Source organism: Parapedobacter lycopersici (assembly GCF_024643285.1).
Taxonomy (GTDB): Bacteria; Bacteroidota; Bacteroidia; order Sphingobacteriales; family Sphingobacteriaceae; genus Parapedobacter; species Parapedobacter lycopersici.
Genome location: NZ_JAMSLW010000005.1, coordinates 1 through 230,686 on the forward strand (window position 1 = coordinate 1; position 230,686 = coordinate 230,686).

210 protein-coding genes, 1 tRNA gene and 2 riboswitches (1 of these 213 cut by a window edge) are annotated in these 230,686 nt (G+C 51.0%); of the genes, 68 read left to right on the forward strand and 143 right to left on the reverse strand.

All coding sequences use genetic code 11. The features are described from left to right. Nucleotides 1-98: 98 nt before the first annotated feature. Complete coding sequence (locus NEV57_RS11010; protein ID WP_257658383.1) at nucleotides 99-1,823, reverse strand: S41 family peptidase; 1,725 nt, start codon at nucleotides 1,821-1,823, stop codon at nucleotides 99-101. Between the two features lie 136 nt (nucleotides 1,824-1,959). On the opposite strand from NEV57_RS11010, the gene pdhA reads away from it, so the two are divergent. From pdhA to dnaA, 5 genes are all read left to right on the forward strand, one after another. Then, nucleotides 1,960-2,955: a pyruvate dehydrogenase (acetyl-transferring) E1 component subunit alpha gene (pdhA, locus tag NEV57_RS11015; protein WP_257658384.1), complete on the forward strand. Its 996-nt coding sequence runs from the start codon at nucleotides 1,960-1,962 to the stop codon at nucleotides 2,953-2,955. Nucleotides 2,956-2,992: 37 nt separating this feature from the next. Beyond that, nucleotides 2,993-4,657, forward strand: a complete 1,665-nt coding sequence (locus NEV57_RS11020; RefSeq protein WP_257658385.1) for a pyruvate dehydrogenase complex dihydrolipoamide acetyltransferase — start codon at nucleotides 2,993-2,995, stop codon at nucleotides 4,655-4,657. Nucleotides 4,658-4,993: 336 nt separating this feature from the next. Continuing rightward, the gene (gene gcvP, locus NEV57_RS11025) at nucleotides 4,994-7,876 is read left to right on the forward strand and encodes an aminomethyl-transferring glycine dehydrogenase (protein WP_257658386.1); all 2,883 of its coding nucleotides are present in this window, start codon (nucleotides 4,994-4,996) and stop codon (nucleotides 7,874-7,876) included. A 61-nt stretch (nucleotides 7,877-7,937) separates the two neighbouring features. Beyond that, nucleotides 7,938-8,034, reverse strand: a riboswitch (TPP riboswitch). 230 nt (nucleotides 8,035-8,264) lie between these two features. Further along, nucleotides 8,265-8,654: a transmembrane 220 family protein gene (locus tag NEV57_RS11030; protein WP_257658387.1), complete on the forward strand. Its 390-nt coding sequence runs from the start codon at nucleotides 8,265-8,267 to the stop codon at nucleotides 8,652-8,654. A gap of 204 nt (nucleotides 8,655-8,858) precedes the next feature. After that, a complete protein-coding gene (gene dnaA / locus NEV57_RS11035; RefSeq protein ID WP_257658388.1) occupies nucleotides 8,859-10,286 on the forward strand; it encodes a chromosomal replication initiator protein DnaA in 1,428 nt (475 codons plus the stop codon). Here dnaA and NEV57_RS11040 read toward each other — a convergent pair. Together NEV57_RS11040 and lpxK are read right to left on the reverse strand one after the other, a co-directional pair. Continuing rightward, the gene (locus NEV57_RS11040) at nucleotides 10,283-10,819 is read right to left on the reverse strand and encodes a 5' nucleotidase, NT5C type (protein WP_257658389.1); all 537 of its coding nucleotides are present in this window, start codon (nucleotides 10,817-10,819) and stop codon (nucleotides 10,283-10,285) included. The genes dnaA and NEV57_RS11040 overlap by 4 nt on opposite strands. A 51-nt stretch (nucleotides 10,820-10,870) precedes the next feature. Beyond that, on the reverse strand, nucleotides 10,871-11,935 hold the full coding sequence (lpxK, locus tag NEV57_RS11045) for a tetraacyldisaccharide 4'-kinase (protein WP_257658390.1): 1,065 nt from the start codon (nucleotides 11,933-11,935) through the stop codon (nucleotides 10,871-10,873). 120 nt (nucleotides 11,936-12,055) lie between these two features. On the opposite strand from lpxK, the gene mqnB reads away from it, so the two are divergent. The 3 genes from mqnB to NEV57_RS11060 all read left to right on the forward strand — a co-directional run bounded on the left by mqnB (nucleotide 12,056) and on the right by NEV57_RS11060 (nucleotide 14,298). After that, entirely contained in the window at nucleotides 12,056-12,700 is a 645-nt protein-coding gene (gene mqnB / locus NEV57_RS11050) for a futalosine hydrolase (protein ID WP_257658391.1), read from the forward strand. 67 nt (nucleotides 12,701-12,767) lie between these two features. Beyond that, the gene (locus NEV57_RS11055) at nucleotides 12,768-13,754 is read left to right on the forward strand and encodes a pyruvate dehydrogenase complex E1 component subunit beta (protein ID WP_257658392.1); all 987 of its coding nucleotides are present in this window, start codon (nucleotides 12,768-12,770) and stop codon (nucleotides 13,752-13,754) included. 160 nt (nucleotides 13,755-13,914) lie between these two features. Further along, nucleotides 13,915-14,298, forward strand: a complete 384-nt coding sequence (locus NEV57_RS11060; RefSeq protein WP_372340078.1) for a DoxX family protein — start codon at nucleotides 13,915-13,917, stop codon at nucleotides 14,296-14,298. 62 nt (nucleotides 14,299-14,360) lie between these two features. Here NEV57_RS11060 and NEV57_RS11065 read toward each other — a convergent pair whose 3' ends face one another. Continuing rightward, complete coding sequence (locus NEV57_RS11065; RefSeq protein WP_257658393.1) at nucleotides 14,361-14,672, reverse strand: hypothetical protein; 312 nt, start codon at nucleotides 14,670-14,672, stop codon at nucleotides 14,361-14,363. A 28-nt stretch (nucleotides 14,673-14,700) separates the two neighbouring features. Between NEV57_RS11065 and NEV57_RS11070 the strand changes: the two genes are divergently transcribed. The 3 genes from NEV57_RS11070 to NEV57_RS11080 all read left to right on the forward strand — a co-directional run bounded on the left by NEV57_RS11070 (nucleotide 14,701) and on the right by NEV57_RS11080 (nucleotide 21,379). Next, nucleotides 14,701-14,862 (forward strand): hypothetical protein, encoded by a 162-nt coding sequence (locus NEV57_RS11070; protein ID WP_257658394.1) that lies wholly within the window; start codon nucleotides 14,701-14,703, stop codon nucleotides 14,860-14,862. Between the two features lie 177 nt (nucleotides 14,863-15,039). After that, complete coding sequence (locus tag NEV57_RS11075; protein WP_257658395.1) at nucleotides 15,040-18,471, forward strand: UvrD-helicase domain-containing protein; 3,432 nt, start codon at nucleotides 15,040-15,042, stop codon at nucleotides 18,469-18,471. A 13-nt stretch (nucleotides 18,472-18,484) separates the two neighbouring features. Further along, nucleotides 18,485-21,379 carry a PD-(D/E)XK nuclease family protein gene (locus NEV57_RS11080; protein WP_257658396.1) on the forward strand — a complete coding sequence of 965 codons (2,895 nt, stop codon included), beginning with the start codon at nucleotides 18,485-18,487 and terminating at the stop codon, nucleotides 21,377-21,379. A 9-nt stretch (nucleotides 21,380-21,388) separates the two neighbouring features. Here NEV57_RS11080 and NEV57_RS11085 read toward each other — a convergent pair whose 3' ends face one another. Beyond that, a complete protein-coding gene (locus NEV57_RS11085) occupies nucleotides 21,389-22,450 on the reverse strand; it encodes an Mrp/NBP35 family ATP-binding protein (RefSeq protein ID WP_257658397.1) in 1,062 nt (353 codons plus the stop codon). A gap of 117 nt (nucleotides 22,451-22,567) precedes the next feature. Between NEV57_RS11085 and NEV57_RS11090 the strand changes: the two genes are divergently transcribed. Both NEV57_RS11090 and hpt read left to right on the forward strand, forming a co-directional pair. Continuing rightward, nucleotides 22,568-24,637: a transglycosylase domain-containing protein gene (locus NEV57_RS11090; protein ID WP_257658398.1), complete on the forward strand. Its 2,070-nt coding sequence runs from the start codon at nucleotides 22,568-22,570 to the stop codon at nucleotides 24,635-24,637. A gap of 166 nt (nucleotides 24,638-24,803) precedes the next feature. After that, nucleotides 24,804-25,343, forward strand: a complete 540-nt coding sequence (gene hpt / locus NEV57_RS11095; protein ID WP_257658399.1) for a hypoxanthine phosphoribosyltransferase — start codon at nucleotides 24,804-24,806, stop codon at nucleotides 25,341-25,343. Between the two features lie 21 nt (nucleotides 25,344-25,364). Here the strand turns inward: hpt and NEV57_RS11100 are convergent, their stop codons facing one another. Next, complete coding sequence (locus tag NEV57_RS11100) at nucleotides 25,365-25,736, reverse strand: MGMT family protein (RefSeq protein ID WP_257658400.1); 372 nt, start codon at nucleotides 25,734-25,736, stop codon at nucleotides 25,365-25,367. 146 nt (nucleotides 25,737-25,882) lie between these two features. Here NEV57_RS11100 and NEV57_RS11105 point away from each other — a divergent pair, with 146 nt between their 5' ends. From NEV57_RS11105 to NEV57_RS11165, 14 genes are all read left to right on the forward strand, one after another. Then, nucleotides 25,883-26,860 carry a DUF4271 domain-containing protein gene (locus NEV57_RS11105; RefSeq protein WP_257658401.1) on the forward strand — a complete coding sequence of 326 codons (978 nt, stop codon included), beginning with the start codon at nucleotides 25,883-25,885 and terminating at the stop codon, nucleotides 26,858-26,860. A 10-nt stretch (nucleotides 26,861-26,870) separates the two neighbouring features. After that, a complete protein-coding gene (locus tag NEV57_RS11110) occupies nucleotides 26,871-27,641 on the forward strand; it encodes a uroporphyrinogen-III synthase (protein WP_257658402.1) in 771 nt (256 codons plus the stop codon). Between the two features lie 333 nt (nucleotides 27,642-27,974). Then, nucleotides 27,975-29,282, forward strand: a complete 1,308-nt coding sequence (porK, locus tag NEV57_RS11115) for a T9SS ring complex lipoprotein PorK/GldK (protein ID WP_257658403.1) — start codon at nucleotides 27,975-27,977, stop codon at nucleotides 29,280-29,282. Between the two features lie 37 nt (nucleotides 29,283-29,319). Beyond that, nucleotides 29,320-30,123, forward strand: a complete 804-nt coding sequence (gene porL, locus NEV57_RS11120) for a type IX secretion system motor protein PorL/GldL (protein ID WP_257658404.1) — start codon at nucleotides 29,320-29,322, stop codon at nucleotides 30,121-30,123. 46 nt (nucleotides 30,124-30,169) lie between these two features. Further along, the gene (porM, locus tag NEV57_RS11125) at nucleotides 30,170-31,696 is read left to right on the forward strand and encodes a type IX secretion system motor protein PorM/GldM (RefSeq protein WP_257658405.1); all 1,527 of its coding nucleotides are present in this window, start codon (nucleotides 30,170-30,172) and stop codon (nucleotides 31,694-31,696) included. Between the two features lie 13 nt (nucleotides 31,697-31,709). Further along, complete coding sequence (locus tag NEV57_RS11130; protein ID WP_257658406.1) at nucleotides 31,710-32,681, forward strand: gliding motility protein GldN; 972 nt, start codon at nucleotides 31,710-31,712, stop codon at nucleotides 32,679-32,681. 206 nt (nucleotides 32,682-32,887) lie between these two features. After that, nucleotides 32,888-33,754 (forward strand): cupin-like domain-containing protein, encoded by an 867-nt coding sequence (locus NEV57_RS11135; protein ID WP_257658407.1) that lies wholly within the window; start codon nucleotides 32,888-32,890, stop codon nucleotides 33,752-33,754. A gap of 45 nt (nucleotides 33,755-33,799) precedes the next feature. Next, nucleotides 33,800-34,102, forward strand: coding sequence for a thioredoxin (gene trxA / locus NEV57_RS11140; protein WP_257658408.1), 303 nt, complete (start codon nucleotides 33,800-33,802; stop codon nucleotides 34,100-34,102). Further along, entirely contained in the window at nucleotides 34,099-34,488 is a 390-nt protein-coding gene (locus tag NEV57_RS11145; RefSeq protein ID WP_257658409.1) for a rhodanese-like domain-containing protein, read from the forward strand. Before trxA ends, NEV57_RS11145 begins: the two co-directional genes overlap by 4 nt. A gap of 64 nt (nucleotides 34,489-34,552) precedes the next feature. Further along, nucleotides 34,553-34,693 carry a DUF6728 family protein gene (locus NEV57_RS15735; RefSeq protein ID WP_307876431.1) on the forward strand — a complete coding sequence of 47 codons (141 nt, stop codon included), beginning with the start codon at nucleotides 34,553-34,555 and terminating at the stop codon, nucleotides 34,691-34,693. 21 nt (nucleotides 34,694-34,714) lie between these two features. Further along, complete coding sequence (locus NEV57_RS11150) at nucleotides 34,715-35,095, forward strand: RidA family protein (protein WP_257658410.1); 381 nt, start codon at nucleotides 34,715-34,717, stop codon at nucleotides 35,093-35,095. Between the two features lie 187 nt (nucleotides 35,096-35,282). Next, nucleotides 35,283-37,388 (forward strand): ATP-dependent DNA helicase RecG, encoded by a 2,106-nt coding sequence (gene recG / locus NEV57_RS11155; RefSeq protein ID WP_257658411.1) that lies wholly within the window; start codon nucleotides 35,283-35,285, stop codon nucleotides 37,386-37,388. Nucleotides 37,389-37,445: 57 nt separating this feature from the next. After that, entirely contained in the window at nucleotides 37,446-38,255 is an 810-nt protein-coding gene (locus tag NEV57_RS11160) for an SDR family NAD(P)-dependent oxidoreductase (protein ID WP_257658412.1), read from the forward strand. Next, nucleotides 38,252-39,226, forward strand: a complete 975-nt coding sequence (locus NEV57_RS11165; RefSeq protein ID WP_257658413.1) for an NAD-dependent epimerase/dehydratase family protein — start codon at nucleotides 38,252-38,254, stop codon at nucleotides 39,224-39,226. The genes NEV57_RS11160 and NEV57_RS11165 overlap by 4 nt, the downstream gene beginning before the upstream one ends. A 20-nt stretch (nucleotides 39,227-39,246) precedes the next feature. On the opposite strand, the gene NEV57_RS11170 is transcribed toward NEV57_RS11165, so the two are convergent. Genes NEV57_RS11170 through NEV57_RS11190 form a run of 5 tightly spaced genes read right to left on the reverse strand, consistent with a single transcriptional unit; the run spans nucleotide 39,247 to nucleotide 42,951 of the window. Beyond that, the gene (locus NEV57_RS11170; protein ID WP_257658727.1) at nucleotides 39,247-39,789 is read right to left on the reverse strand and encodes a CopD family protein; all 543 of its coding nucleotides are present in this window, start codon (nucleotides 39,787-39,789) and stop codon (nucleotides 39,247-39,249) included. Between the two features lie 25 nt (nucleotides 39,790-39,814). Next, a complete protein-coding gene (hemE, locus tag NEV57_RS11175) occupies nucleotides 39,815-40,852 on the reverse strand; it encodes a uroporphyrinogen decarboxylase (RefSeq protein ID WP_257658414.1) in 1,038 nt (345 codons plus the stop codon). Further along, nucleotides 40,849-41,370: a tetratricopeptide repeat protein gene (locus NEV57_RS11180; RefSeq protein WP_257658415.1), complete on the reverse strand. Its 522-nt coding sequence runs from the start codon at nucleotides 41,368-41,370 to the stop codon at nucleotides 40,849-40,851. The genes hemE and NEV57_RS11180 overlap by 4 nt, the downstream gene beginning before the upstream one ends. Beyond that, complete coding sequence (locus tag NEV57_RS11185; protein WP_257658416.1) at nucleotides 41,367-42,083, reverse strand: response regulator transcription factor; 717 nt, start codon at nucleotides 42,081-42,083, stop codon at nucleotides 41,367-41,369. Before NEV57_RS11185 ends, NEV57_RS11180 begins: the two co-directional genes overlap by 4 nt. After that, nucleotides 42,070-42,951, reverse strand: a complete 882-nt coding sequence (locus NEV57_RS11190) for a sensor histidine kinase (RefSeq protein ID WP_257658417.1) — start codon at nucleotides 42,949-42,951, stop codon at nucleotides 42,070-42,072. The genes NEV57_RS11185 and NEV57_RS11190 overlap by 14 nt, the downstream gene beginning before the upstream one ends. Nucleotides 42,952-43,021: 70 nt before the next feature. Here NEV57_RS11190 and NEV57_RS11195 point away from each other — a divergent pair, with 70 nt between their 5' ends. Continuing rightward, nucleotides 43,022-43,783: a YjjG family noncanonical pyrimidine nucleotidase gene (locus tag NEV57_RS11195; protein ID WP_257658418.1), complete on the forward strand. Its 762-nt coding sequence runs from the start codon at nucleotides 43,022-43,024 to the stop codon at nucleotides 43,781-43,783. Nucleotides 43,784-43,833: 50 nt separating this feature from the next. On the opposite strand, the gene NEV57_RS11200 is transcribed toward NEV57_RS11195, so the two are convergent. The 4 genes from NEV57_RS11200 to NEV57_RS11215 all read right to left on the reverse strand — a co-directional run bounded on the left by NEV57_RS11200 (nucleotide 43,834) and on the right by NEV57_RS11215 (nucleotide 48,358). Then, nucleotides 43,834-44,160 (reverse strand): nucleotide pyrophosphohydrolase, encoded by a 327-nt coding sequence (locus NEV57_RS11200; RefSeq protein WP_257658419.1) that lies wholly within the window; start codon nucleotides 44,158-44,160, stop codon nucleotides 43,834-43,836. Nucleotides 44,161-44,202: 42 nt separating this feature from the next. Further along, on the reverse strand, nucleotides 44,203-44,661 hold the full coding sequence (gene dtd, locus NEV57_RS11205) for a D-aminoacyl-tRNA deacylase (RefSeq protein WP_257658420.1): 459 nt from the start codon (nucleotides 44,659-44,661) through the stop codon (nucleotides 44,203-44,205). A gap of 12 nt (nucleotides 44,662-44,673) precedes the next feature. Then, a complete protein-coding gene (locus tag NEV57_RS11210; protein ID WP_257658421.1) occupies nucleotides 44,674-45,912 on the reverse strand; it encodes a PQQ-dependent sugar dehydrogenase in 1,239 nt (412 codons plus the stop codon). A 73-nt stretch (nucleotides 45,913-45,985) separates the two neighbouring features. Then, nucleotides 45,986-48,358, reverse strand: a complete 2,373-nt coding sequence (locus tag NEV57_RS11215; protein ID WP_257658422.1) for a TonB-dependent receptor — start codon at nucleotides 48,356-48,358, stop codon at nucleotides 45,986-45,988. 327 nt (nucleotides 48,359-48,685) lie between these two features. On the opposite strand from NEV57_RS11215, the gene hemA reads away from it, so the two are divergent. The 4 genes from hemA to hemL all read left to right on the forward strand — a co-directional run bounded on the left by hemA (nucleotide 48,686) and on the right by hemL (nucleotide 54,103). Next, nucleotides 48,686-49,927, forward strand: coding sequence for a glutamyl-tRNA reductase (gene hemA / locus NEV57_RS11220; protein WP_257658423.1), 1,242 nt, complete (start codon nucleotides 48,686-48,688; stop codon nucleotides 49,925-49,927). Nucleotides 49,928-50,038: 111 nt separating this feature from the next. Then, nucleotides 50,039-51,658, forward strand: coding sequence for a hydroxymethylbilane synthase (gene hemC / locus NEV57_RS11225; RefSeq protein WP_257658424.1), 1,620 nt, complete (start codon nucleotides 50,039-50,041; stop codon nucleotides 51,656-51,658). Between the two features lie 80 nt (nucleotides 51,659-51,738). Further along, a complete protein-coding gene (hemB, locus tag NEV57_RS11230) occupies nucleotides 51,739-52,710 on the forward strand; it encodes a porphobilinogen synthase (RefSeq protein WP_257658425.1) in 972 nt (323 codons plus the stop codon). A 19-nt stretch (nucleotides 52,711-52,729) separates the two neighbouring features. Then, the gene (gene hemL, locus NEV57_RS11235; protein WP_257658426.1) at nucleotides 52,730-54,103 is read left to right on the forward strand and encodes a glutamate-1-semialdehyde 2,1-aminomutase; all 1,374 of its coding nucleotides are present in this window, start codon (nucleotides 52,730-52,732) and stop codon (nucleotides 54,101-54,103) included. Nucleotides 54,104-54,127: 24 nt separating this feature from the next. Here hemL and argC read toward each other — a convergent pair whose 3' ends face one another. The 3 genes from argC to NEV57_RS11250 all read right to left on the reverse strand — a co-directional run bounded on the left by argC (nucleotide 54,128) and on the right by NEV57_RS11250 (nucleotide 57,108). After that, nucleotides 54,128-55,147, reverse strand: coding sequence for an N-acetyl-gamma-glutamyl-phosphate reductase (gene argC / locus NEV57_RS11240; RefSeq protein WP_257658427.1), 1,020 nt, complete (start codon nucleotides 55,145-55,147; stop codon nucleotides 54,128-54,130). 6 nt (nucleotides 55,148-55,153) lie between these two features. Next, the gene (gene argG, locus NEV57_RS11245; RefSeq protein ID WP_257658428.1) at nucleotides 55,154-56,338 is read right to left on the reverse strand and encodes an argininosuccinate synthase; all 1,185 of its coding nucleotides are present in this window, start codon (nucleotides 56,336-56,338) and stop codon (nucleotides 55,154-55,156) included. A 62-nt stretch (nucleotides 56,339-56,400) separates the two neighbouring features. Then, nucleotides 56,401-57,108, reverse strand: a complete 708-nt coding sequence (locus NEV57_RS11250) for a GNAT family N-acetyltransferase (RefSeq protein WP_257658429.1) — start codon at nucleotides 57,106-57,108, stop codon at nucleotides 56,401-56,403. Between the two features lie 475 nt (nucleotides 57,109-57,583). Here NEV57_RS11250 and NEV57_RS11255 point away from each other — a divergent pair, with 475 nt between their 5' ends. From NEV57_RS11255 to recA, 5 genes are all read left to right on the forward strand, one after another. Then, nucleotides 57,584-57,805: a hypothetical protein gene (locus tag NEV57_RS11255; RefSeq protein ID WP_257658430.1), complete on the forward strand. Its 222-nt coding sequence runs from the start codon at nucleotides 57,584-57,586 to the stop codon at nucleotides 57,803-57,805. A gap of 90 nt (nucleotides 57,806-57,895) precedes the next feature. Continuing rightward, on the forward strand, nucleotides 57,896-59,521 hold the full coding sequence (locus NEV57_RS11260; RefSeq protein WP_257658431.1) for a S8 family peptidase: 1,626 nt from the start codon (nucleotides 57,896-57,898) through the stop codon (nucleotides 59,519-59,521). An 82-nt stretch (nucleotides 59,522-59,603) separates the two neighbouring features. Continuing rightward, complete coding sequence (locus NEV57_RS11265; protein ID WP_257658432.1) at nucleotides 59,604-59,804, forward strand: hypothetical protein; 201 nt, start codon at nucleotides 59,604-59,606, stop codon at nucleotides 59,802-59,804. Nucleotides 59,805-59,947: 143 nt separating this feature from the next. After that, nucleotides 59,948-60,625, forward strand: a complete 678-nt coding sequence (gene nth, locus NEV57_RS11270; protein WP_257658433.1) for an endonuclease III — start codon at nucleotides 59,948-59,950, stop codon at nucleotides 60,623-60,625. Between the two features lie 80 nt (nucleotides 60,626-60,705). Next, the gene (gene recA, locus NEV57_RS11275; RefSeq protein ID WP_257658434.1) at nucleotides 60,706-61,713 is read left to right on the forward strand and encodes a recombinase RecA; all 1,008 of its coding nucleotides are present in this window, start codon (nucleotides 60,706-60,708) and stop codon (nucleotides 61,711-61,713) included. 3 nt (nucleotides 61,714-61,716) lie between these two features. Here recA and NEV57_RS11280 read toward each other — a convergent pair whose 3' ends face one another. Continuing rightward, nucleotides 61,717-62,502 carry an SDR family oxidoreductase gene (locus tag NEV57_RS11280; protein WP_257658435.1) on the reverse strand — a complete coding sequence of 262 codons (786 nt, stop codon included), beginning with the start codon at nucleotides 62,500-62,502 and terminating at the stop codon, nucleotides 61,717-61,719. A gap of 252 nt (nucleotides 62,503-62,754) precedes the next feature. Between NEV57_RS11280 and NEV57_RS11285 the strand changes: the two genes are divergently transcribed. Together NEV57_RS11285 and NEV57_RS11290 are read left to right on the forward strand one after the other, a co-directional pair. Further along, the gene (locus NEV57_RS11285; RefSeq protein WP_257658436.1) at nucleotides 62,755-64,098 is read left to right on the forward strand and encodes a polysaccharide deacetylase family protein; all 1,344 of its coding nucleotides are present in this window, start codon (nucleotides 62,755-62,757) and stop codon (nucleotides 64,096-64,098) included. Between the two features lie 3 nt (nucleotides 64,099-64,101). Beyond that, nucleotides 64,102-65,304, forward strand: coding sequence for a heparan-alpha-glucosaminide N-acetyltransferase domain-containing protein (locus tag NEV57_RS11290; protein WP_257658437.1), 1,203 nt, complete (start codon nucleotides 64,102-64,104; stop codon nucleotides 65,302-65,304). A 5-nt stretch (nucleotides 65,305-65,309) separates the two neighbouring features. On the opposite strand, the gene NEV57_RS11295 is transcribed toward NEV57_RS11290, so the two are convergent. The 59 genes from NEV57_RS11295 to NEV57_RS11585 form a co-directional block, all read right to left on the reverse strand. Beyond that, complete coding sequence (locus tag NEV57_RS11295) at nucleotides 65,310-66,377, reverse strand: M20 family metallo-hydrolase (protein WP_257658438.1); 1,068 nt, start codon at nucleotides 66,375-66,377, stop codon at nucleotides 65,310-65,312. Then, nucleotides 66,370-67,173: a pyrroline-5-carboxylate reductase gene (gene proC, locus NEV57_RS11300; RefSeq protein WP_257658439.1), complete on the reverse strand. Its 804-nt coding sequence runs from the start codon at nucleotides 67,171-67,173 to the stop codon at nucleotides 66,370-66,372. Before proC ends, NEV57_RS11295 begins: the two co-directional genes overlap by 8 nt. A gap of 29 nt (nucleotides 67,174-67,202) precedes the next feature. Beyond that, a complete protein-coding gene (gene argB, locus NEV57_RS11305) occupies nucleotides 67,203-68,012 on the reverse strand; it encodes an acetylglutamate kinase (RefSeq protein WP_257658440.1) in 810 nt (269 codons plus the stop codon). A gap of 32 nt (nucleotides 68,013-68,044) precedes the next feature. Continuing rightward, on the reverse strand, nucleotides 68,045-69,007 hold the full coding sequence (locus NEV57_RS11310) for a Rossmann-fold NAD(P)-binding domain-containing protein (RefSeq protein ID WP_257658441.1): 963 nt from the start codon (nucleotides 69,005-69,007) through the stop codon (nucleotides 68,045-68,047). A 28-nt stretch (nucleotides 69,008-69,035) separates the two neighbouring features. After that, on the reverse strand, nucleotides 69,036-70,172 hold the full coding sequence (locus NEV57_RS11315; RefSeq protein WP_257658442.1) for an aspartate aminotransferase family protein: 1,137 nt from the start codon (nucleotides 70,170-70,172) through the stop codon (nucleotides 69,036-69,038). Nucleotides 70,173-70,296: 124 nt separating this feature from the next. Next, nucleotides 70,297-70,887: a 50S ribosomal protein L17 gene (rplQ, locus tag NEV57_RS11320; protein ID WP_257658443.1), complete on the reverse strand. Its 591-nt coding sequence runs from the start codon at nucleotides 70,885-70,887 to the stop codon at nucleotides 70,297-70,299. Nucleotides 70,888-70,982: 95 nt separating this feature from the next. Then, complete coding sequence (locus NEV57_RS11325) at nucleotides 70,983-71,975, reverse strand: DNA-directed RNA polymerase subunit alpha (RefSeq protein WP_257658444.1); 993 nt, start codon at nucleotides 71,973-71,975, stop codon at nucleotides 70,983-70,985. A gap of 99 nt (nucleotides 71,976-72,074) precedes the next feature. Beyond that, nucleotides 72,075-72,683 carry a 30S ribosomal protein S4 gene (rpsD, locus tag NEV57_RS11330; RefSeq protein WP_257658445.1) on the reverse strand — a complete coding sequence of 203 codons (609 nt, stop codon included), beginning with the start codon at nucleotides 72,681-72,683 and terminating at the stop codon, nucleotides 72,075-72,077. 76 nt (nucleotides 72,684-72,759) lie between these two features. After that, nucleotides 72,760-73,149, reverse strand: a complete 390-nt coding sequence (gene rpsK / locus NEV57_RS11335; protein ID WP_257658446.1) for a 30S ribosomal protein S11 — start codon at nucleotides 73,147-73,149, stop codon at nucleotides 72,760-72,762. Nucleotides 73,150-73,161: 12 nt separating this feature from the next. After that, complete coding sequence (gene rpsM / locus NEV57_RS11340) at nucleotides 73,162-73,539, reverse strand: 30S ribosomal protein S13 (RefSeq protein ID WP_257658447.1); 378 nt, start codon at nucleotides 73,537-73,539, stop codon at nucleotides 73,162-73,164. Nucleotides 73,540-73,567: 28 nt separating this feature from the next. Continuing rightward, nucleotides 73,568-73,684 (reverse strand): type B 50S ribosomal protein L36, encoded by a 117-nt coding sequence (gene ykgO / locus NEV57_RS11345; RefSeq protein WP_013665024.1) that lies wholly within the window; start codon nucleotides 73,682-73,684, stop codon nucleotides 73,568-73,570. A 33-nt stretch (nucleotides 73,685-73,717) separates the two neighbouring features. Continuing rightward, nucleotides 73,718-73,936 carry a translation initiation factor IF-1 gene (gene infA, locus NEV57_RS11350; RefSeq protein ID WP_013633164.1) on the reverse strand — a complete coding sequence of 73 codons (219 nt, stop codon included), beginning with the start codon at nucleotides 73,934-73,936 and terminating at the stop codon, nucleotides 73,718-73,720. A 72-nt stretch (nucleotides 73,937-74,008) separates the two neighbouring features. Continuing rightward, nucleotides 74,009-74,794, reverse strand: coding sequence for a type I methionyl aminopeptidase (map, locus tag NEV57_RS11355; RefSeq protein ID WP_257658448.1), 786 nt, complete (start codon nucleotides 74,792-74,794; stop codon nucleotides 74,009-74,011). Nucleotides 74,795-74,802: 8 nt separating this feature from the next. Beyond that, nucleotides 74,803-76,140, reverse strand: coding sequence for a preprotein translocase subunit SecY (gene secY / locus NEV57_RS11360; protein ID WP_257658449.1), 1,338 nt, complete (start codon nucleotides 76,138-76,140; stop codon nucleotides 74,803-74,805). Between the two features lie 3 nt (nucleotides 76,141-76,143). Beyond that, a complete protein-coding gene (gene rplO, locus NEV57_RS11365) occupies nucleotides 76,144-76,590 on the reverse strand; it encodes a 50S ribosomal protein L15 (RefSeq protein WP_257658450.1) in 447 nt (148 codons plus the stop codon). Nucleotides 76,591-76,694: 104 nt separating this feature from the next. Next, nucleotides 76,695-76,874 (reverse strand): 50S ribosomal protein L30, encoded by a 180-nt coding sequence (rpmD, locus tag NEV57_RS11370; protein ID WP_257658451.1) that lies wholly within the window; start codon nucleotides 76,872-76,874, stop codon nucleotides 76,695-76,697. A 5-nt stretch (nucleotides 76,875-76,879) separates the two neighbouring features. Beyond that, entirely contained in the window at nucleotides 76,880-77,398 is a 519-nt protein-coding gene (rpsE, locus tag NEV57_RS11375) for a 30S ribosomal protein S5 (protein ID WP_257658452.1), read from the reverse strand. A 10-nt stretch (nucleotides 77,399-77,408) separates the two neighbouring features. Further along, on the reverse strand, nucleotides 77,409-77,762 hold the full coding sequence (rplR, locus tag NEV57_RS11380; RefSeq protein ID WP_257658453.1) for a 50S ribosomal protein L18: 354 nt from the start codon (nucleotides 77,760-77,762) through the stop codon (nucleotides 77,409-77,411). Nucleotides 77,763-77,770: 8 nt separating this feature from the next. Beyond that, entirely contained in the window at nucleotides 77,771-78,328 is a 558-nt protein-coding gene (gene rplF, locus NEV57_RS11385) for a 50S ribosomal protein L6 (protein ID WP_257658454.1), read from the reverse strand. Between the two features lie 18 nt (nucleotides 78,329-78,346). After that, complete coding sequence (gene rpsH / locus NEV57_RS11390) at nucleotides 78,347-78,745, reverse strand: 30S ribosomal protein S8 (protein ID WP_257658455.1); 399 nt, start codon at nucleotides 78,743-78,745, stop codon at nucleotides 78,347-78,349. Nucleotides 78,746-78,824: 79 nt separating this feature from the next. Further along, nucleotides 78,825-79,094, reverse strand: a complete 270-nt coding sequence (gene rpsN / locus NEV57_RS11395) for a 30S ribosomal protein S14 (RefSeq protein WP_257658456.1) — start codon at nucleotides 79,092-79,094, stop codon at nucleotides 78,825-78,827. Then, nucleotides 79,087-79,656, reverse strand: coding sequence for a 50S ribosomal protein L5 (rplE, locus tag NEV57_RS11400; RefSeq protein WP_307876432.1), 570 nt, complete (start codon nucleotides 79,654-79,656; stop codon nucleotides 79,087-79,089). The genes rpsN and rplE overlap by 8 nt, the downstream gene beginning before the upstream one ends. Continuing rightward, nucleotides 79,656-80,006: a 50S ribosomal protein L24 gene (gene rplX, locus NEV57_RS11405; protein WP_307876433.1), complete on the reverse strand. Its 351-nt coding sequence runs from the start codon at nucleotides 80,004-80,006 to the stop codon at nucleotides 79,656-79,658. The genes rplE and rplX overlap by 1 nt, the downstream gene beginning before the upstream one ends. Nucleotides 80,007-80,008: 2 nt before the next feature. Next, a complete protein-coding gene (gene rplN, locus NEV57_RS11410; RefSeq protein WP_066006038.1) occupies nucleotides 80,009-80,377 on the reverse strand; it encodes a 50S ribosomal protein L14 in 369 nt (122 codons plus the stop codon). A 1-nt stretch (nucleotide 80,378) separates the two neighbouring features. Further along, a complete protein-coding gene (gene rpsQ / locus NEV57_RS11415; RefSeq protein ID WP_134091323.1) occupies nucleotides 80,379-80,633 on the reverse strand; it encodes a 30S ribosomal protein S17 in 255 nt (84 codons plus the stop codon). A 14-nt stretch (nucleotides 80,634-80,647) separates the two neighbouring features. Next, nucleotides 80,648-80,881, reverse strand: a complete 234-nt coding sequence (gene rpmC / locus NEV57_RS11420; protein ID WP_257658457.1) for a 50S ribosomal protein L29 — start codon at nucleotides 80,879-80,881, stop codon at nucleotides 80,648-80,650. Nucleotides 80,882-80,980: 99 nt separating this feature from the next. Continuing rightward, a complete protein-coding gene (rplP, locus tag NEV57_RS11425; protein ID WP_257658458.1) occupies nucleotides 80,981-81,397 on the reverse strand; it encodes a 50S ribosomal protein L16 in 417 nt (138 codons plus the stop codon). A gap of 52 nt (nucleotides 81,398-81,449) precedes the next feature. Further along, the gene (rpsC, locus tag NEV57_RS11430; protein ID WP_257658459.1) at nucleotides 81,450-82,235 is read right to left on the reverse strand and encodes a 30S ribosomal protein S3; all 786 of its coding nucleotides are present in this window, start codon (nucleotides 82,233-82,235) and stop codon (nucleotides 81,450-81,452) included. Between the two features lie 11 nt (nucleotides 82,236-82,246). Beyond that, nucleotides 82,247-82,681, reverse strand: coding sequence for a 50S ribosomal protein L22 (gene rplV / locus NEV57_RS11435; protein ID WP_257658460.1), 435 nt, complete (start codon nucleotides 82,679-82,681; stop codon nucleotides 82,247-82,249). Nucleotides 82,682-82,687: 6 nt separating this feature from the next. Then, nucleotides 82,688-82,954 carry a 30S ribosomal protein S19 gene (gene rpsS / locus NEV57_RS11440; protein ID WP_257658461.1) on the reverse strand — a complete coding sequence of 89 codons (267 nt, stop codon included), beginning with the start codon at nucleotides 82,952-82,954 and terminating at the stop codon, nucleotides 82,688-82,690. Beyond that, nucleotides 82,954-83,778 carry a 50S ribosomal protein L2 gene (gene rplB, locus NEV57_RS11445; protein WP_257658462.1) on the reverse strand — a complete coding sequence of 275 codons (825 nt, stop codon included), beginning with the start codon at nucleotides 83,776-83,778 and terminating at the stop codon, nucleotides 82,954-82,956. The genes rpsS and rplB overlap by 1 nt, the downstream gene beginning before the upstream one ends. Nucleotides 83,779-83,780: 2 nt before the next feature. Continuing rightward, nucleotides 83,781-84,071: a 50S ribosomal protein L23 gene (rplW, locus tag NEV57_RS11450; RefSeq protein WP_257658463.1), complete on the reverse strand. Its 291-nt coding sequence runs from the start codon at nucleotides 84,069-84,071 to the stop codon at nucleotides 83,781-83,783. Between the two features lies 1 nt (nucleotide 84,072). Next, nucleotides 84,073-84,702 (reverse strand): 50S ribosomal protein L4, encoded by a 630-nt coding sequence (rplD, locus tag NEV57_RS11455; protein ID WP_257658464.1) that lies wholly within the window; start codon nucleotides 84,700-84,702, stop codon nucleotides 84,073-84,075. Between the two features lie 4 nt (nucleotides 84,703-84,706). After that, nucleotides 84,707-85,324, reverse strand: coding sequence for a 50S ribosomal protein L3 (gene rplC / locus NEV57_RS11460; protein ID WP_257658465.1), 618 nt, complete (start codon nucleotides 85,322-85,324; stop codon nucleotides 84,707-84,709). A gap of 381 nt (nucleotides 85,325-85,705) precedes the next feature. Next, nucleotides 85,706-87,016: an AGE family epimerase/isomerase gene (locus NEV57_RS11465; RefSeq protein ID WP_257658466.1), complete on the reverse strand. Its 1,311-nt coding sequence runs from the start codon at nucleotides 87,014-87,016 to the stop codon at nucleotides 85,706-85,708. A 46-nt stretch (nucleotides 87,017-87,062) separates the two neighbouring features. Further along, nucleotides 87,063-88,406 (reverse strand): AGE family epimerase/isomerase, encoded by a 1,344-nt coding sequence (locus NEV57_RS11470; protein WP_257658467.1) that lies wholly within the window; start codon nucleotides 88,404-88,406, stop codon nucleotides 87,063-87,065. Between the two features lie 32 nt (nucleotides 88,407-88,438). Continuing rightward, entirely contained in the window at nucleotides 88,439-90,013 is a 1,575-nt protein-coding gene (locus tag NEV57_RS11475; RefSeq protein WP_257658468.1) for a SusD/RagB family nutrient-binding outer membrane lipoprotein, read from the reverse strand. Nucleotides 90,014-90,023: 10 nt separating this feature from the next. Then, nucleotides 90,024-93,437 carry a SusC/RagA family TonB-linked outer membrane protein gene (locus tag NEV57_RS11480; RefSeq protein ID WP_257658469.1) on the reverse strand — a complete coding sequence of 1,138 codons (3,414 nt, stop codon included), beginning with the start codon at nucleotides 93,435-93,437 and terminating at the stop codon, nucleotides 90,024-90,026. Nucleotides 93,438-93,567: 130 nt separating this feature from the next. After that, on the reverse strand, nucleotides 93,568-94,818 hold the full coding sequence (locus NEV57_RS11485) for a FecR family protein (protein ID WP_257658470.1): 1,251 nt from the start codon (nucleotides 94,816-94,818) through the stop codon (nucleotides 93,568-93,570). A 100-nt stretch (nucleotides 94,819-94,918) separates the two neighbouring features. Then, the gene (locus tag NEV57_RS11490) at nucleotides 94,919-95,506 is read right to left on the reverse strand and encodes an RNA polymerase sigma factor (protein ID WP_257658471.1); all 588 of its coding nucleotides are present in this window, start codon (nucleotides 95,504-95,506) and stop codon (nucleotides 94,919-94,921) included. 140 nt (nucleotides 95,507-95,646) lie between these two features. Continuing rightward, nucleotides 95,647-96,762: a lactonase family protein gene (locus NEV57_RS11495; RefSeq protein WP_257658472.1), complete on the reverse strand. Its 1,116-nt coding sequence runs from the start codon at nucleotides 96,760-96,762 to the stop codon at nucleotides 95,647-95,649. A gap of 69 nt (nucleotides 96,763-96,831) precedes the next feature. Further along, nucleotides 96,832-97,947: a bile acid:sodium symporter family protein gene (locus NEV57_RS11500; RefSeq protein WP_257658473.1), complete on the reverse strand. Its 1,116-nt coding sequence runs from the start codon at nucleotides 97,945-97,947 to the stop codon at nucleotides 96,832-96,834. A gap of 36 nt (nucleotides 97,948-97,983) precedes the next feature. Further along, nucleotides 97,984-99,555: an aldehyde dehydrogenase (NADP(+)) gene (locus NEV57_RS11505; protein WP_257658474.1), complete on the reverse strand. Its 1,572-nt coding sequence runs from the start codon at nucleotides 99,553-99,555 to the stop codon at nucleotides 97,984-97,986. A gap of 10 nt (nucleotides 99,556-99,565) precedes the next feature. Further along, nucleotides 99,566-100,402, reverse strand: coding sequence for a fumarylacetoacetate hydrolase family protein (locus NEV57_RS11510; RefSeq protein WP_257658475.1), 837 nt, complete (start codon nucleotides 100,400-100,402; stop codon nucleotides 99,566-99,568). 16 nt (nucleotides 100,403-100,418) lie between these two features. After that, nucleotides 100,419-102,464: a NosD domain-containing protein gene (locus NEV57_RS11515; RefSeq protein ID WP_257658476.1), complete on the reverse strand. Its 2,046-nt coding sequence runs from the start codon at nucleotides 102,462-102,464 to the stop codon at nucleotides 100,419-100,421. A 4-nt stretch (nucleotides 102,465-102,468) separates the two neighbouring features. Continuing rightward, nucleotides 102,469-104,064, reverse strand: coding sequence for a SusD/RagB family nutrient-binding outer membrane lipoprotein (locus tag NEV57_RS11520; RefSeq protein WP_257658477.1), 1,596 nt, complete (start codon nucleotides 104,062-104,064; stop codon nucleotides 102,469-102,471). Nucleotides 104,065-104,095: 31 nt separating this feature from the next. Further along, nucleotides 104,096-107,455, reverse strand: coding sequence for a SusC/RagA family TonB-linked outer membrane protein (locus tag NEV57_RS11525; RefSeq protein WP_257658478.1), 3,360 nt, complete (start codon nucleotides 107,453-107,455; stop codon nucleotides 104,096-104,098). A 239-nt stretch (nucleotides 107,456-107,694) separates the two neighbouring features. Beyond that, nucleotides 107,695-108,861 (reverse strand): FecR family protein, encoded by a 1,167-nt coding sequence (locus NEV57_RS11530; RefSeq protein WP_257658479.1) that lies wholly within the window; start codon nucleotides 108,859-108,861, stop codon nucleotides 107,695-107,697. Between the two features lie 127 nt (nucleotides 108,862-108,988). Further along, nucleotides 108,989-109,606 carry an RNA polymerase sigma factor gene (locus NEV57_RS11535; RefSeq protein WP_257658480.1) on the reverse strand — a complete coding sequence of 206 codons (618 nt, stop codon included), beginning with the start codon at nucleotides 109,604-109,606 and terminating at the stop codon, nucleotides 108,989-108,991. A gap of 151 nt (nucleotides 109,607-109,757) precedes the next feature. Then, nucleotides 109,758-111,332, reverse strand: coding sequence for a SusD/RagB family nutrient-binding outer membrane lipoprotein (locus tag NEV57_RS11540; RefSeq protein WP_257658481.1), 1,575 nt, complete (start codon nucleotides 111,330-111,332; stop codon nucleotides 109,758-109,760). A 20-nt stretch (nucleotides 111,333-111,352) separates the two neighbouring features. Next, on the reverse strand, nucleotides 111,353-114,835 hold the full coding sequence (locus NEV57_RS11545; RefSeq protein ID WP_257658482.1) for a SusC/RagA family TonB-linked outer membrane protein: 3,483 nt from the start codon (nucleotides 114,833-114,835) through the stop codon (nucleotides 111,353-111,355). 164 nt (nucleotides 114,836-114,999) lie between these two features. After that, nucleotides 115,000-116,169: a FecR family protein gene (locus NEV57_RS11550; protein WP_257658483.1), complete on the reverse strand. Its 1,170-nt coding sequence runs from the start codon at nucleotides 116,167-116,169 to the stop codon at nucleotides 115,000-115,002. A gap of 55 nt (nucleotides 116,170-116,224) precedes the next feature. Beyond that, on the reverse strand, nucleotides 116,225-116,776 hold the full coding sequence (locus tag NEV57_RS11555; RefSeq protein WP_257658484.1) for an RNA polymerase sigma-70 factor: 552 nt from the start codon (nucleotides 116,774-116,776) through the stop codon (nucleotides 116,225-116,227). A gap of 469 nt (nucleotides 116,777-117,245) precedes the next feature. After that, the gene (locus NEV57_RS11560; RefSeq protein WP_257658485.1) at nucleotides 117,246-118,607 is read right to left on the reverse strand and encodes an enolase C-terminal domain-like protein; all 1,362 of its coding nucleotides are present in this window, start codon (nucleotides 118,605-118,607) and stop codon (nucleotides 117,246-117,248) included. Between the two features lie 51 nt (nucleotides 118,608-118,658). Next, nucleotides 118,659-120,191 carry a SusD/RagB family nutrient-binding outer membrane lipoprotein gene (locus NEV57_RS11565; RefSeq protein ID WP_257658486.1) on the reverse strand — a complete coding sequence of 511 codons (1,533 nt, stop codon included), beginning with the start codon at nucleotides 120,189-120,191 and terminating at the stop codon, nucleotides 118,659-118,661. A gap of 39 nt (nucleotides 120,192-120,230) precedes the next feature. Beyond that, entirely contained in the window at nucleotides 120,231-123,608 is a 3,378-nt protein-coding gene (locus tag NEV57_RS11570; protein WP_257658487.1) for a SusC/RagA family TonB-linked outer membrane protein, read from the reverse strand. Nucleotides 123,609-123,865: 257 nt separating this feature from the next. Continuing rightward, entirely contained in the window at nucleotides 123,866-125,053 is a 1,188-nt protein-coding gene (locus NEV57_RS11575; protein ID WP_257658488.1) for a FecR family protein, read from the reverse strand. 62 nt (nucleotides 125,054-125,115) lie between these two features. Further along, complete coding sequence (locus NEV57_RS11580) at nucleotides 125,116-125,715, reverse strand: RNA polymerase sigma factor (RefSeq protein WP_257658489.1); 600 nt, start codon at nucleotides 125,713-125,715, stop codon at nucleotides 125,116-125,118. Nucleotides 125,716-125,974: 259 nt separating this feature from the next. Continuing rightward, nucleotides 125,975-127,228: a glycoside hydrolase family 88 protein gene (locus NEV57_RS11585; RefSeq protein ID WP_307876434.1), complete on the reverse strand. Its 1,254-nt coding sequence runs from the start codon at nucleotides 127,226-127,228 to the stop codon at nucleotides 125,975-125,977. 507 nt (nucleotides 127,229-127,735) lie between these two features. Here NEV57_RS11585 and NEV57_RS11590 point away from each other — a divergent pair. Both NEV57_RS11590 and NEV57_RS11595 read left to right on the forward strand, forming a co-directional pair. Then, a complete protein-coding gene (locus tag NEV57_RS11590; protein ID WP_257658490.1) occupies nucleotides 127,736-127,981 on the forward strand; it encodes a KTSC domain-containing protein in 246 nt (81 codons plus the stop codon). A 131-nt stretch (nucleotides 127,982-128,112) separates the two neighbouring features. Beyond that, nucleotides 128,113-128,553 (forward strand): hypothetical protein, encoded by a 441-nt coding sequence (locus NEV57_RS11595; protein ID WP_257658491.1) that lies wholly within the window; start codon nucleotides 128,113-128,115, stop codon nucleotides 128,551-128,553. A gap of 50 nt (nucleotides 128,554-128,603) precedes the next feature. Here the strand turns inward: NEV57_RS11595 and NEV57_RS11600 are convergent, their stop codons facing one another. Together NEV57_RS11600 and NEV57_RS11605 are read right to left on the reverse strand one after the other, a co-directional pair. Beyond that, the gene (locus NEV57_RS11600; protein WP_257658492.1) at nucleotides 128,604-130,205 is read right to left on the reverse strand and encodes a hypothetical protein; all 1,602 of its coding nucleotides are present in this window, start codon (nucleotides 130,203-130,205) and stop codon (nucleotides 128,604-128,606) included. A 41-nt stretch (nucleotides 130,206-130,246) separates the two neighbouring features. After that, nucleotides 130,247-130,627, reverse strand: coding sequence for a co-chaperone GroES (locus NEV57_RS11605; protein ID WP_257658493.1), 381 nt, complete (start codon nucleotides 130,625-130,627; stop codon nucleotides 130,247-130,249). 155 nt (nucleotides 130,628-130,782) lie between these two features. Here NEV57_RS11605 and NEV57_RS11610 point away from each other — a divergent pair, with 155 nt between their 5' ends. Next, the gene (locus NEV57_RS11610) at nucleotides 130,783-131,280 is read left to right on the forward strand and encodes a RidA family protein (RefSeq protein WP_257658494.1); all 498 of its coding nucleotides are present in this window, start codon (nucleotides 130,783-130,785) and stop codon (nucleotides 131,278-131,280) included. Nucleotides 131,281-131,313: 33 nt separating this feature from the next. On the opposite strand, the gene NEV57_RS11615 is transcribed toward NEV57_RS11610, so the two are convergent. The 6 genes from NEV57_RS11615 to NEV57_RS11640 form a co-directional block, all read right to left on the reverse strand. Next, a complete protein-coding gene (locus NEV57_RS11615) occupies nucleotides 131,314-132,867 on the reverse strand; it encodes a metallophosphoesterase family protein (RefSeq protein ID WP_257658495.1) in 1,554 nt (517 codons plus the stop codon). Nucleotides 132,868-132,900: 33 nt separating this feature from the next. After that, nucleotides 132,901-133,863 (reverse strand): phosphodiester glycosidase family protein, encoded by a 963-nt coding sequence (locus NEV57_RS11620; RefSeq protein ID WP_257658496.1) that lies wholly within the window; start codon nucleotides 133,861-133,863, stop codon nucleotides 132,901-132,903. A gap of 65 nt (nucleotides 133,864-133,928) precedes the next feature. Beyond that, a complete protein-coding gene (locus tag NEV57_RS11625) occupies nucleotides 133,929-135,254 on the reverse strand; it encodes a RagB/SusD family nutrient uptake outer membrane protein (protein WP_257658497.1) in 1,326 nt (441 codons plus the stop codon). Between the two features lie 11 nt (nucleotides 135,255-135,265). Further along, nucleotides 135,266-138,592, reverse strand: a complete 3,327-nt coding sequence (locus tag NEV57_RS11630) for a SusC/RagA family TonB-linked outer membrane protein (RefSeq protein WP_257658498.1) — start codon at nucleotides 138,590-138,592, stop codon at nucleotides 135,266-135,268. 222 nt (nucleotides 138,593-138,814) lie between these two features. Then, on the reverse strand, nucleotides 138,815-139,828 hold the full coding sequence (locus tag NEV57_RS11635; protein WP_257658499.1) for a FecR family protein: 1,014 nt from the start codon (nucleotides 139,826-139,828) through the stop codon (nucleotides 138,815-138,817). A gap of 47 nt (nucleotides 139,829-139,875) precedes the next feature. Further along, on the reverse strand, nucleotides 139,876-140,484 hold the full coding sequence (locus NEV57_RS11640; protein WP_257658500.1) for an RNA polymerase sigma factor: 609 nt from the start codon (nucleotides 140,482-140,484) through the stop codon (nucleotides 139,876-139,878). A 124-nt stretch (nucleotides 140,485-140,608) separates the two neighbouring features. Here NEV57_RS11640 and NEV57_RS11645 point away from each other — a divergent pair, with 124 nt between their 5' ends. Together NEV57_RS11645 and NEV57_RS11650 are read left to right on the forward strand one after the other, a co-directional pair. After that, nucleotides 140,609-141,418, forward strand: coding sequence for an AraC family transcriptional regulator (locus NEV57_RS11645; RefSeq protein ID WP_257658501.1), 810 nt, complete (start codon nucleotides 140,609-140,611; stop codon nucleotides 141,416-141,418). A gap of 67 nt (nucleotides 141,419-141,485) precedes the next feature. Further along, the gene (locus NEV57_RS11650; protein WP_257658502.1) at nucleotides 141,486-141,953 is read left to right on the forward strand and encodes a VOC family protein; all 468 of its coding nucleotides are present in this window, start codon (nucleotides 141,486-141,488) and stop codon (nucleotides 141,951-141,953) included. Between the two features lie 41 nt (nucleotides 141,954-141,994). Here the strand turns inward: NEV57_RS11650 and NEV57_RS11655 are convergent, their stop codons facing one another. The 11 genes from NEV57_RS11655 to NEV57_RS11705 all read right to left on the reverse strand — a co-directional run bounded on the left by NEV57_RS11655 (nucleotide 141,995) and on the right by NEV57_RS11705 (nucleotide 158,903). Beyond that, on the reverse strand, nucleotides 141,995-144,463 hold the full coding sequence (locus NEV57_RS11655) for a phosphocholine-specific phospholipase C (protein ID WP_257658503.1): 2,469 nt from the start codon (nucleotides 144,461-144,463) through the stop codon (nucleotides 141,995-141,997). Between the two features lie 15 nt (nucleotides 144,464-144,478). Then, complete coding sequence (locus tag NEV57_RS11660) at nucleotides 144,479-145,621, reverse strand: TIGR03364 family FAD-dependent oxidoreductase (protein ID WP_257658504.1); 1,143 nt, start codon at nucleotides 145,619-145,621, stop codon at nucleotides 144,479-144,481. Beyond that, nucleotides 145,618-146,949, reverse strand: a complete 1,332-nt coding sequence (locus NEV57_RS11665; protein ID WP_257658505.1) for a DUF5690 family protein — start codon at nucleotides 146,947-146,949, stop codon at nucleotides 145,618-145,620. The genes NEV57_RS11660 and NEV57_RS11665 overlap by 4 nt, the downstream gene beginning before the upstream one ends. Further along, nucleotides 146,950-147,636 (reverse strand): HAD hydrolase-like protein, encoded by a 687-nt coding sequence (locus tag NEV57_RS11670; RefSeq protein WP_257658506.1) that lies wholly within the window; start codon nucleotides 147,634-147,636, stop codon nucleotides 146,950-146,952. 30 nt (nucleotides 147,637-147,666) lie between these two features. Beyond that, nucleotides 147,667-148,608, reverse strand: coding sequence for an alkaline phosphatase family protein (locus NEV57_RS11675; RefSeq protein WP_257658507.1), 942 nt, complete (start codon nucleotides 148,606-148,608; stop codon nucleotides 147,667-147,669). A 19-nt stretch (nucleotides 148,609-148,627) separates the two neighbouring features. Then, complete coding sequence (pbfA, locus tag NEV57_RS11680) at nucleotides 148,628-149,995, reverse strand: (R)-1-hydroxy-2-aminoethylphosphonate ammonia-lyase (protein WP_257658508.1); 1,368 nt, start codon at nucleotides 149,993-149,995, stop codon at nucleotides 148,628-148,630. Next, complete coding sequence (locus tag NEV57_RS11685) at nucleotides 149,964-151,868, reverse strand: metallophosphoesterase (RefSeq protein ID WP_257658509.1); 1,905 nt, start codon at nucleotides 151,866-151,868, stop codon at nucleotides 149,964-149,966. The genes pbfA (NEV57_RS11680) and NEV57_RS11685 overlap by 32 nt, the downstream gene beginning before the upstream one ends. Before the next feature lie 10 nt (nucleotides 151,869-151,878). Beyond that, on the reverse strand, nucleotides 151,879-153,342 hold the full coding sequence (locus tag NEV57_RS11690; protein WP_257658510.1) for a SusD/RagB family nutrient-binding outer membrane lipoprotein: 1,464 nt from the start codon (nucleotides 153,340-153,342) through the stop codon (nucleotides 151,879-151,881). A gap of 26 nt (nucleotides 153,343-153,368) precedes the next feature. After that, on the reverse strand, nucleotides 153,369-156,680 hold the full coding sequence (locus tag NEV57_RS11695) for a SusC/RagA family TonB-linked outer membrane protein (protein WP_257658511.1): 3,312 nt from the start codon (nucleotides 156,678-156,680) through the stop codon (nucleotides 153,369-153,371). Between the two features lie 179 nt (nucleotides 156,681-156,859). Then, a complete protein-coding gene (gene pbfA / locus NEV57_RS11700) occupies nucleotides 156,860-158,230 on the reverse strand; it encodes a (R)-1-hydroxy-2-aminoethylphosphonate ammonia-lyase (protein WP_257658512.1) in 1,371 nt (456 codons plus the stop codon). A 97-nt stretch (nucleotides 158,231-158,327) separates the two neighbouring features. Then, complete coding sequence (locus tag NEV57_RS11705; protein ID WP_257658513.1) at nucleotides 158,328-158,903, reverse strand: helix-turn-helix domain-containing protein; 576 nt, start codon at nucleotides 158,901-158,903, stop codon at nucleotides 158,328-158,330. A 259-nt stretch (nucleotides 158,904-159,162) separates the two neighbouring features. Here NEV57_RS11705 and NEV57_RS11710 point away from each other — a divergent pair, with 259 nt between their 5' ends. After that, nucleotides 159,163-159,756, forward strand: a complete 594-nt coding sequence (locus NEV57_RS11710; RefSeq protein WP_257658514.1) for a hypothetical protein — start codon at nucleotides 159,163-159,165, stop codon at nucleotides 159,754-159,756. 48 nt (nucleotides 159,757-159,804) lie between these two features. Here NEV57_RS11710 and NEV57_RS11715 read toward each other — a convergent pair whose 3' ends face one another. Continuing rightward, entirely contained in the window at nucleotides 159,805-160,902 is a 1,098-nt protein-coding gene (locus NEV57_RS11715; RefSeq protein WP_257658515.1) for a mechanosensitive ion channel family protein, read from the reverse strand. Nucleotides 160,903-161,065: 163 nt separating this feature from the next. Between NEV57_RS11715 and NEV57_RS11720 the strand changes: the two genes are divergently transcribed. After that, nucleotides 161,066-161,359, forward strand: coding sequence for an acylphosphatase (locus tag NEV57_RS11720; protein WP_307876435.1), 294 nt, complete (start codon nucleotides 161,066-161,068; stop codon nucleotides 161,357-161,359). A 19-nt stretch (nucleotides 161,360-161,378) separates the two neighbouring features. Next, nucleotides 161,379-162,875, forward strand: coding sequence for a lipopolysaccharide biosynthesis protein (locus tag NEV57_RS11725; RefSeq protein WP_257658516.1), 1,497 nt, complete (start codon nucleotides 161,379-161,381; stop codon nucleotides 162,873-162,875). Between the two features lie 30 nt (nucleotides 162,876-162,905). Here the strand turns inward: NEV57_RS11725 and dusB are convergent, their stop codons facing one another. The 11 genes from dusB to NEV57_RS11780 all read right to left on the reverse strand — a co-directional run bounded on the left by dusB (nucleotide 162,906) and on the right by NEV57_RS11780 (nucleotide 176,373). Next, a complete protein-coding gene (gene dusB / locus NEV57_RS11730) occupies nucleotides 162,906-163,898 on the reverse strand; it encodes a tRNA dihydrouridine synthase DusB (RefSeq protein WP_257658517.1) in 993 nt (330 codons plus the stop codon). 650 nt (nucleotides 163,899-164,548) lie between these two features. Then, nucleotides 164,549-165,337 (reverse strand): indole-3-glycerol phosphate synthase TrpC, encoded by a 789-nt coding sequence (trpC, locus tag NEV57_RS11735; RefSeq protein ID WP_257658518.1) that lies wholly within the window; start codon nucleotides 165,335-165,337, stop codon nucleotides 164,549-164,551. A gap of 1 nt (nucleotide 165,338) precedes the next feature. Beyond that, nucleotides 165,339-165,968, reverse strand: a complete 630-nt coding sequence (locus NEV57_RS11740; RefSeq protein ID WP_257658519.1) for an anthranilate synthase component II — start codon at nucleotides 165,966-165,968, stop codon at nucleotides 165,339-165,341. A 14-nt stretch (nucleotides 165,969-165,982) separates the two neighbouring features. Then, nucleotides 165,983-167,404: an anthranilate synthase component I family protein gene (locus tag NEV57_RS11745; protein WP_257658520.1), complete on the reverse strand. Its 1,422-nt coding sequence runs from the start codon at nucleotides 167,402-167,404 to the stop codon at nucleotides 165,983-165,985. 220 nt (nucleotides 167,405-167,624) lie between these two features. Beyond that, a complete protein-coding gene (gene trmD / locus NEV57_RS11750; protein WP_257658521.1) occupies nucleotides 167,625-168,302 on the reverse strand; it encodes a tRNA (guanosine(37)-N1)-methyltransferase TrmD in 678 nt (225 codons plus the stop codon). A gap of 143 nt (nucleotides 168,303-168,445) precedes the next feature. Continuing rightward, on the reverse strand, nucleotides 168,446-170,767 hold the full coding sequence (gene metE, locus NEV57_RS11755; protein ID WP_307876436.1) for a 5-methyltetrahydropteroyltriglutamate--homocysteine S-methyltransferase: 2,322 nt from the start codon (nucleotides 170,765-170,767) through the stop codon (nucleotides 168,446-168,448). Nucleotides 170,768-170,875: 108 nt separating this feature from the next. After that, nucleotides 170,876-170,980: riboswitch (SAM riboswitch) on the reverse strand. Nucleotides 170,981-171,030: 50 nt separating this feature from the next. Next, entirely contained in the window at nucleotides 171,031-171,726 is a 696-nt protein-coding gene (locus tag NEV57_RS11760) for a response regulator transcription factor (protein WP_257658522.1), read from the reverse strand. Between the two features lie 45 nt (nucleotides 171,727-171,771). Continuing rightward, complete coding sequence (locus NEV57_RS11765) at nucleotides 171,772-173,589, reverse strand: sensor histidine kinase (RefSeq protein WP_257658523.1); 1,818 nt, start codon at nucleotides 173,587-173,589, stop codon at nucleotides 171,772-171,774. 93 nt (nucleotides 173,590-173,682) lie between these two features. Beyond that, nucleotides 173,683-174,408: a TylF/MycF/NovP-related O-methyltransferase gene (locus NEV57_RS11770; RefSeq protein ID WP_257658524.1), complete on the reverse strand. Its 726-nt coding sequence runs from the start codon at nucleotides 174,406-174,408 to the stop codon at nucleotides 173,683-173,685. 8 nt (nucleotides 174,409-174,416) lie between these two features. Continuing rightward, nucleotides 174,417-175,847: a pyruvate kinase gene (gene pyk, locus NEV57_RS11775; RefSeq protein ID WP_257658525.1), complete on the reverse strand. Its 1,431-nt coding sequence runs from the start codon at nucleotides 175,845-175,847 to the stop codon at nucleotides 174,417-174,419. Between the two features lie 103 nt (nucleotides 175,848-175,950). Continuing rightward, nucleotides 175,951-176,373, reverse strand: a complete 423-nt coding sequence (locus NEV57_RS11780) for an IPExxxVDY family protein (protein WP_257658526.1) — start codon at nucleotides 176,371-176,373, stop codon at nucleotides 175,951-175,953. Between the two features lie 272 nt (nucleotides 176,374-176,645). On the opposite strand from NEV57_RS11780, the gene NEV57_RS11785 reads away from it, so the two are divergent. The 5 genes from NEV57_RS11785 to NEV57_RS11805 all read left to right on the forward strand — a co-directional run bounded on the left by NEV57_RS11785 (nucleotide 176,646) and on the right by NEV57_RS11805 (nucleotide 180,910). Beyond that, the gene (locus tag NEV57_RS11785; protein WP_079717265.1) at nucleotides 176,646-176,882 is read left to right on the forward strand and encodes an acyl carrier protein; all 237 of its coding nucleotides are present in this window, start codon (nucleotides 176,646-176,648) and stop codon (nucleotides 176,880-176,882) included. Between the two features lie 26 nt (nucleotides 176,883-176,908). Next, a complete protein-coding gene (gene fabF / locus NEV57_RS11790) occupies nucleotides 176,909-178,162 on the forward strand; it encodes a beta-ketoacyl-ACP synthase II (protein ID WP_257658527.1) in 1,254 nt (417 codons plus the stop codon). Nucleotides 178,163-178,189: 27 nt separating this feature from the next. Beyond that, a complete protein-coding gene (rnc, locus tag NEV57_RS11795) occupies nucleotides 178,190-178,921 on the forward strand; it encodes a ribonuclease III (protein WP_257658528.1) in 732 nt (243 codons plus the stop codon). Nucleotides 178,922-179,161: 240 nt separating this feature from the next. After that, a complete protein-coding gene (hisS, locus tag NEV57_RS11800; protein WP_257658529.1) occupies nucleotides 179,162-180,538 on the forward strand; it encodes a histidine--tRNA ligase in 1,377 nt (458 codons plus the stop codon). A 3-nt stretch (nucleotides 180,539-180,541) separates the two neighbouring features. Continuing rightward, nucleotides 180,542-180,910, forward strand: a complete 369-nt coding sequence (locus NEV57_RS11805) for a YccF domain-containing protein (protein ID WP_257658530.1) — start codon at nucleotides 180,542-180,544, stop codon at nucleotides 180,908-180,910. Nucleotides 180,911-180,948: 38 nt separating this feature from the next. Here NEV57_RS11805 and radA read toward each other — a convergent pair whose 3' ends face one another. Genes radA through NEV57_RS11820 form a run of 3 tightly spaced genes read right to left on the reverse strand, consistent with a single transcriptional unit; the run spans nucleotide 180,949 to nucleotide 185,302 of the window. Beyond that, on the reverse strand, nucleotides 180,949-182,328 hold the full coding sequence (gene radA, locus NEV57_RS11810; RefSeq protein ID WP_257658531.1) for a DNA repair protein RadA: 1,380 nt from the start codon (nucleotides 182,326-182,328) through the stop codon (nucleotides 180,949-180,951). Nucleotides 182,329-182,332: 4 nt separating this feature from the next. Continuing rightward, nucleotides 182,333-183,457, reverse strand: coding sequence for a dipeptidase (locus NEV57_RS11815; protein ID WP_257658532.1), 1,125 nt, complete (start codon nucleotides 183,455-183,457; stop codon nucleotides 182,333-182,335). Nucleotides 183,458-183,511: 54 nt separating this feature from the next. Then, on the reverse strand, nucleotides 183,512-185,302 hold the full coding sequence (locus NEV57_RS11820) for a serine hydrolase domain-containing protein (protein WP_257658533.1): 1,791 nt from the start codon (nucleotides 185,300-185,302) through the stop codon (nucleotides 183,512-183,514). A gap of 82 nt (nucleotides 185,303-185,384) precedes the next feature. On the opposite strand from NEV57_RS11820, the gene NEV57_RS11825 reads away from it, so the two are divergent. Further along, on the forward strand, nucleotides 185,385-186,191 hold the full coding sequence (locus NEV57_RS11825) for a hypothetical protein (RefSeq protein WP_257658534.1): 807 nt from the start codon (nucleotides 185,385-185,387) through the stop codon (nucleotides 186,189-186,191). 42 nt (nucleotides 186,192-186,233) lie between these two features. After that, nucleotides 186,234-187,142 carry a tRNA (adenosine(37)-N6)-dimethylallyltransferase MiaA gene (gene miaA / locus NEV57_RS11830; protein ID WP_257658535.1) on the forward strand — a complete coding sequence of 303 codons (909 nt, stop codon included), beginning with the start codon at nucleotides 186,234-186,236 and terminating at the stop codon, nucleotides 187,140-187,142. Nucleotides 187,143-187,378: 236 nt separating this feature from the next. Here miaA and NEV57_RS11835 read toward each other — a convergent pair whose 3' ends face one another. The 3 genes from NEV57_RS11835 to NEV57_RS11850 all read right to left on the reverse strand — a co-directional run bounded on the left by NEV57_RS11835 (nucleotide 187,379) and on the right by NEV57_RS11850 (nucleotide 190,668). Further along, entirely contained in the window at nucleotides 187,379-188,932 is a 1,554-nt protein-coding gene (locus NEV57_RS11835; RefSeq protein ID WP_257658536.1) for an Rne/Rng family ribonuclease, read from the reverse strand. Between the two features lie 590 nt (nucleotides 188,933-189,522). Next, entirely contained in the window at nucleotides 189,523-190,359 is an 837-nt protein-coding gene (locus tag NEV57_RS11845; RefSeq protein ID WP_257658537.1) for a tetratricopeptide repeat protein, read from the reverse strand. Between the two features lie 24 nt (nucleotides 190,360-190,383). Beyond that, nucleotides 190,384-190,668, reverse strand: a complete 285-nt coding sequence (locus NEV57_RS11850; protein WP_257658538.1) for an HU family DNA-binding protein — start codon at nucleotides 190,666-190,668, stop codon at nucleotides 190,384-190,386. Nucleotides 190,669-191,014: 346 nt separating this feature from the next. Between NEV57_RS11850 and uxuA the strand changes: the two genes are divergently transcribed. Continuing rightward, entirely contained in the window at nucleotides 191,015-192,181 is a 1,167-nt protein-coding gene (uxuA, locus tag NEV57_RS11855; protein ID WP_257658539.1) for a mannonate dehydratase, read from the forward strand. A 12-nt stretch (nucleotides 192,182-192,193) separates the two neighbouring features. Beyond that, complete coding sequence (gene uxaC, locus NEV57_RS11860) at nucleotides 192,194-193,600, forward strand: glucuronate isomerase (RefSeq protein WP_257658540.1); 1,407 nt, start codon at nucleotides 192,194-192,196, stop codon at nucleotides 193,598-193,600. A gap of 44 nt (nucleotides 193,601-193,644) precedes the next feature. Here the strand turns inward: uxaC and NEV57_RS11865 are convergent, their stop codons facing one another. From NEV57_RS11865 to NEV57_RS11880, 4 genes are all read right to left on the reverse strand, one after another. Beyond that, a complete protein-coding gene (locus NEV57_RS11865) occupies nucleotides 193,645-194,349 on the reverse strand; it encodes a protein-L-isoaspartate(D-aspartate) O-methyltransferase (protein ID WP_257658541.1) in 705 nt (234 codons plus the stop codon). A 17-nt stretch (nucleotides 194,350-194,366) separates the two neighbouring features. Then, nucleotides 194,367-194,987 (reverse strand): alpha-ketoglutarate-dependent dioxygenase AlkB family protein, encoded by a 621-nt coding sequence (locus tag NEV57_RS11870; RefSeq protein ID WP_257658542.1) that lies wholly within the window; start codon nucleotides 194,985-194,987, stop codon nucleotides 194,367-194,369. A 14-nt stretch (nucleotides 194,988-195,001) separates the two neighbouring features. Next, the gene (locus NEV57_RS11875) at nucleotides 195,002-195,874 is read right to left on the reverse strand and encodes a methylated-DNA--[protein]-cysteine S-methyltransferase (protein WP_257658543.1); all 873 of its coding nucleotides are present in this window, start codon (nucleotides 195,872-195,874) and stop codon (nucleotides 195,002-195,004) included. A gap of 85 nt (nucleotides 195,875-195,959) precedes the next feature. Further along, complete coding sequence (locus tag NEV57_RS11880) at nucleotides 195,960-196,355, reverse strand: winged helix-turn-helix transcriptional regulator (RefSeq protein ID WP_257658544.1); 396 nt, start codon at nucleotides 196,353-196,355, stop codon at nucleotides 195,960-195,962. A 105-nt stretch (nucleotides 196,356-196,460) separates the two neighbouring features. Between NEV57_RS11880 and NEV57_RS11885 the strand changes: the two genes are divergently transcribed. Beyond that, the gene (locus NEV57_RS11885) at nucleotides 196,461-197,201 is read left to right on the forward strand and encodes an SDR family NAD(P)-dependent oxidoreductase (RefSeq protein ID WP_257658545.1); all 741 of its coding nucleotides are present in this window, start codon (nucleotides 196,461-196,463) and stop codon (nucleotides 197,199-197,201) included. 142 nt (nucleotides 197,202-197,343) lie between these two features. Here NEV57_RS11885 and NEV57_RS11890 read toward each other — a convergent pair whose 3' ends face one another. The 4 genes from NEV57_RS11890 to NEV57_RS11905 form a co-directional block, all read right to left on the reverse strand. Then, nucleotides 197,344-197,808, reverse strand: coding sequence for a MauE/DoxX family redox-associated membrane protein (locus tag NEV57_RS11890; protein WP_257658546.1), 465 nt, complete (start codon nucleotides 197,806-197,808; stop codon nucleotides 197,344-197,346). A gap of 54 nt (nucleotides 197,809-197,862) precedes the next feature. Further along, a complete protein-coding gene (locus NEV57_RS11895; RefSeq protein ID WP_257658547.1) occupies nucleotides 197,863-198,339 on the reverse strand; it encodes a carboxymuconolactone decarboxylase family protein in 477 nt (158 codons plus the stop codon). Between the two features lie 62 nt (nucleotides 198,340-198,401). Further along, nucleotides 198,402-198,977, reverse strand: coding sequence for a Crp/Fnr family transcriptional regulator (locus tag NEV57_RS11900; RefSeq protein WP_257658548.1), 576 nt, complete (start codon nucleotides 198,975-198,977; stop codon nucleotides 198,402-198,404). Between the two features lie 245 nt (nucleotides 198,978-199,222). Beyond that, nucleotides 199,223-199,294, reverse strand: a tRNA-Arg gene (locus NEV57_RS11905). A gap of 195 nt (nucleotides 199,295-199,489) precedes the next feature. On the opposite strand from NEV57_RS11905, the gene NEV57_RS11910 reads away from it, so the two are divergent. The 6 genes from NEV57_RS11910 to NEV57_RS11935 all read left to right on the forward strand — a co-directional run bounded on the left by NEV57_RS11910 (nucleotide 199,490) and on the right by NEV57_RS11935 (nucleotide 205,732). Further along, nucleotides 199,490-200,140 carry a peroxiredoxin gene (locus NEV57_RS11910; protein WP_257658549.1) on the forward strand — a complete coding sequence of 217 codons (651 nt, stop codon included), beginning with the start codon at nucleotides 199,490-199,492 and terminating at the stop codon, nucleotides 200,138-200,140. Between the two features lie 145 nt (nucleotides 200,141-200,285). Beyond that, on the forward strand, nucleotides 200,286-200,600 hold the full coding sequence (locus tag NEV57_RS11915; protein ID WP_257658550.1) for a thioredoxin family protein: 315 nt from the start codon (nucleotides 200,286-200,288) through the stop codon (nucleotides 200,598-200,600). Beyond that, nucleotides 200,581-200,841, forward strand: a complete 261-nt coding sequence (locus tag NEV57_RS11920; RefSeq protein WP_257658551.1) for a DUF6952 family protein — start codon at nucleotides 200,581-200,583, stop codon at nucleotides 200,839-200,841. Before NEV57_RS11915 ends, NEV57_RS11920 begins: the two co-directional genes overlap by 20 nt. Nucleotides 200,842-201,229: 388 nt before the next feature. After that, complete coding sequence (locus NEV57_RS11925; protein ID WP_257658552.1) at nucleotides 201,230-203,713, forward strand: PIG-L family deacetylase; 2,484 nt, start codon at nucleotides 201,230-201,232, stop codon at nucleotides 203,711-203,713. A 3-nt stretch (nucleotides 203,714-203,716) separates the two neighbouring features. Next, nucleotides 203,717-203,920 carry a hypothetical protein gene (locus tag NEV57_RS11930; protein WP_257658553.1) on the forward strand — a complete coding sequence of 68 codons (204 nt, stop codon included), beginning with the start codon at nucleotides 203,717-203,719 and terminating at the stop codon, nucleotides 203,918-203,920. 105 nt (nucleotides 203,921-204,025) lie between these two features. Beyond that, nucleotides 204,026-205,732, forward strand: coding sequence for a sodium:solute symporter family protein (locus tag NEV57_RS11935; RefSeq protein WP_257658554.1), 1,707 nt, complete (start codon nucleotides 204,026-204,028; stop codon nucleotides 205,730-205,732). Nucleotides 205,733-205,751: 19 nt separating this feature from the next. On the opposite strand, the gene NEV57_RS11940 is transcribed toward NEV57_RS11935, so the two are convergent. The 9 genes from NEV57_RS11940 to typA form a co-directional block, all read right to left on the reverse strand. After that, complete coding sequence (locus NEV57_RS11940; RefSeq protein ID WP_257658555.1) at nucleotides 205,752-206,633, reverse strand: N-acetylmuramoyl-L-alanine amidase; 882 nt, start codon at nucleotides 206,631-206,633, stop codon at nucleotides 205,752-205,754. A 7-nt stretch (nucleotides 206,634-206,640) separates the two neighbouring features. Further along, nucleotides 206,641-207,624: a DUF3078 domain-containing protein gene (locus NEV57_RS11945; RefSeq protein ID WP_257658556.1), complete on the reverse strand. Its 984-nt coding sequence runs from the start codon at nucleotides 207,622-207,624 to the stop codon at nucleotides 206,641-206,643. 99 nt (nucleotides 207,625-207,723) lie between these two features. Beyond that, on the reverse strand, nucleotides 207,724-208,407 hold the full coding sequence (locus tag NEV57_RS11950; RefSeq protein WP_257658557.1) for a hypothetical protein: 684 nt from the start codon (nucleotides 208,405-208,407) through the stop codon (nucleotides 207,724-207,726). Between the two features lie 152 nt (nucleotides 208,408-208,559). Continuing rightward, nucleotides 208,560-209,405, reverse strand: coding sequence for a glucosaminidase domain-containing protein (locus NEV57_RS11960; RefSeq protein ID WP_307876438.1), 846 nt, complete (start codon nucleotides 209,403-209,405; stop codon nucleotides 208,560-208,562). A gap of 7 nt (nucleotides 209,406-209,412) precedes the next feature. Then, nucleotides 209,413-210,096 carry a glucosaminidase domain and LysM peptidoglycan-binding domain-containing protein gene (locus tag NEV57_RS11965; protein ID WP_257658558.1) on the reverse strand — a complete coding sequence of 228 codons (684 nt, stop codon included), beginning with the start codon at nucleotides 210,094-210,096 and terminating at the stop codon, nucleotides 209,413-209,415. Between the two features lie 21 nt (nucleotides 210,097-210,117). Beyond that, on the reverse strand, nucleotides 210,118-210,753 hold the full coding sequence (locus tag NEV57_RS11970) for an O-methyltransferase (protein WP_257658559.1): 636 nt from the start codon (nucleotides 210,751-210,753) through the stop codon (nucleotides 210,118-210,120). Between the two features lie 42 nt (nucleotides 210,754-210,795). Then, complete coding sequence (gene folE, locus NEV57_RS11975) at nucleotides 210,796-211,428, reverse strand: GTP cyclohydrolase I FolE (RefSeq protein ID WP_257658560.1); 633 nt, start codon at nucleotides 211,426-211,428, stop codon at nucleotides 210,796-210,798. 26 nt (nucleotides 211,429-211,454) lie between these two features. After that, nucleotides 211,455-211,868: a 6-pyruvoyl trahydropterin synthase family protein gene (locus NEV57_RS11980; protein ID WP_257658561.1), complete on the reverse strand. Its 414-nt coding sequence runs from the start codon at nucleotides 211,866-211,868 to the stop codon at nucleotides 211,455-211,457. Between the two features lie 299 nt (nucleotides 211,869-212,167). Beyond that, nucleotides 212,168-213,973: a translational GTPase TypA gene (gene typA / locus NEV57_RS11985; protein ID WP_257658562.1), complete on the reverse strand. Its 1,806-nt coding sequence runs from the start codon at nucleotides 213,971-213,973 to the stop codon at nucleotides 212,168-212,170. Nucleotides 213,974-214,152: 179 nt separating this feature from the next. On the opposite strand from typA, the gene NEV57_RS11990 reads away from it, so the two are divergent. Both NEV57_RS11990 and NEV57_RS11995 read left to right on the forward strand, forming a co-directional pair. Beyond that, nucleotides 214,153-215,556: a sulfatase family protein gene (locus NEV57_RS11990; RefSeq protein ID WP_257658563.1), complete on the forward strand. Its 1,404-nt coding sequence runs from the start codon at nucleotides 214,153-214,155 to the stop codon at nucleotides 215,554-215,556. A 99-nt stretch (nucleotides 215,557-215,655) separates the two neighbouring features. Beyond that, on the forward strand, nucleotides 215,656-216,126 hold the full coding sequence (locus NEV57_RS11995; protein WP_257658564.1) for a hypothetical protein: 471 nt from the start codon (nucleotides 215,656-215,658) through the stop codon (nucleotides 216,124-216,126). Here the strand turns inward: NEV57_RS11995 and NEV57_RS12000 are convergent. Further along, nucleotides 216,099-217,010 carry a HEPN domain-containing protein gene (locus tag NEV57_RS12000; RefSeq protein ID WP_257658565.1) on the reverse strand — a complete coding sequence of 304 codons (912 nt, stop codon included), beginning with the start codon at nucleotides 217,008-217,010 and terminating at the stop codon, nucleotides 216,099-216,101. The genes NEV57_RS11995 and NEV57_RS12000 overlap by 28 nt on opposite strands. An 11-nt stretch (nucleotides 217,011-217,021) precedes the next feature. Next, nucleotides 217,022-217,918 carry a HEPN domain-containing protein gene (locus tag NEV57_RS12005; RefSeq protein ID WP_257658566.1) on the reverse strand — a complete coding sequence of 299 codons (897 nt, stop codon included), beginning with the start codon at nucleotides 217,916-217,918 and terminating at the stop codon, nucleotides 217,022-217,024. A gap of 108 nt (nucleotides 217,919-218,026) precedes the next feature. On the opposite strand from NEV57_RS12005, the gene NEV57_RS12010 reads away from it, so the two are divergent. After that, entirely contained in the window at nucleotides 218,027-218,737 is a 711-nt protein-coding gene (locus NEV57_RS12010; RefSeq protein ID WP_257658567.1) for a LexA family transcriptional regulator, read from the forward strand. Between the two features lie 21 nt (nucleotides 218,738-218,758). Here NEV57_RS12010 and NEV57_RS12015 read toward each other — a convergent pair whose 3' ends face one another. Genes NEV57_RS12015 through NEV57_RS12025 form a run of 3 tightly spaced genes read right to left on the reverse strand, consistent with a single transcriptional unit; the run spans nucleotide 218,759 to nucleotide 222,006 of the window. Then, a complete protein-coding gene (locus NEV57_RS12015; RefSeq protein WP_257658568.1) occupies nucleotides 218,759-220,123 on the reverse strand; it encodes a methyltransferase RsmF C-terminal domain-like protein in 1,365 nt (454 codons plus the stop codon). A gap of 17 nt (nucleotides 220,124-220,140) precedes the next feature. Then, complete coding sequence (gene idi / locus NEV57_RS12020; RefSeq protein ID WP_257658569.1) at nucleotides 220,141-220,671, reverse strand: isopentenyl-diphosphate Delta-isomerase; 531 nt, start codon at nucleotides 220,669-220,671, stop codon at nucleotides 220,141-220,143. Nucleotides 220,672-220,692: 21 nt separating this feature from the next. Then, the gene (locus NEV57_RS12025) at nucleotides 220,693-222,006 is read right to left on the reverse strand and encodes a nicotinamide mononucleotide adenylyltransferase (RefSeq protein WP_257658570.1); all 1,314 of its coding nucleotides are present in this window, start codon (nucleotides 222,004-222,006) and stop codon (nucleotides 220,693-220,695) included. A gap of 69 nt (nucleotides 222,007-222,075) precedes the next feature. Between NEV57_RS12025 and kbl the strand changes: the two genes are divergently transcribed. Continuing rightward, a complete protein-coding gene (gene kbl, locus NEV57_RS12030; RefSeq protein WP_257658571.1) occupies nucleotides 222,076-223,263 on the forward strand; it encodes a glycine C-acetyltransferase in 1,188 nt (395 codons plus the stop codon). Nucleotides 223,264-223,269: 6 nt separating this feature from the next. Here kbl and NEV57_RS12035 read toward each other — a convergent pair whose 3' ends face one another. From NEV57_RS12035 to nagB, 3 genes are all read right to left on the reverse strand, one after another. Next, nucleotides 223,270-224,151: a helix-turn-helix domain-containing protein gene (locus NEV57_RS12035; protein ID WP_257658572.1), complete on the reverse strand. Its 882-nt coding sequence runs from the start codon at nucleotides 224,149-224,151 to the stop codon at nucleotides 223,270-223,272. 33 nt (nucleotides 224,152-224,184) lie between these two features. After that, the gene (locus NEV57_RS12040) at nucleotides 224,185-224,607 is read right to left on the reverse strand and encodes a DUF983 domain-containing protein (protein WP_257658573.1); all 423 of its coding nucleotides are present in this window, start codon (nucleotides 224,605-224,607) and stop codon (nucleotides 224,185-224,187) included. Between the two features lie 106 nt (nucleotides 224,608-224,713). Beyond that, entirely contained in the window at nucleotides 224,714-226,654 is a 1,941-nt protein-coding gene (nagB, locus tag NEV57_RS12045) for a glucosamine-6-phosphate deaminase (protein ID WP_257658574.1), read from the reverse strand. 231 nt (nucleotides 226,655-226,885) lie between these two features. Here nagB and NEV57_RS12050 point away from each other — a divergent pair, with 231 nt between their 5' ends. After that, nucleotides 226,886-228,307: a Gfo/Idh/MocA family protein gene (locus tag NEV57_RS12050; RefSeq protein WP_257658575.1), complete on the forward strand. Its 1,422-nt coding sequence runs from the start codon at nucleotides 226,886-226,888 to the stop codon at nucleotides 228,305-228,307. A 1-nt stretch (nucleotide 228,308) separates the two neighbouring features. Here NEV57_RS12050 and NEV57_RS12055 read toward each other — a convergent pair whose 3' ends face one another. The 3 genes in view from NEV57_RS12055 to murQ are tightly spaced (at most 28 nt apart) and all read right to left on the reverse strand, a layout consistent with a single transcriptional unit that may run on beyond the window. After that, entirely contained in the window at nucleotides 228,309-228,911 is a 603-nt protein-coding gene (locus tag NEV57_RS12055) for a peptide deformylase (RefSeq protein WP_257658733.1), read from the reverse strand. A 28-nt stretch (nucleotides 228,912-228,939) separates the two neighbouring features. Further along, nucleotides 228,940-230,427: a sodium:solute symporter gene (locus NEV57_RS12060; RefSeq protein WP_257658576.1), complete on the reverse strand. Its 1,488-nt coding sequence runs from the start codon at nucleotides 230,425-230,427 to the stop codon at nucleotides 228,940-228,942. A 5-nt stretch (nucleotides 230,428-230,432) separates the two neighbouring features. Continuing rightward, a protein-coding gene (gene murQ / locus NEV57_RS12065) for an N-acetylmuramic acid 6-phosphate etherase (protein WP_257658577.1) crosses the window boundary here: on the reverse strand, nucleotides 230,433-230,686 show its 3' end. Its footprint extends 568 nt past the window's final position; only the last 254 of its 822 coding nucleotides appear in the window; the start codon falls outside the window, past its right edge; the stop codon is at nucleotides 230,433-230,435.

Sequence of the window (230,686 nt, forward strand, 5' to 3'; positions counted from 1 at the left end):
GAAAATCCTCGCAGCAAATAAACTTGACCAAATCGGATTCCAGTACTATGAAGTCGGTGCGGGGTAACCCCGTCGGGTGACAACTGCCGCCGGATAACTCACTGCGGGGTCACCGCCAGTACGGTTTCCGGCTTACCAATTGTTTTGTAATCGCCCTCCCCCGATAAAATACTGTAATATGCTGCTTTCCCCAGGTCCAGTAGGCCTACGGCCCGCTTTAACTGGTCGTCATGCTGCATGGAAAACGCTTTTTTCCCTTCCTGATAATAATAACGCGATACCATTTCAGCCCCAAGCGCTTCCTTGATCTCATTGCGGTAACGATCAATAACCGGGGCGCTGTCGCCCCGCAGTGCCTGGGCAAGCGCATCGAACCGTTGGAGTACGGCTTCCGGCTTTCCCGCGGCCCCAGCCTGTACCCGCAGCTCACGAAGCTGTTTTTCCGCGTCTGAAAGGTAATGGTAATTGCGGTCCGCCAGGAACCGGATAAAATCCGCATATTGTGTGTCGCTGACCATGAACTTATCGGCAGCGGCTATATGGGGATGAGCTGATTTAAAAAGTGTTGCATAATCAAAGATCAAACGCTGCGCCAGCAGGGTACTGACAATGGCGCTATTGGCGCGCTTTTCCACGGTAATGTCCGGATAGATCCCACTGCCGTCGTAGACGATCCTTCCTCCCTTGGTTTGGAACGCATGAATGGACGAATCGGGCACGTGGGCATATTTCCCATTCCGGCCCTTATGAAAATCCAGCGCCTGAATACACCGGCCGGCCGGCGTATAATACTTGGCGACTGTAACCTTCACCAGATTATTATAAGGAATATTGAACGTCTGCTGTACCAACCCCTTACCGAAGCTCCGCTCCCCGATGATCACCGCCCGATCCAGGTCCTGCAGTGCCCCGGCCACGATCTCGGCTGCCGAAGCCGAGTGGCCGTTGATCAACACAGCCAACGGGATATCCGGGGCAATGGGTGTGGCCATCGTGCGGTAACTCCGGTTCTTTACCGAATTCCTGCCCCGCTGGCTAACCACAAGCTCTCCCGGCGGCACAAACAGGTTGACAATCTTTACCGCCTCCTGTAGAATCCCGCCGCCGTTATCACGCAGGTCGATAATCAGGCCGTTAAGCGATCCTTGCCGCTGCAGGTTGTTAACCGCGTTTTCTATTTCTGAGGCCGACTGTTCTAAAAACTTGTCCAGCTTGATATAGCCCACCCCACCTTCCAATAAGGAAATGTGACTTACGTTGGGTTGCCGGATCATCGCGCGGGTTAATGTCACGGTATCCAGCCGGTCAAGCAGCACATGCCTCACTTCAAGATTAATGGCACTGCCATCGGCGCCGCGGAGAAGACGGCTGGCTTCGTCAGGCGTAAGGCGCGCCAATGGGCTCCCGTTCACCGCCACCAGCTCATCCCCTGCTTGCAGGCCTGCATGGTCGGCCGGCTGTCCGGCGTATATTTCCGAAATAAAAATACGGTTATCCTGTGCAAAAATAGCGGCTCCGATCCCGCCATAACGCGTGTCCACATATTTGAGTTTGTAATCTTCCACATCCGTATCCTGTACATACTCAGTGTATGGGTCCAGGTCGTCAAGCATGGCGTCAACCGCTGTTTTAACTAATTTACCGCTATTTGTTTCGTCGACATAGTTCATGCTCACCTGCCGGTATACAGCCGAAAAAATATCAAGGTTTTTACTGATCAGGAAGAGTTCATCCCGGACGGCCGCAAAAGCAGCGCACAAAAATATAGCGGCTGCCAGCAGTGCAATCCGGTGTGCTTTTCGCATGTTTTTACGGTATCTCATTCGGAATGGTATGAAAAGAACAATTAAAGATAATAATTTTATGGGATAAGCAAAACCAGGAAGGCACGGCGATTGCATATCACAACAATTTTATCTAAGTTTGCCTACGAAAAAAAAGACATTCTAAAACTTGGAAATGAGTTCGACACCGATAACCAAAGAAACGTATTTGGAGTGGTATAAATCCATACTGCTCATGCGCAAATTTGAAGAAAAGGCCGGGCAATTATACGGGCAGCAAAAAATCAGGGGATTCTGTCACTTATATATCGGTCAGGAAGCCGTTGTAGCCGGTGCTATGTCGGTATTAGGCCCTGAAGATTCCTTGATTACTGCTTACCGCGACCACGCACACGCCATTGCCAAAGGTGTATCGGCCAATGCTGCCATGGCCGAGTTGTTCGGCAAAGCTACCGGATGTTCAAAAGGCAAAGGTGGCTCCATGCACTTTTTCAGCAAAGAGCACAAGTTCATGGGCGGACACGGTATCGTGGGCGGCCAAATTCCACTTGGCGCCGGTATCGCTTTCGCGGAAAAATACAGCGGCACTAAAAACGTATGTGTGTGTTACATGGGCGACGGAGCCGTACGGCAGGGTGCCTTCAATGAAACACTGAATATGGCCATGCTTTGGAAATTACCGGTCATTTTTGTCTGTGAAAACAATGGTTATGCCATGGGAACATCGGTCGCCCGGACCACCAACATGGAAGACATCTACAAAATGGGGCTTGGTTTCGATATGCCCAGCGCACCGGTGGATGGCATGGATGTAGTAGCGGTTCACAATGCGATGGATGAAGCAGTACAACGCGCCCGTAATGGCGATGGCCCTACGTTTCTGGAAATGCGGACCTACCGCTATAAAGGCCACTCCATGTCCGACCCGGCAAAATACCGCACAAAGGAAGAACTGGAAGAATATAAAGGCCGCGATCCACTGATCACGACCAAGGCAGCCATTGCAGATAAAAAATATGCCGATGAGGCCTGGTTTGATGAAGTGGAGGCCGAGGTGAAAAAAGTGATCGATGATTCTGTGAAGTTTGCGGAAGAGTCACCGTATCCGGAACCGGAAGAACTGTACAAGGACGTATATGTACAAGCCGATTACCCATTTATAACCGATTGAGCGATTAACGTTTATAACAGAATAACCACAATAGCACATGGCTGAAGTAGTAAAAATGCCAAAAATGAGCGACACCATGACGGAAGGGGTGATTGCGAAATGGCACAAAAAAGTAGGCGATAAAGTCAGTTCAGGCGATTTAATTGCCGAAGTTGAAACCGACAAAGCGACCATGGATTTCGAATCCTATCAGGAAGGTACGCTACTGTATATCGGCCCCAAAGAAGGGGAAGCTGTACCGGTGGATGCGGTTATCGCGGTATTGGGTGAAGCAGGTGAGGACTACGAAGCACTGCTGAAAGAAGAAAATGCGGGTGCTCCGGAGAACGGAACATCCGAAAAACAGGAAAAGGAAAGCGCCCCGGCTTCAGACAAATCCACCGATCAGCCGGATGAGGAACCAGCTGGTGAGGCGGTAACAGCCGAATCACTGGGTGCAACTGTGATTACCATGCCCCTGCTCAGCGATACGATGACGGAAGGTGTCATTGCCGACTGGCATTTCAAGGTTGGTGACACGATAAAAAGTGATGATGCAATTGCCGACGTGGAAACCGACAAGGCAACGATGGAGGTAACAGCCTATGCCGATGGTACTTTATTATACATCGGTGTGGAAAAAGGGCAGGCCGCCAAAGTAAATGACATCATCGCCATCGTGGGTAAGGAAGGCACAGACGTGACACCATTGTTGCGTCAGCCGAAGGGAAAAACTGAAAAAGCGGAGAAACCGGCAGCACAGGAAACAAAGGCGCCCGAAGCGGCAGCTCCGGCTTCCGGTGTGGCAGCAACGGCACAAGCCGACGACTCCCGGGTGAAAGCCTCTCCGTTGGCCCGTAAGATTGCCAAGGAAAAGGGCATTAACCTCAACGACGTAAAAGGTTCTGCTGACGGTGGCCGCATTGTGAAAAAAGATGTGGAAACTTACACGCCGGCAGCCAAACAAGCAGCAGCCGCTGCCACCGAAGCCGCTCCGGCTCCTGCAGCAGCAACTGTAAGCATCCCCCAATACGTGGGCGAAGAGCGTTATACTGAAAAACCGGTAACCCAGATGCGGAAAACCATCGCCCGCCGGTTATCCGAAAGCTTATTCACTTCCCCGCATTTCTACCTTACGATCCAGGTCGATATGGATGGCGCCATCGCTGCCCGGACCAGAATCAACGAGGTAGCGCAGCTTAAAGTTTCCTATAATGACCTCGTGATCAAAGCGGCCGCAGCAGCATTAAAGCAACACCCTGCGGTCAACGCTTCATGGCTGGGCGACAAAATCCGGTACAATGAACACGTGAATATCGGGGTTGCCGTAGCGGTGGAAGATGGCCTGTTAGTCCCTGTTGTACGGTTCGCCGATGGCAAGAGCCTGTCGCACATCTCAGCAGAGGTTAAGGACTACGCCCAGCGTGCAAAAACCAAGAAACTGCAGCCTGCGGACTGGGAAGGGTCTACTTTTACCGTATCCAACTTAGGTATGTTTGGTATCGATCAGTTTACGGCCATCATTAATCCGCCTGACGCCTGCATCCTGGCTGTTGGCGGCATCCAGCAGGTACCGGTGGTTAAAGACGGTGCTGTTGTGCCCGGAAACATCATGAAGCTTACATTGAGCTGTGATCACCGTGTCGTCGATGGTGCTACGGGTGCGGCGTTCCTGCAAACACTGAAAGCACTGTTAGAGGAACCCGTAAGGATACTGGCTTAGTCTTGTTATTCATACATTACAACTAAAAAGGCCGCTTCTCAAGCGGCCTTTTTAGTTGTAATCTGCATGGAATGTAATGACAGACCTTGCTGTCCGGATTAAATAAACAGGCGGCCGATTTTATTTTTTCAGCAAACCGCACATTCCTTTAACAATAAAAGAACTGAAATCCAGTCTGATTACCGTTTTCCCAAAAGCATCGGACGCTTCATTCCAAGCTGCAAAATTTTTATCTTTGCCCCGCAAAACAACTCGTTTGCTTGCCGGCAAAATCCGTGGGTAATCCCCCTCCGGATCTGCGACGGAAGAAAGGGACGGGGACTATCTTTATACCCCATGAGTAAGATACATTACCAGGAAAAATTTGAGACGCGGCACATAGGCTCCAGCGCGGATGAAACGGAATCGATGCTTGCAGCCATCGGCCTACCCGGCATCGACCAACTGATTGATGAAACTGTTCCGGCATCCATCCGGATGACCCGGCCCTTAACACTGCCCCCAGCCATGAGCGAAGCGGCATACCTAAAGAAAATTGCAGGCATTGCCGACCAGAACCGGGTATTCAAGTCCTATATCGGCCAGGGTTACTACGGAACCGTACTGCCCGGCGTAATTCAGCGCAACATCCTGGAAAATCCGGGCTGGTATACGCAATACACACCCTATCAGGCCGAGATTGCCCAGGGACGCCTGCAGGCGCTGCTCAATTTCCAGACGATGGTGATCGACCTGACGGGGATGGAAATTGCCAATGCCTCCCTGCTGGATGAAGCTACAGCTGCTGCCGAAGCCATGTTTATGCAATACGGGATCCGGAAAAACAAATCAGCTAATCAGTACGTGGTTGCCGGCTCTGTTTTTCCACAGACACTGGATGTGCTGCAAACGCGTGCCCGGTCATACGGCATCGAGCTTGTACGGCACGAAACCATTGATTTCCCGGTCAGCGAAACTACGTTCGGGGCATTGGTCCAGTATCCTGCGGCTGACGGCACGGTGAGCGACTACCGGGCTGCTGCTGCGCGGCTGCATGATGACGGAATGTCGCTGTGCGTGATTGCTGATCTACTCAGCCTCGCGCTGCTTACCCCGCCGGGGGAATGGGGTGCGGATGTGGTTGTGGGCAGCACACAGCGTTTTGGTATTCCGATGGGATTCGGTGGGCCTCATGCCGCCTACTTTGCCACAAAGGATGCCTACAAGCGGAATATACCCGGACGCCTTATCGGCGTTACCGTGGATGCCGCCGGTGATTATGCACTGCGCATGGCGCTGCAGACCCGCGAACAGCATATCCGCAGAGACAAAGCCTCTTCCAATATCTGCACGGCACAGGCGTTGCTGGCCATCATGGCCGGATTTTACGCGGCATACCACGGCCCGGATGGGATCCGCAGCATAGCTGAACGCATCCACGGCCTGGCCGTTTTACTGGACGGAGCCCTGCAGCAGCTGGGTTATACGCAGTACAATCAAACCTACTTCGACACGTTACAGGTGGAGCTCGGTGAGCTTGCCGGTCCGTTGCATGCCGAGGCATTGAACCAGGAAGCCAACCTGCACTATCAGGGCACGGTCGCCGGCATCTCGATCGATGAAACCACTACATATGACGACATCGTCCTGTTAATCCGCGTTTTTGCGAAAATGAAAGGTAAAGCGGGAGGTGACGTGCAACTGGCGGCGCTTGAGGCATCCGGCACGTCCCTTATTCCCGAATCCCTGCGTCGGACATCGGCCTATCTTACCCATCCGGTATTTAACCGCTACCATTCCGAGCATGAAATGCTCCGTTATATCAAATCGCTGGAAGCGAAGGATCTGTCGCTTTGCCATTCCATGATTCCGCTGGGTTCCTGTACGATGAAGCTCAACGCAACAACAGAAATGGTGCCGCTGACCTGGCCGAAATTCAGCGACCTGCATCCATTCGCGCCGGCCGACCAGACCGGCGGCTACCTGCGGATCATCAATGAGCTGGACAGCTGGCTGAGCGAGATCACCGGGTTTGCCAAGGTAAGCTTTCAGCCAAATTCAGGCGCCCAGGGAGAATACGCCGGACTGATGGTTATCCGCGCTTATCATGAGCACCGGGGTCATCATCACCGGAACGTGGTGCTTATACCCGCATCGGCACACGGCACCAATCCCGCATCGGCCAGCATGGCAGGGATGAACGTGGTCGTCGTTCAATGCGATGACCGGGGGAATATCGACGTGGCCGACCTCCGGGCGAAGGCGGAAGTCCATGCGCCGAACCTGTCGGCTTTGATGGTCACCTATCCTTCGACCCATGGTGTTTTTGAGGAGCCGATTATCGAAATCTGCGACATCGTGCATCAGCACGGCGGGCAGGTTTATATGGATGGCGCGAACATGAACGCACAGGTAGGACTTACCAGTCCCGGACTAATCGGCGCAGACGTCTGCCACCTGAACCTGCATAAAACGTTCTGTATTCCGCATGGCGGAGGCGGTCCAGGCATGGGACCTATCGGGGTAGCTCCCCACCTGGTCCCGTTCCTGCCCAACCACGCCGTGGTTTCCGTAAGCGGGACCAGCGGTATCAGCGCCGTGTCCGCGGCCCCATGGGGTTCGGCTTCCATCCTGCTGATCTCCCATGCCTACATTGCAATGATGGGCGCGGCGGGACTTACCAACGCGACAAAGTATGCCATTCTGCATGCCAATTATTTGAAACGACGATTGGAAGGTCATTATCCCGTATTATATGCCGGCGCCAACGGACATTGTGCGCATGAGATGATATTGGATTGCCGGGCATTCAAGGCAGCCGGCATTGAGGTTGGCGACATTGCCAAACGGCTGATGGACTACGGTTTCCACGCACCCACGGTATCATTCCCCGTAGCGGGCACGCTCATGATAGAACCCACCGAATCGGAATCGCAGGCAGAACTCGACCGATTCTGTGATGCCCTCATTGCCATCAGGCAGGAGATCGCTGCGGTTGAGCGCGGTGAGGCAGATGGCAGCAACAATGTATTGAAACAAGCACCCCACACCGTAACCACGGTCAGCGCCGACACCTGGGATAAGCCTTATTCCAGGTCGCAGGCGGCATTTCCACTGCCCTTTGTCCGTGAGTTCAAATTCTGGCCATTCGTCGGACGGGTCAACGACCTGCAGGGCGACCGGATGCTGATCTGTTCGTGCCCGCCTGTCAGCACCTATGAAACGGAACTGGAAGCCTGAGCCTGGTAAAATAAAAACCCTATTCCAACCATAGTCAGAATAGGGCAGTACAGACCTTAATCTGTACAAGATGTGCTTGTTCCTGCGCTGGCATTATCCAGATCAGGTTCGGGGATGTGTTCTCAGCCTGATGAGCTCAAGCACTCCCTTGCACATGCTGTTTGCTATAAAAACAATACCGGCCGAAAAAGGTTTAAAATTTGTTTTCTTTTTAGTAATGCTTCTTGTATATTTGATCAGAAGTCTGCTCGCCCGATCATGGATGAGTTCCCTTTCAACAACCAATTAGCTACAAGCAACCACGTAGGACCTGCCCTGGCCGCCAAAGCAGGTCATAAGCAGGATGAGCCGTAATCGGTAAGTTGTTGATGGAGTAAATAAACTGCCAATGAAAGTCTTTAATATTATCTTCTGTTTCCTGTTCCTGATCAGTGCCGCATTGCAATACAATGACGTGGATCCATACCTTTGGATTCCCATTTATCTTTACGGTGCGATCCTGTGTTACCTTGCGGTGGGAAAACGGTATTTACCGACCGCTTACCTGATCGGCATCGTATTCTGCCTGGCTTACTCAGCCTACTTTCTTTTTTTCCGTGGCGGCGTAACGGACTGGTACCAGCACCATCATACCCGGGAACTGGTCCAGCAGATGAAAGCGGATAAACCCTGGATCGAGGAAACGCGTGAGCTTGGCGGGCTGCTGATTTTGGCTGTGGTACTGGGTATCAATTGGCTGGCGTCGGCAAAACAGCGAAAAAATCCAACCACCGAATAGACCATGTTGAGAATTTTTTTGCCTGCAATACGAGAATGTGTTTTTGATAAAAAAATAAGCTTAAATAACTGTAATTTAAATGATTAAGTGATTTTTTAACTTTTAATTTTTTAGCTGGTATTTTTTTGCCATCTTCGTTTCACGGAGAAGTTATCAACATTCCGTCGGGCATTTACTGTAAATCAATTTATTAAGAATTAGCGAATGGAAAAAACGAGCACAAGCGTATGGAGTAGTTGTCTGCAAATCATCAAAGACAATATTCCGGCGCAAAGTTATAAGACCTGGTTTGAGCCCGTTCAGGCCGTAAGATTGGAAGGCAACGTTTTGACTATTCAGGTACCCAGTTTGTTTTTTTATGAATGGCTGGAAGAACATTATGTAGGCTTACTGCGAAAGACAATAAAAAAACACCTCGGCGAAAACGGGCGCCTGGAGTATAATATTGTCGTGGAAAAGTCGTCAACCAGCAATCCTTATACCACCAATATCCCTTCCAGCGGCAATGGCGCGGAAGCCAAGAAACAGTCTATCCCCGTCCCTGTAGCGCTCAATAAAGACATCAAGAACCCGTTTGTTATTCCCGGGCTCAAAAAACTCCAGGTTGATCCACAGCTCAACCAGCACTATACGTTCGATAACTTCATTGAAGGTGAATGCAACCGCCTGGCCCGGTCGGCCGGTTTCGCCGTCGCCAGTAAACCCGGTGGCACCTCGTTCAACCCGCTGATGATCTACGGCGGCGTGGGCCTCGGAAAAACCCACCTCGCCCAGGCAATAGGCAACGAAATAAAACGCAACCTCCCCGACAAGCTGGTGATTTATGTTTCGTGCGAGAAATTCTGCCAGCAATTTGTCGATTCGCTAAAAAACAACACCATCAACGACTTTGTCAACTTCTACCAGGCAATGGACGTCATCATCATGGATGATGTGCATAACTTTGCCGGAAAGGAGCGCACACAGGATATCTTCTTCCATATTTTCAACCACCTGCACCAGTCGAGCAAGCAGATCATCCTGACATCGGACAAACCGCCGAAAGACCTGGCCGGACTGGAAGAACGGCTACTCAGTCGCTTCAAATGGGGACTGTCCGCAGATATGCAGGCACCTGACCTGGAAACGCGCATGGCCATCCTGAAGAAGAAGATGTATACCGATGGCATTGAGCTGCCGGAAAATGTTATCGAATACGTGGCCAACCAGATTGACAACAGTGTCCGCGAACTGGAAGGTGCCATGGTTTCACTGCTCGCCCAGGCGACGTTGAACAAAAAAGAAATCGACCTGAACCTGGCCAAGTCGATGCTGAAGAATTTCATTCAGAATACCCACCGGGAAATTTCCATGGATTACATCCAGAAGCTGGTATGTGATTATTTTGAGGTACCGGTTGAAATGGTCAAATCGAAAGTCAGGAAACGGGAAATTGTACAGGCACGGCAAATTTCCATGTACCTGGCAAAAAATCACACAAAGACTTCCCTGAAATCCATTGGTGCCTTTTTCGGCGGGCGTGATCACTCCACCGTGATTTATGCTTGCCAGACCGTGGAAGATCTGATTGAAACAGACAAGAAGTTTAAGGCTTACGTACAGGATATCCAGAAAAAGCTGAAAACAAGCTAAGGCAGCAGCAACCCGGCCACTGCTTTCCAGCTATCCACCCGTTCATACCCCGTAATGAGCATGTTATGGGGCGAAGTAAACAGCAGCTTGCGACCGTTGAAATTGACCAGGTTCTTAATCCGGTCGTCAATCAGGATGTCCGCCGAGATGATCTTTTCCCCCGTAAACAGGATATGGGTCCATGGGATGAACGGGAAATACTCCTGCAGCCAATCGTATTTATCTTCCAGCGAATTCCGGAATTCCATGGCGGCCGAAACCACATATACCTGGTAGCTCGACTGCAGTAACCTGACCGTTTCCACCGCATCCGGCATCGGTGGGATGTCCCGGAAAAAACCTTTTTCGTGGATGTAAACCTCCCACTGCCTATTGACATGCTCCGGAAGGTTTTCATGCAATTCTTTACCCGGTTCCTGAAGCAGGTCCGGACTTATACCGAAGTCGCGGTGATACAGTGTCAGAAATTTGTGGAGGGTGTCGGCAAGTACCTCGTCCATATCAATGGCAAGGCGGGGTTTTTCGTTACTCATACATACAAAAGTAATTTTTATTTACGAGTACAGAAAACGAACGGGTGGTCGTTACGGCTGGCGCAGGGTATCCGCACAATATTGCAGTACCCGCTGCTGGAATGCGTGCGCTTCCTGCCGCTCCAGCGTAAAACGGATGGGTAGTACATATACCGGCAAGCCATCAAACACGGCAGCATGCGGGGGAGCAAAAAGCCGTTGGCTGTCTTTTTCCGTCGTTACGATGATCTTCCTGCTGTTTGGGATCGCGGCATACCGGTTTTTAACCCGCTGCATGTCGGAGGAACTATACGGGTGATGGTCGGCATAACGCAGGTGAACCACCTCACCAACCCGCGCGGCAAGGTAGCGGTGCAGCGGCTCCGGATTTGCAATACCTGTCACTAATAATACAGCTGTATCCGCGTCCAGCAGGACCGTCCCGTCCCCGACAGGTGACGCGCGAAGCAGCTTGCCGTAATCGATACCCGCAAACCACAGGGGGATGTCTTCGGGAGTTACCGTAAGCTGCTTCCGTATAGTCGCCTTATCCTCCGCCGTGGCAGTATCCGGGGTCTTGGTGACAATCAGGACATCCGCACGCCGGCGTGCAGAAAACCAATCGCGGTAATTGCCGGCCGGCAACAGCCATTTCGGTGTGCGCATATGGTTGTAATCAAACAAAAGTATCGCTAATCCCGGTTTTAATGCCCGGTGCTGAAAGGCGTCATCCAGTAGGATAACCCGATGCCCCAGCGCCTGCAATCGCCGCACGCCAGCCACCCGGTCTTCACATACCGCCACCGTGATTTCCGGAAATTTGCGCTTGAATTGCAGGGGTTCGTCCCCGCTTTCCGCGGCCGTGTCGGTCAACTGCACCTCCCGGAACCCACGGGTACTCCGGCCATAACCCCGGCTGAGCGTCGCCACTGGATATTCCGGCGCCAGCAAACGGATCAGGTATTCGATCATCGGGCTTTTGCCGGTTCCCCCCACGGCAAGGTTACCGACCACAATAACGGGTATATCGAACGCCGTCTGTTTCAGCCAGCCCCAGTTATAAAAGCAGTTACGCAGCCATACTGCCGCGCCGTATATAGCTGAAAAAGGGAGTAAAAGCAACCGTAGGTAACCCATGATGTGCAAAAGTAGCAATTTTTCCCACTACCGTCCGCCCCCACAATGCCGCATTAAACACGGTTCCGTTAAGACCGGAGCACCAATCGGCTATTTTTACGTACATTCGCCTGCAACGCTATGGAAAACACGCTGATCATCGCAGCCACTGCTGCCGAAATTGCCCCTTTTATGCAGCTGCCGGCCGGCCAGCGGCAGGGCATGGATGTGCTGATTACAGGGGTCGGCATGGTCGCTACTGCTTTCGCCTTAGGCAAACAACTGACGGTCAATCACTACGATCTGCTGCTTAATGTCGGCATCTGCGGCAGCTTCAACCGCGACATTCCATTAGGGGAGGTTGTCCACGTGCACCGGGATACTTTCGCCGAGCTGGGTGCCGAGGACGGTGCTCAGTTCGTGGACAGTGAAACGCTGGGATTGGCGACACACACCTATTACAGTGAACACCGGATCAACCACCCGGAAATCAACCGGCTGCACCAATGCAAAGGAATTACCGTAAACCGGGTGCACGGCGACGAGCAGGCCATCGAGGCAGTAGTCAGCCGGATCCATCCCGATACGGAAAGCATGGAAGGGGCCGCCGTGTTCTATGCCGCCCATCACGCCGGGCTCCCGGCCGTTCAGGTCCGCGCCGTTTCGAACTATGTGGAACGCCGGAACAAAAACAGCTGGCGCATCCCGCTGGCAATTGAAAACCTGAACCGCTGGCTGATTACATTTGCCCGTTCAGGCGGCACAGCCACCCCGCCGCTTTTCTAAGCAAAGCATTCCAAATATCAACTATTTGTAGTAGCTTTGCGTACGAAAATTTGATCCTATACTACGAATGAGAGAAATACAATTCAGGGAAGCGCTTCGCGAGGCATTGAGCGAAGAAATGCGCAAAGACGAAAAGATATTCTTGATGGGTGAGGAAGTGGCCGAGTACAACGGTGCGTATAAGGTAAGCCAGGGAATGCTGGACGAGTTCGGCCCCAAGCGCGTTATCGACACACCCATTGCCGAACTCGGCTTTGCGGGCATCGGCATCGGAGCCGCCATGAATGGCCTCAAGCCAATCATTGAGTTCATGACATTCAATTTTTCCCTGGTCGCCATTGACCAGGTGATCAACTCAGCCGCCAAAATGTATTCCATGAGCGGGGGACAGTTTCCCCTTCCCATTGTATTCCGCGGACCAACGGGGAATGCCGGCCAGCTGGCAGCCCAGCACTCGCAGAATTTCGAGAACTGGTATGCCAATACCCCCGGCCTGAAAGTGGTCGTTCCCTCTAACCCCTATGAGGCAAAAGGGTTACTCAAACAATCCATTATCGATCCGGATCCCGTTATTTTCATGGAATCCGAAGTGATGTACGGCGACAAGGGTAATGTTCCCGAAGAAGAATATTACCTGGAGCTCGGAAAAGCCCATACCGTGAAGGAAGGAAATGACGTAACCATCGTTACCTTCGGCAAAATGCTGCCCCGCGTGGTACAGCCGGCTGTGGAGGAATTAACCAAGGAGGGTATTGATGTGGATCTGATTGATCTGCGTACCGTACGTCCGATTGATTATGCAGCTATTGTCAATTCCGTGAAGAAAACCAACCGGTTGGTTGTTGTTGAAGAAGCATGGCCGTTGGCGTCCATTTCCTCTGAAATCGCTTATAAGATACAACGTAATGCCTTTGACTACCTGGATGCACCCGTGATCCGGATTACGTCTGCCGACGTACCGCTCCCCTATGCACCTACCCTGCTGCAGGAAGCCCTGCCCAGCGTAGCGCGTGTAGTGAAGGCCGTTAAAGAAGTCATGTACATCAAAAAATAAGGTGCTTACACCGTAACAAACCCCGCTTTCAAACAAAAAGCGGGGTTTTTTGTTATACTCCTATCCATAAAAAACCGGAAAGGAGGCCGTTATGAATCTTATCCAAAAAATTGAACACTGGGGCGATACCCACCATCCCCGGTGACTAGACGCACTGCGCATCGTCCTGGGCATTGCAATTTTTTTAAGGGGGGTAACCTTTTTGGGCAATACCGAGTCCCTGCGAATCCTGCTGGCCAGCACGAACATTCCCGAACTTTATACCTGGGCGGCCGTGCATTATATCGCATTCGCGCACCTGGTTGGCGGGATCCTGATCGCCATCGGCCTGCTGACCCGTGTAGCGGTCGGATTTCAGCTGCCCATTTTACTCGGCGCTGTTTTTCTTGTCAATCTCCCACAGGGGTTTACTTTTCTAAATTCGGAACTCTGGGCATCACTGCTCATACTGGTGTTGCTCATTGTCTTTTTTATTTCGGGTTCAGGACCGTACTCACTTGACCATCAAATGCGCGGTCGACGAAAATCTGCCCAACAGGAGTAATATACAGCTCCACGACGTGTTTCACAGCTTGGTCCAGTTATTGTATTAGCCACGTTGGTAATTTAATTGACCCTGCTATGAAAAAATTGGCATTTATTCTTTTGATCGCCGGTATAACGGCTTTTTCCTCCTGCGCGACCTATTCGAATGGCCGCGGAAATAACGGCATGCCTCCGGGGAAGGCGAAAAAAATATTCGGAACGAAGTCCGCAAAGCCCTTTGCTCCCGGGCAGCAAAAAAGAAAAGGTGGACAGCACCGCCAGCAAAGTATCTTTCATTATCAATCCGGCCAAAGATAGATCAAATAGCTGGTTTCGGTTCTTTTTAAATAAAACATACCCGTTCGGCAATTGTTGTCCTGTCAGTTCACGCATAATCGTGATATAACGTAATTGAAGGGTGATGAACAAGGATAAAAAAACAGGGCCTGCCGACGACCAGAAAAAGAAAGCGGAAAAAATCAAAAAACGCGAGGAACGGCTCGACAAAGAAATTGAACAGTCTTTTCCGGCAATCGATCCGCCTTCGTATTCCCAGCCGGGAAACGACAAAAAAGAGCAATAACCGCGCAGTGGTGCATTGGTTTACAGGTGCCTTTAACCACCCCTGGATGCCCCCGCTTCGCCATACTGCCCCAGTGCATCCGGTGTAACTCCAGTATGAGTCCGGTAAAAACCCGAAAAATACTGGACTCACCCCGGACTCATGGTGGACTCACTATGGACTCACCCTGGACTCATCTTGAAGAAATTTTCCGAATTGGCCGGAAAAGGCCCGTTCATCGTCCTTCCCAAACATCGCCACCGTGCCTGCTTCGTTTCCCATAATTTCGTTATCTTCATCCCTGAAAAGATAGCTATGCCAACCGCCCCACCGCTGAAAATACTCAAAGCCTCCGCCGGATCAGGGAAGACATTCAGTCTTACCTCCCATTACCTGAAGCTGGTGTTTGCGGGAACACATAAATACCGGGAGATCCTCGCCATTACCTTTACCAACAAGGCAACTGCGGAAATGAAAGGCCGTATCCTGGAGGTACTGGAGCATCTCGCTACCGGAGACGGGATACAGGCAGATCGGGCAACAGGCTACCGGGAACTCCTACTACAGGCATACCCCCAATGGGATGTGGCCGCGCTGAAGTTGCAGGCTGCCGAGGTGTACCGTAAAATCCTGCATGATTACAGCCGGTTCTCGGTCAGCACAATCGATGGCTTTACCCAAAAGATCATCCGGGGGTTCACATTCGAACTGGGTATTGATTCGGGGTATAAACTGGAAATGAATACCCGGAAAGTAAAGGCCGACCTGGTGCTCCGCCTCAACCGGCTGCTGGACGAACGCCCTGACTTGCTGCAGTGGATTACCGATTACGCAAAAACACAGATAGACAAGGACGAAAGCTGGAACTACCGCTGGACACTCAATAATCTTGCCTCAGAAATTTTCAAAGAGGATTTCCAGGATTTTGATCAGGCAATCGCCCATATCCCGGAGGAAACGCTCTTTGACAGCCTCAATAACTATTGCAAAACTGCCACAGCCCAATTTGAACAGGAGTTTGAAGCATTACTCAAAACCGCAGCCCGGCTATTTGCGGCTTCAGGAGTAACCGCCGCAGACCTGGCAGGCAAATCGCAGAACCAACTCGGAAAGCTGCCGTCACTTTCGGCACAGGACCCTTATAATACCGTCAAAAAACTGGAAAAGTACATTGATACGCCGGAGGCTTGGCAGAAAGGTGGACCAACAGGACCGGTAGCCTCGCTGTATCAGCAGCTGAATCCGGTACTCGAACAGCTGTACCAGTATTATACCGAACACAGCGGGGACTTTTACCTGGCCAGCGCCATTGATGAAAACTTATATTACCTCCGCCTGCTGAAGGAAATGAGCGCACTCCTTGCCCAGTGGCGTAAAGCGAATCGTGCACAGCTGATCAGCGACGCGCAGGTATTGCTCAATCGCATCGGCATCAACGAGTCAGGTGACCCGACCTTCATATGGGAGAAAACGGGGAACCGCTTCCGGCACTTCCTCTTTGATGAATTCCAGGACACGTCCCGAAAACAGTGGGATAACCTGCGGCCGCTGCTTGTCAACGCAATGGCCAACGCGACAGGAAAACGCAGTGAACACTTGATGGTGGGCGATGTTAAACAGAGTATTTACCGCTGGCGCAATGGCGACTGGCGCATTTTGCTCGACCGGGCCGAGCAGCAGCTTGCCCGGGCGTTTAACCGGACGGACACGGCATCGCTCATCCAGCAGGAAACACTGGAGGTAAACTACCGTAGCCAGGAGCAGATCGTAGCCTTTAACAACGTACTATACCAGCATGCACCACGCTGGCTCCAGGGCCGGCTCAATGATAAAATTGCAAGCCAGCTAGGTGAATCGGAATACCAGCGCTGGTGGGTTTCCTCCGGCAATCACGACACGATCATCCGGGCATACCGGGACAGCACGCAGCGGATGCCGGAGCATGCGGAGCACAAAAAGGGAGGTGCCGTGGAGGTTTCTTTTATTGACGTCGCCAGCAACAATCACCGGCCCAGTGCGGTAAAAGAGGAAGCCCTGGCCCGCCTGTCGGATACGCTCTTCCAATGGATAGCCTCCGGCCGCTACCGGCCGGAGCAGATCGGCATTCTGGTACGCACGAATAACGAAGCCCGTGAAATCATCCAGTATGTGCTTGGCCAGCAGCGGGAAAAAGCAGTCTTTTTCGATGTGGTGTCGGGCGATGCACTGGCACTGGCCAACAGTCCGGCCATACGCCTGCTCATCAATACCCTGCAGGCACTGGTGGGGAAGACGGCCGACAGCGCGTTATACCGCGCCAATTGCATTTACCTTTTCCAGCAGCTCCAGCCAAAGCAGGCACTGGCCGATGACGACTGGCTGCGAATCAAATATAGCACCCCCACACAATTGGAAGGGTTGCTTCCTCCATCGCTTTGTACCGATTGGGACAGCTGGGCGCAGCTTCCGCTGGCCGAACTGATCGAAAGACTGATTACGGCCTATGGACTGCATACGCAGCCCGCAAACCTGCCGTACCTACTGGCATTCCGCGACCTGGTTGCGGCATTCACCGCAAGCGGGGAACGGGGTATTCCGGCATTTCTCACCTACTGGAACGAGGAAGGGGCCGATCGCGCACTGCCGGCAAGTGCCAAGGTGAATGCTGTGGAAGTGCTCACCATCCACAAATCCAAAGGCCTCGCATTTGACGTGGTCATGATTCCGTTCTGTGGCTGGCCGGTAGACGGCAAGGCTAACGGCGACTTCTGGGTGGACGTGCGCCAGACCCCCTATGCCCTGCTGGGTAAAACACCGGTGAAATATAAAGCAGATTTAGGCAAATCGACATTATACCAGGCCTATTACGAGGAAATGCTATTCAATTATATGGATGCGCTTAACACATTATATGTGGCTACTACGCGCGCACGGAAACACCTGTACATCACGGCTCCCGGGAAAAAGGGGACCGACGAAATCAGCACGCTGGTGGCCGGCGACCTGCTGCTCGAGGTTCTCCCGGACTACGCAAACGAGCTGGGCGCGGTATACAATGCGGGTATCCGTACCGGCAGTCCGGCAACAGTAGCGGAAGCTGCGGAAACGCAACCGGACCGCGGACCGGCTGGCTGGTGGTTCGACCACTACCCCGTTTCGGACCGCATACAGGAAGAGTTGGCCCGGCCGGAAATGATGGGTGAACTGGATGTGATTAAGCTCGACGATGCCAAACGTCAGGGTCGCCTGTTGCATGAGCTGATGGAGCTTGCAACAGCTGCGGAGGAGCTGGACCTGCACCTGGACCGCCTGCAGGCGCAAGGATTGCTGAAAACCGATGAACGGGACGCGATACTGGCACTGGCCAGGCGGACCTGGAATCATCCGCAGCTGGGGGTGCTGCTGAACGGTCCGTACCGGCATTTGAATGAACGCAGTATGATCCTGCCCGATGGCACCACCCTGCGGCCGGACAAGGTGCTTGCCGGTGCCAACGAAACCATCGTACTGGATTTCAAGTTTACCCATCACCAGGACGAATCACACGTACGGCAGGTGAAGGCCTATCAGGCGATGCTGCTCGAAATGGGCATGCCCGGGGTAAAGGGATTTATTTACTATGGCGCGCTTGAAAAACTAGTCGAAGTTTAATGGAAGGAACACGATGACGCCATTTCTTAAACAAGTTGCAGAAGATTTACTGCATCGCTTCGGCGATGACCTGAAAGACATTGCTGTGGTGCTGCCCAACAAGCGGCCGGCGGTGTTTCTCCGGAAATACCTGGCTGGCCTTCATGGCAAGCCCCTTTGGAGCCCGCAGTTTTTTACCGTGCAGGAGTTCTTCGCCCAAAGTACGACGGCATCACAAGCCAGTCCGCTTACCCAGTTTTTTGTCCTCCACCGCCTGCACAACCAACTGCTGCGGGAAGAGGGCCGGCCTGAGGAAACACCTGATGAATTTTACCCGCTGGCGGAGACCATACTCAGTGATTTTGCCCAGCTCGACTACGAGCTGGTGCCCCCTGCCGAAGTATATGCCGAATTGCGGGATATCGCACTGCTCCAGCAGCGATTCCCGCATTTATCTACCGAACAGCAGCGGTTTATGCAGCAATTCTGGGATTCGTTTTCAGCCGGCAAACAAACCGCCGTGCAGCAGCAGTTTCTCCAGCTTTGGGGGCGGTTGCCCCAACTATATCTCCGGTTTAAGGCGGAACTGGCCAACCGGCAGCTGATCACTACCGCCGGCATCTACCGCGCCCTGGCCGAAGGCACCGCACCTGCCGGGGATTTCATCCGGGATTACCGGCAGGCTGCATTCGTTGGGTTCAATGCGCTCAACAATTGTGAGGCTACACTCTTTACCCAATGGCAGAAACAGGAAAAGGCCCTCTTTTATTTTGACGCAGACGCGTATTACGCGGACGACCCGCTGCAGGAAGCTGGTATGTTCCTCCGACGCAACATCGTCCAGTATGGCTTGCACAATGCGCTGGGCGATTTTCCCGCCGAACTGGGTTCGCGGAATGAGCCGATCGACATGGTGGCGGCTTCGGGCAGCGTCGCCCAGGCCAAATGGCTTTCTACGCAACTGCAAAATGACCCTGCGGCCAGCGCATCGCCTTCCCGGACAGCCATCATCCTTGCCGATGAAGGGTTGCTTATTCCGGTATTGCAAAGCCTGCCCGACGGAACCCCTTTCAACATCACCATGGGCTATCCGCTGATGCAGTCGCCGCTCTTCGGACTGATTGACCTGTGGCTCACCATCCAACAATATCTCGATGGCAACCACGGGCGGTACGTGCACCACCTGGATGTGGCCGCCGTATTGGCGCACCCGCTGACCGGTGTCGCATCCGCCGAGCGGCAGCAGCTTCAGCAGGCCATCCACGAAAATGAATGGCTGGACGTGCCTGTTGCGGCGTTGCAGCTGACGACCGGCGCCTTTGCGGAGTTCTTTGTCCCGCAGGAAGGGGGTACCGCAGTGCTGCAGGCGCTGCACCGGTTGCTGGAGGGGTTGCTGCAACAGCGCCAGGACAACCGCACGCTGCGGCACCTGGAAGCGTCGCTCATGCTGGCAACCAAAAAGGCGCTCAACCTGCTACAGGAAGGGCTGGCCGACTATACGGAACTGTCGGTTTCCTTTCTTTGCCTGCTCATCCGCAAAGCGCTCCAAAGCGTATCGGCCCCGATTGAGGGTGAACCCCTGAACGGGATACAGATTATGGGGTTGCTGGAAAGCCGGTGCCTCGACTTTGATGAAGTATACATCATCGGTGCCAACGAAGGCACGTTGCCGAAAATCACCCTGGGTAACACCTTTATCCCCGATTCCATCCGCCGTGCACACGGACTGCCCGTGCTCGAAAACCAGGATGCGCTATCGGCCTACCTGTTTTACCGCCTGCTGCACACGCCACGGCGCATCACCTTTGTCTACAACCAGGTTGTAGACGACCGCAGCAGCGGCGAGGTAAGCCGTTTTGTACGGCAGCTGGCCTTTGAAAGCCGCTTCTCTTTCCGCCCGGTCATTCACCAGCAGCCGGTAAAGGCAATACCTGCATCCCCCATGCTCCGTATCGCCAAAACCGGAGCGGTATGGAATAAACTGCTCAAGTATCTCGACGCCTCGGACCCCGGACGCTTAAGGCTGTCGGCCACCGCATTTACTACCTATGTCCAGTCGCCATTGCTGTTTTTCCTAAAATATGTGGCCGACATCAAGGAGCCCCCGAAAATGGCCGAAGAGTTTGAAATGAACAGGCTGGGCACGGTGGTGCATGGAGCCATGCAGCACATTTACGAGGACCTGCGTGACCGGGGGGACCGGATAGACGCGGAAAGTATCCGCGGAAAACTGGCTGAGGTGCCCGCAATATGCCTGGCGGCACTCTCGGAAGCTACCTACGGAAGCCCCGGTAAAATAACCGCGCCGAACAGCATGCAGCGTATCCTGCTTAAGATCGCGGCGGAGTATACCACGCTCTTCCTGCTGCACGACGCCAACGAGGTTGCGCCGTTCCGGATCATTGAACTGGAGAATGGCCAGGATTATACCTTGGATATTCCCATTACTGTAAACGGGAGCGCATATACCGTACGCCTTTACGGCATTATCGACCGAGTGGATGAGGTAGCTGGAAAAATCCGCATTGTGGACTATAAAACCGGTCGGGATGAGGTGAAATTCCATAGTGAAGAAGCCCTCTTCGCCCCCGCATCCGAAAAGAGCAATAAGGCCCTGCTGCAAACCCTGTTTTATACCTATATCTACGAACAGGTAACCGGGAGGACGGGCATTGAACCCCATTTGTATGTTGCCCGCAGGCTACGCCGGGAAGGTTCGCTCTTTTATCGGAGCGGCCGCGGCCGCATTACCATGCAGGATGAATTCCTGGAAAGTTTAAAGGATGGGTTTTCCGGTTTCCTCCGGGAAACCCTTGAAGAACTGTTTAACCCTGAAATACCGTTCGCCAACAATCCACAGGCGCCGCTATTCGATGGCGATCCCTACAGTGAATTCATCGGCCGTGCGGCAGCATTGGAAGACGAGTAAGCGGTTTGCCTAAGCGGTGGCCTGCCGGATGGCCAGCTGCTGGGCCACTTTCCCCGCGATGTCAACGAAAGCATGAGCCACGGGATTATCTTCATCCATCACCACAGGCAGGCCGCTGTCGCCGGCGTCGCTGATGCTTTTTACCAGCGGTATTTCGCCAAGGAACGGTGCGCTGTACCGTTCGGCCAGTTGTTTCCCGCCATCTTTTCCGAAGATGTAATACCGATGGTCGGGGAGCTCCGCCGGTGTAAAATAGGCCATGTTTTCGACTACGCCAAGCAGGGGAATGTTAATGGCATCCATCAGGAACATGCCGATGCCTTTGACCGCATCGGCAAGTGCCACCTGCTGGGGCGTGGTTACCACCACGGCACCGGCGATGGGAAATCCCTGGGCTACGGTAATGTGTACGTCGCCCGTTCCGGGGGGCAGGTCAACCACCAGGTAATCCAGTTCACCCCAGTCCGCGTCATTGAACAACTGCTTAACAGCGGTGCTTACCATCGGGCCACGCCAGGGAATGGCCTGGTTCGGGTCGGTAAAGAAGCCGATGGACAGCAGTTTTATTCCGTATTTTTCAATCGGCTCAATTTTTGTTTTCCCGTCGGGTGTCTTCGAGGCCCTGGGCCTTGCCCCTTCCAGTCCGAACATAATGGGGAGCGAAGGGCCATAGATATCGGCGTCAACCAGTCCTGTTTTTGCGCCGGTAGCACTCAGTGCCAGCGCCAGGTTGGCGGCAACGGTGGATTTGCCAACCCCGCCCTTGCCGGAGGCGACGAGGATAATGTTTTTAATGTTGGGCAGCTGGTTACTCCCCAGACCAACCACGTTGGATGTCATATTGATTTCGACGGCAATCGTCTTGTCCACAAACAGGGCGATGGCGTTCCGGCAGGCGTGTTCGATATGGCCCTTTAAGGGGCAGGCGGGGGTGGTGAGCACCACGTCGAAACGAATGGTTGTCGGCGTAATTTCGACATTGCGTATCATGTTCAGCGTAACCAGGTCCTTTTTCAGGTCCGGTTCCTCTACGTGGCTCAGTGCGTGCAGTACTTGTTCTTTCGTGATCATTATTCCAACCCGGGTTTATGCACACAAAACTACGCAAACATCCACACAAACTTGTCATGGCTTTGTTTTTAATAATAATTATGCCGTATTTTATGCAATGGATACACCCGTCAGGATATGAACAATTGGTTTAGCAGGTTCTTAACTAAAATCACCAAAAAACAGCTCATCATTGCGGGTATCGTTGCGGGCGTATTGCTGGTTGCGGGTGTCATCGCATTTGCCGTAATCTACCATAAACGGGAAAACCTGCTGACTGCTGCCCTGGCCCGGATACAGTCGACCATGGCCGAGCGGTACCAGGTCGACCTGGCCATTGATACCGCGTATTTTTCGGGGCTGAGTACCGTCACGTTTCAGGGCGTTACATTGACGCCGCAGGGACGGGAGCAGCTGATGAAAGTCAGGGACATGTCGGTGCGCGTGCGGTTATTTCCGCTGTTGGCGGGAAACATCAAGTTCGGTCAGCTGCGCATCTATGATACCGACCTTACGCTGGTCAAGAAAGACAGCATAAGCAACTATGATTTCATCTTCCGCAAAGCGGATAGCACCGCGGCGGAGCCGGAAGCGAAAGCTCGCCCCGCGGTAAGCCTCGCCCAGGCGGCGAACCGCATGCTCAATGATGTTCTTTACAAGATTCCGAAGGACATGGAGTTGCGGAATTTTTCATTCTCGTACCGCGACGACAGTACACACCAGTATATCCGTATTCCAAAAGCGGACGTAGACCGCGGCAGCCTCAGCTCGGCGGTATTTCTCAATGATAACAGCGCGGCCTGGCAGGTGACCGGCACGCTGAACCCCGACCGGCGGCAGCTGGCCATTAAGGTGCACGCCAACGGCAAACGGATCGCCATCCCGTTGCTGGAGCGCAAATTCGGACTGAAACTGAGTTTTGACACCCTGGAGACACGCCTCCGTGACGTATTCTGGACGAATAATGAACTCCTGCATTTCACGGGGGAATGGGCGGTAAAAAACCTGACCATCAACCACCGGCGCATCGCAGAGGAAGACATCGTTTTCCCCGATGCCCATATGGATGCGGAGCTGATCGTGGGCAACAACCACATAGAGCTAGCTAAAAAAACGGCTGTTACGGTTAAAAAGCTGACCGTGCACCCCTATATCCGGTATACAGCCGCACCCAATGAGACGTATGCGCTGGGTATTGAAACACCCGAGATGGAAGCCCAGGATCTGTTTGATGCCTTCCCGAAAGGGCTGTTCACCGCATTGGAGGGTATCCGCGTGTCAGGCAAAATCCAGTATCACCTGGACGCTTTTTTGGATACCAGCAACCCCGACAGCGTACGGTTCAACTCCAGCATGATGCAGGAGAATTTCAAGGTGAACGCGTGGGGGAATGCCAACATTCCAAAAATCAACACGACATTTGTCTATACACCGTACGAGAATGAAAAACCCGTCCGGGATATTATTGTTGGTCCTGAAAATCCGGATTTTACACCGATCGGCCAAATATCGCCTTACCTTAAGAACGCCATCCTTACAACGGAGGACCCCTCGTTTTACAGCCATAACGGATTCGTGGAGGAAGCCATCAGGACATCGATCGCAACCAATTACAAGGCGCGGTCATTCAAACGGGGTGGGAGCACGATTTCGATGCAACTGGTAAAAAACGTATACCTCAACCGAAACAAAACCATGGTACGGAAGCTGGAGGAGATCCTCATCGTTTGGCTCATGGAAAGTACCCGGGCTGTCAGCAAAGACCGGATGTACGAGGTATACCTGAACATTATTGAATGGGGCCGGAATGTATACGGCATTGGCGAAGCCGCCCGGTATTATTTCAGCAAACAGCCTTCGCAGCTGACCCTTGGCGAGAGCATTTACCTGGCCAGTATTGTGCCCCGCCCAAAGACGGGCCTATACGCATTTACGTATTATGGCGGACTCAAACCCTATATTTCAAGTTATTTCCGCTACATCGGAAACATCATGGCACGGCGCGGATTGGCCCCGGCGGATTCAACCGGCAGTTATGGGTTTTACGCCGTGAATGTACGGGAATCGCTGCGGCCGGACAAACCGGCATCGGCGGATACATTACAGCTGCAGATGCCCCAGCGCAATTTTGACGGTGAGTTGGAAGAGATCCGCGGGCTACTCGACCGGATCTTCGGACCGGGCGACCCGGAAGCGGAGCCCCAGTAAAATGCCGCATGAGCTGCCCGCCGCACAACGGGACAGTTGAAGGGCTCATGCGAAAAGCATAGTAAAGTGGTTTCCTTGATACTGCTGAAAGACAGGCACCCATCAATAAACAACGGCGAAGCATCCATTGATGTAATCAAATGAAGATGAATTAATAATTTTTTAAATGAAAATAACGATTGACCAGAAACAGTTTGAGCGGTTGATTGACTATCACCAGATCAAGAAGCGGATCCGGCTCATCGGTATTCAGCTGAATGTTACCTACGAAAACCAACACCCCGTTTTTATCGGGGTGCTGAATGGCTGCTTTATGTTTATGGCCGACTTAATGAAGCAGATCCATATTGCATGCGAGCTTTCTTTCGTGAAGCTGGCATCCTATACCGGTACGGAACGCCAGGCACGGGTAAAGGAACTGATTGGCCTGGAGATGGATTTGGCCGGGCGTGACGTCGTGATCGTGGAAGATGTGGTGGACTCCGGAAACTCCCTGAAACATACGCTGGATATTATCCGGGCTCAACAGCCCAGGTCGGTCGCCGTATGCACCCTGCTGCTTAAACCGGATGCGCTGGTGCACCAATTTGATAACATCGCCTATGTGGGCTTCGAGATAGCCAACGATTTTGTGATTGGCTACGGGCTGGATTACAACGGCGCAGGGCGGACATTCCCGGATATCTACCGGGAAACAAGGGGGTAATTTCCGGAAGGTCGCGCATAGCTACTCCGCTTCACTGAGCGGGTCCCAAAAAACACGGCTAAAATCGGTCACCTGATCATCAACAATGGTGATTCCCTCGTTTTCAAGCAGCTGCTGCATCAGCGTAGGGCTGCCGAAAGCCATTTTACCACTTAAAACGCCTATCCGGTTGACCACCCGGTGGGCGGGAATGGGCGGGTTGGCACGGTGCGCCGCACGCATGGCATAGCCCACCATGCGGGAGGAGCCTGCCGTACCCAACGCGCGGGCTATTGCGCCATAGGACGTTACCCGTCCTTCGGGAATCTGCCGGACCACTTGGTATACCTGCTCAAAAAAATTGTCGTCTTGCTGCATACTGACAAATATACTGGTTTCCGGATGCTTCTCCATGATGGGTGAAGCGGCAGCTTTTCACATCGGGGCCATCCACGCAAAGCGGCAGGGCCGCGGGCTCTCGCGCTTTGCGCTACTGCGTGAAATTATTTCGCATTCTGATCAATTCGCGCTAATTTTACGGCCATGTCGAAGCCAGGTCAATGATGCAGCGGTTTTTTCTTTTTTTCCTGATCACCATGGGGCTGGGTTTTGCACCCCATTTGGTACAGGGTGCACCACTTACGGCAGTACAGCAGCCATCGGTAAGGGACTCGCTGCGCCAGGCGGCGTTGCTGGAAAAATTGCGGCTGGCCGATTCCATACGGCAGGTACAGGATTCCCTCACCATGCAGTATATCGGGTTACCCGATCCTGATCGGCCAAACCACTTTGCCGATAGCCTGCGGGACGTGCTGGTGGTAAAGAACGGGGATTTTATGGGCTGGATCGCCTTTACAAACCGCTTGGCAGCCCAACTTAAACCGGGTAATGACCGGGCAGGGAGGGATCCGTGGGTGATCGTTACCATTGGCCTGCTGTTCCTGTTTCTGGGCATTGTACGCTTGGCTTTTCCCAATGAGGTGATGTCCATTATTCAGGCGTTCTATAACGACCGCATGCTTATGCAGATCAATAAGGAAGATACGCTGTACAGCTCCTGGCCGTTTATCTTTCTGTATATTTTATTTGGTTTTGTGACGGGTATGTTCCTGTACCACTATAACTTATATTACCTGGGACATGCCCGTGCACATGGTGTGAATGTCTTTCTGGGTATATCGCTGTTCGTCATCGTACTCTTTGTACTCAAAATTATTGTTACCCGCCTGCTGGGCTTCGTGTTTGATCTGCAGCGCATGGTCAGGGAATATGTCGCGGTATTATACCTCAGCTATTTTAATGCGGCACTGGTGTTCCTTCCCATTGTACTGGCGCTGAGCCTCCTCCCCGTCCGCGACATGCTCTGGGTGATCCCGGTTAGCCTCATACTGGTACTTGCATTGTTGATATTCCGGTTTGTGAAAACGGCAAACAACTTATTGGGCAGTTACCGATTTTCTAAATTTTATTTATTTATGTATCTTTGCTGCCTCGAAATCGCTCCGGTACTCATCTTAATAAAAGTACTTGATAAATAATGTAAGCAGCATGCAAGTGTCAGACGCAGATAGAGCAAAGAAAGTAAAAAGCATATTAGTAACACTGCCTAAGCCAGAGAACGACAAATCTCCTTATTTTGCCCTGGCGCAGAAATATAACCTGAAACTGGATTTCCGGGCGTTTATTCATGTAGAGGGGGTGCCGGCCCGCGAAGTACGCAAAGAGCGGATTAACCTGGCTGATTTCACGGCGGTTATTTTTACGAGCCGCAATGCGGCAGACCATTTTTTCCGCGTCTGTGAAGAAATGCGGTATGAGGTTCCCGCCGACATGAAGTATTTCTGTCTTTCGGAGACCATCGCGCTTTACCTTCAAAAATACATTCAGTACCGGAAACGCAAGATTTTCTTTGGCAAGCAATCGGCTAAAGACCTGGCGGATGTGCTAAAGAAACACGCAAAGGAAAAATTTCTATACCCCTGTTCGGATGTGGCCAACGAAGAAACACATAATTGGCTGCAGGAAAATGGCTATGACTTTACGCCGGCGGTTTTATTCCGTACAGTGGTCAGCGACCTTTCCGACTTAAAGGACGTTTTTTACGACATCATTGTGTTCTTTAGCCCTTCGAGCGTCCAGTCCTTATATGAGAACTTTCCTGATTTCAAACAGAACGATACCCGGCTTGCGGCCTTCGGCCCAACTACCCACCAGGCCCTCCTGGACCGGGATCTGATTTTGGATATTCCGGCACCCACACCAGATGCGCCGAGCATGACTATGGCCGTGGAACAATATATCAAACAGGTAAACAAATAGCTGCGGGCACCCGTTTCTTTTCAAACCTTATTCAGTCTGCCCCAACCAGGCAGGGGAAAAGCACCGTTTTCAAAATATATTTGTCTATTTTGAGGAAATACAACTACTTTTTATAAATTTATGGCCGCTTAGCAGCGTGCCACCAGATGCTAATGTGAAAAGAACAATCCGGAATTGATTGATTTTTGTGTGGCAGCATAGGCGAAATGGCCTTAGGTAACCGATGAGACAATGGCTGGTCCGGGGCTGTCGTGCGGTTGGATTAAAGTAAAAAGCTAAAGGCTAACCAAAAGAAAATGATTTATTCATAAATCTACCATATAATAACAAAATATGAATAAAAGACATTTACCTATACTGTTTCTTATCGCGCTGGCGTTGTTCTCGGCCAGCTGCAGCAGATCAGGAGGTGGAGAGCTGGTTGGCGTGCGACGCGATCAGTTAAAAACCAGTAAAGTACCTTACGGCATGGTACTGATTCCCGGCGGTACGTTTATTATGGGGCAGTCCGATGAAGACATTACGTTTGCGCAGGTTGCACAGAACCGGCAAGTGACCATTTCGTCGTTTTACATGGATGAAACCGAGATCTCCAACAGTGAATACCGGCAGTTCGTGAATTGGGTACGCGATTCGTTGCTGATCTACAACTACCTGCAGGATGACAGTTATTTCGTTCAGGTGGAAGGCACCAACGAACGCTATATCGACTGGGATAGGGTAAACGGAAGCCGAAGGTCGCTGTGGAATTCCCGTGATCAGGCTGTACGGGAACGCACACGCCAGATGTACTACCAGGGTGATGACCGGGTTTTCGGTAAAGATGAACTGGATGTCCGCCTACTGCGTTACCACTACGAGTGGTACGACCTGCGCGCGGCGACTGCCGCTAAAAATGATCCAACCAAAACACGGTCAGACTTCATCCGGCGGGATACCATTCTGGTATATCCGGATACCACCGTATGGCTGAACGATTTTAGCTACGCGCAAAACGAGCCGATGGTCGAGGGCTATTTCTCCCATCCGTCCTTTGACGAGTATCCCGTTGTAGGGGTAACATGGCGGCAGGCACACGCGTTTAACACCTGGCGCTCCAGGCTATTTGAGAATTTTGAAAGAAGCCGGAAATCCACCCGCAGGGAAATCCGCCAACCGTATATGCTTCCGTCGGAAGCCGAATGGGAATATGCCGCCCGCGGGGGCAGGATCGGGTCGCAATATCCTTGGGGCGGTCCGTCGGCCCGCAACGCCAAAGGCTGCCTGATGGCTAATTTTAAACCCAGCAGGGGAAATTATATTGATGACGGTGCGGCATACACTGCTCCCGTTTATTCCTACTTCCCCAACGATTTCGGGCTGTACAATATGGCGGGAAACGTGGCGGAATGGACGTCCTCGACATTTAATGAATCGGCCTCTTCTTTTGTGCACGACATGAACCCGACGTATCGGTATGACGCCACTGCCGGCGATCCCGAATCGCTGAAACGCAAGGTGGTTCGCGGCGGTTCGTGGAAAGACATCGGCTATTTTCTGCAAAATTCGGCGCGTGCGTATGAATATCAGGATACCGCCAAATCATACATCGGATTCCGCAGTGTATCTGCCTATCCGGGCGTAGACCCGATGAATAATTAACGGAATAAATCTAGCTAACGAAAAGACGAAATATACCATGGCAAAAAAAGGTAAATTCAAAGTAGGCATTAACAATGTGGTTTCCTGGGGAGCAACCGTTGTGATCATCGGGCTCATGGCCAAGTTACAGCACTGGCCGTGGGGCGACTGGATGATTGTGGTGGGACTGGGTACTGAGGCTTTCCTTTTCCTTATTCTGGGCTTCCAGCGGGAGGGAGATGACGTCGACTGGACACGGGTGTACCCTGAACTGGCGGAAGATTATGACGGTGAATTACCAAAAACTACCACCCGGCCCGCACCGGTTGCCAACATTGGCCATACGGCGGCGCTGGATAAAATGTTACAGGATGCCAAAATAAGTCCGGACCTGATCGGTAACCTCGGGGACGGCCTCCGTTCGTTCGGGGATAAGGTCTCGGCCATATCCAATGTATCGGATGCATCACTGGCCACAGCGCAGTTTACGGAAAAAGTAAAAAGCGCTACCAGCGGATTTGACCAGTTAAATGTTGCCTTTGAAAAGGCCTCTGCCGATCTGGCTAGCATTGGTGGCGCCAGTACCGACGCGAAAACCTACCAGGAACAAGTAGGGAAGCTGGCCAGCAACTTACAGCAGCTGAATGCCGTATATGAACTGGAACTGAACGAGTCGGGCCAAAAGCTCAAAACCATTACCCAGCATTACGATAGCATTGCAGAAACGTTGAAGAATTTCAATGACTCCGCAGCAGATACACAACAGCTCAGGGAGCAGGTAAGCCACCTGAATAAAAACCTGGCTTCGCTCAACGCCATTTATGGAAACATGCTGGCCGCTATGAATCAGCCCCGTGTGTAATTTACATTTTTAAACACCGACAACCATTTAAAAAAGGGATTACACGATGGCAGCAGGAAAACAGACGCCGAGGCAACGAATGATGGGGATTCTTTACCTCGTATTGCTGGGATTGGTGGCATTGAACGTAAGTGATTCAGTACTCGATGCCTTCCGGAATCTCGCAACGAGCCTGGGCACTTCCACGCAAAATACACAGACCACGATTGACAACATGTTCAGCGCCTTCAAGGCTACTAAGCTGAAAGACGAGCCGGAACGGGCCAAACCGATTCTTGGCCGCGCAGAACAGGCCAGCCAGCTGGCGAATAGCCTGACCGGCTACATCGATTCGCTCCAGCAGCTGCTCGAAAACGAGGGCGGTGGTTATAATGAATCCACCGGCGACCTGCAAAAAAGGGACAATCTCAGTATCAGTCCGCGTCTCATGATCAAGGATAACGAGAAACGGGCGGAAAAATTACGCGCCCGCATCAGCGATACCCGGACACGGTTACAGGAGCTCTCCAATAATGAAGTTGGTTTTTCCCTGGATGCGCAGGATCCACCGGCCCGCGGAGGCATTAAAAAATCATGGGAACAGGCTAATTTTGGCGACGGCATACCGCTTACGGCAGCCGTGACCGCACTGGAGAAAATACGGGCAGACGTAAAAAACGCGGAAGCAGCAGTAGTGAAGCATGTTTTTGGGGAAATGGATATGGCCATTGTTAACCTCGACCGCTTTGCGGCGGTGGCCGTTGCTCCGTCCTCCTATATTATACAGGGCCAGCCTTATACGGCAAAGGTTTTCCTGACGGCTTATGACTCCAAGTCCAACCCGGAAATTATTATAGGCGGTAGCCCGCTTCCCGTTGTTGACGGTCAGGCCACCTATACAGTAAATACGTCGCGGGAAGGCGTGTTTGACTGGACGGGTACCATTCGTGTGCAGCAGACCGACGGAACGGTAAAGGAATACCAGACTGCGCCGCAGACATACCAGGTAGCCCGGCCATCGGCCGTGGTTTCACCTGATGCGATGAACGTGCTGTATATCGGTGTAGACAATCCGATTTCCGTATCTGCCCCGGGTATTCCAAAAGAAAGCCTAGCCGTAAGCGGCCAGGGAGCCACGGTTGCCGGTTCCGCCGGTAAATACGTAGCGCGGGTAACACAGCCGGGCACCGCCCGCATCAGCGTATCCGCACGGATTGGCGAACAAACACAGTCGTTAGGGACTACGGAATTCCGCGTAAAACGCATTCCTGCGCCACAGGCGCGGGTAGCAGGCCGCTCGGGCGGTACGGTAGCGGCCGCACAGATCCGGGGACAGAACCGCATTTTCGCGGGGCTGGAAGATTTTGAGTTTGACGCCAAATTTAACATTTCCCGCTTTTCCATGCTGGTACAGAAGCCCCGGGTTGACCCGATGGGCCCTTATCAGGGCACGAACGGGACATTTTCCGGCCCGATGCAAAATGCGCTAAGCACCATCTCACCGGGCTCTTTCGTGTTCTTTTATAATATCATAGCCGTAGGGCCGGATGGCCTGCAGCAGGAATTGGACCCCATATCGTTCCGGGTCAATTAAAAAGGAGGTTAGGATGAACAGGTATTATAGCTTTTTAGCACTGATGCTGCTGGGTACGGCAGCGATGGCCCAACAGGAAAACCTATCGAACAGTACCACGCCGATTGAAGTGGAGGAACCTCCTGTTGATGGCTATTACGTAAAGTCGGACATTTTAGACAGGGAAGTAGTACCATATGCCAATATCCGGCCAACCGACGTTGCCTACGTAAAGCGGGTTTGGCGGGAGTTCGACCTGCGGGAAAAGATGAACCTGATTTACGCATCCCCCAAATCGCGGCTGATTGATGTGATCATGGAAGCCGTAATGGCGGGTGAGCTTACGGCGTACGACCCTACGCCGACCCCCGATGATCCCACGGGTGATAGCTTCAAAACTCGTCTTTCACCCGACCAGGTGATGGGCCGTTTCGGATCAGACAGTACATTGGTGGAAGAATACGATGCAGAAGGCAATGTGATTGCCTCCCGATTCGAGGCGACTGCGTTCAACCCGGACGATGTGGTGCGATTCCGCATCAAGGAAGATTGGATATTTGATAAACAGCGCTCCGTATTTGAACCCCGTATTATTGGCATTGCTCCGCTTGTAACCCCGAAAATGGATGAAATTACCGGCGATAGCGGGGTGAGTGACGATGCATTGGCCGGTTTGGACCAGGTGCCGGAGATCGAAGGGTTAACCACCGGCAATGATGCCGCGGCAATCGCTGCGGATGCCTACCCCGCATTCTGGATCTATTTTCCAGAGGCCAGGCACATTTTTGTCAATAAGGAAGTGGCTTCCCGCCACAATGACGCGACCGGCCTTAGCTATGACGATGTCTTTATCAAACGTCTTTTTGCCAGTTACATCGTAAAACAGTCCAATCCTGAAGACCTCCGCATCCGGGATTATGTGGATAACGGGATCGATCGTCTGTATGAAGCAGAGCGTATAAAAAAGGAACTTGTCGATTTCGAACAGGACCTTTGGTCTTACTGATATAATCGGTCAACAAGACAAAATAAAAAGCGTTAAAGGTTTGATTGTAAACTCGTTAACGCTTTTTTATTTTTTGGCACGTTAATCGTAGTGTTGCCAATATAATGCAAATGTAAAATTAAATAGACACCGGTACAGTTGGGAAAGATTTCCTAAGTTTGTACTATTGTATATAACAATATTGGTTTATTATCAACTATTAAGTCGTGCAACTCAAAAAAGTAGAAAAGATCTCCGGAATTAGCTCGGCTGACTTTATTAAGGATTATTTTAATAAGGGTATTCCTGTAATTATGGACGATTTCGTACGTAAGGACAGTCCGGCCTGGACCAAATGGAACTATGACTATTTCAAGGAAATAGCCGGAGACGCCATGATTTCGCTACACGGCAAGGAAGATGCATCCAATGACCGAGCGGCCAGTGCACCTGTCGCCAAAATGAAGTTTGGTGAATACCTGGATACGATTGAACGCGGGCCAACGGACCTGCGTATCTTTCTTTTCAATTTAATGAAGCTCAAACCTGAGCTTAACCACGACTTGATTTATAACGATGTCACCGGAGGAAAAGTACTGAAGTGGCTGCCATATCTCTTTTTCGGAGGAGAAGGCTCAAGCACCCGGAACCATTTTGACATCGACATGTCCCACGTATTCATCACCCAGTACAAAGGGGTAAAGAAAATCTGGCTGTTCCCGCTGGAGCAATCCGATTTAATGTATAAACTGCCTTACAATTTCCACAGCATTGCGAACCTGAAGGCCCCGGATTATGAAAAATTCCCGGCGTTAAAATACCTCAACGGTTACGAAGCGGAGATCCATCCGGGTGAGACCCTGTTTATGCCTTCCGGATGGTGGCATTACATCCAGTATGCAACGGAAGGATATTCCATCAGCGTACGGGCGCTTCCTTCCAAAGTTTATGACAAATGGCGGGGATTCCGGAACCTCGTGATTACGCGGAATTTTGATAATACCATGCGCAAGATCTTCAAAGACCGCTGGTTTCATTATAAAATTAATGCGGCGAACAGACGGGCGGAAAAAGCGTTAAAGAAAGTCAGGTAATTCAGCGGTTTGCGGGAAGTACGCTTCCGTACCGTTCAATCCATAATGGAAAAATTCGCTACATTAATTAATGGCAATAAACCGGTACTGGTCGATTTCTTCGCGACCTGGTGCGGTCCATGCCAGCTGATGCCGCCGATCCTGGATCAGGTTAAAGCGGCTGTCGGCGACCAGGCGGTCATTATCAAAATCGACGTGGACCGCAACCCTGCCGTCGCATCGAAATACGGTATCCGCGGCGTCCCGACCTTAATTCTTTTCAAAAACGGTGAAATTAAGTGGCGGCAGAGCGGGGTTGTTCAGGCACGCGAATTAACACAGGTAATCACATCAAACCAAACAACATGAAACGGTTCGCATTCAGTCTGCTGGCAATAGCCTTGCCTTTTTTTCTGTGGGCCCAGGAACCGGCCAAAACGGTGCAGGCCGATCGGTTTGTCCATTATATGGATAGTTTGGATACCTACCAGCTGGTGGATGTCCGGACGAGTGCCGAATTTAAGGAAGGCCACATTACCGGGGCCAGGCAGCTCGACTTCAACAAAGCGTCATTTGAGCGCCGGGTCAGCCGGCTCGACCGCAATCAGCCGGTGTTGCTTTATTGCAGGACAGGCAAGCGCAGCCACCGGGCGGCACAGCTGCTGGAACAGCTGGGATTCCGGGAAATCATTGAGCTGGATGGAGGCATTACCGCCTGGAAAGAGGGCGGTCATGACCTGCAGGTCAAGCAATGACAGGCTGATGGAAAAATCGCACGGATATATTGCGATTGCCATCAGCCGGCCGTAACTTCGTATTATGTATTTTTTCAGAAAAAAAGACCCCAGTCGACCCCACAGTTTTAATCTCAAGGTCATGCATGTAATCAATGCTACGGCAATCATTCTGTTTTTGCTGGCCATTTTATACAAGATTGTGGAGTATCTCTTTTTCAAGTAATTTTCGGTAAGTTTCTATTTCATGAAAACAGTTATCAATACACCGCAGGCGCCTGCCCCCATCGGGCCGTATAACCAAGCCGTTCTGGCCGGAAATCACCTATATGTGTCGGGGCAGATTGCATTATCACCGGAAACAGGTGAGTTAACCGGGGGCACGGTGACCGATGAGGCCCGTCAGGTGCTCAAAAACCTTGACGCTGTGCTCACAGCTGCCGGGTACACATTTGCAGATGTGATGAAAACAACCATTTTTTTGCGTGACATGGATGATTTTTCGGCAGTCAACACGATATATGGCGAATACTTTACGGAAAATGCCCCTGCCCGTGAAACGGTGGCTGTGGCGGGGCTGCCCAAAAATGTACGTGTCGAAATTTCGTTGATTGCCTGGAAGGCTTAATTGCCGGTCAGCCTGTTCCCGGCAGGTATCCGGGTGCCCGTCATGGAGCAGTATTCCCGTATAACCGGAATGCACTTCGGAAAGTTTTGCATAAATTCGCATAAACTAACGTGTACTGCCGGCACCAGAGCCACCCGCTGTAATTGGTGGTTTACCAGCGGGCACGTTTTAACAGGAAAACCTTATAGTGATACCATTCAGCACCATAACTCCCATTGAATATTTAAAAGGGGTCGGTCCCAGCCGTGCTGAAGTACTCAAGTCCGAATTAAGCATCTATACATTTGGCGATCTGCTGCGGCATTATCCATTCCGGCACATTGACCGTACGCAGTTGCATAAAATCACCCAGCTCAAACCCGAAATGGCTGCAGCGCAGGTAATCGGACGGCTGGTACAGCTGGAAGAAAGAGGGGAACGGCGTGGAAAACGGCTGGTGGGTCAATTTATGGACGACACCGGCACTATGGAGCTGGTGTGGTTCCAGCACATTGGGTGGCTCAGAAAAACACTAACCGTTGGTGCACCTTATATCATCTACGGCAAGCCTACTATTTTTAATAACCAGCTTTCCATGACCCACCCGGAAATGGAAAGCTACCTTCCGGGATCCAAAAACGCAGGCAATATGAGCCTGCAGCCAGTATATAACTCAACTGAAAAACTGAAGAAATTTTCGCTGGACAGCAAAGGTATCCAGAAATTACAGGTCGCCCTGTTGGAGGCAATTGCTGCACAGCTCCGTGAAACGCTTCCTGAATACCTGCTGCGCCGGCACGGGCTAATGCCGTTACCACAGGCACTCGAGGCCATTCATTTTCCTGCCAACCAGCAGGTGCTGCGCCATGCTATCCACCGGCTCAAATTCGATGAATTGTTTTTTATCCAGTTGAAGCTGCTAAAGAATAAACTGCTGAACACCCAGCGCTTCAAGGGGCACCAGTTTGATTCGGTAGGAGAAAAGTTTAACCAGTTTTACCATGAAAGGTTGCCGTTTGATTTAACGAATGCGCAAAAACGTGTCATTAGGGAAATCCGTCGGGATACGGCCTCGGGGGCACAGATGAACCGCCTTGTTCAGGGCGATGTAGGTAGCGGAAAAACAGTGGTGGCCTTAATGAGCATGCTGCTGGCTACCGATAACGGCCTGCAGGCCTGCCTCATGGCACCCACAGAAATTCTGGCCCAGCAACATTACCACAGCATCAAAAAATTATTGGGCGAAGGGATCGCTTCGGTGCAGCTGCTTACCGGTTCTACAGCCAGGAAAGATCGCCGGATTATCCATACACAGCTGGAGGATGGTTCGTTATCGCTTCTGGTGGGTACGCATGCATTAATCGAGGATGCCGTGAAATTTAAGAATCTCGGGCTTGTGGTTATCGATGAGCAGCATCGTTTCGGCGTAGAACAACGTGCGAAACTGTGGCGCAAGAATGATATCCCGCCCCACATGCTGGTCATGACGGCTACGCCGATTCCGCGTACCCTGGCAATGACCCTTTACGGGGATCTTGACAGCTCCGTGATCGATGAGCTGCCGGCAGGGCGCAAACCCATTAAAACGACGCACCTGTATGAACATAGCCGGCTCCGGATGTTTGGCCTGATGAAAGACGAGATCACCAAAGGCAGCCAGGTATATATCGTATACCCGCTCATTAAGGAAAGCGAAAAAATGGACCTGCTGTACCTGGAAGCCGGTCTGGAGACGCTACAGCAGGAATTTCCGTTACCCCGGTACCGCATCAGCGTCGTCCACGGGAAGATGCCTGTCAAGGACAAAGAGTTTGAGATGCAGCGGTTTATCCGGGGGGAGACGCAGATTATGGTGGCAACCACGGTCATCGAAGTGGGAGTGGATGTACCTAATGCTTCGGTGATGGTCATCGAAAATGCGGAACGCTTCGGCCTGTCGCAGCTGCACCAGCTGCGTGGGCGGGTGGGACGCGGGGCGGCACAGTCCTATTGTGTCCTCATGTCTGGAAATAAGTTAACCAAAGAAAGTAAGCTTCGGCTGGAGACCATGGTCCGTACGAATGACGGCTTTGAAATTGCAGAAGTGGATTTGCAGCTTCGCGGTCCCGGTGACCTGGCCGGCACTCAGCAGAGCGGCGTGCTGGATCTCAAACTAGCCGACCTGACCACTGACCAGGCCTTGCTGACCGAGGTACGCAGCAGCGTAATCGAGGTGTTCCGTAATGATCCACAGCTGGACAACAGCGAGCATATACTACTCCGGGATTACCTTTTCCGAAGGGAAGCCGGTATTCAGTGGGAGAAAATATCGTAAGTGCAAAACCTTGTAAATGTGCCAAACAATTATTTACTTGCAGGCACATACGGCATAATGGAAAATCATTCAGCGGAAAATGGCAAGCAATACGCCCTGATTACCGGGGCCAGCCAGGGGCTTGGAAAGGCCTTCGCGCTGGAACTGGCCAGAAGAAAGTTTCACCTCATCCTGGTCAGCCTGCCGAATGAAGGGCTGCCTTTTGTAGCCAATCAGGTAGCCGAGCTGGGACAGGAAGCCCACGTTTTTGAAACGGACCTGACCCAGAAGGAAAATATTGTGGCGCTGGCCAACTGGGTAAATACCCATTTTCCATTGTATGTACTCATCAATAACGCCGGATGCGGAGGAACACAGAGTTTCCAGGATGTATCCATTGATTACCTGGACCGCATTATCCAGCTCAACATCAGGGCGACTTCACTGCTTACCCATCAGTTGTTATCCAACCTAATCAAACGCAACCAGGCGTTTGTACTTAACGTGGGTAGCGTGGCGGCTTATAGCCCCCTCGGTTACAAAACCGTTTACCCCGCTTCCAAGGCTTTTGTACATAATTTTACCCGGGGGCTGTATCAGGAGTTTGCCGGTAGCAATGTATTTTTCAGCGTAGTCAATCCCGGACCGATGATGACCAATGCCGACTCATCCGCCCGATTGCAAAAGCAGGGATTATTTGCCTCTATGGGATTGCTACCCCCCGAAAAGGTGGCGGAAATTGCCATCCGGCAGTTGTTTCGGCGGGATACGTTGATCATGCTCAACTGGGCCAATAAGCTTACCTGGATGGTAATGAAGTTTTTGCCGGTCTATATCCGGTTGCCCTTACTTACCAATGCCATCAAAAAAGAAATTAACCGCACATGAATGTACTGGTCACCGGAGCCAATGGGTTGTTGGCCACCAACATCATCGTCCAGCTACTTGCCCAGGACTACGGGGTAACCGGACTGATCCGGGATCCGCGCAAGTTCCTCCTGCCCGCTCATCCAAAGCTCCAATTAATACCCGGCGATATTACCGATAGCACATGTGTCATGCGCGCGGCAGCGAATTGCGATTACATCATCCACTGCGCAGCCACTACCAGTCAAAACCTGCTGCGGTATGCCGATTATTCGCTGATTAACGTTACCGGCACGGAACATATTATCCAGGCTGCGATAGCGAACGGCATTAAGCGAGTGGTTTACGTTGGTACGGCAAATACATTTGGCTACGGATCGCTGACGGCCCCCGGGGACGAGACCTTGCCGCCCCGTGAACCGTTTGCCAGCGCATGGTACGCTAAAAGCAAGCTGGAGGGGCAGCACGTGGCATTGGCTGCTACGGGGACTATTGAAGTCGTGGTCGTAAGCCCGACCTTTATGCTCGGTCCTTATGATGGCAAGCCAAGTTCAGGGGCAATTATCCGTATGGGATATGGCAAGCGGGTTGTCTTTCATCCGCCCGGTGGAAAAAATTTCGTACATGTCGACGATGTTGCCCGTGGAACCGTGGAAGCATTGACGGCCGGAAAAAGCGGGGAAGCCTACCTGTTGGCTGGTGAAAACCTGAGCTACCGGCAGTTTTTCTCCCTGTTAGCACAACAGGCAAACCAGCGGACGCTGCTGGTGTGCCTGCCTAAACCGTTGCTGATCAGCATAGGCTATATCGGCGATCTGCTGCGGGCAGTAGGCATAAAGACGGCCCTGTCATCCACCAATATGAAGATTCTTTGTGTGCATAACTATTATACGAACAGGAAGGCACGGCAAGCGCTACACATCAGCTTCCACCCGGTTACGCAGGCGATTGACGACGCCGTTGACTGGTTTAAGAAACAAAAAATGCTCTAAAGGCATTGCCAGGCACAGGGCTACCCGGATTTCCGCTGCCGGAATTTCTTATACCATTTGACGGCGACCATGAGCATAATGGCCAGTAGTAGGAGGCCGATTACACCATAAATCCAATTAACCGCGCTTTTAAGTACAACGGCAAAAACGATGGCAAATAACAATACCGTTGCCAGTTCATTCCACATCCTCAACCGGTTGGATGTCCAGCTGCTCTGCTCCGATTTCAATTGGTACATGATCCGCTGGCAAACAAAATGGTAGCCAATGAGTCCCAATACAAAAACAAGCTTCACATGCAGCCAACCTGCGTGAAGCAAGCCCGGGGCATCAACCAACATAGTCAAACCGGCCAAAACGGCCAGGTACATGGATGGGGTAGTAATGATCCACCACAGTTTGTGTTCCATTACCATAAACTGCCGGTGCAATACGGCGTATTCCTCCGGTTTTTTTTGCCGCGCCTCGGTATGGTAGATGAATAGCCTGACGATGTAAAATAAGCCAGCCATCCAGCAGATGACGAAGATGATGTGTATGGCTTTAGCGTAAAGGTATATCATCATTACCTGTATTTATCCGGAGATATTAATACCGGAATTCCCGCACCACTTCAACAGCATACTTTACGTGATCAAACGGGATATCCGGCATGATGCCGTGTCCTAAATTAAAGATGAATCCCGGTTGTCCGCGCATCCGCTCGAACAGTTCCGTTATTTTGGTTTTGATTACACGCTTATCCGCATACAGCACAAAGGGATCTAAATTTCCCTGTACGGCCACACCTTGCGGCAGACGGTCTTTAAGCTGGCGCAGGTCTGCATTCCAGTCAACCGACACAACGTCGGGATTCGCCTCCGCCATCAGCGGTGCAAATACAGAACTTCCTTTGCAGAACGAGATCACGGGAATATCTTTCCGGTCGATTTTGGCGATAATTTCAGTATTATATTGGTGTGCAAAATGCTGATAGTCATCCCACGACAGCGCCATTGCCCAGCTGTCAAAGAGCTGTACTGCATTTACGCCCGCCGCAATCTGCATGTTCAGGTAAGCTATCGTGACATCCGTAATTTTCTGCAGCAGCAGGTGCGCCAGCTCGGGTTCGTTGTTCAGGAGCAGCTTGGTCCGCTTAAAATCTTTGGAAGACCCACCCTCTACCAGGTAGCTTAGCACAGTGAACGGTGCCCCGGCAAAACCGATCAGCGGAATACGGCCCTGCAGCCGCTGCTGGATCACCTTTATTGCGTCCGCCACGTATTGTAGCTTAGGCAGCACATCGGTTTGCAGGGCTTCTGCCCCTGCCCTGTCCCTGACTGGATTAGCAAACCGGGGGCCTACCCCATCTTCAAAGCTCAGTATGCCGCCCATGGCCTCGGGGGTAACCAGTATATCGGAAAATAGAATAGCGGCATCTACGCCCAGCAGATCCACGGGAAGCATGGTAACATCCGCGGCAATTTCCGGCGTTTTGCACATTTCGAGAAAGGAGTACTTATTTTTGATTTCCCAGTATTCCTTCATAAACCGGCCAGCCTGGCGCATCATCCATACAGGCGGGCGTTCCGTCTGCTGCGAAAAGGCAGCACGTATCAATAAATCATTCTGCAGTTTGTTTGTCACGATTGGTCTTTAGGTATTTCGTTTTCTATTTTGTTAATGATCTGTGCTATTCGCGAGGTTACTTCCAGTTTACGGGCCACTGCGATGTAGGCCCTGACCCGTTCATAATCCTTTTTATGAAGATTAATATTAGCCAGGTTTACCAGGATAATGGCCTTGTCATTGGGCCTGCGGAAAGGCAGCCTTGAAGCAATCTGGAAATGCCTTTCAGCCGCGTCGTAATCGCCTGCTTTTAACGCCAGGTTGCCGCTCATGAACTCGTAGTAATTACGCCTTTTTTTACGTAGGTACTCGGGCTTCTTTATATCTGCGAGCAGCCGCTGTGCTTTTTCAAAATCATGCTGCTGGAAAGCCTGTGAGGCAAGAAAGACCGTGCCTTCCCTGAAATGGCTCCAGATCAGGTACCCCATTCCGCCTATGATGAGCGCGACCGACTGGTAAACATGGGCGTAAATGGCATAGATTAACAACAGTAAGGCAAGCAATAATACGACGATACGTACCTTGGTCGTCATCATAGCTGCTGGGGATTATCGGTAAATTTATACCCTACCCCGCGTATCGAGTGAAAATAAACCGGGTGTTTCTGATCGGGTTCGAAATATTTTCTGAACGTAAGGATGAAATTATCAATAGTCCGGGTGGAAGGGTAAACATCATAATTCCAGACCGTCTCAAGTATCTGTTCACGGGAGACGGCTTCGTTTCGGCGTTCAATCAGCAATTTGAGCAGCATGGTCTCCTTTTTAGTCAACGACGTAACCGTTCCATCGACGTGGTGGAGTTCATAGGAATTGAAATAGATGGTTTTGTCGCCGATCTGGTACGAGTTGAGTTCCTTGAGCTCCTCGCCCTTCATACCTCGGCGCACCAGGATGCCCACGCGTAGAATCAATTCTTCCAGGTTAAACGGCTTTACCAAGTAATCATCAGCTCCTTTCTTAAGGCCGGTAATACGGTCCTCACTGCTGTTTTTAGCGGTTAGGAACATAATAGGCACTTCCGAGTTCTGCAGCCGTATCGTTTCTGCCACCTGGAACCCGTCGATTTCAGGAATCATGACGTCCAGTATCACCAGGTTAAACCGTTCTTCTTTAAATACCTTTAGGGCTTTTTTACCGTCGGTGGCCGTAGACACCCGGTATCCCTCCAACTCCAGGTTGAGTTTAATGGCTTCCAATAAGTGCTCCTCATCTTCCACCAATAAAATCCGTTGCTTAGTTTGCTGCATAATGGTTATTAAATATGACTTCAAAAACGCTTCCTGAGGGGCTATTGTCTTTTACTTTAATCTGTGCCTGATGTTTTTCCAATACCGTCTTCACAATATACAGTCCCAGGCCCGTACCCTTGGTTTTTCGGGTTTCTTCCTGTCCTACCCGATAAAACTTATTGAAAATACGCTTCTTTTCCTCTTCTTTGATTCCAATACCATGATCGGCCACCGAAAACAGGACGTTTCCATTGTCTTTTGCTAACCTGACAAATACATGGGCGCAGGGTGGTGAATACTTCACTGCATTTTCAATGAGGTTGGTTACCGCATTGGTCAGGGCAAACCGGTCGCCTTCGATATACACCTCCTGTTCCAGCTCGGTCTTGATGACCTGCGAAGTGCAGGAATGGATTTGCAGCCGGTCGGATACATGCTGTACCAACTCGGTCAGGTTAATATCTTCCTTTGGAAAATTAGGCCGGATACCTTCCAGCTTGGTGGCAATGAGCACATTTCCCACGAGGTCGTCCAGCCGCTCAATGTCTTTTAACGAATTGGATAAAAACTGCTCCTGCTGTTCTTTATTCAAATCGCGCTTTAGGATGGTCTGGATGTACAGTTTGATGGAAGCTAACGGCGATTTAAGTTCGTGGGTAACGGCCAGCAGGAAGTTTTGCTGTTGCTTCTGGAGTTTATGTTCCCGTACAAAGGCCTTTTTCAGTTTCAATGCCCCGACGAGGAAAATCACCATAAAGAAAATTCCCTCGCCAATGATCATCGACTTCCGGTGTGGCTGGGTTTCAATAAGCAGCACACCCCACCAGACTAACTGTGCTGAAGCATAAAAAAGCAGGAAATAAAACAACACTATTGGTTTCCGCATATTAAACTCCTGAAAGGCAATCACAAAAGTATCGATTTATAGCCGTTAAAAACAAATGATGGGCTACATTATGACAATATTAAGAAAATTGCCCAGGGCGGCCGGCATAGAATGTATTATCTTTGCCCCCGTGCAACCACGGAATAAAACGGATATCTTCTTCGATCTGGACCACACGATCTGGGACTTTGAAAAAAACGCGGAAGAAACCCTGATGGAGCTTTTTGACACCTACCGTTTCTGCAACCTTGGTATACATGGCCCCGACCGGTTTATTGAAACCTATAACCGGAATAATCATCGTCTTTGGGCGATGTACCATCATGGGAAAATAAGTAAAAAAGAACTCCGGGAGGCTCGTTTCGCCGACACATTTAGGGAGTTGGGGATCGATCCGAAACTGTTTCCAAGTTCTTTTGAGACGGATTATCTCCGGTTGTGCCCACAGAAAACGAACCTTTTCCCGCATAGCCATGAGACGCTCGGGTACCTGAAAGAAAAATACACCCTGCACCTTATTTCGAACGGGTTTAATGACGCTGCACAGGTTAAGGTAGTTAAATGTGACCTGAAGAAATATTTCAACACCATGGTGATCTCCGAGCTGGTTGGCGTACACAAACCGCACCCGGAGATTTTCCATTATGCCGTGAAGCATGCAAACACGGATATTGCGAAAAGCGTCATGATAGGTGATAGCCTGGAAGCGGATATACAGGGAGCCCAGCGTGTGGGCATGGATGCCATTTATTTCAATCCCTGCGATGCCACTGTTCCGGAATATGTTACGCAAAGCATCCGTAGCCTCGATGAACTGACACGCCTTTTTTAAAACCGGCGCAGTGCGGCTTAAGGGATGTCGAATTGCCTGCTCCTTAAATGCTATTTCAGCTTCTCGTTGTTTTTATGCCGCTCGCCATCACGGATGGCTTTCTTGGCGAAGTTTTTTTCCAGCGCGTCGGTAAGGTCAATTCCGGTCTGGTTGGCCAGGCAGACCACTACAAATAATACATCGGCCAATTCATCGGCCAGGTCCACCTGTTCATCGGATTTTTTAAACGATTGTTCCCCATACTTCCGCGCCATGATCCGGGCTACCTCACCAACTTCTTCCATCAGCATAGCCGTATTGGTTAATTCGTTAAAGTAGCGGACACCTGTTGTGTTAATCCATTGGTCTACCCGCAATTGTGCTTCCTTGATCGTCACGTTTTTGTGTTTAAATAGATGTGGCCGGTAAGGCGACCGTCCCTAGTGATTATCCCTATCTTTGGTATCCATAATGATGGTCACCGGGCCGTCATTTACCAGCGAAATTTTCATGTCTGCGCCAAATACTCCCCTTTCCACCGGTTTACCGAGGTGGCTGGAAAGGCAAGCCGTCAGCTCCTCGTATAACGGAACGGCGTGGTCTGGTTTAGCCGCACGGATAAAAGATGGCCGGTTACCTTTTTTGGTCTGTGCAAAAAGCGTGAACTGCGAAATCAATAAAATGTGGCCGCCGATATCATGAATGGACTTGTTCATCAGCCCCTGGTCATCACCGAAAACACGCAGATTCGCTATCTTCTGTGCCAGCCACTCCAGGTCTTCCCGGCCGTCGTCCGCTGTTACCCCGACCAGCACCAGAAATCCCTGCTTGATCGCCCCGGTCATACGGCCTTCCACGGTACAGGAGGCCTCGGTCACCCGTTGGATTACGGCCCTCAACGATTCAGCGCGTTATTTTTTGCCAATGCGATACAACCTTCCGCCATCAGTAATGGCATAAAGCGCACCATCCACTCCCTCAATAATGGCGCGGAAACGCTGGCCTTGGTCTGCAAGCAGGCGTTCCTCACCCACGACTTTATTATCTTCAATCACCAACCGGGCAATATGGGTGCCGCTTAACGAGGCAACAAACAGGTTGTTTTGCCATTCGGGAATTGCATTTCCCGCATAAAACGTGATGCCACTGGGTGATATCGAAGGATCGTAGTAATACACGGGCTGTTCCATTCCCTCCCGCTGCTGGATGCTATCACCGATTTTCTTGCCGCTATATTCAATCCCATAGGTAATGGTGGGCCATCCGTAGTTTTTTCCAGCCACGATCCGGTTGATTTCATCCCCTCCCCGTGGGCCGAACTCGGCTTCCCACAGGTCACCTGTTTCCGGGTGGATGGCCAATCCCTGCACATTCCGGTGGCCGTAAGAGTAAATCTCGGGCCGTGCATCCGCGCGCCCCTCAAACGGATTGCCGGGAGCCGGGCTTCCGTCTTTGGTAATCCGGATGACCTTGCCCAGTCCCGATTTGAGGTCCTGGGCCTGTGGCCTGGTTTCCAGGTCAGAGCGTTCTCCCGTACTCAGGATAATATTGCCCGTACCGTCGAATAGGATGCGCGAACCGTAGTGCAGCCTTCCGTCATAGGCCGGTGAGGCACGGTAGATTACCTGTACATTTTCCATCGTCCGTTCATCGGCCGACAGCTTGCCTTTGCCTACTGCCGTAACGGTGCCGTTCGATGTATTGTCAGAAAAGGTCCAATAGACCATGCGATTTGATTCGAAACCCGGGTCTATAGTGACCCCCAGTAACCCGCCCTGTCCGTCTGCATTCACTTTCGGCAGGCCCGTGATGGCCTCGCCCAATGCACCATCCGGCGCAACGATCCGCATTGTACCTGCTTTTTCGGTAATTAAAAAGCGGCCATCCGGCAGGGCAGCAATTCCCCACGGGCTTTCCAATGCTTCAGTGAGTACGGTGACCCCATAATCAGTGGCTGTTTTTACGCCTCCGATACGGGTCTGTCCCGCAAAAGCCGGCTGATAGTCGCTGTTCGGAGCATTGGTTTCGACTGGCGCAAGCGTCGAATCGGCACCGGCATTTTGCCCGTCCGTGCTGGGAGACGAATTGCATGATGTAGCCAGCACCATGAATGTCGAAGCCACTCCCAACAGTTTAAATGTGTTCGTCATACCGCATAAGTTTTCCGTAAAAGTAATAAGTACTTACCAGTAAAACCAACAATAAGTTTCCAAAATCGTTTTATCAGAATTTCAGGTTCAGTCCCAATAAAAAATTAGCGGTTGCCTGCGGGAAATAATAATTGAAGTGCTCGCGGGCACCTGCTTCATTGATATATCCCCAGGTGTAGCCATTTGCCTCATATTTTTCATTGAAGATATTATTGATCAGCAGGGTGAGGCCTACATTTTTTATCCCCTTGAATTTCATATTATAGGCCAGCCTTACGTTGTTGACGAAAAAGGCATCCAGGCTCCGTTCCACCGTCGAGGTATTATCCAGGTATTGGCGGGAAACGTATTTACTTATTAAGGCAATCTCTGCATTGGTGAACGGCTGATAAGCAAGCTCACTGGAGCCAACGAACGACGGGGACATGGCGATGTTTGTACTTTTGTAAAAAATCTCCTGCTGGCTTTGGTAGTCATACAGGTCGACGTATTCTGTAAAATTCCTGATCTTATTGCGGCTTACTGCGGCCGTTACCGACCAGGTAAGCGGTCTGACAGGCTGCCATTGCCCATCCAGTTCAAGGCCGAGGCGGTAACTGTCGGGCACATTTTGCCGGATTGCACTGCCTACATCATTAATCTGTCCGGTTACGATAAGCTGGTCACGGTACAGCATGGCATAACCATTGGCCCCCAGATTAAAGTTACGGCCCGTTATGCGGTAACCCGCTTCGACATTTTTGAGGCGCTCGGGCCGGGGCCGACTGTTGGTTGACGACTCCGTATAGTCTTTACGGATCGGCTCTTTGTTACCAATGGCTAACGATGCATATACGTTACTGTTGTTATCAAACTGATAACTTACCCCAACCTTAGGGTTGAAGAAATTGAGGTAATCCGTTTGATCAAGCTGAATCAGGTTGCGATCGAACCCTAAAAAAGTATATGCCACGCGACGGTACTGGAAATCCGCAAAAAGGTTAAGTTGATCGATGCGGTACTCGGCTTTACCGAAAATATTGAAATCTTTTTTCACCGCATCGTCTTCATAATACCGGTCGCCCAATGCGCTATTCGACGCATATTGCGCCCAGATCACCTCACCGAAATGCTTGCCGCGGTATTCATTATATGCGCCCCCAAGCGTGAGATTTAAATTAACGCCGGTTTGGTAGTTGAGTGAATAAGTAAGTCCGTAGAAATGGTTATCAAGCCACCTGCGGCGAACCAGATCGGTCGCTGTAATGGTTTCACCGCCGATGGTTACATCTTCCAGTCCGTAGGATTTGAACTCATCATCTTCCCGGTATTCTTCATAATACCCTGCGCCCCGGGTATAGTGCAGCGCCGTGTTCAATGTCAAATTGTCGGCAAGTGCATTGGAATAGTGCAGCTGATAATGGGTCTGCGTATAATTATCGGTCTGGCCTTCATAGGTAAATTCATTGTAGGTCCGGTCTGTCGCCAGCAATGCCTCCGGAACGCCATTCCAGGCCTGATAAGTACGTTCCTTTCCTGAAAACACATTGGCCCGCAGGAGGCTGCGCTCACCATGCCAAGCGCCGCTTAAAAAGAAGGATTTCAGGTCGGACGATGCCCGATCTATGTAACCATCGCTCTTGACCCGCGACAGCCTGCCGTCGAAGCTGAATTTATTATTGATCAGTCCCGTGCCCAACCTGACTGTGTTTTTCAGCGTGTTGTACGATCCGAAAGAATTGTCCAGCTCCGCGTAAGGGTCTTCATTAAGCGTGGTTGTCTGAATATTGATACTCCCACCGAATGCTCCCGCCCCGTTGGTGGACGTTCCAACGCCCCGCTGAATCTGGATATTATCTACCGAAGACGCGAAGTCGGCCATGTTCACCCACACCACCGCCATACTCTCAGAGTCATTCAGCGGAATGCCGTTTATCGTTACGTTTACCCGTGTGGCGTCGCTTCCGCGGATGCTCATACCTGTATAGCCGACCCCTGCACCGGCATCGGAGGAAACAACCACCGACGGCGTCTGGTTGAGCAGAAAAGGCAGGTCCTGCCCGATATTATTTTTAGCGATATCTTCCTTGCTGATGTTTTTATAGGTCGTGGCCGTCTGCTCGCTGGCCCGGGTGGCCTGGACGATCACTTCATCCGTAAGCACGTTGCTGCGCCGCATTGAAAAACGGGTTTGCTCGTCGTCATTAACGGTAATCTCGCGGGCCTGGGTATGAAACCCCACAAAGCTGACCTGCACTTCATAGGTTCCGGGGGCGACGTTACGGAATACCGCCAGACCGGATTGATCGGTATGGACAGTGGACAGGGTGCCTGTTAACTGTACGGAAGCACCGCTTAAAACTTCATCATTTTCATTGGAAACGACTTCGACGGTGAGCGAATGTTGGGCCAAAGCAGTACCCATAAGCACGAAAAACGCACCGGTTGCGATTAAATTTTTAATCATTTAAACTATTGTTTTTTTAGTTAAACATAACTACTGCAAGGGGTTCGCAGTGGTTGTCCTTATTTAACTTACCTTCCCTACGCCGGCATTATCCGGATCAGGTGCTCCCAATATATATCGGGATGGGTATAATCTCAGCCTTAATTTGTGTTTGATTGAACCAAACAAGGCACCCCTATATGATGGGGGCAAAGGTAAGCATAATTTCACAAAAACCACTTAATTTATAAACATTCTAAATATCTGTGTTTGACACATTTTTGACATACTACTGGTACCATATGTTGTACTTTTGTTACCGAAAAATTAAGTGAGCGGAATACAACCTTGAAAAATCTCAAAGTCATAGCATTCACCCATAAGCATGTTGAGCTGAAAGATTTGGGCAATTTGGTGATTTGCAATGAAGAGCTGGAAAGCCGGCTGATTCATCTTAAGCATAGCTTTGATATACCCGAAATATTTTACATCGGCACATGCAACCGTGTGGAATTTGTTTTCTACGGCCCGCACGAATTGACTCCGGGTTTTATCAAGGACTTTATGCACAGCCTTAATTTTTGCGTGCCGGCCGAGCGCCTGGAGTGCTTCCTCGGTCAGGTAACCACCTATGAGGGTTTGGATGCACTGAACCACCTGTTCCGTATGTCCTGCTCGCTTGAGAGCCTGGTTGTTGGTGAAAAGGAAATTCTGGCACAGGTTCGCAAAGCGTATGAGCGCTGCCGAAAAAGTGGTTTTACCGGAGATTTCCTTCGACTGATGATGGAACGCCTGGTCAAAACAGCTAAGGAGGTATATACCCATACCCGAATTTCCCGCAATCCGGTTTCCGTGGTTTCGCTTGCGTACCGCAAACTCCGGGAAATCAAACTGCACGAAAATCCACGGATACTTATTATCGGAGCCGGCGAGACCAACCAGAATATCGCCAAATACCTACTCAAACATAAATTTTCGAATTTCGTCGTATTCAACCGTACCCTGGAAAATGCACGGGCGCTGGGTGCAGAGCTGAATGCACAAACCTACCCGCTGAGCGAACTGGGGAACTACAACGGCGGATTCGATATCCTGATTACCTGTACCGGAGCGCCCGAAGCCATTATCGATCAGGACACTTATCAGTCACTCCTTAACGGTGAAACTGACAAAAAGGTGATTGTGGACCTGGCTGTGCCAAATGACATCCACCCCATTATCCTTGAAAATTATCCCGTTCATTATATCGAAGTTGGCGGCCTGCAGGCAATTGCGTCTAAAAATCTGCAGGAGCGTTACGACGAACTGGTTCATGCCGAGCAGATCATCGCCGACAATATCCGTGACTTTTTACCGGCATTGAAACAACGCCGGGTAGAACTGGCCATGCGCCAGGTCCCGGAAAAGGTAAAAGAAATTCGCGCATTGGCACTTAATGAGGTTTTTGCCAACGAAATAGGAACCCTGGATGCCAATTCCAGGGAAGTGCTGGAGAAAGTGATCGACTACATGGAAAAGAAATACATTAAGGTGCCCATGGTGATGGCAAAGGATATATTGGTAAAGACCAACCATACGGATCTTAACTGATCCACATCATCGCACCTGCCCAATTTCGTGTATATTCTTGGTAATCTTTTGACATATCCGTTCGGATAATGCTTTAATTCACTAATTTTGGCTATGATAATTGCGGAACCTTTGACTGAAAATGAAGTATCGGCAACCCCACTTGTAGACCGTACACTGATCATCGGCACCAGGGGCAGCGAATTAGCCTTATGGCAAGCCAACTATATTAAAGATAGACTGGCCGAAATCGGCGTACCCGCCGAGCTTAAGATCATCAAAACCCAGGGTGATATTGTGCAGCACCTGCGGCTTGATAAGCTGGAGGGGAAGGGCTTCTTTACCAAAGAGCTGGAAGAAGAGCTCCTCAGCGGGGGTATTGATTTGGCTGTGCATTCACACAAAGATCTTCCGACCGCCCATCCTGAGGGCCTGATGATCGCGGCCGTATCAAGCCGGGAGGATCCTGCAGAACTGCTGATTATTCATAAAGATTGTGTTGATTTCAAAAAACGGCTTGTCCTGAAACACAATGCCATTGTAGGGACATCTTCCAACCGCCGAAAGGCCCAGTTGCTGGCTATGCGACCCGACCTTGAATTCGATGACCTGCGCGGGAATGTGTTGACCCGTATTCAGAAACTCCGCGATGAAGACTACGACGCCATTATGCTGGCTAAAGCGGGCATCACCCGCATTGGCGCCGACCTCAGCGATTTCCATGTAGAAGAACTGCCGCCTACCGAAATTATACCGGCCCCGGCACAGGGGGTACTGGCCGTCCAGATCCGGGAAAGTGATCACAGCCTGTACAAAATCCTTCAAAAAATACACGATACGGAAGTTGCGGCTACCATCGCAGTTGAACGTGAGGTATTGCGGCTTTTTGACGCGGGATGCCACGCACCACTGGGTTGCTATTGCCAGAAAAACAACGGCAAGTACGAGGTCTGGACATCCAAAGCCGACGAAGATAACGAATTTCCGGACCGCCTGTTTTTAACTGCGGCGGAAAGCGAAGGATTGGCCGAACGAGTGGCCGCCAAATACAATAAAAGCCGAAAATTACCAAGCCAGGTATTTATCACGCGTGATGTAGCCGAAAACAGCTACTTCCACCGTGCCATGGCAAAACACGGTATCAGCGTAGATGGACGGTCTCTGATCCGGATCTTCCCCATCATCAATAAGCTTGATCCTTTTATTCTAAAATATGTAGACTGGATTTTCTTCAGCAGTAAAAACGGTATTGAGAACTTTTTCAAACTTGAACCTCGGCTCAGCAAACGGACAAAGTTTGCGGTTATTGGCAGGGGTTCGGAAGAGACGTTACGGCAATACGGGCATGCCCCGGATTTTTCGGGCGAACAGCAGGGCATCGACATGAAGAAAATTGCCGATGAATTCGCAACGATAGCGGCCGGCAAGACCGTGTTGATCCCCCGGGCAAAAGACTCGCTGGAAACTATTCAAAAATCACTCCACGCGGACACCAAAGTCATCAATTTGCCGGTTTATCAAACACGCATTGATACCGACGTTTCCAAATCAAATGCCGATGTGCTTATCTTCACCAGTCCTTCCAATGTGGAGGCATATTTTGCGGACAACCTCGTAGAACCCGGGCAGCAGATCATCTGTATCGGCCATTCCACAGGGCAGAAAATCGAAGAGCTGGGACTTTCCTACACCCTTCCGTATTCCCCGGACGAGATTGGCTTGGCCGAAGCTGTATTTGGACTGGACTATTAACGGAAGGCATTGTTCCCTGATCGTCAAAATGGCATTTCTGCAGTGGCGATCCGTGAGCGTAAATAAAAATAATTGTACGTATGTTGATTAGACCAAGAAGGAACCGCAAATCTGCGGCGATACGCAATATGGTGCAGGAAACCCATATTACGGCTGCTAATCTTATTTTTCCATTGTTTATCATTGAGGGGACAAACGTCAAATCAGAGGTGGCGTCAATGCCGGGTATTTACCGCTACTCCATCGACAACCTGTTGCGCGAAATTGAACAATGTATGGAGTTGGGTTTACAGGCGTTTGACCTTTTCCCCAACATTGACGAGTCGTTAAAAGATAAATACGCAACAGAGAGTACCCGGGAAGGGAGCCTCTATCTGCGGGCTATTGCCGAAGTAAAAAGCCGCTTTCCGGAAGCATGTGTCGTGACCGATGTGGCCATGGACCCCTATAGCAGCGATGGCCACGATGGCATCGTGGAAAATGGAGAAATTCTCAACGATGAAACGCTGGAAGTGCTGGGCAGGATGGCATTGGCCCATGCGCAGGCAGGGGCGGATATTATCGCACCCTCCGACATGATGGACGGTCGAATAGGCCATATCCGAAACGTATTAGACAATAACGGATTCACTTCGGTGTCCCTCATGTCGTATACAGCAAAATATGCCAGTGCCTTTTACGGCCCGTTCCGCGATGCACTCAATTCGGCGCCAAAGCATGGCGACAAGAAAACTTACCAAATGAACCCCGCCAACCAGCGGGAAGCCTTAATAGAGGCTGAGCTGGATATGCGCGAGGGTGCGGATTTCCTGATGGTGAAACCGGCCCTGGCCTACCTGGACATCATCAAATTGCTTGGTGACAAGTTCGAGTTGCCTATTGCGGCCTATAACGTCAGCGGAGAGTATGCGATGATAAAAGCCTCGGCCCGCAATGGATGGCTTGATGAACAACGGGCAACCATGGAGGTACTGACGGGAATCCGGAGAGCCGGCGCCACCGCGATACTCACCTATCACGCCAAAGAAGTGCTGGAGAAAAAGTGGCTATAGCAAACAAACAAAATAAACCATGTTAAATTCATTGAAGAAAGCCTTTTCCACGCAGGAAGAAGGTACGGTAAATAACGGCAAAAAGGGCGATATTTCAAGGGAAACATCAGCCAGGTTATATGAAAAGGCCAAGCAGTATTTTCCGGGAGGTGTAAATTCGCCGGTGAGGGCTTTCAAGTCGGTATATGGAACACCGCTCTTCATTGAACGGGGCGACGGCTGCTTCATCTGGGACGCGGACGGCAATCAATTCATTGATTTCTGTTGTTCATGGGGACCGTTAATCCTGGGACACAACCATCCCAAAATCAGGGAAAAAGTAGTTAAAACAATGGAGAATGGGTTAAGTTTCGGCGCACCCACCCGGCTGGAAAACGAACTTGCCGAGCTGATTCTCAAAAACAATAAATACCTTCAGAAGATCCGGTTCGTCAGTTCCGGCACCGAAGCGGTGATGTCTGCCATCCGGCTGGCCAGGGGCTATACGCGCAAAGACAAGATCATTAAATTTGAAGGCTGTTATCATGGCCATTCGGATTCGCTGTTGGTTAAAGCGGGCTCGGGCCTGGTTACTTTTGGTGAAACCTCATCAGCCGGGGTACCCCGGGCATTTGCTGATGAAACCATTGTCATTCCATTGAATGACCAGCAGGCCATAACCGAAGCGTTTGCTCAATTTAGTGGTCAGATCGCCGCTGTCATTATTGAAGGCGTACCTGCCAATAATGGCTTACTATTGCAGGACAGGGAATACATTCATTTCCTGCGCACCATCACACGCGAAAATGAAGCGTTGCTGATATTTGACGAAGTAATTACCGGATTTCGACTGGGATTTGGCGGTGCAGCAGCGTATTATGAGGTCCAGCCCGACATCGTTACCTACGGAAAAATAATCGGCGGAGGCATGCCTGTCGGGGCTTATGGTGCATCCGACGAATTGATGAGCCACATTTCTCCGGACGGGGGGGTGTATCAGGCTGGTACGCTATCGGGAAACCCGGTGGCCATGGCAGCCGGCATTGCCCAGCTGACCGAACTCAAAAACAGTGGTTTTTATAAAAGCCTGCATACCAAAACCGATGAATTTGTAGCAGCCATTCAACGCTATGCTACCGCCAAAAACTACAAATGCAGGATATTCAGTGTCGGATCTATTTTCTGGTTTGCATTTACCGACAAAACATCAATCAAGGCGGCCGGTGATATTGATCCTTCCAGCATGGAACTTTACAAAGTCTTTCACCGGGAGCTGCTCAATAGGGGGGTTTACCTCGGACCATCCGGTTATGAGGTTGGATTCGTATCGGCAGCCCACAGCAAAATGGAGCTGGAAAAGACGAAACGGGCTGTTTTCGAAAGTCTGGACGAAGTGTTCCGACCGAATAAATAACCTGAAAATTAGTATATGTGCCGGTTAAAACCCGACGCTTTTTAACCGAAGGCCCGCAGTTTCATCCAGGCCAAAAAGCAGGTTCATGTTTTGCACTGCCTGACCGCTGGCCCCTTTAAGCAAGTTGTCTACGATACTGATGATAAACAGCTTGCCATCATGCTTCTCCAGGTGAATGATACATTTATTGGTATTTACCACCTGTTTAAGATCCACATTTTCCGTGCTAAGATGAGTGAACGGATGCGTCGCATAATAGGATGTATACAACGCGTATGCTGCTTCTTCAGAAAGATCGCTATTGACGTATATAGCAGATAATATTCCTCTTGGAAAATTTCCCCGCTGCGGGATGATATTGATCCGTTGTTGTGCTCGTTGAAGCAAAGATCCACCCGATGCAGGCAGGAAACCCGGCTGCAGCTGCTCCAGCGACTCACTGATTTCCTGTAAATGCTGATGATCAAATGCCTTATATACTGAAAGATTATTGCTGCGCCAGCTGAAATGCGAGGTAGGTGTCGGTTTCTGGCCCGCCCCGGTGGATCCGGTAGTGGCATTGATATGGACCTCTTCCGGCAATAATCCACTGGCCGCCAATGGGAGCAACGCCAACTGGATGCCTGTCGCGAAACAGCCCGGATTAGCAACGTATTGTGCAGTCTGAATAGCTTCTCGTTGTAATTCCGGCAAGCCGTATACAAATGATTTCCCCTGATATGTGGTATTGGCGCTGAGCCGGAAGTCCTGTGAGAGATCAACAATCCTGATATGCGGCGCAACAGGATTCGCTTCTAAATATTTACGCGCATCACCATGTCCCACGCACAGGAAAAGTACATCAATTTCACTGTTCGTCTGATCAGTGAATTGTAAGTCCGTGTCACCAAGCAGATCGGTGTGTACATCGGATAGCTTGCGGCCTGCACTGCTCGCACTGTGGGCAAATACGATCTCCACCTGGGGGTGATAAATCAGTATCCGCAACAACTCCCCTCCGGTATACCCCGCAGAGCCAACGATGCCTACTTTGATGCTTGCCATTTCTTTTTACTTTCCGTTCACTTTGTGCCAAATAGACACCTGGTTACCAAATATCTTGGAGAATCCCTTCACATCATCGCCCGTCCACGTATTATTCATTTCACCATAACTGCCAAACTTGCTCGACATCAAGTCATGTGCGGATTCAATGCCGATCACGGTAAACCGATAGGGGTTCAGTTCGACGAACACCTTACCACTGACTGTCTGTTGTGCTCGTTCCAGGAAAGCTTCAATATCGCGCATCACCGGGTCATGCATCTGCCCTTCGTGCATCCAGTTACCGTAAAATGCTGCCAGCTGGTCTTTCCAGCTCAGCTGCCATTTAGTGAGTGTATGTTTTTCCAGGGTATGATGCGCTTTAATGATAATCAACGGAGCAGCAGCCTCGAACCCTACGCGTCCTTTAATGCCAATTATGGTGTCACCCACATGAATATCACGTCCGATACCGTAAGGCTGGGCAAGGGCCTGCAATTCCTGGATGACTTTCACCGGACCAATCCGGTTGCCGTCCAGTGCCACGGGTTCGCCGTTTTCAAAATCAAGGGTGATACGCCGCGGCTGTGTAGAAGTAGCCGGAGTCGGCCAGGCTTCCTCCGGCAGTGTGTCATGCGACGTCAGTGTTTCCTTCCCGCCTACGGATGTACCCCAGATTCCTTTGTTGATCGAATATTTAGCCTTTTCCGCATTAAATTCAACACCGTGCTTATGCAGGTATTCTATTTCGGCTTCCCGGCTCAGTTTGAGGTCCCGTATCGGGGTGATGATCGCTACATTCGGGATAAGGGTGTTGAAAATCATGTCAAACCGTACCTGGTCATTTCCCGCACCCGTGCTACCGTGGGCGACATATTCCGCTCCGATCTTCTTGGCATAATTGGCAATTGCCGTTGCCTGGCTTACCCGTTCAGCGCTTACGGAAAGGGGGTATGTGGCATTTTTAAGTACATTGCCAAAAATGAGGTATTTGATACTGCTCTCATAATAGTGCTGTGTTTCGTCCACCACCGCATGTGATTTTACACCCAATGCATACGCCCGCGACTCGATTTGCGCCAGTTCTTCCTCAGAAAATCCGCCCGTATTGACAATAACGGAATGGACTTCCAACCCCAGGTCCCGGGATAGATAAATGCAGCAAAACGAGGTGTCCAATCCTCCACTGAATGCTAAAACAACTTTCTTCATTTACTTTACATTAAGCAGTGCCCCAAAAGAGGCAATTTTACAAATTAGTATAATTCGGTCCATCACACCGTCCTCGGATGGCGAGTAATAAATGCCGAAACCATTTTTTTGGTCGATTTCCAAAGTTTTGCCTCAATCCTTTTCAGCAAAGATGATTTCTTCGTGATCTGTTTCAGCCGTTCTTTCGCTTTGGCTTTCATCTCAATGCGCTCACGCAGCTCCTTCTCCTTTTCCACCGGGTCCCACAACATGGCCGTACACATACAGTTTTTACGCTGCTTCATGGTCAGGATATCGTAATTGACGCAACTCTGGCAACCTTTCCAGAATTCCTCATCCTGTGTCAGTTCCGCATAAGTAACCGGCTCATATCCCAAATCGGAATTAATCTTCATCACTGCCAATCCCGTCGTGAGTCCAAAGATCTTGGCTTTGGGATATTTTTCCCTGGAGAGCTCGAAGATACGCTTTTTTATGGCTTTAGCCAACCCCACCTTCCGAAATTCAGGATTGACTACCAAGCCGGAGTTGGCCACAAAATCGCCATGGCTCCATGTCTCAATGTAGCAGAAACCTGCCCAGGTGCCGTCCCGGCGTAAAGCAATAACAGCCTTGCCTTCCTGCATTTTATTGGCAACATACTCAGGACTGCGGCGAGCAATCCCCGTCCCGCGCGCCTTGGCTGATTCGGCCATCTCGTCGCAGATCTGCTGTGCATACCCGACATGTTGGTCGGTTGCAGGTATAATTACAAAATCTGAAATTTCCATTGGAATAAACGACCCCAAAAATTAGAAACGATCAACATCAGTTGTGTTTCAGTACGAAAAGAATACATTAAACTCGTTGGTATTGTACGGCAATCGGACTTTATGCCATACACTTGGAGAGGAATGCCCCACTTACTAAGCCCGGGGCAATATGGGTCGTCGGAGCCGGAGCACCGGTCTTTCGGCAGTATAAAATTCACAAAAAAGGCCATTGATGCTGTGCTGTGGGCAAAACATGTGAGCGGACAGTATGATTTTTTTTGTGTTCATTTCAAATTGTATTACAGTCAAAACCGTAATGTAAGATGCAAAAATATGAAACAATTTTCTTTTTCCACAAGATTTATTAAACATTTAACAAAAACAATGCCGCTCCAGTGCGTATCCCGTTAATCGCATTTGGATACCGTCAGTTTTCTTCCGACCTTTGTTCATTCGCCCGCGCTGTCGCAGGTCATATTACAATTTTAAGCAGATGACATCAACCAGTTGGTTTTTCATTTTGATTTTTGCCATTCCGCTGATCGCTTTTCTTATCTGGCTTGTGAAGCAGGATAAACGGAAGGGCATATGGGGAATTATCATCGTTATTCTCTTAACGATTGGTGCCATCTTCGCCTCTTCCAGGGCAAGTAAAAATGCCGTAACCGGCTTTGAGCTACGAAAGAAAGAAGCGCAGCAAAAAAGTCATGAATAGCAGCCCGCTAACCCGCCGATTTATCATATTTTAACAAACTACTTAGCGTAATTACAATATATTTGCTGATATCTAAAAGTACCATACTATATGGCGTTTCGAAATTTGCTTCATCTCCTCCTTGCAGTTAGTATCCCTTTAACTTCACTTGGACAATCCAAAGACACCCCCCCCCCGAACTGGTTTAACCTGGACCTTGAACAGGACGGCGTTATGGGCATCAGTACGGAAAAGGCGTATAATTTGTTGCTGAAAGACAAAGAAAGCTCGCCTGTTGTAGTTGCGGTAATCGACGGCGGCGTTGATGTCCAACATGAAGACCTTAAGGATATCATCTGGGTTAATGTACAGGATAGTGCGGCTACAGGTTCCGATGCGGACGGTAACGGTTACATAAACGATAAATACGGCTGGAATTTCATTGGTAATGCAAACGGCGAAAACGTGCACTACGACAACCTCGAAGTGACCCGCCTTGTCCGTGAACTGGAACCCAGGTATGTATCGGTACTGCCTTCCACTGCCCTTGATGGCGAAGAGCGCCGCGAATTTGCCGAATACCAAAAGATGGTCACCTATTACGCCAACAAAACACAGGAGGCCCGGATGGGACAGATCAGTTACCTGGGTTTAAAGCGCGCCGTAGACTCTATTGTCAATAAGATTGGTAAGGAAAATCCTACGGCTGCCGACTTCGATGCCTATAAATCCAATGGCGACCTCGAAAGAATGGCGTTGCACGTGATTAAAAAGGAATTAAAGGACGAACCTGACTTTTCGAAGTTTTACAAACAGGTCACCGAAGGGGTGGAGTATTTTAATAACCAGGTAAACTACCACCTCAACAAAGAATTCGACCCCCGCCATATCGTGGGTGACGATTATGAGGATAGCAGTGATCGGTACTACGGCAATGCCGATGTCACCGGTCCTGATGCCGATCACGGCACACACGTCGCAGGTATCATTGGAGCCGTCCGCGACAATGACATCGGCATCAAAGGTGTGGCGGATAACGTTCGTATCATGGTATTGCGGACCGTTCCCGATGGCGACGAACGGGATAAAGACGTTGCTAATTCGATCCGGTACGCCGTGGAGAACGGCGCGAAAGTCATTAATATGAGTTTCGGAAAAGCGTTCGGCAAGGATAAACAGGCGGTGGATGACGCGGTCCGGTTTGCGGCGGAAAACGACGTACTGTTAGTGCACGCTGCGGGGAATGATGGTCAAAACAATGACGAAACCCCCAATTTTCCAAACCGGAATTACGTGGATAGCCTGGGCATCAATAAAGGCGAAGCACCAACCTGGATTGAAGTGGGAGCCAGTCAATGGACTAACGACGGCGACCTGGTCGCTTCGTTCTCCAATTACGGACGCCGGTCTGTGGATGTCTTTGCCCCCGGGGTTAAGATCCATTCCACCATGCCGGGATCTACCTATGAAGACCAACAGGGCACCAGTATGGCCGCTCCTGTGGTAGCGGGACTGGCCGCCTTGATCCGTTCTTATTATCCTGAATTGCCAGCCACCGAGGTCAAACGCATCATTATGCAATCGGTAACGCGAGTCAATCAGCGTGTAAAGGTAACCGGACCCGATGGTCGGAATATGCGTGTATCCATGAACGACATCTGTGTGACCGGAGGCGTGGTTAATGCCTATAAAGCAATCCAGTTGGCCGAAGCGGCCGTATCAAAGGGCCGTAGGTAGATAAAAGCAACCAAAAAACGGCGGCTGTCATACTATTCATCCGTTAATGGCGTTATACGTTATACATGCCAAACAACGGCTTATGACAGAAACAGATACTACTAAAACAACTCCTACACATGTTGTCATCAAAACATTAAGCCAGGAAAAATCCCAACTTGACGCTGACGACAAGGTGTTTTATGATTTTCTTAAGTACCGCATGGATGCGCTGCTGCGAAAACCACGGGAGGAAAGCATTCACAAAGTCCTTGCTTATTCCAATAACCAGCGAACGCGCTGAAAGGTGACTTTCCTGCGCGGGGTTGCCAATTCGTCGTACGCAATTGGAACAGGCGGATTGATCTCTCGCAACACCAGTTGATTTTTGCGCCGGATCTTTACATTTGGCGTTGGAAATAAACCGGCTTTTCGGTAAGTTTGGCTATGCTCAAAAAAGACCGTTACCGCGCGTTTGTGGACTATTTCTCCACGCATAATCCGGATGCACAGACCGAGCTGAATTACCACAACCCGTATGAGCTGCTCGTGGCCGTCATACTCTCGGCCCAATGCACGGATAAGCGGATTAACCAGGTGACCCCAGCCCTATTTGCACGCTATCCCGATGCCGAGACCCTTGCAGCCAGTTCAGTCGATGAAGTCTATTCTTATATCAAAAGCGTAAGCTATCCAAACAATAAAGCAAAGCACCTGGTTGGCATGGCGCAGAAACTACTGGCTGATTTTAACGGCGTTATTCCCGAAGAAGTAAACGACCTGCAAAAGCTGCCCGGCGTGGGCCGGAAGACAGCCAACGTCATTGCATCGGTCATTTACCAGGCCCCCGCTATTGCGGTGGATACCCACGTGTTCCGGGTAGCCAACCGGATCGGGCTGGTTGATGCCAAGACACCGTTGGCGGTGGAAAAACAACTGGTCAAGTATTTACCCCGGGAAACACTTGCCATCGCGCATCACTGGCTCATCCTACATGGACGATATGTCTGTATCGCACGGAAACCGAAGTGCGAGGAATGCCCCATCACCTGGATGTGCCGGTATTATGAACGGAATCGGATGCCGGGAACGAAACGGAAAAAGGCGGTTGGCGAACCCCAGTAGGTTATCAGCCTCCTGAAAACGAAAAAAATTAGTAAAATAAAAATACAAACCTTACCTTTGGACAAACAATTACTAAAGTTATGAGTAATCAAGACAAGTTAAAAGCGCTGCAGCTCACCCTGGACAAACTGGAGAAATCATATGGCAAGGGTACCATTATGAAGTTAGGTGATGCAGCCGTTGAGCCAATCGACTCCATTTCCACCGGCTCCATTGGTTTAGATATCGCATTGGGAATTGGCGGGGTACCGAAAGGCCGTGTCATTGAAATTTATGGCCCGGAATCGTCCGGTAAAACCACCCTGGCTACCCATATTATAGCAGAAGCGCAGAAGAAAGGCGGCATTGCCGCCATTATCGATGCGGAACATGCTTTTGACAAATATTACGCACGCAAACTCGGTGTGGATATCGAGAACTTATTGATTTCCCAACCGGACAACGGGGAGCAGGCACTGGAAATTGCCGACAATCTGATCCGCTCCGGAGCAATCGATGTAATTGTCATTGACTCTGTTGCCGCATTGGTGCCCAAAGGGGAAATCGAAGGGGAGATGGGCGACTCGAAGATGGGACTCCAGGCGCGGTTAATGTCGCAGGCACTGCGTAAACTCACCGGTACCATTTCCAAAACCAACTGCTGCTGCATATTCATCAACCAATTACGTGAAAAAATTGGCGTGATGTTCGGTAACCCCGAAACCACAACCGGCGGTAACGCACTTAAATTCTACGCATCCGTACGTCTTGATATCCGGCGCATGGCGCAGATTAAGGATGCCGATGAGGTAGCCGGAAACCGCGTAAAAGTGAAGATCGTCAAAAATAAGGTAGCGCCCCCCTTCCGTATTGCGGAATTTGACATCCTATTTGGCGAAGGCATTTCCAAGGCAGGCGAGATTATCGACCTCGGCGTCGATTTCAACATCATTAAAAAATCCGGTTCCTGGTTCAGCTATGGAGATACCAAGCTTGGACAGGGTCGCGACGCCGTGAAAAGCCTGTTGCTGGACAACCCCGACCTGATGGATGAACTGGAAGGTAAAATCAAGGCCGAAGTTTCTGCAGAAAAACTGGAAGAATTATAGCCTTTATATGGTGGGCGTTTTGCCGCCATCCACGGGTATGCTCGTCCCGGTCACGTATGATGCCGCCGGAGAGGCCAGGAAGGCAACGACCTGAGCAATTTCCTCCGGCCGGCCAATGCGCCGGAGTGGTATACCCATTTCCATTTCTCCCCTCACTGCAGTTAATCGCTGTCCGCGCTGCGTTGCCAAATGCTCCAATAGGCCGGTAAGCCGGTCGGTATCGGTATACCCCGGCAGGACATTATTCACCGTAATCCCGTACTGCCCCACTTCATTGGCCAAAGTTTTAGCCCACGAAGCAACGGCTCCGCGAATGGTATTGGATACGCCCAGATTGGGCAATGGTGTTTTCACTGACGTGGAAATAATATTAATAATGCGTCCGTAGCCTGTTGTTTCCATGGATGGAAGTACGGCCATGGCCAACCGTTGGTTACACAGCACGTGTTGCCGGAAGGTACGCTCAAACGCTTCCAGGGTGGCATCCTGCAATGCACCCGGTGCAGGCCCGCCGGTATTATTTATCAATATTTCAACCGGATAGTCCCGGACAATCCGGTCGATTGCCTGTCCTACCGATTCGATGTCACTGAAATCAGCTACTGCATAATCATGCCGTTGTCCATCGGCATCTGGCAATGAGGCGACAGCCTGTTGTAGTTTCTCTTCATTCCGGGCCAGCAAAATACAAGTGGCACCTAACCCGGCGAGCACCCGCGCCACCTCCAGGCCGATACCCTGCGTACTGCCGCACACCACGGCATATTTGTTCTCTAATGTGATCTGCATAATTAATAATCTCCAATGAATAAAGATAAAACCTAACTGTCAAAAAAAGAATTTTTACATCATTTCATCATTAATACTGCATATCCGATAAAAGGAAGACTTTCGGGAACCACCCGAAAATGACTAACCACAGTCTGCCTATCGCTTGCATATTCAGTCAACTTTCCCTAAGTTTGAGTAACATAACCCTAATAACCAATTATATGGCGTTGTACACGGGTACAACGGCCGGCACTGACATTATGTTTCAATATGATGACTAATCAAGCAAAAACCGGCATTATCGCCTTAGCGGTGCTACTTTATACCGGGTGTACCGGCCCCACGCATCGGACCGGACACACTGAAATCATGAAATGGCCGCAGGGAAAAAAAACAGCAGTATCCATTACCTACGATGACGGGTCAATCAATCAGTTCAAAAAGGCAATGCCCATTATGAACGCGCTGGAACTGCCGGGCACATTTTTTATCATTACCGGCCAGATTCCAGGATCCAGTTACCAGGGCCGCTTTATCGGCCGGCCGGTAGCCGAAATAATTGCGGAAACCGCTAAAGTAGCCACCAATAAACAAAATTTCTTTGAACGCACCTCTGCTATTGCCTTTGCGGGATACAAAGGCGGATTAACCTATCATACCCAGGCAGGCGGTCGGTTTGAAGCGGGCGATACAACGGCGGCTTACCAAGTAATAGATGAAGCATATAGCCGGATCAGGAAGGGCGAACTGCCTTCCGGAAGCGAACAAAGCAATGAAGTATCGGAGGCCGCAGGCATTACCTGGGATGATCTTAATACGTTTGCTGATCAGGGCCACGAGTTTGGAAGCCATACCGTTACCCACCCTTATCTCGCCGTACTCGATGAGGAAAACATGCTGTACGAACTGGAAAAGAGCAAAGAAGACATATTAACGCATCTTGGTCCCGCCCATACGTTCTCGGCCGAGGGGCCTTACGGTACCGAAGATCCCCGGGCAGTTGAACACATCAACCGATTATACCCCGCGGCAAGAAACCGGATGCCGGAACCCTTTCTGGAAGAACTGAACCGCGGAAATAAAACCTCCCCAACACGATATGCCGATAAGGAATACGTACAATGGCAACGCGGAGCCTACACCCGGACAACCCTTGCCGAAATGAAAGCATGGGTGGATACAGCGACAACCCAGGGGAATATTTGGCTGGTATTGGTTTTCCATGGAATAGACGGCATCGGCTGGGAGGCAGTAGACAGTGAATTACTTAATACGTACTTCCAGTATATCAAGGCAGAAAATGACGCCTGGGTTGCTACATTCGGAGATGTTGCCCGATACATGAGGCAACGGATGGATGCTACGGTCGACACCGAAATAGACGATACCCGCGTTACGGTCAGGCTGACCCATCAGCTGGACACTTCGAAGTACGCCATACCGCTTACCCTAAAGACCTATCTTCCCGCGGAGCTCGGCACGGCCGGTAACACCGTAAAAGTCAGGCAGGGAAATAAGGAACAATTGGTCCCGGCGGAGCAGGACACCGCAGGGGTATATGTGCAATATGCGGCCCATCCAAACCAGGCACCTATCGAGATTACCAAACCATAGCCCATGTCCGTTACTCCTCCCTCCGTTTCTACACGCATTGCGTCCATCGATATCCTCAGGGCATTGACCATGGTGCTGATGATTTTTGTAAACGACCTTTGGTCTCTAAACAATATTCCCGATTGGCTGGGGCATGTCGAACGGGGTGTCGACGGCATGGGATTGGCAGATACTATTTTCCCAGCTTTTTTATTCATCGTCGGCATGTCATTGCCTTTTGCCATACGCGCGCGGAGAAAACAGGGAGCAACCCCCTGGCAACTGGTACAGCACGTCCTGGTCCGCACCGTCGCGTTGCTCGCAATGGGTGTATTTCTGGTCAATGGCGAGTCGATAAATGCGGCAGCCATGCCAATTCCGCGATGGCTATGGAACCCGCTATGTTGCATCGCCTTCATCCTCATCTGGAACAGCTATCCGAAGACGTTGTCGAGGTCGTTGGTTTACGGGCTCAAGGGTTTAGGGATTGCGACGTTGCTTGTGCTTGCCGTGATCTACCGCGGGGGCACGCCTGAAACATTACAATACTTTGCCCCGAAATGGTGGGGAATATTAGGGCTTATCGGGTGGTCATACCTGGCAAGCGCGCTGGTTGTCATACTTTCCGGAGACCGCCTGGCCGGACTCCTTATCGGATGGCTATTATTCGCCGTATTGAGCCTCTGCTCCGCTGCGAATTTAATACCCACAGGAGGCATCTTCTCACTGATACCCCATGCAATCCTCGGCGGTACACTGCCTGGACTCGCCATGGGCGGCGTATTGACAGCCGTTACATTCCGCCATTATCAAAAACAGCAACGCCAGGTAAAGATGACCCTGATTTTTATCCTGGCAGCGGCAGTCCTCGTTGCGCTGGCCGGGCTTACGCGCCCTTACTGGGGGATCGCCAAACTGGGTGAAACCCCCGCGTGGCTATTCCTTTGCAGCGCGATCACCCTCCTGGCCTTTGTAGTGATTTACTGGATTGCCGACGGTTATGGAAAGCAGAACTGGTTTAATTTGATCAGGCCCGCCGGAACCGACACGCTGCTGTGTTACCTCATTCCTTATTTGCTCTATGCGTTATTCCGGCTGGTCAATTTCAGGTTTCCTCCGGAGTTATTAACCGGTGCGGTCGGGTTGGCCAAGTCGCTCGCACTGGCCATGTGCTGTGTCTTTATCACGCACGGATTAAATAAGGCAGGGATCCGTTTGAAGCTATAGTCGGGCTATTCGACCACGTGCCGCAGGATATCGATATACAATCCGATACCCGCTTCGATTTCATCGATATAAATAAACTCATCGGCCATATGCGACCGGGCGGAGTCCCCCGGGCCCAGCTTTAGCGAAGGAATATCCAGCAACGCCTGATCGCTGGTTGTCGGGGATCCGTATGTTGTACGCCCCAATGCCATCCCTGCCATTACCACAGGGTGCTCTTTGGAAATGGACGAGGGTTTCAGCCGCGTGGACCGCGGCTTTACTTCGCAGGACACGTGCTGCCGGATGATATCCAGTACCTCCTCATTGCGGTAAGCGTCCGTCACCCGGACATCCACCACAAATTCACACCTAGCGGGCACCACGTTGTGCTGGGAGCCTGCGTGTATAACCGTAACGCTCATCTTAACCGGGCCAAAGGCATCCGATTCTTTGGGAAAGCGATACGTGTTAAACCACTCGATATCTTTAAGTGCCTTATATATGGCGTTATCCCCCTCTTCGCGTGCCGCGTGTCCGGCCTTGCCGTGCGCCACGCAATCCAGCACCATCAGTCCGCGTTCGGCAACGGCCAGCTGCATCAGCGTAGGTTCACCTACAATAGCGAAGTCCAGCGGCCCTAAATCAGGGACGATCAATTCCAGGCCGTTAAGACCCGAGATTTCCTCTTCCGCCGAGGCTGCCAGGCAGAAATTATATTTCAGGTTTTCCTGAGCATAAAAATGCAGAAATACAGCCATCAGGGAAACCAGGCACCCTCCGGCATCGTTACTCCCAAGGCCGAACAATTTACCCTCCTCCACATCCGGAGAAAACGGGTTCCGCGTATAACCGCTATTCGGCTTTACTGTATCATGATGCGAATTGAGTAATATGGTGGGCTTCGCAGTGTCGTAATGCTTGTTATACGCCCACACATTGTTGCACTTGCGATGTGTCTTAACCCCCCGCTGCTGCAGGAAACGCTCGATGGTATCCCCCGTTTGATTCTCTTCTTTGCTAAACGATGGAATCCGAATCAGGTCCCGTAACAGATCCGTGCTATCCCGCACCAGTTTTTCCCGATCAATCATGGTATAATTCGCCTGCCTTAAGCGCAGATAATTTGATGCCTTTGATGAACGCCGAACTGAACCCGTTGTGTTCCATTTCATTCAGCCCTGCTATCGTGCAACCCTTTGGAGAAGTTACTTTGTCAATTTCACGCTCGGGGTGGCTTTGCGTCTGCAGTAACAGGTCGGCTGCGCCCTTTGCCGTCTGCACAGCCATCTTAAGCGCATCGTGGGCATGAAAACCAATTTCAACCCCGCCCTGTGAAGCCGCCCGTATGCTCCGCAGGAAAAAGGCGATCCCGCACGCGCACAACGCCGTAGCAGACGTCATGAGGTCCTCGTTGATGGTGACCACCAAACCCACTGTTTCAAACATCCTGGTGACGCGCTCCAGCTGTTCTTCGGCAGCGTTGTCGGAGGCAATGCAGGTCATGGACTGGCCAATGGCAATCGCCGTGTTGGGCATCACCCGGATTACCTGCACATGATCACCCAACTCCCGGCGGATGTCCGCACAGGTCACGCCGGAAATCACCGATACCACAATCTGCTTTTCAGGCACAATCGCAGCCGAGATCTCGTCCAGTACTTTCTTTAACTGTTGCGGAAGTACCGCAAGCACAATGACATCGGCATCATAAATTGCCGCTTTGTTATTGTCACTAACCTTAAATCCCTTCGCTGCTTCTTCGGAAAGTGATTTCAGGTTCCGGCGGGTCAATGTGATTTCCTCCGCATGGCAATACGCTTTATCAACCAGGCCCCTGGCCAACGAAAGGCCGATGTTTCCGCTCCCGATAATGGTTATGTTGTTCATTGCAGTATGATGATTAATCAAATATTCGTTTATTCAACCATGCGTGTCCCGAATTTCTGCTGTGCCAGCAACTGCAGGTCGTCCGCGCTGCCCACATACACTTCGCTGACCCCTTTTGAAATCGCTTCAAACGCATTGTGCAATTTAGGGATCATGCCATCGGCGATGACGCCCGTTGCTTTCAGCTGTTCAAATTCGCCTGCGGGGATTTCCGGTATGACCGAATCGGCATCTTCGATATTCCGCAGCACGCCCTTTTTCTCAAAACAATACACCAATGACGTAGGATACATTCCCGCCATCGCCACCGCCAGCGCGGAGGCAATGGTGTCCGCATTCGTATTCAGCAGCTGGCCCTGTCCGTCGTGTGTAATGGCCGAAAAGACAGGGGTAAAGCCATCCTCCAGTAAGTTGGCCAAACCCGTGGCATTTACCGAATCCACATGCAGGTCGCCCACCCATCCGTAATCGATATCCCTGACCGGTCGCTTTACGGCGGTAATGCTGTTTCCATCGGCGCCACTGAGCCCGATGGCATTGCAGCCCTTTGCCTGCAGCGTGGCAACAAGCTGTTTGTTGGTTAATCCGGCATACACCATCGTTACCACACGGAGCATCTGCTCATCGGTAATGCGGCGGCCATCCACCATGCGGGCCTGGATACCCAGGTCGGCCGCCATCCGGGTTGCGATCTTGCCACCTCCATGCACCAGGATTTTCCTTTCGGGGAGCGCCGCAAATTTTTCCAGGAACCCCGCTAACTGGTCCGGATCGTCAATTACATTTCCACCGATCTTAATAATGAATAACCTTGACGAAGTCATCGTGTTCTTGTCCATTTTACTATTTATACACCAGCCCCTAAGGGCGGTTACAACTGTTCCAGTATGCGTTTTAGTACGGTCTGCGCAGCCCATACCCGATTTCCCGCTTCCTGGATCACCAGTGAATGAGGACTGTCCAGCACGTCGGATGCCAGCTCCAGATCCCGGCGTACCGGAAGGCAATGCATTACCTTAGCTTCATTGGTTATATCCAATCGCGACCGGTCCAACAGCCAATTTTCATTGACGGGAATGATTTTCCCGTAATCGGTGTAAGACGACCAATTCTTCACGTAAACAAAATCCGCCCCAGTCAGCGCATCGTCCAGGTTATGGGTAACGGCGGCACCAGCTGTAAATTGAGGTGCAAGCGCGTAGCCCTCGGGATGCGCAATGGTAAACTCAACGAGCCCCTCCTCCTGCGCACGGCACATCCATTCCGAGAAGGAATTGGGTACCGCCTGGGGCAGCGCTTTCACGTGGGGAGCCCATGCCAGCACCACCCGGGGCTTAGCCGGTTGCTGCCAGTGCTCACGGATGGTAATCAAATCAGTAAAGCTTTGCAGCGGGTGCCGCGTTGCGCTTTCCAGGCTAACTACCGGTACCTGGCAGTATCGCATAAACTTCTTAAAGTAGTCCTCGCTGTAATCTTCTTCCCGGTCCTGCAATTTCGGAAACGATCGCATGCCCAGAATCTCACAATACTGGCCCATTACAGCGGCAGCTTCCCGGATATGCTCCACGGTGGTCCCGTTCATGGTTACGCCTTCGCGGGTTTCGAGCGTCCAGCCGTCTTTGTCCATATTCATCACCATCACTTCCATTCCCAGGTTTGTTGCCGCGCGCTGCGTGCTCAGCCGTGTACGTAAGCTGGGATTCAGGAAAATCAATCCCAGTGTTTTCCGTTTACCCAACTGTTCATGGGCAAAGGGATGTTGCTTTAACCAGAGTGCCTCGTCTACGATGCCTGACAGGTCATCGACATCGGCCACCGAAAAAAATTGTTTCATTGATCAATTAATTTAATTCCATTCCGTGCTACAATGCACTAAGTCTTTCCTGCAGTGCCTCCAGAAAATGGTCGGCATGGGCCTGTGTTATCCCCAACGCCGGAAGCAGCCGAATGACGTTCGGTTTAGCTTCGCCCGTGAAGATACGGTTTTTGGCCAATAAATCTTTCCGGACCCCTGCGAGCTCCTCGGGCAGATCGATCCCGATCATTAAACCCCGTCCCCGCACTTCCTTCACCCGGTCAAACTTCCGCAGCTCGTTTACGAGGTAGTCACCCACCCGTCCGGCATTCGCGATCAGCTGCTCCTGCTCAATCACCTCCAATACAGCCAGTGCAGCAGCGCAGGCCAGGTGATTGCCGCCAAAAGTCGTCCCGAGCATGCCATACCAGGGTTTGATATTTGGCGAAATGGCAATACCTCCTATCGGAAATCCATTACCCATGCCTTTAGCCATGCTATAGATATCAGCCTCGATCCCCGCATGGTCATGCGAGTAGAACTTACCCGTACGTCCGTAACCACACTGCACCGAATCAGCAATGAACACCGATCCATATTGCGTCGTCAGCGCCCGGATTTTCCGGAGGAAACCGTCGGTAGCCACCCGAATACCGCCAACACCCTGGATCCCCTCGATGATCACGGCCGAAACCGTTTCACCATAGGCAGCAAAAGCCTGCTCCAGCGCAGTCTCGTCATTAAAGGGCAAGAACACCACGTTTTCCGTTTCGTTGACCGGCGCTACAATCTTCGGATTATCGGTTGCTGCCACGGCAAGCGAGGTACGCCCGTGGAACGCGCCGCTGAATGCAATTATCTTCTTCCTTCCATTATGAAAAGAGGCCAGTTTCAACGCATTTTCATTTGCTTCAGCGCCGGAATTGCAAATAAAGAGCTGATAACCTTCTTTCCCCGAAGTCTTGCCGAGGCGTTGTGCCAGTTCCCGCTGCAGCGGCATTTCCACCGAATTCGAGTAGAAACCGATCTGCTGCAGCTGATCGGTAATGCGTTTTACATAATGGGGATGCGTGTGTCCGATGGAAATAACGGCGTGACCGCCGTATAAGTCCAGGTATTCATTACCCTGGGCGTCCCAGACGGCGCTACCCTGCGCCTTTACAATTTCGACGGGATTAAGGGGATAAACATCAAATAGATTCATTTCTTTTTTAGATAATCGTTAACAAATGTACAATATTGACGAAGACAACATCAACTAAAAAGCAACAAAAAACCCGTTTTTTGATTCCAAAAAACGGGTTGTCGCTCATGCCTTTCGGCATTACTTATTCTTCATCTTTATCCTTCTTGGGCGTTTCTTCCGTTTCTGTGGATTCCGCTTGTTCAGCTGCCGCTTCCGCTACAGGAGCCGCTGCTTCCGGTACTTCTGCTACAGGAGCTTCCTCAGCTGCTGCAACGTTCGTTTCCACTTCAGCCTGTGCTGCGGCCGGTTTCTTTTTACCTCCGCGTCGTCGGGTACCCTTCCGATCAGCAGTTTCTCCGCCTTTCTTGTAAACCTCATTATAGTCAACCAGCTCGATAAACGCCATTTCCGCGTTATCACCTAACCGGTTTTCCAGTTTAATAATCCGGGTATATCCTCCTGGACGATCCGCCACTTTTTCTGAAATTTCACGGAACAGAATCGTAATGGCATCCTTGTCCTGCAAGTAGCTGAATACCGTACGCCGCGAATGCGTCGTATCATTTTTCGATTTCGTAATCAGGGGTTCTACATATTTACGCAGGGCCTTCGCCTTTGCCAATGTAGTGGTAATGCGCTTGTGCTTAATCAGCGATGTAGCCATGTTTGCCAACATCGCATTACGATGACTTGCTGTGCGGCCTAAATGGTTGAATTTTTTTCCGTGTCTCATTGTACTTTGTTAATTTGTGCATACCGTCCCCGATACAATCGGAGGGAATTATGCAACAGGTCGCTAAATATTGTGCCACCTGGGTGGCGTTGTTATTATTCTTCGTCGAGTTTGTATTTGCCCAGGTTCATACCAAAAGACAATCCCTTTGACTTCACCAATTCCTGGATTTCACTCAATGATTTTTTACCGAAGTTCCTAAACTTCAACATGTCTGCCACATCATACGTTACCAGCTCAGCCAGCGTGCGGATATCCGCAGCTTTCAGGCAGTTCAGTGCGCGTACCGACAGGTCTAAGTCGACCAGCTCCGTTTTGAGGATTTTACGCATGTGCAGAATCTCTTCGTCCACTACCTTCGTCTCCTCTTTCGCCTGCGATTCAAGCAGCATGTTTTCATCCGAGAACAGCATGAAATGCTGGATCAGGATTCGCGCGGCATCTTTCAATGCATCTTCCGGATGAATAGAGCCATCCGTAGTGATATCCAGCAAAAGCTTCTCATAGTCGGTCTTTTGCTCAACCCGGAAATTCTCGATGGTATATTTTACGTTCTTGATCGGGGTAAAGATAGAGTCTACTGCAATCAGTCCCACCGGGCCGTCCGCCACCTTATTTTCCTCGGCATTAATATAGCCGCGTCCTTTGGCAACGTTGATCTCAACTTCAAGGGTAACCGAATTCTCCAGATTACAGATAACCAGGTCTGGATTCAGCACCGTGAAATTGGTGGAGAAGTTGGTAATATCACCGGCGCTCAATTGGGTCTGTCCATTGATTACCATGAAAATTTTCTCCGAATCACCCAATTCACCGGTTTTCTTGAACCGTACCTGTTTCAGGTTAAGGATGATCTCCGTAACGTCTTCCACCACACCCTTAATCGTCGAGAACTCATGCGATACTCCCGAAAAACGAATCGACGTAATTGCATATCCTTCCAACGAGGACAATAAAATACGGCGTAAAGCATTACCAATGGTCACACCGAAACCCGGTTCCAATGGCCGAAACTCAAACGTGCCATCAAAGTCCGTGGACTTCTGCATGATAACTTTATCGGGTCTTTGAAATGCTAAGATTGCCATTATTTCTTCTTAAGTTGTTTACACTAAAACTAAAAACTAATTGTTATACACGAGGAAAAGCACCTGATCATACCGACGTGTGCTATTCCCCTGCATTACTTATTTCGAATACAATTCGACAATTAAGTTTTCTTTTATATTCTCGGGGATCTCCGAACGCTCCGGGTAATTCAGGAATTTTCCGCTCAATTCATTGGCATCCCATTCCAGCCAGCTGAATTTATTGATTTTCCTTCCGGCTACCGCGTTGGTGATTGCTTCCAGTGACTTAGAACGTTCGCGTACCGTTACCACATCGCCGGGGCGAAGGCTGTAAGACGGGATATTAACCACTTCACCATTTACGGTGATGTGTTTGTGTCCGACCAGCTGGCGTGCTGCCGAACGGGTGGGGGCAATGCCCAAACGGTATACGGTATTATCCAACCGTGCTTCCAGTAATTTCAGGAAAACCTCACCGGTGATACCTTGCTTGGAAGAAGCTTTCGCGAACAGATTGGCAAACTGGCGTTCAAGTACGCCATACGTATATTTCGCCTTTTGCTTTTCCAGCAACTGGACGGCATATTCCGATTGTTTACCCCGGCGGCGCGAAGCACCGTGTTGTCCCGGAGGATAGTTTTTACGTTCTAATGCTTTATCAGGTCCGAAAATAGGTTCCCTGAACTTACGTGCGATTTTGGACTTTGGTCCTGTATATCTGGCCATATTACCGTTGGATTTAAAGTATCATGCAGCCTGTAGCTGATGAATCTTAGCTTTAAAAAATATATTACTTGTTTGTTTATACCCTTCTGCGTTTCGGAGGGCGGCATCCGTTATGCGGAAGCGGGGTGATGTCCTTAATGGTAGTCACCTCAATTCCTGAGCTTTGCAGCGTACGGATAGCAGATTCACGTCCGGCTCCCGGACCTTTTACAAACACCTCTACCTTACGCAGGCCCAGGTCATGTGCAACCTTACCGCAATCCGAAGCCGCTTGAGAAGCTGCATACGGAGTGTTTTTCTTAGAACCCCGGAAACCCATTTTACCGGCACTTGACCATGAGATGGTCTGTCCCTGGCTATTGGTAAGGGTGATGATGATATTATTAAACGTAGCATTAATGTGGGCCTCGCCAACCGGCTCAATCGCCACAACACGCTTCTTGCTTACTTTTTTACTCTTCGCCATTGTATTCAATTATTATTTGGTCGCTTTCTTCTTGTTTGCAACGGTCTTACGTTTTCCTTTGCGTGTACGCGAGTTGTTCTTCGTCCGCTGTCCCCGAACAGGCAGGTGCTTACGATGACGGAGGCCACGATAGCAGCCGATATCCATCAGACGTTTGATATTCAATTGAACCTCAGAGCGAAGCGCTCCTTCGACTTTGATCTCTTCGTTAATGATATTACGGATAGCCGAAAGCTGTTCGTCATCCCATTCCTGTACCTTCACATCGTAGTCGATGCCGGCTTTGTTCAAAATACGTTGGGCGGTTGAACGGCCAATTCCGTAAATATACGTGAGGCCAATTTCCCCTCTCTTGTTTTTAGGTAAATCTATACCCGCGATCCTTGCCATATATTTCTTAAGCGATTATTATTGTTAATTAACCCTGGCGTTGTTTAAACTTCGGGTTCTTCTTATTGATTACAAATACTTTGCCTTTGCGACGGATGATCTTGCAATCCGCGCTGCGTTTTTTTATGGATGCTCTGACTTTCATGATCGTTTATTATTTCATATCAAACGCCACTTTTTATTTGTAGCGATATGTAATTCTTCCTTTTGTCAAATCGTAAGGCGACATCTCCAGCTTAACCCGGTCGCCCGGTAAAATTTTGATGTAATGCATGCGCATTTTACCCGATATATGGGCGATGATTTCATGTCCGTTTTCCAATTCTACACGAAACATCGCATTGGAAAGCGCTTCTTTGATAACTCCGTCTTGCTCAATCGAGGATTGTTTCGCCATATAGTCTTGATTATTATCTGATTATACCCCCGCACAAACAGGGATGCAAAGATAAGCAAAAAAAACGCAATGTCAATTGTTTTTACTCAAAACTTCTTCAATATAAGCAAAAGTGGTGAGGACATCCGGCTCTCCCTTCTTTATCGCCACCATATGTTCAAAGTGCGCGGAAGGCTTGCCGTCCGCTGTACTCACCGTCCATCCATCGTCCCAGAACTTCACGGCCGCTTTTCCGAGGTTAATCATCGGCTCAATACAGATGACCAGTCCCTCCTCCAGCTTAACACCCGATCCCCTTTTACCGTAATTGGGTACCTCAGGTTTTTCATGCAACTTATAGCCTACCCCGTGTCCGACCAGTTCACGGACAATCCCGTAACCATACTGGCCCACATGCTCCTGAACAGTGTAAGCGATATCGCCAACCCGTTTTCCGGTTACGGCCTGTTTAGTAGCCAGGTTGAGCGATTCCAGTGTTACGCGAAGCAGCTGGCTGACCTCGTCACTCACTTCCCCCACCGCAAACGTATAAGCGGAATCGCTGATGTAATTATTCAGCTCCACCCCACCATCTACCGATACGATATCGCCGTCACGTAACTCATAGTCTCCCGGAATGCCGTGTACTACCTGATCGTTGACCGATATACAAAGCGAATTAGGGAATCCCTGGTAATTCAGAAATGCTGGCCGGCCGCCGTGATCGTGAATGTAATCGTAAGCGAGTTTATCCAGCGATCCGGTGGTAATACCGGGCCTGATTTCCTTTGCTATTTCACCAAGCAGTTGGGAAAGTACGGTAGCCGCCTTACGCAACTGCTCAATATCTTCAGCCGATTTGTAGTAAACTTTAGACATGCTAAAGGCTATATCACCGACTGTGTCGGTCCGGAAGCCACAGCGGATGTACGTCCCTTAATCCGGCCTGTCTTCATCAGTCCGTCGTAATGACGCATCAGCAGGTGGCTTTCGATCTGCTGCAGTGTATCCAATACCACACCCACCAGGATCAACAGGGATGTACCGCCGTAAAAATGTGCAAACTGCTGGTTAACACCAAAAAGACTTGCAATAGCGGGTAATATCGCAATGATCGCCAAAAAGATGGCGCCGGGCAGGGTAATCTTCGAAATTACACTGTCAATGAAATAGTTCGTTGCATGTCCCGGTTTTATACCCGGAATAAAACCACCGTTTTTCTTCATGTCTTCCGACATCTGCTGCGGATTAACCATGATTGCCGTATAAAAAAACGTAAAGGCAATGATTAAAAAGGCAAATGTCACATTATAAGCCACGGAGGTATAGTTGCTCAGCGAAGTCAGGAATGACGACTGCAGGTCAGGGAAAAACTGGCTCAGGCTCATCGGCACAAACATAATTGCCTGGGCAAAAATGATCGGCATTACCCCGGCAGCGTTTACCTTCAGGGGGATATACTGCCGCACTCCGCCATATTGCTTATTTCCCACGATTTTCTTTGCGTACTGAACCGGTATTTTGCGCACACCCTGTACGATCAATATGGTAAAGATCACCACAAAGAACAACGCAACAAACTCCAATAGCAGGGGAATAGGTCCACCGCCACCGGTGCTCATCCGGGAAAACCATTCCGCGGTAATCCCGCTCGGAAGCTGTGCAATAATCCCCACCATGATAATCAGCGAGATTCCGTTTCCAATTCCCTTATCGGTGATTTTCTCACCCAGCCACATCACAAACAACGTTCCGGCCGTCAGTACAAACGCTGACAGGATCGTAAACATCGGGTCGCCGATCATCTTCGCTGCGTCGTCTATCTGCGTACGCACGTAGGCGATGGATTGTACCAGCGTAATCGCCAGTGTCAGGTAACGCGTGATCTGCGTCATCTTCTTCCGGCCGCTTTCACCCTCCTTCTGCAATTTCTGGAAATACGGTACCGCAATGCCCAGCAGCTGGACAACGATAGACGCCGAGATATAAGGCATTACCCCCAGCGCAAAGATGGCCGAACGGGAAAATGACCCACCGGCAAACATGTCCAGCAGCCCAAGCAGGCCTTCCTTAGCTTCCGTTTTCAGCGCATCCGGGTTAACGCCCGGCAATACAATATGACAACCGATACGGTATATCAGAAGAAATAAGAGCGTATTCAGGATACGCGTTCTTAAATCATCAATTTTCCAAATATTGGTTAAGGTTGTGATTAGCTTCTTCATGTATTAAAGTTTTACAATCGAGCCCCCTGCTGCTTCAATCGCTTGTTGCGCAGTGGCAGAAAATGCATGCGCGGTCACTTCAACTTTTGATTTCAATTCGCCCCGTCCCAGAATCTTCACCACATCATTCTTAGAAACCAAACCATGTGATTTGAAGGTGTCGAAATCGATGGAAGTCAGGTTATACTTTTCCACCAGGCTCTGCAATACGTCGAGGTTAACACCCACGTATTCCACCCGGTTCGGGTTCTTAAATCCGTACTTCGGCAAGCGGCGCTGCAGGGGCATCTGGCCACCTTCAAAACCGATCTTGGTGCTGTTACCGGAACGGGAGCCCGCTCCTTTGTGTCCGCGGGTAGATGTACCACCGCGGCCTGACCCTGTACCACGGCCAATACGCTTTTTGTTCTTTACCGATCCTTCTGCGGGTTTTAGATTACTTAAGTTCATCTTTACAATTCACGTTGTGCTGCATCTTCGCTTTCACTATACAGATGCAGCGATTAATGGTTAACACCGAGAAAAGAGGGAATCTCTTTTCTCGTGTGCCGGTTTTATACTTGCTCTACGGCTACCAGGTGATTTACCTTACGTACCATACCGATAATGGATGGTGTAGCCTCCACTTCCACACTGTGGTTGATTTTGCGCAACCCCAGGGCTTTGATGGTTCTTTTTTGGCGTTCACTACGATCGATGACGCTCTTAATCTGGGTGATCTTGATTTTTGCCATGATGCTTATCCGTTAAATACCTTATTTAAATCAACACCGCGCTGTTGGGCTACGGTACGCGCATCGCGCATTTTCAGCAACGCATCGATGGTTGCCTTAACTACGTTGTGCGGGTTGGACGATCCCAGCGATTTTGCCAATACGTCGGTTACCCCGGCACTTTCCAATACGGCACGCATTGCACCGCCGGCCAGTACACCCGTACCGTGAACCGCTGGTTTGATCAGCACATTGCCTCCGGCGTATTTTCCGCGTTGCTCATGTGGTACGGTTCCCTTGATAATGGGCACCTTAATCAGGTTCTTCTTCGCATCGTCTATGCCTTTCGTGATGGCTTCCGTCACCTCTTTGGCCTTTCCCAGTCCGTATCCTACCACACCCTGCTCATCACCTACAACCACGATAGCCGAAAAACTGAACGTCCGGCCGCCTTTGGTTACCTTCGCCACACGCTGGATGCTTACTAAGCGATCTTTTAATTCGATCTCGCTCGATTTTACTCGTTTTATATTGCTTAATGACATTTCCTGATGATTAAAAATCCAAACCGGCTTCGCGGGCGCCATCTGCCAGTGATTTCACACGGCCGTGATACAAGTACCCATTACGGTCAAAAACTACTTTACTGATTCCTGCTGCGATTGCCTTCTCTCCGATCAACTTACCAACTGCCTTGGATTGCTCCACCTTGTTGCCTGTAGTCGAAAAATCCTTTGCCAGGGATGAAGCCGACACCAGGGTTACTCCGCTGATGTCATCAATCACCTGTGCATAGATTCCTTTATTGCTCCGGTATACCGATAAGCGTGGGCGTTCAGCAGACCCGGCAAGGCGCTTCCGGATGCCTTTTTTGATTCGCTCCCTACGCGATAATTTTTTTCCTGCCATGACAATTACTATTTTTTAGCTGCTGATTTACCTGCTTTACGACGCAGCTGCTCACCAGCAAATTTAATACCTTTTCCTTTATATGGTTCAGGCGCGCGCAATGAACGGATCTTTGCGGCCACTTGTCCCAACAACTGCTTGTCTATCGACTCCAACGTGATCGTCGGGTTTTTACCCTTTTCCGCTGTGGTTGATACTTTCACCTCTTTCGGGAGGATAAGTACCACCTGGTGTGAAAATCCCAGCGTGAGATCCAGCGTGCTGCCCTGTGCAGAAGCCCGGTAACCTACACCCACCAATTCCTGGACAGTTTTGTATCCTTCGGTTACACCAACGACCATATTATTCAGCAGTGAACGGTACAAGCCATGCAGTGCTTTATGTTTTTTCTGTTCGGTTGGGCGCTTGACCAACAGCTGGCCGTCTTCCTGTGTTACGGAAATGGCCACGTCCACCTGTTGTGTTAATTCGCCTTTCGGTCCTTTTACCGTTACCAGGTTCTTATCTGATACGGAAACCGTCACGCCTGCGGGTATCGTGATCGGTGCTTTTCCAATTCTTGACATCTTACGTGCTCCTTCTGATTAATATACGTAACATAAAACTTCACCACCCACATTCTGAAGACGTGCTTCTTTGTCTGTCATTACCCCTTTCGAGGTAGACAGGATGGCTATACCAAGCCCGTTCAGTACGCGCGGTATGTTGTCTACTCCTGCATATTTTCTCAGACCAGGCTTGCTCACACGTTTCAAGGTGCGGATAGCTGGAATCTTGCTGATCGGATGATACTTCAATGCAACTTTGATAGTGCCCTGCACGGTATCGTCGTCAAATTTATAATTTGCAATATAACCCTTATCGAAGAGCACCTTGGTGATCTCCTTTTTCAGGTTCGATGCAGGAATTTCAACAACCCTGTGGTTGGCCTTGATGGCATTCCTTACTCGGGTAAGGTAATCCGCTATTGGATCTGTATTCATTTGTATGATTTAATTATGATAACGGTATCCGCCGGCCACCGCGGCCATCGGACCTATTATCGGTTAAAATGCAATTAATTTACCAGGAAGCTTTCTTTACCCCCGGGATTTTGCCTGCCAGGGCCATTTCACGGAAAGTTACCCGCGAAATACCAAACTGGCGCATGTATCCTTTCGGCCGGCCGGTGAGCTTGCAACGGTTGTGCAGGCGTACAGGAGAGGCGTTCTTAGGCAACTTGTCCAGCGCCTCGTAATCGCCTGCTGCTTTAAGTGCAGCCCGTTTTTCCGCATATTTCGCCACCAGTCTCGCGCGCTTTACTTCGCGCGCCTTGATTCCTTCTTTAGCCATTCGTAGTAGTATTTTGATTTTTAAATGGTAATCCGAATTGTTTCAACAGCTCCAACGCCTCTACGTCAGTCTCGGCACTGGTTACAAAGGTAATATCCATTCCCTGAATCTTGTTGATTTTATCAATATTGATTTCCGGGAAGATAATTTGTTCCGTGATACCCAGTGTATAGTTGCCGCGGCCGTCAAAACCTTTGTCGTTGATGCCGCGGAAATCGCGGATACGGGGCAGTGCCACCGCTACCAACCGGTCCAGAAACTCATACATTTTGGTGTCGCGGAGCGTCACCTGCACCCCGATCGGCATTCCTTTACGGAGTTTGAAGTTAGACACGTCCTTTTTGGACCGCGTAGCAACTGCCTGCTGCCCAGTGATCAGTGTCATTTCGCCAATTGCGTTGTCAATCAGTTTCTTGTCGGCAGTTGCCGCGCCAACTCCCTGGCTGATGGCAATCTTTTCCAACTTCGGAACCTGCATGACGCTTTTATATTGAAATTTCTCTTTTAGCGCCGTACGGATTTCTTCCTTATACTTTGTTTTCAGTCTTGGTATGTAAGTCATTAGTCGATCTCCTCCCCTGATTTTTTTGCAATGCGTACAACTTTCTTTTTGCCGTCTACTTCTTTTACCTTCCGTCCGATGCGGGTAGGCTTGCCCGACTTAGGGTCGAGAAAAGCCAGGTTGGAAATATGAATGGCCGCTTCTTTTTCAACGATACCGCCATTCGGGTTGGCCGCATTTGGCTTGGTGTGTTTCTTTACGATATTTACGCCTTCTACAATAGCCCTGTTCTCAGCTACCAGCACCTGCAGTACCTTACCCTGAGCGCCTTTGGAATTACCGGAAATGACTGTCACCAAATCTCCCGTGCGGATCTTGATTTTATGCGTTGATGTTTTTGTCTGTCCCATGATTATAATACCTCCGGTGCTAATGATACGATTTTCATGAACTGCTTCTCACGCAATTCCCGTGCTACCGGGCCAAAGATACGCGTTCCCCGCGGTTCATCCTGATTATTCAATAATACCGCAGCATTGTCGTCGAAACGGATATAAGAGCCATCCTTACGACGGATTTCCTTTTTCGTACGGACAACCACTGCTTTGGAAACCGTTCCTTTTTTGATGTTTCCTGAAGGCAAAGCGCTTTTCACGGTTACAACAATCTTATCGCCAATCGATGCATAACGTTTGCCTGTACCGCCCAACACCCGGATCACTAAAACTTCTTTAGCTCCGCTGTTGTCGGCCACATTGAGTCTTGATTCCTGTTGTACCATGTTACTTAGCCCTTTCTAAAATTTCAACTAAACGCCAATTCTTGGTTTTGCTCAGTGGACGCGTTTCCATGATCAACACCGTATCGCCGATACCGCAGGTGTTCTCTTCGTCATGAGCCTTGAATTTGGTAGTTTTTTTCACGAACTTACCATAAATAGGGTGTTTCACTTTACGTTCAACAGCCACTACGATGGATTTATTCATCTTGTTGCTTACTACCAAGCCGATTCTTGTTTTTCTTAAATTTCTTTCCATTTCGACTTTGATGTTTATGCCTCAGCGGCTGTTTCGGTAGTTGCGCTGGCCGCCTTTTCGGCGTTCCTGCGCTTCGTCAGCTCGGTCAGCAACCGCGCAACATTCTTGCGGGTTTGCTTAATCCGGTTCGGATTCTCTATCGCGGAAACAGCATGTGCAAATTTCAATTTCGTGAGGGTAGCCTTTTCATCTGTGATCTTGGCCACTAATTCCTCTGTTGACAATTCTACGATTTCTGAATGCTTCATTTTGTTTAATTGTAATACCGGATATCTTCCATTTCGATACGGCACCTGCCGGTAACGGCGGCAGGGCCAATGGCAGACAGCGCCAGTTGCCTTTATGGGTTATACGTAATCTCTACGTAACACAAACTTTGTCTGTACCGGCAGCTTCTGTGCAGCTAGGCGAAGTGCTTCCTTGGCTACTTCCAGGGGAACTCCCTCTGCCTCAAACAGCATCCGTCCGGGACGGACCACGGCTACCCAATACTCCGGGGCACCTTTACCTTTACCCATCCGCACTTCAGCAGGCTTCTTGGTTACAGGCTTGTCGGGGAAAACGCGGATCCATACCTGTCCCTCCCGTTTCATATAGCGGGTCACCGCAATACGGGCCGCTTCAATCTGGCGGCTGGTAATCCATGCGGGCTCCATTGATTTGATACCGAACGAGCCAAAAGCCAACTCCGACCCACGGGTCGCGTTGCCTTTCATTCGGCCCTTCTGCATCTTCCTGAACTTTGTTCTTTTTGGCTGTAACATGTTCGTATCTTACTTTATGCTGCGTCGCGCAGCTGTGTTTTTAATCCTTTACTTATCCTCTGTTTCCACCACCACGGTTTCCACCACCACGGCGCTGATCGCCTCCACGGCCACGGCGTTGATCGCCACCGCCGCGACGCGGTTCGCCCGCACCTTCTCCTCCACGTGGTTTCGGTCCGGATGCCTGGCCTACATTCGGCGACAGGTCACGTTTGCCATATACCTCGCCTTTGCAGATCCACACTTTCACGCCGATCTTACCGTATGTAGTCAATGCTTCAACCAGGGCATAATCGATGTCTGCACGGAACGTGTGCAGGGGAATCCGTCCTTCTTTATACTGCTCGGTACGGGCCATTTCGGCACCGCCCAAACGGCCGGAGCACATGATCTTGATCCCTTCAGCACCCATGCGCATGGTCGAGGCGATGGATGTTTTCATCGCACGGCGGAAAGAGATACGTGCCTCCAGTTGTTTCGCAACACCCTCAGCAACCAGGTGAGCTTCCAATTCCGGACGCTTGATCTCAAAAATATTGATCTGTACGTCTTTCTTGGTTAATTTTTTCAGCTCTTCCTTGATCTTATCCACTTCCTGTCCGCCCTTACCGATCACGATACCCGGACGAGCCGTGTGTACGGTTACGGTAATGCGCTTCAGTGTACGTTCGATCACCACCTTGGCTACACCGCCTTTGGCGATACGCACCGAAAGGTATTTCCGGATTTTCTCGTCTTCAACTAATTTATCGGAATAGTTATTGCCTCCGAACCAATTGGAATCCCAACCTTTGATGATTCCTAATCTGTTACCTATTGGATTTGCTTTTTGTCCCATTACTTGATAAATTAGTTTTGTGCTACGCTGTTTTGACTATCCACCACCAACGTGACGTGGTTCGACCGTTTCCGGATACGGTATCCGCGGCCCTGTGGAGCCGGACGCAGCCTTTTCAATTGACGCCCTCCGCCTACAAATACTTCTTTGACAAATAAACCGCTTTCTTCCACGGATTTATCTTCATTCTTGGTCTCCCAGTTTTTAATTGCCGAGAGCAGCAGTTTCTCCACGCGGATCGCTGCTTCCTTATTCGTATGCTTAAGGATATAAAGGGCGTGCTCTACTTTTTCACCGCGGATCAGATCCACCACCAGGCGCATCTTACGCGGCGACGTAGGGCAGTTCAATAACTTGGCAGTAGAAGCTCCTCCTACCTGAGCTTTTTCCTGCTCTTTCCGCTGTTTGATGATAACAGACTTCTTCAGTTTTCTTGTTGCTTCCATTGCCTATTATTTTTTCTTTTCTGCGTGGCCTCTGAATGTACGCGTAGGCGCAAATTCACCAAGCTTATGACCCACCATGTTTTCCGTTACATATACGGGAATGAATTTATTGCCGTTGTGTACCGCAAAGGTATGGCCAACAAAATCAGGTGAAATCATAGATCTCCGAGACCAGGTCTTGATGACTGACTTCTTATTTGTTTCATTCATAGAAAGAACTTTTCTTTCTACGTTGTGATCGATATAAGGACCTTTTTTAATTGAACGAGCCATTATTTCTTCCTTCTCTCAATAATGTAACGATTCGATACTTTCTTCTTGCTGCGGGTTTTGTAACCTTTAGCCAACAGGCCTTTGCGCGACCGCGGATGACCTCCGGATGCACGGCCTTCACCACCACCCATCGGGTGATCTACCGGGTTCATAGCCACACCACGTACCCGTGGGCGACGACCCAGATGGCGTTTCCGGCCTGCTTTGCCCAGCACTTCATTCGCTTTCTCGGCATTCGATACCGAGCCAATGGTAGCCAGGCAGGTAGCCAGGATCATACGGCTTTCACCGGAAGGCAATTTAATGATGGCATATTTGCCATCACGTGCCGCCAGCTGTGCATAAGTACCGGCGCTGCGCGCGATTGTGCCGCCCTGTCCGGGATTCAATTCGATGTTGTGAATGATGGAACCCAACGGAATGTATTGCAACGGCAGTGTGTTTCCTACTTCGGGAGCCACCTGGTCGCCAGAAATAATCGTTTGCCCTACCTGAAGCCCTTCCGGCGCCAGGATGTAGCGTTTCTCTCCATCCGCGTAATGCAGCAATGCGATGCGTGCGGTACGGTTCGGATCATATTCGATCGTGGCAACTTTTGCGGGGATATCTTTCTTATCGCGTTTAAAGTCTATCAATCGGTATGCTTTTTTATGCCCCCCACCGAGATAACGCATAGTCATTTTACCGGAATGGTTTCTACCGCCTGACTTCTTGATTTTCACTACCAACGACTTTTCGGGAACGTTTGTAGTGATCGCCGTATAGTCCGCGCCTACTCTGAAGCGCGTGCCAGGGGTAACCGGTTTGAATCTTTTAACTGCCATCTTTATATCGTACTGTAAAAGTCAATGGTTTCGCCATCTTTAATCGTAATGATGGCTTTTTTATATTTCGCGGTCTTTCCGGATACGAATCCAGCCTTGGTATAGCGGTTCTTTGCTTTACCGGCAGTCACGATGGTGTTGACAGCAACAACCGTCACGCCGAACATCGCTTCCACAGCCTGCTTGATCTGTATCTTGTTTGCCTTCGGATCCACTTTGAAAGCGTAGCGGTTACGTTGCTCCGTAAGCAATGATGCTTTCTCAGTCAATACGGGTTTCTTAATGATTTCCATATTACTTGGCAAATGCCTCCTCCAATGTTTTAACAGAAGCCTTCGTTAGCAAAAGTTTGCCGGCGTTCAATACGTCATACGTATTCAGCTCATTGGCAGTAATCACTTTCGCCTGCTTCAGGTTCCTGCTTGATAAATACACGTTGTTGTTTTGTTCGGCCAAAACCAGCAAGGTTTTTTCCCCGGCTACCTTCAGGCTGTTTACCAGGTTTACATAGTGTTTGGTTTTGATGGAATCAAAATTCACATCATCCAATACCACGATATTGTTTTCCTTAGCCTTGTAGCTCAATGCCGATTTACGGGCCAGCGATTTCAGCTTTTTGTTCAATTTAAAGCTATAGTCGCGGGGTTGCGGACCAAAAATACGGCCACCGCCATTAAACAGTGGGGATTTAATGCTGCCTGCACGGGCACCGCCGGTTCCTTTTTGCTTATGCAATTTGCGTGTAGAGCCTGCGATTTCGTTGCGTTGTTTGGATTTATGCGTTCCCTGGCGCTGATTAGCGAGGTATTGCTTTACATCCAGGTAAATCGCGTGGTCATTGGGTTCCACCGCGAACACCGATTCAGGAAGTTGCACCTTGGCACCTGTTTCTTTCCCTGATATATCTAAAACGTTAACTTCCATCTCCTTATTTATCTACGATTACGTAAGAACCTTTGGCTCCGGGAATGGAACCGCTAACCACGAGCAGGTTTTGCTCCGGATAGATCTTCAGCACCTGCAGGTTCTGAATCTTTACGCGGTCGCCGCCTGTACGGCCTGCCATGCGCATCCCTTTGAATACGCGCGAAGGCCATGACGAAGCACCCAGTGAACCGGGGGCGCGCAGGCGGTTGTGCTGTCCGTGGGTAGCCCCACCAACACCACCAAACCCGTGACGCTTCATAACGCCTTGGAAACCTTTTCCTTTTGAAGTGCCGACTACATCGATGTACTCGCCCTCCTCAAAAATGGAAACCGTTACCGTGTCGCCGAGTTCCTTCTCGTCGGGAAAGGTTTTAAATTCTACCAATTTACGCTTGGGCGTGGTCTTCGCTTTGGCGAAGTGCCCTTTCAAAGGGGCCGTGGTGTTCTTCTCTTTCCTTTCATCGAAGGCGAGCTGAACAGCGGAATAGCCATCCTTTTCCTCCGTGCGTATCTGCGTTACCACGCACGGGCCAGCTTCAATCACTGTACAGGGAATATTTTTTCCCTCAGCGTCGAAAATGCTGGTCATTCCTACTTTTTTTCCAATAATTCCTGACATGTTTTTATTAATCTATTAACGTCCATCGAAGCAGTAGGGCTTCGTTCAAGACATACATCCCGCTAAAACGGACGGCAAAGATAGGAAACTTACATTAAGTATCAAACAGTTAGTGAATTATTTTTTTCTTTCGGAAGGACAGGGGTGAAAAACCGGATTCATCGGGATTGGTTTGGCCTGCATTCGGGAATGTTTCGGGAATTCCCCGGGGTTCCTTCGAGACTCCTTCGGCTGGGCTTCGGGGCTGTCCGAAACCCAGCCGAAGGAATGTCGAACAGCAGTCGAAGCGGCCCCGAAGCGCGGTCGAAGGAGCCTCGAAGCAGTCTCGAAGACGTGTCGAAGCGCTCCCGAACACCTCCCGAAGCGGGATCGAAGGAATGGTTACGCCGCGCCGCCCTGCGTATCCTGCTTTTGGATCATGCGTTCAAGTGACTGTAACCCAAACATCAGCTGGCGGGGTTCGTGGTAATTTTCCATGCTTTTGGTCCGGAGCACGGCTGCCTTGCGGTCGGCATACGAAGGCCAGAACTTATAACCGTCCTGGATAATTTTTTCTTCCACGTAATTCAGCGTCCGCATATAGGTTTCCCAGGCCCATGGATCGCCCGAGCGTTCCACGAGCATCAGCGTGCCGTTGAGCACTTCCATGGATGTCCAGAGCTGCTTATCGAGTATCCATGTGTATGCGGCTACATTTTTTACGGTGTGGAAGTATCCGCCGTACACCCGGTCTTCGGCAATTTCAACATGGCGTTTAAATGCGGCACTCGCCCGTTCAAACAGCGCATCGTCCTTTCGGCGCTCGGCCTCGCGCATGACAAACATCAGTGTTTCAAAGCCGTGGCCAATGACCGAAAACTGGTCATAGCCATTTACAGGCGTCGACAGGTCGTGGTTGATCACCTCATTCGTCAGCCCGTGTTCCCGATTGATGTGATGATCCATAATGGCGTTCACGCTGCGGTTGGCCAGCGCCTCCAGGTCGGCGTCCGCGCCATGCTTTAACATCTGTGTGGATAAACTCAAAAAAATCATCCAATGCCCGAGTATCCGCGGCGCTTCGATGGGCGGCATTCCCGCCGAGCCAACCACGTAGCTGTAATCCGGGCGGTCATAACGGTCCACGCAACTAAAGATCAGCTGCTTGGCCAGTTCGCGGTATTGCGGCTCCCCGGCGGCTATCGCATATTCGGCCAGTCCCTCGGCAACAAAAAGGTTCCCGTAGATATCACCCGGGCCATCCAGCGGTTTGCCTTCCCGGCTGTATGTCTTTACCCAGAATGCATCGCCTTCGGGTCGGAGGGATAGCAGCAGGTCCTTCGTCTTCCCGGCAATTTCAAGGTATTTCGGATTCTTTTCAAAATTATTGTACAGGTAGGCATAAACCCACAGTCCCCGCCCGTCGAACCATGAACGTTTATCGGTGCCCAGCAGTTCGCCCGTAGCGCAATCCACCTGAAGCAGGAATCCGCCATATTCGTGGTCGACCACATAGCTGTCCATATTAGGCAGGAACTGGTCGAAGAGCGCGGTGCGGTACTGATCGCGCAACCGGCTGAGGCCGGCCGGTGTATAAGGGCTCTCCTGGCCGGATGCGGAGGCTGCACCGGGGATGGCTACGCGGGTTAACAGCGGTGCGCTTAGCCCCAGTAAGAGGTTGTTTTTGATGAATGTTCTTCTGTTGTTACTCATAGCGAAAAAAAGCATACCACCCTTTACGGATGGTATGCGGTTAAAATTAAGCAAATAGGTTCGAAATATTCCCTTTTCTTTCGATCATCCGGTCGACCGTCAGCAGTGCCAGCATCAGTTGGCGTGCATGGTGATAGTGTTCCATTAAGCCGGTATTGGGGTCTTCCATTTTCCGGTCGCCGCCTGAATTCCAGAACTTGTTGCCCGGTTGATAAAATTTCGCATACATGTACTGATACGTTTCCGCGAAGGTCCGCAGCGCCCATTCGTCGCCGGTGTGCTCAATTAAAAAGAGGCTGCCATTCAGGACTTCCTGCTGGTTCCAGAGCGATTTACGAACATCCCAGACATAGTTATCGATGTGCTGGATCGAATGAAAATAACCGCCGTAAACCGCATCCCTGGCCACGTCCACATGCTTTTTAAAGGCCTGCTGTGCCCGGTTAAAGAGCGCGGAATCTTTCTTCCTGGCCGCCTCAAACATGACAAAGGCGAGGGTTTCCAACCCGTGCCCGATGACGGAGAACTGGTTGTATGCATTGTCCGGCAAACTGAAATCGTGGTTGATCACCTCATTGGTAAGCCCGTACGCCGGGTTTAAGTGATGTTCCATGATTGCGCTCACGGACCGTGCGGCCAGCTGCTCCAGTTCCTCGTCCGGCTCATGCTTCAGCATCTGGGTCGATAAACTCAGGAAAATCATCCAATGACCCAAAACACGGGGACCGTTGATTTCCGGCGCGTCCTTAAGGTAAGACATGTGGTATTTGTAATCCGGCTGATCGTAGCGGTCGACGCAGCTGAGGATAATCTGTTTGGCCATCGCACGGTGCTGGGGCTCGCCGGAGGCCTTCGCATATTCGGCCAGTCCTTCGGCGACGAATAGGCTGCCGTAAATGTCGCCCGGACCGGTAAGCGGCTGACCCTCCCTGGAGAACCGCTGCGGCCAGAAGCTGTTATCTGTTGGCTGCAGCTTCAGGAGGATATCCTTTGACTTCGCCGCAATCTCCAGGTACCGGGCATCCTGCCGCAGGTTGTTGTATAAAAAGGAGTATACCCACAGTCCCCGTCCGACAAACCAGGCCGTTTTCTCCATATTTGTGAGCGCCCCGGTGCGGACATCCAGTGAGCACATTACCCCGCCGAACTCATGGTCTATTGCATATTGGTCCATACTGGGCAGAAAATGGTCGAACAATTCCGTATGCAGCTTATCCCGCAGTTCCTGAAGCGACCATTCGCCAATGCTGGAAACGACGTTATCTCCGGACGACCCGGAACCTGTTCCGGCGTTGGTGCACGATTGGCCAACAGCCCCCAAGGCCAGCGTACCCAGTCCGGCCACGGCATTCCCCTTGATAAAATGGCGTCTTGATATGATATTTTTCATCTTTTTTGTTTTTAAATGTACAATGACGGCGGTTATTTTTTATCCCACCACAGTTTGGTTACCCCGTTATCGGCCCCGCCCAAAAGGGTAATGGCCTCTTCAACGGCCGACCGGTTGGTATCGAATTCCGAACTCACATAAGGTAACCGACGCGGGATATCGCTCACCGTGAAATCCGGATTGTCACTCATCAGCCGGTCAAGCAATACCGGGTATCCGGTTCTGCGCCTTTCGGCCCAGGCTTCCTCGCTGTCGGGGTAAAGCGCAATCCACTTTTGCGTAATGATCTGCTCCAGCTGGCGCTCTTTGCCGGCCCCTGCATCGTAAGCAATGGGGACTGTTGAAGCGGGCGCGGTTACGGCATCCGGCTTGACGGGTACCCGCGTACTGGTCAGGTAATCGTTACCCAGCAGGTCGGTTCCCGCATGGCCGTATTCCGCGAGCGACATCAGGACACCCTGATTGTATAATGCCTCTGGGGTTCCGCCCATGTTCCATCCCTCCAGGGCGCCTTCCGCCCGTAAAAAATACGCCTCAGCCGCGCGGAGCAATTGCCAGTTTGGCCCCTTGTTGCCCACCAGTAAATAAGGTGCGGCCATATTGGAAGCCTTCGCGTTAAATCCCTGTCCCTGCTTATCCGATTTGGACTGCCCGTTCCGGATGCCCTCGTAATTGAACACCACACCGGCGGGGTCATCCGCCGCGTCAGGCTGTGCAGCCTCCGAATAATAATCGGCTACCCGGGGATCCAGGTATCCCTTTAACACGCTTTCCATATCGGCACTCATCCGGAAGTCGCTCCACTGGGTAATGGTGTTGTACGGGTTGGGCCAGTCGATGGAACTGGTTACATAACCATTATCGGCATTATCGGTAATTACGCCGTCGGCAACAGCCTGTTCCGCATGTGTTTTGGCCAGTTCAGGTTCCACATACTTTATCCGCATGGCGAGCCGGAGCCGGAGCGTGCTGGCCAGTTTCAGCCACTGGTCTACCTTGCCTCCGTAGACCACATCCTGACTGCCCAGGAACGAGGTTTGTCCCGCATTCGCTTTAAACACTTCAATGGCCGCTTCCAGCGTGCTTAAAAAATCATGGTAAATCACATCCTGCGCATCATAACGCACCGTCTTTTCCCCGTTTCCAAAATTCGAATACGGAATCGGCCCCCAGAAATCCGTGATTTTATGGTACGTGTATACCCGCCAGACTTTCATCATCGCCGCTTCAACCTGGTAATTATTCTCCACCGCGAAATCTTCGACGTACTTGATCTGAGGTGCGGCATTCCGGTAAAATCCAGTGAAAAACTCGTTCAGCCAGGCACCGTTTAAAACAAAGCTGTCAGAGAAAAAATCCGGGTGGGTATGTGCCTGATAATTGGCATAAAGATCGGTGAAGGCGGCATGCCCCCTTAGAAACGGCATCACATCGCCATAAAATACCGCTCCATAAAATGCCTTTTTCACGACAAGCCCGTAGGATGACTGGTCTAAGCCACCGACAGTGACGCTTTTGGGATTTGTATTGATCTCGTCAAATTTTTCCGTACAGCCCATGCCCAAAGACAGCATGGATACGGCTAATAAGTATCGTATCGTTTTCATTGTTACAGGTTTAAAATCCGAAATTAAGGGATACGCCAAACGACCGGGTGGTTGGCAACGACAAGGCTTCCCTTCCCTCTGAATTGTTTGAGATATCCGTCATGATTTCAGGGTCCACATATTTCGCCTTGTTCGATATAAAAAAGAGGTTTCTGCCAACCACCGAAAGCCGGGCCGACTTAACGAATGTTTTCCCGAGCAGGCGCTGCGGCAGGGTATAGCCGAAGATCAGCTCACGCAGCCGGATATTCGATGCGTCGCGCACGAAGGCTTCCCCCGAGGGGGCACCGACGCCACCCAGGTGGTTCCATAAGTCCTCCGAAGACACCTGTATGGTATTGGGATCACCGGATTCGGTGACCGCGGTTTCTTCGTCAAATATGTTTTCACCGAATACCAGCGAACCGTCCCGGCCCTGTGCGGTATAATCCAGTACGCCGATACCGGATTCGATCGCCTCGGTAAATGAAATCAGCGATCCGCCCTGCCGGATGTCAACCAGGGCACTCAGGGTGAAATCTTTGTACCTGAAGGTATTGCTGATACCTGACAGCCAGTCCGGATTATAATTGGCTACCAACACGTCTTTTCCCGTTGTGATTTTGGGCAGCCCGTTGGCATCCACAATAACCCTTCCCTGTCCATCACGCACATATCCCCTTGAATAGACCGCGCCAAACGGTTCTCCTTTGATGAGCTTGTAGGTTCTGATGTAATCATCCGCCTGGTTTAAGACATCAAATCCTTCCGCAATTTCGAGGATCTTGCTCCTGTTTTTGGAAAAGTTGACATTGATGTCCCATGAAAAGGCATCCCGCGATATGACTGTCCCTCCAAGTGCCATCTCCACACCGCTGTTCTGCACATCGGCACCGTTTTGAAACACACTGGCCACGCCCGACCCGACAGGAACCGGAGAGGCAAACAGCTGGTCAAACGTATTGGTCTTATAGTAGGTAACATCAAACCGCAGCCGGTTATTTAACAAGGTCGCCTCCAAACCGATCTCGGTTGAGCGGGTCGACTCCGGTTTCAGATCGGCATTGGGTAATGTTGGGTTAAGCGAAACCGTACCCTTGTTTATGGTGGCCAGCCTGTCGAGCATATAAGGGTCGGTATCGTTGCCCACCTCGGCATATGAACCCCTCAGCTTGAGGTAATCAATCGCATCCGGGAGGGTTGCCAGTTCACTGATAACCGCGGTTAAACCCACTGAAGGGTAGAAATACGACCGGTTATCGGCCGGAAGCGTGGAACTCCAGTCGTTCCTGCCGGTAAGGTTCAGGAACAGTGCATTTTTGTAGGAGAGTTCACCAAAGGCGTACACAGACTGTACTTCTTTATGCCGATAATAGGTGTCGATGGGCCGCGGATCCTGTGTGTTTCCCAGCGCGAACAGGTTTTCTATCTGGAAGTTGACTCCGGAGGCACCGAGTGCATCGGATTTAAACACCCGGTGGTTTGCACCAACGTTCAGATCCAGGGTAAAACTCGGGGACAACGCCTTATGGTAGTTCAGCAAGGCATCGGTATTCCATTCGTATGCGTTGGAATTATTGCGTGCATACGAGCCCCGGTTTGCCGTTACGTAGGTATCGTTTGCCAGCTTGGTTTCGGCAGCTGCATTCGTGCGGTCAATGGCCGAACGGCCTAAAATGGATAAATCATCCGTCAGCTGATAGTGCAGGCTTAACATACCCAGCAAGCGTTCCTCCAGCTTAGGGTTCAGCACGTTGTGCTGCGTCCAGTAGGGGTTTCCGGCACCGTTGAATCCGGGACTGTAAAAATGCTGCCGCGTTTGTCCGGCGCTGTTCACAAACTGATAATGCTGGATATCCTGCGTACGGATGTTCCGCGGGATCTGGTACAAATACCGCATCGGGTTGTTAAAGCTTTCCCCGGTAAACAGCACATTGTCGAACTGTTGCCGGATGTAGTTAACGCGGGAATCCAGTTTTAACCGGTCGCTTAACGACGCGGTTGTCCGGATGCTGAGGTTATGGCTCTGCAGGTCATTACCGTCCACAATTCCCGTGGCATCGGTATGGGTATAGCTGAGAAACGTATTGGACTTTTCGGAGTTGATATTAACCGACAGGTTGGTTGCGAAGCTCCGGCCTGTCTGGAAAAAGTCCTTGATGTTGTCCGGCTGCGCAGCGTAAGGATAGGTCTCGCTGCCGTTTAGCTGATTGGCAATATAGCCGGGGTCATTTGACCAGTGCTTTACCGGGCTTCCATCAAACCTGGGGCCCCAGGAAGTAACCGCATTTTCCGAATAGATACCGTTGGCACCCTGACCGTATTCGTTCTGGAATTTCATTAAGATAATGGGGGTATTTGCCATAAAATTGAAGCCCAGGTTGGTGCTCACTCCCTGTGGTGCGCCTTTTCCGGACTTGGTGGTAACAATGATTGCCCCGTTGTTTGCGCGGCTGCCATAAAGCGCCGCCGCATTGGCCCCTTTCAGTACGGAGATGGACTCGATGTCATCCGGACTCAAGTTGGCAATATCCCCGTTTAACGTAATACCGTCAACGACATATAGCGGCTGGCTGCTGCCGCTGATCGACCGGTTGCCCCGCAATAAGACTTTGGAGGATGCACCGACGCCGGCACCGGAGCTGGTAATGGTCAAGCCGGCAATTTTACCGCTGAGTCCGTCAACCAGGTTTGGTGTCCGGGCCTGGCTCAGCTTTTCCGCATCGGCACTTTGCGTAGCATAACTCAGTGATTTTTTTTCGCGCGATATCCCCAGGGCTGTTACAACGACTTCGCCCAGCTCACTGACCGACTCCTGCAGCACCACGTTTAACGTCGTACCGGCATTGCCCGTCTGCTCAACCGACGAATACCCCAGTAAAGAGAAGGTAAGTGTCGCACGGTTTTGCGTCAATTCGATCCGGTAATTGCCTGCGGCATCCGTTGTTGTCGCCACCTGGGTGTCCTTAACACGCACGGTAACCCCCTCCAACGGATTTCCCGCGGCGCTGGCAACGCGACCGTTAATGATAAATTCCTGTAATGGTGGCTGTTTTTCCGCTGCTTTGGCAGGCCGGTTGATTAACGTAATGATGATATTCTTATCGACAATCTTATAGCTCAGCCCCTGTCCTGAAAGGCTTTTTTTCAGCGCTTCATCCAGTGTTACGTTGCGCACATCGATGGTAATGGGTTGCGCCCTGCGGATCATGCCCACATCATAGAAAACGTGGTAACCGCTCTGCTTTTTAATGTCTGTTAATACATCCTCCAGTGAGGCGTGCTTTTTTCGAAGGCTAATATCCTGCGCATACATGTAAGAATATGCACTTACTTGTAAAGCACTGACCAATAGGAGTACGCAGGATAATTTCATGGCAAGGCTATACTTGGAAATCGCATGTATGATATGGTGATAACCTTGTATAATAAATTTTTTATACATTTGAATTGGGTTTATAAAAATTGGTTTCCAAATCCGTTTTTTAATCCTAATGGCTTCATTGTCATTTAATCAGGGGCGTTGCGACCGCTCCTGATTCTTTTTTTGACAACAAAGCCAGCTGTTGCAGTCGCTATGTCATCACAATCACCCTCCTTCCTTCGATTTTGAACTTCACTGTTCCCGTCAGCTCAATCGTTTTTAATAATTTTTCAAAGCTTTCAAACCTTGAAATGGTTCCGCCGAAACGCTTGTGCTTTACCGCCTCTTCTTCATACTCCACGTCTACGTCATACCACCGTGCGATTGTATTCATTACTTCAACCATGTCACTGTTATGAAAGGCAAAATTGCCGTTTTTCCATGCGATCGCATTTGCCGGGTCGACCGGGACCACTGAAATAAGGCGGCTCCCATGTTTTACGGTTGCCTGCTGATTCGGAGAAAGCACGTTAGCAACCGTTGTATTGCTGCCTGCTTTTTGCGGGATGGAAACGCGGACCTTTCCTTCAAGCAGTGTGGTTTTGGTGGCGTTCTCCCCGGGATAAGCCTTGATGTTAAAATGGGTCCCCAAAACCTCAACCGCCTGGTCAACTGTCTTTACAATAAAAGGGAGCCGGCGGCCGCCCCTGGTAAAACCGCTGACTTCGAAGTAGGCTTCTCCCGTGAGTTCCACCTGCCGCTCATCACCCGTAAAACGGACCGGGTAACGCAGCGATGACATCGCGTTAAGCCATACCCTGCTGCCATCCGGCAACGCCAGCTGATATTCTCCCCCTTTGGGTGTATTTACGGTATTGTACATGGCTTCCATATCACCCGTGACCGCGGTGATCGGCTCATAGAAAAGCTGCCCGTCTTCCGTCTTTACAATCCGGAAGCCGGCCTGTTCTGCGAGCGCGCCATCCCCTACTTCACCTAGGCTAATCGTGCGGCCGTCGGCCAAGGTGAGCATCGCTTTTTGACCGCCCGGGTGAATCGCCGCCTCCATGTGTGTCTGTGCAGCCATTTCCCCCGACTGTTCATCGGTTCCAAACTCAACGTATGGGGCCAGCAGAAAAACAATACAAATCGAGGCGGCGATGCCGGCCACCGAATACCAATAGCGTTTAATCCGTAGGTTTTTCCGTGTGGCTTCCTGTTGTTCCCGATCTGCCAGGATCCGCGGATCGTTCAGTATCTTCCGGAAAACATGGTCGCTGCGGATCGGCAGGGGCTGGTCAACGTCCAGTTCCGTCCAAAGGTCATCTACAGCCTGGTATAAATCCGTTTCATCCCCTTGTTTTGCAACGTAAGATTTCAGCTCCTGAAACTCATCGCTCCGTATGCGATTATTGACATACGCATGCAACAGGTATCGTAACCGTTCGTTGTTTATCTCCATGCCCTGGTGTTTGGGACCGTTTATAATTGAGTTAGTTCTACTATAATAAACGGATGAGGCGTGCCGGAGGACTAGTGGGGCATCACTTTTTTTTATTTTATCAGTAACTGATAAAAATCAGGAAATACAGGTAGGTGATGTTATTTTTTACAAAGTGTATTTTCAGGGCCTTTAACGCATTAACCAGGTGATTTTTGACCGTGTTTCTGGAAATCTGCATGCGCTCGGCAATCTCATCATAGGACAAGCCTTCATTCCTGCTCAAAATGAAAACTGTCTGCTGTTGCTTGGGCAATTTTTTAATTGCCTCTTCGGTAAACCGATGCAGGTCTGCGGCGTTTACCATATGCTCTGTTTCATCGGACGATTCCGTCAGGTGGTTGGTTAGGTAGCGCTTCGCTTCGGCCTCGGTCATTTTTCTTCGGAAATGATCAATGGCCAGTCGCCGCGCGGTCAGGTAAACGTAGGGGTATAAGGGTTGTGAAGGGATCAGCTTGCTGCGGTTGAGCCACAGACTCACAAATGTTTCCTGCAGTAATTCCTCCGCCTGTTCATGGTCCTTGGCCAATAGAAACAGCATGTGGTAAATGCGCTTGTGCAACTGGTCATATACTGCACGGAATACAGCTTCGTCTCCTTCCTTTAAGTTGGCGACGACCTCGGCAGCTACTTCAATCTTTAACGGCATGACTTAGGGTTGCGAGCGCTTAAATTAGTTAGTTGTTATTATTGCGTGTAACAAACCTAACGCAAAATTTCCAACTTTCCAAAATACGCAAGCTGCCGGACCGCATCAAACCGAAAGGAGGGTCAGCTACCCGGCGGCCACTAAAATACAAGGCAAACCGGAGCGCCCACGTTGATGCGGTGGCCGGTATCTGTCAATAGTCCGCTATCCGGGTTACGGGCGAAGATCACCACATCGTCTGTCTCCTGGTTGGCCGCAAGCAGGTACCTGCCGTCCGGCGAGATCGTAAAGTTGCGGGGCCGTTTCCCCAATGTCGACTGGTTCCCGACTTTTGTCAACGTGCCGTCGGTAGCATCCACCCGGTAAATGGCCAGTGTATGGGCATCGCCGCGGTTGGAGGCATACAGAAACTTACCGTCCGGCGATAACTTAATATCTGCCGCACCGTTAGTTCCCGCATATCCGTCTTCATTTACGGAGATGACCTGAACCGATGTCAGCTGCCCGTCTTTCTTGGCATACACCCTGACATTTGCCAGCATCTCTTCAACCAGGTATACGTATTTTCCATCCTTGGAAACGGCGGCATGTCGTGGGCCGCCGCCGGGTGAACTTTTAACAAACGGCTGTGTGGCCGCTGCCAGCGGACTGGTTGCGTTTTCGGGATGGAAGTCATAAATATTAATCTTGTCCGTGCCCAGGTCCTGCACATATACTTGCTTTTCGTCGGCACTGAAAAATGCGGAGTGCACATGGGGGCTCTGCTGCCGGTCGGTATTAGGCCCGCTTCCTTCATGCTGGATCAACTGGGCAAGGGGACCTAAACTGCCGTCTTCTTCAACCGGAAGCACGCTGACTTTGCCATCGGAATAATTCGCTACGATTACATACCTGCCCCCGCTATCGATGGTGATGTGGCATGGCCCGTTCGCCTGCACCGGCTGCTGGTTCAGCAACGTCAGCTGCCCCGTTGCCTCATCAAACGCATAGGCATTTACCGCTCCCTTCCGGTCTTCGGTCTGTGTTACGGCATAGACATGCGCCCGATCTGCACTGATTGTTAAAAAAGAAGGACTGATGGCCTTGGCAACACTCCGCTGTGTGGCCTCACCCGTTTCCGTATTAAAATCATAAACGTAAACACCTTCACTTTTACCGGTATTGGTATAAGTGCCTACTAATAAGTTAACATGCTGTGCGAATAGGCCAAAAGGCAGGCAGGCAAACAGCAGCAGCAAGGAAGTAAATGCTTTCATAATAGTTGGATTATATGACAATCCAAATATTGGGAATTTATTTGATATGTCATCGTATTACCCTTGTTACTAAGTTTCTGCCAGCGGCTGCTTTTCAGTGTGTTGTTCTACAATTGGTTTACGATGCCAGTACGACGCCAGTAATGAGCCGGTAATATTCATTAAAGACGAAAATATAGCCGGAGCCAGGCCGACTGTAGCCATTTTTCCCATCTCCTTGGCAAGACCCGACGCCAGGCCACCGTTTTGCATACCCACTTCAATTGCTATTGTCCGGCAATCACGCTCATCCATCCGGCATAACCGCCCGGTCCAGTATCCCAGGGTATAGCCCGTCAGGTTATGGACCAGCACGATCAGAATCAGCAGCCCCCCGATGTCGAGAAGATCATTCCGGCCCGCCGCCGTAATAATAACGATAATGAATGCGATACCAAACATGGATACCAGGGGCATTGCATCATCCAGCCATTTCACCTTTCCATGGAAGAACTTATTGAACACGATACCTGCACCAATAGGCAAAATCACCATTTTGCTGATGTCCCACATCATGTCCAGCACGTCAATTTCAATAAATGCACCGGCCAAAAGTTTCATTAACAGCGGGGTGATAAGCGGGGCAAGCATGGTGGAAACAGCGGTAATGGTAATGGACAATGCCAGGTTAGCTTTGGCTAAATAGGAAATCACGTTCGAGGCCATGCCATTGGGTGAGCAGCCGATCAGAATGATTCCGGCGGCAATTTCAGCAGAGAAACCACTCAGGTTAGCCAGTCCGAAACCCACAAGCGGCATAATAATGAAATGACTGACCACCCCAATAAACACGCCCTTGGGATTCCGGACAACACCTGCGAAATCCTTGATTCCCATGGACGTGCCCATGCCGAACATAATCAGCTGGATCAAGGGTGTAATCAATACCGCAAACCTGAAATCACCGATCTGTACGAAATAGTCGGGATAATACAATGCGGTAGCTACTGCCGCAAAAATGGTAACCGTATAGGAATAGCCCCTGAGGAATGAAAACTGCCGTATTCCGATGGCCAGTGCTAAAAAAAACAGGACGACAAACGGTCCGGTAGCCGCGATGCCCTTCAACGCAAGCGTAATGAGCGCTGCCAGCAGGCTGGCCGCCGCAATGGAAAGGGTTGCTTTGTAAAAATAACTGGTATTCATAAGTTAATACGTAAGAATAGAAGGTGCTGTATTTCGTTAAACTGCCGATACCCTGTCCTTGGTGAATGCCCCGTCAATAAGCCGCCAGATACCCAATGGATTTTCATCTTTAAGCGCATCCGGAAGCGCGTTCTCCGGGAAATCCTGATAGCATACTGGCCGCGTAAACCGATAGATAGCACCCGTTCCGACGGACGTGGACCGCGAGTCGGTGGTTGCCGGAAACGGCCCCCCATGTACCATGGCAGGGCTAACCTCCACTCCGGTGGGAAATCCGTTAAACAACAGCCGTCCGACCTTGCGCTCCAGTATTTTCACCAATTCGCCATATTCTTCCAAGTCTGCGGGTGTGGCATGCACTGTTGCTGTTAAATGCCCTTCCAGGCGTTCAGCCACCTGATAAAGCTGCGCTTTGTCTTCTGCCGTTACCAACAGGCTGGACGGGCCGAATACCTCTTCGGCAAGCGCCGGATGGCGAAGGAGCGTAGCTGCGGAGGCCTGCATCAGGTAAGCAATGCCTTCACAGGGCGCATTCCGTGAAACTCCCCCGGCTATTTTACTTACTCCCTTGACCTGTTGCATCCGGAGGACCCCGTCGTTATAGGCCTGCTGTATAGCTGGCGTTAACATGATTCCCGGCGTCGTTGCATTTTTTTCAAGCGTGCCGGCTATTTCACCGATGAAGCGGGCCGTTTCCGGGCTGTCCAGTGCCAGTACCATCCCGGGATTCGTGCAGAACTGTCCGGTACCCAGCGTAATGGACGAAACGAGCCCCTGTGCGATTTGTTCCGATTTTTCTTTAATGGCACCGGGTAAAATGAACACCGGATTCGTACTTCCCATTTCCGCATAAACCGGAATGGGCTCCGGACGGGAGCTGGCAGCGGCGAAAATTGCCTTTCCGCCTCCCGTTGATCCCGTAAAGCCAACAGCCTTTACGAGCGGGTGCATTACCATGGCCATCCCCACATCAGTTGAATGTCCCTGGATCAGGCTAAAAACACCTTTCGGCATTTCCACTGCCTGCACAGCCCGATCGATTGCTTGTCCTACCAGCGCCGAGGTGCCGGGATGTGCGGGATGGCCTTTGACCACTACCGGGCAGCCCGCGGCCAGTGCGGAAGCGGTATCGCCTCCCGCTACCGAAAAGGCGAACGGAAAATTGCTGGCGCCAAATACACACACCACCCCAAGTGGGATCTGCCACTGACGCAGATCCGGCTTCGGCGCGGGCTGTCTTTGCGGCTGGGCGCGGTCGATCCGTGCCCCCACCCAGGACCCCTCCTCAACCAGCCCGGCAAACAGGTTGAGCTGGTTGATCGTGCGGGTAAGCTCACCATGGAGGCGGGGGAGCGGCAGGGCTGTTTCGGTTGTACACACCGCCACCAGTGCGGCTCTATTGGCCTCCAGCTCTTCACCAATCCGTCGCAGAAGCGCAACCTTCCGCTGGGGGGGCTCCCTCCGGAATATTTCAAATGCCTGTTCAGCCTCCTGCACAGCGGCGTCAATTTCGGCAGCCGTATGTTCGCGGAAGCCACCGGGCAATGCTTCACCGGTGGCCGGGTTAATCGCGTAAAACAGGTTTTCGGTGTCGTTGGTCGTTTTCATCTTTTGATCATTAGGCTACATAATTCACCAATGTTCCAATTGGCTCAATGGTAATGCGGATCTCATCGTTGCTTTGCAGGGTAAATTCATCGGGAGGCACGATACCCGTACCCGTCATGAGATAGCATCCGTAGGGAAACGCGCATTCCCGGAACAGAAAGGACGCCAGTTCTTCCTGACTGCGTTTCATTTTATCAATGCCCACCGTATTTGTAAAAATTCGGGTGCCGTCACGTAAGATTTCCAACTCGATCTTCGTATCCGCAGCGAGCGGCGTTTTGCTGACGTACAGGCAGGGGCCCAGACCGGCACATCCTTCATAAACCTTGGCCTGTGGCAGGTAAAGTGGGTTTTCAGCTTCAATTGCCCTGGAACTCATATCATTGCCTATGGTATATCCCTGGATCAGTCCCTGTTTGTTAATAAAAAGCGTGAGTTCGGGTTCGGGAACATCCCACGACGAATCTTTCCGGATGCGGACGACACCATTCGCGCCCACGGTACGTTGGGCCGTTGCTTTGAAAAAAAGCTCCGGCCGTTCTGCTTCGTATACCCGGTCATAAAAATACCCTCCACCCTGCGATTCCTCAATCCGGGCTTCGCGGCTCCTGAAATAAGTTACCCCCGACGCCCACACTTCCTGGCGGGCTATCGGTGGCAACAATTTACCTTGCAACAGGTTGGCGGCGTGATCTTCCTCCAGCCGCTGGAATTTTTCCAAGTGACCCGACAGGTAGTCAAAAAGGTGATTACGATTCACCAAGCTATCCCAGTTGGCCCTTTCTATGCGGTAATAACCGCCGTCGTGCGCTATTAAAATACCGTCCTTTATTTTATATAACTTCATGATTATCTGATCTAAATCACCTATAAAAGGGGCGGTTATAAACAGGGCCTCTCGGGCCGTATATTGGTTCCTCCTGCCCCACTTCCAGCGCACCCAGGTCGGGCGCGCTACCCGTGAAATTATCATTGATTGTCGGCAGGGGTACGCCCGCGTCTACTGCTTTACCCCCCGGCTTCAATTTAAAATCAAGGTCAACCGCGTGGTAAATAAATCCCCGTTTATCAGGATCCGGGACGCTTAGGTTTTCAAAAATATCCGTGTTCACTTCGATGCCGTGCGTCTCCAGGCCGGTAGCTGCCGTCAGCTCTTTCAGGTGATCAAACGACTTTCCATTTTCACGTACGGTAATGGCATAGTTCATCAGCTCATTTCCCGGAGGGGCCACCCACCGATAATTGCTGTCTAATCCGTTCGGACGATATCCGTTATAATCTGACGTCGAATAAGCTGTTGCAAAAGGGAACACCGCGACCGGGCGGCCGGGTGTTCCCGTTCCAATAAACAAGTTATTCCGATAATGGGCATTTGAATAGGTTTGGGAATTGGTATTCTCACTGATAAACGTATTATGCAGGACATACAGGCCAACCGGCTTGGACATGAACTTTAATGCACAGCCCGTTGGTACGTTATAAACAATATTCCTGACAAAATAGGCGGGTCCACCGAACATGGGCTGTGCGCTTAACCCGCATTGCGCCGCGTTAACACCCCGGTTGCGCATCACGCGGATATTATGCACCCCTCCATCTGTTTCAATGAAATCATCAGCCATCAGGTGGATGTCGTTATTGTATATATCAATGGAAACCGCTTTCAGCTCCTGCTCGTTCTCGGGGGTACCATAGGTAGAAACCGTAATCCCGTCATGGAAATACGCCACGTCGTTATGGCAGATCACATGACCCGAACCGTATACTTTGATGCCAATGTAACTGTACATTTTATTTTCACCGTATACGCTCCGGGAGTTCGCCCACCCGAGTAACCGATAGCGATCATCTTTCCCGATCAACACATTGTCAGCAATATAAAAGTCCCGGGAACCCGCATACTCCGATATGATACCCTGCCCCACATCTTCCATCCGGCAATTCCGGATGGTCAGGTTTTTGGCCCCGATCATGTGTTTGTTCCCCGCATGGAATGCGGTCCCGGCATTCCGGATGGTAATGCCTTCAAAAATATGGTGTTCGGTTGCAGAGACATCAAACAGCGTATGTGCCCCTGCTCCGTCAAAAATCACTTCACCATCCCCGGCGGCGCGGATGACGATGGGTTTTTCCGCCGTACCCTTCGCCGTCAGGAAATAGGTGCCGTCAAAGGTGATTCCTTCGGGGTTCACATACTTATGCCGTTCACCTTCATATAAACCGGCGTGGATTTCGATGATGTCGCCAGGCTGGACCGTCCGCTCGCGGACAATCGACCAGTCGCCAGTGCCCGAGCCATAATAAGCACCCTGTAAGGTGGTAAATGAGGGTTCTATTTTTTCTCCGGTATATTTTGCTGGATACACATGCAGCACCCGGCCGCCTTCAGCGGCCTTCGGCTCCGTACGCGTCGTTACCTCAACCACTTTTACCGCTTCGCCGCGGACACCATCGGCATCTTCCATGGTAAACCGGCACTCGTAAGTGGTGCCGGGCTTTACATCCAGTATGCTGCCCGCAAACTTGGGGGGGACTTTGTAATCCAGGTATTCCGTTTCGCGGATCACCCGTTCTCCCCCCATTCGATGCAGCGGTAAAGCGGGCTTCCATGTGGAAGTACCTGTTTCTCGGTACTCCACTTTTACACTTGCATTCCGGTTTTCATCTCCTTTGAAATCCCATTCAAACCCCATATTGATTAATGTGGGGGGTTCTACAATAAATTCGCCCACTTCAGTGGCATTGCCCTGGGCTGTGGCCTTCGTCGAAAAGACGCACATCCAAAGCAGTAAACCAAGCAAAAAAAGAGACAGGCGGGGAGCCGGGCCATGTGACCACCAATCTACAGTGGGATTAAAATTTACGGCTGTTATGCAGCTACTTTCCATATGATGTTCTATCTTGTTCATTTTATTATTCTTTATCCCACCAAATCCGTGTCGTGAAAAAATCCGGTCCCTGTGCCGCCACTGCGGCCTGGTAATTCTCCGTGTTGACACTGGCGTCCGTTTCCGAATAACGTACCCGTCTCGGGATGGTACCTCCTGTTGCGTTTCCAGGGTAGTCATATGGAATAAGTACCGGATAGCCCGTGCGCCGCCAATTTGAATAGGCCTCAACGTTACTGCACATAAACTGCGCAACCCAGAACTGGGTATGGATCTGTTCCATCTGTTGTTCGAAGCTGCCTCCGGTATAGGGGTTGTTGGCCAAATAGGTAACAGCCGCGGCAGTAGCTTCCTCCAGGGCAATCGCATTGGGGTATATGGTCTGCAATTCAATGGATGCGCGGACGCCCTTTTCATAATGTTCCTGCGGCGTACCAGCGGTCTCCCAACCCCGCAACGCTGCCTCGGCCAATAAAAATTCAACCTCCGCATAATGCTGGAAGATCGTGGGCGCATCCAGGTGACCTACTTTATGGATATTCCATTCCGAAAATTCGGAGAGCATTTCATCCGTCCAGGCCGGGATAATCGTACGTATGGAGCTGTTATCCTGGCCTCCGGGCAATCCCCGCTGCCGCTCCGGTGCCGAATAAGCGGGTAATTGCGAGATATCTGCATTTCCCTGCCATAACGTTGCGTAAAAGGGTAACCTGGGGTCCTCCGTTTGGACCAAATAATCAATAAAGGTTTGATTGATTTTAACAGAAGTCCTCCCTTTCGCCGATAGCGGAATGAATTTTTGCTGCAGGTATTGCGTATTTACATTCCAGTTGGTGGCGGATGCCGAGGTATGCAGCAACCGGGCACCATCATCATTGCTTTGCATCACACCGCCCGCGATCGCTTTTTTAACCCAGGTTTCGGCCATTGCGGGATCCACTTTAGTTAACCGCATACCCAACCGCAGCATCAGGGAATAGGCAAACCGCTTCCACTGTTCCACATTCCCGCCGTAAAGAAAGTCGGCATTTCCAAAGGAAGGCTTCGCCGGATCCAGGGCCTGGGCCGCAGCATCCAGCTCATTCAACATATCCGCGTAAATGGCCGACTGTGGATCATACTTAGGTTTATAAATCCCGTCTAAATATCCCTGTCCAGCCTCAAAATAAGGCACATCCCCATACATGTCGGTAATGCGATGGATTACCTCAACCCGCCAGATCCGTGTGATGGAATTTAAGTTCACCAGTTCGGGATCGTCCTTCGTTAATTCCAGGATTTGCACGGGTGCCCGCAATTCAGATGAATAAGCCTGTATCCAAAACCGCTCGTAGTTTCCAGCGAGCTCCAAATATTTATCTCCGTAAAACTCAAACAATGTCAACGAAGCCAGGTATTGCACCCAGGCGCCTGCTTCCATGAGATCGGGATCGGAGATCTGTCCATTGGCTGAGGCATGCTTGATCACGGCATCGGCAAACAGGCTTCCCAACACTGGACTGGTATATGCATTTGGATCCTCATTCATTTCTTCAAACCCTTTATCGCACGATAAAACGAGTATGAGCAGCGTTAATGTTGCCGTCAGTACGGCTGCGAATTTTTTCTTAATATATTTCATGATGATTAATGTCTAATTAAGAATTCCATGTTTAAAACCGCACCTTTAAATCCAGTCCAAAACTCCGGACCGGAGGTACCCCCTGGTTTTCGAGCCCCTGTGAATCGCCGGCACTGCTGTAATTGGATTCGGGATCTACATTATCCATGGCGCTGTATAACAGCAGCAGATTCCGTGCAACCAGAGACAGGCTGGCCGCCTTGATCGGCGTTCTTGCGAGCAGCGACTGCGGGAGGGAATACCCGAAGGTGATTTGGCGAAGTTTTACGAAGCTCGCATCTGACACGAAGAAATCGGTTATCGAAAAGGCGACACCCTGGTAATATTCCTGAGCCGTAATTGTATGGTGATATGGATCGCCGTTTTGATCCACGCCATCCAGGGTTACACCACTTTCCCGCACACCGTTTTCCGCGGTTTGTTTATGCAACCCATAAAACGTTCCGTACGCATCGGTCGACACATACATCTTCGACCCGAACTTCCCGTCAATTAAAAAGCCCAGGGAGAAATTCTTAAAGGAAAAATCATTGGATATCCCCATGGTCAGCGGGGGCACGCCCCGGCCCAGGCTCATGAGCTCGCTTTGGATCGGCAGCCCGGTGTCTTTGTTATATACGAAATTTCCGTTCTCGTCCTGTTTTGGTTTGAATCCGGATACCATGCCATAAGGCATGCCTTCGTAATGATAGATATACGCATTTTGAGTCCGCGGCCGGGCACCGACTAAACTGGTTAACCCATCCGCAATCTTCACAACCGTGTTTTTATTATAGGCCATGTTATAGCTGATGTTCCAGTTAAATCCTTCGGGCGACTGGAAGGGACGGCCCGTTAGGAGGAGCTCAACACCCCGGTTCTGGATCTTGCCGATGTTAAGCCTGACATTGGTATACCCTGACGCCCGGGCTACTGATGCACTGACAATATCATTGGTTGTCGTACGGTCATATAACGTTACGTCCAGTCCGATCCGGTTATTAAACATCCAGGTTTCTATACCGGCTTCCGCTGTGGTCGATGTATAGGGCTGCAGTGCGTTGGGAATTGTATTTCCGCTGATGCTCATCAACTGCTGGCCGAAATGGGTAACCGAATTGGCGACATAACGAAGGTTTAAACCGTATGGATCGGGCGCGCCGCCGCCAACCTGCGCCCACGAGGTCCGCACTTTCGCAAAATTCAGCCAGGATGGTCGCGTAGACCAAGCGTCGGAAAGGAGGAAACTCAGTCCTACCGATGGGTAGAACAGGCTGTTACTCTCCGGAGACAGGGTAGAGAACCAATCCCGCCTTCCGGTAAGGGTTAAATACAGGTAATTATTAAATCCGATATCGGCGGACGCGAATAACGAATTAATAGCGAATTCGCTAAAGCTCTTGGAAAATGTCTGGCTGGCGCCGTTACTGATAAAGTATTGAAACGGAACACTAAACGGGCCGCTGGACAGGTCGACGGATGAAAGGTTATTATACATTTGATTGCCCCCGAAAATCGCATTGACCGAAAAAGCGCCAAAAGTACGTTCAAAGCCCAGCAGCAACTCGGCATTTGTCTCATACGTGGTATTTTTCCCTTCGGTCATCTGCCCACTTTCCCGATATAGAATTCCGGTTGGGGTGATGTTGTAATCCTCGATATTAAAATAGTCGATCCCTACCCTCGCCCGGGCATAGAGGAAATCAGTGAAGTTATAACGCGTGGTGAATGATCCGATAAACCGGCGACGTTCATCGCCATTCTTGATTTTGTTGACCGCAAAATAAGGGTTTACCACATAGGCATAATCATTCCAGGGAGTTTCATAGCCGTTTTCGTCGTAGCCGGGTGCCAGGGTACGCACGTCAATATTAGTTCCAACAAGACCAACCGATGCATTCGGATTATTGGTAAAATCGGCAATAAAGGTTCGGTTTTTAGCTTCTTCGATATTGTATTGTGCATTTCCCTCGAAGAAAATCTTACCTCCCAGATTAGCGTTTGCGTTTAGGTTAAAGGTCTTGCGGTTGATCGCTGAATTAGGAACGATCCCGTCATTGTTCATATCCGACATAGAGAAACGGAAATTTGCCTGCTCGCTTCCGCCGATCAGCGCCAGGGTATTTGTAAACGTGGTTCCAGTATTGTAAAAGTTCTTGATGTTATTTTTTTGGGGTAAGTAGGGTCTTTCAACGCCATCGGGCTGTACGACCATCGAACCATCCAGCCTGCCACCCCAGGAGGTCCTGCCGTTGGCAACAGCCTCGCCCTGTGTTGCGGGTTTCTGGCCCCGGGTCCCTGAACCGTATTCGTATTGCCAGTTGGCAAACGTCAGCGGTTCTTCCATGGTGTACGAAGAGTTAAACTCTACGCCCAAACCCTCCTGCGCCTTGCCCGATTTGGTGGTAATCAGGATGACCCCGTTGGCCGCCCGTGATCCATAAAGTGCTGCCGCTGTTCCTCCCTTCAGTATGGACATGCTTTCAATGTCATCCGGATTTATACTAAGCAACCCGTCTCCCATATCCCTGCCGCCATATGTACCGGCCGACCCCTGGTTGGCGTTGTTGATCGGCACACCGTTCACTACATATAACGGCTGGTTATCGCCGCTCAGCGACCCATTCCCCCGGATAAGCACCCGGCTGGATCCTGCTGGACCGGAGGCCGTGCTGGTGGCGTTTACCCCTGCAATGCGACCGGTTAACGCGTTTCCAAGATTAATCTCCCTGGCTTGGTTCAGGTCCTCACCACCCAGCTGCGTAACGGAATAACTCAGGGATTTCCGTTCGCGGGAAATACCCAGTGCCGTCACCACGACCTCACCCAGTTCGGCATCCTCCATCTCCAGCACCACATTGATTTTTGTGTTGCCTGTAAGCGCAATTTCGCGGGACTGATAACCTACATACGAAATGTGCAATGTCACATTTGTGCTGGGGACAGTTAATGAAAATAGCCCTTCCGCATCGGTCAGCGTTCCCGCGCTGGCATTACCTTTTACATTAACCGAAGCCCCCTGTAATGGGCGTCCATCGGCATCCACTACGCTACCGGTAATGCGGACGTCCTGGATGGCGGGAAGCGGTTCCAGTTTCTTTTTCAGCAGCGGACCATTCGGCAACAGATTGACAATTACGGTACTTTCAATAATTTTGTAGGTCATGTGCTGTTTGTCCATGATCCGTCGGAGCACATCGCTTACTTCCGCGTTTTTCACCTCAATACTTACCGGCTGGGCCTTTTCGATTAGCTCGTCGCTATATAAAAACTCAATGGCCGTTTGTTTGGTGATTTCGGAGAAAAGCCGTTCTATCTTTTCATTTTTCAGGGAAAGCGTAACTTTTTGTGCTATGCCTTCGGCATGTACCGCGGTTACCAATACCAACAACATAAAAAAAGTGATTTTCATGGTCAGCATTATTTTTTGTAAAACCGAAAGGCAGGGGGTTGTTTTCGGTTCTTTGCCAAAAGAAAAGTAATTCATACTTTTGTAGAATAAGGTTAATTTAATAATGAGATTTAACAAGATTATTCGGTTAGCCTTAACCTTCGGGGGTGCTGCAACACTCCCGTTTTTTATTCGGCCTGCCGTTTACGTCGGAGAAGGATAGATTCGTTTCATACAGTCCTAATTTAATTTGTAATTGGTTAGTTAAAAGTCACAGTTATCTGTCGGCCCGATACCGCGAACTGTGCGCCACTGAGGTACGTCAGCATGTCCAGTACTTTTGATAAATTGACCTCCCGGCGAATTCTGCCATTATATCGCTTCCCGAAGGAATGGCCGTCGTACTTCACCTCGACATCGTACCAGCGGGCAAGCTGATCCATAATATCTTCAATATGATCACTTTTGAAATAAAAATAACCGTCTTTCCATGCGATTACCTTATCGATATCCGCCGGATGTATGGTGATGTTTTGGCCTATCCGCGCCTCTTCACCGGGCTTGAGTAATTGTTGGCCTGATGCATTGGTTATCTTGACCGAGCCCTCCACCAGCGTAGTGGTTAGCTCATTGTAAGCATTCACATTGAACTGTGTTCCCAGCACGCTGATTTGTGTGCCGTTTACACGTACGATAAATGGCTGCTTTGCATTATGTGAAACATCAAAATAAGCCTCGCCTTCCAAAACCACCGTTCGCTGCGCACCTGAAAAATGCAACGGGTACTTAAGCGATGAACCCGCATTGAGCCACACTTTTGTTCCATCTGACAGTGTTGTCTGATATTGGCCTCCGCGGGGTGTGGTGAGCGTCAGCTCAATAGGAGATTGCACGTTGTTATTCCCGCTTACTTCCACCAGCGAAGTACCGTCATTATAGGTAAGGTCATCTCCGATAACGACACCTTCTTTATCGGTATTTAATTCTACAATCCGGCCATCCGATAACGTAAGCGTCGCGCGGTCACCGCCAGCGGGTATATCATCACCATATCGGCTTGCTAATGATTGTGCGGCTTCCTGACGGGGTATCAAATAAAACCAGCCCAAACCAGCGGACAGGAATACCAAAATGGCCGCGGCGGCCAGCCATACCCGCGGCCGCAGCCTGCGATTTGGCCGGTCGGTCAATGGATAGTGACTTTTAAAACGCTCGAGCGCGCCAACGGTATCTACGTTCAAAAATGACTGTTCATATGCGTCAAAATCACCTTCCCGCGTCATCTTTTCAAAGAGTTTACGGTTATCAGCGCCGGCACCCAGCCACGTGTCCAGCTGCTGCCGCTCGCTGTCATTAAGCGTCCCTTCAATATGCTTCCGAATGAGCGAAGCAAGCTGAAAAGCCTCATTTACGTGCTGGTTTTCCATATCGTTATAATTGGCTTGGTCAAACCGCATCACGGTTTTCCCCGGTATTGTTATAGAAACCGGTTACATGGGCATTCTGTCCAAAAGAAATTTGATTTTTTTTAGGTAGTTGAAGACGGTATCGGTTTCAGCCCAAAAAGCGATCACTGATCGGATAGCTCATTACGATTGCCCACATCAGCAGGTCCAGGTCTTTGTCAGCCAGGCGTTCCCGGAGCAGGGATAATCCGCGGGCTTTCTGGCTGTTAATGGTACTGATGGAGATATTCAGCCGCTCCGCGATCTCGGCCGGCTTTTCCCCTTCCTCAAAAATCAACCGGATGATTTTCTGGCATTGCTCAGGCAAGGTGGAGATGGCCGCTGACAGCGACGAATAAACTTCAGCCCGGATGATTTCTTCAATGACCGGCTGATCGACCTGCGTACCTAACCGTGCGTACTTATCCTGGTTTTTGGAACGGTTCCGCGATTTGCTCAATTGGTTTAGGGCAGCATTCTTTGCAGAGATATACAGGAAGGCTTTCAACGACCGCACTTCCGGAAAATCTTTCCGCCTTTCCCACGCTTTGTGAAACACATCCTGAACCACCTCTTCAGCGGTATCGCCATGCGCCAGAAAACGTGCTGCAAAAAGCAGTATTAATGGATAAAACCGATGAAAAAAATAATCAAAAGCACGCTCATCTCCAGCACGCAAGCGATGCAAAAGCGCATCTTCCCGATTATGATATATAGGCTCGGACATGGTTAGTGTAAACCCAAAGTTAGGGAATTGGAATTATTATATCAAATACAGGTTGAGCTGATACATTGGGAAAGGCATTGCAGTCCCGTTAAAAAACAAGCGCCCCCTTACCGGGGGCGCTTGGCCAGTTACTGTTTAACAGCAAACGAATTTATGGCTTATCCCACCACACCCTTCCCAGCAATGCATCACTTTGCGCTTTAATGCTGGGGTCCAATGGGAATCCCTGCCTTGTCAGTGCCTCCTGCTGATTTTCGTTATTCGTTGCCCGTTCATCCGGATAAGGGAGCCTGCGAAACATTTCCCCGCCGGTTACCGAGCCCGGGTAGGGTTGGTTTCCTTCCCAGTTTTTAAAGTTGAAAGCCGGGTATCCTGTGCGCCTCCAATTGGCCCACACTTCATAATCATCTCCGAGGAGCGACAGCCATTTTTGTATGGAAATCTGTTCCAGCCGTTGCTCAAAGGTTCCGCTTTCATTATACGGATAGCCTGTTTCCAGGTATTGGGCAATGCGCTCTGCCGGAATATTGCTGTCATTAGGTGACAGCGAAGTCACCGTAGGCCACAACGCCCATTGTTCCATTGCACGCGTTACGGCAAGGTCATAGGCTGCCTTCTCGGTCACACCATTGTACCAGCCCCGCAATACTGCTTCCGCTACCAAAAGCTGTGCTTCAGCAGGCCCCAGAATAATCAGCGGCGAGGAATCGCGGTTCCACCAGATGGGTGAATACTCTGAATAGGTGGGGAAATCGGGTGGATAACCCAGAATAGATCCCGGCACCATCCCTTTTTGAGCAGCCATCGTTGTATCGGGCACATAGCCGTCTTCCGTCTGCTTCCACACTACTGAAAGTACATAAATGCGTGGATCATGCGTAGCCTTGAACTGATCAATCAGGGTGCTGGCCAACTTACGGCCCTGCGCATTATCCGGATCCTGCGTAGCCTGGTACTCTCCAAAAGGTGCACGCGGATTCGTGGCTGTTGCGCTAAACTGAAGGTATGCAATATCATCGATGTCTGTCATCACCCCACCCTCAATTGCCTTTACGGCATACGTCTGTGCCGTTGCCGGATCTACATTTGAAAGCCGCATGGCCAGACGCAACATCAACGTATAGGCAAACTTTTTCCATTTCGCGGTATCACCTCCATAGAACACATCGGCCCCGCCGAATGTTGGCATATTGGGCGTCAACGATGCTGCTGCCTCATCCAGCTCCTTCAACATGTCGTTATAGATGAATTCCTGGGTGTCGTATTTAGGCTCCAGCACACCATCCAGTGCGCCCATAGCCTCCGAATACGGAACGTCGCCGGTTGCGTCGGTTAAAATATGGTACCCATATGCCCGGACAATGCGCAGCAGCGCAATCTTGTTTACATCATCCGAAGCCGTCAAAGCGTCCATACATTGTTTAATGGCATTAAACTGCTCGGAATAAATATCAAACCCAAAACCACCAATGTAATCAAACTGCTTGCCGCCAATGTCCGGCACATCCTTATACGTAGAAACATACTGCATGCCGCCATGTAGCCCGCCGTTCTGATACGGCATATTCAATTGAATCTGCGAAAAAAGATATTCAGGGATAACATAATCAACTTTATCCGGATCGATATTCAAATCGGTCAGCTCATCCGGATTACACGCTGCCGTCAAAGCAACCGTAGCCATCAACGCGACCTTTGTGCTTGTCTTGAAAAATACATTCTTCATTGCGTTACAAATTAAGTGCGTTAGAATTTGATCATTAAATTGAGGCCAAATGTCCTGGTCCTCGGCAAGTTAATACCGCCTGTACCCTGTGCATTGGCTGTTGACTCCTGAAACTCCGGATCCAGGCCGGCTTCTTTCACACGCTTGTCGCGATAAAGAATCAGCAGGTTATTCGCCACTAAACCAATAGATGCCGACTGCAACGGCAAATTCAGCTTGTCTACCGGAATACTGTAGTTCAGCACTGCCCGACGCAGTTTAACGAAATCCGTATTATATGTAAAGAGTGCCGAATAGCCCCGCCCAACCTGATTGTAGTAGGCCTGGATATTCTGCGGCTCCCACAGGTAATCAAATGGTGCTCCATTTTCGTCTACACCAGTCAATTGCAAGCCGTTGTCACGGCCCTCCAGCGTCATCGGCGCCAAGCCAAAGCGGGTCGCATAGAACATCAGGTTATTGTACCCAACTGCACCGAATTTACCATCAAACAACACATTCAATGAAAAATTCTTGTAGCGGATGTTGTGGCTAAAACCAATGGTATGGGGCGGGTTACCTACGCCGTAGGCCACCTCTTCCCCTTCCGGGAAATGGCTAATGGAGTTGTAAATCGGCGTACCGTCTGCCGTATGTTTCGGCTGGATAACCATTACCGTTCCATAAGGCAGGCCCGGGCGGTTCACAATACGGGCACCCTGAATACCATTACCCAATGAAATTTCCGCCACCGTAGGCGCCAATTCTACAATTTTGCTCAAGTTATACGAGTAGTTTAAGGTCATGTCCCAGCTAAAGGATCCGGAACGCACCGCTGTACCGTTTAACAATGCCTCAATCCCTTTATTGGTTACTTTACCAATGTTCACGTTTCCTCCGGTAAACCCGCTTGCAGCAGTAATATTAACTCCCACAATGTCATTGCTGGTTACCTTGCTGTAATAGGTCAGATCAAGCCCAAGCCTATTGTTGAACAACCGCGTCTCAAAACCTGCTTCTGATGTAGTCACAGTCAGCGGCCGCAGATCAGGCGTTGGCAACCTGTCTGAAACAATCTGCGTAGGCAGGTTGTAGCCGTTATTTGTAGAGATGGTATACGTCTGGTTTACCTGTCCGGCATTAATCGTAGCACTACCCACCTGTGCCCAGGATCCCCGAAGTTTCAGGAAGCTGATGGCCGAAGGCATTTCAATCAGGTCAGAAAGCACCACTGAACTACCCACTGATGGATAAAAAATGGAGTTCGTTCCCGGGTTTAGCGTAGAGAACCAATCATTCCGTCCGGTAAACGACAGGAACACCACGCCCCGCCAGTCAAAGTCGGCCGATGCAAACAACGAGTTCGTTCCCGTCCGCGTTTCCCGGTGGAACGGATTATTACCCGTAGCCGTCGTGGTAATCGTTTTCAGGTTTGTCAAGCTAATGAAGTTTGGAATAACAAAATCCCGACCGCTCAGGTTGTTCCGGATAAACGCCGCCCGTTCCATATTTGCGCCCGCCATTGCACTCACATTAAAATCACTCAGGAAAGAGGTATTGTAGTTAATGGTTCCCTGAATGTTCGTAATCTGCTCCGTACCGTTACTGGTATTCATGGCACCAAACGGTGTTGAATTCTTTCCAATCGGCACATAGTCCATCCGCTCATACGATTGGAAGTCGCGCTGTGCCTTACCCAACAGGAACAAATTCGGACTCAGGTTCATCTGGATACTGGCCGAAGCAATGTACCTTCTCGTTTTATCAGCGTTTCCCATCCGGTTCACGATAAAATACGGGTTTGGTGCCTCCGGAGCCGGGTTCCAGGCTAATTCTTTTCCGGTTTCAGGATCGTATCCAGGGGCCAGATTGCGAATATCCACCGTATTGCCTACCAGGTAAATCGGCCAGGCCGCGTTCATTTCAGCATAACCCACCGTTGGACGGTTCTTGCCCTTTACCAGGTTATATTGCACATCCGAACGGATCACGAAAAGATCATTTTTACCCAGTTTGGTCATCATCGACAAGTTTGCCGTTTGGCGCCCATATGTAGAATTCGGCTGCATACTGTTCGAGCGTAAGTCGGATAATGACAACCGCCCCGTAAACTTCTCTGTGCCGGCGTTAAACGCGATCGTATTCGTAATATCCGAACTTGGCCGATAAAAATTCTTAATGTTTTCCTTCACCGAAACCGGTGCATAAGGGTGCATTTTGCCATCAACCTGCATGTATTGAATGGAAGGATCTACTTTTGGGCCATAAGAGAGCCGCCCGGAAGCCTGTGCTTCAGCAACCGTTGTAGGCACCGTGCCATTCTGCCCCTGTCCGTACTGATTCTGGAAATTAGGAAACTCACTTGGTACCCCCATGGTAGCAACCGAGTTAAACTCAATACCCAATCCCTGCTGAGCCTTACCCGATTTAGTAGTAATCAGGATCACCCCGTTTGCCGCCTGGCTGCCGTACAGTGCTGCTGCCGCACCACCCTTCAATACCGAGATCGACTCAATGTCATCCGGGTTGATCATCGATATCCCGTCACCGCGGTCGATATTGAGTCCGGTTGTATTTTGGCTGGCCCCGTTATTACTATTGTTGATGGGCAAACCATTTACCACATACAGGGGCTGTTGGTTTGGGTTCGATCCGCTCAACGAGTTGTTGCCCCGGATCACCACCCGGCTGGAACCACCCGGGCCAGAGTTAATCTGCGTAGCATCCACCCCCGCAATCTTACCCGTCAATGCGCTTGCAATGTTATTGTCGCGGGCCTGTGTAAAACTTTCACCCTGCACCTGGGTCACGGAGTAGCTCAGCGATCGGCGCTCACGGGTAATACCGAGTGCCGTAACAACCACCTCACCCAGCTCTGACGCATCGCTGGCCAACACAACGGCCAACGTTCCGCCCTGCCCCACGGGCACCTCCTTCGAAATATATCCGATATAGGACACGATTAACACCGCATTTCTGTCGCGGACGTTGATCCCGAAACGGCCTTCATTATCCGTAGTGGTACTGCCGCCGCCACCCCTGATGTTGACAGAGGCCCCCTGCAGCGGGGTGCCCACGGAATCGGTAACCACACCGGTAATCCGGATATCCTGCTGCAATACCAGCGGCGGAGCCGGTCTTTCCGGCGATTCGGGAATGAGATCAACCGACACGGTCCCTGCGATCACTTTATACCGCAGCCTGCGGTTTGCCAGTGCGTCGCGGAGTACCTTTTCCGCGTCCCTGTTGTTAACCCGGATGGTTACCGGTGCCGTCCGCTTCGCAACGTCGTCGCTATACACAAAACGGTAATTGGTCTGTTTGCTGATCTCCTCAAAGAATCGTTCGATTTTTGCGTCTTCCAGCGTAATTGTCACCTTTTGGGCCGCTACATTGGCTTGGGCAGCGGTGGTCAGTACGAGCAGCAAAAAGGGGATGGTTTTTATCGTTTTTACCCAAAAACGGGTTTCGGCCGGAAGACGGGGAGTCCGCTTCGGCCTTTTGCCAAATAAAAAGTAATTCATACTTTTACTGAATTAAGGTTAATTGAATGAGTTAATACAACGTGTTGAAACACTTAGCCTTAGTACACGGGGGTGCTGCGAACACCCCCGCTTTTATTTCTTTCAGGGGGGATAAAATGGTCTCATCATTGGCATTGGTTAGTTTGTGGTTCTATTGTTAGTTGTTAAAATTGTACAGTCACTTTCCGCTCTTCGATTTTGAATGTAGCCCGTGTGGCAAAACCCAATATATCAAGCACTTCTGATAAGTTGACATCCCGGCTGATGTTACCGTTGTATCCTTTGTGGTAAGGGACATCGCCCACATATACCACGGAGAGGTCATACCAGCGTGCCAACTGTTGCATAATGTCGACAATCCCGTCGCTCCTGAAATAAAAATCCCCGTTTTTCCAGGCAATCGCTTTTCTCATATCGGCTGGTTCCACCACAATGTCCCCCGTCACCCGTGCCTGCTGGCCCGGTTTCAGCAATTCGGATTTTTCGGCGTGTATCACTTTCACTGACCCTTCTACAACAGTTGTTGTAACCGCGTTATAGGAATTGATATTGAAATGCGTGCCCAATACCTCCACTACTGTGCCGTTCGCTTCCACCTTAAATGGCCGGCTGGCATCCGGCGCCACTTCAAAATATGCCTCGCCTTTCAGAAACACCTTGCGGTCCGTGTTTCCGAACCGGGTCGGGAATCGTAGTTCAGACATGGCATTCAGCCAAACACTGGTGCCGTCGGACAGCGTGAGGTTATACATCCCCGCCTTGGGAACACGCAACTCATTATACAGCAACTCCATGGATGCTGTTTCATCCGGCTGCTGCCGGTTCACATACGTCAGCTCGCCGGTTGCGGTTGTGATGGTTGTACCGTCGCGCTCTTTTACAGCGTTTGCACCGGCCGCTAAATCAATGGTACGCCCATCCGACAGCTTCAATACCGCTTGCTGGCTGCCGGGCATCACATCGTTTCCCGTAACATTGGCCGTTGCCACTTCCGGGGCGTCCGTTTTCGGCGTTGTGCCATACCACCATCCTCCGACTACGGCCAAAAAAACGACTGCGGCTACCGCAATGCCCAAGCGCCGGAGCGCATGGCCAGTCCCGGTCTCCTTTTCCGGACGCCGGGCGATCTTCTCCCAGGCTTGTTCCATATCAAGGCGGGCAAAAAAATCCATATCGATCCGGGCTTGCGTATCACTCTGGATCGCTTCAAACGCCGCCCTGTTTTCCTCGTTTGCTGCAATCCACTGTTCCAATACCTCCTCTTCCTGTACAGTAAGGGTACCGGTTAGGTGTTTATTGATTAGGTCGGCAATATGGTACGGATTACTGCTCATCTAAAATAAGGACACAGATCATATGAAAAAGAGTGACAAAAGAATTGAGGCAAGCTTAAGCAACCCCGAATTTAATGAAACACAGCAGGACAGCCCCCAGCAATTCCGGACCGATCCTACCTTTCAACAGTTTGAGACCCCGTTGTTTTTGCGTCTTAACCGTATTGATGCTTACTTGCAATTTCTCTGCAATTTTCGCATTGCTCCAGCCTTCCAGGTATCCCAGGCGAAAAATCCGCTGGCACCCCTTTGGCATTGCGGTAATTACCATATATACCTCATTCATTACCTCCGAGCGGATCATTTTGTTAATCACGGTCGATTCCTCTTCCATGACCTGGGGGTTAAGCCGGAAGTATCGTTCTTCGATTTTAGCGTCCCTCCCCACATTGTGGCAGGCATTTCGTATGGATGTATACAGGTAACTTTTTATGGCAGCATCCTTATCTGCCACCATATGCCGGCGCTCGAGGAATGCAGCAAATGCATCCTGCACAATATCCTCAGCCATCACCTCATCCCCCAACAGCTGCCAGGCGAAATGACATAACCGGGCGTAATACTTCCGGAATAATTTGTCTGCCGAGAATAGGTAAACTTCTTTCATGTAACTGTTTTTTAATTAGTAGCTGATTGTCCCGGAACTGTTTATGAGTTAAGGCCTGCCCGATGAACGTATCCAAACCAAATCCAGCTGCATAGGACACGCCTATGCACAGGGTCTGCATTCCCTCAATAGTTTTCCGATAAGGTGATAATTGGTGAATCAAATATTAATATTAAAATTGATAAATCCAAAAAGTTCGCCTCCGGCTTCCAGTCCGATTCATCGAAAACCGTCCTATAGGCAAAAATTAGCACGCAATCGATTGCAAAATGGCGATATGATAACAAGAATGTTATATAAAGACGGTTCAGGGGCTGTCCGGGGGGACCTGAAAAAGCACAAAGACGGCTTGGTATTTATGTAGCCGGAACACCGGATAAAAAAAGAGCGACACACCGGAACCGGTATGCCGCTCTTGGGCAACTTTAACTAACTACTAACTAATTGCTGTTGCGACTGGTATCGCCGGTTACGGACGGATAATCGTACCGTCCGCTTTCCGCACCTGCCAGTTCGACCGCGTATGGATCGGGTATTTTGCAGCTTCTTTTTCATTGATATCCACGCCAATGCCCGGCACCTCGTTTACCGACATATAGCCGTTGTCCATCGTCGGGCAGCCGGGGAATACTTCCTGCAGTTTATCGGAGAAGCGGCCGGCTTCCTGAATGCCGAAATTCCAGATCGCCATATCCATATGGGCATGTGCCGAATGGCCAACCGGCGAAACATCGCCCGGCCCGTGCCACGCGGTCCGCACATTGAACCATTCGCCCAGCCGGGCAACCTTCATCGCCGGCGTAATACCACCGATCTGCGACACGTGGATCCGGATGTAATCGAACCACCGGTTCACAATCGGAAGCTTAAACTCGTTGATGTTGTTGAACAACTCGCCCATGGCTATCGGAACGGTTGTACTTGCGCGCAGCTGCTCGAACCATTCCATATTCTCCGGCGAAAACGGATCCTCAATGAAAAACGGCCGGTATTGTTCCAGCTCTTTAATCATGTTGATCGCATCCATCGGCTGTACCCGTTCGTGGATATCGTGCAGCAGCTCCACCTCCTCCCCGCAGGCTTTGCGCACCGTGGCAAACATTTCGGGCACCGATTTCAGGTACAGCTGCTGGTTCATGTACGAGTCGCGCTCATAGCCATACCCCGCTTTGCGGAAATCAGGCTCGTCTTCCGTGCTGCCTACGGCACCGTAGCCGCCCTGCTGAATCCGCACATACTTAAATCCTTGGTCCATAAAGCCCTGCACGCTCTCGGCAACCTCGGCCGCCGTGCGACCGCTGGCGTGCGTATAGCAAGGGATAGCAAACCGGGTTTTTCCCCCAAGCAGCTGGTACACCGGCATTCCCGCACGTTTCCCCTTGATGTCCCACAGCGCCTGGTCGAGCCCGCTCAAAGCATTATTCAGTACCGGACCGTTCCGCCAGTAGGAACTCACGTAGGCCGACTGCCACATGTCTTCGATGTTATCCACGTCTTTACCCACACAGAATTCATTCAAGTATTTATCAATGGCCGTAACCACCGCAAATGCACGTTGCGTAAATGTCGCACAGCCCAGGCCGTATAATCCCGGTTCGCTGGTTTCCACTTTTACCACGATCAGGTTCGAACCGCTCGGTGCCGTGGCAATGGCCTTTACATTCGTAATGGTAACCGGGGCCATGCCACGCGCATAGGCGGGTGTTTCCCGTTGTGCCGCGCGTGCCGCCGGGGTTCCAAAGAGGCCAAGCACACCGGCAGCCGATCCTAAACCTAACATTTTCACCATCTCGCGACGGTCAAATCCATTTTTTTCTGTTGTTATGCTCATTGTTTTTCTATTAATAAATGTAGTTAATGATATACGTGTTCTGCTGCATGGTTATTCGGTGTCCCACCACACTCTTGTATTGAGGTCATCCGCTCCCTGGCGCGCATTGGCTTCTGCTACATGCTCACCATTGACCACATATTCTGAATCGGGGTATACCAGCCGGCGGATGAAGTTGCCGGTAATTTCCGAACCGGGATAGGGATTGGGGGTCAGGCTGGGGTAGCCGCTCCTGCGGAAATTCGCGAACAGCTCGTTGCCATTCAGGAAAGAGGCCACCCAATACTGGGTATTGATCTGCTCCAGCGCATTGGCCATATCCAGGGGGTGTGCGGCCAGATAGGCTTCAATGGCACTGCCATCGATAACGCCCCCCGGACCGTATTCGGCCATCTGTTCCAGATTAGCCCGGATACCATTTTCAAACACGGTCGCGGCATCCCCCGTCGCCCATCCCCTTACGATAGCCTCAGCGAGCAGCAGCTGCGTCTGCGCGTAGGTAACGAAATACTCCGGTGCTGTCTGGGTAACTACCGTAGTCTGGTTCGCCTGCGAATAGTCCCACAGGCTTGCTACGCCGTTCTCCTCATAGGTCGCTACAATGCTCACATCATTGTAACCGAATGGCATGCCGATCTGCATGTCCGGATCGGATGTTGCGCGGGATGCGGTCTGTTGCGTGCCGTTCTGCGCGCCCACGTACCGGATTGCATACACCGGCAGCCGGGGATCGTCATTTGCCAGCAAATAATCGACAAAGGGTTCAGCCAAATAGAAGTTGGCTTTTTCACGGCCCGAGAGCTGTTCACCCATCCAGTTGATGTACAGCGATGAATGCCTGTTCTTGGCGTTATCGGCGTTGGACTCCATCAATCCGCCGGCCACCGCTTTCCCCACGTAGGTTTCTGCCGTTGCCGGGTCCACTTTGGTTAGCCGCATGGCCGCCCGAAGCATCAGGGAAAAGCCGAAGCGCTTCCATTGAGCCAGGTTGCCGCCGTAGAGAATATCGCTGGTCACCACCGGGGCCGATTCGTCCAGGCCACTGGAAGCCTCTTCCAACTCCTTCAGGATATCCTGATAGACGGCCTCCTGCGCGTCGTATACCGGCGCCCTTACCCCTTCCGTATACCCCTTGCCAGCCTCGAAATAGGGAATATCGCCATATGTATCGGTAAGCGCCATGAATACGTATGCCTTCCATATCCGCGCAAATTGATGCAGGTTGTGCTGTTCGGGCACATCACGCGTGCGCTCCACCACATCGACGATCTGCTTCACAATATTCGGGTAGTAATAGTTCCACAAACGGGTGGCATTCTCCCGGTGCAGCTGATTGTAGTTTCCCCCCGTCAGCGAGCTGCCGAACGGCGTAAGGATCTGCTGCACGATGGGGAAGTTATAACAAAGCATCGCCTGCGTATTCGCGGTAGAGGTAAACGTGATATCCACCACCGCCCGGTTCAACACAAAGACGGGGTCCAAAGACGTCGGGTCAATTTTATTGGTATTCAGCTCGTCAAAGCCCCGGTCGCATCCCGCCACCGTGACCACGGCTATCAATACCAGTATGATATATCTTTTCATATTTCCTTTAATTAAAAATGATCATTAATCAGGTGCTGCTCAAAACTTCACATTCAGGTTGAACCCGACACTCCGGGTCAGCGGCAAGCTTGACCAGCCGGATCCGGCGCTGTTGCCCCCATAGTCGTAAAGTTCTTCCGGGTCCATATTCTCCGTCCATTTTTTCAGTACGGCAACATTATTGGCTACCACGTTCAGCCGGATTCCTTTCACGAAAAATGTGCTCGGCAGGTACCTGGTGAAGTCATAGCCCAGGCTCACCTGCCGGAGTTTCCAGAAGCCGGCATTGTAGATGAAGGGTTCATAAATATTCTGTGAAGTGATGGATTCGTAATACGGCTGTACCTCGGCCTGCGTCTCATTGACGCCTCCGTCCGGATTCACGCCGTTGCCGACAACATAACCCACATCACGGCCCGGCAGGGTTCCTTTGTGCAGCCCGTGCCGCCAGTAGTTGCGGTTAGATCCGCCGCTGATGATGTAGTTTTTGCCCAGCTTGAAATCGATCAGCGCCGAAAGGCTGACCCCTTTATAATTGAACATGTTGGTGATGCCACCGAAGAACGACGGCTGGTTGGTACCTACGTTAACCATCTCGGCTGTCCGCAGCGGAAAGCCGCTGTTTTCATCGAAAATCTGCCGTCCCTGTTCATCCCGCAGGTACATGTATTCGTAGATCTGGCCCATGGGCATGCCCACTACCTGCCGGATCCCGCCGACGGTAATCATGTCGTCCTCGTCGGTAAGCCCCAGCTGCAATACCTTGGATGTATTATAAGATAAGTTGGCATTGATGTCCCACGTAAATGAGCCGGTCCGTACCGGAGTCACATTTACGGCCGTTTCCACCCCGCGGTTCATGCTTCTTCCGACATTGATCAGCTGCGCCGTATAGCCGGTGGTATTGGATATCTGGGCCGAAACAATCTGGTCGCGCGATATTTTGTGGTAATAAGCCACGTCCAGGCCCAGGATATTATTGAATAACCGCAGTTCCAGACCGACTTCCATTTCGGAAACCCGCAGCGGGCGCAACAGTCCGTTCGGAATGGTATTGGTATTGATTCCGCCAACCGGAATCATGCTGCCCTGCGGATTCGGAAACAGGTTATTGTTGACCTGGTAATACAGCGCGTTGGAATACGGATCTACGTTATCATCACCTACTTCAGCATAGGCCAGCCGCAGTTTACCGAAGGTCAGCCACTCGGGCATACCATCCAATGCATCCGTGAATACGAAACTACCCGTTGCGGACGGGTACAGGATACTGCGGCTGCCCGGCGCGAGGGTAGAGAACCAATCGTTGCGGGCTGTTACGTTCAGGAAAAGATAATCCCGGAAAGATACTTCCGCGGCACCGTAAAGCGAGTTCACCTTCCGTTCACTGACGCTGTAATCCGAGCTTTTTACCCGTCCGTTCATGATGGTATACAAACCGCGTTCAATAAAATCCTGCACCGATTGGTTTTCCTGATCGAAGCGCCGGTACATCTGGTTGCCGCCCAGGGTAATGTCGACCCCGAAGTCACCGAATTTACGGTTGGCCCCGAGCAGAAAATCGTAGTTCCGCTCGCGGAACCTCCGGTTGTTCTTAAAATAGGAACCGTTTACAAATCCCGCAGGCGCCGGACCAATGGCCGCATAGCCGGTTGGGTAGTTAAAATCCTGGTTCCGCACGTAAAAGTCCTGTGCAATGCGCCCCTGCAGATACAGCCAATCGGTAAAATTATATTTCAGCTGGATGTTCCCGATGAACCGGTCGCGTTTGATGTTCTCGAACTTTTCATACACGGAAAAATAGGGATTGGTCCGCGGCAGGAACCGCGCGTATACGATTTCGTTCCCTGCAGCATCCTTCCGGTACTGGTTCAGCAGGTCGAGTGGCATGGTGTTGGCCAGCGTTAATACGGAACTCGGGGTAGAGAACTCCTGTCCGCCTACCTGTGCCGGATTCCGGTTATATTCGTTGGAGTAATTTACATTGCCCTGTACGGTCAGTTTTTTGAAGATGGTCTGCGTAAAACCCAGGTTTACGGTCCGGCGGTTAAAATCGGAGTTGGGCACAATACTCTTGTTATCGGTATTGGAAAGCGACAGGTTAAAACCGCCGTTTTCACCGCCATTGGAAAGCGCCAGTGAATTGGTGATGTTCTGGCCGGTATCGTAAAACTTCCGGATACGGTCGCGGACAGGCTCATAAGGCACTTCCACGCCATCGAAGAGCACCTGCGTCATCCCGGGTTCTATTTTCTCCCCGAAGCTCCAGATGCCTGAAGTGGGAAAAGGCTCCGTAGGCCGGACACCACGTTCGCCCTGCCCATACTCATACTGAAAATCGGTAAAATCCAGTGGCGTGTCCATGGTATAGTTCACGTTATACGTTATGCCGATACCGCGCCCTTCGCCTTTGAGCTTGGTGGTGATCATGACGACCCCGTCTTTTGCCCTGGAGCCGTACAGTGCCGCCGCCGCCGCACCCTTCAATACGGTCATCGACTCGATATCGTCGGCATTGATACTGGAAAAACCATCACCGCCATCCGAGTTATTCAGCCCCTGGCCTCCGAACCGGCTATTGTCGATCGGTACGCCATTAACCACAATCAGTGGCGTGTTGGTGCCTGTAAATGATGAATTGCCGCGTATCCGGATCCGTGTGGAGCCCTGCGGGCCGGTACCCAGGGTAGTGATGTTCACCCCGCTGACCTTTCCCTGCAACGCACCCATCGTCGTATTCGTGCGGTTTTCGGTCAGCTGCTCATGAGCTACCTGTACCGTGGAGTACCCCAGGCTCTTGGCTGACCGCTCAATCCCCAGCGCCGTAACCACTACCTCGCCAAGCGACTGCGCGTCTTCCGCAAGGGTAATGTTAAGTGTCGTCCGGCCGTTGACCGCCACATCCTGGGAAAGGTGGCCGATGAACGAGAATACCAGGGTACCCTGCGGGGGTACGGTTAGCAAAAACCGCCCCTGCGCATCGGTCGTGGTGCCGCGCTGCGTGCCGCGGAGGTTAACGGTTGCTCCCTGCAACGGCGTGCCGTCCGGACCGGTTACCGTGCCTGTCACCTGGATATCTTCCTGCAGGACCGGCAGTGGTGCCGACCGGGCGCTGACCGGCTGTGCCTTTACATTAACGGTCACGGTGCCTTCAATCACGCGGTAGGTCATGTTCTGCCGGGCAATCACTTCCCGCAGCACATCGTTGACATCGGCATTGCGCACCTGGATGCTTACCGGCTGTGCTTTCTGCAATACCTCATTACTGTACAAGAACTGAATGTTCGTTTGTTTGGTAATTTCGGAGAAAAGCCGTTCTATTTTTTCATTTTTCAGGGAAAGCGTGACCTTCTGTGCCATACCCTCGGCATGTACACCAGTCACCAATACCAACAGCATAAAAAAAGTTATTTTCATGGTTAGCATTATTTTTTGTAAAACCGAAAGACGAGGGTCCCCCTTCGGCCTTTTGCCAAAAGAAAAGTAATTCATACTTTTGTGGAAATTAAGGTTAATTAATAGTTTGTTGTCAACACGATTATTGGGTTAGCCTTAACCATCGGGGGTGCCACTAACACTCCCGTTTTTTATAAGTCTACTACAGGTGCCCGGCACCTACTTGGGGTAATGGTAAAATTCACTCATCGTTTATCATATTTGGTTAAAAAATTGGTTTATTCAAATGTTACTGTAACCTGCCTGTCCTTCACTTCGAACCGGGCCCGGCTCACGTAGGTGAGCATCTCCAGCACGCTGGATAAATTCACTTCCCGGCGGATCCTTCCGTTATAGCCCTTATTGCCCGGTGCCGTACCTTTATAGGTTACCTCCACATCGTACCACCGCGCCACCTGATCCATGATTTCCATCATGTTATCATCTTTAAAATGGAAATATCCATTTTTCCAGGCCGTTACTTTATCAAGGTCTGCTGCCTGCACGGTAATGCTTTCCCCAACGTGTGCCTCCTGTCCGGGCTTGAGTAACCGTTGGCCGGTATTATTGGCGATTTTCACCGAACCTTCCACCAGCGTAGCAGTAACGCTGTTATACGAGTTTACGTTAAACTGGGTGCCCAGCACTTCGATTTCCGTGTCGTTCACCTGCACGGTAAACGGCCGGCCGGCATCGTGGGAAACATCAAAAAAGGCCTCACCCTCCAGCATCACTACGCGCTTATCCGCAGGAAAATGCATTGGATAGCGTAACGAGGAACCGGCGTTGAGCCATACTTTGGTGCCGTCGGAGAGGGTCGTCTGGTATTGCCCGCCGCGGGGCGTGGTCAGTGTCAGTTCCGTGACCGCCGGCAGTTCGCCCTTTCCCTCCACATCCGTCAGCGATGTACCGTCGTTATAGGTGAGGTCGTCGCCGATTACCACCCCCTTTTTGTTGCTGTTCAGCATCACCACCCGGCCATCAGACAGGGTCAGTGTGGCACGGTCGCCGCCAGCCGGGACATCGCCGCCATAAGCGCTAACCAACGCCGTGTTCGCCTGCCTTTCGCCTGCGGTGTAATAGAACCAGCCAATACCCACGGTAAATGCGAGCAATATGGATGCCGCAGCAAGTATTGCCCCTTTGGATAACCGGCGCACCGGATGCGCGGGCACCGCCGGCGAATGTCCGTGAATGCGCTGCCTGATTTTTTGCAATGACTCCGCTAATACCCGTTGGACCTCCGGCGAAAGGGCTTCCGTCGATTCCAGCGGGTCCGCAAGGCGCTGCCGCATCAGGTTGAGCACGTCCGTTTCCGTTTCGTTTCCTTCCTGAAAATAGGCAATCAGCTGCCGTACTTCTTCCGGAGAAGCCGTATTGCTAATGTACCGATCCAGCAACTTGCTGATATGCGTTGGTTTTTCCATTGGTTATACTGGTAATACGTCCGGACGGAAAAATCCTACCACACCAAAATGAAAAAAATGATTTATGCCAGGGTATAACCCACAATACCGAGGGCAAACAGGTAACTTAAGTCTCTCGTATTGAGTTGGCTACGGATATTTTTTGTTGCCTTGGAAAGTTGGTTTCCAATGGTGGCGATGGAAAGCTCCAGCATCGTGGCAACCTCTTCATAACTCCGGCCTTCTACTCGGCAGAGGATAAAAATACGCCGTTGCTGCGTGGGCAGCGCATCAATAGCCCGGTCCAGTATGGCCGCAGTTTCCTTTTGCTGGAGCAGCCGTTCGATGTGCTCGTAGCCCTCCGTGGTAAGCGCTACCAACCGGTCGGTCAATTGCCTGTCCCGCGCCGCTTTGCGGAAGAAATCCCGGATCTGGTTATAGGTGATACGGAATAAATAAGCCCGGAAGTCCTTATCCGGATCAATGGATTCGCGGTGATTCCATATTTTAATAAAAAGCTCCTGCAGCACATCCAATGCAACCTCCTCCGCTTTTACTAATTTCAGGATGTTAACGTAGATAGCCGGGCTATATTTATTGTACAATACCGTAAAAGCGTGCTCATCGCCCCCCTTCAGGTTGCTGATCAGCAGCTTTTCCTCCTCGTTGTTCACTTTGTCCATATGGTATCCCTATATTTAAAATACAGGTTCAGCAACCTCCAGATGCAGTCTGTTATTCAGCGGCGGCCACTTAAGGTTAACATAGGCACCGTATGCCAATTGGTTTTATTTCGTCGACAGCCCAAAATCGAATTCCATCGACAAACACAAAATTCAGAAGATTATCGGAAAAATCCAAGGTAAACTTCACCGGTAGCCGATTCCGCCGGCTATCCCCGCCATTTTGTTACCGCCCACCAAATCCGTGGGGTCCGCCGGCTTATCCCAATACGGGTTTATGTTCCAGCAGCCTGCTGTATCGCAACAGCGCCTCAATATAATAATAATCGGCATACGTCAGCGGCACATCGATTTCACTGCCATGCGGGATGGAGCCTACGCTGTGTTTCAGGATAAACCCACCATTTGTCCCGAGGGCCGCCTTATAAGGCGCCGTCGACAGGCTCCGCAGGATGTTCTCCGCCTTCCGGAGATACCCCGCCTGCTCTTCGCCCCCGGTATAGGTACTTAACTCCAGCAACGCCGAAGCCAAAATGGCGGCTGATGAGGCGTCACGCATCGTTTTGTACTGTCCGGCATACGAACTGTCTGCCGGTAAATCCGGCGCATCGAAATCCCAGTAAGGCACACCGTCTTCGGGCATGTTGCGATGACCGAACAGGAAGGAGGCAATATCCCGGGCAAAATCCAGGTAAACCGTATCCGATGTCTGCCGGTACATCATCACGTAGCCGTACAGCCCCCAGGCCTGGCCCCGGGCCCATGCCGATTCATCAAAAGCGCCCTGGGCTGTTTTCCGGCCGATGATCTCCCCGTTCTCCGGATTGTAGTCGATCACATGGTATGCACTGTGGTCGGGACGGTAATGGTTTTTCATGGTCGTGTTGGCGTGTATCACGGCAATATCGTAATATTTCGGGTCGCCGTCCAGCTCGGATGACGCCTGCGTGAGAAACTCCAGGTTCATCATGTTGTCGATGATGACCGGGAAATGCCAGCCCTCCCAGGAGCGGATGGTCTGCGTTGCCGGGTTAAACCGCGTGCTCAACGACTCCGCGCCGGTCAGCAGGATGTCCCGGTAGGCCGACGTATCGCCGGTGATCCGCAGGGCATTTCCAAAACTGCAATACAGCATGAACCCCAGGTCGTGCGTGCCGGTATTGTCCTTCTCCTTTTCAAGGAGAGCGAGCTTTTCCTTTGCCAGGTCAAACAGCTGTGTATCGCCGGAATACTCATACAGGTAAAGCAGGGATCCCGGATAAAAACCGGAAGTCCACCACGATGTATTGGAACTTACACTCGTGTTGTGCTGGTACGTGCGCGGCAGGGAGTCGGCAGGCACATGTCCGGCCAATACCTTGATCTGCGCCACGGCATCGTTCAGATTGCTATCTATGAATCCGGCGGTCAGGGTAAGCGGGGGAGTTGCCGCCGGCTGCTGGCAGGCGACGATCAGCGATACCATTACCGGAATAAGGGCAGTCGCTTTTGCACGATGGAATCGGTTCATCATTGTCTTCGGTTTATCGTAACAGGTTAGTCCGCGACCGGCGCTGCGCCGGTCAGCAACACAAATATATCTTTTTTTGCGATCTTCCGGGCATCGTCCACCGCTATAGCCGGCTTCGGAATTGAAACCTGCCGCTAAAACGCATAGCCGAAAACCAATGCCGTATCGGATAGGCCAAAATGGTTCGGGTATGCTTCGGGAGCCGTTCGGAGGTTCTTCGGGGCCTGTTCGAGGGCGCTTCGAGACTTGTTCGAGGACTCTTCGGGACTTGTTCGAGCGTCCTTCGACTCCGCTTCGGGCGTGCTTCGGGGATGCTCGGTGTGCAATGCATTGCGCTACGAAGACTTCCGGAAGTCTCCCCGAACAATGGCCAAGGAAGTCCCGAAGCACCCTCGAACAGGCCCCGAAGCCGGCAGCATGCTGTCTGCACCACCGGTCGGTGATTGACCAGGTATGCTTATCAAATTACGCCAACAATCGGCACCACCCGTTGTTTATCATAAATAATCAATGTCACGGCTCAATCGGGAAAGGGCCCGGCGCGATCAAATTATGCCTTCCAGCGTTATTAAGCAGATTAATTACAACCATGGTGATGAGCAATTAACCATCACCTTCCAATCCGGAGCGGTGTCCCGCTATTACGGTGTCCCGGAGGATGTTTACACGGGGTTTCGGATTGCACGCTCAAAAGGCCGCTACCTAAACCGGTATATCATTAGCCGCTATCCTTTTGAACGGATAGCCAAAGGGTAATATTTTTGTGTTATTTTTGAAGCATGCGAACCGGCAAGACTTGCATAAAACCACCCTATGCACTGCAGTGCTGCTTATTGTTTATCGTTACATTGTATTCCCCGCGGGTCAATGGCTATCCACCGGACGATATGCGCACAGCGATCGTCAGCATGCTGCCCGAAGGGGACATCACCGCCGATGTCCTCCCGGGAGAAATCATGCATCCGCCCGCGCAGTACACCTCGCGCCCTGGAAGCGGCCGTGTGGATTTTTCCATCGCCAGTGACGGTCGTTTTTTTCGATTTTGGGCCGATGGGAAATTACCCCTCCTGGAGTCGGTAAGGATTGACCTGGAGCAAAACCGCGTGTGGATAGGCAATCATGTCCTTCCTTACGCAGGGAAGCAGATCGCAGATAAACAGAACCCGCAACAAAGCAGGTGGCGCATATACACCTGGTTTTCGGAAAGTGACGGCCGGTTCACCCTGGCTCAGCACAAGCAGACCGGCCAGACTTTTTTACATATATCGATGTGGGGTAATGGGTTTTCAGCCTTGACTGCCCCCGCCGAACTTTCCCTGCTATTCTGACCAAGGTGGCAGACGACACCAACGTCTTATGGACAGCGGAGCCTGCGCGGTTAACTAGTCGTCGCGGCCAGGTACCGGTGCAGTTCAAAGTGGTACAGCGGCGGCAATGTTGTTTCAGCTCCGGTAATTTCCCATTCGGCCAGGAACGGTTCCACATACTGAATAATATAGGGCGATTTGACCGGCCTTTCGGCAAACACCGCAGCCACCTGTTCGATACACCATGCTACACGTTCCTTATTGCCCTTTTGGGCTTCATGGATGGCGAATGCAAATAGTACGGAATACGGGCTGTCGAACAACGCGTAATCGGGGATCATCCCGGTTTCGTCATCGCCCTCGGTAATCAGGTGCAGCAGGTGTTCGGGGTCCCGCTCGAAAAAGCGGACCGGAAACTGCGCGGTTATGTAATCGAAATAATGGTCGCCTACCAAGTCCAGCGCCGCTACGAGGTTGTCAATACGCCCTTCCAGTGTTTTTTTTGACTGGCTGACATCAAATTTCCAGCCCCCCATAAAATGCAGGTGTTTATTGCCGTCGATCCAGCTATCCGGAAGTGATACCTGCACGTTCTGGTAAAAGTGCAGCAGGTGGATCTCCGTGCCCGGGGCACGTTTTTGCCATGCCAGCAGCAGCGGGTGTTGCATCCCCTGCTGGCAGCGAAGCAGTTTCTCCTGGATGTCTACCTGTAGCCAGGTGACCTGACGCCCCGCAGGCACATCGCGATACCAAAGCAAAATATCCTCGCCGGGCTGTTCCACATACTGCCAGCCCTTTTCGGCCAGCCAGCCTCCTACCCTTGTTGCAGCAAGATCGTACAGCAGGCTGCGGCCCTCGGCTTTTGACCGTTCGGCTTTTTCCTTTGCCTTTTCCACCTCCCGGATGGCCTTTTCATAGGCCTTCTGAAGGGAGTCGGTGGACTGCTTCAATGCTAAAAAGAACCGGGCGGCATATTCCGAATCCACGTCATTAGCCAGCGCCGTCTCCTCGCGCAGGCTGGGCAACATGAGGTCTTCGTCTACATGCCCGTGTCTCCTGACGGCCTGCTGCTGCGCAATGTTGCGGATGGCCAACAGTGTTTCGTGTACTGCCAGCTCCCCGAACGTGGAGGGGAATCCTTCTTTTTCATCAAAGATTCGTTCGATATAGCTCCTTACCATAAGCCCATACCAATCGCGCAGCAGTTCTTGTTTTCCCTGTATTGCAGCTTCCTCCAGTATGGTGCGTATTAAGTCCGGAAGACCGACATCGTAGGGCATGCGGCAGTCGCTTTCCGACAATATCCCCAATGCGCATAATCGTCGCCAAAACGGATCTCCGGCATCGAAATAAAGCCAGCGCCGGCCTTCTTCTTCCTGTAAATAAACTGCACCGTCTTTTTCGTTATCAGGCAGCCACCCCGGAGCCTCCAGCCGTTGGAAATAAAGGCGGCGTTGGCTGTAATCCGGATGATGTTCCACGGGGATACGGTATAGAAAATGATATTTCAACAGGATGCCAATTACGCGGAAGTGTGTATATCCCGTATCAAAAAATGCCTGAATACGATAAAGCTGCCGGAAATAATCCCGCTTATCGGTTGCCGGCAAGTCCGCGTTGTCCAGCAGGTATACCGTATCTTCGATCAGACCTTCAATTGCATGTTGCGACATCGTTCGTAAAGATTACCGGAAGCGCCCAAACGCTGGGTCAATCAGAGCTCCTCCTCCCGCTCCAGCATGAGGATGGCGCTTTGTGGTACAATATAATATTTTTCTCCCTGGTATTGGATTTCCGTGGATGCACCGACGTGAAAAATGGCCAGATCGCCCTCTCTGGCCTGCAGCGGAATGTATTTGACGCGCTCCTCCCGGGGTTTCCACGTATCCTCATCTTCCACGGGTACGGGGATCGCATATCCCGGACCCGTTTTCATAATATAACCCCATTGTACTTTTTCCTTCTCCTGCACGCCCGGCGGCAGATACAGGCCGCTTTCCGTCCGTTCGTTCGGCGTCGTGGGCTTGATCAATACCCGGTCGCCGACGACAATCAGTTTTTTTAACTTATTTTCCTGTGTCAAATGAATAGTCATGATAGTGAAAATGTTTTGTGGGAGTACCAGCAAAAGCTGTGCAGAACTGACAATTGTGTCATAATGACATTTAACGATCCGCATAGCGGCACAATAAAAGCTTTGTTATCTTAGCAGCACAAAACAAAAATCAATTATTAACTAACCGATAACGCATGAAACGTAGAGAAATTCTTAAAAGTTTAACGGTGCTTCCCCTGGTGGGGGTAGCGGCGGCAACGCCCGAAAAAGCTACAGCGGCACCCGCAAAGCAAGCATGGACGCCCAAAAAGGAAGCGATCCCGCTGGCGAGCTACCCGACAAGCAGCCCATTATCGACGTGTATCCGGTCGGGCAACCTGCTGTTCATCTGCGGCATCGGCGGCTGGTATGAAGCCCGCCGCAAAGAGCCCGGCGACATCCAGGTACAGGTAAAAAGTGCCCTCACCATTATGAAGGAACTGCTGGAAAATGCCGGTTCTTCCATGGCCAACGTACTGAAGGTACACATGACCCTGGCCGAACCGAACAAGAATATCGGTCCGCTTAACGAGGTTTACGGCGACTTTTTCCCCGACCCGAAACCGGTACGTTCCTACAGTGGCGCAGGCGTGGATCAAATGGGGCGGGATGGCATTCTGATACAGATCGACTGCATTGCGTATGTTGATTAGCACGGGGTATCACCCGCGCTAATCAACCGCAGGTTAGGGCCGTTCCACGGAAATCACATGATCATACGTCCGCGTTTCCAGTCCAGTGACACGGCCTTCGGAGTCGGTAACCGGGAAAATATAACGCGGGGTCATTGTGATCCGGTAACCGTTGTCACCTTCCGGCACGACGTCGATAAGCAGGTGACCGTAGTGTTTACCACCCGACACCAATTGCCGGCCTTCCCAATGTTCGGGTGCATCAGCATGCGCCACCCAGGCCCGGTATTCGTTTTTCCTGCGCGGGTCAACGTCATCCAGCGAATACCCCAGTCCGTCGCCTGCGATGCCAGTATCCCAGAAATGGATACCATCGACCACGGAGTGTTCCAGCGATTCGTTGTGCCCGCAAAGTACTGCGGTAACCCCGTATTGCTTAAACATGGGCGTATATGCGCGCATAGGTACGCCAGCCTGGCCTGAGCTATTCTTAGCGGTTAACGGCAGAATGTGTCCGCCACTGGAGTATGGAATGTGGTGAAACTGCACAAAAATAACCTGTCCGGCCTCATGAGCGGCCTTCAGCTGTGCCTTTGCCCAGTTCCATTGGTCGGACCCCGGGTTGAAGTCGGGCAGGTCATTTCCAGGATAAGTCGATGCACTGATATTGATGTTCGTATCGCTGTCCGTGCTGTCGGGCAGTCCATTGGACGAATCGAGTGTGATGATGGTCACCGGTCCGTAATCCACCCGGTAGTAAGTGTCGTGGTAATCCGGGTGAGCGTTGGACGGGAGCGAAAAATAGGCCTTGTATTTCGCCCGCGAAAGCTGCACAGCCCAAGGTTCGTAGCCTCCGACACGGGCACCGAAATTCTCCCAGTTACCGATAGCCGGCAACAGCGGGATGGCACCGAGGGGGTCGTCAAACTTACCCGCGGTGTGGAAAAAGAACTCGTCCCAGGCCCGCTGGTAACCCCCGCCCTGCACAATATCACCGGACAGCACTATGAAATCCGGCTTTTCTGCCTTGATTTCCCGGAGGTTTGCCCGGAAACCTTCCGTTTCGGTAATCAGGTAATCGGGCATATCGGCGGGCCTGCCGCTGCTACCTGGTGTCTGGGCTCCGGCCTTCCATGACCGATACGTATGCCTGCCCTCCGGGTCGGTTTCGCTATCGGCAAACGCCACAAACCGGATGCGCTGCCTGTCGCCCGCTGCCGGGGCGGTTTTGAACACATTGGTGTAGGTAGTATCACCCTGTGTTACGCGGTAGTGGTATGCTGTCGCCGGCTTCAGCGCAGGCAGCGGCAGGGTATGCTTCCAGCTGGCATTGGTGAACATGTCCGGAAAGCTGTCGCGTTCCGATTCCTCCAATACCGCATAGTCCAGTTCCGGAATGCGCACGGGAGCCGGCGAATAATACTGTGTATCCCGTTGCTGGGCTTCCCATAAGGCCAGCCGGCCCGGTGTGCCCTGCTCGGTAAACCAGGTGACCCGGATGCTTCCGTCCCCATCGGCCGGGAGCAGATACGGAAGTACCCGGAACTGGCCGAAGCAGGCCGCCGACAGTGCCGTGCATAGAATTAAAAGACCTGTCTTTTTATACATAAGTAATCTTGATTAAGCGGGGTTAAAAATCCATTATTGTGTTTTTTCCAGCACGACAATCGCGTTCCGGATTTTCCGCTGACCGTAATGATTATACTGTTTGTTATCCGTCGGGTAATTGACCACGCCATTGGGTGCATCGGACTGTTTCATCCACAGTGTAGTGGAGCCGCCGCCGTCCAGGTTAAGCGCATATTGCGGATCAAAGTAACGCACCAGAAACCGGGTCAGTTCTTTGGCTGACATACCCGCCGTTTCGGGCCGGCGGCCGTCTACGGCAATCAGCATCAGGTACCCTGAATTGGTCAGTGCAACCGCCGTCCGCGGGTGACGCACACCCTGGTGCCGGTCGGGATCTTCATAATCCAGGCTGTCCAGCGGTATCTCACGGGGTTTCGCAAAGGTTTCACCTACGGGATTATCCGCGTATACCAACATGGGGGAGCCGGACAGGGCGTTGGCAAAGGGCATGGCTTCATAGCTTTCCTTGCTGCCGTAAACAATTCCCAGCGTGTCTGTGGCCGGGTCATAGAAGAACGCGCCTTCATGTTTCCAGTACAATTGATGGTCTTCCGGTATGGTGACCGTTGATTTGATCACGCCGTCCGTTTTAAAAAAAGAAGAAGCCACGGAGTCGCCGGCTTCATTACGGGCAATCTCGTAATAGGTACCGTTGATGGCCGCAACGGCATCGGGATGGCGTTTAACGATCGACGACAGTGAGTCAGACGGGCGCTGGTCATCAAACGCAAGCCTGTACAGGTCCAGGTCGACCGCCACCACATTTACATTCTGATTAGCCGCAGAGATGGAGTCATACCCCGTATAGTGGTATTTTACCAACCCATCTGCCAGCTTTTCGATTGCCCAGCCAACGGTATCCTGAAGGAGGTCGGTTGCGGAAATTTCCTGATGTTGTCCACGCTGCTTACTGCCACAGGACAGGATCAGTCCTGCCAGCACCATAACCGGCAACCATTTGATTTGTATATGCATGATATGTGTTTTTGAGAAAGGAGACCCGTACGCGGCACGGGCCTCCTTTCGGTTCATATAAAAGATTAATATTCGTCGTTCTGCTCCAGTACGTTTTCAGAGAGGTTGATCTGTGCGCCCGGTAAAGGCAGCAGGTAATGCGCCTTCAGCCTGACATTCGGCAGATCGATGGCCTTATCAGTCCGCACCAGGTCGTAAAACAAAAACCCTTCGCTGTACAGTTCCCTTCGGCGCTCCTCCAGTACGGCATTCAGGTAAGTATCCGCATCTGGAAAATCCCCGGCTGCCAGCACATCCACACCACGCTTCTGCCGCAATGTGTTTAGGTACGCCAATCCTTTGTCTGCGCCGAAACCTTCCGCACAGATCAGGTACAGTTCTGACAGCCGCGAAATAACGACCGGCTGGACATCCCAGTACTTGCTGACGATGGTCAGTGCGCCATCCGCACTCGGAACATCCTGGATATTGACGCTTTTACGGACATCGCCCGCTTCATACAGTTCATTTACCGCATAATCCGAAGGTTGCACAAAATAGGAGCCGGCCCATTCCGTTCCATACGGCCAAAAAAGGCTGGACATCCGGATATTGCTCTCAGTAATCAGGTTACTGAATGCAAAAATGACTTCCGAGGCTGCATCTGTGTTACGGAATATCCGGCCATAGTCAGCATCCAGGTCCCGTCCAATGGACGAAATAACGGCTGCGGCCAATTCAGCGGCTTCGTCTTTACGGCCCAAAGCCAGCAAAACACGGCTTTTGAAAGCCTGGGCGGCTTCAACAGACACTTTTTTAGCACCACTTACCTGGAACGGCTGCGCATTTGCAATGGTAAAATCAATGTCCACTAAAATCTGGTTCCAGATCTCCTCAGCGGTATTCCTCGGAAGATTTTCCGTCGTGTTGGTCAGAATCAGTGGAACACCACCGAAATTGGTGACCAGCTGGTAATACAGGTAAGCCCGCAGGTAGCTGGCTTCGGCCTTAACCGTCTGCAGTACCTCGGTATCGCCAAGCTGGCCAGTGGCGTCGATGATGGTGTTAGCGTTGTAGATGTTGCGGTAGGCATGTTCCCAGATGTCTTCTGAAAAGCTGAGCCGATCGTCTACGTTGTCCCCGGTGATCAATACCCCATAGTTGCTATTGCTACCCGATAGCGCCGTCCAGGTATAGTTTCCTCCGCGGATATCCTGAAGCACGTAAACGTCGCGGTCGGGAATGGACCGGCGATACAACCCGTTCAGAAAGAACGTAATGTTATCCGCGTTGATCTGGTCTGGCGAAACGCCGCTCTCGGGAACCAGGTCGAGCTCTTTCGAACAGCCCGATGTTAGGATGACCAGCATGGCCAGTAATAATGTCTTGATGTTTGCTTTTTTGTGATACATGTCGGTTAACTTTAAAAATTAACTGTCAAACCCATTAAATAACTTCTTGGCTGTGGCGTGACGAGGTTGTCTACACCGAAACTACGCGCGTCGATGTTCTGGGATGCCTCCGGATCGTACCCACTATAATCCGTAAAGGTGAGCAGGTTGACGCCGGTAGCAAATACCCGTACCGATTCCATACCGATGCGGCGGATGAACGACTGAGGCAACCGGTAACCGACCGTCAGCGACTTCACCCGGAAATAAGAGCCATCTTCCACATAATAGCTGCTGTTCCGGATATTAAACCCGCTCTTTGTAGCGCGTGGCACCGTATTGCTGGTATTTGGGCCTGTCCACCGCGCATAGTAGCTTTCGGCCAATCCGCCGTAATCCCGCCCCCCTAGGTGATCAAGTCCGCTCCGCCAGGCGGCGGCAACGTCGTTGCCCACCGAATAGGTGGTGAACAGTGAAACATCGAAATTGCGGAAGGTGACCGTGTTCGTCATGCCGCCGCTGAACTTCGGCTGGGCGCTGCCGATGACCTGCAGGTCCGACGAGTTTATGATTCCATTCTGATCAACATCGTCAAAGCGGATATCGCCCGGCCTTACACCCTGACCGACCAGCGACTGTGGAATCTCATCGATGGTCTGGTAAAGACCCAGTTGTTTATAGCCGTAGATGGTACCCAGCGGCTGGCCAACGATAATGGCATTCCAGCCGCCGACAAGCACCGGCGCATCACCGACCAGACTGGTTACCTTGTTTCGGATAAACGAAATGTTAAAGTTCGTGGTCCACCGGAAAGCATCACGCTGGATATTCGTGCTGTTGATTGTCAGCTCATGCCCCCGGTTTTCCATTGAACCGATATTGGACGTGCGCTCGGAAAAGCCGCTGGTGGCCAGCACGGGAACGTTGTAGAGCAGGTTTTCCGATTTTTTAACGAAGTAATCGTAGGTCAGTCCCAATTTACCACCCAGGAACGTCAGGTCGACACCCGCATTGATCTGTTCCGAAGTTTCCCACATCAGGTCGTAATTCCCAATGCTGGTGACGCTCAGGCCAGTCAGCTCGTTGTAATTATAGCCCCCCTTAGCTAGCGGGAAATAGGCATAATTCTTAATCCCGTCCTGATTGCCGGTTTTACCCCAGCTCAACCGCAGCTTACCGAAATTCAACGCATTTACCCCTTCCATAAACTGTTCTTCGGAGAATACCCAACCCAGGCTTACGGCAGGGAACGTGGCATAACGGTTATCGCTGGAGAACTTGGAGGATCCATCATAGCGGGCCGACGCGGACAGCAGGTAACGGTCTTTATAGCCCATCACCAGTCTTCCGATGTACGATTCCATGGCATACTGTTCGCCGTCCTCATCACCCGTCCGTATGGTCGCTGCGGTAATGTGCTTGAAATCATCCGACGGGAATTCCTGGCCGGTTGCCTCGTTGAAATGGTAGACATCCCGGAAAAAGGAATAGGTAGCCATGGCTTCGAGCCGAAGTCCATTCGCCCACTCATTGCGGAACGTCAACGTATTATCAACCGTGCCCGAATACCGGTAATTCCGGACATCGCGCATCCAACCCTTGCTTCCATTGTACGGGTGGCCGATCCGCTGTACCCGGTGGCCATTGCCCAGGCGGATTTCCGTATTGTAGCTGGTCTGGAAGGAGAAATACTTCAGAAAATGAATGTTAGCGTAAGCGTTGATCAGCCCCTGGAAATTTTTGTCCTGTGTATCGTCCTTATCCAGAATAATGAGCGCATTGTGGCGCAGCACATCGAGCCCGCCCACGGCATACGACCCATCTTCCAGAAATGGCCGGTCATAGGGCCGCTGCTCCAGTGAGCGTTGGAACAATGCCGTTCCCTGGTCGCCGTTGGGGATGGATTCGCTCTGGGTGTAGTTACCGTTCAGCCGTACGCCAACATTCAGGAATGGATACGGTTTATAATCGATGTTGTTCCGGAAAGAATAGCGCTTCAGGGAGCTCTTCTCGATCATCCCTTCCTGGTACTGGTATCCGCCCGACGTAAAGTAGGTCACCTGATCATTGCCGCCGCTGAACGACAGGTCGGTCTGTGTCGACAGTGCCTGGTTGCGGATGATGATATCCTGCCAGTTGACATCGTAAGGGTCGGAAGGCACGGCACCCAATACCTTGTTGATATCGATGTATCCTGTTGAGCCGGGCGCATATCCCATATCCGTGTTGTAGGTATTCACGGCCTCGGTTTGCATGTCAATGTATTCCTGCGGATTGAGCAGGTCCAGTTTTTTCGGCATCACGCCGATACCGGTCGACTGGCTGAAGCTGATCTTCGGCGCACCGCTGACACCTTGTTTAGTCGTAATGATGATAACCCCGTTGGTACCACGGCTGCCATAGATGGCCGTTGCCGCAGCATCCTTCAATACGTCAATCGATTCGATGTCATTTGGATTAATCAACGAAAGGGGATCCTGACGGTATTCGCCCGAGAAGTTGTAACTGGCGGTTTCTTTGGAAAGTGGAATTCCATCGATCACATAAAGTGGCTCGTTATCGCCGTTGATGGAACTGATGCCGCGGATGCTCACCCGTGAGCGCCCACCGGGCGTACCGTTGGTCATCGATAGATTAACGCCCGCCAGCTGTCCCTGGAGCAGCTGGTTTGCGCTTGCAACATTCCGCTGGGGAACTTCAGCAGGCCTTAAGCTCGCTACTGACGTCGTCAGGTTTTTCCGGAGGTTCTGGCCATATCCGACCACAACGACCTCACCAAGTTCGCCCAGTTGCGCCTCAAGGGTAAAATTGAGCGTAAGCGGCTTGCCTGCCTCAACTGAGATGCCCCTGCGCTGCTGGGTTGCATAAGACACATAACTGATTTCAAAGGTGTACACACCCGGAACGAGGCTGAATGCATACCGCCCTTCATTATCGGCGCTATAGCTCCGTCCGGTTTCTACGATGCGGATGCTGGCGCCTCCGAGGGTAGCGCCTTCCGTATCCACGACCCGGCCGCTCAGCTGAACCGGCTGTTGCGGCGGAGCATAGGTAACGACAATGTTTTTTCCTACAGGCTCGTAGCGGGTGTCTGTGACTTCCGCAAGGTAGTCCAATACGTCCGACAGGCTGGCCTGCATATCGACGGAAACTTGCCGGCTTTCGGGGATTGATCCGTTACGATATACGAAGCGATAGGTACTTTGGCGCTCGATTTCCCGAAACACCTGCCGGAGTGTCTGGCTTTGCAGTTGCAGTGCCACCGTCGTTTCCCTCAGTTTTTGGGCATCCGCCGGACGGGCATTGATCATCGAGAAGCTCAGTATGACCCATGCAAGAATCAATGAACTGTATCTCATTGCAATAAATAGATAGGTGGAAAGAATTCGTACATTCTTTTTCATTACTTTTGATACGTAATTAATGAGTTGAGTATTTGACTTGTTAACCTGGTCGATGCCTTACCGTTGTCCAGACTAAAGGCACCGAACTTACTACGGGCTTCTGGCACTTTGCCGGAAGCCTTTTCCTACTGCTGTCAGTATATCGCCATACGTTCCCTTTCTTTCGTTTGAATCGTGTTAATTACATGCTTTTCCATCGATATAAACCGTTTTCCCCGCAATCCGGTAAGTAAAACCGGAGCTCAGGGCAAGTAAATCCAGGACTTTGTTTACCGGGAGGTTACGGAACTCGCCGGTAAAGCGGCAATGCTGCATGGCCACCCGGTTAAAGCTGACCTGAACGTCATACCAGCGCTCCAGCATGGAGGCTACATCGGCAAACGCATGGCCGCGCAAAACAAGCACGCCATCTTTCCAGGCCGTCCGTAGCTTCATGTCATCAATCCGGGATACCCGGGTGCGCCGGAGTGTGCGGTCATAGGTAAGCTCCTGACCGGGGGACACCGTGTGAACGACGGGCATTCGGGAGGTATCCGTAGGTGTTTTCACGGTGACCAGACCCGAGGCTACGGCTACATTTACCGTTCCCTTGCGGTCAACGCCACGCACATTAAAGGAGGTACCCAATACTTCAATATCCAGTTGGGCGTGGTGTACGATAAAAGGTTTTTCCGGGTTTTTGGCCACGTCAAAAAATGCCTCCCCCTGGAGCACCACTTCACGCCGCGTGCCGTTGTAATCATCTGTATACCGGAGCTTGCTTCCCGCGTTGAGATGGATGACTGAGCCATCGGTCATCCGCACGGTTTTCTTTTGGCCGTAGGCGGTTGTAATCTCATGGGTTTTTACCTGTACCTCTTCCCGGATTGGTGCCAGCGGCTGTTTCCAGAGCAGGGAAACCGAAAAGATCAGTAATACGCAGGCTGCCGCCAGCGCATTCCAACCCCACCGGCGTTTGGGCCGGTCGCCCCGGATCGCTTCCATCACCTGGCGGATACGGCGCTCACCGTCGGGATCCGGAGCCCCGCCTTCGGAGCGGGATGTTTCTTCCCACCAGGCATCCAGCAGCCGGTCAAATGCTTGCTGGTTCGCAGGGTCGCGCAGCAGCTGAAACAATTCCAGCTGTTCATCCGCCGACAAGCCATCGGCAAGGTACCGTTCAAAAAGCGCGTTTAGTCGTGACGTGTCCATCTGTTATGATGACAATGCCAGCGCCGTATCCGGCCTATCGCAATAGGTTAAAGTTTAGTTAAGAAATCATTAATCAGGACGGTCGTCCAAAACAGGGAATAGGCAGACTCGCGCATCAGCCGGCGGAGGGTAAGGTAAGACTGGCTTAGTTGGTTTTTCACGGTATGCGGGGAGATGTTGAGCTGTCGGCCGATTTCTTCCGTGGTGAGCCCCTCTTCTGTTTTCAGGCGGAATATCGTCCGGCGCCTTGGGGGAAGCGTATCAACGAAATCCGCCATGACGTGCCGCATCTCCCGGTAATGGATCTCTGCTTCACCATCTACTTCCGCGTCGAGGGTTGCAGCGTAATTTTCCTCCCGTATATATCGGGACGCCCGTTCCTTCAGTGCATTGCGTGCGCGGTTCCGGCTAACGGTGTATAACCAGGCGGGCAGCGACTCAATGTGGCTTAGTTCGTCCCTTGATGCCCAAAGCTTGATAAAGATGTCCTGTGTGATTTCCTCAGCCTGCTCAGCCGATTTGACTAAATTGTATATAAATTGATAGACCCTCGATTCATGCCGCCGCATCAGTGCTTCCAACGCCCATGGGTTTTCCCGGGCGAGTTGCATCAAAAGAAAACGGTCAGCAGGTATCGCGTCTTGTATATCGCTCATGGACACATCACTTGTACGATGCAAAAATAACAGGTGGATGTTACCTGAATATTATGTTTGTAATCAGGTATGGCACCGGGCACCCTTTGCGCTTTATAAAACTTGTCCTATATTCGCTATGACGATGATCGAACGTATTAGACAGCTGTACTCCCCTATCCAGCCGGCCATCAGGCAATCGGCTGACAGCGTCGTTTACCGGGAATTCACGCCTCATCCGCTCCTACAGTCACACATCTATTGTTACTGGACATTGCAAACCACACAGGTATTGGCAGAACCCTTCCACTACCGGGTGATTGCGGACGGATGCATCGATATGTTCGTTGAACTGCGGAATCCAGAACAAAGTTTTGTGATGGGCTTTTGCCGGCGGTATACGGAGTTTCTGCTCGCGGACACGTTTCATTACGTAGGCGTCCGGTTTCTGCCGACCATGTTTCCACAGCTTTTCCGGATAGATGCCTCCCTGTTGAGCGACCGATATGAAGCACTGGATGCCGTTGTCCCCTCGGCGGCGCAGTATATCGCCGATCACCTGACGGACCAGCTGACGATGGCCCAGACGGGGGCATTACTCGACCGGTATTTTTTAACGCAGCTGGAATCTGCTCGTTTTAATTACGACAACCGGCTCTATCATGCGCTTGACCTTATTTTAACGAAACAGGGTGTCTTAAATACCGATACAGACCTGGATACCGGCATCAGTCCGCGGCAATTGCAGCGACTATTCAATTATTACGTGGGTACCACACAGAAAACATTCAGCCAGGTGGTGCGGTTCCAGCAGCTGTTACAGACCAAGCCAGCCGGCCAGGGGCGGGGAAAATCCGGACTGTTTCTCGAATCCGGTTATTATGATCAGGCGCATTTCATCAAATCTTTCCGGAGTTTCTACGGTATTACCCCGGGCAGGGCTTTTGGCGGGTAGCGATTGTCTGATTTTTACAATCTTCCTATCCGGGTAAAGCGGAATTTTACACCGGAATTTAACCAACATGAAAAAGATAGGTGTTTTATTATGCGGCCTGTTGCTTTTGGTAGCGGCAGGGTATTCACAGACCGACTCAATGCTTAACAGTAAGACCATGAAACTCAATGCAGGAATTATTACCGAAAGATTAACCGAAACCAGGGACTTTTACGTTAATACGCTCGGGTTTGGCATTACGTTCGAAAACGAATTTTACGTGCTGCTGCACACGCCGGGAGGGAAATCCGAGATTAGCTTCTTATTGCCCAACCACCCTTCGCAGCAGCCCCTTTTCCATGCGCCGTTCCCGGGTAAGGGGGTGTACCTGACGCTGGAAGTTGCCGATGTGGACGCCCTGTATGACGAACTGAAAAGGAAAGGCGTCACCATCCGGATTGCGTTGCGCGATGAACCTTGGGGCGACCGGCATTTCGCTATTGAAGATCCCAATGGTGTTGGTATCGATATCGTAACCTATTCGCCCCAGCAATAGCGGATCTGCCCCGGACGATGTGCCGGGGCAGGTTTTTCCAGTTATCCACCCATCAACGGATCGGTGGTGCTGGGTTTTCCGGTTTCCACATGGCCCGCAAAGCGTTGCCGGAAGCCGGGGTAGCCGGCCGCTTCCACCAGCAGATCATACCAGCCATCGGAGCCAGACAGATCGATCAGCAGCGTTTGGCCGGATGCGTTTACGGACAGCTCGCTTACCGGCCGTTGATAAGCCATATCTTTCAGCACCAGCTGCATGTTTTGAACCGATGAAGCCATAAGCTTCAAATTTCCCGTTGCCGGGTCGCCGGACACAGAAAGCTGTAGCTCCGGGTCCTGCAGGTCGCCGGAAAACTCCCTGAAAAATCCGTTAGGGCCGTGTACCTGCAGCCGATAGTGCTGATCCGGAAAATCTTCCAGCGGCCATGCGTAGTGGAGGTCTTCCTTTTCCCGAGCGGCAAAATTCCAGGTGCGCCCGGGCTGATCGTCGGGCAGGTAGGGGACACGTGTGTGCACGCGAAACGGCACCCCCATCACTTTGGTTTTTGGTAACGTTCCCGCCAGTTTAAATGCCATGGTGAGCTGCTTGGCTGTCCGGTCGACACGGGCGTCAACCGTAATGTCGTACGGAATGGCGCACGCGGATTTGGTTCCCGGTTCCTGCTGCGGCAACGAGGTCGACCGGGCCGGTTGCTTTCGCAGCTGCTCCAATGCAGCGGGTGCGAGCAGCCGGTAGTTTCCGGGCAGCCCCTTATCCCGCGCCGAATAAATCTGCGCCACATAACCGTCGCGCCCCAAGGGTTGGAGAGATGCATCAGCGGCCGCCGTTGCGGGGCGGAATACGGAGGTCAGGTTCCCGCATACCAGCCGCCGCCAGGCACTGATATTGGGTTCGTTTACTTTTTTACCTGTCCGTTTTTCGAGGAAATGCTCCAGGAACTGCAACGTCGAGGTATGGTCGAACACTTCGGAGTTTACCCAGCCGCCCTTCGTCCAGGGGGAGGCGACCACCAGCGGGACGCGGAAGCCGAGCCCGATCGGGCTGTCGAGCGTTGCGTCCGGATTGCCCGAGCGCACCTTTTCCTGGGCAGCGGTAACGTACTCGTCGGCGGTATCAACACCGGAGGCTACCGCACCCCCGGTTTTTATGCCGGTATGCGGCGGCACAAATGGGGGCATGTGGTCGAAATACCCATCGTTTTCATCGTAGGTAAGCACAAAGATGGTTTTTTGCCACACTTCCGGGTGCTTCGTCAGGATATCGAGTGCTTCCGAAACGTACCAAGCGCCATACCATGGCGCTCCCGGGTGGTCGGAGAAATTACAGGGTGCCACCAGCCACGAAACGGTGGGCAGGTTCCCCGATTCGACATCTTTCCGGAACTGGTGGAAGACATCGCCTTTGGGTACCTGCACACTTTTCTCGCCATCTTGGTCGGTATAGTGAATGGTTTCCAGCTCGTGGTAATCCGGATCGGCTGTATTGGTTACAAACGCCCGCCGGTGGATTTCGCGCTCAAATTCCGTCAGTTTATCAAAGTTTTCGGCACTGTAAGTCTCGAGATCCGCCTGCAGCTGTGCCAGCAGCCCCCGCTTATCTTTCAATGTGGTTACGTCTGCCTGGTTATCGGCACGGATTTCTGCCTCCAGCTGCTGCACCCGTTTTTTAAGGTAAACGCGGTGCGCCGGATGGAAACGGACGTGGTATTGCCGGGAAAACTCGAGGTTGTTGTCTGTAAAATTGGCCAGCCAGTCTTCCTCTTCCCCTTCAAAACCAACGGGAAGGCTGAGCTCATTCTGGTAGACCTTCCAGAGTACACCCGCTTCCTGGAGCCGCTCGGGGTATGTTGTCCAGCCGATGTTTTTATAGTTAATCTGCCCGTTGTCTACGTGGGCTACCGAATCCGGATCACGGGGCTTCTCCCGGATGGTACCCGACCAGAAATACGACCGGTTGGCGCTGGTGCCCGTTAGCGAAGAGCAAAAATGATGGTCACACACGGTAAAGGCATCCGCCAGCGCGTAGTAAAACGGAATATCTTCGCGGTCGTAATACCCCATCGTCAGCGGCATGTGCCGGTACTCGGGGTTACCGGCCTTTTTGGCTTCCAGCCAAGTATCCATTTTCCCGTCGTTCCGGGCGTGGACCATATCCTTCCAGCCGTGGGGGAGCGACCCCATCCAGGTGGCCTTCGTATTTTTGATGTCCAGGCGGAAGGGGGCGAAGCTTTCACCCTGCGCGTTGCTTTGCGCCCATATAGGAAGGCCATTTGGCAGCGTAATCGCCCGCGGGTCATTAAATCCGCGCACACCCCGCAGGCTGCCATAGGCGTGGTCAAACGACCGGTTTTCCTGCATGAGAAACACCACATGCTCCGCATCGAGGTAGGTGGTGCCCGCCAGCGGCTCTATCGCCAACGCACGCTGGATGGAGGGTGGCAGCGTATGCACTGCCGCTGTTGATCCGGCGAGTAACGCCGCTTTTTTTAAGAAAGTTCTTCTGGATTCCATAATATGGAGGTTAAATTACAAAATCTGTTCAACATAAATGTGCTCGGCAAGCCCAAAAGACAGCGTCATACCGGCGCCGCCCAAGGCGTTGAGGACAACAACGTTATCGTCCTGCTGAAGCAGCAGGTGATTTTTGCCGTTGGTCATTTTGGCATATACCCCATTCCAGGATGAGGCCAGCCGGTAATTTTTAAACCGGGTGAATCGCATCAGGTAATCAATAATGAGTCCGTTGATGTGCTGCCTGTCGAACGGATCGGGCGCGGGGCCATATTCGTGGGAATCGCCGATGGTCAGTTCACCGTTCCCATGCTGCGATGCCATGACGTGTATCCCCAACTGGAGGTACTCGCCCAGTTCACGCCCGACCTTTTCCCGAAGCGCGGGTAGTGAAGGTGCCGCCTGGAATGCGCCATAGTGCAGCAGGGATAGTCCGCCGCACAGGGGCGGACCGATACGCCAGTTATCGGGCTGGGCAGCCAGGCGCATCATCTGAAGCTTGCATTTGGTAATGGGCAGCGCCGAATAGGCATCGGGGTATAGCGTTTCAAAATCAGCCCCACTGCATACCGCGATAAAGTCGGCCTGCTGAAATTGGCCGCTGCCGAAATAAACCGTCGATTCGGCAATCCGGTTTACGCAGGTATTCCATTTAAATGCTACCCCATACCGTGTTTCGAGGTATCCAGCAAGTTTAACAATAGCCTCCCGCGGGTCGACAATGACTTCCTCGGCACTCCAGAGTGCCCCTTTAAGGCCGTTGGGGTTTGCGGCCGGCGACTTGGCGGATGCCTGTTCGGGGGTAAGCATGCCACAGGCTCTTTCACCGCCGTAGATCGTCGCGTATTCCTCCATTACAGCAAGTTCCGCTTCATCGTAGGCGAGATGCAGTGATCCCGTTTGTTCGTGCCAGATACCGGCTTGGGTACAAACCTCTTTCCAGGTATCCCGCGAGCGTATTGCCCAGGCATACGCTTCGCCCGCCGGCTGGCCTACCGGCCAGATCATGCCGAAATTACGTACGGATGCACCAACCGGCTGAGGGTGGCGCTCGTAAACGGTTACGTGATAGCCTTTACTGGCCAGGGCTTTTGCGCTGGCAAGCCCCACAATACCTGCGCCGATGACAATGGCGGTTTTCTTTTGATGCGGTTTCATGTACTTGAATAGGTAATGCCCCCTTCCCAGGCGGGCTGTTGTTGTCTTTTGTTTGTGTTAATTTTCTTCTGCCGGAAGTACCATAGCGAGAAGGCTACGGAGATTCCACCAAGTGCAGATGAAAGCAATACCGCCTGCTGGAAAAATGTTCCCCAGCTCAGGTGCACCAGTCCAAGCTCCCGGATAACCAGTACGGCAACGCTACCCAGGTAGCCAACGGCATCCGCTACGTACATTACAAAACCGATGTTGCCCGTATGGCGGAACGTAGCCAATAGCCGCTCGAAAAAAATGGCATTATAGGGTATGTACACCATATACAACCCCAGTCCGGCAATGCTCATCCAACCGATGCCGCCAATCATTCCCTGCTGGAACAGCCACGTCGACACACCGGCAAGCAGGCATCCGGTAAGGATCATGATATGGATTAGCATAAAGGCTTTCAGGTTGTTCCGTATAAAGATCAGGGAGCCCATCAGCACCAGCACCGCAATCGCAATGGCCGAATCTGTCTGTGCGTAGATGTACTTGCCGGAAACGCCGATGTCGGCCCAGATCTCCACTTCAAAATTGTCGCGTATATCGCGGATAATGGTGAACAGCAAATAAGCGAAAACCGTCAGCACCAGCCCGGGAAGGTAGGTCAGCAGAAACGCCTTCCGTGCAGCGGGCCCCATGGGTTCCCGGACCGTCCGCAGCGCCTGGTCGCGGGCATCCGGCGGAGGCGTTACCTCAAGCAGCGCCGTGCAGATGAGCAGCGGTACAACAAAAAGCAGTCCCGTGCAAAACGGCATCCAGTATTCCGTCACCTGCACATTTTCCATGAGGATGCGCGCAACCGTCTTCACAAAACCCGATGCAAAGACCAGGCTTACACTCATTACCGCCCCCAGTAGTTCGGTCGTTCGCCGGCCTTCCAAATAAGAAAAAACCAGCCCCCAAATGACACCAAGCGGCAGTCCGTTAACAAACAGGAAAAAAATATTAAACGGCGCCGGCACTACCGCAAAAGCCAGCAGCGCACCCCAGGCGATGCCGACCAGCCCGACGATCTTTACTCCACGCCGCCGGTGCCCCAGCTCGGCAATAAACCGGATACCGTAAAATTTGCTCAGCATATATCCAAATACCTGGGCAATCACCAGCCAGACCTTGTAGTCGATTCCCAAAAGGGCCTCCCCTTCAAACGTACCCGCGGTAAACGCTTTGCGAAAGGCATACATGCTGGTGTAACAGCCGAAAGCGGCTAAAGCGGTAATCAGCGTACTGTAGGCAACCGGCATTTTTGCTGCCTGTTTCCGCAGCTGGTTAAGGAAGTGTGTCATTTAGGATTGGATAATGTCAACCACTTCACGGATGTCATCGATGATCTGCGTCGGCGCATGCTGCTCCAGCTCTTCTCTCGAATACGCACCGGTGGTTATCCCGATGACATAGCGGCAGCCGGCATTTTTCCCTTCGTTGATATCGACCTCGGTATCCCCTACCTTGGCAACGGCTGATGCATCCGTAACACCGGCACGGGCCATCAGCTTCCGGATCATATCGGGGTGTGGGCGGCCATGTTCCACTTCATCTGAGGCAATCATAAAATCGATAAGTTCTTTTTTATACCATCCCAGTCTTTCGAGAATAACATCGGCAATGTTTCTGGAGAATCCGGTGTTAAGGGCTATTTTGATGCCCATGGCGTGTAGCCGGTCAAACGTGGTTTCGACATGTGGCAGGGGTTCGATTTCGTCCGTTGTTTCATAGTAACGGACCATGCGGCCAACAAATGAGCGGTGGATGGCGGCGACTTCCGTATCGCTTAACGCTCCATTCCCATTTTCCAACGGCTTTAAGATCGCGCGGATCGCCTCATTTTTCTCGTACCCCATGAATGGGTTAATCTGTTCAATGGGAACATGGTGTCCGAATTTCTCCAGGGCAGCCTGGAATGCCTCACCTACTCTGTTGTCGTCCTTGACGGTGGTTCCCGCAATGTCAAAAACTACTAGTGAAATACTCATAACTAATCTATTTTCCGTGTTTACTTCTATTTAATCGGACAGGCCTTCATTCTCCGGCTGATCAGCCCCGGTGAAAGCGGCGCGGATCGGTCTTCCGATCCATACGTATGGTCGTTTAAGCTGTAGTGCGAAGGCTATAGTGGCGGCGATATCATAGGGGTATATGGGTTGCTTTAGCTGATACCCGGCTTTGATGCCCGGTCCGGACATGATCAGGGGTATGGTGGTTTCCTCGGGTGTTTCCCCGCCGTGGCCTTTTCCGATGCCGCCGTGGTCCGAGGTAATGATAACGAGTGTTTCCCCGGCGATTCCCGCACGCTTTATTCCGTCCAGCAGCTGACCGACCAGCGTATCTGCTTTACTGATGGCTTGAAAATATGCCGGCGAGCCGTGCCCGTAATGGTGTCCGGCCCCATCGACATGGTCGAGGTGGACGACGGTCAGTACTGGCCGGTTTTCCTGAATGTAATGTGCGGCAGCGGCGGCCGTGGAGTCTGCCGTGGATTGCCTGAGGTCGTAATCGACAAAGGCATGATTATAGAGACGACCGAAGCCCTCCCATTGGTAGACCGAACCGACCTGAGCATCGGGATGCTGGCTTTTTAATACGCTGAAAATAGAGGGGAACCGGCCATCGCTGCCCCGCACCACCGCAGGAAGTGTATGCGTTTCCAGTTTCCAGTCGTTGCTGGTGACCCCATGCTGCTCGGGTCCGGCACCGAGTAATATAGACGCCCAGTTCGGGCTGCTTACCGAGGGCAATACGGTCCGGGCACTCCAGGAGGCGCTGCCTGCCGCGATGAGGCTGTCCATGACGGGCGTTTCTGCTCCGCGCAAACCGCTGGCACTTAATCCGTCGATACCGATAACCACGATATGCTTAATTGGCTCCTGTGCAGGAGCAACACTGGCTGTACACGGCCCCAGCAAAAGGACGGCCGTCGCTAACCGGTTAACTTGATTCCATTTCATATTGGTTTGTTTTAAAAGGTCATACATAATGTTTTGCTGGTTCGGCGCCGGAAAACACCGTAGCGAATACGTCAAGTACCTCATCACACTGTGCCTTACTGATCGTCAGTGCCGGCCTTATGGTGATGACATTTCCTTCAATCAGCTTGAATGCCACCCCCCGCTTTAGGCATTCGTACATGATCCGCTCCGCTTCGGCTACTGCCCGTTCCTTGGTATCGGTGTGTTTCACCAGGTCAATGCCCAGGTGAAGTCCCTTCCCCGCAACGTGGCCGATGATGGGATAGCGGTCTTTCAGCGCCAAGAGCCCTTCCATGAGGTATGCTCCCATTCCGGCGGCGTGGGCCACCAGTCCCTGCTGCTCCATATATTCAATTGCGGCAAGGCCGGCCGCAGCACATAATGGATTCTTTTCGTGCGTGTAATGCCCGATGGAGCGGTGCTGGAGCACATTGTAAGCTCCCTTAGCTACTATACCGGCAAAAGGCAGCAACCCGCCCCCCAGCGATTTTCCCAGCACGAGTATGTCGGGTTCCACGTAGTGCTCGCAGGCGAACCATTTACCCGTCCGGCCAAGCCCCTCAATGATTTCATCAAAAATCAACACGATCCCATGCCGGTCGCAGATCAACCGGACCCGTTCCCAGTAATCGCGTGAGGGTACGACGGGTGTAGCGGATATTGGTTCGGCCACCAACGCCGCGATATCCGGATGGCGCTGGATAATGACCTCCAGCTGCCGGATGTACTGTTCGTCAATTGCTTCCCCGTCTTTCAGTCCCCAAGGATTACGGTAGTAATTGGGAAACTCCACATGGAAGGCCCCCGGCACCATCGGGCCATTGCCCGTAGCAAAGTGCTCCTCGCCGCCCACACTGGCGGCCTGGAAGCCATTGCCATGATACGCGTCCCAGTACGACAATGTCTTCCACCGTCCGGTTACCTGTTTCGCCAGGGTAATGGCCAGTTCCACCGCCTCGGAGCCGCCCGGACAAAACAGCACGCGTGTTAACTCTCCGGGTGTAAGTCCGATGAGCTTTTGCGCCAGCTTTACGGCCGGAATATTCGTATACCGGCGTGGAGTAAATGCCAGTTTGTCTTCCAGCTGGTGTTTCACCGCTTCAATCACGGCCGGGTTGGAAAACCCGGCATTATGCACTCCGTTGCCATGCAGATCGATGTAGCGGTTGCCCTGCAGGTCGATTAAATACGCCCCTTCCGTTTTGGATAGTACATTCATCACGGGGGTGGACAGCGCCTGGTGCAGGAAGCTGTCGGCATCCGCGGCAATCCAGGCGCGGGTGTGCTCATCCAGCGCAGCCACATATCCGGCGCGCCGGGCACCGCTATTGATGTCACCTTGCTCCCTCGACGCCTCGCTGTTCATAATCGACATCGTCCTTAAGCCTCCCCTCCGCATCGTACATGCGTAGGTTGAGGTGATTCCCTGAAATACTGACTGTTACATAATGATGTCCGCGGTAGGTTTTTGCACTGAACCATGCGCGGTTGGGCGTAAAATCCTCTAGGTTTCCGCCGGCACCACCGGTTTGTACATAAACGACCCCGTGGTCGTGATCGACCTTTCCCCCGGTGAGCGGATAGGTCCGCTGATACGTATGCAGGTGCCCGTAGAACACGATATCCACTCCGTATTTTTCATAAAGGGGTACAATTTGCTGCAATACGGTGTCACCCAGAGTCGATTTTCCCGACCAGGAATCGCCATAATCATCATCGTCCGCCGAATACAACGCATGGTGATGCGCAACAAACTTCCAGCGTGCCGTAGAAGCGGCCAGCTGCTTTTCGAGCCATTGGTACTGGGCACCCGACGGGGCAAAATCGCCGGGGTTATTGCTATTAAGCATAAAGAATTCCGCATCCCCATACCGGATATGGTAATATCCATCGGGTGAAGGCAATGTATGGTACTGCCGGTACCAAAACAGATCGCCCTCCCCATTTCCCGCTACCGGATATACCGGCAACCGCTCCAGCAGCTGGCCCATGCCGGTAAAATATTCATAGTTCCACTCGTACTTGTTGGCCTGGGTACCGCCGTCGGTGATATCGCCCGTGTGCAATACGAAATCCGGCCGCTCGCCCCAAAGCAGCTTCGCAATCCGGTTGTTAATATGCGGCCGCGCTTCCGTGTCGCCAATCACGCCAAAGGAAATGGAAGAGGGTGTTTCAGGTTCCGTCTGAAATGTCAATACGCCCGACGTAAGCGTATCTCCGGCATCAGCTACCGCCTCGATCTCATAGAAATAGGGGGTACCTGGTTTTAAACCGGTTAACGCCGCCTTTCCGATGTGAAAGTCGCTTTCGGCCTTGTACTGCTGATCATCCCATTTCAGTTGCCCGGTCAATGGAAGTGTTTCGCCGTAACGCACAACCACCGTTGCAGGCCTGTCGGTCTCCCAAACAAGCGTTGCGCTTTCCGTTGTTACCTGATTCAGGTAAGGCCCGGCATTGAAATGAAACGCTTCCGGCAGCAATTTTCCCGCTTCCACCATTCGTTTCAATTCGGAGAAGCGGCCGGCAATTTCCTGTTCCGTTAGGGCGCGTGCCGTTAACCGCGCATTTTTGAGCAGGTCGCCTACTTCCATGTATGGTTCCGCTGCCAGGTATCCGGTGGCGGTTAAACGGTCTCCCAACAGCGTCTCCGGTGCGGCGGTATTCTTTTGGAAGACTTTGGCCCCATTGAGATACAGGCAGAGCTGACGACCGTCATACGTGCCCACAATATGCCACCACCGGTTTTTCCAGCCACGGCCATCGATGGTATACTGAGCCCTATTGTCCCCGGACGAAGGTTTCCCGGGGTCCAATGAAAAGATCACCTGGTCATCGTAATAACCCAGTAGCCACAACGGATCGTCCGAATGCGGCTGGCGACGCATCGAAACAGCGGCACCAATCGGATGGTTAACGTGGTTTATCAGCCACATTTCCACCGTGAATGCCTTCATATGATCCGGATTACCCTGTTCCGGTAGTATTTCAGAAATACTACCGGTAGGGTTTGCTCCAAAAAGCGTGTAGGACAAGTTTCCAATGGAGAGTGCCTCCCGCGCTTCAACAGGATAAACGCCATGCTGCGCTTTTATATTTTGGGCCTTGCCAGTCAGCGTATAACCGGGCCAAAGCCACCAATCGGCCACCGTTTCGTTGCTACGCTCCTGGCTCATCGCTCCGTGGAAGCCGATGACGCATGCAACCGCCAGAATCACCTTATATAACTTTGCTTCCAACATGGTTCGGCAATTAATTATCCCACCATACAGTGGTGTTCATGTCATCTGCCCCCTGCCTTTCCACGGCGGCATTTCGGTTTGCTGCATTGTGCGACTGTTCAGACAACGGATACGTGAACCGAACGGGAACCCGGTCGTTATTCTGGTTGGATGGGCCGGCGGTGATTTCGGGATAGTTCGTTCTCCGCCAGTCAAACCATGCCTCCAGACCGGAGAAGAACAGCGCGATCCATTTCTGGGTGCCGATGAGGGACAGTGCCTCCGCGGTTTGAAATGCGACGCCTGGCCGGGATAGATAATCAGCCGGCATCTCGGTATCGAAATATGCAAATGCCGCGCTTACTCCCTGGTCATAGTAAGTTTTTGCATCACCGGCAATGATTCCTTTATGCGCTGCCTCCGCGAGAATAAACTGCAACTCGGGATAGGCCATGAGGTATCCTTTGGCAACATTTCTTCCGCGGCTGGTAATGGCATCTTCAAAATACAGGGAGCCAATACGTGATACATTTTGTACACCTCCGTTATACCCGAGTGCATCCACATCGCTTAACCCATTGGGGACGCCAACATATTCCGGATTGGCGGTACCGGCGCTTGCGGCGGTAGGGCGGGCAAATACGGCAATCCGGGGGTCTTCAAAAGCCAGTAATTTGTCTCCGAGGTTTTTGCTGAGCCTGAATTCGTCGAACGACCCGACACGCGCGGTATGCAGCGGAAACTGATTGGGTGCATCGGGCAGGTATTCCAGCGTGGCGTTATCGGCATTGCTTTCAAAAATCGGGTATTGCCCGGGGTCGCCGAGAATCCGGTTGAAGTCGGCTGTCACATCCCGCCTATTGGAAATGCGCATCAGGTACCGCAGCTGCAGGGAGTTGGCCAGTTTCCGCCATGCCATTACATCACCCCCGAAAAGAATATCCCCATTAATGGCTTCATCTGTTGAGCCCAGCAATTCGTTTGCCGTATTCAAGTCGGCAAGAATACCTGTATAAATCTGTTCCTGCGGGTCATACACCGGCTGGTGGATGCCATCTGTTTTACCGCGGATTGCCTCTGTATATGGCACGTCGCCATACGTATCGGTCAGCACCGAGAAAATCCACGCTTTCATAACCAGCGCAATGCCTTTGTAGTTATTAAAAGATGATGCTTCACTTAGTTTGTTGAGGTTATATACATCCCGGAGATTACCATACATCGTATTCCAGATGCCGGAGCGGTCGCCCCAGATGTATCGGTCCTCATTCACAAACTGGATTTTTGCCGTATGCTGCACAACGATGTTTCCCAGTGACCACCCTTCATTAACCACCTGGTTTACCGATCCCCGGATAACAGTGGGGAGCAGCAGGTCGGGAGTTACTTCCAATATGGCATAAGGATCGTCGTTAATGTTTTCGAAATCTTTATCACATGATACTGCCGAAATTAAGCAGGCAGTGATCATCAGTATGATGCTTTTCCGTTTCATATTTTTCATATTAGCCTGATAGCGGTTTATAACTTAAAGCTTAGGTTCAGCCCCCAGCTTTTCGTGGAGGGCAGTGCCATCGATTCAACACCGGGGATCACCGTTCCGCCGCTCATGGAAGCGGTTTCGGGGTCGATGTGTGGCACGTCGGACCAAACGGCCAGGTTGCGGCCGATGACAGAGAGGCGCACATCCCGGAGCGGCAGGTGGCCAAGCACTTTAGCCGGCAGCGTATAGCCCACACGCAGCTCACGCAGCTTGATGTATGACGCATCAAAAATGGCTCCTTCCAGCAGGCTTCTTCCCAGGGTGTAGGAGGTATGCCATTCCCGCGCCGGCAGCTTCACCGCGTTGGGAGAATAAGATCCATCTTCGTTTTGCACAACGCCGGAACCAATCACCCCGTTTTCAGGCAAACTGATGTCGTATCCATTTGCCCGCCCCTCGAGGGTTTCAATGAGCGCACCCGTTTCCCGTCCGATCACCTGGGTATGTGAATACACTTCGCCGCCGTACCGGATGTCAAATAGCGCACCTACCTGGATGCCCTTCCAGCTGAAGTTATTGCGTATGCCCAATAACCAGTCGGGATTGTAGTTCCCCAGACTGACCACATTGGCGGTTGGCTGTGGCTTGCCTTCATTGTTGTAAATAACCTGGCCGTAGTAGGGACTGCTGGCATCGGTTACCCGTTGAAATGCCAGCCCATACATATTGCCCATCCGCTCTCCTTCCCGGGCTTCAACGGTAATGTAACGATCGGCCATCACGTAGTTACTGATTCCTGCATCAGGAGCCAGTTCAAGCACTTTGCCCCGATTAGCTGAAAAATTGAAGGCCAAGTCCCATTGGAAGCCGGATGCCGACTTTACGGGAATAGCGCTTAGCATAGCCTCATATCCCCAGTTCCGGATTTCTCCGGCGTTAAGTACCATGCTGGTATATCCGCTGGAGGCGGTTAACGGTACGTTGGTCAGGATCTGATTGCGTGTGGTAATGTTGTAGTAAGTGAAATCCAGGTTGATCCGGCTGTCCAACAGGCGGAGTTCGGCACCTACTTCGTAGGAATCACTGATTTCGGGCTTGAGATTGAAGTTAGGCAACCGGCCGGATTCCGAAAATGCACGGTAAGCACCGTAGGGATCAAGCGTATTGAATGGCTGGGCAAAAGAGTATGGATCCGTATCATTACCCACCTGGGCAAATCCCGTCCGAAGTTTGGCATAGGACAGCCAGTCGGGCAGATTAACGACCCCGTTCAGCACAAAGCTCAGTGATGCCGACGGATAGAAATAGGAGTTGGTGGAGGTGGCCGCGGCCGTAATGCCGAGGGGAACGGTGAGCGAGCTGGCCCAATCGTTCCGGGCGGTCAATTCCAGGAAAAGGAAGTCTTTATAGTCTATCTGCGCCGAGCCGTATATACTGTTTACTTTTTTGGCGATGCTCGATTGCTGGGAAACCAGTGACACCCGCGAATTCCCCAGGGAGAATATACCGGGAATAATGAGCTGCGGAGCGCTGACATCCAGGGTGGTGCCTTTTACGCTGCGCTGGCTTCCGCCGGCATTGACCGATAGGTTAATGTCGCTGCCGATCGGCTTGGAAAAGGTAAGCAGGAAGTCCATGTTTCGTTCCTCATTCGTCAGCCTTGCTTCGCGATAGCTGCCAAAGGGGAAACGCTGTGTGCTGAATGCCCGCCGCCTATCACGCGTTTGATCGGTATAGTCGGTTCCGATACGCGCAAAAGCCTTTAACCAGTCAGTAAACTTATAATTCAGGGTGATATTGCCGAACAGCCGGTTATCGTTCAGGCTATTGGTGTTAACCAGTAAGTTAAAATAAGGGTTATCGTGGTAATTGTAATTTGAATTGAATTGCTGGACGTTTTCCATGCCGGGCATCCAAAGGCTTTTTTTAGGCGCCAGGTCGACCTGCCGTCCCAGCCAGCCATAAAGCAAGTAGATGATGTTTTCGGTACCGTAGCTTAGGTTTGGCCGGTTATCACTGTTACTTTTCACATAGTTGGCCGAAACACGTACATCCAGCCGATCCGTAAAATTGTAGCCGCCGTTGATTGAAAACGTATTCCGCTTCAGGTCCGTGTTCGGTACAATTCCTTTTTGGTCAAAATTGGTGTATGAAACCCGGAAATCTCCCTTTTCATGAGCTCCTGAAAGCGCTACGTTATTAATGTATGTTGCGCCCGTCTCGAAGAAATTTTTGATGTTGTCCGGCCTGGCAATCCAGGGTGTGGCGATGATGTCGCCCCTTGCCGCCAGATCGGCAGCGCTACCGATCCGGCCGTCGTCCACCAGGTTGATGTCACCCCCGCGGAATCCGTTTGTTGTGGGTGAGTCGAACTGGTTAATCGGCCGGCCATCAAGCAGTGGGCCCCAGCTTTCATCCACACCATCATTCAATCCGGCGCCGGCACCATCCTCAAAACTAAACTCGCCGTTCATTCCCTGGCCATACCGGTTTTGAAATTCAGGCAATACCAGGGGGCTTTCAAACGTAGCGCTGGAATTTACACTGATGCCGATACCCTGCTGCCCGCGACCCGACTTCGTGGTGATCAACACCACCCCATTGGCTGCTCGGGAACCGTAGAGTGCCGATGCATTTGCCCCCTTCAATACCGATACGGATGCGATGTCGTCGGGATTAATCAGTCCGGCTCCATTACCATAGTCGGCCTCCTGAAATTCCCGGCCGGAAGAACCGAACAGGTCGTTTGTGATGGGTACGCCATCAATTACAAACAGGGGTTGGTTGGCGTTGATGTTTAACGATTTATCGCCCCGAATGGTAATCCGGGATGATCCGCCGACTCCCGAGGGGCTGCCGACGATCGTAACACCAGCAACCTTGCCGGCGAGCCCATCTACAAAATTTGACGTGCGCACCTCCGTCAGCTCCTCGCCCTTTACTTCCTGGGCGGCGTAGCCGAGCGATTTCGACTGCCGGGAAATACCCAGCGCCGTTACGACAACTTCTTCGAGTCCGCGGACATCTTCCGACAGCGTTACATTAAGTTGCTGCCGTCCGTTTACCGGGAACTCCTGTGTTTGATAGCCAATGGCGCTGACGACCACGATTTCATCGTTAGCCATGATGCGAAGCTGATAGTGGCCTTCGGCATTGGTAACGGTAGTCCGGTTGGTATTTTTTACATTAACGGTAACGCCTTCCAGCGGTGCCCCATTCCTGTCGGTTACCGTACCTGAAACTTCTGTTGTTTGGTAACCGGCTATGGCCATGTTGGCACAGAAGGTAACCAGAATGAACCATATCCGGCCGGTATTTCTGATGACATTGATGAGTAATTTTCGATGCATTTTCATATTATTGTTGCCAATTGATTTAAATTCGACTATGCAACCGCCAGATTTGGATTTTGGACGATGCGAATCCGGTGGGTTGCATGGTTTGTTTTGGTTTCTTGTCTAGGGGTACTGGGCTGATCGATGTTCTTACCTCCTTTTTACCGTTAGCTAATTATTGCTGGCCACATGAATTAGGTTGATGGGCTATTTATGCTATATGCAAGCGCTTCATCCAGGATGTCCAATGCGTCGTCGAGCTCGCTCGCCCGGATGATGAGTGGCGGATAAAGTGCCAGCACATTTCCGCCGGCCACTTTCAGGCTTAACCCGTTTTCAAGACAACGGTATAATACCCGTTCGGTGAGCCCGGGGTCAGGTGTTTTGGTCTGCCTGTCGCTTACCAGTTCTATCCCCCATAGCAGACCGATTCCACGAACGTCGCCGATGGCCGGATAGCGCCGCTGCATACCGAGCAACCGGTCGCGCATATGCACTTCCATCTGTTTCACATGGGATAATACGTCATATTCTGCCAGGTAATCCAGCGCTGCCAATGCCGCAGCGGCACCAAGGGGACTTTTCTCATGGGTAAAATGCCCAAGGGATACCTGTCCGGCTACATTCAAAGCGGCTTTGCAAAGCATGGCCGCCATCGGTATAATACCTGCACCGAGTCCCTTTCCCAATAACAGGATGTCAGGCACGATACCATAATGTTCATAGGCGAACATGGAGCCGGTACGTCCAAAAGCAATGGGTATTTCATCCAGGATTAAGAGTGCCCCGTGTTTATCGCAGATTTGCCGGATACGCTGCCAGTATGTTTTCGTCGGTAAGTGGACGGTGGTGCTGCGGATCGTTTCGACCAGTAATGCGCCGACATCCCCCTCCTTTTCCATGACATATTCTATGTAGTCTGCATAGCCGGCATCCCAGGGTTCATCCGACCGCCGCCACATGCCCCGATACCCGTCAACCGGCGGGACATGCACGCTTCCCGCCAATAATGGTCCCAATCCCTGCTGGAAAACCTGCTCGCCACCCACGGAAATGCTGTCCATTGACGCGCCGTGAAAGGAATCATACATGGATATTGTTTTGAATTTCCCGGTGGCTATACGGGCCAGCTTCAGGGCCATACTAACGGCCGAGGTGCCGCCCGGCGCATACAATACCTGAGTAAGGCGATTGTCGGTTAATGACGCCAGCCGTTCGGCCAGCTCAATAGCCGGAAGATTGGTAAACCGGCGGGGAGAAAAGGCAAGCTGGTCCAGCTGGATTTTCACCCGATCGACGATATAGGGGTTTTGATAACCCAGCTGATGCACGCTATTGCCGTGGAAATCGACGTATGTTTTTCCGGCGAGGCTAGTAAAGCCGACGCCCCGGCTTGCCGTCACAACATCCAGGCAGGGCGTAGAAAGTGCCTGATGCAGAAACCCGGCGGTATCACGGTCGAGTACCTGTCTGGTTACTTCGTCGAGTCCATCGTTCCAGCGCTGGCGGCGGTCCGTTGTGTTCAGGTCGCCTTCGGCATGTAAATGATTAATCCGGCCTTCCATTGTTCAGTATGCTTACATTAAAAATGTTAAGCAATACTAAACAAAGTTTATTAAGGCATTCCATCCAAAAGATTAAGGAATCATTAATATCTGCGGGTCAGGCTCCTTCGAAAAAATAGATTACCAGAACCATGGCTTTTTCTCCGCCGATATTTTTGGGAGTATGTGGTATCCGCCCATCAAACAACATGGAATCGCCGGCCTTTAACCGCACAACTTCCTGTTCGAATTGATATTCAATCTCGCCGGATAAAATATATTTGTATTCAAAGGCTTCGGTTTCAACCATCGGTCGGTTGGCATCAATTTCCAGCTCGAGCAACACGATGTCGACGGTAGATTTTTCTATGTTTTTGGTGAATATCCGATGATAGCGGAATCCGAGCGCCTGCTCTTTCTCAAAGTAGTAATACTCATCGCGGCGCTTTACCAAAATTGTCCGCCCATTCTTTTCCGTGTCGATCTCTTTGAAAAAAATATTCAGATCGACATCCAGTGCCCGGATAATTTCAATCAATACCATCAATGAAGGAATGGCCCGGCTATTTTCAATCTGCGAAATAAGTCCTTTACTTACGGATGCCCGATCGGCCAGCTCCTGCACGGTAATTCCCTTATTTTTCCGCCGCTCCCTGATTTGATTGCCGATTTGGATAAGAATGTCTTCTTTCATAAAGTTCCTGTTATCGGGGATAAAGATATCTTTTATCATTATCATTTTCTGCGGTTTCAACGGATTGGGAGGCTTGGTTCAAAAACGATGGTCATTCACCGGTCAATAATCACCGTTGGTCTAATGTGTTTCCTTTTGGTCGACTGTCAATGGCTGTTGGTCTATTTTCACGGAAACCGATGCAACATTTATTGCTGTCCCACGTCCATTTCTTACAACAAAACAGGAAATAAATCGCAAACATTAAAATTTAACTGTCATGAAATTTCTCGTATTAAGTGCATTGATTGGTGTAGCAATCACCGGAAATAACGCTGCATTTTCATCACCCTTGGCCACAATTGAAGCAGTATACAGCAAAGACCCGAAAGATCCGGTACAACAGGTGGATGCTTTTAAACAACAGCTCAGTTTCCACCAGCGGAACATTGAGCTGCTCTGGCAACAGTATGAACTGGGGTTGGAACGCATTGCGAACACCGAGGGCAGCCACGCCGAACTCGATCGTGAGCAGGCCCACCTCATACAGGGATACAAAAACGACATTGAGAAAGGCATCCGGGTAACCGAAAGCGAGCAGGCAATAGCAAAAATCGCCGCCCGATATGCCAAAAAACACGCCCGCAGGGATGCTTTGGAAAAAAAGGAAATCGTCCGGCTGCAGGATTTATTACAAGCCCGTCTCGAAACGGAAAAGCGGCTTTTTGAGCAGTCAAAAAAGAAGTATTCCGACGCGATTAATGCAGAAACACGCCCACTTTTGGAAGCTGTAGAGCAACGTTTTATACAAGACATCCGGCGCGCCCAGTCCCTGGATACCGGTGCCGGTACACCGATGGCGATGCACAAATAAGCGTGCTGCCATGTAAACAGCTGTCCTATTGGGCGGCTGTTTGCAATATTAATTGTCGTCGCTCGGCAATCTGTCGTCGCCGGATTTGTCATTCGGGTCCGTAACGTCATCCGGACTTTTCTGTACGATCATGCTTTGGGTGGGAAATGCAAATTCTATCCGCTCCCGGTTAAAGGTATCATACAGATACAGGTTGATGGCCTGCTGAATATCCATATACCGGTTGTAGTTATCGGTAAGCACGAAATAAACCGATTCAAAAATCAGGCTGAAATCACCCAATGATTTGAAATGAGCCCGGTCAAATAAGGTATCGGCCTGCTGTGTAATGGCCTCCTGGATAATCTGCGGAATTTTTTCCAGCTTTTCCTTTGGTGTACTGTATGTGACTCCAATGGTAAATACCACCCGCCGGCGCTGCATCCGCTTAAAATTATGCAGCCGCGAATTGGTAAGGTCCGTGTTAGAGAAGATGAGCTGCTCACCTGTTAATGCCCTGACCCGGGTGGTTTTGATGCCGATGGCTTCGACAGTACCGCTTTTATCTTCCACCACAATGAAATCACCGACCTCGAAAGGGCGATCGAAAAAAAGGACAAAGTAATTGAAGAGGTCGGCCAGGATCGTCTGCGTAGCCAGGGCTATCGCGATGCCGCCGATACCAAGGCCGGTCAGGATCGTCGCAACGTTATACCCAAGGTTATTGATAAAAAAGAGAATCGCCAGGCTCCAGATGACAATCGATACAATCAGCGTGATACCCCGAAGCTGTGTGATTGCCGTGTGCTGTCCTCGCTTCTCCAGGTAGTTCTGCAGAAAATAACGTATTGTGAAAATGATCAGACGGGTAATCAGAAACGTCCACAGAAACATTCCCGCAACATCCAGCGCCCGGTTGAGCCACGGCGGCAATTCGAGCAGATTGAGCGCATAGTAGAATACTCCATAATACAGCAAGGGCAAAAAAGCAGTACTGAGCCCCTGAATCAGAAAGTCGTCCAACGTACTGGCCGTTCCCGCGACTTTTCGCCGTAACCAGCTTAGGAAGACGTATTTGAATATCCGGATAACAAGCAGGCCAGCGACGATAACGCCGGCCACGATGAGGTAAGATTTTAGGGTATTGCCAAAGAAAATTTGTTCCATAAATGTATTGATCCAAGGTAGTTGACCGACGTGTTATAGGCTAACAAGTTATAAAAAAAATTGTTGGATTAAAATTGACTTTTGAATGCCGTGCGTGGTTTAAAGTAATACCTTTGTCCTTAGCAATGCGCGTTTTGGAGAAGTTTTTGTAAGACCCGGCGATATGACAGGCAGCAGCATTAAACACATTGATATTACCGTCTCCGGAAAAGTACAGGGTGTCTATTTCCGGCTTTCTACCAAGGCAGTGGCCGACCAGCTGGGTGTGAAGGGCATTGCATGCAATGAACCGGACGGTACCGTTTACCTGGAAGCGGAAGGGGATGATTTCGCGCTGGATGCTTTTTTGGAATGGTGCCGTGAAGGTCCCGATCGGGCAGTCGTAGAAAACGTCGTTTGCCGTGCCGGCGATGTGAAAAACTATCGTAACTTTGAAGTTATTAGGAAATCCCGTTAGCTCCCTTAACGCGTAAAACTTGTCTGTACTTAGAAAATTTGCCGGCCAAACTGCCATTTATGGACTAAGCACCGTTGTTGCACGGTTACTCAACTTTGTCCTTACCCCGCTCTTTGTACGCAAATTCCCGGCGGCGGTATACGGCATATTCACAAACATGTATAGCTGGGCGGCCATGCTGAATGCCGTGCTGGCTTTCGGGATGGAGACCACGTATTTCCGCTACCTGCAGAAATACGAGGGCGACAAGGGTCGGGTATTCAATAACAGTTTCATCGTGATCTGTTTCATTTCCGTGCTGTTCCTTGGCATGATTTCTTTATTTGCATCCGGCATATCCACTTGGCTCAATAATGGCGTTTACGATGCCGATTACCGCCGCTACGTGACTTACTTCGCCCTGATTCTGGTCGCGGACGCCCTTGCGGTAATCCCTTTTGCCCGCCTGCGGGCCGAAGGACGGCCGATACGTTTTGCGCTGTTGAAGCTGCTCAATATCCTTACGTTTGTGGGGTGCACACTGGGTTTTATTGTGGTCATCCCCCAACTGATGCAGGCTTACCCGGCACTGGCTACCTATTTCAGCAGCTGGTACCGGCAGGAGTGGCTGGGTTATGTCTTTATTTCCAATCTGATAGCCAGCCTGGTAACCCTGATACTGCTGCTGCCCGAGCTGCTGAAGATCCGGCTACGTCTTGAGCGTAAACTTGTGGTGGATATGCTTACCTACAGTTTCCCGGTATTGATCGCCAACATTTCATTTATCATTAACGAGCACATCGATAAGCTATTGATCCCCAAATTAATTCCGGGGGACGCCGGTAGCCGCGACCTGGGGATTTACGGGGCCGTAAGCAAAATTGCCATCTTTTTAAGCATTTTTGTACAGGCCTTCCGCCTGGGGGCCGAGCCCTTTTTCTTCAGCCACGCCAAGAGCAAAAATGCCCGGCAAACCTATGCGCTGATCATGGATTACTTTGTTATTGCGATGGTGTTGGTGATGACCGGCATAACCGTGAATATCGAATTACTCAAAAACTTTATCCGTGGCGGAAGCCCGGCTGAGCAGGCCGAATACTGGTCGGGCCTGCCGATTATCCCGGTTCTGTTGCTCAATTACGTGTTTTTGGGTGTCTACATGAATTTATCAATCTGGTATAAACTATCCGACCAGACTCGTTTCGGCCTATATATCTCCGGCATTGGGGCGGTCATCACACTGGTGTTGAATTACCTGTTTATTCCACAGTACAGCTATGTCGCTTCCGCGTGGACTACACTGGCGGCTTACGGCAGCATGGTGGTGTTATCGTACCTCTGGGGCAACCGGCGCTATCCAATACCCTACCGTGTGGGGAAAAACCTCAGTTATATCGGCATTGGCGTAGTAGTCTGTTGGCTGGCATTCGTCGTTTTTGACCGCAGTATCATTACCGGCAACCTGCTGTTTATCGCGTTTGCTGGCGCGACATTCCTTGTAGAATGGAAGAATTTACGCGTATTATTAAAAAAGTAAGTAGTGTAATGGGTAAGCGGAAAGGGGCGGCTAGGCTACTTCCAGCTCGAATTGCTCACTGATTTCGTCGAGTACACCATGGATATCGGCAAGGGCCGTTAGCGATACCAGTTTCATCCGGTATTCTTTAACATGCGGAATGCCTTTAAAATAGCTGGCATAGTGCCGTCGCATTTCAAATATCCCCGTCTTCTCGCCCTTCCATTCCACGGATTTCTCCAGGTGTGTCCGGCAGACCGCCACCCGTTCGGCAATGGTGGGCCCGGGTAAGTATTCACCTGTTTCAAAAAAGTGCCTGATTTCCCGGAAGATCCAAGGGTAACCGATGGCTGCACGGCCGATCATAATGCCATCCACCTCGTATTCCATGCGCCACGCGGCCGCTTTATCCACACTATCCACATCGCCATTTCCGAAGATCGGGATACGGATACGCGGATTACGTTTAATATCACGGATCAGTTGCCAGTCGGCCTGACCCTTATACAGCTGCGCACGGGTACGTCCATGTATACTCAGCGCCTGGATACCGACATCCTGCAGGCGCTCGGCCACTTCATACACGTTTTTGGAATTATCGTCCCAGCCCAGCCTCGTCTTTACGGTCACGGGAAGGTGGGTAGCCGATACGACAGCTTTGGTCATGGCGGTCATCTTATCGATATCGCGCAGCAGGCTGGCCCCTGCGCCTCGGCAGGCTACATTCTTTACCGGGCAGCCGTAGTTAATATCAATCAGATCAGGGTTGGCCTGCGAAGCAATTTCGGTGGCTTCACGCATCGTTTCAATATCACTGCCGAAAATCTGGATACCGATCGGGCGCTCGTATTCAAAGATATCCAGCTTCTGACGGCTCTTCGCTGCCGCGCGGATGAGTCCTTCGGAGGAAATGAATTCGGTGTACATCATGTCCACCCCGTTTTGCTTGCAAACCAGGCGAAATGGCGGATCGCTCACGTCCTCCATGGGGGCGAGCAGAAGGGGAAATTTGCCTAAGTCGATGTTTCCAATCTTGATGGACATGTTGTTAACCAATGCTATGCGGGTGCAAAGATACGAAATTTATAGTTCTTCATTCGTTGAGGGCCTTCATTGTCGTTGCGCGTAAGGCTTTCCGTTGCTCATCGCGACACAGCCTTACTTTTTTTTCCGCAAAAAAAGTAACAAAAAAACTCGCCGCTTGGATCTCTTGCTACAGCGGTAGTGCATCCCACTGCAAGCCGCAAGATCTCCCATGCGGCATTTTAAGCAGCACAACGGTTCGTGCTCCCCTTCTCCGTTTACCTGTTCTATTCTTTCTTGCACCGGTTTTCCTTTCCTTTTTTTGTCAGGGTTGGCTGTTTATACCATCCTATTCCGTAACAGCGAATAAGATGTTAGCTGATAGCATGGGCTGCGTGTTTGGCCATGGCCCTGCGCGGTAGGTAAGCGGGCCTTGTGGGATGCCGCAGCAGTGAGCAGCAGGGTGTTTTGCACCCGCGTTCGGGTAGCCGCTACCAAGCAGGCCGTAAAAGTGGAGCGAAGCGGAACGGCTCCGGGATGCGCTGTGAATGCCCTGCAATCAACTGCAAGACATCCCGCACAGCCTTGATTTTTTGGTTACTTTTTTATCAAGAAAACCGCGCAGCAGCATGAGTGCCGCTGAAAATAAAATTGTACGAATAAAGTAACACCTACCCGGCGAGGGTTTCCACAAATTCCTGTATCGCCTGCGCCGGATCTTCGGTCCTCATAAAATTCTCCCCGATCAGGAATCCCTGGAAACCGGCTTCGCGCAACGATATGATGGTAGCCGGGTTGCTGATTCCGCTTTCGGAGACCTTGATAAACCGGTCGGGAATCAGGGATACGAGTTCGAGGGAATGCGCGATGGATACCGAAAAATCTTTCAGGTTCCGGTTATTCACGCCAATAGCGTCGACACTGTCTACCATGCTGCGCTCGAGCTCATCACGGTCATGCACTTCCAATAACACATTCAATCCCAGTGATTTTGCAAACTCCGATAGGGTTCTCACCTGTTCCGGGGAAAGTACTGCAGCGATCAATAGCACAATATCCGCACCGTATGCCTTTGCTTCTGTAATCTGATAGGTATCAATGATGAATTCCTTTCGAAGCAGCGGTATCTGGAGGGCTGCGCGAGCCGCCATTAAATCATCGAGGCTCCCACGGAAAAAGTCGGCATCGGTAAGGACGGAAACCGCTGATGCTCCGGCCTGTTGATAGCCCGAAACGACATCATTTACGGTAGCCCGATCATTGATTATGCCCTTCGAGGGTGACGCCCGTTTATACTCTGCAATGATCCCGGTTTTTGTGGCATCCAGTATCGACGTCCGCAGTACGTGGCATGTCCGGTCGAACAATGGCTGGCGTTCCAGGTCCGAAAGCGGCACTGCAGCTTTTGCCTGTGCTACTTCAACGTGCTTTCTCGCAATAATTTTATCCAGTATAGTCATTTTACTTGTGATCTGTGGTGGATGATCCGTGATCTGTGGCCTGGGCCTGCAGCCAGTTGGCCATCATTTCCCTTCCATGGGCGGTCAGCACCGATTCGGGGTGAAACTGGAGTCCTTTAACATCCAGTGTTTTATGCGAAAGTCCCATAATTACACCTTCGCTATCTTCCGCAGTAATGCGAAGTGTATCGGGAAGTCCTTCACGTGATACTGCCCAGGAATGGTAGCGCCCGGCGGGAAATTCGTTCGGTAACCCCCGGAATATGGGTTCATCCGGATCGGTAATCAGTAACGGGGTCGCCGTACCATGTACCGGCTTAGCCAGGTTATATAACTGACCCCCATATACTTCGGCAATGGCCTGTTGGCCGAGGCAAATGCCAAGAATACTTTTGGAGTCACCATATTCGCGGATTACATCCATCAGCAGCCCTGCTTCCTTTGGGATGCCCGGGCCCGGAGACAGCAGAATCTTATCGAATCCGGCCACGTCCTTCAATTCAAATTTATCATTCCGCCATACCGTGGCATCGTACCCGCACTCATGCAGCAGGTGTACAAGATTGAATGTAAATGAATCATAGTTATCTATAACCAATATCCTGGGCGAGGATTGTTGTGGGTTTTCCATGTGATGCGGTGTGCTTATTGGTGGTTATTGATTTCCTGCGCCAGTTCCAGTGCTTTACGCAGGGCAGCAATCTTATTGTCTACTTCGTTGAGTTCTTTCTCCGGGTCGGAGTCTGCGACGATACCGGCGCCCGCCTGGTAATGCAGGACGTTATTTTTACTTAAAAACGAACGGATCATAATCGCGTGATTAAAATCATCATTGAAACCCATGTACCCAATGGCACCGCTATAGAAGCTTCGCTGCTGGTTTTCATAACGGTCTATCAGCTGCATGGCCATGTGCTTCGGGGCGCCGCTCAGCGTGCCTGCGGGATAGGTATCACCCACGACATCAAATGAATTCACGCCGGCCTTGAGCACACCGCACACCTTGGAGACCAAGTGAATGATGTGTGAGTAATACTGTGCCTCTTTATAGGACTTTACGTGTACTTTTTCGCAGTGGCGGCTCAAGTCGTTGCGTGCGAGGTCTACCAGCATCACATGTTCGGCCGTTTCCTTGGGATCGGCCTTCAGAGCCTCAGCGATCTGTTCGTCCTGCTGCAGGTTGCCGCTGCGTTTAAACGTACCCGCAATGGGGTGGATGGTGGCCACGTTATTATGGATGGTAAGCTGTGCTTCGGGCGATGAGCCAAAAAGCTTGAAGTCGCCATAATCAAAGTAAAATAAATATGGTGACGGGTTGATAGACCGCAGCGTACGGTATACGTTGAATTCATCGCCCAGAAACGACCTGGAAAAGGCGCGTGAAGGTACAATCTGAAAGACATCGCCCCGGTGAATATGCTCTTTCATTTTCATCACCAGCGCTTTAAATTCATCTCCCGTCATATTTGAACCTTCTTCCCCAACCAGCGAAAAGCTATATTCCGGAAAGTTCTTATTTTGAATCAGGTACTGGATTTTTTCCAACCCGGGCACCGTATCCGTGCCTTCGAGCTGATGCTCGAAAATATACAGCTGATTACGGAAATGGTCTATCGCAATGACATAGCGGTAAACATGGTATTGCATGTACGGAATATCCCGCTGTGCATCGGGTGGGCTCTGCAGGGATATGTCTTCAAAATGGGTAACGGTATCGAACGTAAAAAAACCAAATAGCCCGTTGGAAATGAAATTAAAATCAGTCTGGGCGGCTCCCTGAAATGCCTGCCGGAATGCGGAGACTTCCTGACGAAGGTCAATTGCCGAGGCCGGTTTACGTTCGATTGCCCTATCCGGGTACTGTATTTCGAGCACATCTTTATCCAGCTTGATTCCGGCGATGGGCTGGCAGCAGATATAACTCATGTTATTTTCGCGGCTGTGGTAATCCGAACTCTCCAGCAATAGGGTGTTCGGGAATACATCACGCAGCCGAAGGTAAATGCTTACCGGTGTCGCTGTGTCGGCTAATAACTGCTTATACGTGGTTTTAAAATGATATTTCATCGCTCATGCTATTAATTAAAAACACAAAAAAACCCGACGGATTTTCCAAAACGTCGGGCCAACTTTCATAAGGCTCTGGTTGATTATGAATACGATAATAATCCATATGACCCGACGTTCTTTCCCTCGGGCCACCACCAGGTCATATTATGGTATGCATGCTTCAACATTACCGGCAAAAATATAAAAAAAATCGACTAAACAAATTTTTGCTTATAAATTAATCATCGAGCAGATCGGGGCGACGGGCTTTCGTCCGTTGCATTGCCTGTTCATCACGCCACCGATTTATTGCAGCTTCATTACCGCTTAACAGCACATCTGGCACCTGATGCCCCCGCCAGTTAGCCGGCCGGGTATACACCGGGGCGTCCAACAGCTCGCCCTGAAAGGAATCAGAAAGTGCGGATGTTTCATCTGAAAGCACTCCCGGAATGAGTCGTGTTACGGTGTCTACCAATACAGCCGCGGGAAGCTCTCCCCCCGACAAGACATAATCGCCGACGGAGATTTCGCGGGTAACAAAAAGGTCGCGGATGCGCTGGTCTATTCCCTTATAATGACCGCAAAGGACCATCAGGTTTCCTTTGGTAGACAAGTTGTTGGCAATGGTCTGATTGAGGGTTTCGCCATCGGGCGTCATGAAGATCACCTCATCGTATTGCCGCTTTTCCTGCAACTGTTCGATACATACCGCGAACGGTTCGATTTGCATGACCATGCCGCTTCCGCCGCCATAAGGATAATCGTCTACACTCCGGTGTTTATTGTGGGCATAATCCCGCAGGTTGTGCACGACAATTTCACACAAACCTTTCTGCTGTGCACGTTGCAGGATGGAATGCGCAAAAGGGCTTTCCAATAAGCCGGGCAGTACTGTAATAATATCAAACCGCATGGCGCAAAGATAGTGTTTTTTGGTGGTGACGGGTGATCCGTGGTGAGCGACAGGAGCTCCTTGGTTAACAAACATAAACAAAGGACCCCGCCGCCGGAACCGGCAGCGGGGTCGAAAAAACTATTTTACCGGGTAATGGCAAACTATACCGCTTCAGCAATACCACGCAGTGTTTTCGCTGCGTCGACCATCGCTTCAAGTGCGGCTTTGGTTTCCGGCCATGCCCGGGTTTTCAGTCCGCAGTCGGGATTGACCCACAGCTGTCCGGCAGGAATAACGGCTTTGGCTTTTTCAAGCAGTTTTACCATTTCTTCCTTACTGGGCACCCGTGGTGAGTGGATGTCGTACACGCCCGGCCCGATATCATTAGGGTAATTAAAGTCTGCAAATGCATCCAGCAGCTCCATTTGGGAACGCGACGTTTCAATGGTAATTACGTCGGCATCCATCGCTGCGATATGCTCGATGATATCGTTAAACTCCGAGTAGCACATGTGGGTATGAATCTGCGTATCGTCGTCCACATTGGAAGATGATACCCGGAAAGCCCGTACTGCCCAGTCCAGGTAGGCTTTATGATCTGCTTTGCGCAGCGGCAATCCTTCACGGATGGCCGGTTCGTCAATCTGGATAATTTTGATGCCGGCCTTTTCCAGCGCCTGTACTTCATCAAGAATAGCCAATGCAATCTGATAAGTAGTTTCCGAGCGCGGTTGGTCGTTCCGTACAAAAGACCATTGCAGGATGGTGACCGGACCGGTCAACATGCCTTTTACCGGACGGTTGGTCAATGTCTGTGCGTAAGCCGACCAGCGTACGGTCATGTCGCTGGGCCGTGATACGTCACCATAAATAACAGGAGGTTTCACACAGCGCGAACCGTAGGATTGCACCCATCCGTTTTTAGTGAAAGCGTATCCCGACAGCTGTTCGCCGAAATATTCCACCATGTCATTCCGTTCAAATTCGCCGTGTACCAATACGTCGATGTCCAGTTCTTCCTGCAGGCGGATGGTCCGTTCGGTTTCCTCCGCGATCAGCTGGTCGTATTCTGCCTGGGTGATGGCCCCTTTCTTCAGATCGGCACGCCATTTACGTACATCCCTGGTCTGGGGGAACGATCCAATGGTCGTGGTAGCAAAGGCAGGCAGGTTAAACTTCTCCTGCTGTTTTGCCTTCCGCGCAGCAAATGGGCTGGTCCGCTGTGCATCTTCGTCGGTAATGCTGCTGACGCGGGCCTTCACCTCCTCGCGATGGATCAGTGAAGACGTACGCCGGCTCTGTTGGGCCGACTTATTCGCGGCAAACCGTTGCGCTATCGCTGTGTCAGCATCTCCAGTTGCCAGTACCGCCAGGTCTTTCACTTCCTGAAGTTTCTGTTTTGCAAATGCTAACCAGTTCTTCACCTCTGCCGGCAACGATTGCTCGTTGTCTTCCAGATCCAGGTCAAACGGCACATGCAGCAACGAGCTCGACGGCGCGATCCATACGCGGTCGGCACCCCGTTTTTCTATTGCCCGGTTAATTTTCCGGAGAGAAGCTTCGTAATCATTTTTCCAGATGTTCCGGCCATCGACCACACCCAATGAAAGGATCAGGTCTGCGGGAGCACCGGCCAACAGCTCGTCCAATTGATCCTCACCACGCACCAGGTCAACATGCAGTGCCTGTACCGGTAGGTTCAATGCCGTCTTGGTGTTCTCGCGCAGCGATTCAAAATACGTTGCCACAACCAGGTTTACACCGGCAGCAGCAGCCGACAGGCGGCTGTAAACCTGCTGGTAAAGCTCGCGGGTTTTTTCATCGATATCCAATGCAAGGAATGGCTCATCCAACTGGATCCACTGCGCACCGGCAGCGGCAAGCTTGCCCAGGATTTCTTCATACACCGGTAATAAACGGTCAATGAGGTCGATCCGGTTGAAACCAGCCTCTTTTTCCTTACCCAACAGCAGGTATGTGATAGGGCCGATCAATACGGGCTTGGTTTGGATGCCCAGTTGCTTTGCCTCGTTAAATTCGTTGATTATTTTTTCGGAAGTCAGTCTGAATTGCTGATCCTTCACAAATTCCGGAACAATATAGTGGTAGTTCGTGTCGAACCACTTGGTCATTTCCATGGCCGTAACGTCGAGGCCTTCCTGCTGAAAGCCGCGGGCCATGGCAAAATACAAATCAAGATTGTAGGATGACGCACCCTCCACTGCAAAACCCTGGTAGCGTGCCGGAATAGCACCTACAGTCAGTGTCAGATCCAGCACCTGATCGTAAAATGAAAAATCGTTGGAAGGAATCAGGTCAATACCCGCATCCTGTTGGGTTTTCCAGTTTCCCTCGCGGATCTGGCGGCCAGCCTGCAATAGTTCGTCCTGACTGATTTTTTTTGCCCAATAGGCTTCATTGGCTTTTTTCAGCTCACGGAGGGCCCCAATGCGCGGATAACCCAAATTGTTAGTTTTCAACATAATGATGTTAATAATGTGTTAATGTACAACCCATGTACCGGCATTTACCGGTAATCACCTATATTTTCGATTGCTTTAAAGAGAGGACACAAGTCATGCGTTGTGTGCTGCTTATCTTTCCCCCTCATCGGGCGGGTAGAATTTAGCACCTTGTCTGGTGACAGGTTGCTAAGGCTTCACAGGGTCCATTCCCTCTGCCTTTCTCCATAAGCGGCCGCTAATATCGGCAATAAGATTGAATTACACAAAAATTTTTGCCGCAATCAGTTCACCAGCAGTTTATATCCCTTGCCATGCACATTCACGATTTCGACTTTAGGGTCATCGCGCAGGTATTTGCGCAGCTTGCTTAAAAAGACATCCATGCTGCGGCCATTGAAATAATTGTCGTCATGCCATATTTTAAGTAACGCCTCCTCCCGTGTGAGCACGTCGTTTTTTTTCAGGCAGAGCAGGCGCAGCAGCTCAGCTTCCTTGGTGGACAGCTTCTGCACGTGCCCCTTATAAGCAATCTGCTGGGCCACATAATCGAAATAATAGTCGCCAATCTCGAAATTATCCGGCAGTTCTTCCTCTACTGTCGATTTCTCCCTGGATGCACGCTTAAGCAGTGCCTGGATGCGGAGCAGCAGCTCTTCCACGCGAAACGGCTTGGTAATGTAATCATCGCCGCCGAGGCCAAATGCTTCGGTCTTGTCTTCCATCATCCCCTTCGCAGTTGCGAAAATGATGGGGATTTCGGCGTTAGTTTTCCGGATTTCACGGCCTAGGGTAAACCCGTCTTTCCGGGGCATCATAACATCCAGGATACACAAGTCAAATACGCCTTTATTGAATTCGCGCAGGGCTTCATCGCCGTCCTTACAAAGTGTTACCCCGAATTTGCCTTTCAGCTCGAGGTAATCCTTTAGGATATCACCTAAGTTGGGGTCGTCTTCAGCTAATAGAATTTTTTGCATATCGTTCGTACAAGATCATGCTGCATGGGTAGTGCAACGGTGAGGCTATCCCTTAAGCGGTAATATTACATCGAATGTAGCTCCCTTATCCTTGTCACTTTTCACCTGCACCTTACCCCCCAACCGCTTGACAATGTCATTTACATAACTTAACCCTAAACCGAATCCTTTTACATCATGCCGGTTTCCGGTTGGAATCCGGTAAAACTGATCGAATATTTTTGCTAATTGGTCTTTATTCATGCCGATACCATTATCGGTAACGGTAATCATTAATTGCTTGCCAATGGTTTTGGTCCTGACGGTGATCTCCGGATCACCTTTGCTATATTTTATCGCGTTATCCACTAAGTTAAACAATACGTTGGAAAGATGCAACTCATCACCCACTACAATTGCCTCGCTGGCGTCCAGGTGCATATGTACCTGTGCTCCGTGCTTTTGCAGTTGTAAGTCCATGCTGTCAATCACCGCCTGGGCCAGCTCATTGATGTCGACCTCCTGATGTTCCAGTTTAAGGTTGTCTTTCTCCAATCGGGCAATATTAAGCACCCGCTCAATATGGCTTCCGAGGCGCACATTTTCGTCGTATATGATGCCGGCCAGCCGCTGCAGGCGGGATTGGTCAGCCGAAATCTCCGGGTCTTTCAGTGATTCACTTGCAATCATGATGGTAGCTACCGGTGTCTTGAATTCATGTGTCATGTTGTTGATGAAATCTGTTTTCATCTCCGAAATCTTCTTCTGCCGCACCATCGTAAAAATGGTATAGGCAAAACAGCCCACCAGCACGAGGAGCAGGGCGACGGAGGAAAACAGCATAACCGCCATGTTACTCATCAATATGGCGCTCTTGCTGGGAAAATAAATGGAAAGCCGGCCGGGCGACTGTTCACTGTCGGCCTGGAACAGTGCCGTCGAATACACGCTTTCCGAAGTCGGTTGTACTTCACTGAAGCTGGCGAAACTATACACCGTATGGTTGTTATTCTTGATTTCCAGGTTAAAGGGCGATTGGATATCCCGTTTTATCAGCTCCCGCTGCAACTCATTTTTAATATACCCTGCATTAATCCGTTCATTAAAGGGGCGCTTAGCCAGTTCGATCTCGGCGGCAAACCCCTCTACCATCAGCGGGTCTTTTCCGCTTAATACGGCGATGGTATCCAGCAGCGTATTGGCCTGCAGTAATTTAAGTTGCTGCTCCATGTGATCGATCTGCCGCTCCATCTTAATATCCTTCCGGGGAGGGAGCGCCTTTACCGTGTAATTAAGGCTCCTTGCTGCGTATCGTTGCTGTCCGAGAATGATTAGATACCGTAGGCTGTCGTCTTTTGCCTTCTGCATAGGCACCGGTTTGGTGGCGTACACACGCACTGTATTATCGCTCCGCTGAAAGGTGCCGTCAGCTACGGAGTTGACGTCTACGTTAACCTGTAAAAATTCCTGGTTGCGCTCGTCCTTGATATAGGTTTCATAGAACTCGTTGCTTTCAATGGGGATTACGACCGGAAACCGGTCATACAGCTCCTGTTCCTGTTGCTTAAAGGCCAAGTAATACTCCGCCTGCCGGTCGCGCATGTGCTCAATGTCGGTCTGGATCCGGAGCTGCTCTTTTAGTCGGCGCTGTTCACGTTCGTACTTTTCCCGGTTTTTGTGCTGCTGTGCCATGGCAAATTCCATGACTTCGCGCTTCTCGGCTTTCGATGCAACGGTTGTAAGCGCCGCATTTACCGACTCGTCAAACAATTGGGCCTTCTGGATATACGACTGCCGGATGAAAAAATACTGCATCGCCACCACACCCAGCAGTGCGATGGTCATTAAGCCGATGATCAAGCCGATGCTTTTTTTATGCCTCATTCCAGACAAAAATACACAAGCCTAAAGGCAAAACGGAGCTTTTAACATATTTTAACAAGAAACAAATCAGCGTATTGCAGGTTGTGGCTGGTGTTAGCCGGCTTTGGCGACATGCAGTTTCCGGCCCATTGGGATAAACCGGTACCCGGCCTTCTTATCGCCAAAATATTCGTCGACTGCATGGCGGCAACCCGACCATTCGTAATAGTCGTCAAAAATCAGTCGCCCCCCCGGTGCCAAATTCGGCTCGATTTCCCGCAGGCATACCATGACCGATTCATACCAATCACAGTCGATATGCGCAAATGCGACGGGCTCATTAATGGTGATTGTGTTTTCGAAATAGCCTTTGACCAGGCTGATGTTGTTCCGTTCAGGGGCCACCTGATGACGGGTCAGGTTCGCCGCGACCACCGTCTCCAGATTTTCAGTATATCCGTAATACAGGTTTCCGCCGATGCCCTGCGACTGCCCGTTCTTTATTTCCTGATACCGGGCGTGCACATCGGCATCGTCCTTATCGGAAGGCGGCGGAATCATGCCGAAAGCATCGTATATCCGGAATGGCCGCTGCACATCCTTCGCCTTGCCAATGGCAATGGCTGATCCTCCGAGTGCACATCCCGTTTCAATAAAAAGACCGGGGGTTCCGGCTTTTTCTATCGACTTAGCAGCTTCATACAGGTTGAACAGGTCTTTCGTTGCCAAATAGGTCAGGTGGTCGGTCTTGATCTTCATCAAATCCGCTTTTTCCCTGTTGGTTAAGGCATACAGGCGGGCCTGTACCCACGTAAGAAAGCGTTCCGCATTCAGCTGCATAGGCGTGATTATTCCACTTCCGTAACTTTAATCGTATTGGTTCGCCCCTTTTTATGTAACGGTGTAGATGCCGTATTGATTACGATCTGGCCGGTATCTACCAGATTTTTCTCCTTAAGCAGCGAGTTTACATCGTTGATGCTGCCATCGGTGCTTTCGAATTTATCGTAAAAAAAGGTGCGGACACCCCAAAGCAAGCTGAGGGTATTAAGTAATACTGTATTGCCGGTAAAAATATAAATATCGGCGTTCGGGCGATAGCTGGATATTTCAAATGCGGTGTACCCCGAAAAGGTCATGGCCACAATGGCCGAGGCATTGGTCTTCTCGGCCAGGTAGATCGATGAGCTGCAAATGGCATCGGGTATCCGTGATTCGACAATCTGCTCGGGTCTTTTTGCAATATAATAGGGATAAGAGGTTTGTTCGACATGCACAATGATCTTACTCATCGTTTCAATGACAATTTCCGGAAATTCCCCAACCGAGGTTTCACCGCTGAGCATAACCGCATCCGCACCGTCGAGCACCGAATTGGCCACATCGTTTACCTCAGCCCGCGTAGGCCGGGGTGTCGTGATCATACTCTCCAACATCTGGGTAGCAATGATAACCGGCTTTGCCGCGTCGCGGCATTTCTTAACGATCATTTTTTGCAATACCGGCACGTCTTCCATGGGCATTTCCACACCGAGGTCGCCCCGGGCCACCATAATTCCATCCGTAACGGAAATGATCTCATCGATGTTTTCAATCGCCTCGGGTTTTTCGATTTTGGCGATCACGCGCGCTGTCTTCTTTTTATCCCTGATAATTTCCTTGAGCCGCCGGATATCATCCGCCGTCCGCACAAATGACATCCCGATCCACTCCACATCGTGTTCAAGCACAAAGCTGAGGTTATCAAGGTCCTCCTCGGTGAGGCTGGGGATGGAAACCTTGGTGTTTGGCAGGTTTACGCCTTTGCGCGAGGTGAGTACGCCTCCGTGTACCACTTCGCACCGTACCGTATCAACGTGATTGGTATGCATCACCCGCAGCTGTATTTTTCCATCATCGAGCAGGATAATCTCTCCCGTTTTTACATCCTTTGGAAAGTCCGGATAGGTAATGTATACCCGTTGCTCATTACCGATAAGCTCACTGGTCGTGATCTCCACTTCGGCATTATTGAGCAATATGGCACCACCTTCCTTCATTTTGCCAATCCGGATTTTAGGACCTTGCAGGTCGGCCAGGATGCCGATATTCAACTGGTGTTCCTTGCTGATTTCCCGAATGGTTTTGATGACAGCGAGGTGGTCGGCCTGGCTGCCATGCGAGAAGTTGAGCCGGCATACATCAACCCCTTTTGCGATCATGCTGGTTAATGTTTCCTTTTTGGCTGACGCCGGCCCCAAAGTGGCTACAATTTTAGTTCGCTTTTGAACCTTTTCCATGTAATATCTTATTTTATTTAATTGCACACGCTGTTGGGTGTGCTGAGTCAATTCGTTTTGCAGCTATGCTGGGTGTGAAAGATACACTTTCTAAATTACGTGGCTAAAATATCAGATTTTCTTTGGATTTCAATCGTTGGGGGGATATTTCGCTGGCCACAACAACCTCCGGGATCGACGCGACGGCTTCCTGCAATGCTTCCAGGTCTTCCTCATCGATAAAGTTCCGCACCAGAAAAAAATAATCCGAATTTTTCATTTCAGGAACAAGCACCCCTCCTTCCACACTCCGGTTGGCCAACAGGTAATATTCCGTTTCCGTAGCCTCGGAAAGGGCGGCATACCGGCTAAAATACCGATGCCCTTCGGATGAAGAAAGCCATATTTCATGGTCGTCGACCTTGGCTAAATCCAATCCGGCATACTTATTAATGAAGTAGCATAACCGGTAATCTTTAAGGGAGGAGGTGATCGCGATCAGGATGAAATCTAAGTCTAATTCGTATTTTAATGTAACTTTATTCAAAGTATTTTTCTATATTCATCGCAAAATTACAAAAACAAAAAGGATTAGCATGGCATTATACTAAAAAGATAATGGTATTGCAGACACAACAGATAAAGGGGGAGTCAACCACTTAAACATAAACACCAAAACAAGGCGTACAGGACCTTTATACAGGGTGGTCCGCGCGGTCTGGAACGCCGATTAAACCGGCGAAAATCAAAAACGTTTTACTATTTGCCGAAATTTATTTTTCTTTGCACAGATTTATTAAACAATTAAACTATAGAATCATGTCTGATATCGCATCAAGAGTTAAAGCAATTATCGTTGAAAAGCTGGGTGTAGACGAAAACGAGGTTACCCCTGAGGCTTCATTTACCAATGATTTGGGTGCCGACTCACTCGACACTGTGGAGTTGATCATGGAGTTTGAAAAGGAATTCAACGTAGCTATCCCCGATGATCAAGCTGAAACCATCAGCACAGTTGGACAAGCAATCGCTTATTTAGAAAAAAACGTTAACTAACTAATTTCATTAGGCCAATCATATAAATGGAGCTTAAAAGAGTAGTAGTAACAGGGTTAGGTGCGCTTACTCCTATTGGGAATACCGTCCCGGAATTTTGGGATAACCTAATTAAAGGGGTAAGCGGCGCTGCTCCTATTACCCGATTTGACGCTTCGAAGTTTAAAACCCGCTTTGCCTGTGAGGTAAAAGGTTTTAATGCCGAAGATTTTATGGAGCGTAAGGAAGCACGCAAAGTAGATCCATTTGTACATTATGCGTTGGCCGCTACAGACGAAGCCGTTGCGGATGCCGCACTGCAGTTTGATAAGCTGGACACCAACCGCATTGGCGTGATCTGGGGTGCAGGTATCGGCGGGTTGAAGACTTTCCTCGATGAGGTAAGCAACTTTGCCAATGGTGACGGTACGCCGCGCTTCAATCCTTTTTTCATTCCCAAGATGATCCTGGACATTGCTCCGGGACACATCTCGATGCGGTATGGCTTGCATGGACTCAATTTTTCGACTGTATCCGCCTGCGCCTCTTCTACGAATGCCCTGATCGATTCCCTTAATTATATCCGGACCGGATATGCCGACATTATTATCACGGGCGGATCAGAGGCCATCATTAATGAAGCCGGAATAGGCGGTTTCAATGCCATGCATGCATTATCAACGCGCAACGATGATCCTGCTACCGCATCCAGACCATTCGACAAAGACCGGGACGGTTTTGTGGCCGGTGAAGGTGCCGGAGCCATCATCCTTGAAAGCCTTGAACACGCCAAGGCACGGGGAGCGAAGATCTATGCCGAAATTGTCGGCGGCGGCATGAGTGCCGATGCCCACCACATTACGGCATCGCATCCCGAAGGGCTTGGTGCACGCCTGGCCATGGCGAACGCCATGCGGGATGCGCGGATTACAACCAATGACATCGACTATATCAATGTGCACGGGACTTCTACACCCGTAGGGGATATCAGCGAAGCAAAAGCCATTCTTGATCAGTTCGGGGAACATGCTTATGCGCTGAATATCAGCTCAACCAAGTCCATGACCGGGCACCTGCTCGGCGCAGCCGGCGCGGTTGAATCCATTGCCTCATTGCTGGCAGTCAAACACGACATTGTACCTCCGACGATCAATCATTTCACTGACGATCCGGCGCTTGATCCGAAATTGAATTTTACGTTTAACAATGCCCAGAAACGCGGCGTAACATATGCACTAAGCAATACGTTCGGTTTCGGCGGGCATAATGCATCCGTGATCTTTAAAAAATTCGAAGAATAGCTAAACGGGCAATCAGCTAATACATAGATGCCTATTTCAAAGATTTACAAACTGCATTTTTCAACCAATCGCCAGTATGTGAGGGCGTTGAGGAATATTTTGGGGTTTGTTCCGGGCAATTTGCATCTGTATCATCTGGCATTTCGCCATAAATCGGTGGCGGTGTTGGTTAAAGACGGTACCAAGAACAGCAACGAGCGCCTTGAGTTTTTAGGCGATGCCGTACTTGGCTCCGTTATTGCTGAACTGCTTTTTAAGAAATACCCCTATAAAGGGGAAGGCTTCCTTACGGAAATGCGCTCTAAAATCGTCAGCCGGGCGCATCTTAACCAGTTATCGAAAAAGCTCGGACTCAACGAGCTTATCCAGTACGATTCCCGCATGGTAAATTACCCCAATAAACAGGGATCATTGCTCGGTGATGCCTTTGAGGCGCTGATCGGGGCCATCTACTTAGACAAGGGTTACACCTTTACCAAAAATTTTCTGATAAACCGGATTATCAAGCCCCATGTCGACATCCAACTGCTGGAACAGACCGAAACCAATTTTAAGAGCAGGCTGATCGAATGGTGCCAGCAGGCCGGGAAAGATGTTTCGTTCATCCAGACGGAAAACGCGGAGGGCGACAGTACCAAGATATTCACCATAGATGCGGTGGTGGATGGCGAAGTATACGGCACCGGACGCGACTACAATAAAAAAAGCGCGGAAAAAATTGCCGCGGAAAAAGCCTGCGAAGTACTGCATGTGCTGTAAATCTCAGCCTGATCCCTTACCTTTGCGGAATAACTGTTAGCATAACCACAACGGGCCCGGCTACCGGATACCCTGCCGTTACATGTAGATGAAGCCGGCATGATGAATAGCCCCATTATTTACGTTCGGTTTGCTTGGATGGGGTTCATAAATGAAAGGTACTCCAGCTAAACACACCGGACAGGGGGGGTTAGGTGATCATCAATGGCGCCATCTGACTACTAAAAATTAAATAAACAGATGAAACCCGCTTTAGCAAAAGGTACGCGCGATTTCTCGCCGACCGAAATGGAAAGACGCAACTATATTTTCAATACCATCAAATCGGTGTTTGCAGCATATGGCTACCGTGAAATACAGACTCCGGCCTTTGAAAACCTGCAGACACTCACCGGCAAATATGGAGATGAAGGCGACAGGCTGATTTTTAAGCTATTGAATTCAGGCGACTATCTGGCCAAAACTCCCCAGGCCCTACTGGACGAAAAGGCTTCCCTGAAGCTGATTCCTCACATTTCGGAAAAGGCTCTGCGTTATGACCTGACTGTCCCATTTGCCCGTTATGTGGTGATGCACCAACACGAGATTACCCTGCCCTTTAAACGGTTCCAGATTCAGCCGGTATGGCGGGCAGACCGGCCGCAAAAGGGCCGGTACCGTGAGTTTTACCAATGCGATGCGGATGTGGTTGGATCGGAAAGCCTGTTGAATGAGGCTGAATTTACCCTGATCTATCATGAAGCACTAAGCAAGCTGGGACTTAAGGACTATACCATCAAGCTGAATAACCGGAAAATCCTGACCGGTATCGCCGAGGTACTGGGTAAACCGGAACTGATCGTAGACATGACCGTTGCCATCGACAAGCTGGACAAAATTGGCCTGGATGGCGTAAACCGGGAGCTCTTAGATCGCGGATTCTCGACAGTTGACCTGGAAAAACTGCAGCCTATTATCCTGCTGCAGGGAACAACGCTGGAAAAAATAGCGCAGTTGAAAACGATATTGCAAGCGTCGGAAACGGGACTGAAGGGTGTTGATGAACTGGAAACGGTATTGGGGTATATTGAAAAACTGACCGGAGACACTTCATTACTGGACCGTTTTGTTGCCCTGGATATCACGTTGGCCCGGGGACTCAATTATTACACCGGCTGCATCTTTGAGGTAAAAACAAATGAAGTGTCGATGGGCAGTATCGGTGGCGGTGGGCGCTACGATGATCTGACCGGCATGTTTGGCCTCAATGGCCTCTCGGGGGTCGGTATCTCCTTTGGAGCGGATCGCATCTATGACGTGCTGGAAGAACTGGCACTTTTCCCCGAAAGCACCGGCCAGTCGACGCGCGTACTGATCAGCAATTTTGACAAGCTGGCCGAACTTTACGCGCTGCCCCTGCTCCAAAAATTACGCCGGGCAGGTATCGCCACGGAACTCTATCCGGCTGCGGCTAAACTGAAAAAGCAGCTGGCCTATGCCGACGCCAAAAACATCCCTTATGTGATCCTAATCGGCGAGTCTGAAATGCAGGAGGGCGTATTTTCGCTGAAAGACATGGCAACGGGTACCCAGCAGCAGCTCCGCGAACCCGCGTTGTTGGCCGCTTTAACCACTTAACGTATGAATCTCATCGGAAACATTATCTGGATCATTTTTGGAGGTTTTTTCATCTTTTTGGAATACCTCATAGGCGGACTGGTGCTTTGCCTGACCATTGTCGGTATCCCGTTCGGCATCCAGTTGTTTAAACTGGCGTTTGCTTCCCTGGTTCCTTTCGGAACGGCGGTCACAAATGCTCCTTCAAGCACCGGGTGCCTTTATACCCTGATGAATATCCTCTGGATTGTCTTTGGCGGAATCTGGGTAGCGCTCACCCATTTTTTCTTCGGCCTGCTGTTATGCATTACCATCATCGGCATCCCGTTCGGCCGGCAACATTTTAAGTTGATGGGACTGGCGTTTACGCCTTTCGGAAAAACGGTGAATTAGTAAGACTGGCCGCACCGACGGGTATAGCGGCCTTCTGCCTAACCAAACACCGCCCGGAACACCTCCTCCACTTTGGCTACGGGTACAATAGCAATCTGATAGTGGCTTTTGTCCAGCCCTTTGGTATTGTATTTGGAAATATAGATCGTTTCGAACCCGAGTTTCTCGGCTTCGGCGATACGCTGTTCAATCCGGTTTACCGCACGGATCTCGCCCGACAGCCCCACTTCGCCAGAAAAAGCGACGGTGGCGGATACCGGTATGTCCTGTTGCGAGGAGATCACGGCAATAACAACTGCCAGATCGATAGCCGGGTCTTCTACCCGCAGGCCGCCGGCGATATTGAGGAATACGTCCTGTGCGCTTAGCCGGAAGCCAAGGCGTTTTTCGAGCACAGCCAGCAGCATGTTCATCCGTCGGGTATCAAAACCGGTGGAGGAGCGTTGTGGCGTTCCATAGGCCGAATTACCCACCAATGCCTGCACTTCGATCAACATGGGTCGCATGCCTTCCAGCATGGCGGCAATAGCAATGCCACTCATACTGTTCTCCCGCTGTGACAATAGGATCTCGGAGGGATTACTCACTTCCCGCAGCCCCGTTCCCTGCATTTCATAGATTCCCAGCTCCGAGGCCGAGCCAAACCGGTTCTTTATCGCCCTCAGAATCCGGTATACATGGTGCCGGTCGCCTTCAAACTGCAATACGGTGTCTACCATATGTTCCAGCACTTTAGGTCCCGCAATCGCACCGTCTTTGGTAATGTGCCCGACAATGAATACCGGTATTGCTGTTTCCTTTGCAAAGCGCAGCAATTCGGCCGTGCATTCCCGCACCTGTGACACACTGCCCGGAGCCGAATCAATCTGGGCTGAATGCAACGTCTGTATGGAGTCGATGATCACCAGGTCCGGAGCCGTGGCCTCAATCTGCTTAAAAATAGAGCGGGTGGCTGTTTCGGTGAGGATATAGCAGTCGGCCTTCGTGCTTTGGCTCAGTCTTTCCGCGCGCATTTTCAGCTGCTGTTCGCTTTCCTCGCCCGAAATGTATAGTGTTTTGGTTCCGGGCAGCTGGAGGGCGAGTTGCAGCATCAGGGTGGACTTACCGATGCCGGGTTCCCCGCCGACAAGTACCAGCGAGCCGGGCACAATACCCCCGCCAAGTACCCGGTTCAATTCGCGGTCGGGTGTAACCAGCCGACGCTCTTCAACCTGCTCGATCTCGTGTATGGCCGCCGCCTTACCGCCCCGGGGAGCTGCACCCGTTGTCGTTCGCCAGTCCGGCACACGTGGGCCTGCCTTTTCCACCACTTCTTCCACAAAGGTATTCCACTCCTGGCATGATGGGCATTTACCCAGCCATTTCGCAGACTCGTATCCGCAGTTCTGACAAAAATAAGTTGTTTTTGCTTTCGCCATTTTGTTATCGTTGCTGTGCCGCGATCAATCGCAGCACATTTCCGCCCAGTATTTTACGGATATCCGTTTCGGAATAACCCCGTTGCAGCAAACCTTCCGTAATCTTCGGGAAATCACTGCAATCATCCAGTCCTTTAGGGGTCGATGAAATGCCGTCAAAATCGCTTCCAACCCCGACATGATCAACGCCTGCCACTTCAACCAGGTGGTCAATATGGTCCAGCAGAATCGATAGCGGCGGCCGCAAGGCTTCCTTCGCTTCAGCCGGCAGCCGGGCAAACTTAGCATCGGTTGAACGTTTGATGGTATCACCCACGTACTGCGCATACAGTTTGTTGATTTTGCTGTAATGTGCCGGATCAAGGAAACCCGAATAAAAATTGACACACACCACCCCGCCGTTTTTTGCAAGGGCCCTCAACTGGTCATCCTGTAAGTTGCGCGGATGTGCCATGACGGCATAGGCGTTGCTGTGAGATACCAAAACCGGCTTGGTGGTCACCTCCAGGGCATCGAAGAACGTTTGGCGCCCCACATGGGAGAGATCCACCATCATGCCCAGCTCGTTCATCCGCCGGACCACCGAACGCCCGAAATCGTTCAGTCCTTTATGGCTGAGTTTTCCCGGATTCCGCATCTCATCGTTGGCCGACGTCGCCCAGCTCAGGCTGTTATTCCAGGTAAGTGTCAGGTAGCGTGCCCCTCTTCGATACAAGCTATCCAGGTAGTCCAGGCGCTCCTCAATCATATGTCCGCCTTCCACCCCGATAATCGCGGCAATTTTTCCCTGTTCGGTTAGCTGCCTAATGCCTGCACTATCCGTAGCCAGTGCAATCGCATCAGGATAACGGTGAAGGAGTTCCATCAGCTTGTCGATCTGCTCGTTGGCATAAGCAAACGCCGTACCCCGGCCGTATTTTTCACTACACCACACGGAAAAGACCTGTGCGTCTATTCCCCCGTCCCGCATCCGGGGCAAATCGGTATGGCCGGTACCTATGCGCTTACCGATATCTTTGCCCGGCATGATGGATTCCGAAATCACATCGTTGTGGGTGTCAAAAACCAGTGCATCCCGATGGATCCGTGCCGCGTCCTGTGCCTGGAGCGAAGCCGCTAAAAAAAGCATTGACAGGCAACATAGTGCTATCCTTCGTGCAGTCATTCTTTCGTAATTTACACCCTAGTTACCCGCAGCAGCTATGGCTTCATAAATAGCATCCTGTATGCGGCTCCGGGTATTGAGGTCATATATTTTCGTGCTTACCGCAGGGTGCACCCGGTTGGATAGAAAGATGTAGATAAGCTGTTCCTTTGGGTCAATCCAGATGCAGGTGCCCGTATATCCGGTATGCCCGAAAGTGGCATTGGATGCGAGTTTCGACGGATACTGCTTGCTCGTATCCGGGTCCCAGCGGTCAAACCCCAGTCCCCGCCTGCTGGTCCTCGACTGGTTGGACGTAAACCGGTCTACCGTTTCCGACCTGAAAAACCGTTCACCGCCATACGTCCCACGGTTGAGCAGCAGCTGACCATAAATAGCCAAATCGTTGGCCGTTGCAAACAGTCCCGCATGCCCTGCGATTCCGCCCGCCATGGCAGCCCCCTGGTCGTGTACATACCCCTGAAGCAGTGTTTTGCGGAATGTCCTGTCATTTTCCGTCGGCACAATCCGGTCTTTCTCAAAACGATTGCGTGGCAAGTATCCAGCAGTTTGCATACCCAGGGGCTTATAAAACTCCCGCTGAATATAGTCCTGTATCGGGATTCCGGTCTGGTGTTCGGCGACTTCCTTCATCACGTACATGCTGATATCGCTATATACATAATTGCCCGGCGCATTGAGTTTGGAATTCAGCATCGTTGGCCACATGACATCCTCATAGTAGCCCGTGCGGATATAGCAGCCATCCGCCACCTTTACGGAATAGGCAGCTGATGAATCGGTACTCAGGTCGCCGGGCTTCAGTTCCCGGTAAAAGGGAATAAAGGGAATAAATCCCGCCTCGTGCAGCATTACATCCCGCAATTTGGTGTGTCTTTTATTGGTCTGCTGCGCCTGTGCCAGGTAATAACCCATGGTACTGTCGAGGTTAACGGCACCCTGTTCGACCAGCCGCATAATGGTTGGCGTTGTCGCGGTGATTTTAGTGATGGATGCCATGTCGAAGATATCCGCTACCCGGGTAGGGCGCTGCCGGTCGTAGGTGTGATAGCCGTATGCCTTCTCGAAAATTACTTTGCCTCCTTTAATCGCCATAACCACGGCCCCGGGGGTAGCGTGTTCACGGACCGCTTCCATGGCGATGGCATCGATGCTGGCCGTCAGCTGTTGTGTATCTATTCCAAAAGCCGAGGCATCCGCGTATTCGAGCCGAGTCTGTTCTGTTGTGAAGCCAGCACCTTTTGCGTAGCGCGTTGAAAATGTTTGGGGCAGCTGTGCGGTACAGGAAATGCCGCCGAAGATCGACATCGCCACCTGGTTGGCGGTCTCATTGGTAAGCGTGGAAGTCCAAAGAACTGGAAATCGGACGAAATCAACCGCACGCAGTCCGGAGCCATCACCGAAAACCGCTAAAACAACTTCCTTGCCCACAGCCTGGGTATGGATGAACTGCAATAATCGCTGATCATTCAGGTCTGCATCGGAAACGGCGAAAATCAGGGTATTATAAAACTTCAGGTCCTCATCCAGGTGGGTGTTCCCATCCGGTTCAGCCGCCAGTGCAAAATGCGTAACGGGTGCATAACGCCCCAGCATGTTACCGAATGCCTTGAACGCTTCCCGATCGAGGTGACCGATGTGGGCAATCCGGCGGTCCTGCAACCCCTTCAATGGGATGCTGTGCCCTTGATTGTTTAATAATACGGTATGATTGACCGGCATCTTCCCGGTTATCCCGGCACCATAAACGGAGGAAATACACGCTATCGCCACGCCCATCATACCAATCAGTGTAATGGCTCTTTTCATCGTATAACGAATATCGATAATATTTACTAAAAATGGCGGTCTTCTTAAATTTTTATGATTTTTGTGTTTACTCAGTTTACACGTGTCAGACAGCTCCTCATCCGTTTTGGCGTTCTCGATCGCATTGCAGCATAAGCTGCACATCGAAATCAGCACCTCACCCCTCATCGAAGGTGTTTGGCTATTACAGGCGGCTCCGCTGCCTTTTCAGCTCGTCTATTACGCCCTGCAGCCTTACCGCAGCAGGGTGCCGATGACGCCGGGTATCCGCAGCATCCACATCGATGAGGACCGCTGGATCACACGGCCGGAACTGCTGCTGAATCGCATCGCCGCCTTAGCCGGACAGTCGCGCCGCCTGTATGCACGGGATACCGTAGCCGCCCGTATCGATAAACCGACGGCTTTATCCTTCCAGGAAGAACATCATTTGCAGGTATCGCTGCCCGGAAAATACCGGTTTGGTTTATTCCATCACGGCGAACTGGTGGCAATAGCCCTGTTCAGCGGTGGGCGCAGCATGCACGACAGGCCTGCCGGACACCGGTCATTCGAACTCCTTCGTTTCTGCCATAAACAGGGGGCTCACGTGGTGGGCGGGTTCAGCAAGTTACTGGAAACCTTTCAACGCGCCTTCAATCCCGGGGATATCATGACTTATGCCGATAGCGATTGGTCCGACGGCAGCAGCTACCGGAAAGTGGGGTTCATCCCGATAACGGGAACACAGCCCCAGCTGTTCTGGGTGGATGCCCATACCTTTATGCGATACCATGAAGGGAGACTGCCTCCGACGCTTCATGAAATGCCGGCGGCGGACCGGTTGCGTGCCGGATTTATCCCGGTCTACAACGGGGGGAGCATCAAACTCGTGAAAACATCCGGTTAGCTGGTCACGTATCTTTTTCCTATATTCGAAATCGTTTTGGAAGTGAAGAATACCCCACCGCTACTCGTAATTTTCGGACCCACCGCATCGGGCAAGACTTCCCTTGCAATTGCAGTTGCCAAACAGGTTAACGGGGAAATTATCAGCGCAGACTCCAGGCAGGTATACCGGGGCATGGATATCGGCACCGGAAAAGACCTGGAACTTTATCAGGACATCCCCTATCACCTCATCGACATCCGCGACGCGGGAGATACGTATCACGTTGCACAGTATCAGCAAGACTTCCGTAAAGCAATGAACACGGTGATCCGCCGCGGCAAGCAACCCATTTTATGCGGGGGTACCGGCCTGTACCTCCAGGCCGCGATTTCGGGGTTTGCCTACAGCGGAGTACCTGTTGTGGCCAACCGTCGGGAGGTACTGGAAAAACTGGATCGCGAAACCCTCCTCCGGCAGCTGCAGGAGCTGCCCGTACCGCCGGGTTTTACAGCAGATACCAGCACCAAAAAAAGGATCATCCGGGCCATCGAGATTGCCGAATGGCATCAAGAGCACCCGGTGCCGCGGCCGGTACAACCCACAATTCGGGTGCAGGTGTTTGGCATCAACCCACCGGTGGAAGTCCGGCGGCAACGCATAACCGATCGGTTGGTGGAGCGACTGGATACCGGGCTGGTCGAAGAGGTGCGGCGGCTGCTGGACCAGGGCATTCCTCCGCAGCAGCTCATACGATACGGGCTGGAATATAAGTATACAACGCAATACCTCCTGGGCGAGCTAGATTATGATACGTTCTTCGCACGTCTTAATACCGAAATACACCGTTATGCCAAACGGCAAATGACCTATTTCCGTAAAATGGAGAAAGACGGGTTAGCCATCCATTGGTTACCGCAACAGCCGATAGCGGAAATGGCAGCCGAGATACTGACACACTCCGGCTGCTGAGCCTGCCTTCCTTCTTGCGCCGAACATCCGGCGGCCACGCATCGGGAATGGTTCGGGGTGAGTCCACGGTGAGTCCACATTAAGTCCACGGTGAGTCCACCTTTTTCCGGTTAAATCGCGGAGTCAGCCTGCTGGCATCCTGTACGCGGTGCGCAGGGATACCGAACAACGGCACCGGCAAATAGCACGAAGCCCCGCAGTTTGTAGCTGCGGGGCTTCGTTTCTAATGTTCGTTGCTACAACTTAATCTCAACGTCCTTACTGTTGAAGAAGTGGAATTCCGTGAGGTAATACGCCGCAACCGGCTTCACCCGGATCCACCGGCCAAACTTGAAGAACCATTTTACCCGGCGGGACATTAGTCCGGATCTGATGTAGGCGTAAATATAAGGGTGCACGCATAGCGTAATGTCCCTTTCATTCTGTTCTTTAAGAATAAAACTCAGGTTATTCTCGATATCATCCATCAGGACAATACTAGACCGGATTTCACCCGTACCATTGCATGCCGGACATTTTTCGTTGGTAACGATCGACATTTCGGGCCGCACGCGCTGCCTGGTAATCTGCACCAGGCCGAATTTGCTCGGCGGCAGTATCGTGTGCCGTGCCCGGTCCGTGGCCATACACTGCTTCAGGTAGGTATGGAGTTCCTTCCGGTTGGCGGGCTTGTGCATATCGATGAAGTCGATAACAACGATTCCTCCCATATCGCGCAGGCGAAGTTGCCGGGCGATCTCCCTGGCCGCTTCTTTATTGACCTGTAACGCGTTTTCTTCCTGGGTTTCCTGGTTCGCTGTCCGGTTTCCGCTGTTTACATCGATGACATGCAGGGCTTCGGTGTGCTCGATCACCAGGTATGCACCCCCATGCAGGTTGACGGTTTTACCAAAAGCCGCCTTGATCTGCTTTTCTATTCCGAAATGCTCAAAGATGGGCTCTTTGTTTTTGTATAACTTAACAATTTTTTCCAGATCCGGCGAGATCCCATGGATATATGATTTGGTTTCATCATAGATCATGGGGTCGTTAATATAGATGTGGGAAAACTCGTCGGTGAGAATATCACGTAGGATGGTGGACGTGCGGTCCATTTCTCCCAGCACCTTCTGCGAGGCTTCCGCTGTGCGGAGGCGGCTGGTAAATATTTCCCATTTGGAGATCAGGTCAAGCAGGTCCTTTTGCAGTTCAGCAACGCCCTTACCTTCAGAAACCGTCCGGATAATAACGCCGAAATTTTCCGGTTTGATGCTTTCAACAATCTTTTTCAGCCGGTTGCGCTCGGCATTGCCCTTAATCCGTTTGGATATGGAAACAATCCCTGAAAACGGCACCAGCACCACATAGCGCCCGGCAATCGATAAATCGGAACTCAGTCGGGGGCCTTTAGTGGAAATCGGCTCCTTTGCGATTTGCACAGGCAGCAACAGGTTACGGGACAATACTTCGGAAATTTTGCCCGCCTTGTTGATGTCCTTTTCTAATTTTAAACTATTGAGCAGTTTCTCTTTGTAACTGCCATTCTTTACTATTTTAGTGAGCTTGATGAGCGACTGCACCTGGGGGCCCAGGTCGAGGTAATGCAGAAATGCATCTTTCGAATACCCCACGTCAACGAACGCGGCATTCAAACCGGGCATGATCTTCTTGATCCTGCCCAGGTAAATATCACCGACAACATAGTTGTTGTTGGTTTGTTCTTTATTGAGCTCTACAAGCTGTTTATCTTGAAGTAAAGCAATAGTGACCCCTTTCTCAGGGGTCGAATCGATAATTAATTCCTTTACCAACAGCTACTTTTTTAACAAAGCAGGCGGCTTTGGGGGCAGCTCATTGCTGCCTTACGATGGGAATAACATGAAGTAAATGCAGACCACGAACTTAATTAATGGTGATCAGCCGGGTATCCAACAGCACAACCGCTCGCCTGGCAACTGCTGTCGGGCGGCGGATGCAGTGATGGCCAACGCGTAGCTTATGCTGCGGTGGCCACTGTTATCGTTGCGGATATCATCATATGATGCAATCTTGTTGAAATGACACCTCTATCTTCACCTTACCATGCATTGTATCTCCAAACTCCTGCTCATGAGGATAAAACCATAAATACGTTTAATAGCGCCTAACACTAACCGAATGTATTCGGTTCCGTAGGCGCAGCAAAATCAAATCGGTCTGTTTTTCCGGATATGACGAGGCAGAGTTTGTATTGATGCTCGTTTATATGCCTCCTCCGAAAAGCAGCCTAAGAAAGGCTGTTATTTTTTCTTATGCCGATTTTTTCTTAAACGTTTTTTACGTTTGTGGGTAGCCATTTTGTGTCTTTTTCTTTTTTTTCCGCTTGGCATAGCTTAATTTTTTTAAATGAATAAATTAATAATTATTTACTCAGCTCATCAATTTTACGATTGATAAACTGCGTCAGGGTCGGATCCGCAGCAAGGTCCCTGCTTTTTTCAAAAGCAGCTACTGCCTCACGTTTCAGCCCAATGTTTTCGTAACTGGTTGCCAGGTAAAAGTAGGATTCTGCATCAGGCTGTAACGCCACAACCTTCTTAAACCGGTCAATTGCCCGGTCAAATTGCCTGGATTGCATGGAGAACAACCCCAGGCTTTTATTCGCTCCGACATGGTCCGGATCGGCCTTGACAACCTCCTGCAACAAGGCAATGCCGGCCATCGGGTTATTGGTACCGCTTACATATGCGCTACCCAGGCCGGTTTTGGCATCCAGGTCAGCGGAATTAATTTCCAGCGCCTGTTCATAGGCATTGATTGCGTAATCATTGAGCGCACGGGCAGTTACCGTATCCTGCAGGTTCGTATAGGCCGCACGGTAAGCGTCGCCCGCCTTCAGCCAGTAGCTAAACTGCGGATCAATTTTCGCCATCTCCTCGTACACAAATCCTAATGGAGCAGATTCATTCACATCGTCCCACTTGGCAGCAAGTTGTTGCAGCAGATCCAGCTTTGCTGTGCCCGATGCATCAGCCAGTTTGGACTCCAGATCGGATATCTCCTGGATAATACTGGCGTTTAAACCCCTTTTGGCCTGCTGCGATACCAGTTCAAAATTCACGGTATTGGCAGCGCCGGACCCTGCGGCATCGGCCGTACTTTTATCTTCATTGACCAAACCTTTGATGGGTTGTGCTAATAAAAACCCCATCAATAAAACAACAGCGGCAACAGCTATGATTTGTTTGGTCCTGTGCATAATGGAACGCTTGAAAGGTCCGTGTTATTTGTTGCCGGTTTTCACCTTTTCAACAAATGTTTTAGCCGGCTTGAACGTGGGTACGTAATGCGCGGGAATAATGATCGCTGTATTTTTTGAAATGTTACGGGCTGTTTTCTCTGCCCGCTTCTTTACCACAAAACTACCGAAACCTCTTACGTAAACATTCTCGCCACTAATCATGGCATTCTTCACCACCTTGAAAAAAGCTTCAACAGTTTCCTGAACATCTACTTTCTCTAACCCCGTCTTGTTAGAGATTTCTGCGATAATTTCTGCCTTAGTCATATCTATATTTTTGTAATTAATTATTTTTCAACACGTAAGCCCTTCCCATGTTGGGGATGCAAAAGTATTGCTTTAAAACGAGATCTTAAAATAAAATTGTTAAATTTTTGTAATGAAAGCCGCTCACCGCCCGCGGTTTCCGGGGTTGTATATCAGCAAATGTAACCGTACACGGATGTTTATGTCCGGAAGGGTCCTGTGAATTTGTAAAATGTTCACCTGAATTCGGGGCGATTTGCCTAATATTGGGATTTAGATTGAAAACGACAGTGGGACAAATGGGCCGGATAGCGGTCAGGAAAGGAGAACGACAGCAAATAGATTTTGACTGAATAACTCGATTGGGATGACAAAGAAATTAACACAAGCATGGCGCTGGTACGGTCCGGCCGATTCGGTAACCTTAACCGATGTGAAACAGGCCGGCGCCACGGGCATTGTAACCGCCTTACACCACATTCCGCACGGGGATGTGTGGCCCGTTTCTGAAATTAACGAACGGAAGCGCATCATTGAAGAAGCGGGACTGCACTGGTCGGTCGTGGAGAGCCTACCGGTACATGAGGCCATTAAGACCCGCGGAGCCGACGCGGATGCATACCTTGAAAACTACAGGCAGAGCCTGCGTAACCTCGCCTCCTGTGGAATCCGCACGATATGTTACAATTTTATGCCGGTACTCGACTGGACACGTACACAGCTGGGCCTGGAAATGGCGGACGGGTCAAAAGCGCTGTATTTTGACTGGAATGACCTTGCTGCGTTTGATCTCTTTATTCTGAAACGGGAACGGGCAGGGCAGGACTATCCTGAAGCCGTCCGGACAGCGGCAGAAAAAAGGTATCAGTCCTATACCTCACAACAGGTGGAGGAACTGTCTACCAACATACTGATGGGCATACCCGGCGAACGTAATATCGGACTTAGCGAGTTGCAGGAAAGTATACGGGCATACGGGATTATCGGGCGTGAAGGGCTTCGGGAAAACCTGATCTGGTTTCTTTCCTCCATTGCGGAGGTATGCGAAGAAACTGGAGTCTACATGACCATCCACCCAGACGACCCCCCTTATCCCATACTTGGCCTACCGCGTATTGCCGGCAGCCAGGAAGACCTGCTTTACATCATCCGTACGGTGGACAGGGCCTTTAACGGCATCTGTTTCTGCACCGGGTCGCTGGGGGCCGGTGTAACCAACGACATCCCGGCGATCTTCGACGCCATTAAGGAGCGCGTTTATTTTGCGCACCTGCGGAATGTACGCAAGGATGCACAGGGGAGCTTTTATGAGGCGGACCACCTGGACGGCGACGTAGATATGTATGCGGTGATGCGGGCCCTGGTGGCGGAAAATCAGCGACGGGACATCCCGATACCTTTCCGGCCCGACCATGGACATCAAATGCTCGATGACCTGGACAAAACCACCGCACCCGGCTATTCGGCCATCGGGCGCCTTCGCGGGCTCGCCGAATTAAGGGGGCTGGAGCTTGGCATTCTCGGAAGCAACTAACAGAAAATTAACATGCGCGCCGGTTATTTTTTAACTGATCATTTCCTGCTGCAGTCCGATACGGCGATAAGGCTGTATAACGGATATGCCAAAGGCCTGCCGATTATTGACTATCATTCCCATCTTCCACCGGACGTTGTCGCCTCCGATACTGCCTTCCGGAACCTGACCCACATCTGGCTGGCGGGCGACCACTATAAATGGCGGGCGTTACGGGCGTTGGGCGTTTCCGAACGATACATTACCGGCGATGCTCCTGATGAAGAAAAGTTTTACAAATGGGCGGAGGCCGTCCCATACACGGTCCGCAATCCGCTTTACCACTGGACCCACATGGAACTTCGTGACCCGTTCGGCATTACCGAGCTGCTGGGTCCGGACAACGCTCCCCGGGTTTTTGAGCGCGCAACGGGGATGTTGCAGTTGCCTGAATTCCGTCCGCGCGGCCTGCTCAGGCATTTCGGCGTGGAAATGGTGGGTACAACAGATGATCCGGCAGACAGCCTGGAGCACCATGCTGCTATTGCCGTATCGGGGTTTGAAACCCGGATACTTCCATCCTTCAGGCCCGACAGGGCATTCCAGCTGAATGGCGGCACGGCTTATCGAAGTTATATTGAGCGCCTGCAGGCCAGCAGCGGTACCGCTATTGTAGACATTGACACACTGCTTGACGCCCTTTGGAACCGATTGTATTATTTTCACCGGCACGGATGCCGCATTGCAGACCATGGACTGGACCACCTGCCCCTCGCCCGCCAATTACCTTTGCCCCTGGAAACTGTATTTAAACAGGTTCTTCAGGGCGATGATCGCAATGCTGCCGAGTACGAGGAAACATTTACGTATGCGGTATTATCCGAGCTATGCAAGCTTTATCACGACAAAAATTGGGTACAGCAGTTCCATCTCGGGGCCCTTCGGAATACGAACAGCCGACAGCTGCGGACACTCGGCGCGGACACCGGATTTGATTCCATCGGCGACTTACCGCAGGCCGGGAGCATGCAGCGCTTTTTTAATACCCTGGAGGATGAGAACCGACTGGCCAAAACCATTATTTACAACCTGAACCCGGCAGACAATGCGGTATTTGCATCCATGACCGGCAATTTTCAGGCGGAGGGTATCAGGGGAAAGATACAATTCGGATCTGGATGGTGGTTCCTTGACCAGTTGGATGGCATGACCAACCAACTGAACACCCTGTCCAATATCGGGTTGATCAGCTGCTTTGTGGGCATGTTGACCGATTCCCGGAGTTTTCTTTCCTATTCGCGTCACGAGTATTTCCGCCGGCTGTTATGCAACCTGTTTGCGGAGGACATCAATAGGGGTGTTTTGCCTCGCGATGAGCAGTGGATCGGCAAAATCATTCAGGACATCTGCTACCATAACGCCAAGTCATTTTTTGCCTGATCCGCACGATCGACGATCCGGATGCCAGCCGTTTTCATCACCAATTACGGCATGTCCTTACTCCGGGTAAAGGGCACGAACCGCACGGGGATTAAGGCCGTTTTCACCAGTTCCCCGTTTCGTTTTTCAATTAAAACAAGGGTTTGCTCTTCCGTTTGGGCTCCGATCGGCACGATGATCTTCCCGCCCTCCTTTAATTGAGCAATCAGCGGCGGGGGGACTTCCTCGGGTGCTGCGGTTACAATGATGGCGTCATAGGGTGCTTTCTCCGCCCATCCATTGTAGCCGTCACCAACGATTACCGTTACGTTTCTATAGCCCAGTTCGCTTAATAGCTGCTTCGCCTTCGCACCCAGCTGCGGAATAATTTCCATGGTATATACTTCACCCGTCATTTCGGCCAGGATAGCGGCCTGGTATCCCGATCCTGTACCGATTTCCAGTATACGGTCATCCGGCCCGGGTTGAAGCAGCTGCGTCATCATGGCCACCATAAAAGGCTGAGAGATGGTTTGTCCATATCCAATGGGGAGCGGCGTATCCCGATAGGCATCTTGCTGGCAGGCAGGCGGAACGAATCGGTGTCGTTCCACCTTCCGCATGGCTTCCAGTGTAGGGGTATGGTTAATTCCACGGGGTTCGAGCTGCTGGCTGACCATTTCGGCACGCAGCTGACCAAAATCCTGCGGTAGGGCCTGCTGGCATGTTGCCAATACGATCAGCGCAGGCAAATATGTTTTGATACACATGGCTGCCGGGGTTTTTCCTAATAACCCTGCTGACCGTCAATTGTTCTAAATGTCAGGTTAATACGCGGGGTTAGGATTTTTTTGGTGGGGGGCAGTCGGTGAAGCCAGTAGGTCTGCGTGGCTCCCTTCATTAGCAGCAGGCTGCCATGCGCCAATACGATGGACGTTTTTTCTCCGGTGAGTTTGTGTTTAAAAGCAAATTTGCGTTCGGCGCCGAAACTTAACGAGGCGATGGTTCCGTTTTTTTTCAGGTCTTTTTCCGCATCGCTATGCCAAGCCATACCTTCCTGGCCATCATGGTAAAGGTTAAGCAGGCAGGAGTTGAACGTTTCCCCCGCGTGCCGCTCTACGATACGCTTAAGCGTCTGCAATTCCCTCGTCCACGGCAGGGCCTGCTTGGTGACGTTGGAATAGGTATACCGGAAGGCCGAATCGCCATACCACGCCACCATGCGTTTCGTTTGGATGAGCCGTCCGAAAACCACCGCTTCATCGTTCTTCCAAGCCACCGAATGCAGTAGGTAGTCGAGGTAACCAGCGGCTTCCCGTGCTTCCATTATTTTTCCGAAATAGTTCACCTCGCCGTCCCGCGGCAATAAATTAGCCGCTTTATCCATGCCGGTACCGAATAGATCCATCACGTACTGTTTTCTTACTGAGCGTAATGCAGTTGTGCGGGGTCAGCACCTATTTTGGCACCCTCCCAGCCAATCATAGCCGTTTTCCGTGTTTCTCCCCACATGTAGCCGCCGAATGTACCGGTGGATTGGATGACCCGGTGACATGGAATTAGGAACGCTACCGGATTGCTTCCAATGGCGGTTCCTACTGCCCGGGACGCGCTTGGCATTTCAATTTGCTGTGCAATGGAACCATAGGTGGTGAGCTGCCCCATGGGTATTTTCAGCAGGGCTTCCCAGACCTTCAGCTGAAAGGCCGTCCCTTTCAGATGCAGCTTCACTTCCGGAAGTTTCTCCCAGTCGCTTTGGAAAACTGACAATGCATCCTGCTGTATATCAACCGATTTACGACTCATGTTGGCATTGGGAAATTTGGCCTGCAGGTCGGCCAGCGCCTGCCTTTCATCGGTAAAAAAGGCCAGGTGGCATACCCCCTTGGAAGTTGACGCTACGATCAGACGGCCAAACGGACTGCCACCAAAATCATAAGCAATTTCCAGCTGCTTTCCGCCATTTTTATATGCTGCCGGAGTCATTCCCTCGATCTGTACGAACAGGTCGTGCAGCCGGCTGGTGCCCGATAAACCCGTTTCGTAGGCCGTGTCAAATAGCGTTGCTTCCCTATTTCCGCGTAAAATACCCTTCGCATGGGTCAGGCTGGTATACTGCAGAAATTTCTTGGGACTAACACCGGCCCAGTCGGTAAACAACCGCTGAAAATGAAACGGGCTTAGGTTTACCTCTTCGGCAACGGCATCCAGATTGGGCTGCTCCTTAAAATGCTGCCTGATGTAGTCGATCGCTCTGGCGATGCGTTCATAGTTTAACTGTTGCTGCGTTTCCATATGATACCTGTTATTAGACAAAGATCTGAAGGTTTTATAGATTACAAAACCCGAAACTTGCTTTCGTTGAAAACGCGGTAACTGGTTATTTAGCCAAAGTGGCCAGGGATTCGGGTTGTAATTCAGCACGTTCCCCCTGTTCCCTGTGCATATTTCCCCAATCGGAAATACTGTTCAGCATGGGTTCTGCCGAATGTCCCAGTTCGGTCAATTCATATTCTACCCGGGGTGGCACCTCCGGATAAACAATGCGACGGATCATCCCGTGTTTTTCCAGCTCCCGCAATTGTGCTACCAGCATGCGTTCCGAAATACCGGGGATACATTTCAACAGTTCGCTGTATCGCATTTTACATTTTATCAGGCTAAATAAAATGGTCGGCTTCCACCTTCCGCCGATGATCGATAAGGTATAGTCCATTCCGCAGTTCCGAATCAGACGCGTCTCATTGAGGGAATTGGTAGAGTTCGGTTTTCGCATAGCATACTTACTTTTTTGTTAGTACTTAACAATTTTTACAGTACTTACAAAAGTAAGGCTTTCCCTCTACTTTTGTTGTTCTTTATTAATTAAAAAATAAATCAGATGGAAAAACTACAAAACAAGGTGGCGCTGGTTACCGGAGCGAGCCGGGGTATAGGTGCCGCCATTGCAAAAAGATTGGCCCGTGAAGGAGCCTCCGTAGCCCTTACTTATCAGGCTTCAAAAGACAAAGCCGAACAAGTGGCACAGGAAATCAGGCAACTGGGTGGCAAGGCCATTGCCCTTCGGGCAGACAGCGCCGACCCCCAGGCCGTTATTTCGGCAGTGGATAAAACTGTCCAGGAATTCGGCGGGTTACATATACTGGTTAACAATGCGGGAGTTGCCTTCTATAACGACATTAGCCAGTTTACGCTGGAAGACTTTGATCACATGATGGCGGTCAATGTCCGGGCTGTATTTGCGGCTTCACAGGCGGCGATAAAATACCTGGGAGATGGCGGGCGTATCATCAACATTGGCAGCTGCCAGGCCGAAAGGATGCCCGACCCCGGAGGTTCGCTTTACGCGATGAGCAAAAGTGCGCTGGTGGGCCTAACCAAGGGAATGGCCAGGGATCTGGGTCCCAGGGGCATTACGGTAAACGTCATTCACCCCGGCCCTATCGATACAGACATGAATCCGGCCAGCGGCCCCACTTCCGCCTATCAACGTTCGCTGATGGCCCTGTCTGATTTTGGAACCGCCAATGATATTGCTGCGCTCGCAACCTACTTAGCCGGAACAGAAAGCGCTTATATGACAGGGGCGGGGCTTACCATCGATGGTGGAACAAATAGTTGATAACAAATGGATTGCCCGGCATGTATGCCATTAATATCAATTTGGGGTACACCGGGCAATATATATTCCGGTTCATTGCTATGTGCCTGCCTGGCTTCGTTGCAAACGCCTCGGGTCTGAAAAGTTCGGGGCATTTGCTTTATCATTGCCCGGCACTGCTTTTCGTTTTTGTTAAATAGTTATCTATACTATAAGCATGACTTTTGACCGCCCCCAGCAAAAGGCAGCCTGCCGCACCAATCCAAACGGAATAGTCCAATGTTGATTTTATTCCAATTGAAATGGTCATCGCTATAGCAAAAAGCGCCAGGAGGACAGCAGATCCATAAGCAGCCCACTTGATCCGATACCCCACCAAAAGCAGCAGGGCCAAAACTAGCTCAAGTGCTGTCGCAGCGCGGGCCAGGAATTCCCTCAGGAACTCGGGAGCGAAGCTATTTACCTGATTTGAATAGTGGAGAAACTGTTCCCAATCTCCCCAGGTGGCATCGGGACTGCCCGGTTTTCCCCAAAAACCGAGTCGATCCGCAACAGCGGATAAAAACGCGCTGGAAACGGCAAGCCGAAGCCAAAGTTGACCTATACTGGTTATATTCATTTTTTTCATTAGCTAAACTAACCGCGGGCCTGGGCCAGCGGGATGCTTTCAAAAAGCGGGGGACTATAACGTTACCTTATCCAATCCCAATACCCGGTCAAGTGAACCCGGTTCGGCTCGAAAGCCTACCCCAAAACGGTTGAACGCATTAATAAGGGCGATCAGCATCGTGAGCTTGGTAAGCTCGGTGTCATCAAAAAAGGACCTTACGGATTGATAAATTTCGTCCCTTGTGCTTTCCGTGCTCAGCCGGGTTAATGCTTCTGTCCATCGTAAAGCGGCCTTTTCCTGCTCTGAAAACAGGGTGGATTCATGCCAACCCGGTAAATGGTGTAGGCGTAAGGGGTTTTCACCATCCCGAACCGCCTGTTTTGTATGTATATCTATACAAAACAGGCAACCATTGATTTGGGATGCCCGCAGCCTTACAAGATGTACCAGGAGATTATCCAATCCGGAATTACCCGCCATAGTGTCCAGCTCCAGCAGCTTTTTGTAGGCCGCTGGAAAATGTGTGCTGTAGTTTAATCGCTGTGCCATGTTGAATTAATTATTGTACTGGCAAAGGTACCGCGGGCCGCGCGGAAAAAAATTGAACGGGTTCAAGAAATATGTTTACGCCTCAACTTACTAACGTATTCTGCGGAGAGCCCGAGGTAACTCGCGACAAGATACTGCGGAATGCTGTTTACAAAGTCTGGGAACGAATCCCTGAACTTGAAATAAATTTCCTCTTTGGAATAACTTAGGATGTACTTCATCCGGGTTTGATAAGCGCCATAAGCAATTTGGTATACCGCCCTGAAATAAGATTCCATTTTTGGAAAAGCAAGGAACAGTTCCGCTCGTTTTGCTGGGGATATACTGAGCAGCACCGAATTTTCCACGGCTTGAATATAGAATTCGGTAGGCCGTTTTTTATGAAGGGCTAAATAGTCTGCCAGCCACCAGCCTTTTAAAGCGAATTGAACGGTATGTTCTACACCATCACTGCCAATAAAATACATATGCAGGCAGCCGGCCAATACAAAATAGTCGCAGACCGACCGGTCCCCCGCGCGCATTAACAGCTCCTTCTTCTCCACGTTTTCCCTATTGAAATACGATATAATGTCATCGTATTCACTTTCGTCAATGGAAACGTGCTGATTAATGTATTGAAATAGCGTCCTGTCCATTTTAGTGTTTTAGGTCACTCCTTTTACTCGCTGATTAATTGCTGATCCGCTTTTACCGTCGCAATGAAACAGTACATATTAGCCATACCCGGCCGGGCCACTTTCGGTGCAGCGCAGACAAATTCAAGTTGAAGTTACATTATAAAATTGGAATGATACAATCGCAAGCCTATTTCCAGATCAGGATAGGTTACTTCTAAATAAAAAAAGAAAAGCGGGTATAAATTATCGCTTTTCTTTTTTAGTAGCCCCGACGGGAATCGAACCCATATCTAAAGTTTAGGAAACTTCTATTCTATCCGTTGAACTACAGGGCCATGGTAAAACTGCAATTGCGGCAAAAATACGATTTTAACAAAATAACCCGAAATTAATTATGCCAATCAACCTCATTGTCAAAATATATGTTAAATAAATATTAAATAGTTTTTGTCTATGAACCATAAGGAAAAGTGATGCTTTTTCCCTTAACAAAAGGTTATCTTTGCACCAACAAAAAGAAAAAGGATATTATGAGTTTAGTTGGTAAAAAATTTCCAAACATTACAATTGACGCCATGGACCACATGGGCGATGACCTAAGGATTAACATATTGGATGAGGCCGTTAACAAAGGCAAAAAAGTATTGCTTTTCTGGTACCCCAAAGACTTCACTTTCGTTTGTCCTACTGAACTGCACGCTTTCCAGGAAGCATTACCGGAATTCGAGAAGCGGAACACAATTGTTATCGGCGCCTCCTGCGACACAAATGAAGTACACTTTGCCTGGCTGAACACGGCAAAAGACAATGGCGGAATCGAGGGTGTTACTTATCCGATACTGGCCGATACGACCCGTAATCTGGCAAACACCCTGGGTATACTGGATATCCAGAAAGCCACGTACGACGAAGAGCTGGACACCATGCTGATCGAAGGATCTAACGTGACTTTCCGTGCCACCTATTTAATAGACGAGGATGGAAAAATATTCCACGAGAGCGTAAATGACATGCCCCTGGGCCGCAACGTTAAGGAATATATCCGCTTGGTTGACGCTTACGCACACGTACAGCAATTCGGGGAAGTATGCCCAGCCAACTGGGAAGAGGGCAAAGAGGCAATGCACGCCACACGTGACGGCGTAGCTACCTACCTCGCCAGCAAGATATCCCTGAGCTAACCCCCACGCATGCGCCTATCGTTAATAACGAATCCGGGCGTCTCTATTTTATTTAACATCAGCACACGTCTGTAACGCATAACGGCGTGTGCTGTATGGTACCTTAAACTTCCGTTCTCCGGTGTTTAAACTAAGTGATTAAGATATGATACAAGAACTTGATAAAGATAACCTGGCCGACATTGTAAATGAAAACGATGTGGTCATGGTACAATATTCGGCATCATGGTGCGGCAACTGTCGGATTATGAAACCGAAATTTAAAAAACTGGCCTCAGAAAATGAAGGCGTGGCCTTTGTTATTGCCGACGCGGAGAAATTCCCGCAATCCCGCCAGCTGGCCAACGTCAGTAATTTACCCACGTTTGCTGCCTTTAAAGCCGGCCAATTGGTTGGCCAGGTACAAACAAATAAGTTTGATCCATTAATTGATCTGTTCAATGAAACTACCCGTAATTAAGCATTTGGTCGAGTTCATTGCGCAGAACGACCAGGATTATGTACTTGAAACGATTGAAACCCTGGAAGCGCTTACCGAAGTGCCTTCGTTAAAAGATGAGGAACTGGATGTAATCGGCGAGTTGATCTCCAATATGTATGGTGCCATTGAGGTTGATAAGCTGATTAAGGAGGGGGCGGACCGAAAAGAAGCCCTCAATTCTTTTATGCAGCGCGTTCTCGGATCAATCGATAAATCCTGACAGACCCCTTCCGACCACAGTCGCTTTCCACAAAAAAGTGTTAACAATCGTTTTTTTGTGGAAAACTTGTTGGCCGCTTTACGCGGCGGCACATTATTTATTGTCGTAAATTTACCCTTGTTAAAGGTTAACTTCTTAAAACGGGGCTTTATTAAAAAATGGGCTAACCCTAATTACTCCGTTTGACAATTGCCGGTAATTACCGAAGCTGTGTTTTAAGATTTAAATGTTTTTTAATTGTTAATTTACAGGAGCCGCCCCGACATAGCTGGGCGGCTTTTGTTTTAGCCCCCATCTGCCTTTCGGCCAACGTAATATTTATGTGAAGTGACGCCTATTAATCCCCTGCGGTGTAGAGATATAGGAGGAATGCCTTATCTTTAAACCCATGAATATACGATCGGTATTATCCTTCCTCAGCATTTTTTTTATTTTCCATTATGCAATTGCTCAGTCGCAGCCTGCGATGAATGGCGCAGAAATCAAGCTGGCACTTAAAAAATTGAATACGCTGGGGTCGGTGCTTTATTTTGCCGCGCATCCGGACGATGAAAACACCCGGCTCATCTCGTGGTTGGCCAAAGAGCGACTATATCGTACGGGTTACCTGTCGCTTACCCGGGGAGACGGCGGACAGAACCTGATCGGCACAGAGCAGGGAGAGGAGCTGGGGTTGATCCGGACCAATGAGCTGCTGGCTGCCCGTCAGGTGGACGGCGGTGAGCAGTTTTTTTCCCGGGCCAATGATTTTGGATTCTCCAAGACGTATGACGAGACATTTGAATTCTGGGGTAAGGAGAATATTCTTGCGGATGCTGTGTGGGTAATTCGGAAATTCCGGCCCGATGTGATTATCACCCGGTTCCCACCGGACGAGCGCGCGGGTCACGGACAGCACCAGGCATCCGCAATACTGGCAATCGAAGCCTTTAAGGCCGCAGCAGATCCTAACCGGTTCCCCGAACAGCTGACTGAAGTATCGGTCTGGCAGGCAAAACGCCTGCTTTGGAACACATCCAATTTTAGTCTTGGGGAGGGCGCAACGTCATCTGATGGATTCCGAATGGATATCGGGGATTACAATCCGCTTCTGGGTCAGTCGTATGGTGAAATCGCTGCAGAAAGCCGGACGAATCACAAAAGCCAGGGATTCGGAGCGGCCCGTCAGCGGGGCGCTATCACGGAGCGTTTTGAATTGCTGGGCGGTGATCTGCCACAGCAAACCCTGTTGGACGGGGTGGAAACATCCTGGAGCCGGGTAGCCGGCAGCAAAAAGATACAGTCATTGGCAGCGAAACTTAATGCGGATTTTGACATTACCCATCCGGAAAAATCAATAGATGACCTGCTGGCACTGCTCCCGCTGGTGAATCAAATTACCGATGCACACTGGAAAACAGTAAAATCCGAAGAGTTGAAACAACTCATTCTAGCCTGTGGCGGAATATGGTTTGAAAGTTATGCCGCTGCACCTAAATTCGCCCTCGGCGAACAGGTACCTGTCCGGACAGCTTTTATTGTTCGGCGTCCTGGTATTCAGGCAGCAGTTGTTGGTGTCCGTGCAACGGGGGACGGGGAGATAAGCGAAACACCGGAAACAACTCTTCTTCCATATAATGAGCTGCACGAAGTATCTACGGTTTTCCATGCGGCCGCTCTTACTCAACCCTATTGGCTTAACCACCCCCATGGACTTGGCCGCTTTGCTATTGACCGTCAGACAGACGTAGGGTACCCGCAAAACCCGGATGGGCCCGCCACGACGGTGGTACTCCGGATTAACGGCAAAGAAATCGCGTTCAAGCGGCCTATTGTTTATAAATATACCCACCCGGTACGGGGCGAAGTCTACGAGCCCCTGGCCATTTCCCCGCGCATAACGGCCAATATCGGCCAGCGGGCACTGGTGTTTAATGGCGATGAACCCAAAACCCTCCAGGTGATATTTACCGGGCACACCCAGGGGTCGGTTTCGGCCACCGCATCCCTCCGCCTGCCGGAGGGATGGCGTGCAACGCCGGAACAGACTTCCCTACAATTTGCCTTGCCGGACGAAGAACAAGCCGTCCAATTCACCATATATCCCGGCAAAACCGCTACGCTAACAGATTCCGTGTCTGTTGACCTGAAATACCCCGATACCGGGCAGGAAGCGCAAGCCTTCCGTGTAATCGACTATACACATATTCCCAAGATTACCTGGTTTCCTCCGGCCGCAGCCCGCTTAAGCAAAGTCGAAACCGGCATATCGGCACAGCGGATTGGTTACCTGCCGGGAGCAGGGGACCTGGTTCCACAGGCACTTCGCGAAATTGGCCTGGAGGTCGATCTGCTGAACGAGCGTGACGTCACTGCCGAAAAGCTTTCCCAATACGATGCCATTGTTACCGGGGTCCGGTTGTATAATGTAAATGACCGGATGCGGTATATGCATCCGCGATTACTGGAATACGTCGAAAACGGCGGGACATTGGTTGTTCAGTACAACACCACCGGCGGACTATCCATGGACGGCATCGGGCCATATCCGTTTACGCTTACACGCAATAGGGTTACCGATGAAACGGCTACCGTAACTTTTCTGGAGCCGGAAAGCCGCGTGCTTCATTTTCCGAATGAAATAACCGCCGCCGATTTTGAGGGATGGATACAGGAGCGGGGCCTTTACTTTGTGGGTGAGGCCGATGAACGCTACCAGCGCCCGTTGCGGATGGCCGACCCCGGAGAACAGGCCTACAACGGCTCCCTGTTAGTTACACCCTATGGGAAAGGTAACTTTGTTTATACATCACTCTCTTTTTTCAGGCAATTGCCCGTCGGAGTGCCGGGCGCTTATAGATTATTTGTAAATTTGCTCGCCAAACGCAATTGAATCATGGAAAAACAACTTGAAAATCACGGTGTAGAAGTGAAAAATGTGAACAGCACCTTCTATCTATTGGGCATACTGTTCGGTGGCATAACCGGAGGTTACATCCAGGAAACGGTGCTGGGTGCAGTAATAGGCATCGTGATAGGCCTTATTTTCAGTGCCTTTTTCGTAAGGGTGCTCCTCAACGGCCGGTCGCATGACCGATAAGGGACTGCCTCCCTTTATCCGCTCCTGGAAGCGCTTCTACTGGATCATCGTGTTCTGGCTGCTCTTCCTTATCCTCCTGTTTTTCTTATTCACGATCTATTTTGAATGAGCAATATAGATTGGATAGTACTGTTTTGTACCCTCTCCCTGATCGTAATATACGGCGTATATAAGAGCAGGGGGATCCGGAATATCGACGGTTACCTGCTGGGGAATAAATCGCTCCCTTGGTATCACGTCGCCCTGTCGGTCATGGCCACCCAGGCGAGTGCCATTACCTTCCTTTCGGCTCCGGGGCTGGCCTATACCTCGGGGATGAGTTTCGTACAGTTCTATTTTGGCCTTCCGCTAGCCATGATTTTGCTGAGCATCACGTTTGTCCCCATTTTTCACCGGCTACGCGTTTTTACCGCCTATGAATTTTTAGAAAAGCGGTTTGACGTACGTACGCGGGTCTTCACCGCTTTCCTATTTTTAGTCCAGCGCGGGATATCCACCGGCATTACCATCTATGCACCGGCGATTATCCTATCGAGCATACTACAGATCAACGTAACCTATACAACGCTGTTTATCGGCACGCTGGTCATTCTTTATACCGTATACGGTGGGACAAAAGCAGTGTCATATACCCAGTTGCTGCAGATGAGCATCATCTTTGGCGGGCTGCTTACCGCAGGGATGCTGGTAATCTATTTGCTGCCCAGCGATATCGGCTTGGTAAAAGCATTGCATATCGCCGGGAAGTCCGGCAAGACCAATGCGATTGATCTTTCCTTCGACTGGAATAATCAATACACGCTCTGGAGCGGGATTCTTGGCGGCTTTTTTCTGCAGCTTTCCTATTTTGGTACAGATCAGAGTCAGGTTGGCCGCTACCTCACAGGCTCGTCTATCCGGGATAGCCGGATCGGGTTGCTTATGAATGGGCTGCTGAAGGTGCCCATGCAATTTGCCATTCTGCTTATTGGCATACTGGTATTTGCTTACTACCAGTATAACAGTCCACCCATTTTTTTCAATAAGTTCGAGCTGAACAAAATTGAAAACAGCCAATATGGCCCCGAGGTAGCCAAGCTGGAAGCCGCACATCAGCAGGTTTTCCAGGAAAAACAGGCACACATCAACAAGCTTACCACAGCGCTTGACCAGGAGGATGATGCGGCTGTAGCAGAGGCCCGGACGCAATTACATGCGGCGGACAAACAGGCGAAAACGATACGGGAAGATCTGGTCGCCCTTATGCAGAAAAATGATAAAGCAGCGGACACCAATGATAATAATTATATTTTTCTCTCCTTTGTCACCGACAATTTTCCCAAGGGACTGATCGGGCTCTTGATTGCCATTGTTTTCATGGCGTCGATGGGGGCTACTGCAAGCGCTATCAACTCCCTGGCTTCCACAACTGTTATCGATATTTATAAGCGCTTCGTCCGCAAAAAGGGGAGTGAGCAGGGTTACCTTTCTGCTTCCCGGATTTTTACATTGGTCTGGGGAATATTCTGCGTGATCATCGCGCTTTATGCCAGTCGCTTAGGCAACCTGCTGGAGGCCGTAAACATTCTCGGCTCCCTTTTTTACGGCACCATACTGGGCATATTTGTCGTTGCCTTTTACATCAAAAAGGCAGGGGCCAAAGCGGTCTTATGTGCAGCTGTCCTCACGGAGTTCATCGTCGTTTCCCTCTGGCTGGCAGACGTGATGGCATTTCTTTGGCTAAACTTGGTCGGCTGTGCAGGCGTTGTACTGTTTGCATTACTTTTCCAGTCGCTTCCACTTACCACCAAAAGGCAACCGGCACAGCGTTAACGCATCGTTGCGGCACGGCTTAGTATTTCAGATATAAATTATACAAAACCTGCAGATCATGCGGGGTCAGTTCAGGACTTAAGTCCTGCTGGATATACCGCCGTTTAAAGGCCACAATAGCAGCATTAAGGTCGCTGATGTCGTAGCCGATTATCCGAAGTGCATCACGGGGATTGAAATTTGCCGGCGGTTCCTCCAGGTGCTCATCCGGCCAAAGGCCGAAGCCCCGCTCCGCAAGCTTTTCCCAGGGGAAAAGCACGCTGGGATCGTTTTTACGGGTGGGCGCGATGTCGCCATGCGCCAAAAAATTAACGGCCGGAATACGATAAGTGGTTTTAAGCTTTTCCAGTAACTGGAGCAGGCTGTAGATCTGGGCATCCGGAAACGGCTCGCTTCCGTTATTGTCCAGTTCGATGCCAAGCGAAACCGAATTGAGATCGGTTACGTTTCCCCATTTCCCTGCCCCTGCATGCCAGCCCCGCAGGTAGTCATTGAGCAACTGATACACCTCGCCATCGCGTCCGATCACATAATGTGCGCTTACCTGTGTATGCGGCACAGTAAAGGTATGCAGGGTTTGCTCCAGGCTATCCTGTGCCGTATGGTGAATGACCACATAATTGGGCTTGCGCAGGTTAAAATTGATCGTTCCTACCCAAGGCTGCTCACGCTGCGCTGTACGCGGTGAGAAAACCACGGTATCCATGAGTGAGTCGTATGTGGCTGTCGGTGCCGGGAGAGGTGGCGGTAGCGGCTGTCTGATTTCCGCGGCCAATGCCTTCACCTGTTCCGTGTACTGTTTGTTGGTTTTTGCGTAACGGTTCGTACTGCACCCTGCCAAAACGAGGCATGCAGACAAGAGCAATGCAAAATCATATCGCCGATAAACAAACACACTCATTGGAGGTCTATTTTGGAATTTTATACAGCAGACCGAGCGCCAGTGTCTGGCTCGTTTGTACTGCGCCATCCATCCGGCTATCGTACAGGATAATGCCGTTGAGCGTGACGTTTACAATCCGCGTGACGCGTGCGGTCAACGTGGCATCCAAACGGTGCGCAGGGTCGCTTAGTTCGTTGTAGTTGGCAAACAGGTTATAGCGGCTTTTCAGGTTGAAGTTCTCTCCCAAGTCCCGGTCCAGGTTGGCGGTAAGCTGGAACGCAAGGTCATTACGGAATCGCTTCCCGGGCTCAACCCCAAACCGGGGTTCCAGTATCGGCAGGAGCCTGTCGTCCATAATAAACGTTTGCCTGGCAGTACCCGTACCGAACCGCAACGAAAAGGTTTCGTCCGGTTTAAACTCCAAACCGAGTGATTCGGTGATGTAACCTGGTGCCATGAAGTTAGAGATGAGTCCGGTGATGCTATCCCGCCCGTCGCTTGACGTCCCGTAGGAATAACCCACATCAAACTGGGTTTCAAAAGTCAACGCGGTATAGAGTGACCAGTTCTTGGCAATTTTTACCGACAATTTATTGTCCCAGAAAATCCGGTCGTTGTTTTTGCGTGCAAATTGATCCCGGTTCTTCACCTTACCGTACTGCAAGGCCAGTTCGGTAACAAAATTCGTGTTGTTGCGCGTATAGTCTGACTTATGGCTGATCAACGCCCCAACCGAAATGGAGTTCACCCCACCGGCATTCCAGTTCTCACTGAAGGAAGACTGGTTGACATTGATTCCAAAAGAAGACCAGTGACGCCAGTAGATTACCCGTAAATCCAATGGCGACTGCGGGAGCGTCACTGGGCGCACCGCCAACACCGGCACCTCCACTTTCAGGCTATTGGTATCGGGCTTGTGGCGCAATTCATCCAGGTTGTACGTTTGGGCACCAGCAACGGAAACGCCACATACCAGCAAAAAGTATAGCGAAAAATAAATGTGTTTCATATCCGGGACTAAATTAACAAATATCGTGCTGTTTTTGATTTCTTGGTATACGGTTCCTAAAATGTGTGTGCCAGCTATGGGTATAAAACTGTCTGTCTCTTAATTTCCTGCCGGAAAACGTGGAATGCGATTCAGTTCTGGGTTCTGCTTGTAACGGACAAACGATTCACGGATGTAGAATGCCAGGTTGTAATCGTTTGCACTCAACACAAAATAGTATGACGGGCGGTACTGCTGCATAAAATCAACCAGTTTTTCATCCGTTAAACCGGTAACCTGTGCCACTAACTCCGGTGTAAACCGGTAGCTGATGACCGACTCACGGTAATCGCGCTCAATAATCTCCTGCAGGCGCCGGGCATTCTTTCCTTCGCGGCTGATCAGGTTATACAGGGCGTCAATACTCAACCCGCTTCCGGTAGGGCCTACGGAAAAAATCGATCCCGCGCTACCTTTGGAATAAGCCGTGCTGTACTCCCGCTTATTTTGCAGCAGCTGCTCTTCAGGGCTGCGCCGCGCAATAACCGACACTTCATCAATCCAGATCGAGGATCTTTCCATGTTAAATAAAACGACGTCGTGGTCACCAACGGCCAGCGTGTCCGGGAAATAACCTTTGGCGGCAGCAATGAGTACGTCGCCGCGGCTGGCCGGGATATCAAATTCACCGCGCAGATTGTTAAACCCGCCCGCATCATTGGCCGTATTATAGATGTATACCTGTGCAATGCGCTGCTTGGTATGCTTGTCAAACACAATGCCCTGAATAGCTTTCTGGGCCATCGTATAATGTGGCAAAAGCAGGAGCCACAGCCCAACACATAAAAAACCAAACGTATGCTTCACTGTCGTAAAACTACGGTTAAGTTTGGAGTTGGCGAAAAAATTAACATCATTTTACAGTTCCATTCGCCTAGCCCGTTAACCCCGCGGTCCTAAAGGGATACCAGAATCAATTGCCCGATAAAAAGGGATTCGGTTTTTAGTCCGTTCAGGTCCATCAGCTCATTGGTGGACATGCCATATTTTCTGGCGATACCGGCTAGGGTATCCCCCGATTTTACTTCATGTACCTCAATTGCCACCGGTGGTTTGGCCTCTTCCACCTGCGGCTCCTCCGGTATTTTTTCCACGATCTCGGTCTGGACTTTTTCTTCGCGTGCCACCTTGGCTACCTGGGATTCGGGACGGTCATAGCGGTAAAGCTCATAACGCTCGATCAGGCTGATCAGCATATCGGCATACTTGGGGTTGGTAGCATAACCTGCGGCTCTCAGTCCCCTGGCCCATCCCTTGTAGTCGTCTTTGTCGAGTTCAAAGAGTGAAGCATACCGGCTGCGCAGTAAAAACTGGGAATGGTCTCTGAACGAGTCTTCCGCCCGCTCATATACACGGAAACAGTCGTTTCTCCGGTCGTCGTCTTTATATGCCTTCCTGCCTGACCATTCCGACGTGCATTTAATCCCGAAATGATTATGCGCTTCCCGCGCCAGCATGCTGTTGCCGTTACCCGATTCAAGGAGCGCCTGCGCGAGCTTGATGCTTGCCGGAATCCCGTATTCGTTCATTTCCTCAATGGCAATTGCTTTATATTGCTCGATATAATCGTAGCCCGACAGGCTGGTATATGCCCGAGCGGGCCGGCCTGTTTCCCGCGTTTCGGTGCCGCCCGTACCCGAACCTGGCGGCTTCACTACCCGTGGGTTCTGCAATACTTCATGTTTAGACAGGCACGAAGCGAGCACCAATGGAAGAAGGAAAAGATAAACCCGGATTCTCATGTTACTTTTACAAAAAAAGTTGCTGACCAATCTGCAGCCGTGAATTTGACAGCCCATTATTCAGCTGTAAGGCTTTAACGGTGGTGCCGTGCCTGCGGGCAATGGCGGACAGGGTATCGCCTTTCTTTACTACATATATTTCCGGTTCGGACGATAAATCAGCATCCGTGGTTTCCGCCTCAGCACCATCCACCCGGTCAAACGCATCGAGATTATACTTTTGGATCATGCCCAGTACCTTCGCCGACCAGGAGGGGCTCTGTGCGTAACCCGACCGGGCGATACCGCGCACCCACTCGCGGTATTCATGGGATTCATGTTCTTCAAACAGTTCCTGTGTGCTCTCGCGTCTTTTGAGAAAATCAATGAAATCCTGATACGATTCTTCCACGGAATCGTATCCTTTGTAGGCCGAACGGATAACTTTGCTGTTATTCGGCCCTTTGATGCCAAAATGATTGTTGAGGTGGTGCGCAATCCGGCTATTCCCATACGCGCTTTCATGCATGGCAATGGCCAGGATAATACTTGCTGGCAGGCCATGCGTCCTCATGGAGTTAATGGCCATGTCTTTATATTGCTGAATGTAGGCTGCAGGCGAAATCTGCTGTGCTGCCGCCTGCATGATTCCGATAATCATAAGTCCACCTACCAGGCACCATGTGCGCAATACGCTGTTTATTTTCTTCATAACCAAATGGGTTGGTTTTCCTTACCGTTTCCGCAGCACAAAAACACCATCACGAATGGGAAGGATCAGTTTATCAATACGTTCGTCCACTGTTAATTTCTGGTTTAGTGTTGCGATTTGCCGGGTCTGTACATCGGAATCGCCGGCCGCGATCTTTCCTTTCCAAAGTACATTATCGATCAGGATCAGGCTGCCCTTCCGGCTTTTCTCGAGCACGAGCTCGTAATATAAATGGTTGTTTTTCTTGTCGGCGTCAATGAAGGCGAGGTCAAAAGGCCCCGCTAATTCCGGGATAATGGTGGCCGCGTCGCCGATATGATAATGGATGGATTCTCCGTTGGGGGCCGCTGCGAAATAACCGCGTACCCGGTCTTCCAGTTCGGGGTTGATGTCTATGGTATGCAATACACCATCGGCGGCAAGCCCTTCGGCCAGGCATAACGTCGCATAGCCGGTGAAGGTGCCCACTTCCAGGATCTGCTTTGGAGCAACCAGCTTACTTAGCAGCGCCAGCAGCCTACCCTGGTAATGCCCCGATAGCATATGAGGCCGGGTTTCCCTGAGGTAGGTATCCCTGTGAATACGCTTTAATAATTCGGGTTCAGCATCACAGGTACCTTCCAGATAGCCCGTTAACATGTCATCGAACATATCCATCGGACACAAATGTAAGGAAGATGGACGAAAACTGAAAGAAGTTTAATCCAACGAGGCGGTGATCAGCCGCAGGAATTCATTTCGCGTACGCTCACGGGCAAACTCGCCGGTAAAAGCCGAAGTGGTGGTTACTGAGTTTTGCTTCTGCACACCGCGCATAGCCATACAAAGGTGTTTGCATTCAATAACTACCGCTACGCCAATCGGCTTTAGTGTGTCCTGTATGCAATCCCGTATTTCATTGGTAAGCCGTTCCTGCACCTGCAACCGGCGGGCGAAAATATCAACCACACGCGGAATTTTACTGAGGCCGACGATGTGTCCGTTAGGAATGTAGGCGATGTGTGCTTTACCGAAAAAGGGCAGCAAGTGGTGCTCGCAGAGCGAAAATACTTCGATATCTTTTACAACCACCATCTGGCTGTATTCCTCTTCGAACATGGCCCCTTTTAATATTTTGGCGGCATCCAGATCGTAACCATGGGTTAGAAACTGCAATGCCTTGGCTACACGCTCGGGAGTTTTCAATAGCCCGTTGCGGGTTGGGTCCTCACCAAGCGATTCCAGGATATCGGTATAATGCGTCGCAATCCGGTTTACTTTTTCCGGATTATAGCGGTCGATCTTTACGTAGCCGTCAATTTCTTCCTCGCGTAGCGGAAAATCATTGTCCATAGTTGTATTATTTATTTTCGGATAGGCTATTCCCCGAAATATTCCACGTAATTGTTTTCCGTCTCATGCAATCGAACGGAATGTAATTTAACCTGGTATGCTTCAATGTGGGGTCTCAGCTGATTGAAGATCTCCACGGCAAGCACTTCTGTCGAAGCGATCTTGCCCTGCATAAAATCCACATCCAGGTTGATATTCCGGTGGTCTACCTTATCAATTACATAGGTCATGATGATCCGCTTCAGTTCTTTCAGGTCGATCACAAATCCCGTTTTCGGATCCACATGCCCCTTCACTGTTACAAAAAGTTCGTAATTGTGCCCGTGCCAGTTTGGATTGGAACATTTACCGAAGATGGCCTCGTTCTGTTCCAGTGTCCATTCTTCCCGATACAGCTTGTGCGCTGCATTAAACCGTTCGCGCCGTGTAATATACATCATAGGCTGCAAAGATAGCGGTTAGATTTGAGATTTGCCCTCTTTTCGCCAAGTTTGCAATGCATAAAACGAGTTTTTGCCCGCGACTGCTGGCGTACGCTTTAACTGTATGGGATGGTCTTGGATAAATGCCTGTCGTGCACATCGGCCAGCTAACGCAACTAGGTGGGCTTTAGGGATTAAAGCCCACCCAGTTAGTCCCGGAAATAGCTTCCGGACCGTCTTAGCGCCGACCCACGGTTGTGCAGTGAAGGTTCCACTGCACACGCCGCCAGTCAGACATTGCTTGTGACGAAGGATCGTTACTGGAATTTCTTGGCATTCACCTTGCGCTCATTTTCCGTAAGGTAAATTTTGCGCAGCCGGATGCTTTTCGGGGTTACCTCAATATACTCATCGGCCTGAATGTATTCCATCGATTCTTCCAGTGAAAATTTTATCGCCGGTGCGATGCGCGTATTATCGTCGCTGCCGGAAGCACGCATATTCGTGAGCTGTTTGCCTTTTACGAGGTTTACGACCAGGTCATTATCCCGGATGTGCTCACCCACGATCTGCCCTTCGTAAACGTCAACGCCGGGCTCAACGAAAAACCGGCCGCGGTCCTGTAGTTTATCAATCGAGTAGGCCGTTGTCTGCCCCTTTTCCATCGACACCAGCACACCAGCCAGGCGTCCGGGAATCGGGCCTTTCCAAGGCTCATACGCTTTAAAACGGTGTGCCATCACAGCCTCACCAGCCGTGGCAGTCAGTACGTTATTACGCAGGCCGATAATACCCCGCGAAGGGATATCAAATTCCAGGTGTTGCATATCCCCTTTGGTCTCCATGATCAGCAGCTCACCCTTGCGTTGGGTAACCAGCTCAATGACCTTGCCTGATACCTCAGCAGGGACATCCACAACCAATGTTTCGATTGGTTCGCACTTTACGCCATCTATCTCCTTAACGATGACCTGCGGTTGTCCGACCTGTAACTCGTATCCTTCCCGGCGCATGGTTTCGATCAGTACCGACAGGTGGAGAATGCCGCGCCCATAGACCAGAAATGAATCCGGGGAATCGTTCGGTATCACCCGCAACGCCAGATTTTTCTCCATTTCCTTATGTAACCGGTCGTGCAGGTGTCTGGATGTCACAAATTTGCCCTCTTTTCCGAAAAACGGCGAATTATTGATAGTGAAGAGCATATTCATTGTAGGCTCGTCAATTTTGATCACCTCCAGCTGCTCCGGGTTTTCAAAATCGGCAATGGTATCACCAATATCAAAACCCTCAATGCCCACTACCGCACAGATATCCCCAGCCTTTACCTCCTGTACTTTTACACGTCCAAGCCCCTCGAAGGTATGCAGCTCCTTAACCCGCGATTTCACGATCTTGCCATCACGTTTTACCAGCGATACCGGCTGGTTTTCCTTGATTTCACCGCGTGCCACCCGTCCGATGGCTATCCGGCCCACAAACGAAGAGTAGTCCAACGACGTAACCTGCATCTGCAACGTACCTGCCGCATACGGTGCTGCGGGGATGTGTTCCAAGATTGCGTCCAACAGCGGCGTAAAATCGGTGCTCGGCTGTTTCCAGTCCGTAGACATCCATCCCTGCTTGGATGAACCGTAAAGCACCGGAAAGTCCAGCTGTTCCTCGGTTGCATCAAGATTGAAAAACAGCTCAAATACCGCCTCATAAACTTCGTCGGGCCGACAGTTTTCCTTATCTACTTTATTAACCACCACAATGGGCTTAAGGCCCAGTCCAAGTGCCTTCTGGGTAACAAACCGTGTCTGGGGCATCGGGCCCTCAAAAGCGTCCACCAATAAGATAACCCCGTCCGCCATTTTGAGTACCCGCTCCACTTCTCCGCCAAAGTCGGCGTGGCCTGGTGTATCGATAATGTTAATCTTTACATCCTTATATTTTACGGCTACATTTTTCGATACAATGGTAATCCCGCGTTCTCGCTCCAAATCATTGTTGTCCAAAATCAATTCCCCGGTTTGTTCATTATCCCGGAAAAGATTGGTGAAGTGAAGGATTTTATCGACCAGTGTTGTTTTGCCGTGGTCTACGTGAGCGATAATCGCTATATTTCTGATTTTCTGCATTCAACGAAGTTGATTTTATAAAATTTGAGGGCGCAAAGGTAACGAAAATATGTGGGACTTTTTTCATCTTGCTGTTATTGGAGACATTTTTTTTCTGCCCGATGCATTGACCTGCAATGGTTTTGCCTTTTTAAGCAAAAATTAATTACTTTGTACACCGCCTTGCAATTATGATAACCATGAAGATGTATCCGCCATACGGCTTTATTTTCCATAAAAGGGTGCAATTACTCTTCGTTTTACTGGTGTTTCTCGTTGCTGGTGTGCCAAAATACGGTGCCGCGCAATCGATGAAACCCGGCATGGCCCTCGCACCTCCGAATATTATTGTGCTGTTTGCCGACGACATGGGATACGGCGACCTTGGGTCATATGGCCATCCCACAATACGAACACCCAACATCGATAGGCTTGCCGGGGACGGGATACGGTTTACCTCTTTCGTAACGGGAAACTGGTGTGTGCCCTCAAGGACACAACTCATCACCGGCAGGTATATGAACCGTATCAACTTCGAGGGGCATACCGGCGCGGACGGCACCGGGGGGATTCCGGATAGCGTGCTGACACTGGCAGAGGGACTGAAAAAAGCGAATTATCAAACGGCCATGCTTGGTAAATGGCATCTCGGTTACAAAGAAGACCGGTTTTTGCCTCCCAATCAGGGGTTCGACTATTGGTTTGGGCTTCCGTATTCCAATGACTACATGCGACCTTGGGTGCAGACAGACGAGCCACTGGTGCTGTACAGAAACCTGGAGATCATTGAGCACCCCATTGAACAGACAACATTGACACAGCGGTATACCGCCGAATCTATCCGCTATATCACGGCACACGCCCATAATAAACAGCCTTTTTTTCTTTACCTGGCTTACAACATGCCGCATCTCCCATTGCAAACTACCGATCAATTCCGTGGCAGGTCTAACGCAGGCTTGTATGGCGATGTCATTGAAGAGCTGGACTGGAGCGTTGGACAGATCCTTGAAACACTGGAAGACCAGGGCATAGCCGGCAACACGCTTGTGTTTTTTGCTTCGGACAACGGTCCGTGGCTAAACCTGCCGAACCGCATGAAGCAAAACGGCATTGAAGTGTGGCATGCGGGTTCGCCCGGTCCGCTGCGCGGGTCAAAGGCAACTACCTATGAAGGAGGCAGCCGGGTACCGGCCATCATCCGCTGGCCCGGGACTATTGCGCCCGGCCAGGTAACCGACCAGCTGGTGGCCAGCCTGGATATTTATCGGACGCTCTTACAGATCGCCGCCGTGGATGTCGGCAACGAGCAGCTGGATGGTTATGACTTATTGCCGTTTTTAACCGGCCAGGCCGCGGCGAGCCCCCGCAACGAATACCCTTATTTCCTGGGGGACGACGAAACACTGCAGGCTTTCCGTGAAGGGGCCTGGAAACTGAGGCTCGGCGATATGGGACCCGAGCTCTACAACCTGCAGGAAGATCCGGCAGAGCGGCACAACCGCGCCGCATCCGAACAGGAAATCGGACAGCGACTACGGCAGAAAATGGAAAAAACAGCCGCAAATCTCCGTGTTTCAGTATATGTACCGGCTAGTAATTGACCTGTGGTATCGTTTCCGGATGCTAGCACCCGGAAAACCCGTATTTCACAAACATTTCGCTTCTGCGCTTGTTATCCTTCCATATAAAACAGATCTGCAATGAAAGCTTTTTCCTTCATTTTTATCAGCACTTGGCTTTTTCTTTCCTGCCAGAACGGCACGGCAAACCGGGATGGCAACACCGGCCAGTCAGCGGAAGAACAGCAGACCTTGCCGGACTCGGAGCAGAAGCGTTGTTTCATCCGACTCGACGGCAACCAGCAACAGGACTCCTCTTACCTGCAGCTGGTTATCCGCGGAGAAACGGTCAGCGGCACGTACAACTACGTCCCTTACGAAAAAGATGCCCGGCGTGGCACGGTACTGGGTACCATGGATATGGACACCCTTAACCTGGTCTGGACATTTAAACAGGAGGGAATGCAGGACACCATGCGTGTAGCTTTCCTATTCGACGGAGAAAAATTACTCCGGAAATCACTTTCCGTGGATACGGCAACCGGCCGGCAGATGACGCTGGATGGCAGCCAGTTCTCCGAGATCTACGAACCCGTCGACTGTTCGCAATAGATTTGCTGATATTCCGCCGGGTAGTCTGCTCCTGCATAACGCTCCATTGCTTTTATCTGTTGGTTACACCGGTCACCGATGGCCCGTAGTAAGGTGCCCGCACGGTGGTACAGGACCCATGCCTGCTCCTCCCGCACTTCAAATACCGCAGCATATCTGCAATCGATATAACTCCCCTTTAGAAGATTAAACAGCGCCTTCTCATCAGGGCTATTGCGGGGAAACAGTGTGCCTATCTCGGGAATGACGCTACTGCATAGCTTCAGCATCCAGGCTAGGTTATGGGTATTTGAACCAATATGCAAAAGCACCTTGATCACCGCTTTACAGGCTTGTTCGATGGTTTGGTGCACCATGAATACGGCCAGTCCAAAGTTGCTGTCCATCAGGCAATAGGCGGCACAGTCCATAAACTGGCAGCCCGTGTTAAACCATCGCCGCCATTCCCGGCGCATGCTCTGCAGCCAGGTTTTATGGCAAACGTAGCCCCACCGCTTTGGCAGGGCTACGCCATGGCTATACAGCAGCGTACCCTTACTGAAGACCTGGTTGATAAAAGGATCGCCAGCTTCCAGCAGCGGCATGGCCTCCCCGTATGGCATCGCTACCGTGATGTATTGGTACTGTGCATTGCTGTGGCTGTTTGCCTGGTCCTGTATTTCATTTGCGCGCCGGGTCTCTTCATCGCGATAAATCAGCAGTAGGTCGGCTTGGAACCACAGCGACCGTGTCGGCGGCGCAAAGCAATGGGTATGTGCGGATTGACGCTGCTGCAAGGCAAAGCAAAACAGGTATGCGGTCGCAACGCGGGTGGTAATGGTTTCGATAAACTGTTTCAGCGCCTTCTGCTGTGCTTCGTGGAGTTCGGTCAGTGTAATGTCCATGGCAAAACGGGTTATGTGGTTTTATAGGAAACTTCCCCGGTTTTGAGCTGCTGAATCCGCCCTCGGCAATGAGTGTCAGCTGCACCGACGATCCGTGTTACAAGCTCGGTCAATGCGGTAACCTGCTGTGGGCTGGCTTCAAAGGTTTCCTTATACCGGGCATCCCCAAAACCCTTTGACAGGAGTTCATAAAGCTGGGCGTCTTCACCCGCTTTGCGGGGAAACGCCAGCGATAAATGTGGAACCATTGTTTCCATGAGCCGCTGTAACCGGTTCAGGTGCTGCGCATTGGTGCGGTAGCCAACCATCACGCGAAGCGTGCCGCAATAGGCATGCTGGATCGCCTGATGGAGCATATATACCGATAGGTGGAATAAGCCGTTGGTTGCATAGAAATCTGCGCCAAGCAAAAACCCGTTTGCCAGCCCATGCCATTTATTCCAGAAATGCTCCCGGCGGCTGATCCGCGTGACGATGGGCTGTCCTTCTCCCCCGGGGTGGAACGGGATGGTGCCCAAGTCATAAAGCAGCGTCCCTTTTCGGTACACCGTAGTGAAAAAGGTGCTACCTTCCCGCAGCGCGGCATTTACCTCATCCATGGTGTGCACGAGCACGGTTACCTCCGCGTCCGGCTTGAGGGCATCTTCCACCTGTCGCTGTAACACGGCATGGCTGACCGCCTGCGGCTCCGCTGGGACTACCAGCAAGTGATAGCTACTGACTGCACTGCTGGCATGTACCTCATCGGCAAAGCAGCTTTTTCTTACCGTTTGATGGCTGACACTGCCGAAGCAGATGATTTTTTCCGCACTCACTGTCTGAAGGGCATCACGCAACCGGGTGAATTCGGCGTTTAGCGGTCGCTGGCCATGCACCGACGCGGCATTTTGATGAATTAATGTTTCCATAGTTTAGGGTATTTTAGTAGTTTTGGTTTACGGTATAAGAAATACACGAACAAATATAATATCTTTTGATATTATCTCCAAGTCTTTGGTTACATTTTTACTTATCAATTGAAAAACCTTGATCTACAATCTGAAAAAGTCGGCGAACGCCTGAAATCGATCCGCAACTCGCTTGGTTTAACCGTAGAAGAATTCTACCGTCCGGTGATGAAAAGCTTCAATAATGGCTCCTCGATCGAAAACAATAAGCGCCGCTTGGGGAAAAGACTCGCAAAAGATATTATCGATTACTATCGGATTAATCCTGTGTTTCTTGCAGCCGGCGAAGGTGAGATGCTGCAAAAAGGGCGGCGACGCCCCGTCGACTCAGGGCCGCAGGCCCATTCGTCCGAAGCTGTTGAAACACCCGTCCCGTATTATAACCTTCGTCCGGACGAACTGGAGCAACGGCTGCCCGCGGACATCTTTGCGGATAGCACCCCGGAGTATTATGTCAATTATCGGCCTTTCAACGACTGCACCGCCTACCTACCGGTATATGGCAACAGTATGTTTCCGCTTTTCAACAGCGGAGAGATCATCGCGGTTAAGGAGGTGGTCAATCCCGGTATTATCCTGTGGGGCGAGGCCTACCTGGTCGTTACCCACGAACAGGCAAACAACATGATTGCCATCCGGCTGCTTCACGAGCACCGCGATCCCGAAAAAATTATTCTCCGTGCTTCAAATCCAGAATATAAAGGTGACATTGTAATACACCGGTCGGCCATTAAAACGTTGTACCTGATAAAGGGCAAGGTTACGCGATATCAGCTATAAGCCCCTATTTCCCTGGCACTGCTACAACGTCGCGATGCGCCACGTCTTGGGATAATAGTTATTCACGCGGTTAGGCATCAGTTTCATCCATCCTAAGGACGCACCGTTGTAATCGGCGATTGCCCATCCGGTATGTCCCTGTGGATTGATCGCCGTGCTGAGGTTACCTTTACGGAGGTAATCCAACGCCTGTGTCCGGTCCAGGGAAATCCGGGGTATATCGGGGTGCAGGGCGATATTCATGGCGAGATCATGGTGAGGAATAACCTCACCCTTGACGAGCTTACCCACACAGGTTCCGGCATGCCGGATATATAGCATCCGCTGCACCATTTCGAGATCTTCGCGTCGCTCCACCGGGAAAACAAATAGGTCATCGCCCAGATTAAACGTTGTGAAACGGGCGGGCAATACCAACCACTTTTTCAGTACATTCAGGTTCGGGGCTTCAGCCGCTTTGGTCCTTCGCCTATCCGCTACTGGTGTCTCCGCCACTTTACGGAATGCAGCAAGGAAAAAGCCTTCGCCACGAACCCGGTGTGGATAAAACCGATAGCCCGGGCAGTTCCATTTAGCAGAGTATGTTTGCTCAATGCCCCACTCGTCGACCAGCGGAATGGCAACCGGCGCCATGCCCTGTTCTTCACACAACCAGTCGGCAATCTCTTCATTTTCTTCAGCAGAGTAGGAACACGTCGAATAGAGCAGCACCCCACCCGTTTTAAGTGCCGGCAGACTATCCGCCAGAATACGCCGTTGCCGTTCACTGCACAGCTGCACAACGGCCTCCGACCATTCATCGACAACCGCCTGATCCTTTCTGAACATCCCCGAACCGGAACACGGTGCATCCACCAGCAGCAGGTCGGCATAACCAGGCAGCCTACCGAAGGCAGACGGGTCGTTTTGGGTAACTACGGTATTTGTATGTCCCCATCTTACCAGGTTATCCGCCAGCACATGGGCGCGCGTTTTGATTGGTTCGTTGGCAATGAGTAAGCTATCGGGATGCAGGTAAGTACGGAGCAGCGTGCTTTTTCCACCCGGTGCGGCACAAAGGTCCACTGCGATCACCGGCTGCGCATGCAATGCGAGAGCCTGTACCGTGTGTGCCACAAACATGGATGAGGCCTCCTGAACATAGTAACACCCCGCATGAAACAGTGGGTCAAGGGTAAATACCGGCCGCTCAGGCAGGTAATATCCGGTGTCGCACCAGGGCACCCGTTCAAGTGCTCCGGTGTCGGGACCTTCGGGCTTCGCCGGGTTTATGCGGATGGAAACCGGTGCCACACCCTGTGCATGCACCTGCTCAAAGGCAGCGGTGTCAAAACCGGCCTGGTTGCCCAATTTACGTACTAACGGTGGCGGGATAATATGACTCATGCGGTTTTCTTACAGGGTTAAGTGCTATAATGGTCTTCCACGTATGCAAAAACGCGGCGGTAGCTGTGTTTAAACCACGCGGTAAATCGTTGGGGCTGCGTGGTAACCCAGCGCTCGATTTCTTCAAGGCCGGCCCACCGGAAATCAGCTGCTTCATCGGGGTTAAGAATTGGGTCCTGATTACTGTATGCTACAAACACGTGGTCGATCTCATGCTCAATCAGTCCTCCGCCAACCGTTGCCCGATAACGGAAGGTAAAAGCCGGGGCCGGTGCGGCCTGCAGTCCCATTTCCTCCTCCAGCCGCCGGATAGCCGCGGTAACCGTGGCTTCATCCGGACGCGGATGGCTGCAGCATGTGTTTGTCCACAACCCCGCGCTGTGGTATTTGTGCAGGGCCCGTTGCTGTAAGAGCAACCGCTTCTCCCCGTCGAACATAAACACGCTGAATGCCCGGTGGAGCAGTCCCTGCCTGTGCGCTTCCATTTTTTCCATGGTGCCTACAGCCTGGTCCTGTTCATCCACTAATATGACATTTTCGAGAGACATCGTTTTCTGTATTTATGCTGCTTATACCGTTTTTACATGCCGTTCATCGTAGTTCTCAATATCGATAATGTAATTATTCTTAATGAGAAAATCAAAAAGCGGCCGTGCTTCGTCAGACACCGGCATATTCCGCGTCGTGATAATCTGATTATCCTTCTTATTGAGGTACGGATAGGCATACAGTTTCACATTTTTACTGAACAGACCGCTGATGTAGGCCAACAACTCGTCGGTGTAAACTGCTTTATTATATTGGTCTGAGTTAAAGATGTTCCGCAGGTTGGATATGTTTGTGGATATCCCCACGTTGCTCGGCTTGAATTGCGACAGGTATTCCGCCAGGTAATGGTTTCGTGTGAAATTGGAAACCAGCACATGGTTGCCCGTTCCGCACAGGTATTCCGCACGTTCGGCAAAATAAACCAGGTCCTCGTGGCTCAGCACCGGGTTTTCATCCAGTGCGTTGCTCATCAATACCTCAATCATCACCACCAGGTTACTATCCTGAATATGGAGATTTCGCTTAAATTGCTCGACAGCCAGGTTAAACAGATCAAAATTCGGGTTGGATTTCTGCCGGTATTTCGTCCGCAGAATCATGATGTCCTTTTTATAAAGAAAATCCTTGCTTTGGTAAGCCGATCCCTCGGGATTAAAAATGGCTGCTTTGGAAAAACCTTTTGCAATCAGGTATAGGTTGATCAGTCGCTCGTTTACTCTCTCGAATACCGGACCGCTTACCTTCACCAGGTCGATTTCCACCGATCCCGGCGACAGGTTGTCAACCAACGATTCGATCATCGTCTGCACATCCCGCATATAGAAGTATGCGGCAAACACCAAATTTACGCCCAGGATACCCAATACTTTCTGCTGCAATGAATTATCGCTGTCCAATAACCGCACGTGGAAGATAATATCATTGGGTGCACTCCCCGCCTCGTGCTGAAAACGGATGCCGATCCAGCCATGGGGGTCGTTCGTTTTGCTAAAATTGAGCGCGGATACAGTATCGGCAAAAGCAAAAAGACGCCTTCCCTGATATTTCTCGGCGGTAAGCCGTTCGGTAAGCAGGTTATATTCGTGTTCCAGCATTTTTCGCAGCCGCGACCGGCTTACATACCTGCCCGACCCCTCCACGCCATAGATGGCGTCGCTGAACGTCATATCGTATGCCGACATGGTCTTCGCAATGGTGCCCGATGCCGCCCCGGCATTAAAAAAATTCCGGGCGACTTCCTGTCCGGCACCTATTTCCGCAAATGTTCCGTAAATTTCTTCGCTTAGGTTGATCCGCAGGGCCTTCCGCTTCGTTTCAAAAATTTCTCTCGCCATGGCGCAAAGATAAAAATTTATGACCACCATCTATTTACTAAAGGTTACCTTTGTAGAAACCAATTGCTTATGTATAACACCTTAAAACCCCTATTGCAGCAGGAGCTGCAGCAGATCAGGGATGCCGGATTATATAAGAAAGAACGTGTGATTGTAAGTCCACAGGGAGCAAGCATTCAGCTGGCGAGCGGGGACAAGGCCATCAATTTCTGCGCAAACAACTATCTGGGACTTTCGTCGCACCCGGCCGTCATTGAGGCGGCAAAAAACGCACTGGACACGCATGGTTACGGATTATCGTCTGTCCGCTTCATTTGCGGCACACAGGATATTCATAAAACGCTGGAAGCGAAGCTCTCATCCTTCCTCGGCACGGAGGACACGATACTCTATGCCGCGGCGTTCGATGCCAATGGTGGCGTCTTTGAACCGCTGTTTGGTGCCGAGGATGCCATCATTTCGGACGAGCTTAACCACGCTTCTATCATTGATGGTGTACGCCTTTGCAAGGCACAGCGGTTCCGGTACCGGAACTGTGATATGGCCGACCTTGAAGCGCAGCTCCAGGCAGCGGCACAGGCGCGCCACCGCATCATCGTCACCGACGGTTCCTTTTCCATGGACGGCCGCATTGCTCCGCTGGACAAAATATGCGACCTGGCCGATCGGTATGAGGCGCTGGTCATGGTCGACGATTCCCACAGCACGGGCTTCATCGGTGAGCATGGGCGCGGTACGCCCGAGCTGCATGGCGTCATGGGCCGCGTAGACATCATCACTGGTACACTGGGCAAAGCGTTAGGTGGCGCCTCTGGCGGCTTTACATCCGGCAGGAAAGAAATCATCGCGCTTTTACGCCAACGCTCACGGCCCTACCTATTTTCTAACACCCTGGCGCCTGCCATCGCTGGCGCTTCCATTGCGGTACTGGATCTGCTAAGCGAAACAACTGCACTCCGGGATAAGTTGGAGCACAATACACGTTACTTCCGCGAAAAAATGGTTGCCGCGGGGTTTGATATCAAACCGGGCACGCACCCGATAGTTCCCGTGATGTTATACGATGCAGCCCTTGCCCAGCAGTTTGCCGCCGACATGCTGAAAGAAGGAATTTACGTAATTGGTTTTTATTTTCCCGTTGTGCCCAAGGGCCAGGCACGCATACGCGTCCAGTTGTCGGCAGCGCATCATCAGGATCACCTCGACCGTGCTGTGGCGGCGTTTATAAAAGTAGGCAAAGCCCTTGGGGTAATCTGATCCGGTTTACGAACCGGCCGATAGGCTTCTCCTGAATGCTTCGGGGGTATTTCCGCTGTATTTTTTGAAAAACTTGGTAAAATAGGAATTGTCCTTGAAGTTCAGCTCATAGGCAATCGCCGAAACAGAAAGTCCGGGATTGATCAGCAGCCGCTTCGCTTCCAGCAGAATACGGTTCCGTATCACTTCACCCGCAGAAATCCCAAGGATATCCGAACAAAGTGCATTTAAATGATTCGGCGTAATGTACAGCATCTCCGCATAGTCCTTTGGATGCCTGTGCTGGATAAAATACTTATCCACCAGCCGCTGAAAATTACGCAGTACGGTATGCTTATAGTCGCGGGCCGGACCCTGTCCCGACGAGCTTAGCGCGGCCGCATTGAGCAATACCTGCAGGGCAAGTACCCTTATTTTATCAAAATTAATTGGGTTAATCGATTCCCTCAGGACTACCATTTCGTCAAAAATGGCCGTTGTCTGCTCCTGAAGCGCAGTAGGGAAGTGAACAACACACGCTGTTGCCTGGCCCTGGAAAAAGGAGAATTCATCAATGTAATCGGGTCGCAATAAAAACGACTGGAAAAAAGAGGCCGAAAAGTTAAATGCATATCCTGTCACCTGACCGGCCTGAAACTCCCAATGGTGCACCTGCCCGGGTGCCATGAAATAGATCTGCCCCGGCTCCACTTCAAAACGATGAAAATCGATGAAATGTATGCCCGTACCCCCGGTAAAATACACCGCATGATAAAATGAATGGCGGTGGGGGGTGTAGAGTTTATGTCGATGAGCAGCAATATATTGCTCCAGTGGCATCACGAGCATACCCTGGTGGCTCACATCAAAACCCGTAATATCATATACCGGATAGCTTGTCGCTGCCATTCGGGTAAATATACCCATTTTTCCGGACAAGCCCTACGGTTTAGCCGCCGGGTTACTGCTTTTGCTGGCCAGTTCCGGTTCATACGACAGTCCCGGAGTAAGCCAATGCAGCAGAATCAGTCGGGAATAACGGAAATTTACAGGCGAAAGACCAACACCGACCACCAGGGCTACGCCGGTATAAACCCACGGGTTCTCCGTATTTCCGAACAGGATATAAGCCGCTATACACGCGGCAACCAACTCTGCCACGATCAGCGCATAACTGACGAACATCGCCACGTAAAAATAACCCGGCTCACGCTCATACCGAAGCCCGCAATGGGGACATGTTTCCAGCATTAGCTGGCGCTTCCTTCCGTATGCCGGGCCTGAAAAAACCTGGCCGGTCCGGCACCGCGGGCACAATCCCCGTACTACGGCCTGCGCTGCGGTTAATTCCTTCTGTGTTTCCATCTTCCTGTTTGTGTATGCTTTTCCCTGCATTGAGAAAACCACGTATACAAAATTCGGACGGATCGGCCTATTTTAATGGCGCTATCACGGGATGTTATGGTATTATTTACGGATTGACCTCCTCGTCTTCAAACCGCCACCGCACGAACGCCTCGATGGCTTCGTATTCCGCCATCCCTAAACCGTCATACAATCGTGCGGTTTCGCGGGTACGTTCCTCGGCCCGGACCCAGAATTCGCGTGCGTCATCGCCCGGGAATACCGGTATGTCCTTCTGTGACTGATGTTTGAAGATGGCATGTCGCTTGCGCAGCACTTCTTTGGGTGACAGTGGTACGGCCATCTCGATTTCATGGATTTCAAATTCATGCCAGGCACCCCGGTAAAGCCAGATCCAGCAATCCTTCGTCCAGGCATCCGTTTTACGCAGTCGCCGCATCGCCTCAGAAACAATGTCAAAACAGATTTTGTGCGTCCCGTGCGGGTCGGCAAAGTCTCCAGCAGCAAAAATCTGATGTGGTTTGATCTGTTGTAAAAGCACCATGGTCTGCTGTACATCATCTTCATACTTCAGCGTCTTACGGTGTTTGCCCCGGTCATAGAACGGCAGGTTCTGGAAATGGATGTTCGTATCCGGCAATCCCGCAAAACGGGCCCCTGCAATGGCTTCGCCCTTCCGGATGAGACCCTTGACCGTTAACAGCTCCCGGGTGTCCATCTGATTGGGCTTTTTGCCTGCAATAAACTTCCGGGCATCTTTATAAAGCGTATCGAGCTTTTGCGTATCAATTCCCTGTGACTTAGCAAAGTCGGTGGCAAACTCAATAAAACGAAGTGCCTCGTCGTCCCAAACCGCCGTATTGCCCGAGGTTTGGTAAGCCACATGCACGTCGTGGCCCTGGTCTGCCAGGCGGATGAACGTGCCACCCATGGAGATTACATCGTCGTCCGGGTGCGGGGAAAAAATGATCGACCGCTTTTTCGCCGGATCCCGCCTTTCGGGCCGTTGGCTGTCATCGGCATTGGGTTTTCCGCCCGGCCAACCGGTAATCGTATGCTGGAGCTGGTTAAAAATATCAATGTTGATATCATACACCGGGCCTTTTTCCGTAGCCAGCTGGGCCATGCCGTTATTATTGTAATCGTCTTCCGTTAGCTTGAGTATGGGTTTTTTCAGTGTTTGCGAAAGCCAAACCACGGCTTTCTTGATGGTCTTGCGATCCCATTCACAGTCTTTCACTAACCAAGGGGTATCAAACCGCGTCAACATGGAGGCAGCATCCTGGTCCAGCACAAACTCCACACTATCCGAAAGCTGCAGGAACGTTGCCGGCACATCGGCGGAAAGTTCTCCTTCCACGGCTTTTTTTACAATCTCTGCCTTCTTTTGATTCCAGGCCATCAGGATGATTTCCCGCGCCTTGAAAATCGTGCCGATACCCATCGTGATCGCTTTCGTCGGCACATTTTCCTTGCCCCCGAAATCGCGGGATGCATCGCGGCGCGTCAGATCGTCCAAGGTAACCAAGCGTGTTCCCGAGTTAGGTGCCGAGCCTGGCTCATTGAACCCGATGTGACCCGTACGGCCAATGCCAAGCACTTGTAAATCAAGTCCGCCGAGCGCCGTTATCTTTTGCTCGTAAGCGAGGCAATACTCGTGGATAGCCTCCATTGGCAGTGTCCCGTCGGGTATATGCACATTGGCCCGTTCGATATCTATGTGGTCAAAGAGGTTCCGGTTCATGAACGTCACATAGCTTTGTTCAGAATCGGGTTGCATTGGATAATACTCATCCAGGTTGAAGGTAATCACGTTTTTGAAACTGAGGCCTTCTTCGCGGTGCAGGCGGACCAGTTCTGCATAAACACCCACCGGGGTTGCACCAGTAGCAAGGCCAAGGATAGCCTGCTCACCTTTTTCTTGTTTATTGCGGATCAGGTCTGCAATTCGCCTGGCCACGGCCAGTGAAGCCGCTTTGGGATCGGGATAAACGCTCACGGGAACTTTCTCGAAGCGTGTTTCTTCCAGTAAATTTAATCGTGCCATGTTATGGAATTACGTATAAGGTGAGAAGCAAAAATAGCAATAAATGTCTATTACCCTGCAATATTTGTTGTCTCTTTTGAAGCAAGTTACGCAAACGTGTGCATGAGTCTGCAGGCGGCAATCGGACCCGGCTGTGTGTTTTTCACTATGGAGAATAAAATATAATCACGTACCTTTAGCTTCCAGGCCCTGCCAGCGGGCTGTACCAATTAAAAACTAAAGCAGATAATCATGAAATACAACCGCAGGAATTTTCTGAAAAACGCCACGGTGCTGTCCGGATCAATGGCAGTATTGCCCGCATTAAGCGGAACCGCGCAGGGGAATGTGCTGCAAGCCCGACAGGAAACCGGCCGGCCTCAGCAGGTTAATATGTGCGGTTATGCAGCGCCTAAACTGGAAACCGTCCGCATTGGTTTTATCGGCCTTGGCATGCGCGGACCGGGTGCTGTAACCCGCATGGCACGAATCGAAGGTGTAGAAATAAAGGCACTTTGCGATAAGGATGCATCAAGAGCTGCCAAGGCACAGGAAATCCTGGAGAAGCAGGGACTGCCGAAAGCCCGGGAATATTCAGGGGATGAGGGCTGGAAAGCGATGGTGGCCGATGAATCCCTGGACCTCGTGTACATCTGCACACCCTGGGAGCTCCATACCCCCATGGCCATCTACGCTATGCAGCATGGTAAGCATGTTGCCTGTGAAGTGCCGATCGCGGTCACGGTTGACGAGTGCTGGGCGCTGGTAGAGACCTCAGAGCAAACCAAAAAGCACTGTATGATGCTGGAGAACTGCTGTTATGATTTCTTTGAAATGCTCACGCTCAACATGGCTCGAAACGGTCTATTCGGTGAGCTTATCCATGCCGAAGGTGCATACATCCACGATTTGGTGGAACTTAATTTTTCAAAAGAGGGATATGCGGATATGTGGCGTCTTAAAATGAATGCTTCGCGAAACGGTAGCCTGTACCCCACCCATGGGCTTGGGCCGATTGCCCAATGCATGAACATCAACCGGGGCGACAAGATGGATTACCTTGTTTCGATGTCAACCAACGACTTCATGATGGGCAATATCGCTGCCACCAGGGCCGGGGAAGATCCCTTTTACCGGCCGTTTGTGGGTAAGCATTACCGTGGCAACATGAATACCACGCTGATTCACACGGCAAAGGGCAAAACCATGATGGTACAGCACGATGTGACCTCTCCCCGCCCTTATTCCCGCATCCACCTGGTCAGCGGCACAAAAGGCATCGCATCTAAATACCCGGCGCCGGAGCGCATCGCATTCGGCCACGAGTGGCTACCCAAAGCGGAGCTGGATGCGCTATATACAAAATACACCCCGCCGCTGATTAAACACGTGGGTGAAGTAGCCAAGCAGGTCGGTGGGCACGGCGGTATGGATTTCGTGATGGACTGGCGGCTGATTGACTGCCTCCGAAATGGATTGCCGCTGGACCAGGACGTGTACGACGGCGCGCTGTGGAGCTGCGTATTTCCGCTGAGTGAGCAGTCGGTAAACCAGCGGTCGCAATCGCTGGATGTGCCCGATTTTACACGCGGGGCGTGGCAGCGCAACCAGCCGGTAAACCTTACCCTGGAAGGCGGTGCCACAACGGGCGTACGCAAAGAGGGACAGTCTTAATTTATTGCTTTTTCAGCCTTTTCTCCAGATACAGCTGCACCTCGTCGTTGATCATCGAATAAGTATTTGCCTCCTGCTCGGCCAGCCGGTCTGTAAACAGCACACCCAAAAGATGGTCGGTTTCATGTTGAAAGATGACGGCCGTAAATCCCTCAATCAGCTCTTCCTGCCATTTACCGGATGTATCCTGATAAGCCAACCGGATGGTATAATGCCGCAGAACATCACCCACGGTATCTGGTATGGATAAGCAGCCTTCCTGCCCCTTGCGCAGCAGGTCCGACCGCCAGGTAATAACAGGATTAAGGTAATGTTCGAATGGTTCTCCCGGCTTATCAAAGCGCTGCACCCAGATCAGGCTCCTGTTAATGCCAACCTGTGGTGCCGCGATACCCACACCCGGACGGGCAGGGTCGGTTACGGCCAGATACATCCGCCGGGCCAGTAGCGGAAGCAGTTCCTCTTCCGGATCTATGGCGACGGAAGGTACCCGGAGTATCTTCCGCTCCATGGCAACGGTATCCTGAAGTACCCGCATGGCCTGTGCAGTATCTTCCGCTAAAATAAGCCGCCGTTCAGCATCGGTCAATGGCGAATTGATCATCACATCAAAATCAGTTGCCGCAAAAAAATTAAACCGCACCCGTCGGCTGCGCCTGCGGTTTACTGGACGTTGCCCACAGCATGATCCAGGTAATCGCTCCATTGTAGATAATCAGCTCAAACCCCATGGCATAGGCCGTATAAGGCGTCAAAACGTATACATTCAGCAGGTAGCACAATGCCGGCGAAAGCAAACAGATGTAGGGAACAGCCCGGTCCGCAACCTGTCGCCGGGTAAGCAGCCCAAAAGCAAACAGGCCCAGCAATGGGCCATAGGTATAGCTGGCTGCAGTGAAAATGGCGTTTACCACCGACTCGTCGTTAATCAACCGGAAAACCAGAATAACCAGTAACAAAAGCACGGAAAAAGCAAAGTGTACCCGGTTTCGGGCACGTACAAGGGAGCGGTCGTTGGGGTCAGCTTTTTTATTGAAATTCAGGAAATCCACACAAAAGGACGTCGTGAGCGCCGTCAGTGCCGAGTCCGTTGTGGCAAAGGTTGCTGCGGTAAGGCCCATCATAAAAATAATGCCGGGCACAAGGGTAAGGTGCCGGAGCGCAACCTCCGGATAAAGGTAATCGGGGGTCCGCAGCCCACTGACGTCAATGCCGGCCTGCGCCGCATAAATGTACAGCAGCGCACCCACGGCCAGGAAAAACAGGTTGATGACCACGAAGATTCCGGTGAACGTAAGCATATTGGTCTGTGCTTCGCCGATCGTTTTCATGCTCAGGTTTTTCTGCATCATATCCTGATCCAGGCCGGTCATGCCGATCGTGACGAATATACCGCCCAGAAAATGTTTCCAGAAATACATGTTATTGCCCAAGGGGTCTTCCCAGAAAAATATCCTTGAATAACTGCTCTCCTTCACCGTTTCGATGGTTTGAAGCAGTCCCATACCCAGACTATCGGCCATGAAATAAATGGACAGCACAACGGCCAGCACCAGAAAAAACGTCTGCATCATGTCGGTGATGATAATCGTTTTAAGTCCGCCTTTATTGGTGTAAAGCCAGATCAGCAACAGGCAGAGCATGATGGTAACGGCGAAGGGGACATTCCAGGCATCAAAAATAAACCGCTGCAAAATGATAGCAACCAGGTAAAGCCGGAATGCGGAGCCTATCGTACGCGATATCAGGAAAATCATCGCCCCGGTCTTATAGCTGCGGTGCCCCAACCGCTCTTCCAGATAGGTATAGATCGAAGTGAGGTTCATCCGGTAATACAGCGGCAGCAGCACATAGGCAATAATGATAAACCCTACCGCATTTCCGAGAATGAACTGAAAGTATCCAAAGTCCGTATTCCCTACCGCGCCGGGAACGGAGATAAAAGTTACCCCCGAAAGTGCGGTACCGATCATGCCGAAGGCCACCATATACCATTTAGCACTCCGGTTGGCTACAAAAAAGGACGCGTTGTCCGCTGATTTACGCGAAGTAAAATAGGCAACACCCAGCAATAGGCTGAAGTACGCGATAAGGAACAGGAGAAGGATGCCCGGTGTCATGTCGACTAATCTATGTTAATGTTCTTGGTGTACTCATCAATGGCCTTCCGTACGCTGCCATGCCTCTCCAGCAGGTTCGATGCCGTTACAGCGTCGAGCCCCAGTTCGTCCATCAAAATCCGCGTTCCGCGGCCAAACAGCTTGTTGTTCGTCATTTGCATGTCGACCATCTTGTTCCCCTTCACGCGCCCCAGCTGGATCATAACTGTCGTACTGATCATGTTAAGCGCCAGTTTCTGGGCGGTGCCGGCCTTCATCC

What these genes read in the sequence shown, in the direction of transcription:
- NEV57_RS11540 (WP_257658481.1), bottom strand. Translation starts at nt 111,332, where the DNA reads ATGAAGAATGTATTTTTCAAGACAAGCACAAAGGTCGCGTTGATGGCT.
- NEV57_RS11585 (WP_307876434.1), bottom strand. Translation starts at nt 127,228, where the DNA reads ATGATGAACCGATTCCATCGTGCAAAAGCGACTGCCCTTATTCCGGTA.
- porM (WP_257658405.1), top strand. Translation starts at nt 30,170, where the DNA reads ATGGCAGCAGGAAAACAGACGCCGAGGCAACGAATGATGGGGATTCTT.
- NEV57_RS11260 (WP_257658431.1), top strand. Translation starts at nt 57,896, where the DNA reads ATGGCGTTTCGAAATTTGCTTCATCTCCTCCTTGCAGTTAGTATCCCT.
- NEV57_RS11020 (WP_257658385.1), top strand. Translation starts at nt 2,993, where the DNA reads ATGGCTGAAGTAGTAAAAATGCCAAAAATGAGCGACACCATGACGGAA.
- NEV57_RS11250 (WP_257658429.1), bottom strand. Translation starts at nt 57,108, where the DNA reads ATGGAAATTTCAGATTTTGTAATTATACCTGCAACCGACCAACATGTC.
- metE (WP_307876436.1), bottom strand. Translation starts at nt 170,767, where the DNA reads ATGTTGAAAACTAACAATTTGGGTTATCCGCGCATTGGGGCCCTCCGT.
- NEV57_RS11070 (WP_257658394.1), top strand. Translation starts at nt 14,701, where the DNA reads ATGAACAAGGATAAAAAAACAGGGCCTGCCGACGACCAGAAAAAGAAA.
- NEV57_RS11470 (WP_257658467.1), bottom strand. Translation starts at nt 88,406, where the DNA reads ATGAAAAATATCATATCAAGACGCCATTTTATCAAGGGGAATGCCGTG.
- idi (WP_257658569.1), bottom strand. Translation starts at nt 220,671, where the DNA reads ATGTCTCTCGAAAATGTCATATTAGTGGATGAACAGGACCAGGCTGTA.
- NEV57_RS11100 (WP_257658400.1), bottom strand. Translation starts at nt 25,736, where the DNA reads ATGGAGAAGCATCCGGAAACCAGTATATTTGTCAGTATGCAGCAAGAC.
- NEV57_RS11535 (WP_257658480.1), bottom strand. Translation starts at nt 109,606, where the DNA reads ATGTCCGAGCCTATATATCATAATCGGGAAGATGCGCTTTTGCATCGC.
- NEV57_RS11210 (WP_257658421.1), bottom strand. Translation starts at nt 45,912, where the DNA reads ATGACGAACACATTTAAACTGTTGGGAGTGGCTTCGACATTCATGGTG.
- NEV57_RS11990 (WP_257658563.1), top strand. Translation starts at nt 214,153, where the DNA reads ATGAAGATGTATCCGCCATACGGCTTTATTTTCCATAAAAGGGTGCAA.
- NEV57_RS11490 (WP_257658471.1), bottom strand. Translation starts at nt 95,506, where the DNA reads ATGCCGTTAAAGATTGAAGTAGCTGCCGAGGTCGTCGCCAACTTAAAG.
- NEV57_RS11945 (WP_257658556.1), bottom strand. Translation starts at nt 207,624, where the DNA reads ATGAAACACATTTATTTTTCGCTATACTTTTTGCTGGTATGTGGCGTT.
- NEV57_RS11315 (WP_257658442.1), bottom strand. Translation starts at nt 70,172, where the DNA reads ATGAATCTATTTGATGTTTATCCCCTTAATCCCGTCGAAATTGTAAAG.
- NEV57_RS11645 (WP_257658501.1), top strand. Translation starts at nt 140,609, where the DNA reads ATGATCGAACGTATTAGACAGCTGTACTCCCCTATCCAGCCGGCCATC.
- rplO (WP_257658450.1), bottom strand. Translation starts at nt 76,590, where the DNA reads ATGAACTTAAGTAATCTAAAACCCGCAGAAGGATCGGTAAAGAACAAA.
- NEV57_RS11280 (WP_257658435.1), bottom strand. Translation starts at nt 62,502, where the DNA reads ATGCAGATCACATTAGAGAACAAATATGCCGTGGTGTGCGGCAGTACG.
- NEV57_RS11550 (WP_257658483.1), bottom strand. Translation starts at nt 116,169, where the DNA reads ATGAGCAGTAATCCGTACCATATTGCCGACCTAATCAATAAACACCTA.
- NEV57_RS11565 (WP_257658486.1), bottom strand. Translation starts at nt 120,191, where the DNA reads ATGAAAAGATATATCATACTGGTATTGATAGCCGTGGTCACGGTGGCG.
- NEV57_RS11040 (WP_257658389.1), bottom strand. Translation starts at nt 10,819, where the DNA reads ATGAGTAACGAAAAACCCCGCCTTGCCATTGATATGGACGAGGTACTT.
- NEV57_RS11720 (WP_307876435.1), top strand. Translation starts at nt 161,066, where the DNA reads ATGACAGGCAGCAGCATTAAACACATTGATATTACCGTCTCCGGAAAA.
- proC (WP_257658439.1), bottom strand. Translation starts at nt 67,173, where the DNA reads ATGAACAACATAACCATTATCGGGAGCGGAAACATCGGCCTTTCGTTG.
- trmD (WP_257658521.1), bottom strand. Translation starts at nt 168,302, where the DNA reads ATGCGGTTTGATATTATTACAGTACTGCCCGGCTTATTGGAAAGCCCT.
- rpsN (WP_257658456.1), bottom strand. Translation starts at nt 79,094, where the DNA reads ATGGCTAAAGAAGGAATCAAGGCGCGCGAAGTAAAGCGCGCGAGACTG.
- lpxK (WP_257658390.1), bottom strand. Translation starts at nt 11,935, where the DNA reads ATGGGTTACCTACGGTTGCTTTTACTCCCTTTTTCAGCTATATACGGC.
- pbfA (WP_257658508.1), bottom strand. Translation starts at nt 149,995, where the DNA reads ATGAACAGCGAGGCGTCGAGGGAGCAAGGTGACATCAATAGCGGTGCC.
- rplP (WP_257658458.1), bottom strand. Translation starts at nt 81,397, where the DNA reads ATGTTACAGCCAAAAAGAACAAAGTTCAGGAAGATGCAGAAGGGCCGA.
- rpsC (WP_257658459.1), bottom strand. Translation starts at nt 82,235, where the DNA reads ATGGGACAAAAAGCAAATCCAATAGGTAACAGATTAGGAATCATCAAA.
- NEV57_RS11870 (WP_257658542.1), bottom strand. Translation starts at nt 194,987, where the DNA reads ATGGATCTATTCGGTACCGGCATGGATAAAGCGGCTAATTTATTGCCG.
- NEV57_RS12035 (WP_257658572.1), bottom strand. Translation starts at nt 224,151, where the DNA reads ATGGCAGCGACAAGCTATCCGGTATATGATATTACGGGTTTTGATGTG.
- NEV57_RS11505 (WP_257658474.1), bottom strand. Translation starts at nt 99,555, where the DNA reads ATGAAAACGACCAACGACACCGAAAACCTGTTTTACGCGATTAACCCG.
- NEV57_RS11545 (WP_257658482.1), bottom strand. Translation starts at nt 114,835, where the DNA reads ATGAATTACTTTTTATTTGGCAAAAGGCCGAAGCGGACTCCCCGTCTT.
- NEV57_RS11010 (WP_257658383.1), bottom strand. Translation starts at nt 1,823, where the DNA reads ATGAGATACCGTAAAAACATGCGAAAAGCACACCGGATTGCACTGCTG.
- NEV57_RS11660 (WP_257658504.1), bottom strand. Translation starts at nt 145,621, where the DNA reads ATGAAACCGCATCAAAAGAAAACCGCCATTGTCATCGGCGCAGGTATT.
- NEV57_RS11625 (WP_257658497.1), bottom strand. Translation starts at nt 135,254, where the DNA reads ATGTATCACAAAAAAGCAAACATCAAGACATTATTACTGGCCATGCTG.
- rnc (WP_257658528.1), top strand. Translation starts at nt 178,190, where the DNA reads ATGCCTATTTCAAAGATTTACAAACTGCATTTTTCAACCAATCGCCAG.
- mqnB (WP_257658391.1), top strand. Translation starts at nt 12,056, where the DNA reads ATGGAAAACACGCTGATCATCGCAGCCACTGCTGCCGAAATTGCCCCT.
- NEV57_RS11675 (WP_257658507.1), bottom strand. Translation starts at nt 148,608, where the DNA reads ATGAAATGGAATCAAGTTAACCGGTTAGCGACGGCCGTCCTTTTGCTG.
- hpt (WP_257658399.1), top strand. Translation starts at nt 24,804, where the DNA reads ATGAAAATAACGATTGACCAGAAACAGTTTGAGCGGTTGATTGACTAT.
- rpsM (WP_257658447.1), bottom strand. Translation starts at nt 73,539, where the DNA reads ATGGCAAGGATCGCGGGTATAGATTTACCTAAAAACAAGAGAGGGGAA.
- NEV57_RS12040 (WP_257658573.1), bottom strand. Translation starts at nt 224,607, where the DNA reads ATGGAAACACAGAAGGAATTAACCGCAGCGCAGGCCGTAGTACGGGGA.
- NEV57_RS12025 (WP_257658570.1), bottom strand. Translation starts at nt 222,006, where the DNA reads ATGGCGAGAGAAATTTTTGAAACGAAGCGGAAGGCCCTGCGGATCAAC.
- rplX (WP_307876433.1), bottom strand. Translation starts at nt 80,006, where the DNA reads ATGGGACAGACAAAAACATCAACGCATAAAATCAAGATCCGCACGGGA.
- uxuA (WP_257658539.1), top strand. Translation starts at nt 191,015, where the DNA reads ATGACAAAGAAATTAACACAAGCATGGCGCTGGTACGGTCCGGCCGAT.
- NEV57_RS11530 (WP_257658479.1), bottom strand. Translation starts at nt 108,861, where the DNA reads ATGGAAAACCAGCACGTAAATGAGGCTTTTCAGCTTGCTTCGCTCATT.
- rplE (WP_307876432.1), bottom strand. Translation starts at nt 79,656, where the DNA reads ATGACTTACATACCAAGACTGAAAACAAAGTATAAGGAAGAAATCCGT.
- NEV57_RS11995 (WP_257658564.1), top strand. Translation starts at nt 215,656, where the DNA reads ATGAAAGCTTTTTCCTTCATTTTTATCAGCACTTGGCTTTTTCTTTCC.
- NEV57_RS11555 (WP_257658484.1), bottom strand. Translation starts at nt 116,776, where the DNA reads ATGAAAGAAGTTTACCTATTCTCGGCAGACAAATTATTCCGGAAGTAT.
- infA (WP_013633164.1), bottom strand. Translation starts at nt 73,936, where the DNA reads ATGGCGAAACAATCCTCGATTGAGCAAGACGGAGTTATCAAAGAAGCG.
- NEV57_RS11065 (WP_257658393.1), bottom strand. Translation starts at nt 14,672, where the DNA reads ATGCGTGAACTGACAGGACAACAATTGCCGAACGGGTATGTTTTATTT.
- NEV57_RS11770 (WP_257658524.1), bottom strand. Translation starts at nt 174,408, where the DNA reads ATGCAGCTGAATGCGGAACGCTTTCTTACGTGGGTACAGGCCCGCCTG.
- NEV57_RS11510 (WP_257658475.1), bottom strand. Translation starts at nt 100,402, where the DNA reads ATGAAGTTATATAAAATAAAGGACGGTATTTTAATAGCGCACGACGGC.
- rpmC (WP_257658457.1), bottom strand. Translation starts at nt 80,881, where the DNA reads ATGAAGCATTCAGAAATCGTAGAATTGTCAACAGAGGAATTAGTGGCC.
- NEV57_RS11465 (WP_257658466.1), bottom strand. Translation starts at nt 87,016, where the DNA reads ATGAGTAACAACAGAAGAACATTCATCAAAAACAACCTCTTACTGGGG.
- NEV57_RS11915 (WP_257658550.1), top strand. Translation starts at nt 200,286, where the DNA reads ATGATACAAGAACTTGATAAAGATAACCTGGCCGACATTGTAAATGAA.
- NEV57_RS11705 (WP_257658513.1), bottom strand. Translation starts at nt 158,903, where the DNA reads ATGAAAGAAGACATTCTTATCCAAATCGGCAATCAAATCAGGGAGCGG.
- NEV57_RS11480 (WP_257658469.1), bottom strand. Translation starts at nt 93,437, where the DNA reads ATGTATAAAAAATTTATTATACAAGGTTATCACCATATCATACATGCG.
- gcvP (WP_257658386.1), top strand. Translation starts at nt 4,994, where the DNA reads ATGAGTAAGATACATTACCAGGAAAAATTTGAGACGCGGCACATAGGC.
- rplR (WP_257658453.1), bottom strand. Translation starts at nt 77,762, where the DNA reads ATGGCAGGAAAAAAATTATCGCGTAGGGAGCGAATCAAAAAAGGCATC.
- NEV57_RS11030 (WP_257658387.1), top strand. Translation starts at nt 8,265, where the DNA reads ATGAAAGTCTTTAATATTATCTTCTGTTTCCTGTTCCTGATCAGTGCC.
- NEV57_RS11665 (WP_257658505.1), bottom strand. Translation starts at nt 146,949, where the DNA reads ATGACACACTTCCTTAACCAGCTGCGGAAACAGGCAGCAAAAATGCCG.
- NEV57_RS11485 (WP_257658470.1), bottom strand. Translation starts at nt 94,818, where the DNA reads ATGGAGATAAACAACGAACGGTTACGATACCTGTTGCATGCGTATGTC.
- uxaC (WP_257658540.1), top strand. Translation starts at nt 192,194, where the DNA reads ATGCGCGCCGGTTATTTTTTAACTGATCATTTCCTGCTGCAGTCCGAT.
- rpsH (WP_257658455.1), bottom strand. Translation starts at nt 78,745, where the DNA reads ATGAATACAGATCCAATAGCGGATTACCTTACCCGAGTAAGGAATGCC.
- NEV57_RS11130 (WP_257658406.1), top strand. Translation starts at nt 31,710, where the DNA reads ATGAACAGGTATTATAGCTTTTTAGCACTGATGCTGCTGGGTACGGCA.
- NEV57_RS11745 (WP_257658520.1), bottom strand. Translation starts at nt 167,404, where the DNA reads ATGAAATATCATTTTAAAACCACGTATAAGCAGTTATTAGCCGACACA.
- NEV57_RS11895 (WP_257658547.1), bottom strand. Translation starts at nt 198,339, where the DNA reads ATGGCACAGCGATTAAACTACAGCACACATTTTCCAGCGGCCTACAAA.
- NEV57_RS12000 (WP_257658565.1), bottom strand. Translation starts at nt 217,010, where the DNA reads ATGGACATTACACTGACCGAACTCCACGAAGCACAGCAGAAGGCGCTG.
- NEV57_RS11110 (WP_257658402.1), top strand. Translation starts at nt 26,871, where the DNA reads ATGCAAGTGTCAGACGCAGATAGAGCAAAGAAAGTAAAAAGCATATTA.
- kbl (WP_257658571.1), top strand. Translation starts at nt 222,076, where the DNA reads ATGTATAACACCTTAAAACCCCTATTGCAGCAGGAGCTGCAGCAGATC.
- NEV57_RS11605 (WP_257658493.1), bottom strand. Translation starts at nt 130,627, where the DNA reads ATGACTATTCATTTGACACAGGAAAATAAGTTAAAAAAACTGATTGTC.
- NEV57_RS12005 (WP_257658566.1), bottom strand. Translation starts at nt 217,918, where the DNA reads ATGGAAACATTAATTCATCAAAATGCCGCGTCGGTGCATGGCCAGCGA.
- NEV57_RS11880 (WP_257658544.1), bottom strand. Translation starts at nt 196,355, where the DNA reads ATGCGAAAACCGAACTCTACCAATTCCCTCAATGAGACGCGTCTGATT.
- NEV57_RS11650 (WP_257658502.1), top strand. Translation starts at nt 141,486, where the DNA reads ATGAAAAAGATAGGTGTTTTATTATGCGGCCTGTTGCTTTTGGTAGCG.
- rplV (WP_257658460.1), bottom strand. Translation starts at nt 82,681, where the DNA reads ATGGAAGCAACAAGAAAACTGAAGAAGTCTGTTATCATCAAACAGCGG.
- rplC (WP_257658465.1), bottom strand. Translation starts at nt 85,324, where the DNA reads ATGTCAGGAATTATTGGAAAAAAAGTAGGAATGACCAGCATTTTCGAC.
- NEV57_RS11950 (WP_257658557.1), bottom strand. Translation starts at nt 208,407, where the DNA reads ATGGCCCAGAAAGCTATTCAGGGCATTGTGTTTGACAAGCATACCAAG.
- NEV57_RS11180 (WP_257658415.1), bottom strand. Translation starts at nt 41,370, where the DNA reads ATGATGACGACCAAGGTACGTATCGTCGTATTATTGCTTGCCTTACTG.
- pbfA (WP_257658512.1), bottom strand. Translation starts at nt 158,230, where the DNA reads ATGGAAGGCCGGATTAATCATTTACATGCCGAAGGCGACCTGAACACA.
- NEV57_RS11190 (WP_257658417.1), bottom strand. Translation starts at nt 42,951, where the DNA reads ATGCGGAAACCAATAGTGTTGTTTTATTTCCTGCTTTTTTATGCTTCA.
- map (WP_257658448.1), bottom strand. Translation starts at nt 74,794, where the DNA reads ATGTCTAAAGTTTACTACAAATCGGCTGAAGATATTGAGCAGTTGCGT.
- NEV57_RS11145 (WP_257658409.1), top strand. Translation starts at nt 34,099, where the DNA reads ATGAAACGGTTCGCATTCAGTCTGCTGGCAATAGCCTTGCCTTTTTTT.
- NEV57_RS12055 (WP_257658733.1), bottom strand. Translation starts at nt 228,911, where the DNA reads ATGATCAATTCGCCATTGACCGATGCTGAACGGCGGCTTATTTTAGCG.
- NEV57_RS11085 (WP_257658397.1), bottom strand. Translation starts at nt 22,450, where the DNA reads ATGATCACGAAAGAACAAGTACTGCACGCACTGAGCCACGTAGAGGAA.
- NEV57_RS11170 (WP_257658727.1), bottom strand. Translation starts at nt 39,789, where the DNA reads ATGATATACCTTTACGCTAAAGCCATACACATCATCTTCGTCATCTGC.
- NEV57_RS11765 (WP_257658523.1), bottom strand. Translation starts at nt 173,589, where the DNA reads ATGAGGCATAAAAAAAGCATCGGCTTGATCATCGGCTTAATGACCATC.
- NEV57_RS12015 (WP_257658568.1), bottom strand. Translation starts at nt 220,123, where the DNA reads ATGAGTCATATTATCCCGCCACCGTTAGTACGTAAATTGGGCAACCAG.
- rpsQ (WP_134091323.1), bottom strand. Translation starts at nt 80,633, where the DNA reads ATGGAAAGAAATTTAAGAAAAACAAGAATCGGCTTGGTAGTAAGCAAC.
- pyk (WP_257658525.1), bottom strand. Translation starts at nt 175,847, where the DNA reads ATGGAAAAGGTTCAAAAGCGAACTAAAATTGTAGCCACTTTGGGGCCG.
- argC (WP_257658427.1), bottom strand. Translation starts at nt 55,147, where the DNA reads ATGGCAAGCATCAAAGTAGGCATCGTTGGCTCTGCGGGGTATACCGGA.
- NEV57_RS11185 (WP_257658416.1), bottom strand. Translation starts at nt 42,083, where the DNA reads ATGCAGCAAACTAAGCAACGGATTTTATTGGTGGAAGATGAGGAGCAC.
- NEV57_RS11965 (WP_257658558.1), bottom strand. Translation starts at nt 210,096, where the DNA reads ATGAAGAAAATAAACAGCGTATTGCGCACATGGTGCCTGGTAGGTGGA.
- NEV57_RS11715 (WP_257658515.1), bottom strand. Translation starts at nt 160,902, where the DNA reads ATGGAACAAATTTTCTTTGGCAATACCCTAAAATCTTACCTCATCGTG.
- NEV57_RS11610 (WP_257658494.1), top strand. Translation starts at nt 130,783, where the DNA reads ATGAAACGTAGAGAAATTCTTAAAAGTTTAACGGTGCTTCCCCTGGTG.
- NEV57_RS11630 (WP_257658498.1), bottom strand. Translation starts at nt 138,592, where the DNA reads ATGAGATACAGTTCATTGATTCTTGCATGGGTCATACTGAGCTTCTCG.
- rplW (WP_257658463.1), bottom strand. Translation starts at nt 84,071, where the DNA reads ATGGAAATCATTAAGAAACCCGTATTGACTGAGAAAGCATCATTGCTT.
- fabF (WP_257658527.1), top strand. Translation starts at nt 176,909, where the DNA reads ATGGAGCTTAAAAGAGTAGTAGTAACAGGGTTAGGTGCGCTTACTCCT.
- NEV57_RS11525 (WP_257658478.1), bottom strand. Translation starts at nt 107,455, where the DNA reads ATGAAAATCACTTTTTTTATGTTGTTGGTATTGGTAACCGCGGTACAT.
- nagB (WP_257658574.1), bottom strand. Translation starts at nt 226,654, where the DNA reads ATGGCACGATTAAATTTACTGGAAGAAACACGCTTCGAGAAAGTTCCC.
- NEV57_RS11090 (WP_257658398.1), top strand. Translation starts at nt 22,568, where the DNA reads ATGAACAATTGGTTTAGCAGGTTCTTAACTAAAATCACCAAAAAACAG.
- hemB (WP_257658425.1), top strand. Translation starts at nt 51,739, where the DNA reads ATGTTGATTAGACCAAGAAGGAACCGCAAATCTGCGGCGATACGCAAT.
- folE (WP_257658560.1), bottom strand. Translation starts at nt 211,428, where the DNA reads ATGGACAATGATTTTCCGCTACGCGAGGAAGAAATTGACGGCTACGTA.
- NEV57_RS11925 (WP_257658552.1), top strand. Translation starts at nt 201,230, where the DNA reads ATGAATATACGATCGGTATTATCCTTCCTCAGCATTTTTTTTATTTTC.
- NEV57_RS11740 (WP_257658519.1), bottom strand. Translation starts at nt 165,968, where the DNA reads ATGGAAAACCCACAACAATCCTCGCCCAGGATATTGGTTATAGATAAC.
- NEV57_RS11890 (WP_257658546.1), bottom strand. Translation starts at nt 197,808, where the DNA reads ATGAAAAAAATGAATATAACCAGTATAGGTCAACTTTGGCTTCGGCTT.
- NEV57_RS11930 (WP_257658553.1), top strand. Translation starts at nt 203,717, where the DNA reads ATGGAAAAACAACTTGAAAATCACGGTGTAGAAGTGAAAAATGTGAAC.
- NEV57_RS11515 (WP_257658476.1), bottom strand. Translation starts at nt 102,464, where the DNA reads ATGAACAAGATAGAACATCATATGGAAAGTAGCTGCATAACAGCCGTA.
- NEV57_RS11255 (WP_257658430.1), top strand. Translation starts at nt 57,584, where the DNA reads ATGACATCAACCAGTTGGTTTTTCATTTTGATTTTTGCCATTCCGCTG.
- NEV57_RS11290 (WP_257658437.1), top strand. Translation starts at nt 64,102, where the DNA reads ATGTCCGTTACTCCTCCCTCCGTTTCTACACGCATTGCGTCCATCGAT.
- nth (WP_257658433.1), top strand. Translation starts at nt 59,948, where the DNA reads ATGCTCAAAAAAGACCGTTACCGCGCGTTTGTGGACTATTTCTCCACG.
- rpsK (WP_257658446.1), bottom strand. Translation starts at nt 73,149, where the DNA reads ATGGCGAAGAGTAAAAAAGTAAGCAAGAAGCGTGTTGTGGCGATTGAG.
- radA (WP_257658531.1), bottom strand. Translation starts at nt 182,328, where the DNA reads ATGGCGAAAGCAAAAACAACTTATTTTTGTCAGAACTGCGGATACGAG.
- NEV57_RS11760 (WP_257658522.1), bottom strand. Translation starts at nt 171,726, where the DNA reads ATGCAAAAAATTCTATTAGCTGAAGACGACCCCAACTTAGGTGATATC.
- NEV57_RS11080 (WP_257658396.1), top strand. Translation starts at nt 18,485, where the DNA reads ATGACGCCATTTCTTAAACAAGTTGCAGAAGATTTACTGCATCGCTTC.
- NEV57_RS11685 (WP_257658509.1), bottom strand. Translation starts at nt 151,868, where the DNA reads ATGTTGGAAGCAAAGTTATATAAGGTGATTCTGGCGGTTGCATGCGTC.
- NEV57_RS11560 (WP_257658485.1), bottom strand. Translation starts at nt 118,607, where the DNA reads ATGAGCATAACAACAGAAAAAAATGGATTTGACCGTCGCGAGATGGTG.
- dusB (WP_257658517.1), bottom strand. Translation starts at nt 163,898, where the DNA reads ATGTCCATCAAGATTGGAAACATCGACTTAGGCAAATTTCCCCTTCTG.
- NEV57_RS11055 (WP_257658392.1), top strand. Translation starts at nt 12,768, where the DNA reads ATGAGAGAAATACAATTCAGGGAAGCGCTTCGCGAGGCATTGAGCGAA.
- rplF (WP_257658454.1), bottom strand. Translation starts at nt 78,328, where the DNA reads ATGTCAAGAATTGGAAAAGCACCGATCACGATACCCGCAGGCGTGACG.
- NEV57_RS11805 (WP_257658530.1), top strand. Translation starts at nt 180,542, where the DNA reads ATGAATCTCATCGGAAACATTATCTGGATCATTTTTGGAGGTTTTTTC.
- recA (WP_257658434.1), top strand. Translation starts at nt 60,706, where the DNA reads ATGAGTAATCAAGACAAGTTAAAAGCGCTGCAGCTCACCCTGGACAAA.
- ykgO (WP_013665024.1), bottom strand. Translation starts at nt 73,684, where the DNA reads ATGAAAGTCAGAGCATCCATAAAAAAACGCAGCGCGGATTGCAAGATC.
- NEV57_RS11580 (WP_257658489.1), bottom strand. Translation starts at nt 125,715, where the DNA reads ATGGACAAAGTGAACAACGAGGAGGAAAAGCTGCTGATCAGCAACCTG.
- rpsS (WP_257658461.1), bottom strand. Translation starts at nt 82,954, where the DNA reads ATGGCTCGTTCAATTAAAAAAGGTCCTTATATCGATCACAACGTAGAA.
- NEV57_RS11285 (WP_257658436.1), top strand. Translation starts at nt 62,755, where the DNA reads ATGATGACTAATCAAGCAAAAACCGGCATTATCGCCTTAGCGGTGCTA.
- trxA (WP_257658408.1), top strand. Translation starts at nt 33,800, where the DNA reads ATGGAAAAATTCGCTACATTAATTAATGGCAATAAACCGGTACTGGTC.
- NEV57_RS11710 (WP_257658514.1), top strand. Translation starts at nt 159,163, where the DNA reads ATGAAATTTCTCGTATTAAGTGCATTGATTGGTGTAGCAATCACCGGA.
- NEV57_RS11695 (WP_257658511.1), bottom strand. Translation starts at nt 156,680, where the DNA reads ATGCATCGAAAATTACTCATCAATGTCATCAGAAATACCGGCCGGATA.
- porK (WP_257658403.1), top strand. Translation starts at nt 27,975, where the DNA reads ATGAATAAAAGACATTTACCTATACTGTTTCTTATCGCGCTGGCGTTG.
- NEV57_RS11940 (WP_257658555.1), bottom strand. Translation starts at nt 206,633, where the DNA reads ATGAGTGTGTTTGTTTATCGGCGATATGATTTTGCATTGCTCTTGTCT.
- NEV57_RS11500 (WP_257658473.1), bottom strand. Translation starts at nt 97,947, where the DNA reads ATGAATACCAGTTATTTTTACAAAGCAACCCTTTCCATTGCGGCGGCC.
- rplN (WP_066006038.1), bottom strand. Translation starts at nt 80,377, where the DNA reads ATGGTACAACAGGAATCAAGACTCAATGTGGCCGACAACAGCGGAGCT.
- NEV57_RS15735 (WP_307876431.1), top strand. Translation starts at nt 34,553, where the DNA reads ATGTATTTTTTCAGAAAAAAAGACCCCAGTCGACCCCACAGTTTTAAT.
- dnaA (WP_257658388.1), top strand. Translation starts at nt 8,859, where the DNA reads ATGGAAAAAACGAGCACAAGCGTATGGAGTAGTTGTCTGCAAATCATC.
- NEV57_RS11865 (WP_257658541.1), bottom strand. Translation starts at nt 194,349, where the DNA reads ATGTGTATCAAAACATATTTGCCTGCGCTGATCGTATTGGCAACATGC.
- NEV57_RS12060 (WP_257658576.1), bottom strand. Translation starts at nt 230,427, where the DNA reads ATGACACCGGGCATCCTTCTCCTGTTCCTTATCGCGTACTTCAGCCTA.
- NEV57_RS11595 (WP_257658491.1), top strand. Translation starts at nt 128,113, where the DNA reads ATGCGCACAGCGATCGTCAGCATGCTGCCCGAAGGGGACATCACCGCC.
- NEV57_RS11165 (WP_257658413.1), top strand. Translation starts at nt 38,252, where the DNA reads ATGAATGTACTGGTCACCGGAGCCAATGGGTTGTTGGCCACCAACATC.
- NEV57_RS11265 (WP_257658432.1), top strand. Translation starts at nt 59,604, where the DNA reads ATGACAGAAACAGATACTACTAAAACAACTCCTACACATGTTGTCATC.
- NEV57_RS11150 (WP_257658410.1), top strand. Translation starts at nt 34,715, where the DNA reads ATGAAAACAGTTATCAATACACCGCAGGCGCCTGCCCCCATCGGGCCG.
- NEV57_RS11640 (WP_257658500.1), bottom strand. Translation starts at nt 140,484, where the DNA reads ATGAGCGATATACAAGACGCGATACCTGCTGACCGTTTTCTTTTGATG.
- hisS (WP_257658529.1), top strand. Translation starts at nt 179,162, where the DNA reads ATGAAACCCGCTTTAGCAAAAGGTACGCGCGATTTCTCGCCGACCGAA.
- NEV57_RS11815 (WP_257658532.1), bottom strand. Translation starts at nt 183,457, where the DNA reads ATGCTTTTTTTAGCGGCTTCGCTCCAGGCACAGGACGCGGCACGGATC.
- argB (WP_257658440.1), bottom strand. Translation starts at nt 68,012, where the DNA reads ATGGACAAGAACACGATGACTTCGTCAAGGTTATTCATTATTAAGATC.
- rplQ (WP_257658443.1), bottom strand. Translation starts at nt 70,887, where the DNA reads ATGAGACACGGAAAAAAATTCAACCATTTAGGCCGCACAGCAAGTCAT.
- NEV57_RS11970 (WP_257658559.1), bottom strand. Translation starts at nt 210,753, where the DNA reads ATGGATATGTTCGATGACATGTTAACGGGCTATCTGGAAGGTACCTGT.
- rpsD (WP_257658445.1), bottom strand. Translation starts at nt 72,683, where the DNA reads ATGGCCAGATATACAGGACCAAAGTCCAAAATCGCACGTAAGTTCAGG.
- NEV57_RS11195 (WP_257658418.1), top strand. Translation starts at nt 43,022, where the DNA reads ATGACAATATTAAGAAAATTGCCCAGGGCGGCCGGCATAGAATGTATT.
- NEV57_RS11615 (WP_257658495.1), bottom strand. Translation starts at nt 132,867, where the DNA reads ATGTATAAAAAGACAGGTCTTTTAATTCTATGCACGGCACTGTCGGCG.
- NEV57_RS11600 (WP_257658492.1), bottom strand. Translation starts at nt 130,205, where the DNA reads ATGTCGCAACATGCAATTGAAGGTCTGATCGAAGATACGGTATACCTG.
- NEV57_RS11845 (WP_257658537.1), bottom strand. Translation starts at nt 190,359, where the DNA reads ATGCACAGGACCAAACAAATCATAGCTGTTGCCGCTGTTGTTTTATTG.
- NEV57_RS11960 (WP_307876438.1), bottom strand. Translation starts at nt 209,405, where the DNA reads ATGAGAATCCGGGTTTATCTTTTCCTTCTTCCATTGGTGCTCGCTTCG.
- NEV57_RS11875 (WP_257658543.1), bottom strand. Translation starts at nt 195,874, where the DNA reads ATGGAAACGCAGCAACAGTTAAACTATGAACGCATCGCCAGAGCGATC.
- argG (WP_257658428.1), bottom strand. Translation starts at nt 56,338, where the DNA reads ATGAAGAAAGTTGTTTTAGCATTCAGTGGAGGATTGGACACCTCGTTT.
- NEV57_RS11295 (WP_257658438.1), bottom strand. Translation starts at nt 66,377, where the DNA reads ATGATTGATCGGGAAAAACTGGTGCGGGATAGCACGGATCTGTTACGG.
- NEV57_RS11575 (WP_257658488.1), bottom strand. Translation starts at nt 125,053, where the DNA reads ATGGAAAAACCAACGCATATCAGCAAGTTGCTGGATCGGTACATTAGC.
- porL (WP_257658404.1), top strand. Translation starts at nt 29,320, where the DNA reads ATGGCAAAAAAAGGTAAATTCAAAGTAGGCATTAACAATGTGGTTTCC.
- NEV57_RS11655 (WP_257658503.1), bottom strand. Translation starts at nt 144,463, where the DNA reads ATGGAATCCAGAAGAACTTTCTTAAAAAAAGCGGCGTTACTCGCCGGA.
- NEV57_RS11785 (WP_079717265.1), top strand. Translation starts at nt 176,646, where the DNA reads ATGTCTGATATCGCATCAAGAGTTAAAGCAATTATCGTTGAAAAGCTG.
- hemL (WP_257658426.1), top strand. Translation starts at nt 52,730, where the DNA reads ATGTTAAATTCATTGAAGAAAGCCTTTTCCACGCAGGAAGAAGGTACG.
- NEV57_RS11570 (WP_257658487.1), bottom strand. Translation starts at nt 123,608, where the DNA reads ATGAAAATAACTTTTTTTATGCTGTTGGTATTGGTGACTGGTGTACAT.
- NEV57_RS11105 (WP_257658401.1), top strand. Translation starts at nt 25,883, where the DNA reads ATGATGCAGCGGTTTTTTCTTTTTTTCCTGATCACCATGGGGCTGGGT.
- NEV57_RS11910 (WP_257658549.1), top strand. Translation starts at nt 199,490, where the DNA reads ATGAGTTTAGTTGGTAAAAAATTTCCAAACATTACAATTGACGCCATG.
- NEV57_RS11920 (WP_257658551.1), top strand. Translation starts at nt 200,581, where the DNA reads ATGAAACTACCCGTAATTAAGCATTTGGTCGAGTTCATTGCGCAGAAC.
- rpmD (WP_257658451.1), bottom strand. Translation starts at nt 76,874, where the DNA reads ATGGCAAAAATCAAGATCACCCAGATTAAGAGCGTCATCGATCGTAGT.
- NEV57_RS11670 (WP_257658506.1), bottom strand. Translation starts at nt 147,636, where the DNA reads ATGAGTATTTCACTAGTAGTTTTTGACATTGCGGGAACCACCGTCAAG.
- pdhA (WP_257658384.1), top strand. Translation starts at nt 1,960, where the DNA reads ATGAGTTCGACACCGATAACCAAAGAAACGTATTTGGAGTGGTATAAA.
- NEV57_RS11620 (WP_257658496.1), bottom strand. Translation starts at nt 133,863, where the DNA reads ATGCATATACAAATCAAATGGTTGCCGGTTATGGTGCTGGCAGGACTG.
- NEV57_RS11690 (WP_257658510.1), bottom strand. Translation starts at nt 153,342, where the DNA reads ATGAAACGGAAAAGCATCATACTGATGATCACTGCCTGCTTAATTTCG.
- rplD (WP_257658464.1), bottom strand. Translation starts at nt 84,702, where the DNA reads ATGGAAGTTAACGTTTTAGATATATCAGGGAAAGAAACAGGTGCCAAG.
- NEV57_RS11495 (WP_257658472.1), bottom strand. Translation starts at nt 96,762, where the DNA reads ATGAAAGCATTTACTTCCTTGCTGCTGCTGTTTGCCTGCCTGCCTTTT.
- NEV57_RS11935 (WP_257658554.1), top strand. Translation starts at nt 204,026, where the DNA reads ATGAGCAATATAGATTGGATAGTACTGTTTTGTACCCTCTCCCTGATC.
- NEV57_RS11310 (WP_257658441.1), bottom strand. Translation starts at nt 69,007, where the DNA reads ATGAAACAATTTTTTTCGGTGGCCGATGTCGATGACCTGTCAGGCATC.
- NEV57_RS11325 (WP_257658444.1), bottom strand. Translation starts at nt 71,975, where the DNA reads ATGGCAATCTTAGCATTTCAAAGACCCGATAAAGTTATCATGCAGAAG.
- rpsE (WP_257658452.1), bottom strand. Translation starts at nt 77,398, where the DNA reads ATGTCATTAAGCAATATAAAACGAGTAAAATCGAGCGAGATCGAATTA.
- NEV57_RS11590 (WP_257658490.1), top strand. Translation starts at nt 127,736, where the DNA reads ATGTCACGGCTCAATCGGGAAAGGGCCCGGCGCGATCAAATTATGCCT.
- NEV57_RS11900 (WP_257658548.1), bottom strand. Translation starts at nt 198,977, where the DNA reads ATGGACAGGACGCTATTTCAATACATTAATCAGCACGTTTCCATTGAC.
- NEV57_RS11520 (WP_257658477.1), bottom strand. Translation starts at nt 104,064, where the DNA reads ATGAAATATATTAAGAAAAAATTCGCAGCCGTACTGACGGCAACATTA.
- NEV57_RS12050 (WP_257658575.1), top strand. Translation starts at nt 226,886, where the DNA reads ATGAAATACAACCGCAGGAATTTTCTGAAAAACGCCACGGTGCTGTCC.
- NEV57_RS11885 (WP_257658545.1), top strand. Translation starts at nt 196,461, where the DNA reads ATGGAAAAACTACAAAACAAGGTGGCGCTGGTTACCGGAGCGAGCCGG.
- NEV57_RS11980 (WP_257658561.1), bottom strand. Translation starts at nt 211,868, where the DNA reads ATGATGTATATTACACGGCGCGAACGGTTTAATGCAGCGCACAAGCTG.
- NEV57_RS11635 (WP_257658499.1), bottom strand. Translation starts at nt 139,828, where the DNA reads ATGGACACGTCACGACTAAACGCGCTTTTTGAACGGTACCTTGCCGAT.
- NEV57_RS11475 (WP_257658468.1), bottom strand. Translation starts at nt 90,013, where the DNA reads ATGAAAACGATACGATACTTATTAGCCGTATCCATGCTGTCTTTGGGC.
- secY (WP_257658449.1), bottom strand. Translation starts at nt 76,140, where the DNA reads ATGAAGAAGCTAATCACAACCTTAACCAATATTTGGAAAATTGATGAT.
- trpC (WP_257658518.1), bottom strand. Translation starts at nt 165,337, where the DNA reads ATGACTATACTGGATAAAATTATTGCGAGAAAGCACGTTGAAGTAGCA.
- NEV57_RS11215 (WP_257658422.1), bottom strand. Translation starts at nt 48,358, where the DNA reads ATGATTAAAAATTTAATCGCAACCGGTGCGTTTTTCGTGCTTATGGGT.
- NEV57_RS11820 (WP_257658533.1), bottom strand. Translation starts at nt 185,302, where the DNA reads ATGAAAAGAGCCATTACACTGATTGGTATGATGGGCGTGGCGATAGCG.
- NEV57_RS11160 (WP_257658412.1), top strand. Translation starts at nt 37,446, where the DNA reads ATGGAAAATCATTCAGCGGAAAATGGCAAGCAATACGCCCTGATTACC.
- NEV57_RS11850 (WP_257658538.1), bottom strand. Translation starts at nt 190,668, where the DNA reads ATGACTAAGGCAGAAATTATCGCAGAAATCTCTAACAAGACGGGGTTA.
- rplB (WP_257658462.1), bottom strand. Translation starts at nt 83,778, where the DNA reads ATGGCAGTTAAAAGATTCAAACCGGTTACCCCTGGCACGCGCTTCAGA.
- typA (WP_257658562.1), bottom strand. Translation starts at nt 213,973, where the DNA reads ATGCAGAAAATCAGAAATATAGCGATTATCGCTCACGTAGACCACGGC.